The organism is Xanthomonas graminis pv. graminis, assembly GCF_030168915.1.
Taxonomy (GTDB): Bacteria; Pseudomonadota; Gammaproteobacteria; order Xanthomonadales; family Xanthomonadaceae; genus Xanthomonas_A; species Xanthomonas_A translucens.
This window is the reverse complement of the sequence record NZ_CP076255.1, coordinates 3,656,507-3,887,192: the sequence shown is the minus strand read 5'-3', so window position 1 is coordinate 3,887,192 and position 230,686 is coordinate 3,656,507. Positions and strand designations below refer to the sequence as shown.

178 protein-coding genes, 1 other RNA gene, 11 pseudogenes and 2 riboswitches (2 of these 192 cut by a window edge) are annotated in these 230,686 nt (G+C 69.1%); of the genes and pseudogenes, 145 read left to right on the top strand and 45 right to left on the bottom strand.

The features are described 5' to 3' along the window. The 7 genes in view from KHF85_RS16870 to KHF85_RS16840 are tightly spaced (at most 11 nt apart) and all read left to right on the top strand, a layout consistent with a single transcriptional unit that may run on beyond the window. Positions 1 to 192, top strand: the 3' end of a protein-coding gene (locus tag KHF85_RS16870) for a type II secretion system protein J (protein WP_284567542.1). It extends 459 nt beyond the left edge of the window; only the last 192 of its 651 coding nucleotides appear in the window; the start codon falls outside the window, past its left edge; it ends in the stop codon at positions 190 to 192. Next, complete coding sequence (locus tag KHF85_RS16865) at positions 189 to 1,049, top strand: type II secretion system minor pseudopilin (protein ID WP_284567541.1); 861 nt, start codon at positions 189 to 191, stop codon at positions 1,047 to 1,049. Before KHF85_RS16870 ends, KHF85_RS16865 begins: the two co-directional genes overlap by 4 nt. Continuing rightward, entirely contained in the window at positions 1,046 to 2,170 is a 1,125-nt protein-coding gene (locus KHF85_RS16860; protein WP_284567540.1) for a PilN domain-containing protein, read from the top strand. Before KHF85_RS16865 ends, KHF85_RS16860 begins: the two co-directional genes overlap by 4 nt. Next, positions 2,151 to 2,927 carry a type II secretion system protein GspM gene (gene gspM, locus KHF85_RS16855; RefSeq protein ID WP_284567539.1) on the top strand — a complete coding sequence of 259 codons (777 nt, stop codon included), beginning with the start codon at positions 2,151 to 2,153 and terminating at the stop codon, positions 2,925 to 2,927. Before KHF85_RS16860 ends, gspM begins: the two co-directional genes overlap by 20 nt. Further along, positions 2,917 to 3,699 carry a type II secretion system protein XpsN gene (gene xpsN, locus KHF85_RS16850; protein ID WP_284567538.1) on the top strand — a complete coding sequence of 261 codons (783 nt, stop codon included), beginning with the start codon at positions 2,917 to 2,919 and terminating at the stop codon, positions 3,697 to 3,699. Before gspM ends, xpsN begins: the two co-directional genes overlap by 11 nt. An 11-nt stretch (positions 3,700 to 3,710) precedes the next feature. Then, positions 3,711 to 6,038, top strand: a complete 2,328-nt coding sequence (gene gspD / locus KHF85_RS16845) for a type II secretion system secretin GspD (RefSeq protein WP_284567537.1) — start codon at positions 3,711 to 3,713, stop codon at positions 6,036 to 6,038. Positions 6,039 to 6,044: 6 nt separating this feature from the next. Next, positions 6,045 to 6,878 carry a glycosyltransferase family 2 protein gene (locus KHF85_RS16840; RefSeq protein WP_284567536.1) on the top strand — a complete coding sequence of 278 codons (834 nt, stop codon included), beginning with the start codon at positions 6,045 to 6,047 and terminating at the stop codon, positions 6,876 to 6,878. Between the two features lie 302 nt (positions 6,879 to 7,180). On the opposite strand, the gene KHF85_RS16835 is transcribed toward KHF85_RS16840, so the two are convergent. The 4 genes from KHF85_RS16835 to KHF85_RS16820 form a co-directional block, all read right to left on the bottom strand. Further along, positions 7,181 to 7,918, bottom strand: coding sequence for a UTRA domain-containing protein (locus KHF85_RS16835; RefSeq protein WP_064538814.1), 738 nt, complete (start codon positions 7,916 to 7,918; stop codon positions 7,181 to 7,183). Between the two features lie 103 nt (positions 7,919 to 8,021). Further along, positions 8,022 to 8,597 carry a nicotinamide riboside transporter PnuC gene (gene pnuC, locus KHF85_RS16830; protein WP_284567535.1) on the bottom strand — a complete coding sequence of 192 codons (576 nt, stop codon included), beginning with the start codon at positions 8,595 to 8,597 and terminating at the stop codon, positions 8,022 to 8,024. Between the two features lie 328 nt (positions 8,598 to 8,925). Next, positions 8,926 to 11,088: a TonB-dependent siderophore receptor gene (locus KHF85_RS16825; protein WP_284567534.1), complete on the bottom strand. Its 2,163-nt coding sequence runs from the start codon at positions 11,086 to 11,088 to the stop codon at positions 8,926 to 8,928. A 159-nt stretch (positions 11,089 to 11,247) separates the two neighbouring features. Beyond that, positions 11,248 to 12,396 (bottom strand): phosphotransferase enzyme family protein, encoded by a 1,149-nt coding sequence (locus KHF85_RS16820; RefSeq protein ID WP_284567533.1) that lies wholly within the window; start codon positions 12,394 to 12,396, stop codon positions 11,248 to 11,250. Between the two features lie 370 nt (positions 12,397 to 12,766). Between KHF85_RS16820 and KHF85_RS16815 the strand changes: the two genes are divergently transcribed. The 17 genes from KHF85_RS16815 to KHF85_RS16735 all read left to right on the top strand — a co-directional run bounded on the left by KHF85_RS16815 (position 12,767) and on the right by KHF85_RS16735 (position 36,777). Beyond that, complete coding sequence (locus KHF85_RS16815; protein ID WP_284567532.1) at positions 12,767 to 13,612, top strand: glycosyltransferase; 846 nt, start codon at positions 12,767 to 12,769, stop codon at positions 13,610 to 13,612. A 170-nt stretch (positions 13,613 to 13,782) separates the two neighbouring features. Then, positions 13,783 to 14,763 (top strand): hypothetical protein, encoded by a 981-nt coding sequence (locus KHF85_RS16810; protein WP_284567531.1) that lies wholly within the window; start codon positions 13,783 to 13,785, stop codon positions 14,761 to 14,763. Positions 14,764 to 14,798: 35 nt separating this feature from the next. Next, positions 14,799 to 16,703 carry a glycosyltransferase family 2 protein gene (locus KHF85_RS16805; RefSeq protein WP_284569585.1) on the top strand — a complete coding sequence of 635 codons (1,905 nt, stop codon included), beginning with the start codon at positions 14,799 to 14,801 and terminating at the stop codon, positions 16,701 to 16,703. Further along, on the top strand, positions 16,651 to 18,165 hold the full coding sequence (locus KHF85_RS16800) for a hypothetical protein (RefSeq protein ID WP_284567530.1): 1,515 nt from the start codon (positions 16,651 to 16,653) through the stop codon (positions 18,163 to 18,165). The genes KHF85_RS16805 and KHF85_RS16800 overlap by 53 nt, the downstream gene beginning before the upstream one ends. Continuing rightward, the gene (locus KHF85_RS16795) at positions 18,147 to 19,133 is read left to right on the top strand and encodes a glycoside hydrolase family 113 (protein WP_409976627.1); all 987 of its coding nucleotides are present in this window, start codon (positions 18,147 to 18,149) and stop codon (positions 19,131 to 19,133) included. Before KHF85_RS16800 ends, KHF85_RS16795 begins: the two co-directional genes overlap by 19 nt. A 118-nt stretch (positions 19,134 to 19,251) precedes the next feature. Continuing rightward, on the top strand, positions 19,252 to 20,433 hold the full coding sequence (pncB, locus tag KHF85_RS16790) for a nicotinate phosphoribosyltransferase (protein ID WP_284567528.1): 1,182 nt from the start codon (positions 19,252 to 19,254) through the stop codon (positions 20,431 to 20,433). A 634-nt stretch (positions 20,434 to 21,067) separates the two neighbouring features. Further along, a complete protein-coding gene (gene wecB / locus KHF85_RS16785; protein ID WP_284567527.1) occupies positions 21,068 to 22,252 on the top strand; it encodes a non-hydrolyzing UDP-N-acetylglucosamine 2-epimerase in 1,185 nt (394 codons plus the stop codon). After that, positions 22,249 to 24,468: a hypothetical protein gene (locus KHF85_RS16780; protein WP_284567526.1), complete on the top strand. Its 2,220-nt coding sequence runs from the start codon at positions 22,249 to 22,251 to the stop codon at positions 24,466 to 24,468. The genes wecB and KHF85_RS16780 overlap by 4 nt, the downstream gene beginning before the upstream one ends. Before the next feature lie 6 nt (positions 24,469 to 24,474). Then, positions 24,475 to 26,619 (top strand): glycosyl transferase family protein, encoded by a 2,145-nt coding sequence (locus tag KHF85_RS16775; RefSeq protein ID WP_284567525.1) that lies wholly within the window; start codon positions 24,475 to 24,477, stop codon positions 26,617 to 26,619. Then, positions 26,616 to 29,438: an NfrA family protein gene (locus KHF85_RS16770; protein WP_284567524.1), complete on the top strand. Its 2,823-nt coding sequence runs from the start codon at positions 26,616 to 26,618 to the stop codon at positions 29,436 to 29,438. The genes KHF85_RS16775 and KHF85_RS16770 overlap by 4 nt, the downstream gene beginning before the upstream one ends. Positions 29,439 to 29,458: 20 nt before the next feature. Further along, a complete protein-coding gene (locus KHF85_RS16765; RefSeq protein ID WP_284567523.1) occupies positions 29,459 to 30,484 on the top strand; it encodes an alginate O-acetyltransferase AlgX-related protein in 1,026 nt (341 codons plus the stop codon). A 4-nt stretch (positions 30,485 to 30,488) separates the two neighbouring features. Further along, the gene (locus KHF85_RS16760; protein WP_284567522.1) at positions 30,489 to 31,613 is read left to right on the top strand and encodes an alginate O-acetyltransferase AlgX-related protein; all 1,125 of its coding nucleotides are present in this window, start codon (positions 30,489 to 30,491) and stop codon (positions 31,611 to 31,613) included. A 13-nt stretch (positions 31,614 to 31,626) separates the two neighbouring features. Continuing rightward, on the top strand, positions 31,627 to 33,207 hold the full coding sequence (locus KHF85_RS16755) for an MBOAT family O-acyltransferase (RefSeq protein ID WP_284567521.1): 1,581 nt from the start codon (positions 31,627 to 31,629) through the stop codon (positions 33,205 to 33,207). Positions 33,208 to 33,268: 61 nt separating this feature from the next. Then, positions 33,269 to 33,451, top strand: a complete 183-nt coding sequence (locus KHF85_RS16750; protein WP_284567520.1) for a phosphopantetheine-binding protein — start codon at positions 33,269 to 33,271, stop codon at positions 33,449 to 33,451. 27 nt (positions 33,452 to 33,478) lie between these two features. After that, complete coding sequence (locus tag KHF85_RS16745) at positions 33,479 to 34,954, top strand: AMP-binding protein (protein WP_284567519.1); 1,476 nt, start codon at positions 33,479 to 33,481, stop codon at positions 34,952 to 34,954. Continuing rightward, positions 34,951 to 35,640, top strand: coding sequence for an alginate O-acetyltransferase AlgF (locus tag KHF85_RS16740; RefSeq protein WP_284567518.1), 690 nt, complete (start codon positions 34,951 to 34,953; stop codon positions 35,638 to 35,640). The genes KHF85_RS16745 and KHF85_RS16740 overlap by 4 nt, the downstream gene beginning before the upstream one ends. 3 nt (positions 35,641 to 35,643) lie before the next feature. Next, the gene (locus tag KHF85_RS16735; RefSeq protein WP_284567517.1) at positions 35,644 to 36,777 is read left to right on the top strand and encodes an acyl-CoA dehydrogenase family protein; all 1,134 of its coding nucleotides are present in this window, start codon (positions 35,644 to 35,646) and stop codon (positions 36,775 to 36,777) included. Between the two features lie 19 nt (positions 36,778 to 36,796). Here KHF85_RS16735 and KHF85_RS16730 read toward each other — a convergent pair whose 3' ends face one another. Then, a complete protein-coding gene (locus KHF85_RS16730; protein ID WP_284567516.1) occupies positions 36,797 to 37,813 on the bottom strand; it encodes a DUF4434 domain-containing protein in 1,017 nt (338 codons plus the stop codon). Positions 37,814 to 38,198: 385 nt separating this feature from the next. Between KHF85_RS16730 and def the strand changes: the two genes are divergently transcribed. Continuing rightward, positions 38,199 to 38,714: a peptide deformylase gene (gene def / locus KHF85_RS16725; RefSeq protein ID WP_284567515.1), complete on the top strand. Its 516-nt coding sequence runs from the start codon at positions 38,199 to 38,201 to the stop codon at positions 38,712 to 38,714. A 204-nt stretch (positions 38,715 to 38,918) separates the two neighbouring features. Here def and ettA read toward each other — a convergent pair whose 3' ends face one another. Then, a complete protein-coding gene (gene ettA, locus KHF85_RS16720) occupies positions 38,919 to 40,580 on the bottom strand; it encodes an energy-dependent translational throttle protein EttA (RefSeq protein WP_284567514.1) in 1,662 nt (553 codons plus the stop codon). Positions 40,581 to 40,807: 227 nt separating this feature from the next. Between ettA and KHF85_RS16715 the strand changes: the two genes are divergently transcribed. From KHF85_RS16715 to KHF85_RS16705, 3 genes and pseudogenes are all read left to right on the top strand, one after another. After that, positions 40,808 to 41,275, top strand: a complete 468-nt coding sequence (locus KHF85_RS16715) for an RcnB family protein (protein ID WP_284567513.1) — start codon at positions 40,808 to 40,810, stop codon at positions 41,273 to 41,275. Positions 41,276 to 42,083: 808 nt separating this feature from the next. Further along, complete coding sequence (locus KHF85_RS16710; RefSeq protein ID WP_284567512.1) at positions 42,084 to 42,278, top strand: hypothetical protein; 195 nt, start codon at positions 42,084 to 42,086, stop codon at positions 42,276 to 42,278. A 128-nt stretch (positions 42,279 to 42,406) separates the two neighbouring features. Then, a pseudogene (locus KHF85_RS16705) lies at positions 42,407 to 43,621 on the top strand (TonB-dependent receptor plug domain-containing protein); the annotation flags it as partial. Between the two features lie 6 nt (positions 43,622 to 43,627). Here the strand turns inward: KHF85_RS16705 and KHF85_RS16700 are convergent. Beyond that, on the bottom strand, positions 43,628 to 44,584 hold the full coding sequence (locus KHF85_RS16700) for an IS1595 family transposase (RefSeq protein WP_284566649.1): 957 nt from the start codon (positions 44,582 to 44,584) through the stop codon (positions 43,628 to 43,630). Positions 44,585 to 44,657: 73 nt separating this feature from the next. Here KHF85_RS16700 and KHF85_RS16695 point away from each other — a divergent pair. The 21 genes and pseudogenes from KHF85_RS16695 to KHF85_RS16595 form a co-directional block, all read left to right on the top strand. Continuing rightward, positions 44,658 to 45,755, top strand: a pseudogene (locus KHF85_RS16695) (TonB-dependent receptor domain-containing protein); the annotation flags it as partial. Between the two features lie 332 nt (positions 45,756 to 46,087). Beyond that, on the top strand, positions 46,088 to 47,341 hold the full coding sequence (gene glyA, locus KHF85_RS16690; protein ID WP_284567511.1) for a serine hydroxymethyltransferase: 1,254 nt from the start codon (positions 46,088 to 46,090) through the stop codon (positions 47,339 to 47,341). Positions 47,342 to 47,485: 144 nt separating this feature from the next. Next, entirely contained in the window at positions 47,486 to 48,016 is a 531-nt protein-coding gene (gene nrdR / locus KHF85_RS16685; protein ID WP_009576486.1) for a transcriptional regulator NrdR, read from the top strand. Between the two features lie 11 nt (positions 48,017 to 48,027). Continuing rightward, entirely contained in the window at positions 48,028 to 48,519 is a 492-nt protein-coding gene (locus tag KHF85_RS16680; protein ID WP_284567510.1) for a GNAT family N-acetyltransferase, read from the top strand. Then, entirely contained in the window at positions 48,516 to 49,634 is a 1,119-nt protein-coding gene (ribD, locus tag KHF85_RS16675; protein ID WP_409976626.1) for a bifunctional diaminohydroxyphosphoribosylaminopyrimidine deaminase/5-amino-6-(5-phosphoribosylamino)uracil reductase RibD, read from the top strand. Before KHF85_RS16680 ends, ribD begins: the two co-directional genes overlap by 4 nt. Positions 49,635 to 49,782: 148 nt before the next feature. After that, positions 49,783 to 49,956: riboswitch (FMN riboswitch) on the top strand. 78 nt (positions 49,957 to 50,034) lie between these two features. Continuing rightward, on the top strand, positions 50,035 to 50,634 hold the full coding sequence (locus KHF85_RS16670; RefSeq protein WP_284567508.1) for a riboflavin synthase: 600 nt from the start codon (positions 50,035 to 50,037) through the stop codon (positions 50,632 to 50,634). A 96-nt stretch (positions 50,635 to 50,730) separates the two neighbouring features. Beyond that, the gene (gene ribB / locus KHF85_RS16665) at positions 50,731 to 51,885 is read left to right on the top strand and encodes a 3,4-dihydroxy-2-butanone-4-phosphate synthase (RefSeq protein ID WP_284569584.1); all 1,155 of its coding nucleotides are present in this window, start codon (positions 50,731 to 50,733) and stop codon (positions 51,883 to 51,885) included. Positions 51,886 to 51,986: 101 nt separating this feature from the next. After that, on the top strand, positions 51,987 to 52,454 hold the full coding sequence (gene ribH / locus KHF85_RS16660) for a 6,7-dimethyl-8-ribityllumazine synthase (RefSeq protein ID WP_284567507.1): 468 nt from the start codon (positions 51,987 to 51,989) through the stop codon (positions 52,452 to 52,454). After that, positions 52,451 to 52,918 (top strand): transcription antitermination factor NusB, encoded by a 468-nt coding sequence (nusB, locus tag KHF85_RS16655; RefSeq protein ID WP_003466187.1) that lies wholly within the window; start codon positions 52,451 to 52,453, stop codon positions 52,916 to 52,918. Before ribH ends, nusB begins: the two co-directional genes overlap by 4 nt. Positions 52,919 to 53,051: 133 nt before the next feature. After that, a complete protein-coding gene (gene thiL / locus KHF85_RS16650; protein WP_284567506.1) occupies positions 53,052 to 54,029 on the top strand; it encodes a thiamine-phosphate kinase in 978 nt (325 codons plus the stop codon). A gap of 225 nt (positions 54,030 to 54,254) precedes the next feature. Then, on the top strand, positions 54,255 to 55,832 hold the full coding sequence (locus KHF85_RS16645; protein ID WP_284567505.1) for a CocE/NonD family hydrolase: 1,578 nt from the start codon (positions 54,255 to 54,257) through the stop codon (positions 55,830 to 55,832). A gap of 40 nt (positions 55,833 to 55,872) precedes the next feature. Next, entirely contained in the window at positions 55,873 to 56,310 is a 438-nt protein-coding gene (locus tag KHF85_RS16640) for a hypothetical protein (RefSeq protein WP_284567504.1), read from the top strand. A gap of 164 nt (positions 56,311 to 56,474) precedes the next feature. Then, entirely contained in the window at positions 56,475 to 57,980 is a 1,506-nt protein-coding gene (locus tag KHF85_RS16635) for an outer membrane beta-barrel protein (protein ID WP_284567503.1), read from the top strand. 291 nt (positions 57,981 to 58,271) lie between these two features. Continuing rightward, on the top strand, positions 58,272 to 58,364 hold the full coding sequence (locus KHF85_RS16630; RefSeq protein WP_003466177.1) for a potassium-transporting ATPase subunit F: 93 nt from the start codon (positions 58,272 to 58,274) through the stop codon (positions 58,362 to 58,364). A 16-nt stretch (positions 58,365 to 58,380) separates the two neighbouring features. Continuing rightward, the gene (kdpA, locus tag KHF85_RS16625; RefSeq protein WP_284567502.1) at positions 58,381 to 60,102 is read left to right on the top strand and encodes a potassium-transporting ATPase subunit KdpA; all 1,722 of its coding nucleotides are present in this window, start codon (positions 58,381 to 58,383) and stop codon (positions 60,100 to 60,102) included. 10 nt (positions 60,103 to 60,112) lie between these two features. Next, complete coding sequence (kdpB, locus tag KHF85_RS16620) at positions 60,113 to 62,173, top strand: potassium-transporting ATPase subunit KdpB (RefSeq protein ID WP_284567501.1); 2,061 nt, start codon at positions 60,113 to 60,115, stop codon at positions 62,171 to 62,173. A 41-nt stretch (positions 62,174 to 62,214) separates the two neighbouring features. Continuing rightward, on the top strand, positions 62,215 to 62,871 hold the full coding sequence (gene kdpC / locus KHF85_RS16615; RefSeq protein WP_284567500.1) for a potassium-transporting ATPase subunit KdpC: 657 nt from the start codon (positions 62,215 to 62,217) through the stop codon (positions 62,869 to 62,871). Positions 62,872 to 62,929: 58 nt separating this feature from the next. Further along, positions 62,930 to 65,620 carry a sensor histidine kinase gene (locus tag KHF85_RS16610; protein WP_284567499.1) on the top strand — a complete coding sequence of 897 codons (2,691 nt, stop codon included), beginning with the start codon at positions 62,930 to 62,932 and terminating at the stop codon, positions 65,618 to 65,620. Then, positions 65,610 to 66,338, top strand: a complete 729-nt coding sequence (locus tag KHF85_RS16605) for a response regulator (protein WP_053836281.1) — start codon at positions 65,610 to 65,612, stop codon at positions 66,336 to 66,338. Before KHF85_RS16610 ends, KHF85_RS16605 begins: the two co-directional genes overlap by 11 nt. A gap of 388 nt (positions 66,339 to 66,726) precedes the next feature. Further along, a complete protein-coding gene (locus tag KHF85_RS16600) occupies positions 66,727 to 67,134 on the top strand; it encodes a hypothetical protein (protein ID WP_284567498.1) in 408 nt (135 codons plus the stop codon). A gap of 599 nt (positions 67,135 to 67,733) precedes the next feature. Beyond that, a complete protein-coding gene (locus KHF85_RS16595; RefSeq protein WP_284567497.1) occupies positions 67,734 to 68,150 on the top strand; it encodes a hypothetical protein in 417 nt (138 codons plus the stop codon). Between the two features lie 210 nt (positions 68,151 to 68,360). Here the strand turns inward: KHF85_RS16595 and KHF85_RS16590 are convergent, their stop codons facing one another. The 4 genes from KHF85_RS16590 to KHF85_RS16575 are packed head-to-tail and all read right to left on the bottom strand — an operon-like array spanning position 68,361 to position 72,375. After that, a complete protein-coding gene (locus tag KHF85_RS16590; RefSeq protein WP_284567496.1) occupies positions 68,361 to 69,746 on the bottom strand; it encodes an FAD-binding oxidoreductase in 1,386 nt (461 codons plus the stop codon). Continuing rightward, a complete protein-coding gene (locus KHF85_RS16585; RefSeq protein ID WP_284567495.1) occupies positions 69,743 to 70,288 on the bottom strand; it encodes a metal-dependent hydrolase in 546 nt (181 codons plus the stop codon). Before KHF85_RS16585 ends, KHF85_RS16590 begins: the two co-directional genes overlap by 4 nt. A gap of 1 nt (position 70,289) precedes the next feature. Then, positions 70,290 to 70,658 (bottom strand): YraN family protein, encoded by a 369-nt coding sequence (locus tag KHF85_RS16580; protein ID WP_284567494.1) that lies wholly within the window; start codon positions 70,656 to 70,658, stop codon positions 70,290 to 70,292. After that, a complete protein-coding gene (locus KHF85_RS16575) occupies positions 70,648 to 72,375 on the bottom strand; it encodes a penicillin-binding protein activator (protein WP_284567493.1) in 1,728 nt (575 codons plus the stop codon). Before KHF85_RS16575 ends, KHF85_RS16580 begins: the two co-directional genes overlap by 11 nt. Positions 72,376 to 72,456: 81 nt before the next feature. On the opposite strand from KHF85_RS16575, the gene rsmI reads away from it, so the two are divergent. After that, positions 72,457 to 73,281 carry a 16S rRNA (cytidine(1402)-2'-O)-methyltransferase gene (gene rsmI / locus KHF85_RS16570; RefSeq protein ID WP_064541568.1) on the top strand — a complete coding sequence of 275 codons (825 nt, stop codon included), beginning with the start codon at positions 72,457 to 72,459 and terminating at the stop codon, positions 73,279 to 73,281. 79 nt (positions 73,282 to 73,360) lie between these two features. On the opposite strand, the gene KHF85_RS16565 is transcribed toward rsmI, so the two are convergent. The 4 genes from KHF85_RS16565 to KHF85_RS16550 all read right to left on the bottom strand — a co-directional run bounded on the left by KHF85_RS16565 (position 73,361) and on the right by KHF85_RS16550 (position 75,416). After that, complete coding sequence (locus KHF85_RS16565; RefSeq protein WP_284567492.1) at positions 73,361 to 73,843, bottom strand: DUF2442 domain-containing protein; 483 nt, start codon at positions 73,841 to 73,843, stop codon at positions 73,361 to 73,363. Then, positions 73,822 to 74,052, bottom strand: coding sequence for a DUF4160 domain-containing protein (locus tag KHF85_RS16560; protein ID WP_284567491.1), 231 nt, complete (start codon positions 74,050 to 74,052; stop codon positions 73,822 to 73,824). The genes KHF85_RS16565 and KHF85_RS16560 overlap by 22 nt, the downstream gene beginning before the upstream one ends. A 149-nt stretch (positions 74,053 to 74,201) precedes the next feature. Next, positions 74,202 to 74,568: RNase P RNA component class A (rnpB, locus tag KHF85_RS16555), an RNA gene on the bottom strand. Between the two features lie 59 nt (positions 74,569 to 74,627). After that, complete coding sequence (locus KHF85_RS16550) at positions 74,628 to 75,416, bottom strand: NRDE family protein (protein WP_284567490.1); 789 nt, start codon at positions 75,414 to 75,416, stop codon at positions 74,628 to 74,630. Between the two features lie 372 nt (positions 75,417 to 75,788). Here KHF85_RS16550 and KHF85_RS16545 point away from each other — a divergent pair, with 372 nt between their 5' ends. From KHF85_RS16545 to lpxC, 15 genes are all read left to right on the top strand, one after another. After that, positions 75,789 to 76,190 (top strand): division/cell wall cluster transcriptional repressor MraZ, encoded by a 402-nt coding sequence (locus KHF85_RS16545; RefSeq protein WP_003466125.1) that lies wholly within the window; start codon positions 75,789 to 75,791, stop codon positions 76,188 to 76,190. Between the two features lie 14 nt (positions 76,191 to 76,204). Next, complete coding sequence (gene rsmH / locus KHF85_RS16540; RefSeq protein ID WP_284569583.1) at positions 76,205 to 77,296, top strand: 16S rRNA (cytosine(1402)-N(4))-methyltransferase RsmH; 1,092 nt, start codon at positions 76,205 to 76,207, stop codon at positions 77,294 to 77,296. After that, complete coding sequence (ftsL, locus tag KHF85_RS16535) at positions 77,293 to 77,556, top strand: cell division protein FtsL (RefSeq protein ID WP_010344441.1); 264 nt, start codon at positions 77,293 to 77,295, stop codon at positions 77,554 to 77,556. The genes rsmH and ftsL overlap by 4 nt, the downstream gene beginning before the upstream one ends. Next, complete coding sequence (locus KHF85_RS16530; protein WP_053839355.1) at positions 77,553 to 79,418, top strand: peptidoglycan D,D-transpeptidase FtsI family protein; 1,866 nt, start codon at positions 77,553 to 77,555, stop codon at positions 79,416 to 79,418. Before ftsL ends, KHF85_RS16530 begins: the two co-directional genes overlap by 4 nt. Then, positions 79,415 to 80,908, top strand: a complete 1,494-nt coding sequence (locus KHF85_RS16525) for a UDP-N-acetylmuramoyl-L-alanyl-D-glutamate--2,6-diaminopimelate ligase (protein WP_284567489.1) — start codon at positions 79,415 to 79,417, stop codon at positions 80,906 to 80,908. Before KHF85_RS16530 ends, KHF85_RS16525 begins: the two co-directional genes overlap by 4 nt. Next, on the top strand, positions 80,905 to 82,464 hold the full coding sequence (locus tag KHF85_RS16520) for a UDP-N-acetylmuramoyl-tripeptide--D-alanyl-D-alanine ligase (protein ID WP_284567488.1): 1,560 nt from the start codon (positions 80,905 to 80,907) through the stop codon (positions 82,462 to 82,464). Before KHF85_RS16525 ends, KHF85_RS16520 begins: the two co-directional genes overlap by 4 nt. Further along, entirely contained in the window at positions 82,454 to 83,539 is a 1,086-nt protein-coding gene (gene mraY / locus KHF85_RS16515) for a phospho-N-acetylmuramoyl-pentapeptide-transferase (protein WP_003466111.1), read from the top strand. Before KHF85_RS16520 ends, mraY begins: the two co-directional genes overlap by 11 nt. Beyond that, positions 83,539 to 84,861: a putative lipid II flippase FtsW gene (gene ftsW / locus KHF85_RS16510; protein ID WP_053839674.1), complete on the top strand. Its 1,323-nt coding sequence runs from the start codon at positions 83,539 to 83,541 to the stop codon at positions 84,859 to 84,861. The genes mraY and ftsW overlap by 1 nt, the downstream gene beginning before the upstream one ends. Further along, entirely contained in the window at positions 84,858 to 86,159 is a 1,302-nt protein-coding gene (murG, locus tag KHF85_RS16505) for an undecaprenyldiphospho-muramoylpentapeptide beta-N-acetylglucosaminyltransferase (protein WP_284567487.1), read from the top strand. The genes ftsW and murG overlap by 4 nt, the downstream gene beginning before the upstream one ends. Continuing rightward, positions 86,156 to 87,592, top strand: a complete 1,437-nt coding sequence (gene murC / locus KHF85_RS16500; RefSeq protein WP_284567486.1) for a UDP-N-acetylmuramate--L-alanine ligase — start codon at positions 86,156 to 86,158, stop codon at positions 87,590 to 87,592. Before murG ends, murC begins: the two co-directional genes overlap by 4 nt. After that, on the top strand, positions 87,589 to 88,548 hold the full coding sequence (locus KHF85_RS16495) for a D-alanine--D-alanine ligase (RefSeq protein WP_284567485.1): 960 nt from the start codon (positions 87,589 to 87,591) through the stop codon (positions 88,546 to 88,548). Before murC ends, KHF85_RS16495 begins: the two co-directional genes overlap by 4 nt. 157 nt (positions 88,549 to 88,705) lie before the next feature. Next, positions 88,706 to 89,599: a cell division protein FtsQ/DivIB gene (locus tag KHF85_RS16490; protein ID WP_284567484.1), complete on the top strand. Its 894-nt coding sequence runs from the start codon at positions 88,706 to 88,708 to the stop codon at positions 89,597 to 89,599. Then, complete coding sequence (gene ftsA / locus KHF85_RS16485) at positions 89,596 to 90,831, top strand: cell division protein FtsA (protein ID WP_003465508.1); 1,236 nt, start codon at positions 89,596 to 89,598, stop codon at positions 90,829 to 90,831. Before KHF85_RS16490 ends, ftsA begins: the two co-directional genes overlap by 4 nt. Positions 90,832 to 91,026: 195 nt before the next feature. Further along, entirely contained in the window at positions 91,027 to 92,247 is a 1,221-nt protein-coding gene (ftsZ, locus tag KHF85_RS16480) for a cell division protein FtsZ (protein ID WP_009576849.1), read from the top strand. A gap of 246 nt (positions 92,248 to 92,493) precedes the next feature. Next, positions 92,494 to 93,405 carry a UDP-3-O-acyl-N-acetylglucosamine deacetylase gene (gene lpxC, locus KHF85_RS16475; protein ID WP_284567483.1) on the top strand — a complete coding sequence of 304 codons (912 nt, stop codon included), beginning with the start codon at positions 92,494 to 92,496 and terminating at the stop codon, positions 93,403 to 93,405. 148 nt (positions 93,406 to 93,553) lie between these two features. On the opposite strand, the gene KHF85_RS16470 is transcribed toward lpxC, so the two are convergent. Beyond that, positions 93,554 to 94,030: a DUF721 domain-containing protein gene (locus KHF85_RS16470; RefSeq protein WP_284567482.1), complete on the bottom strand. Its 477-nt coding sequence runs from the start codon at positions 94,028 to 94,030 to the stop codon at positions 93,554 to 93,556. Between the two features lie 10 nt (positions 94,031 to 94,040). Between KHF85_RS16470 and KHF85_RS16465 the strand changes: the two genes are divergently transcribed. The 4 genes from KHF85_RS16465 (at position 94,041) to KHF85_RS16450 (ending at position 99,741) form a co-directional block, all read left to right on the top strand. After that, complete coding sequence (locus KHF85_RS16465) at positions 94,041 to 94,988, top strand: M23 family metallopeptidase (RefSeq protein WP_206711108.1); 948 nt, start codon at positions 94,041 to 94,043, stop codon at positions 94,986 to 94,988. Positions 94,989 to 95,150: 162 nt separating this feature from the next. Next, positions 95,151 to 97,892 carry a preprotein translocase subunit SecA gene (gene secA / locus KHF85_RS16460; protein ID WP_284567481.1) on the top strand — a complete coding sequence of 914 codons (2,742 nt, stop codon included), beginning with the start codon at positions 95,151 to 95,153 and terminating at the stop codon, positions 97,890 to 97,892. Positions 97,893 to 98,174: 282 nt separating this feature from the next. After that, on the top strand, positions 98,175 to 98,558 hold the full coding sequence (locus KHF85_RS16455; protein WP_409976625.1) for a VOC family protein: 384 nt from the start codon (positions 98,175 to 98,177) through the stop codon (positions 98,556 to 98,558). Positions 98,559 to 98,778: 220 nt separating this feature from the next. Then, the gene (locus tag KHF85_RS16450; protein ID WP_284567479.1) at positions 98,779 to 99,741 is read left to right on the top strand and encodes a Nudix family hydrolase; all 963 of its coding nucleotides are present in this window, start codon (positions 98,779 to 98,781) and stop codon (positions 99,739 to 99,741) included. Between the two features lie 144 nt (positions 99,742 to 99,885). Here KHF85_RS16450 and KHF85_RS16445 read toward each other — a convergent pair whose 3' ends face one another. Then, positions 99,886 to 100,536 (bottom strand): DUF4124 domain-containing protein, encoded by a 651-nt coding sequence (locus tag KHF85_RS16445; RefSeq protein WP_284567478.1) that lies wholly within the window; start codon positions 100,534 to 100,536, stop codon positions 99,886 to 99,888. 386 nt (positions 100,537 to 100,922) lie between these two features. Continuing rightward, positions 100,923 to 101,747: a methylenetetrahydrofolate reductase [NAD(P)H] gene (gene metF / locus KHF85_RS16440; RefSeq protein ID WP_284567477.1), complete on the bottom strand. Its 825-nt coding sequence runs from the start codon at positions 101,745 to 101,747 to the stop codon at positions 100,923 to 100,925. A gap of 183 nt (positions 101,748 to 101,930) precedes the next feature. On the opposite strand from metF, the gene KHF85_RS16435 reads away from it, so the two are divergent. The 5 genes and pseudogenes from KHF85_RS16435 to KHF85_RS16415 all read left to right on the top strand — a co-directional run bounded on the left by KHF85_RS16435 (position 101,931) and on the right by KHF85_RS16415 (position 106,697). Next, positions 101,931 to 102,854: a M14 family metallopeptidase gene (locus tag KHF85_RS16435; protein WP_284567476.1), complete on the top strand. Its 924-nt coding sequence runs from the start codon at positions 101,931 to 101,933 to the stop codon at positions 102,852 to 102,854. A 273-nt stretch (positions 102,855 to 103,127) separates the two neighbouring features. Beyond that, entirely contained in the window at positions 103,128 to 103,685 is a 558-nt protein-coding gene (locus KHF85_RS16430; protein ID WP_284567475.1) for a DUF3228 family protein, read from the top strand. A 158-nt stretch (positions 103,686 to 103,843) separates the two neighbouring features. After that, entirely contained in the window at positions 103,844 to 104,530 is a 687-nt protein-coding gene (locus KHF85_RS16425) for a sulfotransferase family protein (RefSeq protein ID WP_284567474.1), read from the top strand. Positions 104,531 to 104,978: 448 nt separating this feature from the next. Continuing rightward, positions 104,979 to 105,911, top strand: coding sequence for a sulfotransferase domain-containing protein (locus KHF85_RS16420; RefSeq protein ID WP_284567473.1), 933 nt, complete (start codon positions 104,979 to 104,981; stop codon positions 105,909 to 105,911). Between the two features lie 32 nt (positions 105,912 to 105,943). Continuing rightward, positions 105,944 to 106,697 (top strand): annotated as a pseudogene (locus KHF85_RS16415) (class I SAM-dependent DNA methyltransferase). 123 nt (positions 106,698 to 106,820) lie between these two features. Here KHF85_RS16415 and ahcY read toward each other — a convergent pair. Then, positions 106,821 to 108,266, bottom strand: coding sequence for an adenosylhomocysteinase (gene ahcY, locus KHF85_RS16410; RefSeq protein WP_228321864.1), 1,446 nt, complete (start codon positions 108,264 to 108,266; stop codon positions 106,821 to 106,823). A gap of 35 nt (positions 108,267 to 108,301) precedes the next feature. After that, positions 108,302 to 108,400, bottom strand: a riboswitch (S-adenosyl-L-homocysteine riboswitch). A 311-nt stretch (positions 108,401 to 108,711) separates the two neighbouring features. Here ahcY and ppc point away from each other — a divergent pair. The 6 genes and pseudogenes from ppc to KHF85_RS16380 all read left to right on the top strand — a co-directional run bounded on the left by ppc (position 108,712) and on the right by KHF85_RS16380 (position 120,032). Next, complete coding sequence (ppc, locus tag KHF85_RS16405) at positions 108,712 to 111,429, top strand: phosphoenolpyruvate carboxylase (protein ID WP_284567472.1); 2,718 nt, start codon at positions 108,712 to 108,714, stop codon at positions 111,427 to 111,429. A gap of 115 nt (positions 111,430 to 111,544) precedes the next feature. Further along, entirely contained in the window at positions 111,545 to 112,111 is a 567-nt protein-coding gene (locus KHF85_RS16400) for a TetR/AcrR family transcriptional regulator (RefSeq protein WP_284567471.1), read from the top strand. Between the two features lie 83 nt (positions 112,112 to 112,194). Beyond that, entirely contained in the window at positions 112,195 to 113,199 is a 1,005-nt protein-coding gene (locus tag KHF85_RS16395; RefSeq protein ID WP_284569582.1) for an Lnb N-terminal periplasmic domain-containing protein, read from the top strand. Then, positions 113,199 to 115,139 (top strand): annotated as a pseudogene (locus tag KHF85_RS16390) (esterase/lipase family protein). Before KHF85_RS16395 ends, KHF85_RS16390 begins: the two are co-directional and overlap by 1 nt. Before the next feature lie 527 nt (positions 115,140 to 115,666). Further along, positions 115,667 to 118,516 carry a TonB-dependent receptor gene (locus KHF85_RS16385; protein ID WP_284567470.1) on the top strand — a complete coding sequence of 950 codons (2,850 nt, stop codon included), beginning with the start codon at positions 115,667 to 115,669 and terminating at the stop codon, positions 118,514 to 118,516. 265 nt (positions 118,517 to 118,781) lie between these two features. Next, positions 118,782 to 120,032 carry a histidine-type phosphatase gene (locus KHF85_RS16380; RefSeq protein WP_284567469.1) on the top strand — a complete coding sequence of 417 codons (1,251 nt, stop codon included), beginning with the start codon at positions 118,782 to 118,784 and terminating at the stop codon, positions 120,030 to 120,032. 234 nt (positions 120,033 to 120,266) lie between these two features. Here the strand turns inward: KHF85_RS16380 and metK are convergent, their stop codons facing one another. Continuing rightward, positions 120,267 to 121,478 (bottom strand): methionine adenosyltransferase, encoded by a 1,212-nt coding sequence (metK, locus tag KHF85_RS16375; protein WP_284567468.1) that lies wholly within the window; start codon positions 121,476 to 121,478, stop codon positions 120,267 to 120,269. 205 nt (positions 121,479 to 121,683) lie between these two features. On the opposite strand from metK, the pseudogene KHF85_RS16370 reads away from it, so the two are divergent. The 3 genes and pseudogenes from KHF85_RS16370 to KHF85_RS16360 all read left to right on the top strand — a co-directional run bounded on the left by KHF85_RS16370 (position 121,684) and on the right by KHF85_RS16360 (position 125,641). Then, positions 121,684 to 123,401 (top strand): annotated as a pseudogene (locus tag KHF85_RS16370) (lysophospholipid acyltransferase family protein). Continuing rightward, positions 123,398 to 124,207: a UDP-2,3-diacylglucosamine diphosphatase gene (locus KHF85_RS16365; protein WP_284567467.1), complete on the top strand. Its 810-nt coding sequence runs from the start codon at positions 123,398 to 123,400 to the stop codon at positions 124,205 to 124,207. Before KHF85_RS16370 ends, KHF85_RS16365 begins: the two are co-directional and overlap by 4 nt. 363 nt (positions 124,208 to 124,570) lie before the next feature. Next, entirely contained in the window at positions 124,571 to 125,641 is a 1,071-nt protein-coding gene (locus KHF85_RS16360; protein WP_284567466.1) for a metal-dependent hydrolase, read from the top strand. Positions 125,642 to 125,696: 55 nt separating this feature from the next. Here the strand turns inward: KHF85_RS16360 and dusB are convergent, their stop codons facing one another. The 5 genes from dusB to KHF85_RS16335 form a co-directional block, all read right to left on the bottom strand. After that, positions 125,697 to 126,695 (bottom strand): tRNA dihydrouridine synthase DusB, encoded by a 999-nt coding sequence (gene dusB, locus KHF85_RS16355; RefSeq protein ID WP_284567465.1) that lies wholly within the window; start codon positions 126,693 to 126,695, stop codon positions 125,697 to 125,699. 101 nt (positions 126,696 to 126,796) lie between these two features. Further along, positions 126,797 to 129,157 (bottom strand): glycoside hydrolase family 98 domain-containing protein, encoded by a 2,361-nt coding sequence (locus tag KHF85_RS16350; RefSeq protein WP_284567464.1) that lies wholly within the window; start codon positions 129,155 to 129,157, stop codon positions 126,797 to 126,799. Between the two features lie 376 nt (positions 129,158 to 129,533). Next, positions 129,534 to 130,139: a DUF4893 domain-containing protein gene (locus KHF85_RS16345; RefSeq protein WP_284567463.1), complete on the bottom strand. Its 606-nt coding sequence runs from the start codon at positions 130,137 to 130,139 to the stop codon at positions 129,534 to 129,536. 99 nt (positions 130,140 to 130,238) lie between these two features. Further along, entirely contained in the window at positions 130,239 to 131,192 is a 954-nt protein-coding gene (locus KHF85_RS16340) for a ribokinase (RefSeq protein WP_284569581.1), read from the bottom strand. A gap of 46 nt (positions 131,193 to 131,238) precedes the next feature. Further along, positions 131,239 to 132,537, bottom strand: a complete 1,299-nt coding sequence (locus KHF85_RS16335) for a NupC/NupG family nucleoside CNT transporter (RefSeq protein WP_284567462.1) — start codon at positions 132,535 to 132,537, stop codon at positions 131,239 to 131,241. A gap of 201 nt (positions 132,538 to 132,738) precedes the next feature. Between KHF85_RS16335 and KHF85_RS16330 the strand changes: the two genes are divergently transcribed. From KHF85_RS16330 to KHF85_RS16310, 5 genes are all read left to right on the top strand, one after another. Continuing rightward, complete coding sequence (locus KHF85_RS16330; RefSeq protein WP_284567461.1) at positions 132,739 to 133,710, top strand: aldo/keto reductase; 972 nt, start codon at positions 132,739 to 132,741, stop codon at positions 133,708 to 133,710. 185 nt (positions 133,711 to 133,895) lie between these two features. After that, entirely contained in the window at positions 133,896 to 134,096 is a 201-nt protein-coding gene (gene hemP / locus KHF85_RS16325) for a hemin uptake protein HemP (RefSeq protein WP_009577197.1), read from the top strand. A 174-nt stretch (positions 134,097 to 134,270) separates the two neighbouring features. Then, a complete protein-coding gene (locus KHF85_RS16320) occupies positions 134,271 to 136,469 on the top strand; it encodes a TonB-dependent hemoglobin/transferrin/lactoferrin family receptor (RefSeq protein WP_284567460.1) in 2,199 nt (732 codons plus the stop codon). A gap of 6 nt (positions 136,470 to 136,475) precedes the next feature. Next, positions 136,476 to 137,078, top strand: coding sequence for a ChuX/HutX family heme-like substrate-binding protein (locus KHF85_RS16315; protein WP_284567459.1), 603 nt, complete (start codon positions 136,476 to 136,478; stop codon positions 137,076 to 137,078). Between the two features lie 49 nt (positions 137,079 to 137,127). Next, entirely contained in the window at positions 137,128 to 138,060 is a 933-nt protein-coding gene (locus tag KHF85_RS16310) for a DUF6607 family protein (protein ID WP_284567458.1), read from the top strand. Positions 138,061 to 138,153: 93 nt separating this feature from the next. Here KHF85_RS16310 and KHF85_RS16305 read toward each other — a convergent pair whose 3' ends face one another. The 3 genes from KHF85_RS16305 to KHF85_RS16295 form a co-directional block, all read right to left on the bottom strand. Continuing rightward, entirely contained in the window at positions 138,154 to 138,543 is a 390-nt protein-coding gene (locus KHF85_RS16305; RefSeq protein ID WP_003481616.1) for a GIY-YIG nuclease family protein, read from the bottom strand. A 142-nt stretch (positions 138,544 to 138,685) separates the two neighbouring features. Next, positions 138,686 to 141,169 carry an ABC transporter permease gene (locus KHF85_RS16300; RefSeq protein ID WP_284567457.1) on the bottom strand — a complete coding sequence of 828 codons (2,484 nt, stop codon included), beginning with the start codon at positions 141,167 to 141,169 and terminating at the stop codon, positions 138,686 to 138,688. Beyond that, on the bottom strand, positions 141,166 to 141,768 hold the full coding sequence (locus KHF85_RS16295; RefSeq protein ID WP_004426017.1) for an ABC transporter ATP-binding protein: 603 nt from the start codon (positions 141,766 to 141,768) through the stop codon (positions 141,166 to 141,168). The genes KHF85_RS16300 and KHF85_RS16295 overlap by 4 nt, the downstream gene beginning before the upstream one ends. 125 nt (positions 141,769 to 141,893) lie before the next feature. Here KHF85_RS16295 and KHF85_RS16290 point away from each other — a divergent pair, with 125 nt between their 5' ends. The 3 genes from KHF85_RS16290 to KHF85_RS16280 all read left to right on the top strand — a co-directional run bounded on the left by KHF85_RS16290 (position 141,894) and on the right by KHF85_RS16280 (position 144,754). Beyond that, on the top strand, positions 141,894 to 142,559 hold the full coding sequence (locus KHF85_RS16290) for an arylesterase (RefSeq protein ID WP_284567456.1): 666 nt from the start codon (positions 141,894 to 141,896) through the stop codon (positions 142,557 to 142,559). A gap of 92 nt (positions 142,560 to 142,651) precedes the next feature. Then, complete coding sequence (locus KHF85_RS16285) at positions 142,652 to 143,365, top strand: response regulator transcription factor (RefSeq protein ID WP_003481607.1); 714 nt, start codon at positions 142,652 to 142,654, stop codon at positions 143,363 to 143,365. A gap of 108 nt (positions 143,366 to 143,473) precedes the next feature. Continuing rightward, positions 143,474 to 144,754, top strand: a complete 1,281-nt coding sequence (locus KHF85_RS16280) for a sensor histidine kinase (protein ID WP_284567455.1) — start codon at positions 143,474 to 143,476, stop codon at positions 144,752 to 144,754. Positions 144,755 to 144,799: 45 nt separating this feature from the next. Here the strand turns inward: KHF85_RS16280 and KHF85_RS16275 are convergent, their stop codons facing one another. Beyond that, positions 144,800 to 145,507, bottom strand: coding sequence for an SGNH/GDSL hydrolase family protein (locus KHF85_RS16275; RefSeq protein ID WP_284567454.1), 708 nt, complete (start codon positions 145,505 to 145,507; stop codon positions 144,800 to 144,802). A 202-nt stretch (positions 145,508 to 145,709) separates the two neighbouring features. Here KHF85_RS16275 and KHF85_RS16270 point away from each other — a divergent pair, with 202 nt between their 5' ends. The 8 genes from KHF85_RS16270 (at position 145,710) to KHF85_RS16235 (ending at position 151,894) form a co-directional block, all read left to right on the top strand. Next, the gene (locus KHF85_RS16270; RefSeq protein ID WP_053837695.1) at positions 145,710 to 146,090 is read left to right on the top strand and encodes a diacylglycerol kinase; all 381 of its coding nucleotides are present in this window, start codon (positions 145,710 to 145,712) and stop codon (positions 146,088 to 146,090) included. 41 nt (positions 146,091 to 146,131) lie between these two features. Continuing rightward, positions 146,132 to 146,881: a TerC family protein gene (locus KHF85_RS16265; protein WP_039007622.1), complete on the top strand. Its 750-nt coding sequence runs from the start codon at positions 146,132 to 146,134 to the stop codon at positions 146,879 to 146,881. A gap of 76 nt (positions 146,882 to 146,957) precedes the next feature. Continuing rightward, the gene (locus KHF85_RS16260; protein ID WP_284567453.1) at positions 146,958 to 147,593 is read left to right on the top strand and encodes a LemA family protein; all 636 of its coding nucleotides are present in this window, start codon (positions 146,958 to 146,960) and stop codon (positions 147,591 to 147,593) included. Between the two features lie 187 nt (positions 147,594 to 147,780). Further along, positions 147,781 to 148,737: a TPM domain-containing protein gene (locus tag KHF85_RS16255; RefSeq protein WP_284567452.1), complete on the top strand. Its 957-nt coding sequence runs from the start codon at positions 147,781 to 147,783 to the stop codon at positions 148,735 to 148,737. After that, positions 148,737 to 149,228, top strand: coding sequence for a TPM domain-containing protein (locus KHF85_RS16250; protein WP_284567451.1), 492 nt, complete (start codon positions 148,737 to 148,739; stop codon positions 149,226 to 149,228). The genes KHF85_RS16255 and KHF85_RS16250 overlap by 1 nt, the downstream gene beginning before the upstream one ends. A gap of 385 nt (positions 149,229 to 149,613) precedes the next feature. Continuing rightward, positions 149,614 to 150,495 carry a prolipoprotein diacylglyceryl transferase gene (gene lgt, locus KHF85_RS16245; protein ID WP_284567450.1) on the top strand — a complete coding sequence of 294 codons (882 nt, stop codon included), beginning with the start codon at positions 149,614 to 149,616 and terminating at the stop codon, positions 150,493 to 150,495. Further along, entirely contained in the window at positions 150,492 to 151,286 is a 795-nt protein-coding gene (locus tag KHF85_RS16240; protein WP_284567449.1) for a thymidylate synthase, read from the top strand. Before lgt ends, KHF85_RS16240 begins: the two co-directional genes overlap by 4 nt. Positions 151,287 to 151,393: 107 nt before the next feature. Continuing rightward, entirely contained in the window at positions 151,394 to 151,894 is a 501-nt protein-coding gene (locus tag KHF85_RS16235) for a dihydrofolate reductase (protein WP_284569580.1), read from the top strand. Positions 151,895 to 152,002: 108 nt separating this feature from the next. Here the strand turns inward: KHF85_RS16235 and KHF85_RS16230 are convergent, their stop codons facing one another. The 3 genes from KHF85_RS16230 to rsmA all read right to left on the bottom strand — a co-directional run bounded on the left by KHF85_RS16230 (position 152,003) and on the right by rsmA (position 154,269). Then, positions 152,003 to 152,932, bottom strand: a complete 930-nt coding sequence (locus KHF85_RS16230) for a symmetrical bis(5'-nucleosyl)-tetraphosphatase (RefSeq protein ID WP_284567448.1) — start codon at positions 152,930 to 152,932, stop codon at positions 152,003 to 152,005. Positions 152,933 to 152,942: 10 nt separating this feature from the next. Next, the gene (gene apaG, locus KHF85_RS16225; protein WP_284567447.1) at positions 152,943 to 153,326 is read right to left on the bottom strand and encodes a Co2+/Mg2+ efflux protein ApaG; all 384 of its coding nucleotides are present in this window, start codon (positions 153,324 to 153,326) and stop codon (positions 152,943 to 152,945) included. 148 nt (positions 153,327 to 153,474) lie between these two features. Then, positions 153,475 to 154,269, bottom strand: a complete 795-nt coding sequence (rsmA, locus tag KHF85_RS16220) for a 16S rRNA (adenine(1518)-N(6)/adenine(1519)-N(6))-dimethyltransferase RsmA (RefSeq protein ID WP_039007616.1) — start codon at positions 154,267 to 154,269, stop codon at positions 153,475 to 153,477. A gap of 303 nt (positions 154,270 to 154,572) precedes the next feature. Here rsmA and KHF85_RS16215 point away from each other — a divergent pair, with 303 nt between their 5' ends. Continuing rightward, on the top strand, positions 154,573 to 155,499 hold the full coding sequence (locus KHF85_RS16215) for an IS110 family RNA-guided transposase (protein WP_284566813.1): 927 nt from the start codon (positions 154,573 to 154,575) through the stop codon (positions 155,497 to 155,499). Between the two features lie 67 nt (positions 155,500 to 155,566). Here KHF85_RS16215 and KHF85_RS16210 read toward each other — a convergent pair whose 3' ends face one another. Beyond that, positions 155,567 to 157,588 (bottom strand): sigma-54-dependent Fis family transcriptional regulator, encoded by a 2,022-nt coding sequence (locus KHF85_RS16210; RefSeq protein ID WP_284567446.1) that lies wholly within the window; start codon positions 157,586 to 157,588, stop codon positions 155,567 to 155,569. Between the two features lie 356 nt (positions 157,589 to 157,944). Further along, on the bottom strand, positions 157,945 to 158,877 hold the full coding sequence (locus KHF85_RS16205) for a carbohydrate kinase family protein (RefSeq protein ID WP_284567445.1): 933 nt from the start codon (positions 158,875 to 158,877) through the stop codon (positions 157,945 to 157,947). Positions 158,878 to 159,138: 261 nt separating this feature from the next. Here KHF85_RS16205 and KHF85_RS16200 point away from each other — a divergent pair, with 261 nt between their 5' ends. The 13 genes and pseudogenes from KHF85_RS16200 to KHF85_RS16140 all read left to right on the top strand — a co-directional run bounded on the left by KHF85_RS16200 (position 159,139) and on the right by KHF85_RS16140 (position 176,292). Next, positions 159,139 to 160,185, top strand: coding sequence for a rod shape-determining protein (locus tag KHF85_RS16200; protein WP_003465837.1), 1,047 nt, complete (start codon positions 159,139 to 159,141; stop codon positions 160,183 to 160,185). Between the two features lie 170 nt (positions 160,186 to 160,355). Continuing rightward, positions 160,356 to 161,492: a rod shape-determining protein MreC gene (gene mreC, locus KHF85_RS16195; protein WP_284567444.1), complete on the top strand. Its 1,137-nt coding sequence runs from the start codon at positions 160,356 to 160,358 to the stop codon at positions 161,490 to 161,492. Next, positions 161,489 to 161,977, top strand: a complete 489-nt coding sequence (gene mreD, locus KHF85_RS16190) for a rod shape-determining protein MreD (RefSeq protein ID WP_003465834.1) — start codon at positions 161,489 to 161,491, stop codon at positions 161,975 to 161,977. Before mreC ends, mreD begins: the two co-directional genes overlap by 4 nt. Positions 161,978 to 161,984: 7 nt before the next feature. Then, a complete protein-coding gene (gene mrdA / locus KHF85_RS16185; protein ID WP_409976715.1) occupies positions 161,985 to 163,958 on the top strand; it encodes a penicillin-binding protein 2 in 1,974 nt (657 codons plus the stop codon). Continuing rightward, entirely contained in the window at positions 163,955 to 165,073 is a 1,119-nt protein-coding gene (gene rodA, locus KHF85_RS16180) for a rod shape-determining protein RodA (RefSeq protein ID WP_284567443.1), read from the top strand. The genes mrdA and rodA overlap by 4 nt, the downstream gene beginning before the upstream one ends. A gap of 330 nt (positions 165,074 to 165,403) precedes the next feature. Beyond that, positions 165,404 to 166,741, top strand: a complete 1,338-nt coding sequence (locus KHF85_RS16175; RefSeq protein ID WP_284567442.1) for a virulence factor family protein — start codon at positions 165,404 to 165,406, stop codon at positions 166,739 to 166,741. Continuing rightward, complete coding sequence (locus KHF85_RS16170; protein WP_284567441.1) at positions 166,738 to 168,147, top strand: glycoside hydrolase family 28 protein; 1,410 nt, start codon at positions 166,738 to 166,740, stop codon at positions 168,145 to 168,147. Before KHF85_RS16175 ends, KHF85_RS16170 begins: the two co-directional genes overlap by 4 nt. Positions 168,148 to 168,587: 440 nt before the next feature. Further along, positions 168,588 to 169,724: a lytic murein transglycosylase B gene (gene mltB / locus KHF85_RS16165; protein WP_284567440.1), complete on the top strand. Its 1,137-nt coding sequence runs from the start codon at positions 168,588 to 168,590 to the stop codon at positions 169,722 to 169,724. Continuing rightward, the gene (locus tag KHF85_RS16160; RefSeq protein WP_284567439.1) at positions 169,721 to 171,199 is read left to right on the top strand and encodes a septal ring lytic transglycosylase RlpA family protein; all 1,479 of its coding nucleotides are present in this window, start codon (positions 169,721 to 169,723) and stop codon (positions 171,197 to 171,199) included. Before mltB ends, KHF85_RS16160 begins: the two co-directional genes overlap by 4 nt. Before the next feature lie 194 nt (positions 171,200 to 171,393). Then, positions 171,394 to 172,605 (top strand): D-alanyl-D-alanine carboxypeptidase family protein, encoded by a 1,212-nt coding sequence (locus tag KHF85_RS16155; protein WP_053838424.1) that lies wholly within the window; start codon positions 171,394 to 171,396, stop codon positions 172,603 to 172,605. 211 nt (positions 172,606 to 172,816) lie between these two features. Continuing rightward, a pseudogene (locus tag KHF85_RS16150) lies at positions 172,817 to 173,681 on the top strand (ankyrin repeat domain-containing protein). A gap of 26 nt (positions 173,682 to 173,707) precedes the next feature. Further along, positions 173,708 to 175,390 carry a hypothetical protein gene (locus tag KHF85_RS16145; RefSeq protein WP_284567438.1) on the top strand — a complete coding sequence of 561 codons (1,683 nt, stop codon included), beginning with the start codon at positions 173,708 to 173,710 and terminating at the stop codon, positions 175,388 to 175,390. Between the two features lie 53 nt (positions 175,391 to 175,443). After that, the gene (locus KHF85_RS16140) at positions 175,444 to 176,292 is read left to right on the top strand and encodes an ankyrin repeat domain-containing protein (protein ID WP_284567437.1); all 849 of its coding nucleotides are present in this window, start codon (positions 175,444 to 175,446) and stop codon (positions 176,290 to 176,292) included. On the opposite strand, the gene KHF85_RS16135 is transcribed toward KHF85_RS16140, so the two are convergent. Continuing rightward, positions 176,262 to 176,573 (bottom strand): hypothetical protein, encoded by a 312-nt coding sequence (locus tag KHF85_RS16135; protein WP_284567436.1) that lies wholly within the window; start codon positions 176,571 to 176,573, stop codon positions 176,262 to 176,264. The two genes, KHF85_RS16140 and KHF85_RS16135, sit on opposite strands and share 31 nt — an antisense overlap. A 240-nt stretch (positions 176,574 to 176,813) precedes the next feature. Here KHF85_RS16135 and KHF85_RS16130 point away from each other — a divergent pair, with 240 nt between their 5' ends. After that, on the top strand, positions 176,814 to 179,099 hold the full coding sequence (locus KHF85_RS16130) for a hypothetical protein (RefSeq protein WP_284567435.1): 2,286 nt from the start codon (positions 176,814 to 176,816) through the stop codon (positions 179,097 to 179,099). 48 nt (positions 179,100 to 179,147) lie between these two features. On the opposite strand, the gene KHF85_RS16125 is transcribed toward KHF85_RS16130, so the two are convergent. Then, on the bottom strand, positions 179,148 to 180,206 hold the full coding sequence (locus KHF85_RS16125) for a lipid A deacylase LpxR family protein (protein ID WP_284567434.1): 1,059 nt from the start codon (positions 180,204 to 180,206) through the stop codon (positions 179,148 to 179,150). Between the two features lie 279 nt (positions 180,207 to 180,485). Between KHF85_RS16125 and KHF85_RS16120 the strand changes: the two genes are divergently transcribed. The 4 genes from KHF85_RS16120 to KHF85_RS16105 all read left to right on the top strand — a co-directional run bounded on the left by KHF85_RS16120 (position 180,486) and on the right by KHF85_RS16105 (position 184,917). Continuing rightward, a complete protein-coding gene (locus KHF85_RS16120; protein ID WP_003477767.1) occupies positions 180,486 to 180,764 on the top strand; it encodes a DUF493 family protein in 279 nt (92 codons plus the stop codon). 80 nt (positions 180,765 to 180,844) lie between these two features. Next, positions 180,845 to 181,465 (top strand): lipoyl(octanoyl) transferase LipB, encoded by a 621-nt coding sequence (lipB, locus tag KHF85_RS16115; protein ID WP_284569579.1) that lies wholly within the window; start codon positions 180,845 to 180,847, stop codon positions 181,463 to 181,465. A 22-nt stretch (positions 181,466 to 181,487) separates the two neighbouring features. Next, on the top strand, positions 181,488 to 182,498 hold the full coding sequence (lipA, locus tag KHF85_RS16110) for a lipoyl synthase (RefSeq protein ID WP_284567433.1): 1,011 nt from the start codon (positions 181,488 to 181,490) through the stop codon (positions 182,496 to 182,498). Positions 182,499 to 182,739: 241 nt separating this feature from the next. After that, positions 182,740 to 184,917, top strand: a complete 2,178-nt coding sequence (locus KHF85_RS16105) for a carboxy terminal-processing peptidase (protein ID WP_284567432.1) — start codon at positions 182,740 to 182,742, stop codon at positions 184,915 to 184,917. A 525-nt stretch (positions 184,918 to 185,442) separates the two neighbouring features. Here KHF85_RS16105 and KHF85_RS16100 read toward each other — a convergent pair. Then, positions 185,443 to 185,757 (bottom strand): annotated as a pseudogene (locus KHF85_RS16100) (TSUP family transporter); the annotation flags it as partial. Positions 185,758 to 185,776: 19 nt separating this feature from the next. Here KHF85_RS16100 and KHF85_RS20735 point away from each other — a divergent pair. Then, positions 185,777 to 185,938, top strand: a pseudogene (locus KHF85_RS20735) (LysR substrate-binding domain-containing protein); the annotation flags it as partial. A 155-nt stretch (positions 185,939 to 186,093) separates the two neighbouring features. Here the strand turns inward: KHF85_RS20735 and KHF85_RS16090 are convergent. Continuing rightward, positions 186,094 to 186,981 carry an endonuclease/exonuclease/phosphatase family protein gene (locus tag KHF85_RS16090; protein ID WP_409976714.1) on the bottom strand — a complete coding sequence of 296 codons (888 nt, stop codon included), beginning with the start codon at positions 186,979 to 186,981 and terminating at the stop codon, positions 186,094 to 186,096. A 269-nt stretch (positions 186,982 to 187,250) separates the two neighbouring features. Between KHF85_RS16090 and KHF85_RS16085 the strand changes: the two genes are divergently transcribed. The 4 genes from KHF85_RS16085 to KHF85_RS16070 all read left to right on the top strand — a co-directional run bounded on the left by KHF85_RS16085 (position 187,251) and on the right by KHF85_RS16070 (position 191,382). Beyond that, entirely contained in the window at positions 187,251 to 188,306 is a 1,056-nt protein-coding gene (locus KHF85_RS16085; protein WP_284567431.1) for a bifunctional nicotinamide-nucleotide adenylyltransferase/Nudix hydroxylase, read from the top strand. A gap of 64 nt (positions 188,307 to 188,370) precedes the next feature. Beyond that, on the top strand, positions 188,371 to 189,795 hold the full coding sequence (locus KHF85_RS16080; RefSeq protein ID WP_284567430.1) for a nicotinate phosphoribosyltransferase: 1,425 nt from the start codon (positions 188,371 to 188,373) through the stop codon (positions 189,793 to 189,795). Between the two features lie 344 nt (positions 189,796 to 190,139). Continuing rightward, complete coding sequence (locus tag KHF85_RS16075; protein ID WP_284567429.1) at positions 190,140 to 190,871, top strand: DUF2242 domain-containing protein; 732 nt, start codon at positions 190,140 to 190,142, stop codon at positions 190,869 to 190,871. Between the two features lie 142 nt (positions 190,872 to 191,013). Then, on the top strand, positions 191,014 to 191,382 hold the full coding sequence (locus tag KHF85_RS16070) for a glycine zipper 2TM domain-containing protein (protein ID WP_064538630.1): 369 nt from the start codon (positions 191,014 to 191,016) through the stop codon (positions 191,380 to 191,382). 260 nt (positions 191,383 to 191,642) lie between these two features. Here the strand turns inward: KHF85_RS16070 and KHF85_RS16065 are convergent, their stop codons facing one another. Then, positions 191,643 to 192,530, bottom strand: a complete 888-nt coding sequence (locus tag KHF85_RS16065) for a TIGR01777 family oxidoreductase (RefSeq protein WP_284567428.1) — start codon at positions 192,528 to 192,530, stop codon at positions 191,643 to 191,645. A gap of 216 nt (positions 192,531 to 192,746) precedes the next feature. Here KHF85_RS16065 and KHF85_RS16060 point away from each other — a divergent pair, with 216 nt between their 5' ends. Continuing rightward, positions 192,747 to 194,048 carry a hypothetical protein gene (locus KHF85_RS16060; RefSeq protein WP_284567427.1) on the top strand — a complete coding sequence of 434 codons (1,302 nt, stop codon included), beginning with the start codon at positions 192,747 to 192,749 and terminating at the stop codon, positions 194,046 to 194,048. Positions 194,049 to 194,117: 69 nt separating this feature from the next. Next, positions 194,118 to 195,059: a phosphogluconate dehydrogenase (NAD(+)-dependent, decarboxylating) gene (gene gnd, locus KHF85_RS16055; RefSeq protein WP_284567426.1), complete on the top strand. Its 942-nt coding sequence runs from the start codon at positions 194,118 to 194,120 to the stop codon at positions 195,057 to 195,059. Positions 195,060 to 195,072: 13 nt separating this feature from the next. Here gnd and KHF85_RS16050 read toward each other — a convergent pair whose 3' ends face one another. Further along, the gene (locus tag KHF85_RS16050) at positions 195,073 to 196,116 is read right to left on the bottom strand and encodes an oxidoreductase (RefSeq protein ID WP_284567425.1); all 1,044 of its coding nucleotides are present in this window, start codon (positions 196,114 to 196,116) and stop codon (positions 195,073 to 195,075) included. 150 nt (positions 196,117 to 196,266) lie between these two features. On the opposite strand from KHF85_RS16050, the gene KHF85_RS16045 reads away from it, so the two are divergent. From KHF85_RS16045 to KHF85_RS16025, 5 genes and pseudogenes are all read left to right on the top strand, one after another. Continuing rightward, complete coding sequence (locus KHF85_RS16045; RefSeq protein WP_284569578.1) at positions 196,267 to 196,659, top strand: BON domain-containing protein; 393 nt, start codon at positions 196,267 to 196,269, stop codon at positions 196,657 to 196,659. 335 nt (positions 196,660 to 196,994) lie between these two features. Beyond that, positions 196,995 to 197,240, top strand: a complete 246-nt coding sequence (locus tag KHF85_RS16040; protein ID WP_284567424.1) for a hypothetical protein — start codon at positions 196,995 to 196,997, stop codon at positions 197,238 to 197,240. Between the two features lie 198 nt (positions 197,241 to 197,438). Further along, positions 197,439 to 199,249, top strand: a pseudogene (locus tag KHF85_RS16035) (sensor histidine kinase). After that, positions 199,246 to 199,686, top strand: coding sequence for a response regulator (locus KHF85_RS16030; protein ID WP_003465455.1), 441 nt, complete (start codon positions 199,246 to 199,248; stop codon positions 199,684 to 199,686). The pseudogene KHF85_RS16035 and the gene KHF85_RS16030 overlap by 4 nt, the downstream one beginning before the upstream one ends. A gap of 6 nt (positions 199,687 to 199,692) precedes the next feature. After that, positions 199,693 to 201,207: an ATP-binding response regulator gene (locus KHF85_RS16025; protein WP_064538637.1), complete on the top strand. Its 1,515-nt coding sequence runs from the start codon at positions 199,693 to 199,695 to the stop codon at positions 201,205 to 201,207. A gap of 142 nt (positions 201,208 to 201,349) precedes the next feature. Here the strand turns inward: KHF85_RS16025 and KHF85_RS16020 are convergent, their stop codons facing one another. Next, positions 201,350 to 202,189 (bottom strand): 20S proteasome subunit A/B, encoded by an 840-nt coding sequence (locus KHF85_RS16020; protein WP_284567423.1) that lies wholly within the window; start codon positions 202,187 to 202,189, stop codon positions 201,350 to 201,352. A 95-nt stretch (positions 202,190 to 202,284) separates the two neighbouring features. On the opposite strand from KHF85_RS16020, the gene folK reads away from it, so the two are divergent. Then, positions 202,285 to 202,827: a 2-amino-4-hydroxy-6-hydroxymethyldihydropteridine diphosphokinase gene (gene folK / locus KHF85_RS16015; protein ID WP_284567422.1), complete on the top strand. Its 543-nt coding sequence runs from the start codon at positions 202,285 to 202,287 to the stop codon at positions 202,825 to 202,827. 126 nt (positions 202,828 to 202,953) lie between these two features. Here the strand turns inward: folK and KHF85_RS16010 are convergent, their stop codons facing one another. Further along, the gene (locus KHF85_RS16010) at positions 202,954 to 203,688 is read right to left on the bottom strand and encodes a pteridine reductase (protein WP_284567421.1); all 735 of its coding nucleotides are present in this window, start codon (positions 203,686 to 203,688) and stop codon (positions 202,954 to 202,956) included. 54 nt (positions 203,689 to 203,742) lie between these two features. Between KHF85_RS16010 and KHF85_RS16005 the strand changes: the two genes are divergently transcribed. The 13 genes and pseudogenes from KHF85_RS16005 to KHF85_RS15945 all read left to right on the top strand — a co-directional run. Continuing rightward, positions 203,743 to 204,927 carry a class I SAM-dependent methyltransferase gene (locus tag KHF85_RS16005; RefSeq protein WP_284567420.1) on the top strand — a complete coding sequence of 395 codons (1,185 nt, stop codon included), beginning with the start codon at positions 203,743 to 203,745 and terminating at the stop codon, positions 204,925 to 204,927. Further along, positions 204,927 to 205,328, top strand: a complete 402-nt coding sequence (locus KHF85_RS16000) for a VanZ family protein (RefSeq protein WP_284567419.1) — start codon at positions 204,927 to 204,929, stop codon at positions 205,326 to 205,328. Before KHF85_RS16005 ends, KHF85_RS16000 begins: the two co-directional genes overlap by 1 nt. A gap of 312 nt (positions 205,329 to 205,640) precedes the next feature. Beyond that, positions 205,641 to 206,243 (top strand): annotated as a pseudogene (locus tag KHF85_RS15995) (expansin EXLX1 family cellulose-binding protein); the annotation flags it as partial. A gap of 1,364 nt (positions 206,244 to 207,607) precedes the next feature. Further along, positions 207,608 to 210,307 (top strand): TonB-dependent receptor, encoded by a 2,700-nt coding sequence (locus KHF85_RS15990; RefSeq protein ID WP_284567418.1) that lies wholly within the window; start codon positions 207,608 to 207,610, stop codon positions 210,305 to 210,307. Between the two features lie 111 nt (positions 210,308 to 210,418). Continuing rightward, complete coding sequence (gene galA / locus KHF85_RS15985; RefSeq protein ID WP_284567417.1) at positions 210,419 to 213,304, top strand: beta-galactosidase GalA; 2,886 nt, start codon at positions 210,419 to 210,421, stop codon at positions 213,302 to 213,304. A 106-nt stretch (positions 213,305 to 213,410) separates the two neighbouring features. Beyond that, positions 213,411 to 215,663 (top strand): alpha-N-acetylglucosaminidase, encoded by a 2,253-nt coding sequence (locus tag KHF85_RS15980; protein ID WP_284569577.1) that lies wholly within the window; start codon positions 213,411 to 213,413, stop codon positions 215,661 to 215,663. Beyond that, complete coding sequence (locus tag KHF85_RS15975; RefSeq protein WP_284567416.1) at positions 215,660 to 216,814, top strand: acyltransferase family protein; 1,155 nt, start codon at positions 215,660 to 215,662, stop codon at positions 216,812 to 216,814. Before KHF85_RS15980 ends, KHF85_RS15975 begins: the two co-directional genes overlap by 4 nt. A 101-nt stretch (positions 216,815 to 216,915) precedes the next feature. Next, positions 216,916 to 217,638: a GntR family transcriptional regulator gene (locus KHF85_RS15970; protein ID WP_284569576.1), complete on the top strand. Its 723-nt coding sequence runs from the start codon at positions 216,916 to 216,918 to the stop codon at positions 217,636 to 217,638. A gap of 38 nt (positions 217,639 to 217,676) precedes the next feature. Continuing rightward, positions 217,677 to 218,957: a sugar MFS transporter gene (locus KHF85_RS15965; RefSeq protein WP_009606467.1), complete on the top strand. Its 1,281-nt coding sequence runs from the start codon at positions 217,677 to 217,679 to the stop codon at positions 218,955 to 218,957. 42 nt (positions 218,958 to 218,999) lie between these two features. Then, positions 219,000 to 220,067, top strand: coding sequence for a LacI family DNA-binding transcriptional regulator (locus tag KHF85_RS15960; protein WP_284567415.1), 1,068 nt, complete (start codon positions 219,000 to 219,002; stop codon positions 220,065 to 220,067). A gap of 8 nt (positions 220,068 to 220,075) precedes the next feature. Further along, positions 220,076 to 221,104, top strand: a complete 1,029-nt coding sequence (locus KHF85_RS15955; RefSeq protein ID WP_284569575.1) for an SIS domain-containing protein — start codon at positions 220,076 to 220,078, stop codon at positions 221,102 to 221,104. Next, positions 221,104 to 222,249: an N-acetylglucosamine-6-phosphate deacetylase gene (gene nagA / locus KHF85_RS15950; RefSeq protein WP_284567414.1), complete on the top strand. Its 1,146-nt coding sequence runs from the start codon at positions 221,104 to 221,106 to the stop codon at positions 222,247 to 222,249. The genes KHF85_RS15955 and nagA overlap by 1 nt, the downstream gene beginning before the upstream one ends. Positions 222,250 to 222,412: 163 nt before the next feature. Beyond that, a pseudogene (locus KHF85_RS15945) lies at positions 222,413 to 222,925 on the top strand (transposase); the annotation flags it as partial. Between the two features lie 141 nt (positions 222,926 to 223,066). On the opposite strand, the gene KHF85_RS15940 reads toward KHF85_RS15945, so the two are convergent. The 3 genes from KHF85_RS15940 to KHF85_RS15930 all read right to left on the bottom strand — a co-directional run bounded on the left by KHF85_RS15940 (position 223,067) and on the right by KHF85_RS15930 (position 227,403). Continuing rightward, a complete protein-coding gene (locus KHF85_RS15940; protein WP_284567413.1) occupies positions 223,067 to 223,951 on the bottom strand; it encodes a hypothetical protein in 885 nt (294 codons plus the stop codon). 172 nt (positions 223,952 to 224,123) lie between these two features. Next, the gene (locus KHF85_RS15935; RefSeq protein WP_284567412.1) at positions 224,124 to 225,362 is read right to left on the bottom strand and encodes a multifunctional CCA addition/repair protein; all 1,239 of its coding nucleotides are present in this window, start codon (positions 225,360 to 225,362) and stop codon (positions 224,124 to 224,126) included. 85 nt (positions 225,363 to 225,447) lie between these two features. Continuing rightward, positions 225,448 to 227,403, bottom strand: a complete 1,956-nt coding sequence (locus KHF85_RS15930) for a transglycosylase SLT domain-containing protein (protein WP_284567411.1) — start codon at positions 227,401 to 227,403, stop codon at positions 225,448 to 225,450. 647 nt (positions 227,404 to 228,050) lie between these two features. Between KHF85_RS15930 and KHF85_RS15925 the strand changes: the two genes are divergently transcribed. Further along, a protein-coding gene (locus tag KHF85_RS15925; RefSeq protein ID WP_284567410.1) for a TonB-dependent receptor crosses the window boundary here: on the top strand, positions 228,051 to 230,686 show its 5' portion. It continues 250 nt past the right edge of the window; only the first 2,636 of its 2,886 coding nucleotides appear in the window; the start codon lies at positions 228,051 to 228,053; its stop codon lies beyond the right edge, outside the window.

The following is a 230,686-nucleotide window of genomic DNA, read 5'->3' as shown; positions in this document are numbered from 1 at the left end:
CGCCAGGTGCGTTTCCGCTACCGCGGCATCGATCCGGAGCGCGGCACGATCGGACCCTGGCAGGAACGCTGGGAAAAGACCGACCAGTTGCCGCTGCTGGTGTCGATCGAACTGAGCAGCGACGACGGCATGCTGTGGCCGCCGCTGGTGGTGGCGTTGCGCCAGGCCGGCGGCGCCGAGGCACCGCAATGAGCGCGGCACCCGGACAGGCGCGCGGCGCGGCGTTGGTGCTGGTGTTGTGGCTGATCGCGCTGCTGACCGCGCTGATCGGCGCGTTCGCACTGACCGCGCGCACCGAGGGCCTGCAGGGCAAGGTGCTGGGCGACGGCGCGGCGGCGCAGGAGCGCGCCCGCGCCGGGCTGGAGTACGCGTTGACCCGGCTCGCCGGCACGCCGACGCAGCCGGGCTGGCGCGCCGACGGGCGCCGCTACCGCTGGCAGTACGAAGACGCCACGATCGACCTGCGGGTCACCGACGAGAGCGGCAAGGTCGATCTGAACCTGGCCGACGCGCCGTTGCTGGCGGCGCTGGTGCGCGCGGTCGGCGGCGATCCGCAGCGCGCCGACCGCATCGCCGCGGCGATCGTGGACTGGCGCGACCCGGACAACCTCAGCCAGCCCAACGGCGGCGCCGAGGACCCGGACTACGCCGCCGCCGGGCTGCCGTACGGCGCCAAGGACGCGCCGTTCGAGAGCCTGGCCGAACTGCAACTGGTGCTGGGCATGGATGCGCAGTTGTACGCCAAGCTGCTGCCGAACCTGACCCTGTACAGCGGCATTTCGCGCCCGGCGCCGGATTTCGCGCCGGTGCCGGTGCTGACCGCGCTCGGCCTGGATGCGCAGCAGGTGCTGGCGCAACGCGAGCGCAACGACCCGGCGCAGGCCGCTGCGATCGGCGGTGGCGGCGGCACCTACAGCATCGAAAGCCGCGCGCGACTGGCCGCCGGACGCGAGGCGGTGCTGCGCGCCGTGGTGCGCCCGGGCTCGTCGGCGCTACCGGGCACCGCCTACACTGTGCTGCGATGGGAAGAAGGATCGGCCGTTCGATGACTGCGTGGCGGGACACGATGAACAAGCTCGGCGTGCGCATGGCGCCCGGTGCCGGCGGCGTGCTGGCCTGGTGGCAGCGTTCGCTGATGGCGTGGCTGCCGCCGCGCTGGCAACTGCAACTTGGCTGGTCGCAGGCGCGGCTGCTGCTGTGGCGCGAGGGCGAACAGCTAGTGGTCGCGCGCCAGGTCGATGCCGAACTGGGCACGCCGCTGGCGTTGCCGTGGCCGTTGCTGCCGAGCGACCTGGAGGCCGTGCTCGGCCCGCGCCTGGCCGCGTTGCCGCGGGTGTGGCTGCTGCCTGCGCAGGCAGCGCTGCAGCGCACGCTGCGCCTGCCCGCCGCGGCCGCCGAGCATCTGCGCGACGTGGTCAGGTTCGAGATCGACCGGCAGACGCCGTTCCAGGCCGACCAGGTGGTCTACGACGTGCGCCCCGGCGCGCGCCGCGACGATGCGCAACTGGACGCCGAACTGGTGGTGGCGCCGCGCCGCGTGCTGGAGGACCTGCAGGCCAGCGCCGGTGCGCTGCGCCCGACCCTGGCCGGGGTCGATGTCGCCGCCGCCGATGGCACGCCGTTGGGGGTCAACCTGCTGCCGCCGGAGCAGCGCCATCGTCGCGCCGATCCGATGCGGCGCTGGAACGCGATCCTCGCCGCGACCGCGCTGCTGGCGCTGTTCGCCGCCGGCTGGCAGCTGCTGGACAACCGCCGCGAGGCGCTCGAGCAGTTGCGCGCGCAAGTGGACAGCGGCGCGCAGCGCGCGCGCGGCGTGGCCGCGCAGCGCCAGCAACTGGTCGATCTGGTCGAAGGCGCGGCCTTCTTCGACCAACTGCGCGCCGAGCGCCCGACCGCGCTGGAAATCTGGAACGAACTCAGCAAGCGCCTGCCCGAGGGCACCTACCTGGAAAAATTCTCGATCGAGGGCGACCAGTTGCAGTTGATCGGCCTCAGCAGCGAGGCGTCTTCGCTGGTCGGGCGGCTGGAGGGCTCGCCGCTGTGGCACACGCCGTCACTGACCGGCGTGCTGCAGGCCGATCCGGGCAGCCACCGCGACCGCTTCACCCTGACCGCCGAACTGGCCGGGACCAAGCGCAAGGAGGCCGCCAATGCCGGTGCAGGTCGATAAGCGCGACCGCTGGCTGGCGCTGGGCCTGCTGCTGGCGGCGCTGGCGCTGGCCTATCTGCTGCTGGTGCATCCGTGGTGGACCGTGCCGATGCGCGAGGTCGAGGTGCAGATCCAGGAATTGCGCCAGCGCGAACTGCGCGTGCGCATGCAGTTGCAGCAGGCGCCGCAGGTGACGCAACGGCTGCAGCAGGCGCAACGCGCCCTGGTCACGCGCCCGGGCTTCCTGCGCGAGACCTCGGCCGAGCTGGCCTCGGCCGGGCTGGTGCAGCGCCTGGAAAGCGCGGTGGCCACCGCCAGCCCCGGCAACCGCAGCTGCGCGATCAGCAACCGCTCGCCGCTGGCCGCCGACAACCGCCGCGACCGCTTCACCCGCGTCGCGGTGCAGGTGCGGCTGCGCTGCGGCACCCCGGAACTGGCGGCGGTGCTGCACGCGCTGGAAAGCGGCAGCCCGGCGCTGTTCGTGGACAACCTCAACGTGATGGCGCAGCGCTACCAGCTGTCGCCGGGCGAGAGCGGCAACGGCCTGGACGTGGCCTTCGAACTGGCCGGCTATCTGCGCCCGAACGCGATGCCGGCGCCGCCTGCGGCCGCGGGCATGGCCCCCGGCACGCCGTCGCCGGGTGGCGCGCCTGCAATGGACGCCGGCACGCCTGCCGGGTCCGGCCCGAGCGACCCCGCCGCCACCCAGGCCCCACCGGCCATGCCCGATGCCGCCGCGCAGCCGCCGCAGCAAGTGGAGGGTGCGCATGCGAATTGAAGCGATCGGGCTGCGCACCGTGTGGCTGGCGACGCTGGCGCTGTGGGGGCTGCTGATCTGGGCGCTGGGCCTGGCCGGGCTCGGCCAGCGCATCGTGCCGCTGCCCGACGATCCGGGCATGACCCAGCGCCTGCCGAGCTTGCCGGCCGCGTCCGCCGAGCGCCTCGGCGATTATTCGCGCTACGCCGAGATCGCCGCGCGTCCGGTGTTCGCCGAAGACCGCCTGCCGCATCCGTTCTTCCTCAGCGCCGACAACGGCCAGGGCGCCGCGCCGAGCGTGCGCCTGACCGGGGTGCTGCTCACCGACAGCTTCAAGATGGCCACGCTGACCACCGAGCAGGGCGAATCGCTGCGCCTGCAGCAAGACCACGACCCGGTCAAGGGCTGGCGCTTGCTGTCGCTGCAACCGCGCCGCGCGGTGGTCAGCGGCAGCGGCGGTACTCAGACCCTGGAACTGCAGGTGTTCGACGGCAAGGGCGGGCAACCGCCGACCGCGCTCGGCCAGGGCGCCCGCCCGCCGGGCATGCCGCCGTTGCCGGCGGCGCCATCGTCACCTGCTGCGCCTGCGCTCAACGCCCCGGCCACTCCCGTCGCCGCCACGCCGCAGGCGGGCGCCAACGGCACGCCGCCGACCCCGGCGCCGAGCGCACCGGCGGCCGCACCGGCGCCGTCGTCGCAGCAGTTGCAAGCCATCCGCGAACGTATCGAAGCCCGCCGCCGGCAGTTGCAGCAGCAGCGCCAGAACGGCACCACCCCAGCCCAGAACCCTTGAAGAGTGATCGCATGACGCCGCGCTTGTTTTCCCTGTTCCTCGCGATCGGCCTGGTGGCCGGCTGCGCCACCACGCCTTCGCCGGACGTCCGCCGCGGCGCCGCGATCAATCCCAACGTCGGCGCCGCCGGCAGCACCAGCGGCGGCAGTAGCGGCAGCGGCACCGCCGGCGGGTCTGCCGGCGCAGCCGATCCCAACGACATCCCGGACCGCGTGGCCCCGGTGATCCGCCGCGGCAGCGGCACCATGATCAATTCCAGTGCCGCCGCCGCGCCGGCACCGTCGCTGGCCAACGCCAGCAGCGGCAGCGCCACCTTCAACTTCGAAGGCGAGTCGGTGCACGCGGTGGTCAAGGCGATCCTCGGCGACATGCTCGGGCAGAACTACGTGATCGCCCCAGGCGTGCAGGGCACGGTGACCCTGGCCACGCCCAAGCCGGTGTCGCCGGCGCAGGCGCTGAACCTGCTGGAGATGGTGCTGGGCTGGAACAACGCGCGCATGGTCTACAGCGGCGGCCGCTACAACATCGTGCCCGCCGACCAGGCGCTGGCCGGCACCGTGGCGCCGAGCACCGCCTCGCCGGCCAGTGCGCGCGGCTTCGAGGTGCGGGTGGTGCCGCTGAAGTTCATCTCTGCCAGCGAAATGAAGAAGGTGCTGGAGCCGTACGCGCGGCCGAACGCGATTGTCGGCATCGACGGCGCGCGCAACGTCATCACCCTCGGCGGCACCCGCGCGGAACTGGAGAACTACCTGCGCACGGTGCAGATCTTCGACGTGGACTGGCTGTCGGGCATGTCGGTGGGCGTGTTCCCGATCCAGTCGGGCAAGGCCGAGCAGGTCGCCGCCGACCTGGAGAAGGTGTTCGGCGACAACAGCAAGACGCCCAGCGCCGGCATGTTCCGCTTCATGCCGCTGGAAAACGCCAACGCGGTGCTGGTGATCACCCCGCAGGCGCGCTACCTGGACCAGATCCACGATTGGCTGGACCGCATCGACAGCGCCGGCGGCGGCAGCCGGCTGTTCTCCTACGAACTGAAATACATCAAGGCCAAGGACCTGGCCGACCGCCTGGCCGACGTGTTCGGCGCCGGCGGCAACCGCGGCGATTCCAACGCCTCGCTGATGCCGGGCACGCAGCTGAGCCAGATGGGCGGCGGCGGCCTCACTGGCGGCCTCAACGGCAGCAGCGATGGCGGCCTGGGCGGCAGCGGCGGCCTCAACGGCAGCAGCGACAGCCTGTCCTCGGGCAGCGGCGGTTCCTCGTCCGGCAGCAGCAGCGGCGGTCTGGGCAGCGGCGGTCTGCAGCTGTCGCCACGCACCGCTGGCAACGGCAGCGTGACCCTGGACGTGCAGGGCGACAAGGTCGGCGTGTCGGCGGTGGAGGAGACCAACACCTTGCTGGTGCGCTCCACGCCGCAGTCGTGGCGCTCGATCCGCGACGTGGTCGAGAAGCTCGACGTGATGCCGATGCAGGTGCACATCGAGGCGCAGGTGGCCGAGGTCAGCCTGACCGGGCAATTGCAGTACGGGGTGAACTGGTTCTTCGAGAATTCGGTCAACGCCTCCGCCGACGGCAACGTGGCCAACAGCACCGGGCTCGGCGCCGGCGGCGGTCTGCCCAGCGCCGCCGGGCGCAACATCTGGGGCGATATCGCCGGCAAGATCGGCGTCGGCGGCCTGGGCTGGACCTTCCTCGGCAAGAACGCCGCGGCGGTGATCAGCGCGCTGGACAAGGTCACCAATCTCAAGCTGCTGCAGACCCCGTCGGTATTCGTGCGCAACAACGCCGAGGCCACGCTCAACGTGGGCACGCGCATCCCGATCAACTCGACTTCGATCAACACCGGCATCGGCGCCGACAGCACCTACTCGTCTGTGCAATACATCGATACCGGCGTGATCCTGAAGGTGCGGCCGCGGGTGACCAAGGACGGCATGGTGTTCCTGGACATCGTGCAGGAAGTCAGTACGCCCGGCGCGCGCCCGGCGGCGTGCACCTCGGGCACCTCCACCGTGGCCAACAGCGCTTCCTGCAACGTGGACATCAACACGCGCCGGGTCAAGACCGAGGCGGCGGTGCAGAGCGGCGACACCATCATGCTTGCCGGCCTGATCAACGACAGCACCACCGACGGCAGCGCCGGCGTGCCGCTGCTGAGCAAGCTGCCGGTGGTCGGCGCGCTGTTCGGGCAGAAAACGCAGGACAAGACCCGCAACGAAGTGATCGTGCTGCTGACTCCAACGATCGTGCGCAACCCGCAGGAAGCGCGCAATCTCACCGACGAGTACGGGCAGAAGTTCAAGGCGATGCAGCCGCTGCCGGCAGCGGGCAAGAAGTAAGCGCAGGTGACCCTGCCCATCGTGCTGCTGCCGGTCGGCGTCGACGACGTCGCGCTGGACGCATGCCTGGGCGCGCTGGAGGCACAGACCCCGGCCGGCACCCGCGTGTGGCTGGCCGACGACGCGCAGGCGGGACCGCGCGGCATCCGGGTGATCGAGGCCTGGCTGGCGCGTACTCGCCTGCAGGCCGACTACACCCGGCGCCCGCGCATGCTCGGCGAGGTCGCGCATCTGGACGAAATGCTGCGCGCCTGCGGCGCGGCCGACGTGGTGGTGCTGGCCGCGGACGCGCAGCCGCTGCCCGGCTGGCTGCAGCACCTGAGCGCGTGCCTGGCGCGCGATGCGGCCATCGCCAGCGCCACGCCGTGGAGCAATGCCGGCGAAGCCTGCGCCTGGCCGCGGCTGGGCGAGATCAATCCGCTGCCCGACGATGGCGAGCGCCTGGCACGCGCCTGCGCGGCGCTGCCGCCGGAGCATCCGGAACTGCCGTCGGCGGTGTGCCATGCGGTGGCCCTGCGCGGCGCGGCGCGGCAGCGCGCCGGCGGCCTGGACGCGAGCAGTTACGGTTCCTGGTACGCGGCGCTGATCGACCTGTCGCTGCGCATGGCCGGGCTCGGCTGGCGCAACGTGCTGTGCGAGACCGCCTACGTGGCGTGCAGCGGCGAGGGCCGCGCCGCCGACGGCGACATGGACGCGCTGGCCACACGCTGGCCGGCCTGGCATGCGCGGCTGGCCGGCTTCCTGATGCACGATCCGCTGCACGCGCGCCGCGAGCAGCTGCAACGCCTGTACGCCGACCTGCCGCCGCCGGACCCGCAGCGCGCGCTGTTCGACGCCTAGCAGGCTGCTGAAATACCAATTTGGACCTGACAAACCCACACCGGTGAGCCGTCCCCTGTGAATTCTGCGTCCTCTGCTGACATCGGACGCCTCAGATTCCACGCAGAAGCCCCAAAACGGGGTATCTCAAGACGACAGTCATAGGTCCTGTGGAGTTTTTCAGCAGCCTGCTAGCGCGCGACACCTATAGGAGCGGCTTCAGCCGCGACAGATGGCCGGCAACTCGTCGCGGCTGAAGCCGCTCCTACAGGTGTATGTACCGGTGCATGTTCGCCATGCTCCTGCCAATGCGCAGGCCGGCCTCACTGCGGCGGCGCCTGCACCTCCACCGTCACTTCCAGCACGTCGTGGCGCCAGGACTCGATATCCAATTCCACCGCGCGGCCGTCGGCCGCATAGCTGACCCGCTGCAGCCGGAAGCACGGCGTGCCGGCGGTGGACTGCAGCAGCGCGGCCTGCTCGGCGACCAGCGTGGCCGGATACATCGACAGCCGGCTGCGCGCCAGGCGTAGCCCGAGCCGTTGTCCCAGCACGGCGCTGAGCGAGCCGGCCAGGTCGTGATCGAGTAGGGTCGGCGCCCATGCGGCGAGAATCGCATTGGTTTCCAGCAGCACCGCGCGGCGGCCGATCCAGCGCCGCCGCTGCAGCACGAACACCTCGGCCCCGGCCTCGTCCAGTTGCAGCTGCCGCGCCAGCGTCGCGCCGGCCGGCTGGCGCCGTGCGCTCAGCAGTTCGGTGCGTGGCGTGCCGCCCTGCGCGGCCACGTACTGCATGAAGCCGGCGATGCTGGTGGGATCGTGGCGCACGCGCGGCGCACTGACGAACCAGCCGCGCCGGTTCTCGCGGTAGAGATAGCCTTCCGACTCCAGTTGCTGCAGCGCCTCGCGCAAGGTGATGCGGGTGCAACCGAACAGCGCGGCCAGTTCGCGCTCCACCGGCAGGCGCTGGTCCGCCGCCCACTCACCGCCGACGATGCGCGCCAGCAGTGCATCGACGATGCGCTGGCCGAAGCCGGCGGCGGGATTCAACGGTGTGGGCATGGGGTCTCCGTGGCGCTGCGGCAGAGGCTGACGTGGTGCACGCGGCGCGCTGCTGGCAGCCGCCGTGTTGGGGTGTCGCCGCCATGATGCACGCCGCGGCGGTTCATGGCGCCGCGACGGCGGCGCCGCGCTGCTGCGCTTGCCACAGCCGCAGGCCGTAGATCGCCAGCAGCACGAAGCCGGCGTACAGTGCCGCGGTGGGATACAGCCCCTTGTAGACGAACACGCCGACGTAGAGGCTGTCGAGCACGATCCACAGGGTCCAGTTGGCGATGCGCTTGCGCGCCGCCCAGACGCTGGCGACCAGGCTGAAGGCGGACAGCGCTGCGTCCAGCCACGGCAGCGCGGCATCGGTGTGACGGTGCATCAGCCAGCCCAGCGACAGCGCGCCGGCGGCGCCGGCCAGCAGCGACAGCACGCCCTCGCGTCGCGGCAGCGGGCCGACCTGGACCTTGCCGTGGTCGAGCCGGCCCTGGCTCCAGCGCCACCAGCCGTAGCCCTGCAGGACCACGTAGACGCCCTGCAGCAGCATGTCCGAGTACAGCTTCCACTGGTAGAACAGCCACGCGTAAAGCAGCACCGCGACCACGTTGACTGGCCAGCACCAGCGTACCCGGCGCGCGGTCAGCCAGACGCCGAGTATGTTGACCAGCACGGCGAGGAGTTCGAGGGGGGACATGCGGGTGGGGGCTCGGTGGTTGGGGGGTGTGGGGTGTGGGGTGTGGGGTGTCGGGACTCGGGACTCGGGACTCGGGACTCGGGATTTTCGCAAGTTCGCTGCATTTCTGATTTTCTGTAGGAGGGGCTTCAGCCCCGACGCGTTACCGGTAACGCGTCGGGGCTGAAGCCCCTCCTACAGAAAAGCAGCTGCGCTGGAGCTGCAAAAAAGCCGTTTTTTTAAAAAAATCGGCCCTTTTTGCATCAAATCGCTTGACATCGATTTACCCCGGGACATCATCCTGCCGTCCCGCGTCCCGCGTCCCGCGTCCCGCGTCCCGCGTCCCGCGTCAGAAATCGAACTGCAGCGCCAGCCGCGCGGTGCGCGGCGCGCCCAGGAACAGATAGTCGTCGCCGAGGTACTCGCCGACGTCGCGCCAGTAGCGCTTGTCGGCCAGGTTGTCCACGCTCAACCGCAGCGTGGTCGGAAGCGTGCCCAGCCGCGTCGCGTAGCGCGCGCCCACGTTGTAGACGGTGTAGCCGCCGACGGCGACGCGGCCGCTGCGGTCGGCGTACTTGGCACCGCTGTACTGCGCGCCGCCGAGCAGCGCCAGGCCGCTCGCGCCCGGCACGTCCCAGCTGGCCTGGGCGCTGGCGCGCAGCCTGGGCACGTTCAGTGCCTGGTGGCCTTCGTAGGCCGGGGTGCCGGTGTCTTCGGCGCGTGCGCGCAGGCCGGCGACGCTGGCCTGCAAGTGCAGCCGTTCGCCGATCGCGCCGTCGGCCGACAGTTCGATGCCACGGTTGTGCAGGCGGCCCTGCTGCAGGTACAGGAAGCTGCCATCGGCCTGCGGCTGCGCGTACTGATAGGCCTGGCGCATGTCGAACACGGCCGCGCCCAGGGCCAGGCCGCCGCGCTCGTATTTCAGGCCGGCTTCGGTCTGGTAGGCAGAGGTCGGGGCGAGGATCGCATCGGCATTGCTGGCGAACCACGACGCAGTGCCGCCCGGCGCCAGGCCCTTGGCGAAGCTGGCGTACAGCGACAACGTGTCCTGCGGCTTGAACAGCAATGCCGCCTGCGGCAGCAGTTCCGAACGGCGGGTGTGCCGGGTCAGCGCGCCGTCGCGGTCCCAGGCGCGCTCGTCGTAGCGCACCTGGCGCGCGCCCAGCAGCAGCTGCCAGGCCTCGCCGATGCCGACGCGGTCGCTGACCAGCAGCGATCGCTGGGTGCTGTCCAGGCGCCGCCGCCTGGGGCTGAGTTCGGCGTCGGCCTGGGTCAGCAGCGGCGGATCGGCGTCGATAGTGCCGCTGCCGATCAATGCGTTGATCGCGCCGTGCTGGTCGATGGTCCGGTGCAGCTCGTCCAGGCCGGCGTTGAGCTGGTGCTGCAGCGCGCCGGTGGCGAACGTGCCGGACACGCTCGCCTGTACCTGGTCGTTGCGGCGCGTGTCGTCGGGGCTGCGGTAGTCGTAGAGGTCGTAGTCGCCGTCGCGGCTGAAGTAGTTGGGGATCGCGTCGCTGGCGCAGCTGGCCGCGCCGTAGCAGCCCCAGGCGAAGCTGGAATAGTCGTCGATCACCGCGCGGCTGTGTGCGGCCGCGAGCTGTGCGTGCCAGGCGTCGTTGAAGCGGTATTGATAGCGCAGTTGCGCATTGAGCGCGTCGATGCCGACCGGCCTGGACCAGGGCTGGTAGGCCAGCAGCCGGTGCACCGACACGTCGCCGGGCACGCGCTCGCCGCCGAGCAATTGATAGCCGGGCACCGAGCGCTGTTGCCGGTCCTGGTCTTCCACGTCGAGCTGCAGCGACGATTGCGCATCGATGTTCCAGTCCGCGGCCAGCGACAGGAAGTTGCGGCGGCCGTCGGCATGCGCGACGTAGCTGCGGATGTCCTCGTGCGCGGCGTTGACGCGCAGGCCGAACTGGCGCTCGCGGCCGAACCAGTCGCCCAGATCCAGAGCGGCGTAGCGGCCGCCGTCGTCGTCCGTGCCCAGGACCAGCGTGCGCACCTGCTGCGGGCGCTTGGTGATGTAGTCGATCACGCCGGCCGGCTCGGTGAGCCCTGACTGCAGCCCGGACAGGCCCTTGAGCACCTGCACCTGCTGCTTGTTCTCCAGCGCCACGTCCTGCTCGCCGGTGACGGTCAGGCCGTTGATCCGGTAGCTGTTGGCGGCGTTGAGCGCATAGCCGCGCACCACGAAGTTCTCGTAGTAGCCGATCGGCGCGTAGCTGTCGCCGACCGCGGCGTCGGCGCGCAGCACTTCGCTGAGCACGCGCACCTGGCGGTCGTCCAGCTGCGCGCGGTCGATCACCCCGATCGAGGCGGGCGTGTCCAGCAGCGCGGCGTCGCCGTAGCCGCCCAGCGCGGAGCGGTGGCGCGGCTGCTCGCCTTGCACGTTGACCGCGTCCAGCTCGACCGGCGTCTGCGTGTCCGCATCGCTAGCGCGTGCCGGTGCGGCGGTGGCGGCCAGCGCCAACGCCAGGGCGAGCGGTGCGAGTGCGGGAAAGGGATGCGGCATGCTGGAACCTCTAAGCGGGAATCGAAACGGAAAAGACGGATGCCGCTGCGCGCGGGCAATGGCGGAGGCGGAGGCAGGGGCAGACGCGCTGCCGGCAGCGCGGCGCGGCATGCACGCGCAATGGGCGCGCCGGCGTGTGCGGCAGCGAACGCAAGGCGCTCATCGCGCCGCGTCCGCGTGCCGCTGCAGCTGCCGCAGCAGGCGCTGGCCTTCGTCGCCGCCGAACCAGTCGGCGTGGCCGAGCAGGTAGCGCCGATAGGCGATGTCGGCATTGGCCTCGGAGCCGGTGATGCCGGCGAAATAGTCGATCTCGCTGAGCGCGAAGTCGGCATGCGCGATCGGCAGCAGGACGGCCAGCAGGCGCAGTTGCGCCGCGTCCAGCGGCAGTACCTGCGCGTAGCCGCGCAGCAGCGCGTCGAGTTGATCGAGCTCGGCGGGCGCACGGCCGCCGGCGTCGAGCTGTAGCCACGGCACCAGGTTGCGTTCGATCGCGGTGGCCAGATCGAACAGCGCGAAGCTGCGGTCGGCCAGGCCGAAATCGAACACTGCGCTGACCGCGCTGGCCGCGCCGTGGCCTCGCCACAGCAGGTTGGAGGCATGCCAGTCGCCGTGCGTCCACAGCGGCGGCGCTGGCGAGCGCAGCAGCGGCCAGGCGCGCGCGTGCCATGGCAGCAGATGCCGGCGCAGATCGCCGCGCCAGTCGCGCCGCTGCAGCCACGCGGCCAGTGCGGGCCGGCCGTGCAGGTCCTGCTGCACGGCCTGCAGCGGATCGGCGTGGCCGAACAGGCGCAGGTTGGCGACCAGCAGCGCGGTGCTGCGTGGAGGCGCCGAATAGCCGGCGGCGGCGCGGTGCAGCAGGGCGAGCGCACGCCCGGCGGCCTGCGCGTGTTCGGTGCCGGCGAACGGCAGCCACGAAGCCGTGTCGCGGTACAGGTCTTCGCCGGTGGCGGCGCGCTGCACTTCGTAGGTCCAGTCCCCGAGTTCCACCGCGCTGGCGCCGTCGGGCGTGCGCAGCAGCACCGGGACCGGCACGCCGCGTGTGCGCAGATGCTCGATGAAGCGATGTTCCTCGCCCAGCGTGCGCGCATCGCGCAGCCTGCGGTGATGGCGCTTGACGAACAGGGTGCCGGCCGCACTGTCGACCTCGGCCGCCGCGGAGAACGGGCGCGGGCTGTGCCAGCGCAAGGCGCGGACCGCGTCGGGCAGGGCCATGCGCCGCAGCAGCGCGTCCACCTCGTCGGCACGCAGCGGCGGCCAGTCCGCCGCGGCCGGAGCCAGGCTCATGCCATGCATCTGATGCGCGCTCATCGGGCCGCTCGCGCAGGCGGGGACGCGCGCATGGCGTGGCAACGGCGCGCTGCGTCGTGCTTTTCGGAAGTTGGTCTAGACCAGAAATGCGGAGGCTTGGAACTGCGTCCGATGGCGACATCGGTCGAAACGCGGCGACGCTGCCGGGCCATCGGCAGGCACGGCCGCCAGCGAGCTGGGCGGCCGATGCGTAGCGATCCTGGCGGCAGCGCGCCGTAGTGGGCGCTAGCCGTCATCTACACCGCGCAAGGCATGGGAACCGCCGATTCTACCGCGTCGGCGCGGCGCCCACGCCGCAGGCGTGGCGCGCGCGGACGCCCGCCAAGTGCGACGCCTTCTGCGCGCGTGGCTTTGCCCGGATAATCGGCGCATGAGCGAACAGCAGATGGCCGTGGTGGTGGTGACCTACGAGAGCGGCAGCACCATCGACGCCTGCCTGCAGCGGCTGCGCGCGGCGGCGGGGGTCGCCCAGATCCGCGTGGTCGACAACGCCTCGCGCGACGACACCCTGGCGATCGTGCAGCGCCACGCGCTGGAGGACCGACGCGTGCGCTTCATCGCCAACCCCGACAATCCCGGTTTCGCCAGCGCCTGCAACCAGGGCGCGGCGGCCAGCGATGCGGCGTGGCTGGCGTTCGTCAATCCGGACCTGATGGTCCAGGCCGATACGCTGGCGCTGCTGCGCGCGCAGGTCGCTGCGCTCGGCGATGCCTTGCTCGGCGTGGAGCAGGTCGACGAGCACGGCCGCGCCGACGCCGCGGTGCGCCGCCGCGATCCGGACTTCGCGGCGATGCTGCGGCACCCGCTGGCCGGTTCGCGGCTGGCGCTGGCGGCCGATCCGGCGCAGCCGCTGCAGCGCGTGGACGCGATCTCCGGCGCACTGATGCTGCTGCCGCGCGCGCTGTTCGAGCGCATCGGCGGCTGGGATGCCGGCTACCGCCTGCATGCCGAGGACCTGGACCTGTGCCGCCGCGCGCGCCAGGCCGGGGCCACGGTGGCGGTGTGCAACCGCCTGCGCGTGCTGCACGTGCGCGGCGTTTCCAGCCGCAAGCGGCCCTGGTTCGTGGAATGGCACAAGCATCGCGGGTTGTGGCGCTATTTCCGCAAGTTCGAGGCGCCGGCACGCCCTGCGCCGGTGCGTGCGGCGGTGTGGGCGGTGATCTGGCTGCATGCCTGGGCGACCTTCGCCCGCTTGTGCTGGCGCCGTCCTGGCTGAACGGAGCACCGGGCTGGTGCGTGCGCTACGGCACGCTATATGTGTGATGAGCGTTCATTTATTGCGTTATGTGCATCACCCTGAAAAGGTGCTACGTTCCTGTCGCGATTCCGCTACGGAATCGTTTCCTGCTCCCTGTTTCAGGGGCCTCCCTCCAGGAAACAACTGCGATGAACCAGTCCTACGGCGCGCGCGCTCGCTTGTGGTCGCGCGTATGCGCGGCATCCGCTTCCATGGCCAACAGCGGTGGCGCCCGGCATCGCCCCGGCCGTCGCGCACGCACGCTGTCGCGATTGGCGCTGGGCCTGGCCGCCTTGGCCGCCGGACCCTGTTGCGCCGGTGCCTGGGTGCAGGACGACGGCGCCGCGCTGGTGATCCTCAAGGCCAGCCATAGCGACGGCGGCGCGGTCTACAACAGCCACGGCCAGGACCAGAATTTCCCCGATGCCGGGCGCAGCCGCCAGGACCAGCTGAACCTTTACGCCGAGTACGCGCTGAGCGCGGACCTGACCCTGGTCGGCAACGTCTATTTCAGCAAGGTCGATTACCGCAACGACGCCAGCTACGGCGATCGGCACGCGACTGGCTGGGCCGATCAGGAGGTCGGACTGCGCTACCGCCTGGATCCGGACGGCCGCGACGGCCCATGGCAGGGTGCGCTGCAGGTACTGGCGTTGATCCCTGGCTACGGCCGCCAGGACTGGCGCGACGTGGCCAAAAATCGCGACCATCCGGCATTGGGGCAGGGCGACTACGGCGCCGAACTGCGCTACAGCGTCGGCCGCGGCTATCGGGCCGGCGGCCTCGACGGCTATGTGGACCTCGGCGCGGCGGTGCGCCTGCGCGGCGGCGATTCCGCCGACGAGGCGCGCCTGGACATCAGCAGCGGCCTGGCGCTGGCGCCGCGCTGGATGCTGATCGGCGAACTCAACGTGATCCAGGGCCTGGGCAACGGCAACGGTCCCAACCCGGTGTACGCGTCCGGCACCCCGATCCGCGGCAACAATTACGACCTGACCAAGCTGCAGGCCTCGCTACTGCATACGCTGCCCGGCGGCACCCAGTTGCAGCTCGGCTACCAGCAGCCGGTGGCCGGGCGCAACACCGGCGGCGCCGGCGGCCCGTTCGTCGCCGCCTGGTGGCGGTTCTGACGGTGGCGGCGCTGAACCCTCCCGCGGCGCTCGGCATGCCCGGCGACCCGATCGGCCCGCTCGGCAGCGTGCCCGAGCCGCGCGGCTGGCAGAGTCCGATCGGCACCGCGCTGGTCGAAGCCGGCGTGATCGACGCGGCGCAGCTGCAGGATGCGCTGGCGCTGCAGGCGCGCTGGCGTTCGCGCCTGGGCGACGTGGTGCTGGCCCAGCGTGGGGTCACCGCGCTGCGCTTCTACACGGTGCTGTCGGCGCATTTCGGGCTGAACTTCGTCAACCTGCTGCAGCAGCCGATCGATCCCACCCTGTTCGAGCCGGAGCGGCTGGCCGACTACGCGCAGCGCCTGGTGCTGCCGTGGCGGATGGAACAGGACCGGCTGGTGCTGGCGGTGGCCGATCCCGGCCCGGAAACCTTCGCCTGGGCGCGCAGCGTGTATGGCGCCGATGTGCGCTTCGTCGGCACGTCCAAGTTCGACATCGTCTGGGGCCTGCAGCAGCAGGCCGATGCGCAGCTCACCCACGATGCGCTGAACCTGCTCGCCGAACACGCGCCGGAGCATTCGGCCAAGCAGGTGGTCACCCGCAAGCAGGTGGTGTCGCTGTGCACCGTGGCGCTGTTGTTGCTGCTGGCCCTGCTGATCTGGCCGGTGCCCGTCCTGATCGCGATCAACAGCGTGGTCGGCATCGCCTTCGTGGCCACGTTCGCGCTGAAGTTCGCGCTGGCCTGGCTGGGCGCGCGGCGGCGCATCGAGATCAAGGTCACCGACGCGGAAGTGGCCGCGCTCCGCGACGAGGACCTGCCGGTGTATACGGTGCTGGTGCCGATGTACAAGGAGCCGGACGTGTTGCCGATCCTGGCCAACGCGCTGCGCCGGCTCGACTACCCGACCTCCAAGCTGGACGTGAAGCTGGTGCTGGAGGCCGACGACACCGAGACCATCGCGGCGGCCAAGGCGCTGGGCCTGGAGGCGTTCTTCGAGATCATCCGGGTGCCGCCGTCGCAGCCCAAGACCAAGCCGAAGGCGTGCAACTACGCGCTGCAGTTCGCGCGCGGGCAGATGCTGACCATCTACGACGCCGAGGACAAGCCGGAGCCGGACCAGCTCAAGCGCGCGGTCGCCGCGTTCCGCAAGTCGCCGGCCGACGTGGCCTGCATCCAGGCGCGGCTGAACTACTACAACGCCGACGAGAACTGGCTCACGCGCATGTTCACGCTGGAATACACGCTGTGGTTCGACTTCTACCTGCCGGCGCTGGAAACCCTGCGCATCCCGATCCCGCTGGGCGGCACCTCCAACCATTTCCGCCTGGACATCCTGCGCAAGGTGCGCGCCTGGGACCCGTACAACGTCACCGAGGACGCCGACCTGGGCGTGCGCCTGACCCAGCAGGGCTACCGGGTCAGCGTTGTCAACTCGACCACGTTCGAGGAAGCCAACGTCAGCATTCCCAACTGGATTCGGCAGCGTTCGCGCTGGCTCAAGGGCTACATGCAGACCTGGCTGGTGCACATGCGCGATCCGGTGCAGCTGTACCGCTCGGTCGGCTTCCGCGGCTTCTGGGGTTTCCAGTTCTTCGTCGGCGGGACCTTCTTCACCGCGCTGATCGCCCCGCCGATGTGGTTGATCTACGGCATCTGGGCGCTGACCGACACCCATGTGTTCGATCCGTTCTTCCCGCCCGCGCTGCTGTACCTGAGCATGCTCAACCTGCTGCTGGGCAACGGCTTCCTGATCTATATGACCTTGCTGGCCGCGTTCAAGCGCGACTACTTCCGGCTGGCGCCGTACGCGCTGACCGTGCCGCTGTACTGGCTGCTGCAATCGATCGCTGCCTACAAGGGCCTGTGGCAGCTCATCCACAATCCGTTCTACTGGGAAAAGACCACCCATGGCATCAGCAAGCACATGGCCGAAGAGCGCCGCGCCGCACTCGACGACTGAGACGCCGCGGCGTCCGCGCGGCGTGGCGGTGTTCGTGGCCACCGCGGCGCTGCTGGCGCTGCTGTGCCAGCGCTTGCTCGCGCACGGCTACATGAGCGACGACGCGATGGCGCAGTACGCCAAGCTGTTGCTGTTGCGCGACGCGGCCGGGTTCCGCACCGAATACCTTGGCTTCCTGTACGCGCAGGCCTCGCTGTATCTGGGCCTGCTGATCGGCGGCGTGCCGGGCTTGTCCACGCCGTTGCTGCCGTACCTGGTGGACGTACTGGCCGGCGCGGCGATGGTGACCCTGCTGTGGCGCGACCTCGCCGCGGGCCTGGGCCGCGCCTGGGCCTGGGGCCTGTGCGCGGCGCTGGTGCTGCAGCCGTTCTTCCTGTGGCCGACGCTGTCGGGCAACAACCAGGGCCTGGGCCTGCTGGTGTTCTATCTGACCTGCCGCGCGCTGCGCCATTTGCGCGGCGATCCGGAAGCCTTCGCCTACCTGCGCCTGGCCCTGTGCCTGTGCCTGCTGTTCTTCGTCGACGAGCGCGCCTGCTTCCTGGCCGTGGCGATGGCGCCGTGGCTGGGCCTGATCGCGCCGCAGGGCATGCTGCGGCGTGCGCCGCTGTCGTTCTATCTGGTCTGCTACCTGCCGTTCCTGTTCGCGGTCGCGACCTGGATGTATCTGAACTATCTGTTCTTCGGCGATGCGCTGCTGTTCGTGCGCGACCAGCATTCGGCGTTCCGCGGCAGCTACGCGCAGGCTGCGCTGCAGCCGTGGCTGCAGCAGGCGATGGCGCGGCCGTGGTGGCCGCCGCTGTACCTGGTGTTGGCCGGCCTGGTCACCACGCCGCTGCTGTTGCTGGTGCGACGCACCCGGCTGAGCAGCACCTGGCGCTGCGTGCTGGTGGCGACGGTCACCGTGATCGGCGCCGGCACGCTGGCGGCATGGGCGCGCTTCAGCGCGCAGCCGCTGGATTTCCTGGCGCTTATGGTGGTGCCGGCGGCGCTGCTGCTGGGCGATCTGCGCCGCGAGCTGCGCTGGCCGGCGTTGGCGTTGCTGCTGCTCGGCGCCGTCGCCAGCGGCTGGGTCATCGCCCAGACCGCCGCGTCGACCACCCGCGATTGGGCGGCGGCGCTGTACGCGCCGGTGGCGCCGCGGCATCCGGACGAAGCGCGGCTGGGCGCCTGGCTGGCCGAGGCGCGGTTGCCGACCCTGCTCGACGATCGCGCCGGCTACGCGGTGATCGTGGCGCGCGGCGATGCGCAGGGCCTGATCCTGCCGTTCGACCCGCGCTTCAAGCGCGCGCTGGACGACCCGCGGCAGATGCCGGCGCAGGTGGTGGTGGCCGATCCGGCCAGCCAGGCCGGGGTGCTGGACAGCGTCAACCGGCGCCTGCCGCAGCTGTGGCGGCAGGGCCTGCCAGGCTACAGTCTGGTCTACCAACAAGGGTCCTACCGGGTATGGCGTCGAGCGCCTTGAGGATGTTGGCCGGCATGCTGTTGGCGCTCAGCGCGGGTGGCTGCGGCGCGGCGGCGCCGCCCGCGGCCACGCCCGCGCCGTGGATGGGCGCCAATGTCAAGGTGTCGGCGCAGGCGCCGTGGGGCAGCGACGCGGCGCAGCGCTCGCTGCAGCAGTTGGCCGATGCCGGCGCGGCGCGCGCGTTGCTGGTCGCCTTCGTCTGGCAGGCCACGCCGCAGTCCGACGCGCCGGTGCTGGGCAGCGACAGCAGCGTGCAGCAGGTGCGTGCCGGCCTGCGGCAGATGCGCGCGGCCGGCCTGCAGCCGGTGCTGAAGGTGCATCTGTGGATTCCGGGACATTGGGCCGGCGAGGCCGCGCCGGCCGATCGCGTGGCCTGGTTCGGCGCCTACCAGCGCGCGCTGCTGCAGCTGGCGCAGGTCGCCGCCGATGAGCGCGCCACGGCCCTGATCGTCGGCACCGAATTGCGCGGCCTGCAGGACGCGCCGCAGTGGCCGGCGCTGGTAGCGGCGGTGCGCCAGGTCTACCGCGGTCCGCTCGGCTATGTGGCCGACGGCCTGGAACAGGCCGAGCGCTTCGGCTACTGGGACCGCTTCGATTTCGTCGGCACCAGCCTGTACCCGGCGTTGTCGGCGGCACCGGCGCAGCGGCTGGCGCAGATGCGCGCGGCGGCGGCGCGGGTGCAGGCGCTGGGCACGCGCAGCGGGCGTCCGGTGTGGGTGGCGGAACTGGGGCTGCGCTCGGCGCGCGGCAGCCTGGCCGCGCCCTGGGAGAGTCCCGAGCAGCGCAGCGCCGCGGTGGATACCGCGCTGCAGGCGCAGGTGCTGCAGGACTGGCGCCGCGTGCTGGGCGAGCAGCGCATCGCCGGCATCGCGCTGTGGTGCTGGTACACCGATCCGGACGCCGGCGGCGCGCACGACAGCGATTTCACCGTGCAGCACAAGCCGGCGCAGGCGGTGCTGGCGCGCTGACGCTTTCCTGTAGGAGCGGCTTCAGCCGCGACAAGGTGCCGGCCATCTGTCGCGGCTGAAGCCGCTCCTACAGGGGGGAAGGCAGGAGCCGGCGGCACGGCGGGCGCATAATCGCGCGATGATCATCGATTCGCTGCTCGACACCGATCTCTACAAGTTCACCATGATGCAGGCGGTGCTGCACCAGCATCCCGGTGCGCAGGTGGAATACCGCTTCAAGTGCCGCACGCCCGGCATCGACCTGGCGCAGTTCCTGGAGCAGATCTCGGCCGAGATCGACGCGCTGTGCGCGCTGCGCTTCCGCACCGAGGAACTGGACTACCTGCGCGGCCTGCGCTTCATCAAGCCGGACTTCGCCGATTTCCTGGCGCTGTTCCACCTCGATCGCAAGTACCTGCAACTGCACGCCTCGGCCACGGCGCCGGGCGAGATCGAACTGCACATCCGCGGGCCGTGGCTGCACACCATCCTGTTCGAAGTGCCGCTGCTGGCGATCGTCAACGAGGTCTGGTTCCGCAATACCGGCGGCGACGATCACGCCGAGGGCCTGCGCCGGCTGCAGGCCAAGATCGCGCTGTTGCGCGACAGCAGCGGCTATGGCGGCTGCGCGATCGCCGACTACGGCACCCGCCGCCGCTATTCGCGGGCCTGGCACGGCGAGCTGCTGCCGGTGTTGCAGCAGACCCTGGGCGCGCAGTTCGTCGGCACCAGCAACGTGTACTTCGCGCGCCGCTTCGGGTTGACCCCGCTCGGCACGATGGCCCACGAATACCTGCAGGCGTTCCAGGCGCTGGGTCCGCGGCTGCGCGATTCGCAGGCCGCGGCGCTGGAGTCGTGGGCGCGCGAATACCGCGGCGACCTCGGCATCGCGTTGTCCGACGTGGTCGGCCTGGACGCGTTCCTGCGCGACTTCGACCTGTATTTCTGCAAGCTGTTCGACGGCATGCGCCATGACTCCGGCGACCCGTTCGAATGGGGCGAGCGCGTGCTGGCGCACCTGCAGCGGCAGCGGGTGGACCCGCGCGGCAAGGTGTTGGTCTTCAGCGACGGCCTGGACATCGACAAGGTGATGCGCCTGTACGCGCACTTCCACGGCCGCTGCATGCTCGCCTTCGGCGTCGGCACCAACCTCACCAACGATCTGGGGCCGGCGCCGCTGCAGATCGTGATCAAGATGGTCCGCTGCAACGGCCAGCCGGTGGCCAAGCTCAGCGATTCGCCGGGCAAGAACCTGTGCGACGACCCGGCCTATCTGGCCTATCTGCGGCAGGTCTTCGCGGTGGCGGCTGATCGCGGATAGTGGGAAGTGGGACGTGCGCCTGTCGCGCGCTGGCTGCGGCGAGGAAGAGGGCGGCACGCCTGCGCAGCAGCGAAAAGGACTTTTTCGTGGCGTAACAGTCGGCTATTTTGCGCAGGCAAAGTGAGGGCTGTGTTGCACTAATGGTCGTCCTTGTCATGGTGACACCGTGCTTGCCGGGTCACCATGTTCGGTCCCTGCCGCGCCCATTTTCCATCAGAGACATCGGCCCTGCAGCAGGGGCTGTGGCTCCGAGGCCAGCGCTAGCAGCGGCCTCGCCTCGGCACCCCGAAGCAAGACCGCATGCCGCCAGGCTGACATCCGCCGTCTCCAGGCGCAGCGCCGCTATCGCGCTGCACTGCAGCATCCAGCCTGATCTGCAGCAACCTCAGGACGACGCAAAGCGCTGCGTCTGGCGGCGCACGTGGCTGTGCGCGCCCGCGCGTGGCGGGCCGATCTGCCCTGCAAATTCAAGCTTTCACCCGCGCCGGACCACCTAGGCCAAACGCCGGGGTGCGTTTGGCGAAGCGGGGCCTGACGCCGGGTATCGCCTTGTCGCCTGCACGATTTGTGTACACTAGTTCGCACATATTATGTGATGATTGTCACGCTTACTTTGTGATCAATGGAGCGGCTGGTGAAGGTTCTCTGCGTTTTTGGTACACGCCCCGAAGCGATCAAGATGGGGCCGCTGGTCCGCGCGCTGCACGCCGCGCCCGGCATCGACTCCCAAGTCTGCATCACCGGACAGCATCGGGCGATGCTGGATCAGGTGATGGCGTTGTTCGCGATCCAGCCGGATCACGACCTCAATGTAATGGTAGCCGACCAGACCCTCAACGGCCTATGTTCGCGGCTGCTCGCCAAACTCGACGCCCTGTACGCGCAGGTGCAGCCGGACCGCGTGCTGGTGCACGGCGATACCAGTACCGCGATGACCGCCGCGCTGGCCGCGTTCCATCGGCGCATTCCGGTCGGCCACGTCGAAGCGGGCCTGCGCACCGGCAATCTGCAGCAGCCGTGGCCGGAAGAAATGAACCGGCGGGTGATCGACGTGGTCGCCGACCATCTGTTCGCGCCCACCGCCAGCGCGCGTGGCAACCTGCAGCGCGAACAGCTGTGCGGCCGCATCAGCGTCACCGGCAACACGGTGATCGATGCGCTGCAACTGACCGTCGATCGGCTCGAGCGCGATGCCGCGCTGCGCGCGACGGTGGATGCGCAGTTCCCGTTCCTGGACGCGCAGCGCAAGTTGCTGCTGGTCACCGGGCATCGCCGCGAAAGCTTCGGCGACGGCTTCGCCAACATCTGCCGTGCGCTGGCCGAACTGGCGCAGCGCCAAGACCTGCAGATCGTCTACCCGGTGCACCTGAATCCGAACGTGCAGGGCCCGGTCTACGCGCAGTTGGGCGGGCTCGACAACCTGCACCTGATCGCGCCGCAGGACTACCTCGCCTTCGTGCGGCTGATGCAGCGCGCGCACGTGGTGCTGACCGATTCCGGCGGCGTGCAGGAAGAAGCGCCGGCGCTGGGCCGGCCGGTGCTGGTGATGCGCGATGTCACCGAGCGCCCCGAAGCGGTCCAGGCCGGCGTGGTGACCCTGGTCGGCACCGATCCGGCGCGGATCGTGGCCGCGGTCGCCGCGGCCTGCGACCTGCCGGCGCGGCCCGCGCGGTTTCTGCCCCACGCCAGCCCCTACGGCGATGGCCGCGCCGCGGCGCGGATCGTGGCCGCGCTGCGCGGCCAGTCCTTCGACAGTTTCGTGCCCGGCCGTGCCGCGGCGGTGTCCCACCTCCCTCTTTTTTCAGAAGCGATGCCATGACCCACACCCGCCGTCCTACCGCACGCTTGCCCCAGGTCCTGCCGCTGGCCTTGCTCCTGGCGACCGCGCTGCCCCCTGCCGCTGCCGCCGACTCCGTTGCCGGCCAGTTCGGCGAGTGGGCCGGCACCACCACGGTCACCCGCTCGATGACCCTGCGCGAACTCGGCTTCAAGCAGCCGCTGGTGCTCAGCGGCCAGGAAAGCCAGCGCGAGATCTACCTGCCGGTGCCGGCCGGCGTGCCGACCCACGATGCGCAGTTGCAGATCGATGCGCGCTATGTGCGCGGGCATCCCGGGCGCAGCGCCAGCCTGCTGTCGATCGACGGCGACCCGGTGTCGGCACGTTCGATCACCGATGCCCAGGGCGATCTCAGCCAGCTGATCGGCATCGACGGCTTCGCCCGCCCCAACGGCTTCGTGCGCTTCGGCGTGGGCTGGTGGTCGGTGGTCGCCGAGTACCGCTGCGCCGACCAGAGCGCACCGGCCAACGTGCTGCGGCTGTCGCCGGAGTCGCGCTTCAGCTACCGCTTCGACGGCCGCGCGATCGACACCGTGGCCAAGGCCTGGGGTGCGTTGCCGGCCACGGTGCGGCTGCTGGTGGAGGGCCGCGCCAGCAGCGTGCAAAGCTACGACACCGCCTGGCGCGTGGGCACCGCGCTGGAGAACGGCGGCAAGCGCGTGGACGTGGTCGCGCTGCCGGCGGTGGGCGCGAGCGTGGACCTGCGCGGGCTGGCGATCCCGGCCAGCCTGGCCCGCATTCCCGCCTATGCGGCGTTGGCCGATGGCAGCGCCAGCCACCGCATCGGCAGCCTGGCCGAAGTCGGCGCGCTGCTGTCGCTGGGCGATGGCGGTCCGCTCGCGGTCGACGTGGCGGTGCTCAGCGATCCGTTGCGCGCCGGCGTGCGCGCCGCGCTGGATGCGCTGGGAACCCAGGTCGCCAGCGCCGCGCCGGACGCGGCCAGCGCGTTCGCCGCGTGGCGCAAGGCCGACATGGCCGGGTTCGAACAGCCGGCTGGCACCGCGTCGGTGCAGGTGGCGCTGGTCGGCGGGCATCCGACCCTGCTGGTCGCCAGCGGCGCCGGCGCCAAGGTCGCCGGTCTGTTGACCCAGCAATGGCGCGCCTATGCGCAGGGCCGTGCGCTGCAGGTGAGCACGGCGCTGCTGCCGCCGGCCGACAAGGACGTGGTGCTGCTCGGCCGGCTTGGCGACATGGCCGGGACCCAGGACATCGTCTTGCGCGGCGACCGCACCGCGAACTTCGACCTCGGTGCGCTGTCCAGCGAGGGGCGCCTGCCCAGCGAAGTGGTGGTCGACGTCAGCGCGGCGCCGAACCCGGCCGGGCAGGGCGCGGTCGCCTCGATCTTCTTCAACGATTACCTGCTGGGCGCCAAGGTGCTCGACGCCGACGGGAAGCCGCAACGGCTGGTGGCCACCGTGCCGAGCTTCGCACTGGCCGCACGTAATCAGGTGCGGATCAGCTTCCTGCGCCAGCCGGCGCGCCCGTACTGCCACGATCCTGCCACCGGCTACCCGGTGTCGGTGCTGCCCAGCAGCCATATCCGTCTTGCCGATCGCAGCCTCGCTGCCGATTTCGTCGGCGCCGCCTCGCAGCTGGCCGGCGCGCACGAGGTGTTCGTGCCCAGCAGCTGGCTGCAGGACGCGCCGGCGTCGCTGATCAAGGTGATCCATCTGGCCGGCGCGACCGGCGCCTCGCCGATGCAGGCGGTGCTCAAGGTCGGCGCGGCCAACACCGCGATCGCGCCGACCGGTCCCTACCTCAGCTTCATGTTGGCCCCGCAGGGGCTGGCGCAGAGCGGGGCGGTGCGCGACGGCAAGCTGGTGGTGTCCGGCCCGGGCAAGCAGGTGCTGCTGGACCTGACCGGGCTCGACCGCGCCGCCCTCGTCGAAGTGGTTGGCAGCGGCGCCAGCACCGGGGTGATCTACCGCGAGCTGGGCATGCAGGGACCGCAGATCGCCGAACCGTTCCGGCTGATCCGCGGCAATCTGGCGCTGCTGGATGCCAACGGCGTGGTGCAGGACTTCGACGGGCAGGACCCGACCGGCGCGCGTATGGCCGAGCGCAGCAACCCGCAGCCGCTGTGGCAGCAGCACATGGTGTGGCTGGTGGTGCTGGTGGCGGTGATCGCGTTCATGCTGCTGGCCGCGCGCGTGGTGCAGATCCGCCGCCGCCGCCGCGCCGCGCAGAGCGGGAACTGATCGCGCGTGGACAGCCTGTACTGGAACATCCACCTGGCCAACTATTACGCCTTCCTGGAAACCGCGGCCGTGGTGGTCGCGGTGGTGATCCTGATCTCCAGCCTCGATGACCTGTTCATCGATGCCTGGTACTGGGTGCGCGAACTGTGGCGCAGCGTGATCCTCAAGCAGCGCAGCGAATACCGGCCGTTGACCCAGCAGGACCTGCTGCAGCGCCCGGAACAGACCCTGGCGATCATGGTGCCGGCCTGGGCCGAGTTCGACGTGATCGGACAGATGGTCGAGAACATGATCGACGTGCTCGATTACCACGACTACATGGTCTTCGTCGGCACCTATCCCAACGACCCGCAGACCATTGCCGAAGTGGAACGCATGCGCCGCCGCTACAAGCGCATGCGCCGCATCGAGGTGCCGCACGATGGCCCGACCAGCAAGGCCGACTGCCTGAATTGGCTGGTCCTGGCGATCTTCGAGTACGAGAAGCAGAACGACATCACCTTCGCCGGCGTGGTCCTGCACGACAGCGAAGACGTGCTGCACCCGATGGAGCTGCGCTTCTTCAACTACCTGCTGCCGCGCAAGGACATGATCCAGTTGCCGGTGACCTCGCTGGACCGCGAGTGGTACGAGCTGGTGGCCGGCGTGTACATGGACGAATTCGCCGAATGGCACGCCAAGGACCTGGTGGTGCGCGAAAGCGTGTCCGGCATGGTGCCGTCGGCCGGTGTCGGCACCTGCTTCTCGCGCAAGGCGCTGCTGGCGCTGAGCGAGGCCAGCGACAACCAGCCGTTCAACCCCGACAGCCTGACCGAGGACTACGACGTCGGCGCGCGCCTGGCGGCGATGGGCATGCAGTCGATCTTCGCGCGCTTCCCGGTGCAGTTCCGCGTGCGCCGCCCGTCGTGGTTCGGCTGGGGTCCGGTGCGCGAGCGCACCCTGCACATGGCGCTGTGCGTGCGCGAATACTTCCCCGACAACTTCCGCGCCTCGTACCGGCAGAAGGCGCGCTGGGTGCTGGGCATCGGCCTGCAGAGCTGGGAAACGCTGGGCTGGCGCGGTTCGCTGGCGACCAAGTACCTGCTCGCGCGCGACCGCAAGGGCATCGTCACCTCGTTCGTCAGCGTCTTCGCCTATCTGATCTTCCTGCAGCTGTTGCTGTTCTGGTTGCTCAAGGTCGCTGGCACGTGGGCCACCCAGTTCCCGACCATCTTCCAGAGCGGCACCTGGCAGATGAACGTGGCGCTGCTGACCACCGCGGCGCTGGCCACGCGCGTGGCGCAGCGTTTCTACTTCGTCAACCGCCTGTACGGCTGGGAACACGCGTTGATGTCGATCCCGCGCATGGTGGTCGGCAACATGATCAACTTCATGGCCACCGCGCGCGCCTGGCGGCTGTTCCTGCTGTACCTGCTGTTCGGCAAGCGCATGGTGTGGGACAAGACCGTGCACGATTTCCCCAGCGCCGCGCAGCTGGTGCATACGCGCAGGCGCCTGGGCGAACTGCTGACCACCTGGGAAGCGGTCGAGCCCGAGCGCCTGGTGCAGGCGCTGCGGCAGCAGGAGGGCGGACGCCAGCAGCCGCTGGGCCGGATCCTGGTGGCGCAGGGCTGGCTGGACGACGAAACCCTGGCCGAAGCCATCGCCTTCCAGGGCGATCTGCCGCGCGCGGCGATCGACGTGGCGTATCTGCAGGCCGGACGGTTTCCGTTGTCGGTGCAGGCCTGCGTGCAATGGCGCCTGCTGCCGCTGCCGTCGGACACGCCCGGCGAAGTGGCGGTCGCGGTCTCCAACGCGCTGTCCGAAGAGGAGCAGGCGCGGCTGCTGCACGACCTGGACGCGAGCGTGCTCAGGCAGGCGATCGCGCGCGAAAGCGAAATCAACGCCGGCCTGCGCCTGATCAGCGGCGAAAGCTACCGCGTCGACGCGGTGCCGCTGCTGGGCGATCTGCTGGTGGAACTGCGCCTGATCGCGCGCGAACAGTTCGAGCGCGTGCTGGACGGATACCGGCCGCAACGCGACGGCCGCATCGGCGATCACCTGGTGAAGCAGGGCGTCGCCACCCAGGCGGCGATCGCTGCCGCCGTGCGCGAGCAGCATCGCCGTGCCAGCCAACCCCACGGCGGCATCGGTGGAGCGTTGCAGACATGAGAACCAGCTTGCTCTCCAGCATGGTCGCGCTGAGCCTGCTCGGCCTGGGCAGCGCCACCGCGCACGCACAGCAACTGCCGTTGGCCGGCGCCGCCTACCGCATCGCCGAGGACGCCTACGCGTCCTACGCCCGCGGCGATTACCGGCAGGCCAGCCGCCAGGCCGCCGAAGCGGCGCGGCTGCGCCCGGACGTGGTGCGTCTGCGCCTGTTGCAGATCTATGCGCTGCAGAAGCTGGGCCGCGGCGACGAAGCGCGCGCGCAGGCACGCCGTGCGCTCGCCGATGGGCTGCAGGATCCGGCATTGCCGCGGCTGGCCGCCGGCGCGAACGCGGCATCCGCCGCGCGCGCCGGCGGCGCACCCACGCCACGCGCCACCGCGCATCCGAGCGCCGCCGAACAGGCCTACCGGCGCGCCTTCGCGCTCGCTACCCAGGCCTACGACGCCTACAACAACGACCGGATGGCCGAGGCCGCGGACAAGCCCGAACATGCCTTCCGCCAGCAGCCGCAGCAGGGCGCCTGGGCGGGGCTGTGGGTGGCCGCGCTGGAGGCCCAGCAGCAGTTCGAACAGGCCGAAGCCGCCGCCGCCGCGGCCATCCAGCTGGGCGCACCGAATGTCGCCGACCTGCAGGCCAAGCGCGTGGCGCTGGGCCGCCAGCGTGCGGTCAGGCCGGCGCAGCAGGGCTACCAGGCGTTGATCGAACAGGACTTCGCCACGGCTGCCGGCTACGCCCGGCAAGCGGTGGCGTATGCGCCGGACGTGGCCTCGCATCGCCTGCTGCTGCTGACCGCGCAGTTGCTGGACGAACAACTGCCCGCCGCCGAGGCCACCGCCGACGCGGCGCTGGACAACGACAGCGAAGACACCGTGGCACTGGTGATGCGCGCGTATCTGCGCCAGCGCCAGTTGCATACCGAGCAGGCCAATGCCGATTTCGACGCGGCACTGCGCCAGGACTGGCTGGATCCGCACCAGCAGCGCAACGTGCGCCTGCTGGCGGTGGATGCGGCGATCGCCGCGGGCGATCGTGCGCGTGCCGCGCGCCTGCTGCAGCCGTTGCAGGCCGATCCGCTGGCCGGCGCGGACGAAACCGCACGCGAGCAGTTCGGCCAGGCCATCGCCCAGCGCGAGAAGGCGCTGCGCAGCGCGCGCCCGGGGCCGTCGCTGACCCTGGCGACGTACCCGGCACCGTTCCAGCAATGCCGCGATACGCCCTACGGCACCCAGTGCGAACTGACGCCGGCCGACCTGCAAGGCAACGGGGGCGCCGCGTCGCGTGCCTATGCCGCGTATGCGCGGCAGGATTACCAGCAAGCCATCCGCGAAGCGCAGCAAGCGCTGCTGCAGAGTCCGGACGACGGCAGCCTGCAGAACCTGCTCACCACCTCGCTGGCCGCCGGCGACCGCGCGCAGCGCGCGCAGGCGCGGCAGCGCCTGGACCGTGCCTTGGGCAAGCGCCCAGCCGATGCCGGGCTGCTGATGCAGCGTGGCTACCTGCAGCAGCGCGCCGGGCAACCGGCGCAGGCGCTCGACGATTTCCGCGCGGCCGAGGCCACCGGCAAGGCGCCGCCCAGCGTGGTGCTCGACCAGGCCTATGCCAGCGCCGCCAACGGCGACAACCCGCAGGCGGTGGCGTTGCTGCGCAGCGCGATCGACCGCGCCGACCAGGGCGCGCTGCCGCTGGACCAGGCGCAGCGCTACACCACGCGCAGTTCGATCGCCAACCTCGGACGCGAGTGGGGCATCACCGCTGCGGCCGGCTACCGCGGCGCGCGCCAGGCCGCGAGCAACCTGGGCGGCACGGCAATCAGCACCCCCGGCGCTTCGGTGTTCAGCACCCTGGAGGCGTTCTGGCGGCCCGCGGCGCTCAACAACCGCCATGGCACGCTGGAAGCGTACGCGCGCGCGGCCAACACGCTGTACGACGAGGGCGGCACGTTCGAATCGGTGCTCGCCGTGGACCCGTGTACCGGCGAAGCCACTGAAGATGCGCGCGCCCGCGCCGAGCGCCTGAGCCGCTCGCGTTCCAGCGCCGGCTGGCCCTCCACCGTCGGATCGTTCGGCGTGCGCTATGCGTTCGGCCGCACCGGCCTGAGCGCCGGCATCGAGCGCCGCCAGTTCCTCGGCAGCGGCACCCGCAGTGGCGGTGTCTATCCGGACGCGACCGCGATCCAATGCCGCATCCAGCGCGACTCCAACCAGCCGCAGCAACTCAATACGCTGGCGCGCTATCGCCTGGACGGCAATGCCGGCGGCTGGCTGTCGTACCTGACCTACGGTTTCTATCATGGCACCGGCGTGCGCACCGACGTGAACCAGTGGTGGACGCTGAGCGGCTATGCGCAGGCCGGCTACAGCTGGGACGACAATCGCGCGCGCTTCAGTGTGGATCGGCTGGACAGCAGCGGCGCGCCGGTGGAAACCCTGCTCGCCTCCGATGGCCGGTTGCACCGTACGCAAGGCTTCGCCGCCGCGGAACTGCATGCCGGGCGCAGCTACCGCTTCGGTGCCGAGCAGACCCGCTGGGTGCTCAATCCGTATCTGGTGGTGGCCGCGGACTGGCTCGACCAGCGCTCGCGGGTCAGCGGCATCGGCTACCCGCTGATCGGCGAGCAGGCGTTCGCCTTGTCCGATACCGACCGCAGCTGGTCGCTCGGCGCCGGCCCCGGCGTCGGCGTGCGCTACTGGTTCCGCGAGGACCACTACAACGCGGCGCGCTCCTCGCTGGACCTGGGCGTGCAGTACCGCTTCGCGCTCGGCGGTGGCGACACCCAGCGCGCCAAGGGCCTGTTCGCCACCGCCACCCTCACCTACTGACACCTGCCGAAAGAACCGCCATGACCGATGCTGTTGCCCCGATTGTTCCCATGCGTGCGCGCGCCTTGTGGCTGGGTCTGCTGTGCGCGTTCACCGCCGCGCCGGCGCTGGCCCAGGCTCCTGCTCCTGCTCCGACCAGCGCCGCGCAGGATTCCTCGATCGTGATGGTCGGCAAGGATGGCTGGTTGTTCCCCGCGTGGGGCAGCCTGAGCGAGGTCGATGGCGCGGCGATCGAGCGCAACACCGCGTTGATCGCCGAGGCGCGCGCGGCGCTGGCGGCGGCCGGGATCGTGCTGGAGGTCGTGGTGCTGCCGGACAAGGCGCTGTTCTACGAGGACAGGCTGCCCGACGGCAAGCGCATGAGCGATGCCGTACGCAGCCGCTATGCGCTGGTCCGCGCCGATCTGGTGAAGGCGCAGGTGCCGACGGTGGATGCGCTGCAGGTGCTGCGCCAGCTCAAGCAGGGCGGGCAGGAGGTGTTCTACCGCAGCGACCAGCACTGGACCCAACCGGCCGCCGACGCGGTGGCCATGGCGGTCGCTGCGCAGATCCGCCAGCAGCTGCCGCAGCTGCAGGGCCAGGACGGCACCGGCATGGCGCTGGGTAGCGAGATCACCGAGCGTCGTTTCGGCGATCTGGCCGAACTGTTCCTCACCGATGCGCAGCGCAAGGCGGTCGGCCGCGACACCTTCAGCGTGCGCCGCCAGTCCGAGCAGCAAGCGCTGCTGGACGACGCGCCGGCACCGGTGCACGTCACCGGGCACAGCATGGTGCAGCCGTATTTCGGCTTCCCGCAGAAATTGTCCAACGCGCTCGATCGCCCGGTGTCGGTGAACTGGAAGCCCGGCAATGTCGGCCACTGGCTGACGCTGCTGGAGTATCTGGAATCGCCCGAGTTCCGGCAGCGCAAGCCGCAGGTGCTGGTGTGGCAGATGTTCGAGCCGACCTATGGGCAAGGCCCGGATGCGCGCGGTCAGTGGGATAACGCCTCGATCATGAGCGTGCCGCAGTGGCAGGCGCGCCTGCACAAGGCACTGGGAAAGTAAGCCGATGCCTGCACGTCCCGGCGCAGCTGCGCCCTTGCCCGCGGCTGCGCCGGCGCGGGCGCACATCGTCACGGCCGTGGTGCTGGTCGTGCTGCTGATCGCCGGCCTGGTGTGCGGGAGCTGGATGCTGGGCCGCGCGCAACTGCCGGCGGCATCGCTGGCGCCGGCACGCTGGGCCGATGGCGAGGCGGGCCGTGCGATCGATGCGGCGTTGCAGTTGCCGCTGCAGGCGCGCGCCGACCTGATCGGCGCGGCGTTGCGCTATCGGCTGCTCGGCGATGCGGGGCCGCAGGTCGCGCTGGGCTGTCCGGGCTGGTTGTTCTACCGCGATGGCCTGCGTCCACCGGCGGCCGCTGGCGCGGCGGTGTTCGCGCAACGCGTGCGGCTGATGCGGCATTGGTCGCGGCAGTTGCAGGCGCAGGGCGTGCAGCTGTTGGTGGTGGTGGTGCCGGACAAGGCGCGGATCGAGCAGGCGCACACCTGCGGCCTGCGCCATTCGGCGCCGATGCGCGCGCGGCTGGGGCAATGGCAACAGGCGCTGGCCGCCGCGGGCGTGGCCTCGACCGACCTGCTGCCGGTGCTGCAGGCAGGGCAGGCGCCGCTGTTCTTTCGCACCGATGTGCACATGAACGGGATCGGCGCGCAGCGCGCCGCCGACGCGGTGGCCGCCTCCGCGCTGCCGCTGCTCGGCGGGCGCGGCGGGCAGGCCTTCGCGGTCGCAGCGCCCGGTGCGCCGAGACCGCGGATGGGCGACCTGATCGTGCTGGCCGGGCTTGAGCACGCGCCGCCGGCCTGGCGCCCGGCACTGGATCGCGAACCGGAGCAGAGCATCGCGCCGCTGCGCAGCGGCGGTCTGTTGGACGACACCGCGCCGGTAGAGGTGCTGTTGCTGGGCAGCTCCAACGGACGCCGCAGCCTGTTCGCCGAGCGCCTGGGCAATGCCCTGGGCCGCGAAGTGTGGAACCAGAGCCTGGATGGCGGCCAGTTCTCCGGCGCGCTGTTGGCGGCCTGGCCGCAGCGCGCGCAATGGCCGCCGAGCCTGAAGCTGGTGATCTGGGAATTCTCCGAGATGGCGCTGTCCTTGCCGCTGACCGATGGCGAGCAGGCGGCGTTGGCCGGGATCGACTGAGCGCTGACCGACGATGCTGTTCAACTCCTTCCTGTTCCTGCTGATGTTCCTGCCGATCGCGCTGGGCGTGCACTACCTGCTCGGTGCGCTGCAACCGCGGCTGGCCGCGCTGTGGCTGTGCGTGGCCTCGATCGTGTTCTACGGCTGGTGGAATCCGCAGTTCGTGGTGCTGCTGCTCGGCTCGATCGTGTTCAATTACCTGGTCAGCCTGAGCGTGCTGGCGCTGGCCAGGCGGCCACGGCGGCAACTGCTGGTCCTCGCGCTGGGCGTGGTCGCCGACCTGTCGCTGCTGGTGCATTACAAGTACGTCGCGGCGATGGTCACCTTCGCGCACGACCTGGGCGTCAGCATCGGCCCGATGGATGCGCTGATCCTGCCGCTGGGCATTTCCTTCTTCACCTTCACCCAGATCGGCTACCTGCTCGACTGCCGCGCCGGCCTGGTCAACGACCGCAGCCCGCTCAGCTACGTGTTGTTCGTGACCTTCTTCCCGCACCTGATCGCCGGCCCGATCCTGCATCACAAGGAAATGATGCCGCAGTTCAGCAGGCGCGAGACCTACCGGTTCCACGCCGACAATCTCTCGGTCGGCGGCATGCTGTTCGTGATCGGCCTGGCCAAGAAAGTGCTGCTGGCCGACAGCATCGCGCCGTACGCCGATGCCGGTTTCGCCAGCACCGGCGAGCTGCAGTTGTGGGGCGCATGGGCCACCGCGCTGAGCTACGCGCTGCAGCTGTACTTCGATTTCTCCGGCTACTCGGACATGGCGCTGGGGCTGGCGCGGATGTTCGGCATCCGCTTCCCGCTCAACTTCAACTCGCCGTACAAGGCGACCAGCGTGATCGACTTCTGGTCGCGCTGGCACATGACCCTGACCCGCTACATCACCGCCTACCTGTACTACCCGGTGGCGATGGCGGTGACCCGCTGGCGCAGCCGCCACGGGCGCGCCGGCGGCCCGGCCGCGGTGGCGTCGGCGGGCGGCTTCGCGTCGTTGATCGTGCTGCCCACGGTGTGGGCGATGGGCCTGGCCGGGATCTGGCACGGCGCCGGCCTGCAGTTCCTGATCTTCGGCCTGCTGCATGCCGCCTACCTGGCGATCAACCATGCCTGGCGCATCTTCGTCGTCGGCCGCAAGCCGGTGGCGCTGCGCACGCGCAAGCCGCTGCAGCATGCCGGCTATCTGGCGCTGACCTTCACCGCGGTGCTGGTGGCGCAGGCCTTCTTCCGCGCCGACGGCTTAGGCGATGCCTGGCAATTGGTGCAGGCCATGGCCGGCCTGCGCGGCGTGGAAAGCCTGCATGGCGTCGGCCAGGTCGCCGGCATGGGCCTGGGCGATGAATGGCGCCTGCTGATCGGCCACCACCTGCAGGCGCTCTACGTCGCGCTGTTGCTGGCGATCGTGTGGCTGGCGCCGAATGCGCACCAGATCATGGGCGTGTACTCGCCCGCGCTGGCCAAGCCGAGCCCGGCGCCGCGCGCGTGGATGCGCTGGCAGCCGAACCTGCCGTGGTTGCTGGCCATGCTGGTGCTGCTCGGGCTGTGCCTGTCGAGCCTGCACAAGGCATCGCGTTTCCTCTATTTCCAGTTCTGACAAGGTGAACCCCATGGATATGCAGACCCTCCAGACCCAGCTCAGCGACATTGTCTAGAGCGTGATCGGCACCCGCGTGCAGCCGGACGAGTACATGGAATCGCTGTTCGATTCGATGTCCAAGGTGCAGCTGATGGTCGAGGTCAAGGATCGCCTCGGCGTGACCCTGCCGATCGACGAGATCGACACGCTGGTCGAATCGGTGCAGGTGCTGGCCGAGTACGTGGCCGCGCACCGGCGTTGAGCGCGGACCGCGCAAGGAGCCGCACGCATGCGCTTTGATTTCGACCGCTGCCGTTTCGTCGAGCGCGACCATGCCGCGCAGGCGCCCGCGTTGCACGCTGCCGATGGCGTGCTGGACTGGGCCGGCCTGTACCAGGCCACGCAGGACTGGATCGTCCGCGCGCAGCAGGCCGGCGTGCAGCCCGGCCATGCGCTGGTGATCTGGGGCCACAAGCAGGCCGCCTTCGTGGTGGCCATGCTCGGCTGTCTGCAGCTGGGCGTGACCTACGTGCCGGTGGATACGATCAATCCGCCGGCGCGGCTGCAGCGCATCGTCGCGCTGGTGCATGCCGCCGCGGTCTACGACGCGGCCACCGATGCGTTCGGCCCCGGTGCCGACGCCGCGCGCGCGTTGGCGGTGCCGGACCTGGCCTACATCATGTTCACCTCCGGCAGCACCGGCGATCCCAAGGGCGTGCAGATCGGCCGCGACAGCGTTGCCCTGTTCGCCGGCTGGATCCGCGACTGCCTGGCGCTGGGGCCGGCGCCGGCATTCCTCAACCAGATGCTGTTCAACTTCGATTTCTCGCTGTTCGACCTGTGCGGCGCGCTCGGCCTGGGCGGGTGCTGCGTGCTGTGCCCGCGCGAGGTGATCGCCGACAGCGAACGTTTCGTCGAGCATCTGCGCCAGTCCAAGGTGGCGGTATGGGCATCCACGCCCTCGTTCGTGCGCCAGCAACTGCTCAACCCGCGCTTCGCTGCCGAACATCTGCCCGCGCTGCAGGTGTTCGTGTTCGGCGCCGAGTCGTTGACCCCGCGCGTGGCCGAAGCGCTGTGGGCGCGCTTTCCGCAGGCGCGCATCGTCAATTCCTACGGCCCGACCGAAGCGACCTGTTCCACCACCTGGGTGGAGATCGATCCGGCACTGCGCGCGGCCGCGCCCAACCCGTTCCCGATCGGCGTGGCCAAGCCCTATGCCGAGGTGTTCCTCGACGCCGGCGAGATCTGCATGGCCGGCGACCACGTGATGCGCGGCTATCTGGATCGTCCCGACCTCGGCCAGGGCGTGCTGTTCGAGCACAACGGCAAACGCGCTTACCGCAGCGGCGACCTGGGCGATATCGATGCGCAGGGCCGGCTCTACTTCCGCGGCCGCAGGGACGACCAGATCAAGCTCAACGGCTACCGCATCGAACTGGCGGAAGTGGATGCGGCGCTGTCGACCCTGGACGGGGTGGTCGCCGGTGCCGCGGTGGTACTGCGCCGGCCCGATGGCAGCCTGGTGCGGATGATCGGCTTCGTCGAACTGGCGGCAGCGGGCGCCGGCGCGGTACAGCCGCTGCCCGACGCGCTGCAGGACTGGAAGCAGCAACTCGGCCGCCGCGTGCCGGCCTACATGATTCCCTCCGAACTGATCGCCGTGGACGCGTTGCCGACCGGCAACAGCGACAAGGTCGATCGCAAACAACTGGAGCAGCGCTATGCCATGGCGCGCACGCTCCGCAGCCAGGAAACGCCACGATGAAATTGATGCTTGCCCTGTTTGCATTGCTTGCCGCCGCCGCGCTCGCGCCACTGGCCGCCAACGCCCAACAAGGCGCCGCGGAAGGCCGCCTCGCGCAGCTCTACGCCGCGCGCCCGCCGGCCGGCTCGGCGTTCGTGCGCGTGCTCAACCCGGGCAATGCCGCGCTCGAGGTCGGCATCGGCAACGGCGCCGCGCAGCGCATCGGCCCGGCCACCCGCGCCACCCGCTACGCCATCGTCGAAGGCGGCAAGCCGTTCGCGCTGCGCGTGGCCGGCAAGGCCCGCGCGCAGGCGCAGGTCGCCGCCGGCAGTTACACCACGCTGGTGCTGGATGCGGTCGCGCCGTCGCGGCCGCTGGCCGTGCTAGCCGATGGCGGCGGCAGCAGCGATGCGCTCAAGGCCGAGATCCGCTTCTACAACGTGGCCAGCGACTGCGGCCAGGCGCGGCTGACGATCGCCGACAACGGCGCGGTAGTGTTCCCAGCCGTCGCTGCGGGTGCCAGCGGCGCGCGTGCGATCAACCCGGTCAAGGCGCGCCTGGTGGCCGCGTGCGGCAGCAAGGACAGCGCGCCGCTGGCGCTGCCGTCGCTGCAGCCCGGCGACCACTACAGCCTGTTCCTGAGCGGCAGCGGCAATGCGCCGGTGCTGCAGGGCCAGCTCAGCGGCACCGATCCGGTCGGCCGCTGAGCCATGCGCGAGCGCCCCGTGTTCGGCGAAGACCACACGCTGTTCCGCGCCCAGGTGCGGCGTTTCATCGACAGCCAGATCGCCCCGCACTACGCGCAGTGGGAGCGCGACGGCATCACCCCGCGCGCGCTGTGGCGTGCGGCCGGCGCGGCCGGCCTGCTCAACTGTCAGCTGCCCGAACCCTACGGCCTGGGCGGCGACGCCGGGCATGCCGCCTGCGTGATCGAGGAACTGGCGCGGGCCAATTTCCTCGGCATCGGCTTCTCGATCCATTCGGACATGGTCGCGCCGTACCTGATGCAGTACGGCCGCGACACGGTGCGCGACGCGTGGTTGCCGAAGATGGCGCGCGGCGAGGCGATCGGCGCGATCGCGATGACCGAGCCCGGCGCCGGCAGCGACCTCAAGGCGATCCGCACCCGCGCCGTGCGCCAGGGCGAGCACTACCTGCTCAACGGCCAGAAGACCTGGATCAGCAACGGCAGCAACGCCGACGTGGCGGTGGTGGTGGCGACCGTGGCGCCGGAACTGGGCGCGCGCGGCTTGAGCCTGTTCTGCGTCGAAACCGCGCTGCCTGGCGTCACCCGCGGCGCGCCGATGGCCAAGATCGGCCAGCACGCGCAGGACACCAGCGAGCTGTTCTTCCAGGACGTGGCGGTGCCGGTCTCGCACCTGCTCGGCGAGGAACAGCGCGGCTTCGATTACCTCGGCGAACAACTGGCCGCCGAACGCCTGGCGATCGCGCTGCGCGCCGCGGCCTCGGCCGAGGGCATGCTCGATGAGACCCTGGCCTACGTGCGCCAGCGCAAGGCCTTCGGCCGCCACCTGATCGACCACCAGAACACCCGCTTCGTGCTCGCCGACGCGGCGTCGCGGCTGGCGATGCTGCGCAGTTTCCTCGACCAGTGCCTGGACGCGCACATGCAGGGCCGGCTGCAGGCGACCACCGCGGCGATGGCCAAGCTCAACGCCACCGAGATCCAGGGCCAGGTGCTGGACGCGCTGCTGCAGCTGCACGGCGGGTACGGCTACAGCAGCGAATACGGCATCGGCCGCGCCTGGGCCGACGCGCGCGCGCTGCGCATCTTGGGCGGCACCAGCGAGATCCTGCGCGAAATCATCGGCCGCGCCCTGTAGGAGGCGCGTGCCGGGCGGGCTATTGGCGCCCGATGCGCCACTGCCGGCGCAGCGCCTGCGCGCGCGGCGAATCCTGCGACAGCCACGGATCCAGCGCGAACGCGAAGATGCCGGCGGTGCCGCTGCGCTGCGCCCACGCCAGCTGCTGCTGGATGCGTGCGGCATCGGCGGTCTGCGCCTGGAAGTGGCTGCCGTCGGCGGCCGAACTGGGCAATTCCTCGAACAGTTCGACCACCACGTCGAAGGCGACCTGGCGCGCGCGCAGCGCCGCCAGCAGCGGATCCACCCCATCCAGGTTGTCCAGCCCGGCGACGCCGACGCCGTCCTGCACCATCGGCCGCAGCGGCACCTGGTCGAGAATGCGGTTCCACAGTTGCGGCAGCGAACCGCTGGTCTGCAGCCGGCTGAAATAGGTGGAGATCGCGGTGACCTTGTCGGTGCCGGCGCTGGCCGCCGCGCACAGCGCGGCCAGCCAGCTGCACAGGCGCTGCTGCCGCGCGTCCTGCGCCCAGTGGAACTGCTCCAGTTCGTACGGCAGGTACCAGCCGTCGAAGTTGGCCTGCCTGCGCCACGGCGCGCTCTGCAGATAGGCGCGTGCGTTGTCCAGGGTCAGCGCCAGGAACGCATCCAGCGTGGCCAGGTCCGGCGCCTGCAGCGCCTTCCACCAACCGCTGTGATAGGGCAGGCCAACCCGCACCTGCAGGCCGGCGGCGGCGGCGGTGGAGAAGATCAGCTGCAGCGTGCTGTCCGGCAGGCTCCAGTCCGCATCGCCGCCGCTGCCGTACAGCCCGGCCCATTGCACCACGATCTGCCGGCAGCCCAGGCGCTGGGCGAGCGCCATGTGCTGTTGCCAGTCCTGCGCGCCAAGCTCCAGGTGGCTGCGCCACGGCTGGATGAAACTGCCGTCGAAGCGCGGCGGTTGCGCACAGCCCGGCAGCATGCCCAGTCCGAACGCCGCGGGGACCAGCACGGCCAGGCGCAGCAGGTCGCGCCGGCTGGGCGAGAAGAAAGTGGATCCAGGGCGATCGTTGTGCATTGCTTCCGCATGGCGGGGTCCAGGTCGTTGTTCTACAGCATCGCCACGAAAAAGCGCGTCGCGTCGTATGCGTGATGCGGCGACGGTGGCTGCAAAAGCGCCTTTGCAGATGGATGCCGCAGCGGCGCGCAGCGCCGGCCTTGAGTCCCGCTCGATGAGGCGCCAAGCACGCCGGCCAGGCAAGGCCGCCACGTTGGCGGCCGACACCACCGGCAACCGCTATTGCAAAGGACTTGCGAATGGCCGGCTGGGTGCACTGCAGGAGGGGCTTCAGCCCCGGCCGCATCCGCAGCGGGACACCCGCTGATAGGCGGACGTGGTCAAGGCTGCAAGCGTGCGCCAGTCGGCGGATAATCGGCGCAGCATTCGGCGACAGGAGCAAGGCATGATCCGCGACATCATCCGCATGGGCGACCAGCGCCTGCTGCGCATCGCGCAGCCGGTCGGCAACTTCGGCAGCGTGGAGCTGCACACCTTGGTCGCCGACATGTTCGAGACCATGGACGCCGCGCGCGGCGTCGGCCTGGCCGCACCGCAGATCGCGGTGGACCTGCAGCTGATGGTGTTCGGCTTCGACAGCAATGCGCGCTATCCCGATGCGCCGCCGGTGCCGCGCACCGCGCTGGCCAACGTGCAGATCGAGCCGCTGTCCGACGAACTGGAGGACGGCTGGGAAGGCTGTTTGTCCATTCCCGGGTTGCGCGCGGTGATCCCGCGCTACCGGCAGATCCGCTACCGCGGCCTGGACCCGGACGGCACCGCAGTGGTGTGCCAGGCCGAGGGCTTCCATGCGCGGGTGGTGCAGCACGAGCACGACCACCTGATCGGCCGGCTGTACCCGTCGCGGATCCGCGACTTCGGCAAGTTCGGCTTCGAGGACGTGCTGTCCTACGAGCTGTAGCGCTATGGTCGTACGCTTCCCCTGTAGGAGCGGCTTCAGCCGCGACCGAACGTTACCGGTAACGCCCGGTCGCGGCTGAAGCCGCTCCTACAGGGGAAGGCGCCCGAGAGAACCCGAGCGCCGGAATGTACACGGCCCGCTGTGCGCGGGCCGTGGCAAGGTGCATCTGCGCGTTCCGCGCTCGCTTACTTCAGCGCCGCTCGCTTACTTCAGCGCCTTGAAGCGCAGCCGCTTCGGACCGGCGTCGTCGCCCATGCGCCGGCGCTTGTCGATCTCGTACTCGCGGTAGTTGCCCTGGAAGAACTCCACGTGCGAGTCGCCTTCGAACGCCAGGATGTGGGTCGCGATGCGATCCAGGAACCAGCGGTCGTGCGAAATCACGAAGGTGTTGCCGGGGAACTCCAGCAGTGCGTCTTCCAGCGCGCGCAGGGTCTCGATGTCCAGGTCGTTGGACGGTTCGTCGAGCAGCAGCACGTTGCCGCCCTGCAGCAGCGTCTTGGCCATGTGCAAACGGCCGCGTTCGCCGCCGGACAGGCTGCCGACCAGCTTCTGCTGGTCCTGGCCCTTGAAGTTGAAGCGGCCCAGATAGGCGCGCGACTGGATCTCCACGCCGTTGATGTTGAGGATGTCCAGGCCGCCGGACACTTCCTGGAACACGTTATGGTTGCCTTCCAGCTTGTCGCGGCTCTGGTCCACGTAGGCCAGCTTCACCGTCGGCCCGAGCACGATCTCGCCCGAGTCCGGCTTCTCCTTGCCGATGATCATCTTGAACAGCGTCGATTTGCCGGCGCCGTTGGGGCCGATGATGCCGACGATGGCACCCGACGGCACCAGGAAGCTGAGGTCGTCGATCAGCAGGCGGTCGCCGAACTTCTTGCTGACGTGCTTGAACTCCAGCACTGCGTTGCCCAGGCGCTCGCCCGGCGGGATGAAGATCTCGTTGGTCTCGTTGCGGCGCTGGTAATCGACCGACTGCAGTTCTTCCAGGCGCGCCAGACGCGCCTTGCCCTTGGTGCGGCCGCCCTTGGCATTCTGCCGCGACCACTCCAGTTCCTTCTGGATCGCCTTCTGCCGCGACTTCTCCTGGTTGTCTTCCTGCTTCAGGCGCTCTTCCTTCTGCATCAGCCAGTCGGTGTAGTTGCCCTTCCACGGAATGCCGCGGCCGCGGTCCAGTTCCAGGATCCACTCGGCGGCGTTGTCGAGGAAGTAGCGATCGTGGGTCACCGCCACCACGGTGCCGGTGTAGCGCGCCAGGAACTGCTCCAGCCATTCGACGGACTCGGCGTCCAGGTGGTTGGTCGGTTCGTCGAGCAGCAGCATGTCCGGCTTCTGCAGCAGCAGCCGGCACAGCGCCACGCGGCGCTTCTCGCCGCCCGACAGCGGGCCGATCACCGCGTCCCACGGCGGCAGGCGCAGCGCGTCGGCGGCCACTTCCAGCTGCTGTTCGAGCAGGTGCGCATCGCCGGCGGCGAGGATCGCTTCCAGCCGCTGCTGCTCGGCGGCGAGCTTGTCGAAGTCGGCGCCTTCCTCGGCATAGGCCTCGTAGATCCTGTCAAGCGCGGCCTGCGCCTGCAGCACTTCGCCGACGCCTTCCTCGACCGCTTCGCGCACGGTCTTGGCCGGGTCCAGCTCCGGCTCCTGCGCCAGGTAGCCGACCTTGATGCCCGGCTGCGGGCGCGCTTCGCCGCTGAAATCGGTGTCCACGCCGGCCATGATCTTCAGCACCGTGGACTTGCCGGCGCCGTTGAGGCCGAGCAGGCCGATCTTGGCGCCGGGGAAGAACGACAGCGAGATGTCCTTGATGATCTGGCGCTTCGGCGGCACCGTCTTGCTGACGCCGTTCATGGTGTAGATGTATTGCGACATGGGGTCTCCGTAGCGCATGCCGGCGCCCGACCGGGCGGTCGGACGTCAGCAGAAAAGGTATGGGCGACAGTATAGCGGGAAGGCCATTCAGCCGTTCCCGGCAGGGCGCGGGTTAACGCCCCCTTACCCGTTCTGGACAAGCTGAATAGGTAACCGGTTCCAGCAGGAAGCGGTTCAGACGGCAAGCGCATTAATGCAGTCGTGACACCCAACGTGACGGAGCCGCCATGAACATCAAACGCATTGCCACCCTTGCCCTTTCGTCCCTGCTGGCGCTGGGTTTCATGGCGCCTCCGGCGTTCGCCTGGGACGGCGACCACCGCGGCGGCTACTACGGCGATCGCGGCCCGGGTCCAGGCCCGGGACCGGGTCCGGATCACGACTGGCGCGACCGTGGTCCTGGCCCCGATTGGCGCGAGCGCGAGCGCCATGAAGACCGCCGCTACTACAGCCAGGGCTATCGCGACGGCTACCGGCGCCGTCCGGACGTCGTCTACTACGCTCATCCGGGCCCGCCGCCGTGGGCGCGCGGCCAGCGCTACTACGGTCCCAACTACGTGGTCTACGACTACGACCGCTACCAGGTGCGGCGCCCGCCGTACGGCTACCGCTGGGTGCGCGACGACCGCGGCAACCTGCTGATGGTCGCCATCGCCAGCGGCCTCATCGCCGACCTGGTGCTCAACGGCCGCTGAACCCGGTCGCGGCGCCGTCAGACGGCCTCCTCCGGGAGGCCGTCTGCGTTTTGGTTCACCCTCGGCCCTGCGCCGGGCCGGGCCTGGAACGCGGTGTGTCCTTTGAGACGCTGCGGAGCGGCCTGTGGCGCCGGGATGTTCAGTCCCCCATGAAAGGGATCGGCTCGCTCCACGCGGCTTCCGGGAGGGGTGGCCGACAGGCGTGGAGGCGCCGCTGTCGGCTTGTCACCACGCCACACCATCTTGCGCACGGCTGACGACCACCGATGCCTCTGTTCTTCATCTTGCGCTCCAACGCTCGGCTTGCACAAAAGCGCCCCGTACGCGAGAGCAATCGCGTCGTTTCATCTGATCCGCGCCGACGGGGACGGGCGCGCTCCCCCGGCCTGGCGGTGGCGCGAGCTGGCAGCGCGGGTTGCCGCGATCGCGGACGCGGCGCCCACTGAGCCGAGCCTGCGGCAGGGCGAGATTTGGGCGCGCCGGTGCGCGCCGAGCTGGACGCGGGCAACCGCTAAGGCATGGCCTTGGTGCTGCTGTTCCAGGGAGGGATCCTGCGCCTGTCATGAGGCACGTGACGGGCCCTGGCTGTACTGAAAAATCGTCCAACTGACAGAAGCGTGACCTGCAACGGCTTGTGAGTCTGCAAGTTCCGCGTGAGAAATCTATGCTGCTCTGCAGCGGTACGTGGCAGGCCAGTTGGCGAGTCGGGCGCGCGACCGATGGCGTTTCGCCAGACCGGCTTCCCGCCGTGCGACGGACTCGCCGTAGCAGTGCGGCCGGCCGCTTCGTTGATCACCGAGTCGACCAAGTGATGTTGGACACCCGTCTCGACCGCGGCACCGGCGATGGCGACACCCTGGTTCTGCAGCCCGCCACACGCGCCGGCCTGTGCGAACGGCGTCAGACCGTGGTGCGCACCATCGATGTGCCACGTTCGGAGGTGCGCAGGGTGCGCCTGCTCATCTCGCCCCGGCCGAGCGCGATCGGCGCGGCGGCGCCCTGATTCTCGGAGTTGGAAGCGGTCGGGCCAGGGACGTGGCCCGGACGTTGCTCGACGCCTGCGCGCGCCGACGCGGCGATGTATCGGTTCGATAGCTCCCCCACACAGGTAACCTCCCCCATGCCAAAGCCTTGCTTTCCCTTGCCGTGACGACCGCGTTGTACGCGACCGTCGGCGCCGGCTTCGCCCAGGACGCCGCCGGCACCGACGCCGGTCAGCGCAGCAGCGTCACCACGACCTCCAACACCAGCAATTCCAACGCCACCCAGCGCGCGCGCCAGCTTGACGCGGTCAACGTGACGGGCAACTCGCTGTCGCTGGGCGGCGGCAACATGCAGGTGCAGTACGCGCCCAAGGCGGTGTCCACCATCGGCCGCGAAGCCATCCTCAAGGCCGCGCCCGGCGCCAACTTTACCCAGATGCTGTCCAGCATCCCCGGCGCGCTCTCGGCCAGCAACGACATGAACGGCCTGAACGACGGCAACTTCACCGTGCGCGGCTTCCCCGCCGACGAGGTCGGGGTGACCGTCAACGGCGTGCCGATCAACGACTCGGGCGACTACACGATCTACGCCACCGAGTACGGCGACACCGAGAACATGGGCGACATCACCGTCGAGCAGGGCTATCCCGGCGTGACCTCGCCGGTGATCGGCGCAGCCGGCGGCAACATCGCCTGGGTGACCGTCGACCCGACCGCAGAGGCCGGCCTGGACCTGAGCCAGAGCTTCGGCAGCAACCGCTACAAGCGCACCTTCCTGCGCTACAACACCGGCGACACCGGCCCGGTGCGTTCGTGGATCTCCTATTCGAACAACCAGGCCGACCAGTGGCGCGGCGACGGCCAGTCCACTGTGACCAAGATCGACGCCAAGTCGGCGTGGACGCTGGACGAGGGCGATGCGATCACCGGTTCGGTGCAGTACAACCGCAAGGTCACGAACAACTACCGCAACCTGACCAAGGCGCAGATCGCGGCCAACGGCTACGACTTCGGCTATGTCGCGGCCTACAAATCGGCCGATCCCAGCGACTGGGTCGTCACGCAGGTCAACCCGTTCCGCAGCTGGACCGCCAGCCTGGACGGCGAGTTCACCCTGAGCGACAGCCTGCACCTGTCGGTCGTGCCGTACTTCGTCTACGGCTACGGCGGCGGTAGTTACGGCTATGCCAAGACCTATGTGTTCTTCACCTTCGACACCTTCCGGCCGGGCCTCCATGTCAAGTTCAAGCAGGACGTCGGCATGAACGACAGTCTGGAGTACGGCGCGCTGGCCGAGCGCCCGCGCGAGCAGAGCGCCAACGTCTTCCTGCCGGCCGACCCGCAGGGCAACCCCGCCGACGTCTCCTGATTAGCGCTGTGTCTCAGCTGTCGTACGCAGTTGCTGCTCTGTGAGCCTTCCCGCGCCGGCCAGGGCACTGGCCAGGCGCGGCACCATGGCGGCCAGGTTGAAGCGGCGATTGAAGCGGTAGGCATGCGCATGCAGGTAGCGCGCGCCGTATTTGGGGAAGTCCACCGCATGGTGGGTGCCGCTAAGCGCCGTTTTGAGATTGCCCAGGATCGTATTGACCCAACGCAGACGAGGCTGCTGGACGCCTTTGCGGCCGCTTCCGGTCACGATGGCATCGTGGGTCAGGCCTGCCCAGCCCACACCGGTGAACGCTGTCAGCCCATCACTGACGACATGGGTGCCCGGTGCCAGTGCCTGCTGAGCCCACGTGTGCACGACGCTTCTTCGGAAGCTGGAGACCACATCCAGGCGGAGATAGCGCGGGCGCCCTTGATGCAGGGAAACCGCTGCAATAAACGGCACTTTATTGCGCCACTGCGGTTGGCCTGGACCACCGGCGCGTTCGCCGCCCAGATAGGCATCATCGATCTGGACCTCTCCGTCGAGCCGGCGTGACTGCTCACGATCGGCCATCGCCGACATCACTTTGTGCTTGATCCGCCATGCAGTGCGATAGCACACGCCCAGTTGCCGAGCCAGTTCCAGCGCAGCAATTCCGTTCTTGGCTTGGCTCACCAGATAGATGGCCAGCCACCACACCCGCAAGGGAAGCTTGGTGTCTGCCATGGGCGTGCCGGCGGTCAAGCTGGTCTGTACCCGGCAGCGCGCGCACTGCCACAGGTGCTGGCGTCCCCGCTCAAAGCCACTGGCATGCGTGTGTCCGCACTGCGGACACACGAAGCCATTGGGCCACCTGGCCTGAACCAAGGCCTCGACACATTGCGCCTCGGAGCCGTAGCGGCTCAGAAAAGCCGGAATCGAAAGCCCCTTTTGGAACTGGATCCGATTGAGCGTCATCGCCGTATCTCACTGAAGAGCCTGCATTTCTAAACCAAGGCAGCATCACCAGCTGAGACACAGCGCTAATCAGGCCGACGTCTGGGGCCATGACAGCCGCTACTACTACAAAAACGCCAACGGCAGCCCGCAGGTCGCCTATCGCCTCTACTCGACCACGCCTACCTACCGCGTCTTCGCCACCAATACCTGGACGCCCAACGATCAGTGGACGCTGACCGTTGGCGGCGCCTACACCTGGGTGCGGCGCAAGGGCTGGTATGCGACCTGGCCGGGCGCGGACCGGGGCATCGACCTGACCACGCCGGACAACAGCACGCTGTACGCCTCCGGCGCCGCTACCTACAAGAAGTTCACCCCGACGGCGGGGGTCAAGTTCCAGCGCGACGAGCAGAACCAGTTCTTCCTCGGCGTCGGCAAGGCTTACCGCGCACCGATCAACACCTCGGCGCTGTACGACTTCTGGAACGCTGCCTACGCCGATGCCATCGGTTCGCAGCCGTCGATCCGCGATGCCGCACCCGAGCAGTCGCTGACCGCCGACCTGGGCTGGCGCTACTACGGCGACAAGCTGAGCACGGTGCTGGATCTGTATGCAACCAACTTCGCGCACAAGCAATTCAGCGGCGCCGATCCGGTGACCCGCGCGCCGGTCTACTACCAGTTGGGCAGCGTGCAGATGCGTGGCGTCAACACCGAGTTGAGCTACAAGGTCGACGACCTCTGGTCGGTGTATGCCTCCTACGCGTACAACAAGAGCGAGATGAAGCGCGATGTCGCGCTCGGCGGCACGCGCTATGCGACCGACGGCAAGACCCTGGTCAATGCACCGAAGAACGTGGGCTATGTCTCGGTCAACGTCACCGGCCGTGCGCTGTGGGCCAGCCTGAGCGTCAACGCGCAGAGCAGGATATGGGGCACTTTCCTCAACGACGGCGGCTCGGACGCGGGTGGCTTCGCCACCGTTAACCTCAACGGCGGCTACAACTTCCAGGATTTCGGCGGCCTGAAGAAGCCGTACCTGAAGGTCAACGTGTTCAACCTGGGCAACCGCAAGGCGCTGATGTACGCGGCGACCACGGCGCTGGACACCACGGCCTCGACGGCGGCCTGGCAACCGCTCCAGGACCGCACGCTCATGGTGACCCTGGGCGGATCGCTCGCGCTGTAACGCACGGCGCAGCCGCGCGCGCTGGCCTGCGGCTGCGCCTGCGTTGGCGGCAGGCCTCTCGCGCCTGCCGGCGCGGGCCCTCCTTCCGACTCCGGCCTGCGAGGGGGCAGGGGTTGTCGGTCTATGGCGGTCTCTTCACCCATCATCTCTGGGCACGGAACAACGGACACACGTTCTGAGACCGGGGGCACAGCGTGATCCCGCTGCGCCATCGCCTGGTTCCTTGCGAGTTGGCCGCCTCCGCCCCGCGGACAGCCAATGGATCTCGCCGCAAAGGGCGCAACAAGCTCTAAACTATGCGCCCGCCTTGTGTTCATGCCCCCGGAGACCCGATGTTCCCGCGTGCCGCCCGCATCGAAACCTACGATCCCGAACTGGCCCAGGCCATCGCTGCCGAAGCCGGCCGCCAGGAAGACCATGTCGAACTGATCGCCAGCGAGAACTACTGCAGCCCGCTGGTGATGGAAGCCCAGGGCAGCCAGCTGACCAACAAGTACGCCGAGGGCTACCCGGGCAAGCGCTACTACGGCGGCTGCGAATTCGTCGACATCGCCGAGCAGCTGGCGATCGACCGGGTCAAGCAGCTGTTCGGCGCCGACTACGCGAATGTGCAGCCGCATTCGGGCTCGCAGGCCAACCAGGCGGTGTACCTGGCGCTGCTGCAGCCCGGCGACACCATCCTGGGCATGTCGCTGGCCCACGGCGGCCACCTGACCCACGGCGCCAAGGTCAACGTCTCCGGCAAGCTGTTCAACGCGGTGCAGTACGGCGTCGATGCGCAGGGCCTGATCGACTACGCCGAAGTCGAGCGGCTGGCGCTGGAGCACACGCCGAAGATGGTCGTGGCCGGCTTCTCCGCGTATTCGCAGAAGATCGACTGGGCGCGCTTCCGCGCCATCGCCGACCAGGTCGGCGCGTTACTGTTCGTGGACATGGCGCACGTGGCCGGGCTGGTCGCCGCTGGCGTGTACCCGAGCCCGCTGGAACATGCGCACGTGGTCACCTCGACCACCCACAAGACCCTGCGCGGCCCGCGCGGCGGCATCATCCTGGCCAAGGGCGCGAGCGAGGAGCTGGTCAAGAAGCTGCAGTCGATCGTGTTCCCGGGCATCCAGGGCGGCCCGCTGATGCACGTGATCGCGGCCAAGGCGGTGGCGTTCAAGGAAGCGCTGGAGCCGCAGTTCAAGACCTACCAGCAGCAGGTGGTGAAGAACGCGCAGGCGATGGCCAACACGCTGATCGCGCGCGGCTACAAGATCGTCTCCGGCGGCACCGAGAACCACCTGATGCTGGTGGACATGATCGGCAAGGACGTGTCCGGCAAGGACGCGGAAGCCGCGCTCGGCAAGGCCCACATTACCGTCAACAAGAACGCGGTGCCCAACGACCCGCGCTCGCCGTTCGTGACCTCGGGCCTGCGCCTGGGCACCCCGGCCATCACCACCCGCGGCTACCTGGAGCAGGACAGCATCGACCTGGCCAACTGGATCGCCGACGTGCTCGACGCCCCGGCCGACGCCGCGGTGATCGCCCGCGTGCGCGAGGCGGTGACTGCACAGTGCCGGAAGTATCCGGTGTATGGCTGAGATGTCGGGACTCGGGACTCGGGACTCGGGACTCGGCACAGCACCGGCTCCCGCATCCACTGGCATGGCCATCGGGCCGGCCGGTCGATGGATTGCGCGTTTCCCCGAGTCCCGAGTCCCGGGTCCCGAGTCCCGGCGTCCCTGATGCACTGCCCCTTCTGCCAGCACACCGATACCCGCGTGATCGATTCGCGGGTGTCCGAGGACGGCGCGACGATCCGTCGCCGCCGCGAGTGCGAGGCCTGCGGCGAGCGCTTCAGCACGCTGGAGACGATCGAGCTGAAGCTGCCGACGGTGATCAAGAGCGATGGCGGGCGCGAGGCCTTCGATGCGCGCAAGCTGCGCACCAGCTTCGATCGCGCCCTGCAGAAGCGGCCGGTGGCCGAGGAGCAGATCGAGGCGGCGGTGCGTGCGGTAGTGCACCAGCTGCGCATGTCCGGCGAGCGCGAACTGCCGTCGATCCGGGTCGGCGAATACGTGATGGCCGAGCTGCGCAAGCTCGACCATGTCGGCTACGTGCGCTTCGCCTCGGTGTACCGCAGCTTCCAGGACGTGGCCGATTTCCGCGAGGAGATCGAGAAGCTCGAGCGCGAGTTGCCGGTGGGCAGCGAGCAGTTGCCGCTGCTGGAGCTGGTCCGCGCCGACAAGCCGGGCGACAAGTCCGGCAAGCGCTGACGGCGGGCGGCATGCGTATCGTCTGCCTGTGGGAGGCGCCGCAGCACATTGCAGCGTTGGCCCGCGAACACCTGCAGGCCTTCGGCGCGTTGCTGCCGGAATGGGCGCTGGACGAGGCCGAGGCCGACCTGCGCAGCCATCGCTGCGACAGCCGCATTCCGACCAGCTGGATCGCGCTGGAAGGCGACGACTGGCTCGGTTCGGTCAGCCTGCTGCAGAACGACGATGCGCGCATCCGCCAGTTCTCGCCGTGGCTGGCGACGCTGTACGTGCGCCCGCAGGCGCGCAGTGGCGGCGTCGGCGCGCAGCTGGTTGCGCATTGCGTGCAGGCCGCGGCGCGGCTGCAGGCGGGGTATCTGTATCTGTATTGCGAACCGCGGCTGGTGCCGTACTACCAGGGCCTGGGCTGGCAGCCGCATGCACAGCTGCCGCTGGGGCCGTTGCAGGTGACGGTGATGCGCATCGACGCCAGCGCGCTGGCGGCGCCAGCGCAGACCGCATGAGCGCGAACGGCATGAGCGACTTCTCCGCCGACGATCATCGGCACATGGCGCAGGCACTGCGCCTGGCCGAGCGCGGCGCCTACAGCACGCGCCCCAACCCGATGGTCGGCTGCGTGATCGTGCGCGACGGCGAAGTGGTGGGCGAGGGCTTCCACCAGCGCGCCGGCGGCCCGCATGCGGAGGTGTTCGCGCTGCGCGCCGCCGGCGCGCGCGCGCGCGGCGCCACCGCCTATGTGACCCTGGAGCCGTGCGCGCACTACGGGCGCACCCCGCCGTGCGCGCTGGCGCTGATCGAAGCCGGGGTGACGCGGGTGCTGGCGGCGATGGCCGATCCGTTTCCGCAGGTCAACGGCGGCGGCTTCGCGCTGCTGCGCGAGGCCGGCATCGAGGTTCGTTGCGGGCTGATGGACGCGCAGGCGCGCGCGCTGAATCGCGGCTTCCTGTCGCGGGTGGAACGCGGCCGGCCGTGGCTGCGGGTCAAGCTCGGCGCCAGCCTGGACGGGCGCACCGCGCTGGCCAGCGGCGAATCGAAATGGATCACCGGCGCGGCTGCGCGCCAGGACGTGCAGCATTGGCGCGCGCGCGCCGGGGCGATCCTGACCGGCGCCGGCACCGTGCTGGCCGACGACCCGTCGCTGAGCGTGCGCCTGGACGACGGCGCCGAGGTCGTGCCGCCGTTGCGCGTGGTGCTGGATGCGCAGCTGCGCACGCTGCAGCAAGCCAAGGTGCGCGACGCCGCAGCGCCGACCCTGTACCTGCATGCGCCGGGACTGGCGCCGCCATCGCTGCCTGGGGTCGGGTTCGCCGCCGTCGCCTTGCAGGCGGGCCGCTTCGACCTGGACGCGGTGCTGCGCCTGCTCGCCGCGCGCGGCATCAACGAGGTGCAGGTCGAGGCCGGCGCGACCCTGAGCGGCGCGCTGCTGCGCGCCGGCCTGGTCGACGAACTGCTGCTGTACCTGGCGCCGCTGCTGCTCGGCGACGCCGCGCGCCCGCTGCTGGCCGGGCTGGGCATCGATAGCATGGCGCAGCGCGTGCCGCTGCAATTGCTGGAGACGCGCCAGGTCGGCGCCGACCTGCGCCTGCTGCTGCGCCCGCTGGCGGCGGACGCCGCCTAGCCACGGCGCTGCGCTGTGCGCCCACACCCTGACGCGCGCAAGGTTGCCGTCTTCGCCGCGATGCTATGTCCCATCGGCGAGGCGCCTGCGGCGGCGGGCGCCCTGCCGCGCCCTGTTAGAATGCGCACGCCGGTTCGCCGGCAACCACAAACGTCTTCAGGGCGGGGTGCGATTCCCCACCGGCGGTAGGTGCGTTCGCGCACGAGCCCGCGAGCGCTTGGGTGGTCGGACCGGCACGCAGGTGCGGAGTCGGCTGCGCAAGGTCAGCAGATCCGGTCCGACGCCGGAGCCGACGGTATAGTCCGGATGAAAGAAGACGGCTTTCGCGCAGCCTTGCGGCTGTGCGCGCGCCTGTTTGCCTTGTGGCGTTTTTCGCTCACCCTCCTTGCGAGAAACGTTTATGTTCACCGGAATCATCGAAGGCGTCGGCCGCCTCGCCGCGCGCCAGCCGCAGGGCGGCGATATCCGCTTCAGCTTTGCCACCGGCAGCCTGCCGTTCGCCGACGTGCAGCTCGGCGAAAGCATCGCGGTCAACGGCGTGTGCCTGACCGTCGTGGCCTTCGACGCGGCTTCGTTCCAGGCCGATGCGTCCACCGAAACCCTGGCCCTGACCACGCTCGGCACGCTCGCCGAAGGCGCGGCGCTGAACCTGGAGCGGGCGATGCGTCCGACCGACCGGCTCGGCGGGCATCTGGTCAGCGGCCATGTCGATGGCCTCGGCAGCGTGCTGTCGATCCATGAGGACGCGCGCGCGCAACGCTGGCGTTTCGCCGCGCCGCCGGCGCTGCTGCGCTACATCGCCAAGAAAGGCTCGATCTGCGTGGACGGAGTCAGCCTGACCGTCAACGAAGTGGACGATGCCGGCTTCGAGGTGGCGCTGATCCCGCATACGGTGGCGCACACCGCATTCGCGCACACCGCGCTCGGCGCGGCGGTGAACCTGGAGATCGACCTGGTCGCGCGCTACGTCGAACGCCTGCTGCACGGCCGTCAGGGCTGACCTGCGCCGCGTCCGTCATCTGCCGTGCCGTCGCCGCTGCCCGCGGCGCCTTCCGTCTTCTGCGAGTCCCTCATGTCGCCATCCACCGCCCCCAGCCTGAACTTCGCCCCCATCCCCGAGCTGCTGGAGGAAATCCGCGCCGGCCGCATGGTGGTCATTGTCGACGACGAGGACCGCGAGAACGAGGGCGACCTGATCATGGCCGCCGAGCTGGTCAAGCCCTCGGACATCAATTTCATGGTCACCCACGCGCGCGGCCTGGTGTGCCTGTCGCTGACCCGCGAGCGCTGCACGCAGCTCGGGCTGGCGCCGATGGTCCAGCACAACACCGCGCAGTTCCACACCAACTTCACCGTCAGCATCGAGGCCGCCGAAGGCGTCACCACCGGCATCTCCGCCTACGACCGCGCGCATACCGTGCGCACCGCGGTCAAGCCCGACGCCAAGCCGCACGACCTGAGCCAGCCCGGCCACATCTTCCCGCTGATCGCCCAGCCCGGCGGCGTGCTGACCCGCGCCGGCCACACCGAGGCGGCCGGCGACCTGCCGCTGCTGGCCGGGCTGGAGCCGGCCGGAGTGCTGGTGGAAGTGCTCAATCCCGACGGCAGCATGGCGCGGCGCCCGCAACTGGAGGAATTCGCGGGCCTGCACGGGCTGAAGATGGGCTCGATCGCCGACCTGATCGCCTACCGCCTGGCCACCGAGCACACCGTCGAGCGCATCGACGAGCGCAGCATCGAGACCGAGTTCGGCGATTTCACCCTGGTCACCTACCGCGACCGCATCGCCCACGACCTGCATTTCGCACTGGTCCGCGGCACCCTGGACGCGGACACGCCGACCCTGGTGCGGGTGCAGGTGGAAAATCCGCTGGCCGACCTGCTGCACTGGCGCCGCGACGATTTCGGCGTGGCCGCCAGCGACGCGCTGCGCGCGATCGCCGCGGCCGATAGCGGGGTCATGGTGGTGCTGTCGGCGCCGCACGACAGCCAGGCGCTGCTGGCGCGGCTGCGCAAGCAGCCGGACGTGGTCGCCAACAGCAAGGACGTGGGGCAGTGGCGGCGCAACGGCGCCGGCAGCCAGATCCTGGCCGACCTGGGCCTGGGCAAGCTGCGCGTGCTGGGCACGCCGCGCCGCCAGGTCGGCCTGGCCGGGTTCGGGCTGGAGGTGGTGGAGCATGTGGAGGTGTGCGGGGTGCGGGACCGGGGGCCGGGGACCGGGGATCGGGAACAGCAAGAGCCTGCTGCATGAAGTTTCCGCGGGCACGCTGGCGCTTTTCCGGGTCCCCGGTCCCCGGTCCCGAGTCCCGGCTGCACTGCTAAACTCTCCCACCCCCTGAACCCACCACCGCCATGACCCACTACGAAGCCGATCTCCGCGCTCCCGGCGCGGCCCGTTTTGCGATCATCGCCAGTCTCTGGAACGCGCGCATCACCGACGTGCTGGTGGCTGGCGCGCGCGCCAGCCTGCAAGGCAACGGCATCGCCGAGGACGCGGTGGACGTGATCCGTGTGCCCGGCGCCTGGGAACTGCCGCTGGTCGCCGCGCACCTGGCCGCCGCCGGCCGGCATGCGGCGATCATCGCGCTGGGCTGCGTGATCCGCGGCGATACGCGCCACTACGAACACGTGGCCGATGGCTGCGCCCAGGGCCTGCTGCGGGTGTCGCTGGATTTCCGCATCCCGGTGCTCAACGGCGTGCTGGCGGTGGAGCGGGTCGAGGACGCCGAGGCGCGCGCCGGCGGCAGCCACGGCAACAAGGGCGAGGAAGCGGCGCTGGGCGCGCTGGAGATGGTCAATCTTCTGGAGTGCCTGCCGTGAACAAGCCCGCCGGCCACAAGCATGTCCGCCGCGACGGCGTCGATCCGGTGCTGCGTTCGCGCGCGCGCCGGCGCGCGTTGCAGGCGATCTACGCCTGGCAGATCGCCGGCGGCACCGCGCAGCACGTGATCGCGCAGTTCGCGCACGAGCAGGCGCATGAGATCGCCGACCTGGTCTACTTCGAGAACCTGGTCGAAGGCGTGCTCAAGCACCGCGCCGAGCTGGACGCGGCGCTGGTCGGCTACCTGGACCGCACCGTCGAGGAAGTGGACGCGATCGAACGCGCGGTGCTGCGCCTGGCCGCCTACGAACTGCTGCACCGCCACGACGTGCCGTACCGCGTGGTGATCAACGAAGCCATCGAGACCGCCAAGCGCTTCGGCTCCGAACACGGCCACACCTACGTCAACGGCGTGCTCGACCGCGCCGCGCTGGCGTGGCGCACGGTGGAGTCGGGGGGCTGAAGGGCTGGGAATCGGGAATGGCAAAAGCTAAAAGCGGCCGCCGTGGCGGACGTCCCCTGTGGCCAATGATGCCCCGGCGGTTGCCCTCGCTCTTACCATTCCCGGTTCCCCATTCCCCATTCCCGGCCTGCAAATGCCCGAATTCGATCTGATCGATCGCCTGCGTGCCCGCATCGGGACGCACGCGGACGTGCCGTTGGGCATCGGCGACGATGCGGCGCTGCTGCAGCCGCCGCCGGGCGAGCAGCTGGCGATCACCACCGATACGCTCAATGCCGGCGTGCATTTCCCGGCCGAGACCGGCGCCGCCGACATAGGCTGGAAGACCCTGGCGGTGAACCTGTCCGACCTCGCCGCGATGGGCGCACAGCCACGCTGGTGCACGCTGTCGCTGTCGTTGCCGCACGAGGATGCGGGCTGGATCGACGCCTTCGCCGACGGCTTCTTCGCGCTGGCCGATGCGCACGCCATCGTGCTGGCCGGTGGCGACACCACGCGCGGGCCGTTGTCGCTGTCGGTGACCGCGATCGGCAGCGTGGCGCCGGGCGCGGCGCTGCGCCGCGACGGCGCGCAGCCGGGCGACGAGATCTGGGTCAGCGGGCGTCCGGGCGAGGCCGCCGCGGCGCTGGCGCTGTGGCAGGCCGGGCGCCTGGACGTGGCCCATGCCGCCGCCGATCCGATCCACGAACACCTGCGCCAGCGCCTGCTGCGGCCGTCGCCACGGGTGCAGGCCGGGCTGTGTTTGCGCGGGCTGGCGCACGCCTGTGTGGACATCTCCGACGGCCTGCTGGCCGACCTGGAGCACATCTGCGCGCGCAGCGGTGTCGGCGCCGAACTGTGGCTCGCCGCGCTGCCGGCGGCGGCCGCGCCGGCAGAGGCGAGCGCTGCGCAAGTGCACGCCTGGCAGTTGGGCGGCGGCGACGACTACGAACTGTGCTTCACCGCCGCCCCGGCGCAGCGCGCGGCCATCGTGCAGGCGCTGCAGGCGATCGGCGAGGAAGCCACGCCGATCGGCCGCATCGTCGCCGGCGGCGGCATCGTCGTCCGCGACGCGGACGGCCAGCCCTGGCAACCGCCGCGACGCGGCTACGAGCATTTTTTCGCCGGCTAGGGGACGTCTGCGAGACGCGTTCGCGCCGGACCCTCACCCCAACCCCTCTTCCGGCGGGAGAGCGGCCAAGGCGCGCCGCGGCTCGACCATACTGTGCCGCACTGCGGCGTGAACTTGTCCGTACCCGCTGGTATGGTTGCGACGCCCGACTCCCCACGTCGGCGTACCCGTAACCGTTTCTGGCAGCCGGGCCATTCCGGTCCGGCGCCCTCTGGGAGGCAGTACATGCGTACGTCCGTGTCCCGCTGCATCGCCCTGTGCGCGATGCTTTTGTTCTCCGCCGCCGCCTTCGCCGGCGGTTTCAGCAACCAGTACCGGACCATCACCAGTTGGGACGGCACCAAGCTCGGGGCGCTGGTGCTGGTCCCCCAGGGTCAAGGCCCCGGGCCGTTCCCGCTGGTGGTGATGCCGGCCAGCTGGTCGTTGCCCAATCTGGAATACGTGGGCCGCGCCAGCGAACTGGCCAGCGACGGCTACGTCGTGGTCAGCTACACCTCGCGCGGGTTCTGGGATTCGGCCGGGCAGATCGACATCGCCGGGGCGCCGACGGTGGAGGATGTCAGCACGGTGATCGACTGGGCGCTGGCCAATACCCCGGCCAATGCCAAGGCGATCGGCGTGTCCGGCATTTCCTACGGCGCCGGCACCAGCCTGCTCGCCGCCGCGCGCGATCCGCGGATCAAGGCGGTCGCCGCGCTCAGCGGCTGGGCCGACCTGCAGGCCTCGCTGTATGCGAACGCCACGGTCAGCCAACAGGGCGTCGGCCTGCTGGTCGCCTCCGGCGCGATCACCGGCCGGCCCGGGCCGGACCTGGCGCAGATCAGCGCGCGGGTCGCGGGCGGCGACTACGACGGCGCGGTGCAGGGCTTCCTGCCCAAAGCCGGCGAACGCAGCGTGATCAACGAAGTGCAGGCGCTCAACCGCAACGGCACGGCGGTGCTGCTGGCCAACGCGTTCAACGACGGCCTGTTCCCGCCGAACCAGTACATCGATCTGTACAACCGCCTGAGCGTGCCCAAGCATCTGATGTTCAGCCAGGGCGACCACGCCACCGCCGAACTGCCGGGCGCACTCGGTCTGCCGAACGAGATCTACACCGAGACCACCCGCTGGTTCGACCATTACCTCAAGGGCCAGGCCAACGGCGTGGACAGCGAGCAGCCGGTGCAGCTGTCCACCCTCGGCGGCACCTGGCTGCGCTATGCCGACTGGAACAGCGTGCAGGCCGGCGCGACCAGGTACGCGCTGACCCGCCCGAGCGGCCTGATCGCGACCGGTGCGCTGAGCAGCGGTGCCAGCAATGGCTGGAGCCACCGCATCGCCACCGGCGTGCCGACCCTGGCCGATTCGGGCGTGCTGCTGGTCAGCGGCCTGCTGCAGGGCCTGGGCCAGCCGGTCAGCACCTCGCTCCCGCTGGTGGACCGCAACGGCGCGGCGGTGTGGAGCGGGCCGGTGCTCAGCAGCGCCAAGCGTCTGGCCGGTAGCCCATCGTTGCGGGTCACGGTGACCCCGAGCCAGGCCAATGTGTCGCTGTTCGCCTATCTTTACAGCATGAACGGGCTCGGCGTGGCGCAACTGCTCAGCCATGCGCCGTACTCGCTGCGCAACGCGACCCCGGGCGTGGCGACCACGATCGACCTGCCGCTGCAGGCGACCGCCGCCGAGATCCCGGCCGGCAACCGCTTGGTGCTGGTGGTGGACACCACCGATCCGCGCTACAGCTCGGCCAGCCGCTTCGGCGGCAGCGTCAGCTTCAGTTCGCCGGCGGCGGCGCCGTCCAGCCTGAGCGTGCCGCTGCACTGACCTCGACCGCGGGCGCTCCCTGCAACGGGGAGTGCCCACGATGGCGCGACACGCAAGCTGTCGCGCCATCGTGCGCGCGCTGATGCCGCGCTGCCGAGGCTCGATGCATCGCTGCGACGCTGCGACGCAGCTTCGCTGCCGATCAGATGGCCACCGCGCCATACCGCGCCCGCCGCGAATTTACGCAGGATTTATTCAAATCCCTCGCGGGTTTGCAACGAAGATATTCGGCGATTCCTATACTTTCCGCGCTGACACCGAGGGCGGTTTGATGGAATCGATGGATGGATGTTTGCTCTTGTTGCCGACCACGCCGAGCACCGCGTTGTGGCGGTTGCGCCTGGCGTCCATCGACACCATCGGCGGCATGCGCAGCACGTATCGCATGGCCTGCGCACTGCGCTCCACGCGCGAGGTTTCCGCCACGCAGATGCGGCAGCGCCGTCGCCGCGCCGGCATCCCGCTCCGATCGGGTTGATCGCCGCGCCGCGCGTTCGGCGGCCTCATCCCATCGTGTCCGCCGGCCCTGCGCAGGGGCACCGGCATCGCGCGACGGCGCGCCGATCAGGCGCGCGGCGCAAGCGCCACTGTGCCCATTTTCCATCCACCGAAGAGGACGGCTCGCTGCGAGCCGGTTTTGCGATGTCCATGAAGTTCACTCCGTTGTTCGTGTCCCTGGCGCTGCTCTGTGCGGGCAAGGCTGTTGCGGTCGAAACCGCAGCGCCGGTCTCCGCGTCCGTGCCGCCACCGCTGCAGGAGCGCGCCACGCCGGCCAGCGCCGACTGTTCCAACGGCTTCCTGTCGCGGTTGGCGGCCGCGTATCGCGAGGACGCCCAGCCAGCCGATCCGGATGCGCCCGCACCGGCGCGGCGCGGCATGCAGTCGCCGTTTTCCTCGCCGCCCTTCCCCTCGGCGGAATGGCAGCTCGGCGCGGTGGACTATCCGCTCGGCGTGCCCAACGAGAATGCGCAGTATCCGGTCGAGAAGGCGCTGGCATGCACGCGCGCCGGGCAGTGGATGACGCGCAACCGCATCGAGCTGTACGGCTGGATCAACCCGTCGCTCAATGCCAGCACTTCGGCGCATACCAACTATCCGCTGTCCTATTCCACGCGGCCCAACCGCGGCGAGTTCGACCAGGCCCTGATCCGCCTGCAGCGCGTGCCCGATACGGTGCAAACCGACCATGTGGATTGGGGCTTCCACTTCGACGACCTGTATGGCTACGACTACCACTACACGACGATGAAGGGGGTCACCAGCGACCAGCTGCTGCATCACCCCAATCCCGATAGCGCGCTCAACGGCAAGATCTACGGCAACGACCCGATGATCGCCTACGTGGACCTGTACCTGCCGTCGGTCGCGCAAGGCATGCTGATCACCGCCGGCCGCTATCTCTCGCTGCCGGACATCGAGGCGCAGTTTTCGCCCAACAACTACCTGATGACGCACTCGATCCTGTACACGATCGATGCCTATACCAACATGGGCATCCTCACCACCACCAAGCTCAACGACCAGTGGACGCTGCAGCTCGGCGTGCATGGCGGCGACGATTCGGCGATCTGGGATTCGACCAGCCGGGTGAGCGCACAGGCCTGTGTGCGCTGGGTGTCCAGGAGCAACAACGACATGTTCTATCCCTGCGTGGAGTCGTACAACCACTCAGCGCAGACCTACAACAACCTGCAGGAATTCGTGCTGACCTGGGGACACCGCTTCTCGCCGCAGGTGCATATGCTCACCGAGGCTTATCACCTCTATGTGCGCGACCAGGCGCTGGCCACCGATCCGTCGCAATCGCATGCGCCGACCGGCCGGCCGGGCTATCCCCTGGGCGAAGCGCCGGATTTCCCGCTGGGCCGCAGCACCGCCGACGCCATCGTCAACTACCTCAACATCCAGCTCGATCCTGCCGACATGCTGTCGATACGCAACGAGTTCGTCGACGACCACGACGGCCAGCGCACCGGCTTCGCCACGCGCTATTCCAGCCATACCATCGGCATGACCCATTGGGTGTCGCAGGATCTGGAGATCCGCCCCGAACTGCGTTATGAGCGCGCCTACGATTTCCCGGCCTACGACGGCGGCCGCAAGAACCACCAGGCGGTGGCGCTGATCGACGCGATCCTGCACTACTGAGCGCACCGCGCCGCGCCGGCACCGCAGCAGGCGGCGGTGCGGCGCGGCCGATCGCATCCATTCGTCGGCTTTACGCAGAATTTATGCCGCGCGCGTGCCTTCGACACAGAGAGTTTATGGCGCTTGCTCCGACAATGCCGGCCTGGGACAGCGAGGCCGGTCCGGTGCGATGTCCATGGTTACCGCGTTTTCTGCAGCACCTCTTTGGCGCGTTCGGCGCCAAAGGGTTCTTTTTCGCGATTTTCAGGTCCGCTGTGCGTGCGGACCCTTCACCTGTCCGGAGTTGACACCATGAGCGGTTGGCTTTCGTTCGTTTGCGGCATGGCGGTGATCGTCGCCGCCGGCTACCTGTTGTACGTGATTTTGCGTCCCGAAGACTTCTGAGCCGAGTGCCACTGCCATGATCGATACATTGCTTGTCTATGCGCTCGCGCTGCTGCTGGGGTGGCCGTTGGGCCTGTACCTGGCCAAAGTGATGCGCGGGGCGCCGATGCGCGGCGACGCGCTGTTCGGCTGGATCGAACGCCCGCTGTACCGCCTGCTCGGCACCGATCCGGCGCGCGGCATGCACTGGCGCGGCTATGCCGGCGCGTTCCTGGCCAGCAACCTGGTGCTGGGCGTGCTGGTGTTCGCGCTGTTCGTGACCCAGGCCTGGCTGCCGCTGAATCCCGATGCGGTGCCGAACATGCGCTGGGACGTGGCCCTGCACACCATGGTCTCGTTCCTGACCAATACCGACCAGCAGCATTATTCCGGCCAGGCGCAGCTGTCGTATCTGTCGCAGGCGGTGGGCGTGGTCGGGCTGCAGTTCGTCACCCCGATGATGGGCCTGGCGCTGGTGGTGGCGACCTTGCGTGCGCTGTTCGGGGGGCGAACGGCCGCAGCGAGCGGCGGTACCCAGCAGGCCACGCTCAGCGTCGACGAAGCCGACGTCGGCAACTACTGGGCCGACGTGATCCGGCCGACGCTGCGCTTCCTGCTGCCGCTGTGCCTGCTGTGGACCGTGCTGCTGACCCAGCAGGGCGTGCCGTCCACGCTGGCCGCCGGCCCGGTGGCGACGCCGCTGGACGCCAGCGCCGGCATGGCCGCGCAGAAGATCCCGCTCGGCCCGGTCGCGGCGATGGTGGCAATCAAGCAGCTCGGCACCAACGGCGGCGGCTGGTACGGCCCCAACAGCGCGATGGCGCTGGAGAACCCGACCCCGTTCTCCAATCTGCTGGAAGCGCTGGCGATCGTGCTGATCCCGGTGGCGATCGCGTTCATGGTCGGCCCGTTCACCGGGCGGCGCAAATTCACCGTGCTGGTGTTCGGCAGCATGCTGGCGATGTCGCTGGCCTCCACCGCGGTGTCGGTGTGGTCCGAAGGCCATTCGGCCAGCACCGCGAGCGCGGCGCTGATGGAAGGCAAGGAGGTGCGCTTCGGCGTCGATGCGTCGGCGGCATGGTCGTCGCTGACCACGCAGACCTCCAACGGCTCGGTCAATGCGATGCACGATTCGCTGGCGCCGCTGACCGGCGGCGTGGCCATGATCAACATGCTGGTCAACGCGATCTGGGGCGGCATCGGCTGCGGCCTGCAGCAGTTCCTGGTGTATCTGCTGCTCAGCGTGTTTCTGGCCGGATTGATGACCGGACGCACGCCGGAGCTGTTCGGGCGCAAGATCGAAGCCGGCGAAGTGCGCCTGCTGGCCTTGCTGATCCTGCTGCAGCCGCTGGTGCTGCTCGGCTTCACCGCGTTGACCCTGGCCATGCCGGCGGCGATCACCGCCACCTCCAATCCCGGCTTCCACGGCATCAGCCAGGTGTTCTACGAGTACACCTCGGCGTTCGCCAACAACGGCTCAGGCTTCGAAGGCCTCGGCGACGGTATTCCGTGGTGGAACCTGACCTGCACGCTGGTGTTGATCCTGGGCCGCTATCCGGCGCTGATCGTGCCGCTGATCGTGGCTGCGCAGATGGCGCGCAAGCGGGTGGCGCCGGAAACCGGCGGCAGCCTGCAGGTGGAAACGCCGACCTTCGCGCTGACCTTGATTGCGGTCATCGCGGTCCTGACCGTTCTGCAATTCACGCCGGCACTGGTGTTGGGCCCGATCGCCGATCACCTGACGCTTGCCGCGCACTGAGACCACGACCATGAGCACCCCGCTTCCGCAAGCTTCTTCCTCCGTCCACAGGCCCGGCCTGCTCGACGGCCCCGCGCTGCGCGCCGCGTTGCGCGCCAGCGTGCTGAAACTTTCGCCCCGCCATCTGCTCGGCAGTCCGGTGATGGCGGTGGTGTTCGCCGGCACCTTGCTGTCGGCGTTGATCACCGCGGCCGGGCAGGGCGCGCCCGGCTTCGGCTGGGCGGTGACCGCGATCCTGCTGATCACCGTGCTGTTCGGCAATTTCGCCGAAGCGGTGGCCGAGGCGCGCGGCCGCGGCCAGGCCGCCTCGCTGCGGCGCGCGCGCAAGGACCTGGTGGCGCGTCGGGTGAGCAGCGCGCAACTGGACGGCGAAACCAGCATTCCCGCCGCCGAACTGAAGCCTGGCGACCTGGTGGTGATCTCCGCCGGCGAACTGATCCCGGCCGACGGCGAGATCGTGCACGGCGTGGCCACCATCAACGAGGCCGCGGTCACCGGCGAATCGGCGCCGGTGCTGCGCGAGGCCGGCACCGACCGCTCCGGCGTGATCGGCGGCACCAAGGTGCTGTCCGACGAGATCGTGGTGAAGGTCACCGCCGAGCCCGGCCACAGCTTCCTGGACCGCATGATCGCGCTGGTCGAGGGCGCCAACCGGCAGAAGACCCCGAACGAGATCGCGCTGACCATGCTGCTGGCGGCGATGACCCTGACCTTCCTGATCGTGGTCGCGACCTTGCCGGTGATCGCCGGCTTCGTCGGGGTCAAGGTCGATCCGCTGCTGCTGATCGCGCTGCTGGTGTGCCTGATCCCGACCACCATCGGCGGGCTGTTGCCGGCGATCGGCATCGCCGGCATGAACCGCGCGTTGTCGGCGAACGTGCTGGCCAAGTCGGGCAAGGCGGTGGAGGTGGCCGGCGACGTCGACGTGCTGCTGCTGGACAAGACCGGCACCATCACCCACGGCGACCGCCAGGCCACCGTATTCCACGCGCTCAGCGGCGTCGATGCGCTGCAGCTGCGCGAGGCGGCGATGCTGTCCTCGCTGGCCGATCCGACCCCGGAAGGCAAGTCGATCGTGCGCCTGGCGCGCGAGCAGGGCATGCCGCTGGCCGATCCGGACGGCGCCAGCTTCGTCGCCTTCACCGCGCAGACGCGCATGTCCGGCGTCGATCTGGCCGCGCAGGGGCAGCAGGCGCCGCGTTCGATCCGCAAAGGCGCCGCCGACGCGGTGATCCGCCACGTCACCGCGTTGGGCGGGCAGGTGCCGGCGGAACTGAAGGGCCGCGTCGAGCAGGTCGCGCGCAGCGGCGCCACGCCGCTGGTGGTGGCCGAAGGCCGCCATGTGCTCGGCGTGGTCGAACTGTCGGACGTGGTCAAGCACGGCGTGCGCGAGAAGTTCGCGCGGCTGCGTGCGATGGGCGTGAAGACGGTGATGATCACCGGCGACAACCCGCTCACCGCCGCGGCGATCGCCGCCGAGGCCGGTGTGGACGACTACATCGCCGAGGCCACGCCGGAAGACAAGCTCGCGCGCATCCGCGCCGAGCAGGCCGGCGGGCGCCTGGTGGCGATGGTCGGCGACGGCACCAACGATGCGCCGGCGCTGGCCCAGGCCGACGTCGGCCTGGCGATGAACTCGGGCACGCAGGCGGCCAAGGAAGCCGGCAACATGGTCGATCTGGATTCGGATCCGGCCAAGCTGCTGGCGGTGGTGGAAGTGGGCAAGCAGCAGTTGATCACCCGCGGCGCGCTGACCACCTTCTCGCTGGCCAACGATGTGTCCAAGTACTTCGCGATCCTGCCGGCGCTGTTCGCCGCCTCGATCCCGCAGATGGCGGCGCTGAACGTGATGCACCTGTCCAGCCCGACGCATGCGGTGCTGGCCGCGCTGATCTTCAACGCGCTGGTGATTCCGGCGCTGATCCCGCTGGCGTTGCGCGGCGTGCGCTTCACCCCGGCCACGGCGACCTCGCTGCTGCGCCGGAACATGCTGATCTACGGCGTCGGCGGCGTGCTGCTGCCGTTCGTCGGGATCAAATTGATCGACATGATCCTGGTGGCGCTGGGCTGAGCCCGGCGCCGATCTTCCGCTTCCTTTCCGGATCTCCCGCGATGAACGTTTCCCCGGTTTCCTCTTCCTACCGCGAACCGCTGCGCTGGCGCGCGGCGCTGCTGCTGCCGCTGCTGGTGCTGGGCGCCGCCTTGCTGTACTCGCTGCTCGCCACCGTGGTCGCCGGCGCGCTGTTCCCGGCACAGGCCAACGGCAGCCTGCTGCAGCGCGATGACCACGTGCTCGGCTCGGCGCTGGTCGCGCAGCCGTTCGCCGCGCCCGGCTATTTCCAGCCGCGGCCCTCGGCGGCCAAGTTCGACCCGATGGCCGCGGCCGGCAGCAACCAGGCGCGCAGCAATCCCGAGCTGCAGAAGCGCATCGCCGACGCGCGCGCCAGCGTGGCCGCGCGCGACGGCGTCGCCCCGGCGCAGGTGGCGGACGACCTGCTCACCCAGTCCGGCAGCGGCATGGATCCGGACATCAGCGTGGCCGCGGCTCAGCAGCAGGTGGCGCGCGTGGCCAAGGCACGCGAACTGCCGGTGGCGACCGTCGCCGCGCTGGTCGCCGCGCAGGTGCAGCCGCGCCAGTTCGGCGTGCTGGGGCAGCCGCGGGTGAATGTGTTGGGGCTGAACATTGCGTTGGATGAGGCCGGGACTCGGGACGGAGGAGCCGGGACTCGGGACCCGGGACTCGGGACCCGTGAAAATCAAAAGCAATAACCAACAGCCCGCGCTGTACGCTCTGCGAGTCCCGAGTCCCGAGTCCCGAACCGCACCCATGCCCGATCCCCGCACCCAACAGGCCGATGCCTTGATCGGCGCACTTCAGCGCGAACGCGGCGGGCGCCTGACCGTGTTCCTGGGCGCGGCGCCCGGGGTCGGCAAGACCTACGCGATGCTGTCGCGCGCGCGCCAGCTGCAGCAGCAGGGCAGCGAGGTGGTGGTCGGGGTGGTCGAGACCCACGGCCGCGCCGAGACCGCGGCGTTGCTGGACGGGCTGACCGTGCAATCGCGGCGGCGCGTGGAGTACCGCGGTCGCATCCTCGAGGAAATGGACCTGGACGCGCTGCTGGCGCGGCGCCCGCCGCTGGTGCTGGTCGATGAGCTCGCCCACCGCAACGCGCCCGGCAGCCGCCACGAACGGCGCTGGCAGGATGTGCAGGAACTGCTCGACGCCGGCATCGACGTCTACAGCACGGTCAACATCCAGCACCTGGAAAGCCTCAACGACGTGGTCCACCGCATCACCGGCATCCGCGTCGGCGAGACCGTGCCCGATGCGATCTTCGACCGCCTGCGCGACATCGTGCTGGTCGATCTGCCGCCGCGCGAACTGATCGAACGCCTGCAGCAAGGCAAGGTGTACCTGCCCGAGCAGGCCGGGCAGGCGCTGCAGGCGTTCTTCTCGCCGTCGAACCTGGCCGCGCTGCGCGAACTGGCGATGCAGACCGCGGCCGACCGCGTCGACAACGACCTGCGCGATGTGCAGGCCGCGCAAGGCCGCACCGGCGTGGCCTTGCGGCGGCGGGTGCTGGTGGCGATCGACGGGTGCGGCCAGTCCGACTACCTGGTGCGGGTGGCGCGGCGCCTGGCCGAGCGCCGCGGCGCGCCGTGGAGCGTGGTCACCGTGCAGACCCAGGCGCAGCCGGAGGAAGCCTGGCAGCTGGAGGTCGATCGCGCCTTCGCGCTGGCGCGGCGGCTTGGCGGCGACGCCGCGCTGCTGCACGGCGCCAGCGTGGCCGACGCGCTGCTCGACCACGCCGCGCACAACGGCGTGTCCACGCTGCTGCTCGGCCGCACCCGCGAGCGGCCGCTGGCGCGGATGATCAACCGCACGCTCACCCAGCAGCTGCTGCAGCGCGGCGCGCACTACGAGCTGGTCATCATCAGTTCGCCGGAGGCGCGCGCGCGCGCGCGGCGGCGCTGGCGCAGCCCCGGCCACTGGCTGTCGCGCGACGACCTGGTGTTCGCCACGGTCGCCTCGCTGCTGGCGGTGGCGGTGGGCTGGATCGCCGAGCGCTGGGTCGGCATCGACGACCTGTCGATGGTGTTCATCGTCGCGGTGGTGATGGTCGCGGCGAAGACGCGCATGGCCGCGGCGGTGCTGTCGGCCTTGCTGAGCTTCTTCGCCTACAACTTCTTCTTCATCGAACCGCGCTACACGCTGCATATCGGCTCACGTCAGGGCGTGGTCACGGTGCTGTTGTTCCTGGTCGCGGCGCTGGTCGCCGGGCGCCTGGCGTCGCGGCTGCGCATGCAGGTGCTGGCGCTGCGCGCGGTCAACGCACAGACCACCGCGCTGCAGCGGCTGGGCCGCGAACTGACCAGCGCCGCCGACCTGGGCCAGGTGCTGGAGGCCGGGCGCCGCGCGCTGGCCGCCACGCTCGAGGCCGAGGCCTGGGTGCGGCTGCAGCCGCTGGAGGCGGCGCATGCCGCCGCACAGGACGGCATGCACGACTACGCGCCGTCAATGGCCGCGGTGGACCGCAGTGCCGCCGACTGGGCGCAGCGCCACGGTCAGGCCACCGGCCGCTTCACCGACACCCTGGCCGGCGCCAGCTGGTGGTTCCTGCCGGTGCGCCATGAGCGCGGCGCGATCGGCGTGGTCGGGCTGAAGTTCGCCGCCGGCGTGCAGCGCCCGGGGCTGGAGCAGCAGCGCCTGGCCGAGGCCATGGTCGAGGACATCGGCCAGGCCGCGCTGCGCACGCGGCTGGTGGCCGACCTGGAGAGCGCGCGGGTCAGCGGCGAAACCGAACGCCTGCGCTCGGCGCTGCTGTCGTCGGTGTCGCACGATCTGCGCTCGCCGCTGGCGGCGATGATCGGCGCGGCCAGCAGCCTGGCCAGTTACGGCCAGGCGATGGACGCCGCCGACCGCCACAGCCTGCTGGAGACCATCCAGCTGGAAGGCGAGCGCCTGGACCGTTACATCCAGAACCTGCTCGACATGACCCGGCTCGGCCACACCGGGTTGACCTTGCATCGCGACTGGATCGACGTGGACGAACTGATCGGCTCGGCCGCGCGGCGACTGCAGCGCTACCAGCCGCAGGTACGCCTGGACATCGCCCTGGCCGCCGAACTGCCGACGCTGTGGGTGCATCCGGCGCTGGTCGAGCAGGCGATCTTCAACGTGCTGGAGAACGCGGCCAAATTCTCGCCGCAGGGCGAGGCGATCCGGGGCGCCGCGGCGATGGTCGATGGGCGCCTGCGCATCGACATCGGCGACCGCGGCCCGGGCATTCCCGAGGACGAGCGCGCGCGCATCTTCGACATGTTCTACAGCGTCGAGCGCGGCGACCGCGGCCGCCACGGCACCGGCCTGGGCCTGACCATCTGCCAGGGCATGATCGGCGCGCACGGCGGCAGCGTCGAGGCGCTGCCAGGCAGCGATGGCCGCGGCACCACGATCCGCATTACCCTGCCGTTGATCGAACCCGCCGCCCCGCCGCCCCGCCCCGATGCCGACTGACTCCCACGCCGATCCGATTCCGCCGCCGCGCGTGCTGGTCATCGACGACGAGCCGCAGATCCGGCGGTTCCTGGACATCAGCCTGCGCGCGCAGGGTTACCGCGTACTGCAGGCCGCCACCGGCGGCGACGGCCTGGCGCAACTGGCCGCGCACGGCGCCGAACTGGTGGTGCTGGACGTGGGCCTGCCCGACCAGGACGGGCACAGCGTGCTGCGCGAACTGCGGCAGTGGTCCACGGTGCCGGTGATCATGCTCACCGTGCGCGCTGGCGAGGCGGAGAAGGTGCAGGCGCTGGACGCCGGCGCCAACGACTACGTGACCAAGCCGTTCGGTGTGCAGGAACTGATGGCGCGGATCCGCGTGCTGCTGCGCATGCAACCTGCCGCCGGCGAAGCCGAGCCGGTGTTCGACGACGGCCACCTGCACATCCACCTGGGCCTGCGCGAGGTACGCCTGGACGGCGAGCCGCTGCCGCTGAGCCGCAAGGAGTACGCATTGCTCGCGCTGCTGCTGCGCCACAGCGGACGCGTGCTCACCCAGCCGCAACTGCTGCGCGAAGTGTGGGGGCCGACCCACCAGGAAGACACCCACTACCTGCGCATCCTGGTCGGCAAACTGCGGCAGAAACTTGGCGACAGCGCGGTGGCGCCGCGCTACATCGCCACCGAGCCGGGCGTGGGGCTGCGTTTCGTCGGGGTGAGCGAACGCAGCGCCTGAGACACGCGGCCAATCGGAGCCGGTTCTGCAAGACGCTCGATAACCTGGCCCGGTGCACTGTAGGAGGGGCTTCAGCCCCGACAGATCCCAACGCATGTCAGCCTTGCCTGCTTCGTTCGCCAAGGCTGAAGCCAATGTTGGCTGCTTGCTTGCACAGGCAGAAACATTTCAATAACTTCAGCCGCATCGTAGGACGCAGGCCGTGCACATGGACAATTGGGCCGTGAGATGCGGGACGCGAGTCTCGCCAGGCCAACAGCATCGCGGTTGGTTGTTGGGTATCGCGATTGTTTGCATGCTCCCGGCCGCCTGTGCGCAGGTCCATCGAGACGCTGTTTCCAGCGCGGCGACCGCCGCGGCACCTAGCGTAGCCAGCAGAGGAAATGTGATGGAGCGCATCAAGCAAAGCGTGGATCGCCTGGCGGGTACCGGGTTCGACGATATTGCAGCGGTCAACGCACAGTTGCATGCGCAGTTGGGTCCAGCGCAACCGAGGGATGGTTTCGACGTTCGCGTGAGCGACAGTGGTGTACTGGGCGGGATCCAGGTCAGCGACATCGAACTGCGCAGCACCACGGACGATGCGTCGCACGCCACCTTGCGGTTGCGATTTCCTGCGCCAGGGGTGCCGATCGAGCAGGTGCCATGGCCGAACGCGGTGTTGTATCCGCCGCGGCCCGATGCCGCCGATTCGGCAGCCTACTGGTCCGTGGACGTGGCGAACGACACGCGGGTAATCCTGGGTCTTTCCCAGGATCAGACGCGTCTGACGCAGATGACAATCCGCAAGAACTGACCGCCGCATCGCCGTTGTACAGGCAAAGGAGTTGCGTTGAATGACGGGATCAATGCCAGAGCCCAATGCGTCGCAAGCGTCGGCGAGTGCGCCGCCGGCACGACCGGCGACGCCATTGCAGGATGCGTCGCTACAACCCTTCCTGGAACAGTCGGCAACGCTGCGAGGCGGTTTGGCGCAACTGCGGCACGACCGTATCGATGTGATCTGGGGAAGGGCGGGGGGCGGGACCTATCTGGATCCTGGCCGCGCCATCGTCATTGATGAAAATGCGATGGGTCATGGTGGCCGGATCGCACGTTCCATCTCCCATGAAATGGGGCATCATCGATTCACCGAGCGGCCCGACATGTCGTCGCGCGAAACCTATGTCGTCAGCATGTTGCGTGGTGAGGCAACCGCCACGCTTAGCAATGCGCAGGTCCGAAAAGAGATACTTGCCGGTGGCGGTGCCGACATCGGCATCTCCGGTAGCGGCGACAGGCCTCGGCAGACGCGGCCATCGCGGATCAGTATCTGGCGGGCCGGCTCGGGCGAGACGCCGCGCTCGATCAGGTCGGGCAGGTGTTCAAACCGAGCAGCCCTCGGTCAGCACGCATTTGACCTACGAGCAGTACTACGGCGGATATTACGACCGGACCATCGTGCCCAGGATGCGTCTGCACGGCACTCCGGAACCGTTCGACGTGGCGGCTCCTCCGCAAGGACATGCCGCTTATCCGATGTATTCGGCCTTGCGCGAGCAGTTCCCGGCTTCCGTCTCCGATGCCCATGTGCTGCACGCGTCGGTGCTGGCTAAAGCGGAAGGGATTCGCGAGCGCGACGCGCAGGTTTTCATGAAGGATGACCAGGCTTGGGTGGCCGCATCGTTTCCTCCTGGAACGCGCATCCAGATCGATCTGAGTTCAGCTCCTCCTTCGATGTCCGATTCTTTGCAGCGAGCGGCGCAGCAGGACACCCTCCAACAGCAGAATGCAGTGAGCCTGGCCCAAGCGCCGAGTGGGCCTTCACGCTAGGCGCGGTTCTCTCCGCTGTTCCCCCGATGTTGGCCCGGTGCACTGTAGGAGGGGCTTCAGCCCCGACAGAGTCCCAAGTCGTCAGCCTTTTGCGCTGCGTTCGTCGCGGCTGAAGCCGCTCCTACAAAAAGCGGTCGCCGCTTGCCTGCCCGCGGCATCAGGCCGATTCTTGCGAGTCCCGAGTCCCGAGTCCCGAGTCCCGAGTCCCGCTCACGCCTCCGGCAACACCTTCCCCGGATTGAGAATGCCGTCCGGATCCAGCGCGCGCTTGACCGCGCGCATCGCGTCCAGCGTGGCCGTGTCGAAGGCTTGGGCCATGTAGTCGCGCTTGGCCACGCCGATGCCGTGTTCGCCCGACAGCGTGCCTTCCAGCGCCAGCACCAGCGCGAACAGGCGCGGCAACGCGGCGTGCGCACGCGCGGTCTCGCTGGCATCGTCGGGCGCGTACATGATGTTGACGTGCAGGTTGCCGTTGCCGGCATGGCCGAAGGCGACGATCGGCAGGTCGAATTCCGCCGCCAGCGCTTCCACCCCGGCGACCAGTTCGGGGATGCGCGACACCGGCACCACCACGTCTTCGTTGATCTTGCCCGGCTTGATCGTGCGCAGCGCCGGCGACAGCGCACGCCGCGCGGCCCATAGCCGGTCGCGCGCGGCGCCGTCGGTGGCCACGTCCAGCGACAGCAGGCCGTCGCCCTCGGCCGCCGCGCCCAGTGCCTGCAGCGCGTAGGGCAGGGTGTCGTAGTCGCCGTCGGCCTCGATCAGCAGCATCGCGCCGGCCTCGGGCACGTCGCTGCCGTTGCGGCGCAGCAGCGCGATCGCGCTGCGGTCCATGAATTCCAGCATCGCCGGCGTGGTCGGCTGCGCCATCAGCCGCGACACCGCCGCCGCGGCGCTGCCGGCATCGCGGTAGAACGCGCGCAGCCCGGCCTGCGCCAGCGGCCGCGGCGACAGCTTCAGCGTGGCTTCCACGATCAGCGCCAGGGTGCCTTCGCTGCCGACCAGCAGGTGGGTCAGGTCGTAGCCGGTGGCGTCCTTGGTGTAGGCGCCGCCGCAGCGGATCAGCTCGCCGGCACCGGTCACCGCGACCACGCCGAGCACGTTGTCGCGTGTGGCGCCGTACTTCACCGCGCGTGGGCCGCCGGCGTTGGTCGACAGGTTGCCGCCGACGCTGCAGATCTCGGCGCTGGATGGGTCCGGTGGCCAGAACAGGCCATGTGGCGCCAGCGCCTGCTGCAGGTCGCCGTTGAGCACGCCCGGCTCGACCACCGCGCAGCGGTCCTGTGGGCGCAGCTGCACGATGCGGTTCATGCGCGCGAACGACAGCACCACGCCGCCGTCGAACGGCACCGCGGCACCGGCGGTGCCGGTGCCGGCGCCGCGTGCGACGATCGGCACGCGGTGCGCGCGGCAGGCGCGCACGATCGCCTGCACCTGCGCGCGGGTCTGTGGCAGCGCCACCGCGTCGGCCAGCGCCCAGCGCCGCGAGTCGTCCTCGCCGTAGCTGCGGCGGCTGGCGGCGTCGGTGCGCCAGCCGTCGGCGCCGAGCAGCGCGGCGAGGGTGTCGGTCAGGGCGGCAGGCAGCGGCGTGGTCATGGCAGCGATCGCGAAGCGGGAGAGGGGGGCGCTTGCAGCAGTTTCCAGTTGCCGACCGCCGCCGCCAGCGGCAGCCACACCCAGCGCGCTTCGGACCACAGCGTGGCCATGCCGCGCGCGCCGAACAAGCCGTTGGCGAACGGCGCGACGCGGATCGGCCGCCACCGCGCGAACCAGCGCTGCTCGCGCCACGGCCAGGCCAGGGCGACGCCTAGGCCGCCGCAGGTCCGCGCATCGAGCAGCGGACGCGAGACCGTGCAGACCAACGTCCAGGTCGCCGCCTGCAGCGCGCCGGCACGCAGCGGTCGGTGCAGCAGCGCACCGAGCACGCCCAGCACCGCGGCGAACAGCAGCCAATGGCTGGCGCCGCGATGGCCGAACGCATCGGCGCAGGGAATGTGCAGGGCGAACGCGACCACGTCCAGATCAGGCAGCATCGATGCGACGATGCCGGCGCCGAGCAGGCGCATGCAAGTGCGTTCGCGATCGGCGGCGGGCCACGGCGCCAGCGGGATCGCGGCGTGGGTGAAGATGCTGGGCACGTCAGCAGTCGTCGGCGCGGAACGCATCGCGCAGCCAGGTCAGCGGTGGCGGTTCGCCTTCGGCCTCGACCACATCGAAGCGGCACGGCCAGTTGGCGTAGTGCGGATGCGCGGCCAGGAACAGCTGCGCCGCCACCACCAGTCGGCGACGCTTGCGCCGGTCGATCGAGGCGGCGCCGCCGCCGAACGCGTCGTTGCGCCGGTAGCGCACCTCGACGAACACCAGGCACTGCGCCTGCTGCATCACCAGGTCCAGTTCGCCGCCGCGGTAGGTCACGTTGGCGGCGATCAGCTGCAGGCCGGCGCGCTCCAGTTCGGCGCGCGCCGCCGCTTCCACGTCGTTGCCGCGTTGCCGGCGGTCAACGCCCATCGGGCAGCGGCGTCGCGCGCCCGCCGCTGAAGGTGGACCAGGCCGGGGTGCGCAGGATGTTGCCGAAGCCGTCCAGGTGCAGCACGCCGGTGGCGCCGCGCAGGTTGGCCTCGGCGCCGGTGGCGAGCTTCTCCAGGTAGGCGCTGATCTGCCAGGCGTCGTAGCCGAACGCGAACAGGCGCGCGGCCGGGCCGCGCGCGGTCGGCAGGGTCTCGGCCACGCTGCTCGCCGCCGGCAGGCCGCCGACGCCGCGCACGTTCCACAATTCGCTCGGGTAGGCGATGCCGTCCAGCACCAGGTCGTCCTCCGGCTTGCCGGTGCCCAGCACCAGCTGCGAGGTCGCCACCCGGCTCTTGCCGGCGAAACCGGCCAGCGCCAGCTGCGGCGCCAGCGCGCGCGCGGTGCTGCCCTTCACCGCCAGGAACGCCGCATCGGCGGCGCTGGCGTTGCGCAGCTGCGCGCCGACATCGCCCGGCACTTCGGCCACGCTGACGCTGGCGGCGACCTTGCCGCCGCGCTCGACGAAGCGCTCGCGGAACGCGGCCACCGCGCGGCGGCCGTTGTCGTCGTTGCTGCCGATCACCAGCGCGTTGCGGCGCTCGTGCGCCAGCAGGTACTCGGCGGCGGCGATGCCGTCGTCTTCCGGCGCCAGCGAGAAGCCGGCGCTGCCGGCCGGCGGCGTGCTGGTGCCGCGATTGAGCGCCAGCAGCGGCACCGGCAGCGCGTCGCGCGCGAACAGCGCGCTGACCTCGTCGCGGCCGAGTGGGCCGACCACGAAGTCGGCGCCGCCGTCGATCGCCTTCTGGTAGGCGGCCAGCGCGCCGGCTGCGGTGCCGGTGGTGTCGATGAAGTTGATCTCCGGGCGGCGCCGGGTCTCGCCGTAGTAGCCGGCCAGCAGGCCGTCGCGCACCGGCGCGGCAACGTTGGCCAGGGTGCCGCTCAGCGGCAGCAGCACCGCCAGCTTGGCCGGCGGACGGTAGCCGTCGCGCTCGGCCGGCGGCCGCTTGCTGGTGTCGAAGCCCCACTGTTCGCCGCGGTCGAACGGGTGCGGCAGCGCCAGGCCGCGGCTGATCAGCGCGCGCCCGGCGAAGTTGTACAGGGGGTCGCCGGCCGGCAGCGCGGCGGCGCGCGCCTTCAGGGTGGCGTCGTCCAACGCCGCCAGCTGGCGCACGATGGCGCGCTGGTTGTCGCTGCGCGCCTGGCCGGTCAGGCCGATGTCGGCGCGGGCGCGTTCGTCCAGCGCCGCGGTGGCATCGCCGGTGCCTTCCAGCGCCTGTGCGCGGGCCAGGTGCCAGCGTGCGCGCAGGTTCTGCGGCACCGCCTGCGGATCGCTGCCCAGCGCCTGCAGCGCCTGCGCCGGCTGGCGGTCGACCAGGGCCAGCTCGGCGTTGACCAGGGCCAGCCGCACCTTGCTCAGGCCCGATAGCTGGCGCGGCTGCACCTGCGCGGCCAGGCTGCGCGCGCGCGCGGCGTCGCCGCTCTCATACCAGGCGAAGGCGGCATCGGCCAGCAGCTGGTTGCGCTCGCTGCCGGCAGCGGCGGTGGCCTGCGCCTCCAGCTGCAGCGCCGCTTCCCGCGGCTGGCCCCGCTCCAGCAGCATCAGCGCCGCGGACTGGGCCGGCGACGACGCGCTCTGCGTCACGCTGGTGGTGGCGCAACCGGCGAACAGCAGCGCCAGCAGCGACAGGGCGGAAATCCTTGCGAATCGCTTGTTCATTTCTGGTCCATTCGGCTGGGCACGCCGGGGCGCGCCGGGGAAAACCGCTACGATTCTACCCTTGACCATGGAAAGCCGTAGATGAGCGCCCAGCCCGGAACCCTGCATGTCGTCGCCACGCCGATCGGCAATCTCGCCGACCTGACGCCGCGCGCGCAGGAGGTGCTGCGCGCGGTCGCCGCGATCTGCGCCGAGGACACCCGCCGCAGCGGCCAGCTGCTGGCGCATTTCGGCATCGACAGGCCGCTGCTCGCGCTGCACGAGCACAACGAGGACGCGCTGGCGCAGCGCATCGTCGCGCGCCTGCTCGGCGGCGAGTCGCTGGCCCTGATCAGCGACGCCGGCACCCCGCTGGTCAGCGATCCCGGCTACCGACTGGTCCGCGCCGCGCGCGAGGCCGGGGTACGGGTCAGCCCGGTGCCCGGCGCCTGCGCGGCGATCGCCGCGCTCAGCGTGGCCGGCCTGCCCAGCGACCGTTTCAGCTTCGAGGGCTTCCTGCCGGCCAAGGCCTCCGGCCGCCGCGAGCGCCTGGCGCGGCTAGCCGGCGAGCCGCGCACTTTGGTGTTCTATGAATCGGCGCACCGCATCGTCGAATCCCTGGCCGACTGCCGCACCGCGTTCGGCGACGCGCGCCCGGCGGTGCTGGCGCGCGAGCTGACCAAGCTGTTCGAGACCGTGCTCGACGGCAGCCTGGCCGCGCTGCAGGCGCGGGTGGAGGCCGACGCCAACCAGCGCAAGGGCGAGTTCGTGCTGATCGTGCAGGGTGCCGGCGACGATGCCGACGCGCAACTGGCCGAGGGCCGCCGCGTCTACGCCACGCTCAGCGCGCACCTGCCGCCGTCCACCGCCGCCAAGCTGGCCGCGGAGATCACCGGGGCGCCGCGCAAGGCCTTGTACGGGGGCTGAGACGGCCGCAATACCGAGCGCATGCCGGCCGGCCTGCAGCGGGCAATCGCGCAGCTGCCGTTCCCGGGCGAATGCGCTGTCAGGCCACTGCCGGGAAGCGGAACCCTGCTTGTTCGGCTTCCCATCCCAGCATCGCCAACCCGATGCTCCTGGGGACGGGCTTCTCGCCGCTGCGGTAATAGGCCAGCATGCGCCGGCTCACGCCCAATGCCGCGGCGGCCGAATCCAGCGTCAGGTCGTGGCGATGCATCCAGGCGACGATCTGCTGGTGCGAGTAGTCGCCGGCCTGCTCGATGGCGAGGGCCCGTAGGTTGTCGCTGGCCAGCGCCAGGTCATCGTTGCCGCCGAAGATGACGCCGCGTTTCCATTCGTCGAGCGAGACCTTGGCGAAGACATGCGGCATCCGCGCCTGCTTCAGGGAAGGGTGCGAGGCCAGGACTTCGCTTAAATCGACCGTGCAGGCAAAGCCGTCGGCGAAGGTCAACGCAAGTTCGCCGGTCGCGATGGCCTTCACCTGGGTAATGACGAATTGAGGCTGGTTCATGGATTCAACTCCTGCCATCGGGTGACCAGGGCGGCCTTGTTCGCGGCGGCCCATTCCAGTGCCGCACTCAGCTCGCGCCGGCTCAGGTGGCCGGAGAGAACCGCAAGGGTTTCGATGACGATCAAGGCTTCTCGACCATCCTTGGTGCGGACGTGGAAATGGGGTGGAAGGTGGTCGGCCGCGTACATCGTGACGACGCTGCTGGCGAAACGGGCGATGGTCGGCATGCGTCCAAAATAGTGCAATCATTGCATCGGCGCAACGGGGGTGGGGCCGTCCTGGACGCGTGTATCGGCCTGAAAGGCGTTTCGTCACAGCCAAGCGCAACGCCTCCGCACCCGGGAGCCTGCCGGGCGTCTGGAGATTTTTGAGAAAGTGGCGGAGCCGGCCGATAAGCCGGGTTCTGTCGTGGACAGTCATTCTTCTAGGCGCCGCGTCACCGCGGCGCTCGAGCAACCTACCCGGACCCGACGCGGGCAGCGCCATGAGGTCCCTATTTGGTCTTGCTCCAGGTGGGGTTTGCCGTACCGGTCCGTTACCGGACTCGCGGTGCGCTCTTACCGCACCATTTCACCCTTGCCGGTCTGCTTGCGCAGACTTAGGCGGTATCTTTCTGTTGCACTGATCCGTCGGCTCGCGCCGCCCAGGCGTTACCTGGCACCTTGCCCTATGGAGCCCGGACTTTCCTCGGCACCCCGCTGCACCGAAATGCACCGGGATGACGCGACTGTCTGGCCGACTCCGCCGTGGGTATTGTCGCATGTGCGGCGCCACCGCGCCGCGCGGTATGAAAGCATTTGCTTTACCGGGTCCCGAGTCCCCGGTCCCGAGTCCCGAGCCCTTCCAGCCGCGTCTCCCCCAGGAACACCCCATCGGCGCCGAAGCGGCGCTCGTGGATCCAGCCGCGGCCGTCGCCGTCCACCGCGACGATGGTGCTGGCGCGGGTGCCGTAGTCGTGGCCGCGGATGAAGGCCGGCGACAGGCGCCGCTCCAGCTTCAGGCCCACGCCGGTGTCGGGCAGCTGCGCGTCGGCGGCGATGGTCTCGTCGGCCAGCGCCCGCCATAGCGGGGTCAGGTCCCCGTCGCCGGCGGCGCTCCAGCCGGCCAGGACTGCGCACAGGCGCACGGTTTTCGGCCAGGGCGCGTCCAGCGCGCCATTGGACATGCCGTGGATGCCGGGTGCCAGGCGCTGCCGGGCCGGCGGATGGTTGCCCAGGTAGTCGGCGCCGGCGGCGTCGGCCAGCAGCAGGTTGAACGGCGGATAGGCGTCGGCGCGCAGCGCCAGGGCGTCGGCGAAGGCGGCCGCCGGCGCGGCGCCGGCCAGGTAGTCGGCGACCAGGGCGCCGCGCGAGGCGCCTGACATCGACGCCAGCGGATCGCGCACGTTGGTGACCACGGCGCAGCGGCCGGCGTCGTCCAGGCCCACACAGCTGCCGCCGGAACGCAGGTCGCGCCCGGCCAGCATCCGCTGTGCCGGCGCCGCCCAGCGCTGCAGCGGCGCGGTCGGGCGGGCATGGAATTCGTCGCGGTTGCCGACCAGCAGCAGGCGCCAGCGCGGGTGCGAGTGGAGGGCGAGGGCGGCCAGGCACATAGGCCAGGATTGTGCGGGTTTGCGCAGTGGCATGCGAGCCGGTCCGGAGCGGACCCGACAGCTGGCCATTGTCTTAACGCCTTGTGCACGCGGCTGAATTTCCGCTCAATCTCAAAATATGAGACGAAACAGTAACTTGTGGATAACCTTTGAACAAGTCTCTAAAGAATGGCGCAAGCCATTGATGCGGCTAGCGATTTATCGCTTGCAAAGTTGTTGACAACCTTTCGGGCGCTGCTAAGGTGGGTACTCGAGGGGAAACCGGGTTTTTTGTGGTTTTTCGTGGTTCAATGACCGTCCAGGCGGATTTGAAAAGGTGTAGGCGTCGTGTTTCAGGGCGAGACCGCAATCACGGTGGACGACAAGGGGCGTATGGCGGTTCCCACCGCGTACCGCGACCTCGTCGTGCGTGCGAGCGGCAATCGGCTGGTGCTGACCTACAACCCGTTCGAAGCCGGGTGCCTGTGGCTGTACGCGGAAAAGGAATGGGAGCGGGTCCGTGACGACGTCATGGCCAAGCCCAACACCCAGCGCGTGGTGCGGGTCCTGCAGCAGAAGCTGGTGGGTTCCTCGGCCGCGCTGGAGCTGGACGCCAACAGCCGCATCACCATCCCGCCGAGCCACCGCGCTGCGGTGGGCATCGAAAAGCGCGCCGTGCTGTTGGGCATGGGCGACAAGTTCGAACTATGGAGCGAGCAGGCTCATCGCGCACTGATCCAGCAGACATTGTCTGATGAGGATCTGGGCGATGGATTGCTCGATCTGAAGTTGTGAGCCGGGGTGTCCGGATGCGCGGACAGGCGCAGGCCGGTCACCTTCCGGTGTCGCAACCGCCGGCGGCGCATGTGCCGGTGTTGTTCGCGCAGGTCATGGACGGGCTGCAGGTGATCGAAGGCGGAATCTATCTGGATGGCACGTTCGGGCGTGGCGGACACGCGCGCGGGGTGCTGCACAAACTCGGCCCAGGAGGCCGGCTGCTGTTGATGGACAAGGATCCCGAGGCGATCGTCGCAGCCGAACATGCGTTCGGTGGCGACGCGCGCGTGCGCATCCGCCGCGGCAGCTTCGCCGAACTGGGCCAGTGGGACGCCGCCGCCGAGCTGGACGGGGTGCTGTTCGACCTGGGCGTGTCCTCGCCGCAGCTGGACGTGGCCGAGCGCGGTTTCTCGTTCGGCAAGGACGGCCCGCTGGACATGCGCATGGACCCGGACGCCGGCGAAAGCGCAGCGCAGTGGCTGGCGCGCGCCGACGAGCGCGCCATCGCCGACGTGCTGTGGACCTATGGCGACGAACGCCAGAGCCGGCGCATCGCACGCGCGATCGTGGCGCGCCGCGCCGAGCAGCCGCTGACCCGCACCGCGCAGCTGGCCGACCTGATCGCCAGCGTGATGCCGCGCGGCGACAGCAAGACCCATCCGGCCACGCGCAGCTTCCAGGCGATCCGCATCCACATCAACCGCGAGCTGGCCGACCTCGAAGCCGGGCTGGACGCGGCGCTGGCCAAGCTCAAGCCGGGCGGACGCCTGGCGGTGATCAGCTTCCACTCGCTGGAAGACCGCATCGTCAAGCAGTTCATGAACCGCCACGCCAAGGCCCCGCCGAGCAACCGCCGCCTGCCCGAAGCGCAGCCGTTCGTGCCGACCCTGCAACTGCACGGCGGCGCGATCAAGGCCGACGCCGACGAACTGGCCGGTAATCCGCGGGCGCGTAGTGCGGTGTTGCGGGTGGCTGAGAAGCTAGGAGTGCCGGGACTCGGGACTCGGGACTCGGGACTCGGAAGAGGCAACAGCGGCGGTGATCGGTCGGACGGGTCGGGCTTTTTCCGAGTCCCGCGTCCCGAGTCCCGAGTCCCGGCGCAGCTCCACAGGAGCGCGCCATGAGCCGCCTCCTGCTACTCGTCCTGCTCGCCTGCACCATCGCTTCGGCGATCGGCGTGGTGTACATGCGCCACCGCCATCGCCAGCTGTTCGTCGAGCTGTCGCGGCTGGAGCACAACCGCGACGAGTTGAACATCGAGTTCGGCCGGCTGCAGCTGGAGCAGGCGACCTGGGCGGAAAGCAATCGCGTCGACCAGGTCGCGCGCGAGCGGCTGGGCATGAAGTTCCCGGAAACCGGCGACATCGTGGTGGTGCGGCCATGAGCAAGACCGGCCGCAACCGCCCGCGCAGCAACTTCAATCTCCGTGGCCGGCTGGTGCTGGTCGGTGCGGCGCTGAGCCTGTGCTCGGTCACCCTGATCGGCCGCGCCGCCTACGTGCAGATCATCAACAGCGATTTCTACCAGCGCCAGGGCGAGGCGCGCTACCTGCGCGAACTGCCGATCGCCACCTCGCGCGGCATGATCACCGACCGCAACGGCGAGCCGCTGGCGGTGTCCACGCCGGTGGAGTCGATCTGGGTCAATCCGCAGGAGCTGCTGCGCAATCCCGACCGCATCCCGCAGCTGGCGCAGGCGCTGGAACTGCCCAGCGACGAGCTGGCCGCCAAGCTGTCGCAGAAGTCGGACAAGGAGTTCATGTACCTCAAGCGCCGGATCAATCCGGACAAGGCGCATGCGGTGGTCGCGCTGGGCATCCCGGGCGTGTTCTCGCAGCGCGAGTTCCGCCGCTTCTACCCGCAGGGCGAAGCGATGGCGCACGTGCTCGGCTTCACCAACATCGACGACCGCGGCCAGGAAGGGCTGGAGCTGGCGTTCGACGAATGGCTGCGCGGCAAGCCCGGTTCCAAGCGCGTGATCCGCGACCGCAAGGGCGCGATCGTGGAGAGCATCGACCTGGTCAAGCCGGCCGAGCCGGGCAAGGACCTGACCCTCAGCATCGATCGCCGCATCCAGTTCCTGGCCTACAAGGAATTGCGCAACGCGCTGGCGCAGAACAACGCCGCCGGCGGTTCGATCGTGGTGATGGACGTGGCCACCGGCGAGATCATGGCCATGGTCAACCTGCCGACCTACAACCCGAACTCGGTCACCGGGGTCAATTCCGATGCGCGCCGCAACCGCGCGGTGACCGATCTGGTCGAGCCGGGTTCGACGATGAAGCCGCTGACCATCTCCACCGCGCTCAAGGCTGGAGTGGTGACCAAGGACACGCTGATCGACACCAACCCGGGTTACATGGCGGTCGGCCGCTTCACCATCAAGGACGTGCCGCGCAACAACGGCGTGCTGACCGTGACCGGGGTGATCACCCGCAGTTCCAACATCGGCGCGGCCAAGATCGGCGCCAAACTGCCGGACCAGACCTTCTACGACCAGATCCACAGCTACGGCTACGGCAGCGCCCCGCACAGCGGCTTCCCCGGCGAATCGGCCGGCGTGCTGCCGCCGCCGGGACGCTGGAGCGGGTCGTCCAAGACCACCATGTCCTACGGCTACGGCCTGTCGGTGACGCCGCTGCAGATCGCGCGCGCCTACTGCGCGCTCGGCAACGGCGGCAAGCTGGTGACGCCGACCTTCATCAAGGGCCAGCACGAAGAAACCAAGGACGTGCTGAGCCCGGCGATCGCCAAGGAAGTGGTGACGATGATGGAGACCGTGGTCACCCAGGGCGGCGCCAAGGGCGCGGCGATCCTCGGCTACCACGTCGCCGGCAAGACCGGGACCGCGCGCCTGAACGGTCCCGGCGGCTATATCCGCGGCCACTACAACGCGTTGTTCGCCGGCCTGGTGCCGGCCAGCAATCCGCGCTTCGCCACGGTCATCGTGATCAACGATCCGCAGGGCGCCAAATACTACGGCGGCCTGGTCTCCGCGCCGGTGTTCCACAACGTGATGGAAGGCGCGCTGCGCCTCATGGACGTGCCGCCGGACGACATCCAGGCGTGGCTGGCGGCGCAGGCCGCCGGCAAGAGCGGCCATGCGCCGCCGCCGGTGCCGGCGGAGCCGGACCCGGCGCTGGTGCCCGATGCCGCCGCCGAAGTGGAAGCGGCGCTGCCGAGCGTGCGCGCCGTCGCGCCGCCGCCGGCCGCGCAGCCGGTGCCGGTGCAGGAGACCCGCCAGTGAGCCGCGCGCTGCCGCTGTCGCAGCTGTTGCCGGATGTGGCGCTGGCGCGCGACGTGCAGGTGTCCGGGCTGGTCATGGACAGCCGCGCGGTGCGCGCCGGCGATGCGTTCGTGGCGATCGCCGGGTTCGGCGCGCACGGGCTGGGCTTCGTCGCGCAGGCGCAGGCCAATGGCGCCGCGGCGATCCTGTTCGAACCGCCGGCCCCGTCCGAATTGCCGGCGCCGGCCGACGCGATCGCGGTGCCGGGCCTGCGCGCGCGCATGGGCGCGATGGCCGACCAGTTCCACGGCCATCCGTCGCAGACGATGACCATGGTCGGGGTCACCGGCACCAACGGTAAGACCTCCACCGTGCAGTTGCTGGCGCAGGCCTGGCAGTGCCTGGGCACGCGCAGCGGCAGCATCGGCACGCTCGGCGTCGGCCTGTACGGCGCCGTGGTGCCGACCGGTTTCACCACCCCGCTGGTGCTGCAGACGCACGCGCTGCTGGCGCAGCTGCGCGACGCCGGCGCGCAGGCGGTGGCGATGGAAGTGAGTTCGCATGCGCTGGACCAGGGCCGCGTCGATGCGGTGTACTTCGACGTGGCGGTGTTCACCAATCTCACCCGCGACCATCTGGATTACCACGGCGACATGGCCGGCTACGGCGCGGCCAAGGCGCGCCTGTTCGCTACGCCGGGGCTGAAGGCGGTGGTGGTCAATCTCGACGACGCATTCGGCCGCGCGCTGCTGGCGACTTTGGACCCGGCGCTGCGCCGCATCGGTGTCAGCTCGCGCGGCCAGGCCGGCGCCACGCTGCGCGCCGAGGCGCTGCGCCTGGACGCACGCGGCATCGGCTTCGACCTGCTGATCGACGGCGCGCGGCACTCGGTGCAGTCGCCGCTGCTCGGTCGCTTCAACGTGGACAACCTGCTGGCCGTGGCTGGCGCGCTGCATGCGCTGGACGTGGCGCCGGCGCGCATCGCCGCGACGCTGTCGCAGCTGCAGCCGATCCGCGGGCGCATGAACCGCCTCGGCGGCCGCGACGCGCAGCCGCTGCTGGTGATCGACTACGCGCACACCCCGGACGCGCTGGAGCAGGCGCTGGACAGCCTGCGCGGCCACGCCCACGGCCGCCTGCTGTGCGTATTCGGCTGCGGCGGCGAGCGCGACACCGGCAAGCGCCCGCAGATGGCGGCGATCGCGCAGCGCCTGGCCGACGCGGTGATCGTCACCGACGACAATCCGCGCGGCGAGGATGGCGACCGCATCGTCGCCGACATCCTGGCCGGGTTCACCGACCTGCACGCGGTGCGCGTGCAGCGCGACCGCGCGCAGGCCATCGCCCTGGCCGTGGCCGAAGCCGGCCCCGACGACATCGTGCTGATCGCCGGCAAGGGCCACGAGCCGTACCAGGACATCGCCGGCATCCAGCATCCGTTCGACGACACCGAGATCGCTGCGCAGGCGCTGCAGGCGCGCGCCGCTGGCGCCATGGAGCGCGCACGATGAAGCGCCTGCCGCTGTCGATGATCGCGCACTGGGCCGGTGCCGAGCTGCATGGCGACGACGTGGCGATCGACGCGATCGCCCACGACACGCGCACGCTGGCGCCGGGCAGCCTGTACGTGGCGCTGCGCGGCGAGCGTTTCGACGGCCACGATTTCGTCGCCGACGCCGCCGCGCGCGGCGCCAGCGCGCTGCTGGTGGAATTGCTGCAGCCGCAGAGCGAACTGCCGCAGATCCTGGTCGCCGACACCCAACTGGCGCTGGCGCGGATCGCCGCCGGCATGCAACGCGGCCGCGCCACGCGCGTGGCCGCGATCACCGGCAGCAACGGCAAGACCAGCGTCAAGGCGCTGCTGCTGGCGATCCTGCAGCATGCCTGCCGGGTGAACGGTGGCAGCGTCCATGCCAATCCCGGCAACCGCAACAACGAGATCGGCCTGCCGCTGGCGGTGATCGAAGCGCCGGACGCGGCCGACTACGCGATCTACGAAATGGGCGCCGGCAAGCCGGGCGACATCGCCTACCTGACCGACATCGTCGCCCCGCACGCGGCGCTGGTGAACAACGTCGCCGCGGCGCACCTGGAGCGCATGGGCAGCCTGCTTGGCGTCGCTGAGACCAAGGGCGCGATCTACGCCGCGCTGCCGGCCGACGGCACCGCGGTGATCAATGCCGACGACGCGTTCGGGCGGTGGTTCGAACAGCGTCTGCCGGCGCCGGCCCCACGCGTGCTGCGCTTCGGCCTGCAGGCCAGCGCCGAGGTCACCGCCACGCAGTTGCGGGTGGGTCCGGACCGCTCGCAGTTCGTGCTGGTCACCCCGCAGGGCGAGGTCGACGCGACGCTGCCGCTGCCGGGCCGGCACAACCTGATGAACGCACTGGCCGCCGCCTCGCTGGCGCTGGCGCTGGACATTGCGCCGGCGCTGATCGCCGCCGGCCTGGCGCAGGTGCAGCCGGTGCCGGGCCGGCAGATCGCGCACACGCTGCCCGGCGGCGCGGTGCTGATCGACGACAGCTACAACGCCAACCCCGGTTCGCTGGCCGCGGCGATCGACGCGCTGGCCGCGGCCGGCGGCGAGCGCTGGCTGGTGCTGGGCGACATGCGCGAACTCGGCGACGGCGCCGAGGCGCTGCACGCCAGCGGCGGCCGCCGCGCCCGCGACGCCGGCCTGACCCGGCTGTACGCGCTGGGCCCGCTCAGCGCCATCGCTGCGCAGGCCTTCGGCGAGAACGGGCGCGTGTTCGATAGTCATGCGGCGTTGATTGCGGCGCTGCGCGCGGACCTCCGTGCGGTCGGGACTCGGGACTCGGGACTCGGGACTCGGGAACAGCGGGATCAAGAGCAGGAAACAGAGCAAATGCATGAGAACACCGGTGCTGCGTCCGTTGGCGTTGCGCCTTTACGAGTCCGGAGTCCGGAGTCCCGAGTCCCGGCTTCACTGAGTCCCGAGTCCCGAGTCCCGGCAACCCTCCTGGTCAAAGGATCGCGCGGCAGCGCCATGGATAAGATCGTGAGCGCGCTGCTGGCCCAGGGAGAGGAGGCGCCGCATGCTGCTTGAACTGTCCCGTTGGCTGCAGCAGCTGGAGAGCCTGTTCGGGCTGTTCGGCTACCTCACCTTCCGCGGCATCCTCGCGGCGCTGACCTCGCTGTTCCTGTCGCTGTGGCTGGGGCCGGCGGTAATCCGCAAGCTGGCGCAGTTCAAGGGCGGCCAGCCGATCCGCCAGGACGGCCCGCAGAGCCATTTCTCCAAGGCCGGCACGCCGACCATGGGCGGTTCGATGATCCTGATCACCGTGCTGCTGTCGGTGCTGCTGTGGGGCGACCTGCGCAACCGCTACGTGTGGCTGGTGCTGGCGGTGATGCTGGCGTTCGGCGTGATCGGCTGGTACGACGACTGGATCAAGATCGTGCGCCGCGACCCGAACGGGCTGAAGTCGCGCTGGAAGTACCTTCTGCAGTCGATCTTCGGCCTGGCCGCGGGCCTGTGCCTGTACTACACCGCCGACGTGCCGGCCGCGATCACCTTCTACATCCCGATGTTCAAGTCGATCGCGCTGCCGCTGGCCGGGATCAGCTTCGTCGCCATCGCTTACTTCTGGATCGTCGGCTTCTCCAATGCGGTGAACCTGACCGACGGCCTGGACGGGCTGGCGATCATGCCCACGGTGCTGGTGGCCTGTGCGCTGGGCGTGTTCGCCTACGCCTCGGGCAACGCGGTGTTCTCCGCCTACCTGAAGATTCCCTCGATCCCCGGCGCCGGCGAGCTGATCATCATCTGCGCGGCGATCGCCGGCGCGGGCCTGGGCTTTTTGTGGTTCAACACCTATCCGGCGATGGTGTTCATGGGCGACATCGGCGCGCTGGCGCTGGGCGCGGTGCTCGGCACCATCGCGGTGATCGTGCGCCAGGAACTGGTGCTGGTGATCATGGGCGGCGTGTTCGTGATCGAGACGCTGTCGGTGATGATCCAGGTCGCCTCGTTCAAGCTCACCGGCAAGCGCGTGTTCCGCATGGCGCCGATCCACCACCACTTCGAGCTCAAGGGCTGGCCCGAGCCGCGGGTGATCGTGCGCTTCTGGATCATCTCGGTGGTGCTGGTGCTGGTTGGCCTGGCCACGTTGAAGGTGCGCTGATGAACGACGCCGCGCGCCAGGCAACCCGACTCGAGGCCATCGGCGGCCGCTACGACCCGTGGCTGCTCGGCGCCGTGGTGGCGCTGGCCTCGCTGGGTGTGGTGATGGTCGGCTCCAGCTCGATCGAGCTGACCGTCAGCCCGTTCTACTACCTGACCCGGCACATGCTGTTCCTGGCCGGCGGCATCGGCCTGGCGATCTGGACCATGCGCACCGAGCTGAAGAACATCGAGCAGTACAACCAGCTGCTGCTGCTGGCCTGCTTCGGCCTGCTGATCGTGGTGTTCGTGCCCGGCCTGGGCAGCAGCGTCAACGGCGCGCGACGCTGGATCAACCTGGGCATCTCCAAGTTCCAGACCGTGGAAGCGGTCAAGGTGCTGTACATCGTGTGGCTGTCCAGTTATCTGGTGCGCTTCCGCGACGAGGTCAACGCGACCTGGCCGGCGATGCTCAAGCCGCTGGGCGTGGCGGTGGCGCTGGTCGGCCTGCTGCTGATGCAGCCGGACTTCGGTTCCTCCACGCTGCTGCTGGCGATCACCGCCGGCATGCTGGTGCTGGGCGGGGTCAACCTGCCGCGCATGTCGATGCCGATCGTGATCGGGCTACCGGTGTTCGCCTTCATCGCGATCCTGGAACCGTACCGCCTGCGCCGCATCACCTCGTTCCTGGACCCGTGGGCCGACCAGCTCGGTTCCGGCTACCAGTTGTCCAACGCGCTGATGGCGGTGGGCCGCGGCGAACTGTTCGGGGTCGGCCTGGGCGGCTCGGTGCAGAAGCTCAACTACCTGCCGGAAGCGCATACCGACTTCATCTTCTCGGTGATCGCCGAGGAGCTGGGCTTCACCGGCGTGTGCCTGATCATCGCGCTGTACGCGCTGCTGGTCGGGCGCGCGTTCTGGCTGGGCATGCGCTGCGTGGAAATGAAGCGCCACTTCTCCGGCTACATCGCCTTCGGCATCGGCCTGTGGATCAGCCTGCAGAGCTTCGTCTCGGTCGGCGTGAATCTGGGCATCCTGCCGACCAAGGGCCTGACCCTGCCGCTGATCTCCGCCGGCGGTTCCAGCGTACTGATGACCTGCGTGGCGATGGGTCTGTTGCTGCGCGTGTCCTACGAACTCGATCGCGCCGAACGCCAGGTGGCGAAGGTGCGCAGCGATGCGGCGCCGCCGGTCAGGCAGACCGTGGACAGCGCCGAGGACCTTCAGGCCGCGCGCGAAGCCAGCGCCAGCGCGGTGGCCGCGGCGATCCAGGCAGGCACCCCCGCGCGCGGCACCAGCCGCATGCAGCCGCGGGTCGAGCCGACCTTCGGGAGGCTGGGATGAGTGTGTCCGTGCCGATGACCAGCACCGTCGTGACCGACGCTGCGTCGCGCCCGGTGATGATCCTGGCCGGCGGCACCGGCGGGCACATCTTCCCGGCGCTGGCGGTGGCCAAGGTGCTGCGCGCGCGCGGCGTGCCGGTGGTGTGGCTGGGCGCGGCCGGGCGCATGGAAACGCAGCTGGTGCCGCAGCACGGCATCGAGATCGACACCATCGAGATCGGCGGCCTGCGCGGCAAGGGCGCGCTGGCGCTGTTCGGCGCGCCGCTGCGGATCATGCGCGCGATCCGCGCCGCCGGCTTCGTGCTGCGCCGGCGCATGCCGCGCGCGGTGGTCAGCTTCGGCGGCTTCGCCGCCGGCCCGGGCGGCATCGCCGCACGCCTGATGAAATTGCCGCTGCTGGTGCACGAACAGAACCGCGCCCCGGGCCTGACCAACAAGGTGCTGTCGCGCGTCGCGCGGCGCGTGCTGACCGGATTCCCGGGCAGTTTCGCTGCGCGCGAGGAAGCGGTGGGCAATCCGGTGCGCGCCGAGATCGCCGCGCTGGCGCCGCCGGCGCAGCGCTTCGCCGCGCGCGACGGCGCGGTGCGCCTGCTGGTGCTCGGCGGCAGCCAGGGCGCGCGCGCGCTGAACCAGGCGCTGCCGCGCGCGCTGGCCGCGCTCGGCGCGCAGGTCGACATGCGCCACCAGTGCGGCGAGAAATTGCGCGACGAAGCGGCCCAGGCCTATGCCGACGCCGGCGTCGCCGCCAGCGTCGAAGCCTTCATCGGCGACATGGCCGCCGCCTACGCCTGGGCCGACCTGATCGTGTGCCGCGCCGGCGCCTCGACCCTGGCCGAACTGTGCGCGGTCGGCATCGGCAGCGTGTTGGTGCCGTTCGCCGCCGCGGTCGACGACCACCAGACCCGCAACGCCGACTACCTGGTCGAACGCGGCGCCGCCGTGCTGCTGAAGCAGGACGACGCGCTGGCGACCAACCTGCAGGGCGTGCTGCGCGACCTGCTCGGCAACCCCGCACGGCGCCTGTCCATGGCCGAGGCCGCGCGCAACCTGGCCAAGCCGGATGCGGCCGAGCGGATTGCGGACATCATTCTGGAAGAGGCCGGGACCCGGGACTCGGGACTCGATGGAGCCGGGACTCGGGACTCGGGACTCGGGACTCGTCAACAGCAAGAACAAGAGCAAAAGCATATGCAAGCAGACGATTCCAATGGGGGGGCGCGTAGCGCCGCCGCTCCGCTTCCCCCGAGTCCCGAGTCCCGAGTCCCGAGTCCCGCCGCCTCCACAGGAGGCGCCGCATGATTCGCCGTCTCCACGACACCGGCGACCTGGTCCGCGCGTTTCCGCGCGTGCACTTCGTCGGCATCGGCGGCACCGGCATGAGCGGGATCGCCGAGGTCATGCTGACCCTGGGCTACGAGGTGTCCGGCTCGGACAACGCCGATAACGCGGCGACGCGGCGCCTGGTCACGCTCGGTGCGCGGGTGATGCGCGGGCATTCGGCGGCCAACGTGCTCGGCACCGATTGCGTGGTGGTGTCCAGCGCGATCCGCGACGACAACCCGGAGCTGATGGAGGCGCGCAGCCAGCGCATCCCGATCATGCCGCGCGCGGCGATGCTGGCCGAGCTGATGCGCTTCCGCCGCGGCATCGCGGTGGCCGGCACGCACGGCAAGACCACCACCACCAGCCTGGCCGCGGCGGTGCTCAGCGAAGGCGGGCTGGACCCGACCTTCGTGATCGGCGGGCAGCTGCTCGCCGCCGGCGCCAACGCCAAACTCGGCGGCGGCCAGTGGCTGGTGGCCGAGGCCGACGAGAGCGACGGCAGCTTCCTGCGCCTGAATCCGTTGATCTCGGTGATCACCAACATCGACGCCGATCACCTGGAGAACTACGGCAACGATTTCGCCCGGGTGCAGGCTGCGTTCGCCGAATTCCTGCAGCGCCTGCCGTTCTACGGGCTGGCGGTGCTGTGCATCGACGATCCGGAAGTGGCCGCGCTGGCCGCCAAGACCCCGCGCCACGTGATGAGCTACGGCCTCAGCGAAAACGCCGACGTGCGCGCCGAGGATGTGGTCCAGGACGGCCCGCGCATGCGCTTCACCCTGCGCCTGCCGGAAGGCAGCAGCACACCGGTGACGCTGGCCCTGCCGGGCCGGCACAACGTGCTCAACGCACTCGCCGCGGCCGCCATCGGCTGGCAGCTGGGCGTGGCGCCCGAGGCGATCGCCAGTGCCTTGCAGAGCTTCGCCGGCATCGGCCGCCGCTTCAACGATCTGGGCGAAGTGACCACCGCCGCCGGCGCACGCGTGCGCCTGGTCGACGACTACGGCCACCATCCGCGCGAACTGGCCGCGGTGTTCGCCGCCGCGCGCGGCGGCTGGCCGGACAAGCGCCTGGTGGTCGCGTTCCAGCCGCACCGCTACAGCCGCACCCGCGACCAGTTCGACGCGTTCGCCGCGGTGCTGTCGGAAGTGGACGCGTTGGTGCTCAGCGAGGTCTACCCGGCCGGCGAAACGCCGATCCCCGGCGCCGACGCGCGTTCGCTGGCGCGCGCGATCCGTGCGCGCGGGCGCAGCGAGCCGGTGGTGGTCGGGCAGGTCGCCGAGTTGAGCAACGTGCTGCCGGACGTGCTGCAGGACGGCGACCTGCTGTTGATGATGGGCGCGGGCGATATCGGTTACGTCGCCCAGCACATCGCCCAGGACGGCTTCGTCGGCGGAGCCAAGTCATGAGCGCGCAGCCTTTCCCGTCGCCGCGGCACACCGACCCGGCCGTGTTCGGCCGCGTCGCGGTGCTGCTCGGCGGCACCTCCAGCGAGCGCGAGGTGTCGCTGGATTCGGGCCGCAACGTGCTCGAGGCGCTGCGCGCGCGCGGCGTCGATGCGGTCGCCGTGGACGGCATTGCGGCGCTGGCGCAGGCACTGGTGGACAAGCGTTTCGATCGCGTGTTCAACGTGCTGCACGGCCACAACGGCGGCGGCGAAGACGGCATCGTGCAGGGCCTGATGGAGGCGTTCGGCGTGCCCTACACCGGCTCGCCGGTGCTGGGCTCGGCGCTGAGCATGGACAAGGTGCGGACCAAGCAGGTGTGGCTGTCGCTGGGCCTGCCGACGCCGCGCTACGTGCGCCTGGCGGCGACCGCGCAGGCCGACGCGATCCATGCCGCCGCCGCGCAGCTGGGCCTGCCGGTGATCGTCAAGCCGGCCAACGAAGGCTCCAGCGTCGGCGTGACCCGCGTGTTCGAACCGGCCCAGCTGGACGAGGCGGTGGCGCTGGCCGCACGTTACGACGGCGAACTGCTGATGGAGCAGATGATCGTCGGCGACGAACTGACCGTGGCCATCCTCGGCGACACCGCGCTGCCGTCGATTCGCATCGTGCCCAAGGGCCAGTGGTACGACTACCACGCCAAGTACGTGGCCGAGGACACCCAGTACCTGTGTCCGGGCCTGGACGGCGAAGACGAGCGCACGCTCGGCGAGCTGGCGCTGGCCGCGTTCCGCGCCGCCGGTTGCCGCGGCTGGGGCCGCGTGGACGTGATGCGCGACGGCGCCAGCGGCGATTTCGCGCTGCTGGAAGCCAACACCGCCCCGGGCATGACCAGCCACTCGCTGGTACCCAAGGCCGCACGCCAGGCCGGCATCGGCTTCGAGGAATTGGTGTGGCGGGTGTTGGAGCAGACGCTGTGACTTCGGGACTCGGGACTCGGGACTCGGGACTCGGAGCGCCGCGCGCCGCCGATGCGCTGCTGCGCCCGTTCGTGCGCGCACGCATCGCTGCCAGGGGCGCCGCTTTTACGAGTCCCGAGTCCCGAGTCCCGAGTCCCGGTTCCACCGAGGCAAACGCATGAGCGCCCTCCTGCGCATCCTCGCCTGGCTGCTGGCGCTGGCGCTGGTCGCGCTGCCGGTGGTGGCGGTGCTCAACGGCTGGGTCGGCGCCGAGCGCTGGCCGTTGAGCCGGTTGCAGGTCAGCGGCGATTTCAAGCGCGTGCCGGCCGAGCAGTTGCGCCAGGTGGTGTTGCCGTATGCGCGCCGCGGTTTCTTCGCGGTGCGCCTGCAGGACGCGCAGAACGCGATCGAGCGCTTGCCGTGGGTGGAGAGCGCGCGGGTGCGCAAGCGCTGGCCGGACGTACTGGAAGTGCGCGTCACCGAGCACCGCCCGTTCGCGCGCTGGGGCAGCGATCGCATGCTGTCCGAGCAGGGCCGCATCTTCGCGCTGCCGAGCGAGCTGCGCGGCATGGCGCTGCCGCAGCTGGCCGGGCCGGACGCCAAGGCGCAGGACGTGATCGCGCTGTACAACGAATCGCGCGCGCTGTTCGCGCCGGCCGGACTGCAGGTCGACGGCGTGGCGATGGACGCGCGCGGCAGCTGGTCGCTGCAGCTGGGCAACGGCGTGCAGGTCGTGGTCGGCCGCGACGACGCCCGCGCCCGCCTGGCGCGCTTCGCCCGCGTGCTGCCGCAACTGGCCACGCCGGAGCAGGCGCCGATCGCGCGCGCCGACCTGCGCTATACCAATGGCTTCACGGTGAGTCGCAAGGCCGTTGAAAGCCGGGACGCGGGACCCGGGACTCGGGACTCGAAGAAGCCGGCGCTCGGGACTCTGGACTCGGGACCCGGGAAAAGCACGAGCGGTCAAGCGGTCGCGTTCGCATCACTGGCTCTTCGAGTCCCGAGTCCCGAGTCCCGAGTCCCGCACGCCCCAGTCCCGAACCTCCCCCTTCTACGCAGTACCCACACATGAACCGCAAAGGCGACAAATCCCTCATCGTTGGACTGGACATCGGCACCTCCAAGGTCGTCGCGCTGGTCGGCGAGTATTCGCCCGGCAACCCGATCGAGGTGATCGGCATCGGTTCGCACGAATCGCGCGGGCTCAAGCGCGGCGTTGTGGTGGACATCGAATCCACCGTGCAGTCGATCCAGCGCGCGGTCGAGGAAGCGGAGCTGATGGCCGGCTGCGAGATCCGTTCGGTCTACGCATCGATCTCCGGCAACCACGTGCAGTGCAAGAACTCGCCCGGGATCGTGCCGATCCGCGATGGCGAAGTGACCTGGAACGACCTGGACCGGGTGCTGGAAGCGGCCAAGGCGGTGGCGATTCCGGCCGACCAGCGCATCCTGCACGCGATCCCGCGCGAGTACGTGCTGGACGATTCGCAGGAAGGCATCCGCAATCCGGTCGGCATGACCGGCGTGCGCCTGGAAGTGCACGCCCACCTGGTGGTGTGCGCGCAGTCGGCTGCGGCCAACATCAGCAAGTGCGTGCAGCGCTGCGGCCTGCAGGTGGACGATCTGATCCTGTCCTCGCTGGCGTCTTCGGTGGCGGTGCTGACCGCCGACGAGCGCGAACTGGGCGTGGTGCTGGTGGACATGGGCGCCGGCACCACCGACCTGGCGGTGTTCGTGCAGGGCGCGATCTGCCACACCGCCTCGCTGCCGATCGCCGGCGACCACGTCACCAACGACATCGCGCACATGCTGCGCACGCCGACCCCGGAAGCCGAGCAGATCAAGGTGCGCTACGCCTGCGCGCTGGCGCAGCTGGCCACCGCCGAGGAAAGCATCCAGGTGCCGAGCGTCGGCGACCGTCCGCCGCGGCGCATGCCGCGCCACTCGCTGGCGCAGGCGGTGCAGGGCCGCTACGAGGAGATCTTCGAGATGGTGCAGGCCGAACTGCGCCGTTCCGGCTTCGAGGAACTGGTGCGTGCCGGCATGGTGCTGACCGGTGGCGCCTCGAAAATGGAAGGCGTGGTCGAACTGGCCGAGGAAATGGTGCAGATGCCGGTGCGCGTGGGCATCCCGCAGCACGTCACCGGCCTGGGCGAAGTGGTCGGCAACCCGGTGCACGCCACCGGCGTGGGCCTGCTGCTGATGGGCAGCCAGATCGAACACCCACGGCGTCCGTCGCTGCCCACCGGGCGTGCCGGCAGTCTGTTCAAGAAATTGAAGAATTGGTATCGCGGGGAGTTTTGAGAGCCGGGACTCGGGACTCGGGACCCGGAAGAGCAAAAGCGGAGAGCGGAAGGGCGGAGAGCAGAGAAGGTAGGTCGGCAACATCCACTAAGAAAATAGCCGGTGCGCAAGGCCGGGCAGGGAATCGAAGCGTTGCTTTTCGAGTCCCGAGTCCCGAGTCCCGAGTCCCGGCCCCATAACAAGAGGAAAACGGACATGGCGCATTTCGAACTGATTGAAAAGATGGCACCCAACGCAGTAATCAAGGTGGTCGGCGTGGGCGGCGGCGGCGGTAACGCGGTCGCGCACATGGTCAGCAGCAGCGTGGACGGCGTGGAGTTCATCACCGCCAACACCGACTCGCAGGCGATCAAGAACTGCGGCGCCAAGCTGCAGCTGCAGCTCGGCACCAACGTCACCAAGGGACTGGGCGCCGGCGCGAACCCGGAAGTGGGCCGCCAGGCCGCGCTGGAAGACCGCGAACGCATCATGGACGCGCTGCAGGGCGCGGACATGGTGTTCATCACCGCCGGCATGGGCGGCGGCACCGGCACCGGCGCCGCCCCCGTGGTCGCGCAGCTGGCCAAGGAGATGGGCATCCTGACCGTCGCCGTGGTCACCAAGCCGTTCCCGTTCGAAGGCCGCCGGCGCATGCAGGTCGCGCTGAAGGGCATCGAGGAACTGAGCCAGCATTGCGACTCGCTGATCACCATCCCCAACGAAAAGCTGATCACCGTGCTCGGCCGCAACGCCACCATGATCCAGGCGTTCCGCGCCGCCAACGACGTGCTGCAGGGCGCCGTGCAGGGCATCGCCGACCTGATCGTGCGTCCGGGCCTGATCAACGTCGACTTCGCCGACGTGCGCACCGTGATGTCGGAAATGGGCCTGGCGATGATGGGCACCGGCTCGGCCCGCGGCGACGACCGCGCGCAGGCGGCGGCCGAAGCGGCGATCCAGAACCCGCTGCTGGACGACGTCAACCTGGCCGGCGCCAATGGCATCCTGGTCAACATCACCGCCGGTCCGGACTTCACCATGGCCGAGTTCGACGAGATCGGCCGCACCATCGAAGGCTTCGCCTCGGAAGACGCGACCGTCGTTGTCGGCACCGTGCTCGACCCGGACATGCAGGACGAGGTCCGCGTGACCGTGGTCGCCACCGGCCTGAACCGTGCCGTGTCGCGCCAGACCCAGCGTCCGGAGCAGCGCGCGCCGATCAAGCTGGTGCGCAACGCCACCACCGGCCAGCCGGAATTCGGCGACTTCGAGCATGCCGGCGACGCCGTGTCCAAGGCGGTCGGCGGCGCGATGGGCCTGGGCCTGCGGCGTCCGAGCGGCGATGCGGTGGGCGCTTCCTCGCCGGCACCGGCGGCGGCCGATCTGCCGAACGACTACCTGGACATCCCGGCGTTCTTGCGCCGCCAGGCCGACTGACGTTTCGCCAGGCCAGCCTTGTGCCGGCCGCAACACCGCCGATCGGGAGTGTCCGCCCGAGCGGCGCGCCGTGTCCTTTGCTGCCGGGTCGTTTCGACCCGGCAGGTTTTTGCGACCGCGACGCCGGCCTTCGCCAGCGTTGCGCAAATAGGATGCTGTGACCGTCTTGTTAAAATTTGGCTAAACGCGTGATATTCTCAATTCCGTTCAGTTCCCGTCTGAGCGGACGTTCCCAGACTGTCTCCCATGACCCAGCAACGCACCCTCAAGAACACGATCCGCGCCACTGGCGTAGGCCTGCATAGCGGCGACAAGGTGTACATGACCCTGCGTCCTGCGCCGGCCGATCACGGCATCGTGTTTCGGCGCGTCGATCTGGAACCGGCAGTGGAAGTGCCGGCCGATGCCGAGCTGGTCACCGAGACCACGCTGTGCACCGGGCTGAGCCGTGGCGAGGCCAAGATCCAGACGGTGGAACACCTGATGTCGGCGATGGCCGGCCTGGGCGTGGACAACGCCATCGTCGAGCTGTCCTCGGCCGAGCTGCCGATCATGGACGGTTCCTCCGGCCCGTTCGTGTTCCTGCTGCAGTCCGCGGGCATCGTCGAGCAGGGCAAGCCCAAGCGCTTCATCCGCATCAAGCGGCCGGTGGAAGTGCGCGACGGCGACAAGATCGCCCGCTTCGCGCCGTACGACGGCTACAAGCTGGGCTTCACCATCCAGTTCGACCATCCGATGATCCCGGCCAAGCAGTCGCGCCAGGAAATCGAGTTCTCGACCATGGCCTACATCAAGGAAATCTCCCGCGCGCGCACCTTCGGCTTCATGCGCGACCTGGAATACATGCGCGAGCGCAACCTGGGCCTGGGCGGGTCGATGGACAACGCCATCGTGCTCGACGAGTTCCGCGTGCTCAACGACGACGACCTGCGCTACGCCGACGAATTCGTGCGGCACAAGATCCTCGATGCGATCGGCGACCTGTACCTGGCCGGCGGCGCCATCCTCGGTGCCTACGAAGGCTACAAATCCGGCCATGCGCTGAACAACAAGCTGGTGCGCGCGTTGCTCGCCGAGCAGGCCGCGTGGGAGTGGGTGAGCTTCGATTCCAAGGCCGTGCCGGCGCCGGTGGCCTACGGGGCGGTGGCCTACGCCTAAAGTTTCGCGCTCCGCGGCCGGGGGCGTTCCTGGATCACGGAATGGGCGATGCGTTGCGTCTTTGGCCCTTCTTAACTTCCATTTAACGAATCGATAACGACCTCGACGCCGGCGCCCGCTAGGATGCGTCGGGTCGTGACGTGCGTGTCTACGTGCGCAGACCGCGGCGTCCGGAGGCCGTCGTTGCTTCAGGTGTCGTGGAAGCGACGTCCTGCAAGGACGCCAGCGCGTCGCGCAAGCCCTTGTGCGTCGCCGCGGAAACCGGTGCTGGCTTGCTTCTTGCCTGTTGCATTGGGGAATGCGCGGATGCAGTCGCAATCTTGACGGTCACCCTGGTGGCCTTCAGCCCGAGGGACCGGGCCGCAGCGAGGATATCGGCCTCGGCAAGCCTGACCCGGGCGTGCCAGACCGGAGAGTCAACCAGAAAAACGAGCTGTTCGCCGTTCACATTGGCCAACCGACAACGGGAGGCCAGGTTCGGCGGCAGATGGGGGCGCAACTGTCGGTCCAGCGCGTCGAGCCACAAGGCACGCCGCAACGGGTCGCCCACCTTGTCCGCCAATGCGGCGTCCAACGCCGGCATCGGCGCGGTGGTATGGCCCTCGCCGGACTTTCGCTTAGACATGAAAACTCATATGGCGTTTAAGAAGATCGTAATCAATTCGCGTGAAAAGGGGATAAAGGACCTGCCGTGGCGGCTGCGCGAGTTCGCAGACCGGCGTCCCCTGACCGTGCTTGGCACGGTGCTGGCGGTGGGCATGGTACTCGGCATCGGTGTCAGCGCCGCGACCGGTTTCGTCGGCTCGGCGCAGTTGCGGGCCAGGCTGCACAAGCAGGATGCGGAGCTGGCGCAGGTGCGCCGCGACGCGCAGACCCAGGTCAACGCGCTGGCTGCGCGGCTGGGCGAACTGCAGGCGCAGGCCACCCGGCTGAACGCGCTGGGCGAACGCCTGACCCGCATGGGCAAGCTGCAGGACGGCGAATTCGACTTCGACCAGCCGGTCGGCGTCGGTGGCGGCGACGACGAGGTCAGCCAGGACATGCCGGCGCCGCAACTGGGCAAGGAACTGGACGGGCTGCAGCAGCAGTTCGCCACCTCCGGCCAGCAGCTGTCGGTGCTCGAATCGCTGCTGTTCGACCACCAGCTCGACCAGAACGCGGTGCCGTCACGGATGCCGATCCGCAACAGCTACATCACCTCCGGGTTCGGCGGCCGCGCCGATCCGTTCGGCCGTGGCGCCGGCAACCACAAGGGCATCGACTTCCACGCCAACGTCGGCGACCCGGTGCTGGCCGTGGCCGACGGCGTGGTCAGCTATTCGGGCGTGCGCGGCGGCTACGGCAACGTGGTCGAGGTCGATCACGGCAACGGGTATGTCACCCGCTACGCGCACAATTCGCGCTTGTCGGTGAAGGTCGGCGATCTGGTGCGGGTCGGCCAGGAAGTGGCCAAGGCCGGCTCCACCGGCCGTTCCACCGGCGCGCACGTGCATTTCGAGGTTTGGAAGGACGGCGTGGTGATGAATCCGGCCAAGTTCCTCGGCGACGGCGCCACCCCGGTGGGCCGCCGCGGCCGCGGCTGAGTCGGGCCTGGGGCGGCGTGCCGGCGCTTGAATCGCCGGAGCCCGCCCCAAGCTACAATACGCTTTGCCACGACAGGGCGCCTCGCGCCCTGTTTCGTTTGCGGCCCGCCGATTCCCTGGGGATTGGGCCGTACGGGCGTTCCTTTCCAACCGGTTCCTTCAATGATCAACAGTCTGCTTACTCGCGTTTTCGGTAGTCGCAACGAACGCCAGCTGCGTCAGCTCCACCGTATCGTCGCCAAGGTCAATGCGCTGGAACCGGAGATGGAGCAGCTCTCCGACGCGCAGCTGCAGGCCAAGACTCCGGAACTGCGTGGGCGCGTCGCCAGCGGCGAGAGCCTGGACAAGGTGTTGCCGGAAGCGTTCGCGGTGTGCCGCGAGGCCAGCCGCCGCGTGCTCGGCATGCGCCACTACGACGTGCAGCTGATCGGCGGCATGGTCCTGCACCTGGGCAAGATCGCGGAAATGCGCACCGGCGAAGGCAAGACCCTGGTGGCGACATTGCCGGTGTACCTCAACGCGCTGGAAGACAAGGGCGTGCACGTGGTCACCGTCAACGACTACCTGGCGCGCCGCGACGCCGCGCAGATGGGCAAGCTGTACAACTGGCTGGGGCTGAGCGTGGGCGTGGTCTATCCGGGCATGCCGCACAGCGACAAGCACGCCGCCTATGCCGCCGACATCACCTACGGCACCAACAACGAATTCGGCTTCGACTACCTGCGCGACAACATGGCGCTGTCCAAGGCCGACCGTTACCAGCGCGGCCTGAACTATGCCATCGTCGACGAGGTGGACTCGATCCTGATCGACGAGGCGCGCACCCCGCTGATCATCTCCGGTCCGGCCGACGATTCGCCGGAGCTGTACATCCGCGTCAACCGCATCGTGCCGCAGCTGACCAAGCAGGAATCCGAGGAAGGCGAGGGCGATTTCTGGGTCGACGAGAAGGGCAAGCAGGTGCACCTGTCCGAGGCCGGCATGGAGCACGCCGAAGAGCTGCTGCGCGCGGCCGGGATCCTGACCAACGACGAGGACCGCCTGTACGGCGCGCAGAACCTCAGCGTGGTGCATCACCTCAACGCCGCGCTGCGCGCGCATGCGATCTACCAGCGCGACGTGGACTACATCGTGCGCGACGGCGAAGTGGTCATCGTCGACGAATTCACCGGCCGCACCCTGCCGGGCCGGCGCTGGTCCGACGGCCTGCACCAGGCGGTGGAGGCGAAGGAAGGCGTGCCGGTACAGCGCGAGAACCAGACCCTGGCCAGCATCACCTTCCAGAACCTGTTCCGCATGTACAAGAAGCTGTCCGGCATGACCGGTACGGCCGATACCGAAGCCTACGAATTCCAGAGCATCTACAACCTGGAAGTGGTGGTGATCCCGACCAACCGCCCGACCATCCGCAAGGACTGGCCGGACCAGGTGTTCCTCAACCGCCAGGGCAAGTTCAACGCGGTGCTCGCCGACATCGAGGACTGCGCCAAGCGCGGCCAGCCGGTGCTGGTCGGCACCACCTCGATCGAGACCTCGGAGATGCTGTCCGAGCACCTGCGCAAGGCCGGGGTCAAGCACGAGGTGCTCAACGCCAAGCAGCACGAACGCGAGGCGCAGATCGTCGCCAACGCCGGCCAGCCCGGCGCGGTGACCATCGCCACCAACATGGCCGGCCGCGGTACCGACATCGTGCTCGGCGGCTCGCTGGAAGCGGAACTGCACGCGCTGGGCGAGGAAGACCTGAGCGAGGCCGAGCGCGCACGCCTGAAGGCCGCCTGGCAGGAGCGCCACGACGCAGTCAAGGCCGCCGGCGGCCTGCACATCATCGGCACCGAGCGCCACGAGTCGCGGCGTATCGACAACCAGTTGCGCGGCCGCTCCGGCCGCCAGGGCGATCCGGGTTCCTCGCGCTTCTACCTGTCGCTGGAAGACAACCTGATGCGCATCTTCGCCTCCGACTGGGTGCAGAAGGCGATGCGGATGATGGGCATGAAGGAAGACGACGTCATCGAGGACAAGCTGGTCAGCCGCCAGATCGAGAAGGCGCAGCGCAAGGTCGAGGCGCACAACTTCGACATCCGCAAGAACCTGCTCGACTTCGACGACGTCAACAACGACCAGCGCAAGGTGATCTACGCGCAGCGCGACGAGCTGCTCGATGCCGAGTCGGTCAAGGACAACGTCGACGGCATCCGCGACGACGTGATCTACGACATCGTGGCGCGCTTCGTGCCGCCGAACTCGATCGACGAGCAGTGGGACCTGGCCGGGCTGGAAGCGACCCTGTCCAGCGACCTGGGCCTGCCGCTGTCGCTGACCGACCTGGTCAAGCGCCACGAGGAACTGGACGCGGCCGGCATCGCCGAGAAGGTACGCGAGGAAGTCGATCGTCATTTCCAGGAGAAGGAAGCGGCGGTCGGCGGCGAGACCATGCGCGCGCTGGAGAAGCACGTGATGCTGACCGTGCTCGACCAGAGCTGGAAGGAGCACCTGGCGCGCATGGACTACCTGCGCCAGGGCATCCACCTGCGCGGCTATGCGCAGAAGCAGCCCAAGCAGGAATACAAGAAGGAAGCCTTCGAGTTGTTTTCGGAGATGCTCGAGCACGCCAAGCGCGAGGTGGTGACCTTGCTGGCGCGCGTGCGCATCCGCAGCGAGGAAGAAGTGGCGGCGCTGGAAGCGCAGGAACGGCAGCAGATGGAGGCGCAGCTGCGCCAGGCGCAGTTCCAGCACCAGGACGCCGGCGGCTACAGCGCCGATGAGGAAGCCGAGCAACTGGCGCTGGGCGCCAACCCGCAGCAGGTGGCGCAGGTCACCCGCGAGGCGCCCAAGGTCGGCCGCAACGATCCGTGCCCGTGCGGCAGTGGCAAGAAGTACAAGCATTGTCATGGGCAGTTGAGCTAGCTGTTGCGAGCGCTGTTGCGCATTCGCGCACCAGCCCCACGCTTTGCTTCGCAAAACGCGTGCCCCGGCTCATCAGCCTCTACAACCCCGCGCCTGTCGGCGCGCCCCCTTTACTAAAGGGGGGAGCGCTCCAGACAGGGTGCGGTGATTGGTCAAATCCTCGTATCTACAGCCCCGCCTTGCGCGGGGCGTTTTGTTTTGGGAGAGGCTTGTGGCCTGCTTGCCGGTGTGGCGTGTTGCGCGTTCTGCGGGTAGGGTGCCGGGTGTCGCCATTGCCGTTGGATGCATGCCGTGGAGCCTTCCGCCAGTCTCGAATTGAAGGTGTTCGTGCCGGCGCGCGATTTTGCGCTGTCCGTGGAGTTCTATCGCGAGGTGGGATTCGTGGCGCAGCCGCTTGGCGAGGGACTCGTCTGTTTTCGCCACGGCGAGCGCTGTGCGTTCCTGCTGCAGGATTTCTACGACCAGGGGTTGGCGCACAACCTGATGCTGCATCTTTGGGTGGAGGATGCCGATGCCTGGTGGCGGCGGCTCGATGCCGCCGATCTGGCCGGCCGCTACGGCGCGCGCGTCGGCGTGCCGGAGGATCGGCCCTGGGGCATGCGCGACTTCAGCCTGCACGATCCGGGCGGGGTGTTGTGGCGGATCGGCCACGCCTTGCCGGGGTGAGCGAGGAGCCGGCGTCCATGCTGCGTCGGTGCTGCCGTTGCTGTGGTGTTCCCCTGCATGGCGGCATGCGCCCGGTTTCGCCGTAAGCGGCGCGTCGCCACCCGCCGCCGCCTCGCCGTGCGTTGGCCGAATGCGCGCAGCGCTGCCGTGATGCGCGGATCGGCGGCGATGTGAATCGCGTGCATTGCGCTGGCACCGCCGAAGACGGCAAGCTTGCGCCATGTCCGAACCGCTCAGATCCATCCATGTCGTCGCCGGGGTCATCACCGATGCCCGCGGCCGTATCCTGCTGGCCCGGCGGACCGAGGGGCGCGATCTCGCCGGCCTGTGGGAGTTCCCCGGCGGCAAGCGCGAGCCGGGCGAGACCTCCGTGCAGGCCCTGGTGCGCGAGCTGCAGGAGGAGCTGGGCATCGAGGCCACGGTCGGCGCGCAGCTGATCGAGGTGCCGCAGCGCTATCCGGACAAGCGGCTGCGCCTGGAGATGCGCCAGGTGCTGTCGTGGAAAGGCACTGCGCGCGGTCGCGAAGGCCAGGCCCTGACCTGGGTGGCGCCGGACAAGCTGGACCGCTATGCGATGCCGCCGGCCGACCAGCCGGTGGTGGCGATGCTGCGCCAGCCCGATCGCTATCTGGTGACGCCGGAGCCGGTCGATCCCGAGCGCTGGCTGGCGTCGCTGGAGCGCGCGCTGCAAGGCGGCGTGCAGCGCGTGCACCTGCGCGCGCGCAGCCTGCCGGCGGCGCAATGGCAGCCGCTGGCGCGGGCCGCGGCGGCGCTGTGTGCGGCGCGCGGCGCGCAGGTGCTGGTCAATCGCGATCTGGCGCTGGCGCAGGACCTGGGCATCGGCGTGCATCTGGGGTCGGAGCAGCTGGCGCAGTTCGACGCGCGGCCGCTGCCGCCGGGGCACTGCGTCGCCGCGTCCTGCCATCGCCTGGAGGAACTGCAGGCGGCGCAGCGGCTCGGCTGCGACTTCGCGGTGGTCGGCCCGCTGGCGGCCACCGCCAGTCACCCCGGCGCCGCGCCGCTGGGCTGGGACGCGTTCGAGCGCCTGCGCGAGGAAGTGGCGCTGCCGCTGTACCCGATCGGCGGCCTGCTGCCGGCGCAGATCGCCGAAGCGCGCCGGCATGGCGGCCAGGGCATCGCCGCGATCCGCGGCTTGTGGCCGCTGGACGTGGATGCGGCCTGAGCGCTGGCGATTGCCGCCACGTGTGGGAGCGACTTCAGTCGCGACACGCATTGCCGGCAATGCGCTCGCGATGGATGGCCCCAGGCCACCCGTAGTCGCTGCTGCAACACTGCGCCGCTGTCGGGGCTGCAAGTCGCAAGCGCACTAGAAACTGATCCAGAAGCAGTTGTACTGCCGGCGCAGGCGCAGCACGGTCGCTGTCGGCGTGGCGCTACCGGCGAGGGTCTGCTCCAGGCGCAAGCCGGTGGCGCGCGCGCGCGGCGGCGTGGCGCTGGCGCCTGGCGCTGTGCCGGTGGCGGCCTGCGCTGTCGCAGACATGGCGTCGGGCGCATCCCGCGCGGTAGCGGCCGAGGTCGCGGATGTCGTCGGCATCACAGGGGCCGGATCCATCGGTGCCGACGCTTGCGCCAGCACCGGCACGATCGCGACCAGCGGCCGCCGGGTGATCGCATCGAGGCGGTCGAGGATAGGCCGCGCCGCGTCGTTCGAGATGCCGTTCCACCAGTACAGCGTGGACAGGCGATTGACGTCGCGCGCGTCCACCGCGGTGCGGATCTGCTGCGCCAGTTCGCTGAGCCGGCGCACGCATTGCGGCCGGTACAGGCCGCTGGCGCCTTCACTGGCGGTCCTAGGCGCGGTGCGCGGCGGCAATCGGTCGATCGCGCCCAGGTCTTCGCAACGGCGGTCGCTGAACACCGTGGCGCCGTCGGCGCCGGTGCAGCGATTGACCTTCTGCGCGGCGGCGGGCGTGGCGCAGAGGCAGAGCAGCAGCATGATCGACGAGGGTGCGCGCATCGCGCCAGCCTAGCTGCAGGGCTGGCGTGTGGAAAGGTCGAAGAGAGGTGCAGGCGGTAGCGTGGACGACGCAGGCGAGCGCGGTTGTTGCGGGATGTGGGCCGGTTCTGATGCTTCGCGCGGACGGTGTGTTCGACGGCTTCGCTCGTCGCGACTGAAGTCGCTCCTACAGGTGGTTTTGCCGGATGAGGCCCTAAGGCTGCTGTAGGAGGGGCTTCAGCCCCGACCGGTTGGTTCCGAAGCCAGCCAAGCTTGCGACACCGTTTGTCGCGGCTGAAGCCGCTCCTACAAGTGATTCTGCGAGGCGCTGCGAGGGCGTTTGTGGGAGGGACTGCAGTCCCGACGCTGTCCGCCATCGGGATGCCTGCCGAAGCCGCAGGCCGCGCTCACTCCAGGCGCGACAGCACGCTGGTGGTGGGCTTGGCCAAGTTGAGCGTGTAGAAGTGCAGCGCCGGCGCGCCGCCGGCAAGCAGGCGTTGGCACAGCGCGGCGACCAGGTCGGCGCCGAATTCGCGGATCGCGTCGCCATCGTCGCCGAGGGCCTGCATGCGCTTGCCGATCCAACGCGGGATCTCCGCGCCGCATTGCTCGGAGAAACGCCGCAGTTGGCTGAAGTTGGAGATCGGCATGATCCCCGGCACGATCGGGATCTGCACGCCGAGCTTGCGTACCGCATCGACGAAATGGAAATACGCGTCGGCGTTGTAGAAGTACTGGGTGATCGCGCCATCGGCACCGGCATCGACCTTGGCCTTGAAGTGGCGCAGGTCGCTCAGCGCGTCGCTGGCCTGCGGATGCGTCTCCGGATACGCGCCGACCTCCAGGTGGAAGGCATCGCCGTGCTCGGCGCGGATGAAGGCGATCAGGTCGGCGGCGTAGCGCAGGTCGCCGGGATGGCCCATGCCCGAGGGCAGGTCGCCGCGCAGCGCGACCAGGCGCCGGCAGCCGATCGCGCGGTACAGCTTGAGCAGCTCGCGGATTTCTTCGCGGCTGCCGCCGACGCACGACAGGTGCGGCGCCGCCTCGAAGCCGTGGTGCTGCTTCAGATGACGCACCGTCTCGGAGGTGTAGCTCAGCGTCGAGCCGCCGGCACCGAAGGTGCACGACACGTACTCCGGCGCGTAGGCCTTCAGGCGCGCGGCGGTGCGGTCCAGCTGCGCACGCTGTTCGTCGGTCTTGGGCGGGTAGAACTCGAAACTGATGGCGGTCATGGGCGCGGCGCGTCAGGTGTTCGCCGAAGTATATCTCTTCATCCGGATGGATGTGTGATTGGTGTCGGCGTCCGTTGCGTTCGGCATCCGCTTCGGCGCCGATCGCCGCGCGCGCTGCTGCCGTGCGGCGGGTGCGCTTTGCTACAGTCGCCGCCTTCATTTGTCTACGCGGAGCCGCACCCCATGAGCAGCGCAGCCTTCTATCCGATCGGTACCCCAGGCGTACCCTGGGGCGCTGCTGAGAAGGCGGCCTGGCTGGCCCGACAGCAGCGTCGGCGCAGCTACCAGGACGAGGTGGTGGCGGTCATCGCGCGTCTGCGCGGGCAATGGGACGTGGTCGAGTACGGGGAACTGGCATATGCGCAGGCGCGCTATCCGCTGCTGGCGCTGCGCAGCCGCGACTGGGACGCGGCATTGCCGTGCATGCTGGTGACCGGCGGCGTGCATGGCTACGAAACCAGCGGCGTGCATGGCGCGCTGCAGTTCGCCGAACGCCACGCGGGCGACTACGCCGGCCGTGCCAACCTGCTGGTGGCGCCATGCGTGAGCCCGTGGGCCTACGAGCGCATCCATCGCTGGAACGCCGACGCCCTCGATCCCAACCGGTCGTTCCGCGAGGACAGCCCGGCGCAGGAATCGGCCGCGCTGCTGCGCCTGGTCGCGCCGCTGCGCGGGCAGGTGCTGATGCACATCGATCTGCATGAGACCACCGACAGCGACGAGTCCGAATTCCGCCCGGCGCTGGCCGCGCGCGACGGCGTCGGCTACGAGCCCGATGGCGTTCCCGACGGTTTCTACCTGGTGGGCGACAACGACAACCCGCAGCCGGCGTTCCAGCAGGCGGTGATCGCGGCGGTGGCGCAGGTCACGCATATCGCGCCGGCCGATGCGCAGGGCAAGATCATCGGCTCGCCAGTGGTGGCGCATGGCGTCATCAACTACCCGGTGAAGACGCTGGGGCTGTGCGCGGGCATCAGCGACGCGCGCTACACCACGACCACCGAGGTCTACCCCGACAGTCCGACCGCCACGCCCGAGCAGTGCAATGCCGCGCAGGCGGCGGCGATTCGTGCGGCGATCGATTACGCCTTGGCGCATCCGGAGTAGGTGCCGGGCGTGAAAAGCGGGACATGCTGGGTGTCTGCGCGATGGCGGGCATCGCGGCGCGCCGACCGTTTTCTGTACGTGTAGGACGGGGTTTCAACCCCGGCGCTCTATCGGTAGGCGTCGGGGTTGAAACCGCTCCTGCAAAAGCCGGGGCGGAACAGCGGGCTGGCCGGAGCGATGCCATGACGGCCGTTATTCGGGTGTCCAGTGCGCACGGTGTCCATCGCCCACCGGGCGCGCTACGCTTGCCCGCTCCTCGTGCCCGTGCTCGCCATGTCCATCGTCCTGACTCCTTTCGCCCGCACCCGCCTGTTCCCGCGCGACGCGCGCCGCAACGCGATCCAGGACTGCACGCCCGAGCAGTTCGAGCGCCATCTCAACGACACCGTCCCGCTACGTGTGCTGGATGGCTATGCGCCGTTCTGCAAGCTGCATGTGCACCGCAACTGGACCTCGACCCGCTGCCTGACCGCACCGATCACCGAAGCCAACCGGCATCTGCTGCGTTCCGGCTACGAAGCGCGCAGCAGGGAGGAATTGCCGGTGCTGGTGCGCTGGTTCGAAGGCGTCGCGCCGCCGGTGGCCGCGTACCTGTTGCCGATCCTCTACAGCCGCGAACAACTGGCGCGCGAAGGCGAACCGATCGAGGCCGAGTGGGGTGTGGTCGGCTGCCTCTACACCGCCGAGCCGCAGGAGATCCCGATGGCGCCGATCACCATGCTGCGCAACGCGCTGGGCGTGGAAGAGGGCGGCTCTGGCGTGGCAATGGACCGCGAGGCGTATCGGCGCAGCGTGGCGTTCTGGGAAGGCAACGCGAACTGGCGCGGATGAGCGTCGCGCGGCGGCCCGGCTGAGTGCGCATGGCTGCGGCATGAATCGCGTGCGCCACCTGGCCGCCGGGTTGCGCATCCTGCTCGCCAATGCAAGGACGCACGCCGCCGCGGCGTGCTAGGTTCCGGGCCTGGCAACATCGGATCGGAGAAACGGCGATGTCTCTTCAGGTGATCGGGGCCGGTCTGGGCAGGACGGGAACGCTGTCGCTGAAGTTCGCGTTGGAACATCTGGGATTCGGGCCCTGCCACCACGCGACGGAGGTCGCGGCGAACATGCGCACGGCGCTGCCGCTGTGGAACGCGGCCGAGCGTGGAGCTGCGGACTGGCCGGCGATCTTCGCAGGCTACCGGTCCAGCACCGATCATCCCGGTTGCTATTACTGGCGGCAACTGATCGAGGTGTATCCGCAGGCGAAGGTTGTGCTGACCGTCCGCGATCCCGACAGTTGGTTCGAATCAGTGACGCAGACCATCCTTGCGCCTGGCAGGAAGAGCACCTTTCTCGGCCCGGAAGGGGAAATATTCAGTATGTTTCTGAAGCAGCAGTTCGCCGGCCGCAGCGACGACCGGGCCTTTATGGTCGATTATTTCAAGCGGTGGAACCAGGCGGTCATCGACACCGTGCCGGCGGATCGGTTGCTGGTGTTCTCGCCGTCGCAGGGCTGGGCGCCGCTGTGCGCCTTCCTGAGCGTGCCGGTGCCTGCACAGGCGTATCCGCACCTGCATGCGCGGCCGCGGTTGCGTTGGTTCGCGCGCGGCCTGCACCTGCCCAACGACATCGCGTCGCGCGAGCAGCATGTGCGCGATTATCTCGACTACCTGCGCAAGGACCTGTTCGGATGAATGGGGGTTGTGTGCGGCCAGTTGCGCTCGCAGTGCGATTGAGTGCGTGATATCGCACACGCAGAAAGAAAATATTGCCGGTAACGTTGATTGGTCATAAGAATATTGCTAGGTTGAAAGAGGCGGATATTCCGCCATTCCAAAAACTCCTGAATAGGTGAGTGTGATGAAAATCGCCAAAGCTATGCTGTCCCGCGCGTTTTCGAAACTGTTGACGGTGTTCGGTCCACGCAAGGTCGCGTATATCTACACGCAGTGACTGGGGTTTTCGAAGGCTGATCTTGGCAGGCTGATCGGAGCACGTCGTGCAGCTGCAGCGATGCTTTCTTCGATTCGCATGCGCTTTGCATCGGACCTGCCGACGTGCGCTTGGATGCACGCCGGCGAGAGCGGATGCGTTGTGCGTGCCAGGCGCCGCCGATCCGAGCAGGGCCGACAGGACACCGACGTGGGCATGCCTTCCAAACAACGGGAATATCCCAACCGCTTCTTCGATTCCACTGTGTGGAACGATTTCGCTTTCCGTGCCGACGACATCGTCATCGCCAGCTACGCGAAGGCCGGAACCACCTGGGTCCAGCAGATCGTCGCGCAGCTGATCTTCGCCGCCGATGCGCAGGTCAAGCTGTCCAGCGTGTCGCCATGGTTCGATTCGGTGTATCCGGACAAGGCGACCAAGCTGCGGTTGCTGGCCGAGCAGCGCCATCGCCGGTTCGTGAAAACCCATCTTCCTGCCGATGCGTTGGTGCTGTCCGAGCAGGCGCGCTATCTCTACGTCGGCCGCGATGGCCGCGACATCGTCTGGAGCCTTTACGACCACCAGCGTGCGGTGAGCGCCGACGCGCAGGCGCGCCTGGACGCGGAGCCGCACAGCGCTGGCAAGCTGAAGGTGATGCCGCCGCCCTCATGCCCGGTCGCCGAGTATTTCGACACCTGGCTGCGCGAGGACGGCGCTCCGCTGTGGCCGTTCTGGGAAGGTGTGCGCTCCTGGTGGGCGTTGCGCGACTGCGACAACGTGCTGCTGGTGCATTACGCGGCGTTGCTGGAGGACCTGCCGGCGCAGGTGCGCCGCATCGCCGCCTTCCTCGACGTTCCGCTGGACCCGGCGCGTTGCGAACGCGTCCTGCGGCATTGCAGCCTCGATTACATGCGCGCGCATGCCGCGCGCTACGTTCCGCAGGGGGCCGGCTTCTGGCGCGATGGCGGGCGGGCGTTCTTCAACCGTGGCTGCAACGGACGCTGGCGCGAAACCCTTGCGCCTGCCGCCAACGCGGCCTATCTGCAACGCGCCGCCGCCGAACTCGGTGCCGATTGCGCGCATTGGCTCGCCACGGGCGAACCTGCCGGCGCCGCGCATGCGGCGGTCGGCATGGTCGTCTAGGCGGGTTTTCCGTTTCCTGTCCGGGTAGGGCCATGCACGCATCGTCGGCGCACGCGTACGACCGAGTTTCGCAATATTACGACCTGCTGCAGGAACAGCGAGCCGCCGCCAACGCGCCGCAGTGCGCACAGCTGTTGGCCGAGCTGGTGGGCGGCGGCACGGCGCTGGAGTTGGGTGTCGGCACCGGCCGTATCGCCCTGCCGCTCGCGGCCAGCGGCGCAGTGGTGAGCGGGATCGACAACTCTCCGCTCATGCTGGACAGGCTGCGCGACAAGCCGGGCGCCGAGCGCCTGACGCTGGTCTGCGACGATTTCGTCGATGTGCCCATCGCCGGACCGTTCGACCTGATCTACTCGGTGTTCTCGTTCGGCTATCTGCTGGCGCAGAGCGCGCAGGTGCGCTGTCTGGTCGCGGTGCGCGAGCGCCTGTCGGCCTCCGGCGTGTTGGTTCTGCAGACCTTGGTGCCGCAGGCGGAGATGCTGCAGGCCGGCGCCAGGGTGACGCCGGTGCTGGAGGCGCCGGCCCTGGACGCGGGCGATGCGCCGGTGCTGTTGCTGTGCTCCAGTACCGATCCGGTGCGGCAGCTGGTCCAGCAACGCATCGTGCTGATCGGCGAATCAGGCACCCACATCTTCAACGACCGCTATCGCTACGTATGGCCGTCGGAACTGGACCTGATGGCGCGCCTGGCGGGACTGGAACTGCAGGAACGCTGGTCGGACTGGGCACGGCGGCCTTTCGGCGCGAGCGCGCGCGCAGATATCCGTCTACCGTCGTGCCGGGTAGACGCGGCGCCTCGGCCGCCGTCTTGGTGGCGGCGCGCGCCGCAGGCGCACGGGGACTCTGCCCGGACACAGATCGGGCGCCTTGCGGCGCCCGATCTGCGACTGATGGCGGTACAGCGACCGCTCAGTAGCGGTAATGCTCCGGCTTGTACGGGCCATCGACCGACACGCCGAGGTAGGCGGCCTGGTCGTCGCTGAGCGTGGTCAGCTTCACGCCGATCTTTTCCAGGTGCAGGCGCGCCACTTCCTCGTCCAGCTTCTTCGGCAGGCGGTAGACCTGCTTTTCGTAGCTGTCCTTGTTCTGCCACAGGTCGATCTGCGCCAGGGTCTGGTTGGCGAAGCTGTTGGACATCACGAAGCTGGGGTGGCCGGTGGCGCAGCCCAGGTTGACCAGGCGGCCTTCGGCCAGCAGGAAGATCGCGTTGCCGTTCGGGAACACGAACTTGTCCACCTGCGGCTTGATGTTGATCTTCTGCACGCCGGGGTACTTGTACAGCGCCTCGACCTGGATCTCGTTGTCGAAGTGGCCGATGTTGCAGACGATGGCCTGGTCCTTCATCTGCGTCAGGTGCTCGATGCGGATGATGTCCTTGTTGCCGGTGGTGGTGACGTAGATGTCGGCCTGGCCCAGGCTGTCCTCGACGGTGTTGACCTCGAAGCCTTCCATCGCCGCCTGCAGCGCGCAGATCGGGTCGATCTCGGTGACGATGACGCGGGCGCCGTAGGCGCGCAGGCTGTGCGCCGAGCCTTTGCCGACGTCGCCGTAGCCGCAGACCACGGCGACCTTGCCGGCCAGCATCACGTCCATCGCGCGCTTGAGGCCGTCGGCCAGCGACTCGCGGCAACCGTACAGGTTGTCGAACTTGCTCTTGGTCACCGAGTCGTTGACGTTGATCGACGGCACCAGCAGGGTGCCGGCCTCGGCCAGCTGGTACAGGCGGTGCACGCCGGTGGTGGTTTCCTCGGACACGCCCTTCCAGTCCTTGACCACGCGGGTCCAGTAGCCGGGACGCTCGACCGCCACACGCTTGAGCAGGTCCTTGATCACCTGCTCTTCGTGCGAGGAGGCGGGCTCGTCCACCCACCTGGAGCCGTTCTCCAGCTCGTAGCCCTTGTGGATCAGCAGGGTGACGTCGCCGCCGTCGTCCACCACCAGCTCCGGGCCGGTCTGGGTGCCGTCGGCCAGGGTGAAGGTCAGCGCGTCGAGGGTGCAATCCCAGTATTCCTCCAGGCTCTCGCCCTTCCAGGCGAACACGGGGGTGCCGGTGACGGCGATCGCCGCGGCGGCGTGGTCCTGGGTGGAGAAGATGTTGCACGAGGCCCAGCGCACGTCGGCGCCGATGTCCTTCAGCGTCTCGATCAGCACCGCGGTCTGGATGGTCATGTGCAGCGAGCCGGTCACGCGCACGCCGGCCAGCGGCTTGGCGGCGGCGTACTGGCGGCGGATCGACATCAGGCCCGGCATCTCGTGCTCGGCGATGTCCAGCTCCTTGCGGCCCCAATCGGCCAGGGAGATGTCGGCGACCTTGTAGTCGCCCTCGGTGGAAAAGCTCTTGCGTACAGCGTTCATCGGTAGTGCTCCGGTCAATGGCGAGAAAACTCGCGAAGGTCCGGGCGCCGTTGTCGCTCAAGCCTGCCGCCGAGCCTGGCCGGGTCTGGAGGCGGGGAACCCCCCTCGACACGGTCGCAGCGCCCCTCGGCGGAGGGTCAGCCAATTATAGCGGCTGCGGCGTGCGGCGCTTGAATGGGCGCATTGCGGCCTGGGACGCGGCGCACGCCGGACATTCATCGACGGCCCGGTAGCGGAGGGCTGGCCCTGCGGCCGGGCGGCGCATCAGCCCGCGCTGCCGAGCACGCACCGGCATCTGGATGGGCGACTGCAGCCGCTCCCACAGGTCCCGGGCGCCGCGCATGGCCGGCGATGGTTCGCTTTGAAACCGTTACCACGCCGGGCGAGGGACTAATACTTTTGGGTTAGTCTTGCGACGCCCCCACAGCCGAGCCATGCGTTTCCGATGAACGAGTACCGCAGCAGCATCGTGTTTGCCACGCCCGACATCCCCTTGCGCGACGACGTACGCCGATTGGGGGCGCTGGTCGGCGACCTGCTCGCCGAGCAGGTGTCTGCGGAGTTCCTGGACGAGATCGAAACCATCCGCACCACCGCAATCGCGCGCCGCGAGAGCGATGCGCCGCCGTCCTCGCTGAGCGAGCAGCTCTACGGGCGTACGCCGCGCGACGCCGAGGCGCTGGTGCGTGCGTTCAGCACCTACTTCCAGGTGGTCAACATCGCCGAGCGCGTGCACCGCATCCGCCGCCGCCGCGACTACCAGCGCAACAGCGCCGACACGCCGCAGCCGGACGGCCTGCACGATGCGCTGCGCCGGCTAAAGGCGCAGGGGGTGAGCGCGCAGGAACTGGGCGAATGGCTGCCGCGTATCGACGTGGAGCCGGTGTTCACCGCGCACCCGACCGAGGCGGTGCGCCGCGCGTTACTGGAGAAAGAACAATTGATGGTGGCCAGCCTGGTCGACAACCTCGACGGCATGCGCACCCCCGGCGAGCGCGCCACCGATGCGGCACGTTTCCGCATGGCGCTGACCGCCTCCTGGCAGACCGCCGATTCCTCGCCGGTGCGGCCGACGGTGGAAGACGAGCGCGAGCATGTCGGCTTCTACCTGACCCAGGTGCTGTACCGGGTGGTCCCGGTGATGTACGAGACCCTGGAGCATGCGATCGAGGAGACCTATGGCGAGCCGCTGCCGCTGCCGCGGCTGCTGCGCTTCGGCACCTGGGTCGGCGGCGACATGGACGGCAATCCGAACGTGGATGCCGGCACCATCACCGCCACGCTCGACGCGCAACGTCGCGCGGTGCTGGACCGTTATCTGAAGGAACTGTGGCAGCTGGCCAGCCTGCTCAGCCAATCGACCACGCTGGTGGCGGTCAGCGATGCGCTGCTGGCGCAGCTGGAACGCTATCGGCAACTGCTGCCAGAGGCCGCGGCGCGCTCGCGGCCGCGGCATGGCGACATGCCGTACCGCCTGCTCAACGACCTGATGCGCGCGCGCCTGCAGGCGACGCTGGACGACGCGCCGGGCGCCTATGCCGCACCGGCCGAACTGGAGCAGGACCTGCAACTGATCCTGGACAGCCTGCAGGCCAACAAGGGCCTGCACGCCGGCTGGTTCGCGGTGCGCCGGCTGCTGTGGCGGGTGCGCAGCTTCGGCTTCCACCTGGCGCGGCTGGACGTGCGCCAGGAGTCCAGCGTGCATGCGCGCGCGGTCGCCGCGGCGCTGGGCGACGACGGCTGGGAGGCGCGTTCGCCCAAGGAGCGCGCGGCCGTACTCGGCGTCTATGCCGGCGGCGACCAGACCTTGCCGGCAGCGCCCGACGATGCCGGCAACGCGCGCCTGGACGCGGTGTTCGCCGCGCTCGCCGATGCGCGCGCGCGCCACGGTGCCGATGCGCTGGGCAGCTACATCATCAGCATGGCGCACAACCGCGCCGACGTGCTGACCGTGCTTGCCCTGGCGCGGCGCGGCGGCCTGGTCGATGCGCAAGGCGCGGTGCCGCTGGACATCGTGCCGCTGTTCGAGACCGTGGACGATCTGCGCGGCGGCACCGACACCCTGCGCGACCTGCTCGCCGACCCGGTCTACCGCCGCCATCTGGCCGCGCGCAACGACGTGCAGATGGTGATGCTCGGCTATTCGGACAGCGGCAAGGACGGCGGCATCGCCGCCTCGCGCTGGGGCCTGCAGCGCGCGCAGGTGGAACTGCTCGACGCGGCCGCCGACCTCGGCATCCGCCTGACCTTCTTCCATGGCCGCGGCGGTTCGATCGTGCGCGGCGGCGGCAAGACCACGCGCGCGCTGGAAGCGGCGCCGCGCGGCAGCGTCGATGGCCGCCTGCGGGTGACCGAGCAGGGCGAGGTGATCCATCGCAAGTACGGCATCCGCGCGCTGGCGCTGCGCTCGCTGGAGCAGATGACCGGCGCGGTGCTGCTGTCGAGCCTGCGCCCGCGCGCGCCGGACGCGCGCGAGCACGCGTGGCGGCCGGTGATGGACATCGTCGCCGAGCACAGCACCGTCGCCTACCGCAGCTTCGTCGGCGATGCCGAGTTCATGCGCTATTTCCGACTGGCCACGCCGATCGACGTGATCGAGCGGATGACCCTGGGCTCGCGGCCGTCGCGGCGGCTGGGCCAGGACGCGGCGCTGGACAACCTGCGCGCGATTCCGTGGGTGTTCGCCTGGAGCCAGGCGCGTGCGGTGATTCCGGGCTGGTACGGCGTCGGCAGCGGCCTGCGCGCGGCGGTGGAGGCCGGCCACGAGGACACGCTGCGCGAGATGGCGGCCGACTGGCCGTTCTTCCGTACCTTCCTCGACGACATCGCGATGGTGCTGTCCAAGGGCGACCTCAACATCGCCGAGATGTTCTCGCGCCTGGCCGGGCCGTTGCACGCGCGCTTTTTCCCGCGCATCCGCGACGAACTCGCGCTGACCAAGGGCTGGGTGAAGACGCTGACCGGGCAGGCATCGCTACTGCAGCACGACCCGCGCCTGGCGTTGTCGATCCGCCTGCGCAATCCCTACATCGACCCGATCAGCGTGTTGCAGGTGGATCTGCTGCAGCGCTGGCGCGCCACCGACGGCGAGGACGAAGACCTGCTGCGGGCGCTGGTGGCCTGCGTCAACGGCGTCTCGCAGGGCGTGCAGAACACCGGCTGACCGGTCGCCGCGCCGTCACCGCAGCGGCGCCGCCGGGCGCGCTGCGTGACGGCAGCAAGGCGCTTGCAGCGACGCCGCGCTTGCAAACGGACAAAATTGTCCGATAATCCCCGGCATGGACCTCCGCGCCGATGCCGCCCAACGCCGCCGCCTGCTGCTCGACGCGGCCGACGAGGTGTTCTGCGAGCACGGCGTGCTGGCGCCGCTGGAACTGGTGGTCGAACGCTCCGGCGTGGGCCGGGCCACGCTGTACCGCAATTTCGCCGACCGTGCGCAGCTGATGATCGCGCTGCTGCAGCGCGCCCTGGACGGGCTGGACTGCTGCGCACGCGATATCGGCGAGCGCCCCGACGGCCTGTTCCTGCTGCTGCGCGATGTCGCCGAGCACATCGCGATGTCCGCACCGCTGGCCGACTATTGGCGCTCGATGCCGCGCGACCATCCGCAGATCGAAGTGGCGCATGCGCGGCTGATGGCGATCCTGCTGCCGTTCCTGCAGCGCGCCACCGACGCCGGCCTGTGCCGCCCGGGCCTGGACGGCGACGACCTCGCTCTGTTGATGGACATGCTCGGCGCCTGTCAGCGCGGCAGCGACGAAGCCGAACGCAAGGCGCTGGCGCTGCGCGCTTGCCGGCTGCTGTGCCATGCGCTGGCCATGCCCGCGGCGGCGGCGGCGCTATGAGCCTGCGCCGCGGGCGAGGGCAGGGACGCGCTGCCGCCGCGATCGCCGCGCGCAGCGCCCCGCAGCGGCGCTGGCCGGCACGCATGGCGCGCGCGGCGGCGGCGTTGGCGATCGTGCTGGCCAGCGTCTGCGGTGGGCTGTTCCTGGCCTACCTGCCGCACACCGGCAGCCTGGTGCGCTACGCCTCGGCACTGCTGTGGCTGGCGATGGGCGGCACCGCGCTGTGGGGCCTGCGCCACCATCGCGACTACCGCGTGCTGCCGTGGATCTTCGCCGTGGCCTGCGCCGGCCTGGTGTTCGGCTGGTCGCAGTTGCTGCCCGAGCAGAACCGCGACTGGGCCGACGACGTGGCGCAGCCGTTGCAGCCGCAGGTCCACGATGGCCACTTCGTCACCCTGCACAACGTGCGCAACTTCGCCTGGCGCAGCGACAGCGACTACACGCCGCGTTGGGAAACCCGCCAGTACGACCTGGACCGGCTGGTCTCGGCGGACCTGGTGCTGTCCTACTGGATGGGGCCGGCGATCGCCCACACCCTGGTCTCGTTCGGCTTCGACGACGGCCGCCGGGTGGTGTTCTCGCTGGAGATCCGCAAGGAGCGCGGCGAATCGTTCTCCGCGCTGGCCGGGTTCTTCCGCAATTTCGAGCAGGTGATGATCGCCGCCGACGAGCGCGACATCCTTGCAGTGCGCAGCAACGTGCGCGGCGAGGACGTCTATCTGTACCGCCTGAACATTCCGCGCGCGCAGCTGCGCCAGCTGTTCATGGGCTACGTGGCGCAGGCGCAGCAGTTGCAGCGCACGCCGAAGTTCTACAACACCGCCACCAGCAACTGCACCACCATCGTGTTCGAACTGGTGCGCAAGTTCGAACCGCAACTGCCCCTGGATTACCGCCTGCTGCTGTCCGGCTATCTGCCGTCGTATGTGTATGCGCAGCACGGCTTCGTGCCGGGCTACGCGCTGGCCACGCTGCAGGCGCGCGGACGCATCGGCGAACGCGCGCGCCAGGCCGGCACCGGCAGCGATTTTTCGCAGCGTATCCGCGCAGGCATCCCTGGCGAAGAATTGCCCGGAGCGCCGCGCTGATGCGTGCCGCGCAGGCAAGGCGGCAGTTGGCGGCGCGCGCGCTGCTGGCCGTGGGCCTGCTCGCCGCGTCCGGTTGCGCCATGGTCACCGTGCAGTCGCGCGCGGCCGGCGACTATATCGCGACCAAGCGCGGCGACGTGCTCAGCACCGGCCAACTCAGCGACGCCAGCCAGGAGACGCTGCGCGTGGTCGCGATCCAGCGCAAGGCCTGCGAGGCGGACATCCCTGCCTGCGCCGCGCAACTGCGCATGGTGCAGGGGCTGGACGAGGAACGGCGCCTGGCGGCGCTGTCGGAACTGTGGCTGCGCGCGGCGACGCTGCGCACGCCGAAGGGGACCGTCGCGCTCGACGATGCGGCCTTGCAGGCATGGCTGGAGACGGCGCGCTACGCCTATGCCTACCTGTTCCATACCGAACGCCCGGCCAGCGCGCGCGCCTTCGAGGACCGGCAGACGCAGGTACGCGACTACTACAACTACGCGGTGCAGCATGTGGTCGGCGCCCTGTTCGAGCGTTGGCGCGCGCGCAGCGCCAGCGGCTAACTGCGCGACGACGACACGCTGGCCGCCGCCGGCTGGCAGGTGCGCGCGCAGCTGGACAGTTTCCGCCTGCCGGGCGGGGTGGCGCGGCCGAATGCGATGGTGCCTGCCACCTCGCTGCGCTTCGACGGCCTGCGCAGTACCTATCGCCGCGATGGGTTCGGCGCCGAGCTGGTGGCGGAAGTGTCGCCGGCGCAGGTCGGCGATCCGACCGCGATCATGGCTGGCGCGAAGCCGGGGCAAGCGGTCGCCGATACCGCCGGCTACAGCGAACTGTCGTACGCGCCGACCACGGTGCTGCTGCGCTTCGACGGCGACAGCCTGGCGCAGGTGCTGGACACGCGCAGCGTGGTGATCGCGCCCTACGATCCGTATCGCGACAACGAGGTCGTCGTGCACGGCCAGCGGTTGCCGCTGGCGGCCAACTTCACCGCCGCCTACGGCCTGTGGCTGGCGCGTTCGGGTTTCGCCAAGCAGTCGTTGCGCTCGATGCTCGGGCGCGAACACGGCATCGAGCAGCCGCACCTGTACCTGATGCAGCCCTACGATCCGAACCGGCGCATCGTGCTGATGCTGCACGGCCTGGCCAGCAGCCCCGAAGCCTGGGTCAACGTCGCCAACGAGATCATGGGCGATGAGCAGCTGCGCCGCCATTACCAGATCTGGCAGGTCTATTACCCGACCAACATGCCGATCGCCTGGAACCGCGCGCAGATCGAGACGTTGCTGCAGCAGACCCTGCACGACTTCGATCAGCAGGGGCAGGCGCCGGCGTCGCGGCATATGGTGCTGATCGGCCACAGCATGGGCGGGGTGATCGCGCGGCTGCTGGTCAGCACCTCCGGCGAGCGCATGTGGAACGACCTGCTCGCCGGCCGCGACCTGAGCGGCGAACGCGGTGCGCGGATACGCGAGCGCCTGCAGCCGTTGTTGCGCTTCGCGCCGCTGCCGCAGGTGGACCGCGCCATCTTCATCGCCGCGCCGCACCGCGGCACCACGTTCGCCGAAGGTCGCATTGGTCGCCTGGTCGGCGGGCTGATCCGCCTGCCGGCGGCCTTGCTCGCGCGCTTCACCGAGGTGATGCGCGACATCGCTGGCGACCACGGCGTGCCGCAACGCCTGCCCAACGGCATCGACAACCTGCGCGATACCGATCCGTTCGTGCGCGTGGCCGCCGAGCTGCCGATCTCGCCGGCGGTGCGCTACAACTCGATCATCGCCCGGCGCAATCCGGCGCTGCCGCTGGCCGATGCCGACGACGGGGTGGTGCCGTACCGCAGCGCGCATCTACAGGGCGCCGAATCGGAACTGGTGATCACCTCCGGCCACAGCGTGCAGGAGACGCCGCAGGCGATCCTGGAGATCCGCCGCATCCTGCATGCGCAGATCGCGTCGGAGTGACGCGCTCCCTTGTGGGAGCGACTTCAGTCGCGACGCGCTGTCGGTAAAACTCGTCGCGACTGATGGTGGAGGTCACCTGGAGTCGCTCCCACAAGGGTGTACGCCACGCCGTCTGGGCGCACTGTAGGAGCGGCTTCAGCCGCGACAGTCTCCGTCGCCGTCAGGTCCGCCGCTTCGTTCGTCGCGGCTGAAGCCGCTCCTACAGTGGGATTCGGGTTAAGCCCCATGTGTCATGGAGAAAGCGCCGCAGCCATGCGCGCTTGCGATACGCAGGCGTATGCATCACTGACGTATCGCATTTCCGTTCACTTATGAATTCCGTCACGCATCTGTAAACATCGCCGCACACAATGCGCCGCAGTTGTTAACGGGCCGTCAGTTCGCACGGCCCGGCTCCGACACGGAACCTTCCCCAGATGTTCGCCCAGTTGCCGGCTCGCCGCCGGCGACACGGGCAGTGCTTTGCCTTGTCCGGCTGCGGCGTCGCTGTGTGCCGGGACACCACCCCACGTCCTGATGGAATCCACATGAATTACGTATCGCACCGCGCCAGGCCGCATCGGCTTGCCGGTTCCATCGCCCTGGCCCTGAGCCTGGCCTTCGCCGCCGCCGCCCACGCCGAAGATGCCGAAGATGCCGCGCAGGAACAGGCGCAGCGCAGCGCCAGCGACGACACCGCGCCGGCCGCGGCCAAGGGCAACCCGCAGACCCTGTCCACCGTGACCGTCGCGGCGAACCGCTACACCGCCGCCGACATGCAGATGGCGGCCAGCAACACCGCCAACGTGCTGTCGGCCGACGACCTGAAGTACACCGCCGTGCACAACATCGCCGAGGCGCTGGGCCTGTTGCCGGGCGTCAACGTGGTCAACACCGGGCAGTCGTATTTCGGCGGCGTCGACGGCGCCGCGCGCGGCGAAGGCATGTTCGCCTCGGTGCGCGGCCTCAATGCCGAATACAACGTCAACCTGATCAACGGCGTCAACGTCGCCCAGGGCATGCCGTACAGCCGCAGCGTACAGCTGAGCCTGCTGCCGCCGTCGGGCCTGCAGACCATCGTGTTGAACAAGACCTCCTCCGCGGCGATGGACGGCGATGCGATCGGCGGCACCATCGATTACCGCACGCCCAGCGGCTTCGACTACAGCGATGCGCTCGGCGGCAGCATCACCGCCAGCGGGCGCATGGAAAGCCGCGCCCGCGACTACGACGAGAGCGGCCTGGGCAAGGGCGCGGCCGGCGAGTTCCACGCCAAGTTCGGCAACGAACGCCAGTTCGGCTTCTACGCCAGCGCCTACTACGACGAGCGCCACTACGTGAACAGCGAAGTGGCCAATGCCGCCGCCGCGCGTGGCGACTGGAACAAGAAGTACTTCTCCCGCACCACCGCCAGCGGCGCGCCGGCGCCTGGCGACAACCCGGAAGCGCTGCTGCTGGCGACCGGCGCCAACATCGGTTATTCCGGCGGCGACACCAAGCGCTACGGCGGCAATGTCTCCTTCGACTGGCATGTGGACCCGAGCCTGCAGCTGTACGCGCGGGCGACCTATGCCTACGCCAAGACCGAGCAGAACACCGGCTACACCCAGCTGGTGCCGGCCACCGTCAGCCTGACCCAGATCGGCACGACCGGCGTGTACCAGCCGCAGATCAATCGCGTCGCGGTGCGCTATTGGTACGAGACCAACCCGGAAGTGGCCGACATCGCCACGTTCCAGTTCGGCGCCGACAAGCAGCTCGGCAACTGGACGCTGTCGCCGAACCTGTTCTACGGCTATGGCGACAACGACCGTCCGGACCACGTCGAGGTCTCCGCGCGCGTGGACCAGTACACCTCCACCCAGTTCCCCTACGGCGCCAACAGCTTCGTCGGCTACGACAGCGCAGGCTTCCCGATGCCGCTGCTGACGCCGGCGATCCAGGCCCAGGCCAGCGACATCGGCAGCCTGTACGCACGCCGCCACGGCCAGCTGTCCAAGTCCTACAGCGGGCAGAAGAAGGGCGGCGCCAAGTTCGACGCGCGCTACGATTTCGACGCCGGCGCGCTGAGCAGCCTGCAGTTCGGCGTGAAGTACGTGGACAGCTCGCGCGAATACACCTCGCGCGACTGGACCACCGCCAAGTTCACCGACGGCACCCTGCTGGAGAACAGCGGCCTGGTCAGCGGCAGCTACGATGCGGTGTATCCGGGCAAGTACGACTACCCGACGGTCAAGCTCAGCAATTCGTCGCTGAGGGCCTCGATCGCCCAGTACCTGACCCCCGGCAGCTTCGACACCTGCGGCAGCCTGGCGATCAACAACCAGAACTGCGCGACCATGCGCGGCACCGAGGCGGTGGCCGCGGCGTATGCGATGGCCACGTTCAAGACCGGCGACCTGGAGATCATCCCCGGCCTGCGCTTCGAACAGACCCGCATTCGCAACACTTACTGGACGATGCCCGAAGCGCTCGTGCAGAACGGATCCGGCAAGCCGACAGTCGAGGAAATGCCGGGTTTCTTCAGCAATAACCACACGACCTACGACGTGCCGTTGCCCAGCGTGTTCCTGAACTACCGCCCCGGCAACGCCAACGCGGTGTACCGCGCCTCGGTGTGGACCAGCTACACGCGCCCGGCGTTCGTGCAACTCGGCGGCGGCGCCAACTACGCCGTGTCCAGCGACAACATCACCACCATCACCGAAGGCAATCCCGACCTGAAGCCGATCAAGGCGGTCAACGTCGATCTGTCCGGCGAATGGGACAACGGCGTCGGCGGCCACGCGATGCTGGCCGGCTACTACAAGCGCCTGTCCGACTACATCTACGAGAACGGCTCGGACGCGGCCAATGCCGGCGCCAACACCGACGCCACCGGCGTGCACTATGTGCGTCCGCAGAACGGCGGCGACGGCAAGGTGCTGGGCGTGGAAGCGGCGGTGCGGCAGACCCTGCAGGGCATGCCGGCGCCGCTGGACGGCTTCGGCATCGGCGCCAACGTCACCCGCCAGTCCATCCGCGTGGATCTGGGCATGACCGGCTTCCACGACGAGCGTATCCAGAACGCGCCGGACCTGATGGCCAATGCCGAGCTGTTCTACGAGAAGGGGCCGTTGTCGGTGAACCTGAGCTACCACTACTCGGGCGAATACGTGTCGGTCTACGACTACCTGGACCAGGGCGCCAGCTGGGACGACCTGTGGGTGAAGCCGATCACCCGCGTCGATCTGCACGTGGGCTATGCGGTGAACGAGCACCTGCGCGCCGACCTGTCGGTGGCCAACCTGAGCAATCGCCTCAGCTACTGGGCGCACGTCGGCCGCAACAGCACCGCGATCTCGGACATCGTCGATGCCGGGCGCACCAGCCTGCTGACCGTGAAGTACACGTTCTGAGCCAGCGGTCTGCGCATGGCAGACCTTCCTCGCGCGTCGCGGCATACTGCCGCGGCGCGCGTTGGCGTTCATGCGCGGCGGCATGATGATCGGTGCAGGCTGGTAGCCTTGGGCCAGGGCACGCGATGGATCGGTCGCGGCTGTGACGCAGTCGCGTCCTGCGCCGTCCGCCGTGGGTCGGCGCAGACTGCGCCGCGACCGGTGCACTGCGCGTTGCGGCGAGGCTGCAGCGCGAACGATTTTCCTTTTTGACTGGAACATAAAGATGAGCAAGTGCATGCGTTGGATGCTGTGGATGGTCGCGGCGGCGGCGGCGGCGGCGACGGCGGGCGCGCAGGCGCGGCCGGCGCAGGCTGCGGCGCCGCAGTTGCAGGTCGAGCAGGTGGTGATGCTGTTTCGCCACGGCGTGCGCGCGCCGCTGCAGGGCGAGGCCGCGGCGGCGGCGTTGGCCGACCGTCCGTGGCCGGTGTGGGACACGCCGGCGAGCCTGCTGACCGCGCACGGCCGCACCGGCGTGCAGCTGAGCGGCGACTACACCCGGCAATGGCTGCTGCGCGACGGCGTGCTGCCGGCCACGGGCTGTCCTGCGGCCGGTGCGGTCAGCGTCTACGCCAACACCGACCAGCGCACCATCGCCAGCGCGCAGATCCTGGCCGAGGCGCTGGCCCCCGGCTGCGGGCTGCAGGCCGGGCATCAGCCGCAAGGCAGCGACGATCCGCTGTTCCGTCCGGTCGAGGCCGGTGCGGTGGACTTCGACGCGGACGCGGCGGTGGCCTCGATCCAGCGCCAGACCGGCGGTCCCGGCGCGGTGGTCGCGCCCTATGCGAAGGAACTGCGCACGATGCAGCAGATCCTCGGCTGCAGCGCGAAGACCTGCGATTTCGCGCACATGCCCTCGTCGCTGAGCGCCAGCGCCAATGGCCGCGGCATCGCCATGCACGGTCCGCTGGACCTGACCTCCGGCACCGCCGAGGTGCTCATCCTGCAATACGCCGAAGGCCTGCCGCTGGACCAGGTCGGCTGGGGCCGCGCCACCCGCGAACGCATCGGCGTGGTGTCGCGGCTGCATGCGTTGCTGTTCGAGATCTATGCGCGGCCGCAGTACATGGCCGCGCGCGCCGGCGCGCCGCTGGCGCGGCGGGTGCTGGACACGCTTGGCGTGGCGCACGCGCCGAAGCTGAGCGTGCTGGTTGCCAGCGATACCCATATCGCCGCGCTCAGCGGCTTGCTCGACCTGCACTTCCATCTGCCCGGTTTCGGCCAGGACGACTCGCCGCCGGGCGGCGCGCTGGTGCTCGAGCAGCTGCGCGACGTGCGCAGCGGCCAGCGCTACGTGCGCCTGCGCTATCAGGCGCAATCGCTGGACCAGCTGCGTGCGCTGACCCCGCTGAGCCTGCGCAAGCCGCCGCTGCTGCAGACCTTGCGCGTGCCCGGCTGCAGCGACGCCAAGACCCAGCTGTGCACGTTGCCGCAGTTCCAGAAGGTCTTGCAGGAATCGCTGCAGCGGCGCGGCTGAGTTGGCGGCGCTGCGGCAGCAGGCGCATTGCCTGCGCCGCAGCATGACGTATCCGCGCGGTTGCCGCCGCCCGTGTAGGAGCGGCTTCAGCCGCGACCGAGCGTTACCGGGAACGCCCGGTCGCGGCTGAAGCCGCTCCTACAGGGAGCGGATTGCGCGCCATCGCCGCCGCGACCAACCAAAAGAAACGGGCCGCGATGCGGCCCGTTTTCGTGCAGGCACTGAAGCGCCGGTTTACTTCAGCTTCGCGTCCGCGCGCAGCGCATCGGCGCGGTCGGTCTTTTCCCACGAGAACGCCGTGGCGCTGTGCTGCGCGCCGGTGCCGTCGGTGTAGGTGAACGCCTTCGGGGTGCGGCCGAAGTGGCCGTACGAGGCGGTCTGCTGATACATCGGGTGGATCAGGTCGAGCATCTGCAGGATGCCGTACGGACGCAGGTCGAAGTGCTTGCGGATCAGCTTCTCGATCTTGTCGTCGGCGATCTTGCCGGTGCCGAAGGTGGTGACCGAAATCGAGGTCGGCTCGGCCACGCCGATGGCGTAGGAGACCTGCACTTCGCAGCGGTCGGCCAGGCCGGCGGCGACCACGTTCTTGGCCACGTAGCGCGCCGCGTATGCCGCGGAACGGTCGACCTTGGACGGATCCTTGCCGGAGAACGCGCCGCCGCCGTGGCGCGCCCAGCCGCCGTAGGTGTCGACGATGATCTTGCGCCCGGTCAGGCCGCAGTCGCCCACCGGCCCGCCGATCACGAACTTGCCGGTCGGGTTGATGTGGAACTTGGTGCCCTTGTGCAGCCACTTGGCCGGCAGCACCGGCTTGAGGATTTCCTCGCGCACGGCTTCGACCAGGTGCTTCTGCTTGACGTCCGGATCGTGCTGGGTGGACAGCACCACCGCGTCGATCGCGGTCGCCACGCCGTCTTCGTAGCGCAGGGTGACCTGGCTCTTGGCGTCGGGGCGCAGCCACGCCAGCGGCGAGTTCTTCTTCTTGCGGACCTTGGCCTGCTGCTCGACCAGGCGGTGCGCCAGGTGGATCGCCGCCGGCATGAAGCTGTCGGTCTCGCGGGTGGCGTAGCCGAACATCAGGCCCTGGTCGCCGGCGCCCTGTTCTTCCGGCTTCTTGCGGTCCACGCCCTGGTTGATGTCCGGCGACTGCTTGCCGATCAGGTTGAGCACGCCGCAGGTCTCGCCGTCGAAGCCGACGTCGGAGCTGTTGTAGCCGATGTCCAGGATCACCTTGCGGGTCAGCGCTTCCAGGTCGATCCAGGCGCTGGTGGTGATTTCGCCGGCGACGATCGCCACGCCGGTCTTGACCAGCGTTTCGCAGGCCACGCGCGCGCGCTTGTCCTGGGTCAGGATCGCGTCGAGCACCGCATCGGAGATCTGATCGGCGATCTTGTCCGGGTGGCCTTCGGAGACCGACTCGGAGGTGAAGAGATAGCTGGACATCGCGGCTATATCCTTGTATTCGGATGAAAAGATGGACACGCATGATACACGGGCGCGCGCTGCTGTGCATTGTGCCGCTGGCGGCGTTAGGCAAGGTTAACCGCTCAGCCGGCGGAGCTGCGGGCGTCACTTTGCCGTAGTCATATTGCAAGATCGGTGTCGCTGCGGGGGCCGAAGCTGTGCGCAATCAGCAAGAGGGCTTGCCGTGCTCGCACTCGAACGTCGTCTGCAGGATCGCTACCCACATTGGTTTGCCGGGCGCCGCTCGCGGCTGGTGCGCCCGCTGTTGCGCGGCCTGCAGAAATGGTCGGGCCTGGATGCGCTGGACGCGTTCCTGGACGCCAGTCACGAACTGCGCGGCTTCGCCCTGGTCCAGGCCGGGATGGATTTCCTGCAGGCGCGCTACGTGGTCGGGCCGACCCCTGCCGCGTGCATTCCGGCACGCGGGCGCCTGCTGATCGTCGCCAACCATCTTCCGGGGCGCTGGACGCGCTGGCACTGCTGGATTGCGTGGGCCAGGTGCGGCGCGACGTGAAGATCGTCGCCAACGATTTCCTGTGGGCGCTGGAAGGCCTGCGCGAGTTGCTGCTGCCGGTGCGCATCCTCGGCGGCGCGCCGTCGCCGGCCAGCGTGCGCGCGATCGAGCAGGCGCTGGAGCAGGAGCAGTGCGTGATCGTGTTCCCGGCCGGCGAAGTCTCGCGGCTGGGCTGGGGCGGGGTGGCCGACGGGCGCTGGCGCCGCGGCTTCACCCGCTTCGCGCTGCGCACCGCCACCCCGGTGCTGCCGGTGCGCATCCATGCGCGCAATTCGGCGTTGTTCTACGGCGCCTCGGCGCTGTTCAAGCCGGCCGGCACCGCGTTGCTGGCGCGGGAGATGTTCGCCCGCCGCGAGCGCCGCATCGCGCTGAGCCTGGGCCACGCCCGCGCGCTGCCGCAGGGCCAGTCCGACGCCGAACTGATGCGCGGCCTGCGTCGCGAGCTGTATGCGCTCGGCCGTGCCGGCGCGAGCGCGCCCGCGGCTAGCGAAGAGCCGCTGGTCGACGCCGGGGATCCGGCGGCGGTGGCGGCAGAGTTCGGCGCGCTGCACAGCCTGGGCCAGACCGTGGACGGCAAGCAGATCCGCGTAGGCCGGCTGCGCGCCGGTTCGGCGCTGCTGCGCGAGATCGGCCGCCTGCGCGAGCTGACCTTCCGCGCGGTCGGCGAGGGCACCGGCCGGCGCCTGGATCTGGACGACTACGACACCTGGTACGAGCACATCGTGCTGTGGGACGGCGCCGCCGCGCGCGTGGTCGGCGCCTACCGCGTGGCCCGCGGCGCGCCGGTGCTGGCCGAGCGCGGCCTGGCCGGCTTCTACACCGCCGGGCTGTTCCGCTACGGCGAAGCGCTGCTGCCGCGCATCGCCGCCGGCATGGAGCTCGGCCGCAGCTTCGTGGTGCCCGACTACTGGGGTAGCCGCAGCATCGACTACCTGTGGCAGGGCATCGGCGCCTACCTGCGCGACTACCCGCAGGTGCGCTACCTGTACGGGGCGGTCTCGATCAGCGCGGCGCTGCCGCAGCAGGCGCGCGAACAGATCGTGGCCTACTACGCGCGCTACTACGGCGATGCGCTGGGCGAAGCCGCCTCGGCGCGGCCGTTCGACTATTCGCAGGCGCCGCCGGCGTTCGACGCGTTGGACGCGGAGACCGCGTTCAAGGTGCTCAAGGGCAACCTGGACGCGCTCGGCGCGGCGGTGCCGATGCTCTACAAGCAATACACCGAGTTGTGCGAGCCGGGCGGCGCACGCTTCCTCGCCTTCGGCGTCGATCCTGCGTTCAACGACGCGGTCGATGGCCTGATCGAACTGGATCTGCAGCGCATCCGCAGCAAGAAGCGCGTGCGCTACCTGGAACGGCCACGTAGCGAAGCTGAGGTGACGGCATGAACAATGTGAGCAGCCTGTCTCCGCCCCCGCGCCGGGCGGTGTTCGTGTCCGACGTGCACCTGGGCGCGCCGCATTGCCACGCGCGCGAACTGGCCGATTTCCTCGGCGGCCTGCAGTGCAAGCAGCTGTATCTGGTCGGCGACATCGTCGATTTCTGGTGGATGGCGCAGCGCCGCGCGGTGTGGGGCGCGGCGCACCAGCGCGTGATCGATGCGCTGCACGCGCTGGCGCGCGGTGGCACCGAACTGATCTATGTGCCCGGCAACCACGACCGACCGATCCGCCGCTTCTGCGGCCTGGCGCTGCCGGCGATGCAGGTGCGCCGGCGCGCGGTGCACGTGACCGCCGACGGGCGCCGGCTGCTGGTGGTGCACGGCGACGACTACGACGCAGTCACCCAGTTCGGCGGTCTGCAGGAGAAATTCGGCGACTGGCTGTACTACCGCATCCTCACCGGCAACCAGCTGACCAACCGCGTGCGCCGCCGCTTCGGCATGCGCTACTGGTCGCTGGCCGATTACCTGAAGCGGCAGAGCAGCGCCGCCGAGCGCTACATCGAGCGCTTCGTCGACGCCGGGCTGGACGACGCGCGGCGCCGCGGCCTGGACGGCGTGGTCTGCGGCCATGTCCACCGCGCCGGCCTGTTCGAGCGCGACGGCCTGGTCTACGCCAACGATGGCGACTGGGTCGAGAGCCTCACCGCGCTGAGCGAGGACCACCAGGGCCGGCTGCAGTTGCTGTCGCATACCGGGCAGGTGCTGCAGACCCTGGCCCCGCGCGTGTTGCGCCTGCCACAGGCGGCATGATCGCGCGCTGGTTGTGGTGGCCGCATTCCCGTCGGCCCGCGCCAGGCTCACTCCACCTGTAGGAGCGGCTTCAGCCGCGACCAGCGGAGTCGTAACTACACCGGCTCCGGACACTGCCTGTCGGGGCTGAAGCCCCCTCCTACAGTGCACCCAGCAGGCGATCCGCAGGCCGTGTAGGAGCGGCTTTAGCCGCGACGAACGAAGCCAGTAAGCCGATTGGTCGTGGAAGCGTTCCGAACTACGGATGGCCCGAAGGCCAGCCGGAGTGCATCCAACGGATTAGCCGCAGGTCCCTTGAGAGCCAACGACGGCCTCGCGGTTTCTTCAAATCGCCCACGACCCATCGCCTGCTAGCATCGGCCGATGGACTCCCTCACCCAGATCGTGCTCGGCGCCGCCGTCGCCGCCGCCATCGCGCCCGCGCAGCAGCGCCGTGCCGCGCTGCTCGCCGGCGCCGCGCTCGGCACCGTCCCCGATCTCGATGCGCTGCTGCTGTTGCCGCTGACCCGCGACCCGGTCACGCTGATGACGGTGCACCGCAGTTTCAGCCATTCACTGTTCGTGCTGCCGTTGCTCGGCTGGCTGATCTGGTGGCTGTACTGGCGCTTCGGCCGTGGCCGTGTCGCGGCATCGCCACGACGCTGGTTCTGGGCGATGCAGCTGGCCCTGATCACGCATCCGCTGCTCGATGCGTTCACCGTCTACGGTACCCAGCTGTGGTGGCCGCTGCGGCCGCCGCCGGCGATGTGGTCCAGCGTGTTCATCATCGATCCGGGCTACACCCTGTGGCTGCTCGTGGCCTGCGCCATCGCCTGGTGGGCGCGTGCGCGGCGCGTGGCGCAGCAGGCGCTGCTGGCCGGGCTGATCCTGAGCAGCGCCTACCTGGGCTGGTCGCTGCTGGCCAAGCACCTGGTCGATCGCCAGGCCGACCGCGCGCTGGCGGCGATGGGCCTGCAGCACGCGCCGCGCTTCTCGGTGCCGATGCCGTTCAACACGCTGCTGTGGCGGGTCGTGGCGATGACCCCGAGCGGCTACGTGATCGGCGAACGCTCGCTGGTCGCCGACCACGGGCCGATGCGCTTCCAGGGGTACCCGTCCAACACTCAGGCGCTGGGCGAAGTGCGCGCACTGCCGGCGGTACAGCGGCTGGCCTGGTTCAACCGCGGCTTCATGCGCGCCCAGGTCGAGGACGGCGAATTGGTGCTCAGCGATCTGCGCATGGGCCTGGAGCCGGACTACAACTTCAACTTCGCGGTGGCGCGGCAGCACGGCGACGGCTGGCAGGCGATCGAACCGCGCCAGTTGCAGGCCGCGTACCGCGCGCCGGTGGCGCGTGGGCAGATCGGCGCGGCGCTGGCGCGGATGTGGCGGCGCATCTGGACCGAGCCGGCAGCGGTGGCGCCGGCCGGCGCGGCGGCGCCCGGTTCGCACTGAGCGGAGCCGGGGAGAATCTGCTGCGAACGCGGGATGCGGTCCTGCGCGGCGGCGCTCAGGCCGCCGCAGGCAAGGCGGGCGGCACGCCGGCGATCAGCGCATCGAAGTAGTCGCTGGTCAGCCGCAGCTGCGCGTCAGCGCTCTCGGCGCGGTTGACCACGGCGCGGAACGCCGCGTTCTCGGGGCGGTCCTTGGCGTACCAGCCCAGGTGCTTGCGCGCGATGCGCACGCCCTGCGCTTCGCCGTAGAACGCGTGCAGGGCCTGCAGGTGGCCGAGCAGGGTGTCGCGCACGAAGGGCAGCGAGGGCGCCGGCAGCAGTTCGCCGCTGGCCAGGTAATGCGCGATCTCGCCGAAGATCCACGGCCGGCCCTGCGCGGCGCGCCCGACCATCACCGCGTCGGCGCCGGTGGCGGCCAGCACCTGCGCGGCCTTGTGCGGCGAATCGATGTCGCCGTTGGCGATCACCGGGATGCGCAGCGCGGCCTTGATCTGCGCGATCGTGGCGTATTCGGCCTGGCCGTTGTAGTGCTGGTCGCGGGTGCGGCCGTGCACCGCCAACGCGGCGATGCCGCAGTCCTGCGCGATGCGCGCGATGGCCGGGCCGTTGCGGTGGTCGCAATCCCAGCCGGTGCGGATCTTCAGCGTCACCGGCACCGGCGAGGCGTTCACCACCGCGCTGAGGATGCGCGCCACCAGCGCCTCGTCGCGCATCAGTGCCGAGCCGGCCCAGGCGTTGCACACCTTCTTCGCCGGGCAGCCCATGTTGATGTCGATCAATTGCGCGCCGTGGTCGGCGTTGTAGCGCGCGGCCTCGGCCAGTTGCTGCGGCTCGGTGCCGGCGATCTGCACGCTGACCGGGTCCGGTTCGCCGGCATGGTCCATGCGCTGCAGCGATTTGCGCGTCTGCCACAGGCGCGGGTCGGAAATGGTCATCTCCGACACCGCCAGGCCGGCGCCCAGGCGCTTGCATAGCAGCCGGAACGGCTTGTCGGTGACCCCGGCCATCGGCGCCAGGATCACCTTCGGTTCGATCGTGTAGGGGCCGATACGCATGCCGCCAGTGTAGCGGGGCGGCCACCGCGCCGCCTCCCCGTGACGCCCAGGTCGCGGCGGTTGGCGGCGCGCCGGCTGTCCGCCGCGCCGCCCCGCGTCGGCTAGTGCGACAGGCGGATGTTGTCCAGGTACAGCGAGGCAGGCCGGGTTCCGTTGGCGCGGAACTCGATGCGGTTGCTGCCGGCGTTCAACGTCACCGGTTGCTGCAGCGTCGCCCAGTCGCTGGCCGAGGCGGTCTGCGCGAACACCGGCGTGCCGACCTTGCTGCCGTTGACGTACAGGTCCACGTTAGCGATGCTCGCGCCGGCGGTCGAATACCGGGTCTGCAACTGATAGGTGCCGGCGCTGGCGACGCGGACATCGTCGCGGATACTGGCGCCGCCGCCGGTGCCGAAGTCGACGTAGCCCATCCCCTGGTAGTTGCGCAGCGGGCCGGAGACGCCGTTGGCGACCAGGCTGCGGATGTTGCGGAAATCGAAGTTCTCCGCCTCGTACTGCTGCACGCCGGTGTAGGCGGGCGGCGCGTCCGGCGCCTGCAGGCTCGCCACCGGGGCGGAGCTCGCGCGGCCGCTGGCGTTGCCGGTGCAGTGCACGGTGATGTCCAGCGGCCCATTGTGCGCCACGCTCAGCGTCAGCCCGTCCGCGGTCGCCGCGCTGGTGACCTTGCTGGGCTGGTGATCGCCGCGATCGGCGAAGCTGTAGGTCGGGGTGGTGGTGGCGCCGTCGATATCGATCGTATCGGTCTTCAGCGCTCCGTCGGGGGAGTCGAAGTTGTTCAGATAGATCGACAGCCTGTCGGGGAATTCCTTGATCACGCCGCTGGTGTAGGGCGCGTAGTTCACGCTGACCGCGGCGCAGCTGTTGTACTTGAGCGGGATGGTGCCGCTGGCGGTCTGGTTGGCCTTGGACGGGTTGTAGGTGACCCAGGTGTTGTCCTGGCGCCCGGCGTAGATGGTGCCGGTGTATTCCTGCGGGAACAGCGCATTGAGTTCGTTGAGCTTGGCGCTCATGGTCGGCCAGCGCGCCGCATACGTGGTCTTGGCGATTTGCACCTTGAACGACTTGGCGGTGGCGTCGGTCAGCTGCCAGACGGTGGGGATGGCCGGATAGCGCCCGGTCTTCTTGTACCAGCTGTGCTGGTTCAGGTAGGTGCCGTCGCCGTCCAGCAGGTACAGCCCGGAGAACAGCGTTTCCGGCGAGGAATACAGGTTCCTGTCGTCGCCGGTGGTGGTGTCGTTGACGATCACGACCTTGGAGCGGTCGATCACTTCCTGGCGGCTGAGGATGCGCAGCGTGCCGTCCAGGATCTTGCGGTAGATGTCCAGCTGTAGATTGCGGAAATGCGGGTAGAACTCCCAACGGCGGCTGTTGTAGCCGTCGCTGGTGATCGCGTTCGGCAGGGTGTGCACCGCATCCAGGGTGATCTGCTCGGGGCCGTCGAACACGGTCTCGCCGGTGAAGGTCAGGTGCTCGATCAGGTGCGGCGAGCCGGCCTGCACCGGATAGCTGCTGCCGTCGCTGCTGTACCAGCCGGTGCGATCCGGGCGGATGCCGTAGTGACCGGCGTAGCCGGACAGGAACATGCCCAGGCTCACGCTCTCGATGTCGTGGTAGCCGTAATCGGCGGTGAATTTCTCTTCGATGATGAAATTCTTGGCATAGGAACCCAGGGCGTTCCTGAAGATCTGGTTGCGCTTGACCATGGCCAGCGGATTGATGTTGGCGCCGTAGAAGCCGCCGGTGAAACTGACCGCCAGATAGCCGCCGTACTTGTTGGTGAGCTTGAGCAGGTTGGCCCAGTGTTCCCAGCGTTGCGCGGGCGAACCCGAGCAGGGCTGGTCGAATCCCCAGAACTGCTCGGCGTAGTTGAAGCCGATGAAGTTGGGGTAGTCGCGGAAGAATTCGCCGTAGGCCGTCGCTTCCAGGTCTGCATTCGGCGCGTAGTCGGGGAGGTGGCTGAAACCGCCGCTGGAGGGCTGGATCATCGCCCACACGCCATTGGCCGCCGCGGTCTTGATCCAGGAACGCGCGGTTTCCAGGCCGTTCTCCACCTGTATCCAGTTGCATTGATTGCCGGTGGCGCCCTGGTGATTGATCGACAGGGAGATCAGCAGCACGGTGTAAGGACGCAGGTCGGCCGGAATCAGGTCGATGATCTTCTGCGGGTCGGCCGTGTTCCAGGTGTCGGCATGGATCAGGAACATCGGCTGGTGCGGCGACAGCGGCCGGCGCAGCGATGCGTCGGGTGTTTCGCTGGCCGCGGCGGCAGTGGCCGCGGCAGCGCGCGGCGCGGCGGCCGGGGTGCGTGTGGTGACCGACCACGCGCTCGGCGTGGTCATGGTCAGGTCGGCGGCAGCGGCCGCGCCGCTGCCGTCCGGGTCGTCGCCGCCGCAGGAACTCAACAAAACGCTCAGCAACGCGCAGGGCAACGCGGACTTGCTCAATCCTGTGTGCATCTTCATCGGGAGTGGTCAGTTTTTTGGAGGGGGAAAGGTGTAAGGCCGGGTGCACAGGAGACGGTCGCGCTGTGCGACACGACGCGCGATTGCCGAGCGCCGGCGAATCTAACAAGCATCGGCGTCTGCGAACCGGAACGCCTGCACATTACGCGCAAGTGTTTATAAACGCGCTGATGACCGGCGTTGGCAGATGTCGGTTTTGGCGCGCGCTGGACGCATCGCCTTGGCGCCGCGTGGGAACAGCGATCGTGGCGATGCGAGGACGCGCAATCGCAGTTGCGCGGGTAGTGTGACCGGTGTGCCGCAGTTCGATGTCAGTCAGATGTCGCCGTTGTGCCGGCGGCGCGGACACGGCATGCGCGCGCCGGCCGCGCGTGCTTCAGCGGATCAGCTGGTATAGCTCGAAGCCCTTGGCGTTGCCGTCCAGGATCAGCAGCAGTTCGTCGGGTCCCAGCGCCACCAGGCGGCCGACGCTGTTGCCCTTGCTGCCGTCGGCGACGTTGCCGGGCGCGTAGTGGCCCGGCGGATCGTCGTTGACCGTACTGGTACCCAGGAACGCGAATGCGCGGCTGTCCTTGGCCAGCGCAGACAGCGTGCCGCTGCGGCGCTGCGAGCCGCTGGTCTTGCGCAGGCGATAGCCGCAGGGATCGCGCGCGATCTCGGCCTTGAAGTAGGGGTAGGCATAGGCGAAGCGCGGCTCGACCTGGATCGAACGCACCTTCCAGCGGACCTCCAGCTTGCCCGGCAGCTGCGGCGACTGCGCGCGCTGCAACAGCGTGCGCGCCAGCGCCGCGCCGTGTTCCTGGTCGGCATCGGCGTAATGCGGCGCGATCGCCTGTTGCAGGCTGTCCGCCGCGACGGTCACCGCGGCGCGGTCGGCGTCGGCGACCGCGCTGTTCCAGTCGCAGCGCGGCGCGGCGACGGCGCACAGCGGGGCAAGCAGCGCGCACAGCGCGGCGAGGGCGGCGACGCAAAGACGGGGCATCGAAAACGCCTTGTCGGGATGCAGGCCCGTCGCGGCGACGGGCAGTGAGTGCAGTGGTCTGGGCGAACGGGAACGGAGGCCGCCATCGGCGCGCACGGCTCAGCCGGCGTCCGGCGCCAGTCGCGGCATCGACGCCGCGGCGCCTTCGGCCTCGGTCGAACGCGCTGCGTAGTGGTTGGCGAAGCGCACGTGGGTGGCGAAGCTGGCGTTCGGCGACTGCGCCAGCGAGGCCACCAGCGCACCGTTGAAGGCATCGCCGGCGCCGGTGGTGTCCACGGTCTGCGCCGCCTCGGCGCCGATGCGGTAATACGGCTGGGTGTCGCCGCGCAGGCGATCTTCCGGATGCGAGATGAACGCGCCGACCGCGCCCAGCGTGACCACCACGGTGCCGCCCGGCAACAGCTTGCGGCACAGCGCGTGCAGGCTGCCGCCATCGGTGGCGGCGACATCGTCGGCATCCACGCGCTCGCCGACGTGGCGCGCCAGCAGCGCGGCGAACTCGGTTTCGTTCGGGGTCAGCACGTCGGCCAGCTTGAGCAGGCCGATGCTGGTCTGCGCATTCGCCGGCGCGGCGTTGAGCACTGTGGTCAGGCCGGTCTCGCGGGCCAGCGCCAGGGTGCCCTCGATGGTCTCGATCGGCGATTCCAGCTGCGCCAGCAGCACCCGCGCCGAGCCCAGCAGCGCGCGCTGCGCCTGCACGAAGCCCAGGCTCAGCGCGGCGTTGGCGCCGGCGCCGATGACGATGGTGTTGCGGCCGTGGCCGTCGACGTAGATGCCGCCCGTGCCGGTCGGCTCGGCGCTGGCCTCGGCGGCCAGCTCGATGCCGTCCTGCGCCGCCAGCGCGCGCGCCATCGCGCCGCCGGGATCGTCGCCGAGCGCGCAGACGAAGCTGGTGTGGGCGCCGGCGCGGGCGGCCGCCACCGCCTGGTTGAAGCCCTTGCCGCCGGGGCCGGTGCTGTAGCGACCGGCGATGGTCGCGCCCGCGGCGGGCAGGGTTTCGCAGCGCCAGACGTGGTCGACATTGAACGAACCGACGACGATGACCGAACTCATAGGCATGTGCTGCTTCTCAACAAGGACTGGGAAAAGGGAAATCGCATCAGCCGAAGTGCGACAGCACGCCGGCGATGGTGGCGGTCATGAAGGTGGCGATGGAACCGCCGAGCACCGCGCGCAGGCCCAACCGCGCCAGGTCCTGGCGCCGCTCCGGGGCCAGCCCGCCGATGCCGCCGATCTGGATCGCGATCGAGCTGAAGTTGGCGAAGCCGCACAGCGCGTAGGTGGCGATCAGCCGGCCTTCCTCGCTCAGTTGCATGCCGGGGATCTCGCCCTTGACGATTTTCGACAGCTCGCTGTAGGCGACGAACTCGTTGATCACGACCTTCTGCCCGATCAGCGAGCCGACCGTGGTCGCGTCCGCCCACGGCGTGCCGATCACCCAGGCGATCGGCGCCAGCAGGTAGCCGAAGATGGTGGCCAGGTTGGTCGGGCGGCCGATCGCCGCGGCCAGGCCGGTGGCGTCGCCGAGCCAGGTCAGCGGCGCGTTGACCAGCGCGATCAGCGCGATGAAGGCCAGCAGCATCGCGCCGATGTTCAGCGCCAGGCGCAAGCCGTCGCCGGCACCGGCGGCGGCCGCGTCGATGATGTTGCTGGTGGTCTTCTCCACGTCCATCTTGACCGTGCCGCGGGTCAGCGGCGTGCCAGTTTCCGGGATCAGCAGCTTGGCCACCACCAGCGTCGCCGGCGCGGCCATGATGCTCGCCGCCAGCAGGTGCTTGGCGTAGAACGCCTGCTGCGCCGGATCGCTGCCGCCGAGCATGCCGACATAGGCGGCCAGCACGCCGCCGGCGATATGCGCCATGCCGCCGATCATCATCGTCAGCAGCTCGGACTCGGTCATTTTCGGAATGTACGGGCGCACCGTCAGCGGCGCCTCGGTCTGGCCGATGAACACGCTGGCGCAGACGCTAGTTGTCTCCGCGCCGGACACGCGCATCACCTTGGTGATCGCCCAGGCCATCATCCGCACCACCGCCTGCATCACCCCCAGGTGGTAGAGCACGCCCATCAACGCCGAGAAGAAAATGATTGTCGGCAGCACCTGGAAGGCGAAGATGAAGCCGTTGCTGGTGGTGTCCATCAGGCTGCCGAAGATGAAGTTGGAGCCTTCGTTGACGAAACTCAGCACCTTCACGAACAGCTGTCCCAGCCAGTTGAAGACCTCGTGCCCGCCCGGCACCAGCAGCACCAGCGAGGCGAATCCGATCTGCAGGACCAGGCCGGTCGCGACCAGCTTCCAGTCGACCGCGCGCTTGTTGTTCGAGAACAGCCAGGTGATCCCGATCAGCACCGCCAATCCGAACAGGCCGAAGCCGATCCTCCCCAAACCTTCGACCATCTGCTTCCCCTGGATCGCCGGACCAAAGAGAGGGAGCGTAGTGCAGGGGGTGACGGGCGGCAAGGTAAACCCGGTTCAGCGCAGGAAATCGGGTGCCGTTCCAGGCAGCGCGTGGAATGCGAGCGCGTGACGGTCGCCTCGCTACACTGTGCGGCCGCCCGCCGGCCACGTTCGCTGGCGTACACCGCAGGAGGAATTCGCATGCACTACCGTCGCCTTGGCGCCACCGGCTTGCAGCTGTCGGCGCTGTCGTTCGGGGCCTGGATCAACGTCGGCGGACAGATCGGCCGCGACGAAGCGCGCAACCTGATCGCCGCCGCCTGGGACCATGGGGTCAACTTCTTCGACAACGCCGAGGTCTATGCGCACGGCCGCGCCGAGCAGGTGATCGGCGATGTGATCGCCGATCTGCGGTTGCCGCGCGATGGCTATTGCGTGTCCAGCAAGGTCTACTTCGGCGCGGTCGCTGCGCCGCGCCCGACCCAGCGCGGGCTGTCGCGCAAGCACGTCACCGACGCCTGCCATGCCGCGCTGAAGCGGCTGCGGGTGGACTATCTGGATCTGTACTACTGCCACCGCCCCGACCCCGACACGCCGGTGGAGGAAACCGTGCGCGCGATGGATGCGCTGGTGCGGCAGGGCAAGGTGCTGTACTGGGGGACCTCCGAGTGGCCGGCCGACCGCATTCGCGAGGCCGCGCAGCTGGCGCAGGCGCTCGGCCTGCAGGGGCCGTCGATGGAGCAGCCGCAATACAACCTGCTGCATCGCCAGCGCGTGGAGCAGGACTACGCGCCGCTGTACGCCGAACTCGGCCTCGGCACCACGATCTGGTCGCCGCTGGCCTCGGGCCTGCTGACCGGCAAGTACAACGACGGCATCGATCCGGCGTCGCGCTTGGGCCAGGCGAGCAACGCCTGGTTGCACGACGAAGTGATCGGGCCGCCGGCGCAGCGCCGGGTGGAGCGCGCGCGCCGCTTCACCGCGCTGGCCGCCGCCGAGGGCGTGGCGCCGGCGGCGCTGGCGATCGCCTGGTGCCTGCGCAATCCGCACGTGTCCACGGTGATCCTCGGCGCCAGCCGCGTCGCCCAGTTGTTGGAGAACTTCGACGCGCTGCAACTGGCCACGCGCGAGGATCCGGCGTTGTGGGCGCAGGTCGAGGCCGCGGTGGTGTGAGCTGGTGCGTGCGCTTGGTATGGATGGCCGTTGCAGCTTGCGGACCTCTGGGTCGTATCATTCACGGGCACTTCCGAAATTTGAACTTCAATCGGCATCTTGAATCGCAGCAAACGAGAACGGCTCTTGCTTAACTATTGAGAATCATTATCATCCGTATCGACCCCTGTGTACGGAGCCCGACCATGACCGCTCAACCCGTCCTGTTGCGTCACCCCGAAACCCTGAGCCTGCGCGAGCGTGCGCTGCCGCGCGCGGTCCCGGTCGAAGAGACGATCAGCAGCGAAGCGCTGCTGAAAGGGCGCCGCGAAGTGCTGATCCAGCATGGCGATCGCGTCTATCGCCTGCGCCATACCAGCAACGACAAGCTGATCCTGACCAAGTAAGCCGGCCGGCCGCGCAGTGCGCGGCCAGGCCACCCGCTCGACACTGCCGCCACCTGGCCGGACCCGATGGGTCCGCCGCGGCCGCCCGCAGTCGCGACTGTTGCTCTCCTCGGCCCCTGCGCCGGCCTGCGTGCCGGCGTGGCCGGGACTTTTCGCGACCCACCGATGACTTCCATGATCCGTACCGCTCCGCTCACCGGTGCGCTGTGGCTGGCCTTTGCCGCCTGCGCGCATGCCGCTGCCGCAGACACCGCCAGTGGCGCCACGCCGCGCGACTTCGAGCGCTTGCAGGTCACCGCCACCCGCACCCAGCGCGCCATCGTCGAGGTGCCCAGCAGCGTCGATGTGATCGACCGCGAGCAGATGGACCAGGAACTGGTGTACGACCTGAAGGACCTGCTGCGCTACACCCCCGGCGTCGCGGTCACCGGCAATAGCGGCCGCTTCAGCGGCATCGGCGGCATCCGCATCCGCGGCCTGGACGGCAACCGCGTGCTGATCCAGCCCGACGGCATCCCGGTCGCGGACAGTTTCAGCTTCGGCAACTATCTCAACGCCAACCGCAACGTCGTCGATATGGAAACGCTCAAGCGGGTCGAGATCGTACGCGGTCCCGCCAGCTCGCTGTACGGCTCCGATGCGCTCGGCGGCGTGGTCGCCTACGTGACCAAGGATCCGGCCGACTACCTGGCGCCGGGCAAGCACAGCTACGTGGGCCTGAAGTTCGGCTACGAGAGCGACTGGGACGGCCTGTTCGCCGGCGCGCTGGTCGCGTTCGGCGGCGAGCGCTGGAGCGGCATGGCCGCGGTCAGCCACCGCCAGGGCCAGGAAAGCCAGACCCAGGGCGACGACCGCAGCACCGGCGCGGCGCGCACCGCGCCCAATCCGCTCCACAGCGACGGCCGCAGCCTGCTCAGCAAGCTGGTCTACGCGCCGAGCGCGAACCAGCGTTTCAAGCTGAGCATGGAAGGCAACGAGGACTATTCCAGCATCGATGCGCTGAGCAACGTCAGTTCCAGCATCCTGTCGCAGCGCGGCCGCGACCACCAGACCCGCGCCCGCGTGTCGCTGACCCACGAAGTGGACCAGCTCGACACGCTGCTCGCCGACGACCTGCAGTGGCAGCTGTACCGGCAGGACAGCCTGAGCCTGCAACGCACCGACGAGCGCCGCAGCACCACCACCCTGCGGCACATGCAGCACGACTTCGACCAGCGCCTGTACGGCTTGCAGGCCAACCTGCACAAGCGGGTGGACCAGGGCCGCGTGGTCCACGACGTCAGCTACGGCATCGACCTGTCGTGGAGCGAGACCCACGAAAAGCGCGACGGCTACGTGCAGAACCTGACGACCGGCGCGATCAGCAAGACCGTGGGCGTGGAGACGTTCCCGGTGCGCGATTTCCCGGTCACCGAGACCGGCAAGGCCGGCGCCTATCTGCAGGACGAGATGCGCCTGGTCGACGGCCGCTTCAGCCTGATCCCGGGCGTGCGCCTGGACTACTACCGGCTGTCGCCGCAGGTCGATGCGATCTTCGCCGCCGACAACCCGGGCGTGGCCGCGGAGAGCGTCACCGACAGCAACGTCTCGCCCAAGCTCGGCGCGATCTGGCGCATCGACGACGCGTGGTCGCTGTACGCCAACTACGCGCACGGCTTCCGCGCGCCGCCGTACAACGACGTCAACATCGGCTTCAGCAACCTGCAGTTCGGCTACACCGCCATCGCCAATCCGGACCTGAAACCGGAGACCAGCAAGGGCGCCGAACTGGGCCTGCGCTACACCGCGGCGGCCGGCTATTTCGGCCTGAGCGGCTACTACAACGACTACCGCGACTTCATTGAGTCCTACAGCTTCGTCGGCTACAACGCCGACGGCCTGATGCTGTACCAGTCGCGCAACGTCGATCACGTGGTGATCAAGGGCGTGGAGGCCAGGGCCGGCGTCGAGTTCGGCGCGCTGTCCGCACGCTGGGCCGGCTGGTCGCTGCATACCAGCGCCGCCTATGCGCGCGGCGACAACAAGACCGACGCCACGCCGCTGAATTCGATCGATCCGCTGCGCGGCGTGCTTGGCATGGCCTACGATCGCGAGACCTGGAGCGCGCAACTGGTCGGGACCTTCGTGGCGAAGAAGCAACGCCCGGCACTGGCGACGTACTACACCCCATCCGGCTACGCGACGCTGGACCTGCTCGCGTACTGGAACTTCACTCCCGGCGCGCGGCTCAACGTCGGCGTGTTCAACCTGGCCGATCGCCGCTACATCGACTGGAACACGCTGCCCAGCGCGACCCTGGCCAGCAGCAGCGTGCTCGACCGCTATACCGGCGCCGGACGCAACGTCTCGGTCAGCCTGGCGCTGGACTGGTAGCGGCGTATGCGCAAGGCCGCGCCAGCGAGCGCCGACGCGATCCGGATCGCCGCATCCGCGCCGCTGCCGCACCCGGCGCAGCTGGCGGCGCTGGGCACCGTGCTGTGCCTGTACCGCGCGCAGCTGGGCACCGAACTGATGGGCTGGAACCATGCGCTGCGGGTCGGCGCGCAGCTCGGCGTGGACAGCGACGGACTGCTCGAAAGCCTGTGCTTCTACGATCGCCAGCAACGCTGCTGCTGGCGCCTGTACCTGCTGCCGGACAGCGATTTCGTCGCATGGGACGCCTTGCTGTCGGCGTTGCCCGCAGTGCACAGCGACAGCACCGATGCCGGCGTCGCCGAACGCCTGTGGCGGCGCGTGGCCGGGCGCCTGAGCGGCGACAGCTGGCGCGCGCGGGCGTTGCGCCTGCACGCCAGCGACGGCGCACTGGCGGCCAGCGTCGCCAGCGTGTCGCCGCTGGGCGCCAGCATCGCCCGGCGCATCGCGCGGCTGGAAGCGGCCGAGGGCGAAGTGCTGGTCGACGACTGCTGCTGCGCCCGCGCCGGCCTGGGCCTGCCGGCCGCGCGTCACGACCCGCAACGGCCGTGGCCGTTGCTGCGCCTGTAGCGCGCGTTACTGCAAATTTTTGCTCCGCCACCGCGAACCGATCACGACGATGAAATCACCGCTGCTGTCCCTGCTCCTGCTCGCCGCGACCAATCTGGCCCACGCCGAGGACGCCGATCCGCAACGCGACCGCGCCAGCATCCTGGCGATGCAGGGCGAGTACGCCGTGGATTTCGCCTTCGACGAGACCGTGCTGCTCACGCCAGGCTACGCGCGCGCATCGGCGATGCGCAGCGGCGCCAACGAAGTGGTGATCGTGGTCGAAGACGGCCCGCGCAAGGTGGTGCTGCAGCACCTGCTGGTCGATCCCAAGAGCGGCCATGTGACCAAGCACTGGCGCCAGGACTGGCGCTACGAAGCGCCGCAGCGTTTCGAATTCAGCGCCGACCAGACCTGGCAGGTGCGCCCACTGGCCGCGGCGACCACCCGCGGCGCCTGGACCCAGTGCGTGTACGAAGTCAGCGATGCGCCGCGCTACTGCGGCACCGGCCGCTGGGACTATGCCGACGGCCACCCGACCTGGGCCAGCGACCTGAGCTGGCGCCCGCTGCCGCGGCGCGAATACACCAAGCGCCGCGACTACAACGCGCTGGCGGTGATCAACCGGCACACGCTGACCCCGGCCGGCTGGACCCACGAGCAGTTCAACACCAAGGTGCTGCGCAAGCCCGACGGCAGCCAGCAGCCGATCGCGCGCGAATTCGGCTTCAACGACTACGTCAAGACCGGCGATGTCGACTTCACCCCGGCCTACGCCTACTGGAAGGCGACCCAGGGCTATTGGGCCAGGGTGCGCGCGCACTGGGACGGATTCCTCGGCAAGCCGCCGGGCGTGCACCTGAAGACCAGCCTCGACGGCATGGCGATGATCGTGCCGCTGTTCGAGCAGGCCGAGGCGGTGCAGCAGGGCAAGCCGGTGGCCGATGCGAAGATCGCTGCGGTGTTCGCGCAGTGGGTGGAGCCGGCGTCCGCCGCGCGTTGAACGCTGCTGCCGGCGCAGCGCCAAGGTGGGACGGCGGCCGGGAGTGGCGCCTTCCCTTTTTTCCCGGTGCACGCATTACGCGGCGGCGCCGGCCTACAGGTCGGTCACCAGGTGGTAGCTCAAGCCCTTGCGCTCGGGCAGGGTGAAGATCCAGGGAAAACCGACCGATACCCCGCTGAGATCGAGCCACTGCGGATTGAACGACTCGATCAGGCCGCGCTGCCAGCAATGGCTGAGCTGGGAGATCTCCGCGGCGCGCAGCAATGCGGCCACTTCGTTCTCGCACTCCTCGTACCACACCGCAAGGATGGCGACCGGATCTTCGGTCTCTCCGCGCACGCTGTTGCGCTCGCGCAGGGTTCTGCCCAAGCCCTCGAGCGCCTGCGGCGTCGGTGCGGTGGCGATGTAGTACGGCCCGCTGCGGGTCTCGGCCATGATGCAGGCCAGGTACGGCGTGCCATTGCGGGAGAGGGTGTCGCTCATCGGCCAAGCATGCTCTACATGGGAATGGCGATTGTGCCGGTAAGCGGCGGCGCTTGCAGCCACCATCTTGCGCGCAGTCGCCGCGCCGCCAACGGTGGCCGCCCCGCGGCAGCTGCGTGTGCGCCGCGATCGCCGCGCACGCTCAGCTCTCGCGCAGGGCCAGCGCCGGCGGCGTGCGCAGGATGCGGCGCGTGCCCGACCAGCCGGCGAGCAGGCTCAGCAGCACGCCGCCGGCCCCGCCCAGCAGCAGCGCCGGCCACGGCGGCGACAGCGCCAGGTCGAACGCCTGCTTGGCCACGACCACGCCGATCGCCGCCGCCGCGCCGACCGCCAGCAGCGCCGCGAGCAGGCCGAGCGCGCCGAATTCCACCAGCACCGCGCCGCGCAGCTGGCCGCGGCGCGCGCCCAGCGTGCGCAGCACCGCGCTGTCGTAGCGGCGCTCGCCGGCGGTGGCCTGCAGCGCCGCCAGCAGCACCAGCACGCCGGCCAGCAGGCTGAAGCCCATCACCAGCTGCACCGCCTGCGCCACCTGGTCGATCACCTCACGCACCCGTCCCAGGATCGCGTCGATGTCCAGCAGCGACACGTTCGGATAGCTGCGGCTGAGGCCGCTCAGCTGCGCCGCGGAACCGCGCGGCAGGTGGAACGCGGAGATCAGGTTGTACGGCGCGTCCTGCACCGCGCCGGCGTTGAGCAGCAGGAAGAAATTGACCCGGAACGAATCCCAGTCGGCCTTGCGCACGCTGGTCACGGTGAAGCTGCGCTGCTGCTCGCCGAGCAACAGGGTGATGCGGTCGCCGAGCTTGAGGCCGTAGCGCTGCGCCCAGGCTTCTTCCACCGAGGCTTCCGCCGCGGTGCTGCCGGCGGCCCAGAAACGGCCCGACAGCAGGCGGTTGGCGGCGGGAAATTCATGCCGCCAGGAGAAATTGATCGGCCGGTCGGCGCCGTCGCCATCGTCTTCCGGACCCTGCTGCTGGCGCTGCGGCGGCTTGCCGTTGATCGCCACCAGCTTGCCGGTACTGAACGGCTCCACCGCCGCGTCGGTGACGCCGAGCCCGCGCAGCGTGCCGAGCACGTGCTCGGCCTGGTCGGGCTGGATGTTCATCAGGAAATAGTTCGGCGTGTCCGCCGGCAGCCGGTCGCGCCACTGGCCGAGCAGGCCCGGGCCGATCACCGCCAGCAGCAGCAAGGCGCACAGCGACAGCGACAGCCCGACCAGTTGCACCACGCTCAGCGCGCTGCGCCGGGTCAGCGCGGCCAGGCCCAGCTTCCACGGCCCGCGCAGGCGCGATTGCAGCCGCCGCAGCAGCACCAGCAGCAGGCTGCCGACCGCCCCGGCGAGCGCGGCCAGCAGGGTCAGCCCGCCCAGCACCCAGGCCGCGAGCACGCCATCGCCGGTGGCGTATACCGCCAGCACCACGGTGGCGAGCAGTGCGGCGGCGTAGACCAGCAGCGAGGTCGGCGGCAGCGCGGCGAAGCTGCGGTTGAGCACGCGCATCGGCGGCACGTTGCGCAGCCGCAGCAGCGGCGGCAGGCCGAAGCCGAGCAGCAGCACCAGGCCGATGCCGGCGCCGGCCAGCGCCGGGGTCGCCTGCGGCAGCGGCAGCCGGTTCGGGATCAGGCTGCCCAGCGCTTCGACCAGGCCAAGCTGCGCCAGCATGCCCAGGCCCACGCCGAGCGCACATGCCGGGATCGCCAGCAGCAGCAACTGCAGCGCCAGCGCGCCGAGGATGTCGCGCTGGCGCGCGCCCAGGCAGCGCAGCACGGCCACCGTGTCGATGCGGCGCAGCGCGAAGCGGTTGGCGGCCAGCGCGGTGGCGACGCCGGCCAGCAGCACCGCCAGCAGCGCGGTCAGCGCCAGGAAGCGGCCGGCGCGGTCGAACGCGCCGCGCACGCCGCGCTGGGTGTCCTCGATGCCGACCAGGCGGAAGGCGTTGGCGCGCGGCGCCAGCCACTGGCGCAGCGCAGCGATCTCGCCCGGTGCGCCGGCGAACATCAGCCGGTACGAGGCGCGGCTGCCGGGGCCGAGCAGGCCGGCGGCATCGACGTCGGCGCGGTTGACCAACAGCGGCGGCGACAGCTGCATCAGCTCGCCGGAGGCGTCCGGCTCGGCGCGCAGCACCCGGGTCACGCGCAGCGTGCCGGCGCCGAACTCCAGGTCGTCGCCGAGCTTCAGTCCCAGCGCCTCGAGCAGGCGCGGATCGGCGTAGGCCTGGCCGCGCGGCGGCGGGCCGGCGCGCTCGCTGCCGGCGCCGGCGGTATCGCGCGCGACCCGCAATTCGCCGCGCAAGGGATAGCCGGCGGCGACCGCCTTGATGTTGGCCATCTGGCTGGCGTCGCCATGGAACAGCACGCTGGGAAAGCTGACCAGGCGCGTGTGGCGCAGGCCGCGGCGCTGCGCTTCTGCGGCGAACGCGGCGGGGATGTCCTGGCGTCCGGTCACGCCGAGATCGCCGCCGATCACCTCGGCGGCGCTGCCGGTCAGCGCCAGGGTGACGCGATCGACCAGGGTGCCGACCGCGGTCATCACCGCCACGCCCAGCACCAGCGCGGCGAACACGGTCAGCAGGTCGCCGGCGAACAGCTCGCGGCGCAGCGCGCGCGCGGCGTGGCGCAGCACGTTCATGCGTCAGCCACCGCTTCGGCCTGGCGCAGGCGCCCGCGGTCGAGCCGGTAGCGGTGCTCGCAACGCTGCGCCAGGCGCAGGTCGTGGGTGACCAGCACCAGGGTGGTGTCGCTGCCGGCGTTGAGCGCGAACAGCAGGTCGCTGATCTGCTGGCCGGTGGCCTGGTCGAGGCTGCCGGTGGGTTCGTCGGCGAACAGGATCCGCGGCCGCGCCACGAACGCGCGCGCCAGCGCCACGCGCTGCTGCTCGCCGCCGGACAACTGCCGCGGGTAGTGCCGCGCCCGCGCGGTCAGGCCCACCGCCTCCAGCACCTCGCGTACCCTCGCCGGATCCTCGCGCCCGGCCAGTTCCAGCGGCAGCGCGATGTTTTCGGCGGCGGTCAGCGACGGCAGCAGGTGGAAGCTCTGGAACACGAAACCGACTTCGCGCGCGCGCAGCGCGGCGCGCGCTTCCTCGTCCAGCGCGTTGAGCGACTGCCCGGCGAGCACGATCTCGCCGCGCGTGGGCAGGTCCAGGCCGGCGAGCAGGCCGAGCAGGGTGGTCTTGCCGGAACCGGACGCGCCGACGATGGCGACGCTGTCGCCTTCACCGATGGTCAATCCGACCTTGTCGAGAATGTGGACCGTGCCCTCCGGTCCGCTGACGGATTTGCCGACATCGCGTACGTCGATCGCGATGCCGGTGCGGGGAGTGGGGGCCAGACTGTCGATGAGGAAATCTCCGGATGCGTGGCAACGATACGAAAGGAACGCCTGCCTGGACGCGCAGCGCCTGGCTCCTGGCCTGCTTGGCATGGTGTCTGCTGCTGCCCGCCATCGCCTGTGCCAAAGGTGCGGCGGGGCCGGTGCTGGTGGTCGGCGACAGCCTCAGCGCTGCGCACAACATCCCGGTCCAGTCCGGCTGGGTGGCGCTGCTGGAGCGCCGCCTGCAACAACAGATGCAGGCGCCACCGGCCGTCGTCAACGCCAGCATCAGCGGCGAGACCTCTTCCGGCGCGCTGACCCGGCTACCGGCGCTGCTGCACAAACACCGCCCGGCGGTGGTGGTGATCGAACTCGGCGGCAACGACGCGCTGCGCGGGCTGACCCCGGCAGAGCTGCGCGGCAATCTGGAGAAGATGATCGTGCTCAGCCGTGACGCCGGCGCGAAGGTGCTGCTGCTGGGCATCGACGTGCCACCGAACTACGGGCCGGCGTACCGGCAGCGGCTGCGCGCGGTCTACGCCGACCTGGCCAGGCAGTACCAGGCCGGGCTGCTGCCGTTCCTGCTGGAGGGCGTGGCGCTGAACCCGGCGCTGATGCAGGACGACGGGCTGCATCCCACCGCCGCCGGCCAGCCGAAGCTGCTGGACAATGTGTGGCCCAAGCTCAAGCCCTTGATCGGCGGCTGATGTTTGCGCCGCTCATGCAGATGACGCGTTCTTCACGCGATCACCACCGGGCTTCCGGCATGTTTCACAAAGCTGAAGACTGAGGAAGCTCTATGCGTCAGACCAAGGAAACCTCCGGACTCGTTCTGGTCGTCGAGGACAACCGCAACATCTCCGAGATGATCGGCGAATACCTGGAAGGCCGCGGATTCGAAGTGGATTACGCCTGCGATGGCCTGGACGGCTACCGTCTGGCGGCGGAGAACAGTTACGACGTGGTGGTGCTGGACCTGATGCTGCCGCGCCTGGACGGCATCGAGGTATGCCGCCGGTTGCGCAATGACGCGCGCAAGTCCACGCCGGTGCTGATGCTGACCGCGCGCGACACGCTCGACGACAAGCTCACCGGGCTGGGCTTCGGTGCCGACGACTACCTGACCAAGCCGTTCGCGATCCAGGAACTGGAAGCGCGGCTGCGGGCGCTGATCCGCCGCGAGCGCCGCCAGGTCGGCTCGGAAGTGCTGAAGGTGGCCGACCTGGTGCTGGACCCGGTGAGCATGCGTGCGACCCGCGCCGGCACCGAACTGCAGCTGTCGCCGATCGGCCTGCGCCTGCTGACCATCCTGATGCGCGAGTCGCCGCGGGTGGTCACCCGCCAGGAGATCGAGCGCGAGATCTGGGGCAACGGCCTGCCCGACTCGGACACCCTGCGCAGCCATCTGTACAACCTGCGCAAGATCATCGACAAGCCGTTCGACCGGCCATTGCTGCACACCGTGCAGAGCGCCGGTTACCGCATCGCCGACATCGCCCAGCCGATGAGCTGAGCGGTACCGCTTTTCGTTAAGCGGAAGGCCCCGGCGCCGGGGCCTGCTTGCACGGCGGATTTACGATTCGCCCTCCTATAATCGCGGCGAAAAGAAACGGAAGCTTTAATGCCGCACGGTCTGCCGCGCAAAATCCGCCTTGCCTTGATCGCCCGGATCCTGTTCGCGGCCTGCATCGTCGCCTTGGGCAGCTACCTGGTCGTGGCGGTCGTGCAGCACTCGCTGATCGGATCGGTGATGCGCGAGGAAGCCGCGCACTACTGGCGCCTGCACGCGCAGTCCCCGGCGCAGCCGCCGCCCAATAGCCATAACCTGCGCGGTTATCTGGTGCCGGCCGGGCAATCGGATGCGGCGGTGCCGGCACAGTTGCGCGGCCTCGATCCTGGCCTGCACGAGAATCGCCCCGGTGGCGAAATGGTGCTGGTCGACGAAACCAAGGCCGGGCGCCTGTACCTGGTGTTCCTGCGCGCGCAGGCGCAGCGCCTGGCGTTCTGGTTCGGCATCGTGCCGGCGCTGCTGACCCTGGTCGCGGTGGTGGTGGTGGGATGGCTGACCCATCGCGCCTCGCGGCGGCTGCTGTCGCCGGTGAACTGGCTGGCGCGGCGCGTGTCGCAATGGGATCCGCGGCATCCGTCCACCGCCGACCTGGCGCCGGAAAACCTGCCGGCCGACGTGCAGGGCGAATCGCGGCAACTGGCCGCCGCCTTGCACTCGCTGGCCCTGCGCGTCACCGATCACGTCTCGCGCGAGCGCAACTTCACCCGCGACGCCAGCCACGAACTGCGCACGCCGCTGACCGTGATCCGCGTCGCCAGCGACATCGCCATGACCGATCCGGACCTGTCGCCGCGGCTGAGCCGCAGCCTGCAGCGCATCCAGCGCGCCGGCCGCGACATGGAAGCGGTGATCGACGCGTTCCTGATCCTGGCGCGCGAGGCGGATGTGGTGCCGCAGAGCGAGACCTTCGAGGTCGCCGATGTGGTCGAGTACGAGGCCGAGAACGCGCGCGAACTGCTGACCGGCAAGCCGGTGACGCTGCGCGTCAGCGTCGTCGCCGCCACGCGCCTGCATGCGCCGCCGCGGGTGCTGCACGTGGTGGTCAGCAACCTGCTGCGCAACGCCTGCAGCTATACCGACGCGGGCAGCATCGAGGTCGAGGTCGGCAGCGACCGCATCAGCATCCGCGATACCGGCATCGGCATGTCCAGCGAAGCGCTGCAGCGCGCATTCGAGCCCTTCTTCCGCGCCGAGCCGGACCGCCCGCAGGGCACCGGACTGGGCCTGTCGATCGTGCGCCGGCTATGCGAGCGCTTCGGCTGGCGGATCGGGCTGGAAAGCGCCGAAGGCGGCGGCACCACCGCCACCGTGCGCTTCGATCCGGTCAAGTGAACCGCCGGATCGCCCGAAGCCGCATCGCCTGAAACGGCGGCGCGCTCAGCGCGTCAGGTACGGCCGCACGATGTCGCGCCACAGCGTATAACCGGCGGGGTTCATGTGCAGATGGTCCGGGCCGAACAGGTCGCCGCGCGGTTGCCCGTCGGCGCCGAGCATCGGCGTGTACACGTCGATGAAGTCCACCTGCTTCAGCCCCGCCGCGGCCTTGCGGATCAGCGCGTTGGCGGTGGCTACCTGCGGCAGCAGCGCCGTGCGCGCCGGGCTGGGCTTGATCGAGAGGTAGGCGATGCGGGTAGTGGGCAGGTCGCGGCGCACCCGCGCCACGAAGGCCAGGAAATCCTCGCGCAACTGCTGCGGGCTGCGGCCGCTGTTGAGGTCGTTGTCGCCGGCGTAGAACACGATCAGGCGCGGCCGGTACGGCACCACGATGCGGTCGGCGTACCAGGTGCTGTCGCGGATCTCCGAGCCGCCGAAGCCGCGGTTGAGCGTGTCCACACCCGGGAAATCGCTGGCCAGCGAGGTCCAGAAGCGGATCGAGGAACTGCCGACGAACAGCACGCCGCCACGCTTGGGCGGATGCGCCGCATCGGCCTGGGCGAAGCGCTGCATGTCCTGTGCCCAGTCCGGGCTGGAGACCTGTTCGGGGATCTTCGGTGCGACGGCCGGAGGAATCGCCAGGGCCGAATGCAAGCCCAGCAGGAACAGGCAGCTGGCGAGCAGCGCGGTGCGCAGCGGCGAACGGGACATGAAGCACCTCCAGACCACGATTGAGCGTCGATGGTGCCGCAGGCGCTGCGCTGCAGGCAAATCCGCTGCCGGCGGCGGATTTTGCCTGCGACGGGCGGGGGCTTGTGGCAAAATTGCCAATTAGCCCGCTTCGCCATCGCCCATGACCGTTCCCTTCCGGCCGTCGCCGTCGCGTTTCCGTTCCGCAGGTCGGGGCTGATCCATGGCCGACCAATTCGGGCACCTGCCGCGCGGGCCGCGCCGGATGCTGATGGCGCTGCGCTGGTCCTACCAGGGGCTGCGCGCGGCCTGGCTGCACGAGTCTTCGTTCCGGCTGGAAGCGTGCCTGTTCGTGCTGCTGGCGCCGCTGGCGCTGTGGCTGGGGCAGGGGCCGGTGCAGCAGGCGCTGATGATCGGCTCGCTGTTGCTGGTGCTGGCGGTGGAGTTGCTCAATTCCGCGATCGAGGCGGTGATCGAGCGCTACGGGCCGGAGCACCACGAACTGGCCGGCCGTGCCAAGGACATGGGCTCGGCCGCGGTGTTGCTGATGCTGGCCAATGTCGCGCTGTGCTGGGGGCTGATCCTGCTGCCGCGCCTGCTGTGACCTGCGCCTGTCTTTTTTTACCGTTATAAGGATTCGACCCCATGGCTTTCGAGTTTCTCGCCGATCCCAACACCTGGCTGACGCTGCTGACGCTGAGCGCGTTGGAAATCGTGCTGGGCATCGACAACCTGGTGTTCATCTCCATCGCGGTGGGCAAGCTGCCCGAGGCGCAACGCCCGGCGGCGCGCAAGTTCGGCATCGCGGTGGCGTGTCTGACCCGTATCGCGCTGCTGGTGTCGCTGGCGTTCCTGGCGCGGATGCAGGGCGAGCTGTTCAGCGTCGCCGGCATGGGCATTTCGGTGCGCGACCTGGTGCTGATCGTCGGCGGCGTGTTCCTGCTGGTAAAGGGCACGATGGAGATCCGCGAGATGATCACCGGCGGCGAAGACGCCGATCCGACCACCAGCAAGGCCTCGGGCGTGTTCTGGATGGTGATCGCGCAGATCGCGGTGATCGACATCGTGTTCTCGCTGGACTCGGTGATCACCGCGGTCGGCATGGCCCAGCACATCCCGGTGATGGTGGCGGCGGTGCTGCTGGCGGTGGCGGTGATGCTGCTGGCGGCCAACCCGCTTGGCCGCTTCATCGACGCCAACCCGACGGTGAAGATGCTGGCGCTGGCCTTCATCCTGATGATCGGCGTGGTGCTGATCCTGGACGGCCTGGACGTGCACGTGCCCAAGCCCTACATCTACACGGCGATGGGCTTCTCGGTGCTGGTGGAATGGCTGAACCTGCTGATGCGCCGCCGCGCCGCCGCGCACCACGTGCCCGGCGCCGGCCAGTGGTGAACGGCTGACGCGGTCGCGGCTGCGTTTTCACGGGGGGCGTGGCAAGCTGCGCCCTGTCTTTACCCCGGAGAGCGCCATGCGCCTGTTGTCCCGCTCGTTGTTGCTCGCCGCCGTCGCGGTGCTGTTGTCCGGTTGCGGCTACAACGCGATCCAGCAGAAGGACGAGGCGGTCAAGGCCGGCTGGTCCGAGGTGCTGAACCAGTACAAGCGCCGCGCCGACCTGATCCCGAACCTGGTCAACACGGTCAAGGGCTATGCCGACCAGGAGCGGCAGGTGTTGACCGACGTGACCAATGCGCGCGCGCGGGTCGGCCAGGTTCAGGTCAACGCCGACGATGCGGCCTCGCTGCAGCAGTTCCAGCAGGCGCAGGGCCAGCTGTCCAGCGCGCTGTCGCGGCTGCTGGTGGTCACCGAGAATTATCCCAACCTCAAGTCCGACCAGTCGTTCCGCGACCTGCAGGCGCAGCTGGAAGGCACCGAGAACCGCATTACGGTGGCGCGCGGCCGCTACATCCAGGCGGTGCAGGACTACAACACCTACATCCGCTCGTTCCCGCAGGTGATCACGTCGAAGATCTTCGGCTACAAGGAAAAGCCGAACTTCTCCGTGGCCAACGAGGCGCAGATCTCCGAAGCGCCGGCGGTGAATTTCGGTGGCCAGCCGGCGCCGCCCAAGCCGCCGCAGTCGCCGCAGCCGGCACCGGCGCAGTAAGCGCGCTGCAGCGCACAGCGGCGCCGGCGATGCTGTCGCCGCTGCGCGCTGGCCTGTGTCGCGACGAGCGAGCATGGGCTGCAACCGCGCTGTTGGCGCAGCGACGCCGGTCGCGTTCCTGGTCATGCCGACGCTGCGGTTCCCTTCCTTCGATGCCGTCGCGCGATTGCGCCGGCAGGAGTCTGCCATGAGCGATGCGATCACCCGCCAGCGTCCTGCGCGTCGTGGCCGGCGTGCCTGGATCGGAGCGCTGCTGCTGGCGCTGCTGCTGCCGCTGCTGGCCTGGGCGCAAGCGGCCAGCGAAGCGCCGATTCCGCCGCTGGACACGCCGGTGGTCGATACCACCGGCACCCTGCAGCCGACCCAGCGCCTCGCGCTGGAGCAGCAAGCGGTGCAGTTGCAGCAGCGCAAGGGCAGCCAGCTGCAGGTGCTGGTGGTCGCGACCACTGCGCCGGAGACGATCGAGCAGTACACCCAGCGCGTGTTCGACAAGTGGCAGATCGGCCGCAAGGGCGTGGACGACGGCGTACTGCTGGTGGTGGCCAAGGACGATCGGCGGGTGCGCATCCAGCCCGGCTATGGGCTGGAAGGCGCGATCCCCGACGTCACCGCCAACCGCATCATCCAGGAGTACCTGGTGCCGCGGTTCCGCGCCGGCGACTACAGCGGCGGCATCGCCGAGGCCACCGCGATGCTGGTCAAGCTGATCGACGGCGAACAGCTGCCGCCGCCAGTGAGCACGCACGCGGCCGAATCACGTTCCGGCGGCAAGCTGCCGCTCGGTTTCTTCGCCGGGCTGTTCGCCGCCTTCGTCGCGCAACTGCTGTTCGCACGCGCACCGCGGCTGCTGCGCGGCGTGCTGGCGGCGGTCGCCGGCGGCGGCGTGGGCCTGTTGCTGAGCCTGTCGCTGTTCGTCGCTGCGCTGACTGGCGCGATCGGGTTGGTGCTGGGCCTGCTGTCGTGCGTCTCGCCGGGCCGCTCGGTCGGCGGTGGCGGCGGCGGTGGTTGGGGGGGCGGCGGCTTCGGGGGCGGCTTCGGTGGCGGTGGTTTCGGAGGGGGCGGTGGTTTCGGCGGTGGCGGTGGCGGCGGTTGGGGCGGTGGTGGCGGCAGTTCGGGAGGCGGTGGCGCCTCGGGGAGTTGGTGATGCGGCTGCTTCGCCATCTGTTCGCGCCGGCAGCGCGCAGGCTGTTCCCCAACGCCAGCCTGGAGCGCATCGGCGCGGCGATCGCCGACGGCGAACGGCTGCACCGCGGCCAGGTGATGTTCGCGGTCGAATCGGCGCTGGCGCCGGCGGCGCTGCTGCGCGGCATGGCGCCGCGCACGCGCGCCGAGCAGGCCTTCGCGCAGTTGCGCACCTGGGACACCGAGGCCAACAACGGCGTGCTGATCTACCTGCTGCTGGCCGACCACCGGATCGAGATCGTGGCCGATCGCGGTCTGCGCGGGCGTGTGGACGAAGCGCAATGGCGCGACGTCTGCGCGCTGATCGAGCGCGACATGCGCGCCGGCCAGCCCGAGCAGGCGGTGATCGCCGGGGTGGCGGCGGTGTCGGCCTTGCTGGCCGCGCATTTCCCCGCGCAGCCGGGCCAGGCCGAGCGCGACGAACTGCCGAACATGCCGCAGCTGCTGGATTGAGCGCCGCCGCGGCATGACGCGCTGCGATGCGGGTCGCGCCGGCCCGCAGCTGAGGCGTAGCGCGGCTGCGCCCGTCGCGACTGCGGCAGCAGCCTGTGCTGATGGCAGACCCTTGCGCCTGCCGGTAGATGAAGGCTGGCGCCGTTCAATTCGACCAGGACCAGGGCAGTGGCCGGCGCCAGTGGCAGACGCTTGCGCCTGCCGGTAGATGAAGGCTGGCGCCGTTCAATTCGACCAGGACCAGGGCAGTGGCCGGCGCCAGTGGCAGACGCTTGCGCCTGCCGGCAGATGAAGGAGAGCACCGTTCAAGTCGACCAAGACCATGGTAGTGACCGGCGCCGGTGGCAGAATAGGCGACCCTCGCCCTCCGGCCGACGCTCTCCTCATGACCTATCTCCACCAGATCGATCCCATCGCCTTCTCGCTCGGCCCGGTGAAGGTGCACTGGTATGGGCTGATGTACCTGGCCGCCTTCGCCTCGGCCTGGTGGCTGGGCCGGCTGCGCATCCGCGCCGGCCGCCTGCCCGGCGTGGACATGGACGGGTTTTCCGACCTGCTGTTCTACGCGATGCTCGGCGTGGTGCTCGGCGGGCGCATCGGCTACATGCTGTTCTACGCGTTGCATGATTTCCTGGCCAACCCGCTGCTGATCTTCAAGGTCTGGGATGGCGGCATGAGCTTCCACGGCGGCCTGATCGGCGTGCTGGTGGCGGCGGCCTGGTGGTCGCGCAAGTCGCGGCTGCATTTCTTCGACACCATGGATTTCGTCGCGCCGCTGGTGCCGTTGGGGCTGGGCTTCGGTCGCGTCGGCAATTTCGTCGGCGGCGAGCTGTGGGGCAAGTTCACCAACGCCGGCTGGGGCGTGATCTTCCCGCGCACGCCGGAGCTGCAGGACTGGCCGCTGGCGCAGATCCAGGCGCAGTACGCCAGCGGTGCGCTGGACAAGTTCGCGCGGCATCCCTCGCAGCTGTACGAGGCGGCGCTGGAAGGCCTGCTGCTTTTCGCGCTGCTGTGGACGTTCTCGCTGCGGCCGCGCCGGCGCTATGCGGTGTCCGGCCTGTTCGCGCTGCTGTATGGCGTGTTCCGCTTTGCGGTGGAGTTCGTGCGCGTGCCGGATGCGCCGATCGGCTACCTGGCGTTCCATTGGCTGACCATGGGCCAGATCCTGAGCACGCCGCTGATCCTGCTCGGCCTGTTCCTGCTGTGGCGCTCGCGCCGCGCGCCGGTGTTGCAGCCGGTGCCGGTGGCAGTGGACACCACGCCATGAAGGCCTACCTGGACCTGCTGCGCCACGTGCTCGAGCACGGCGCGCAGAAATCCGACCGCACCGGCACCGGCACGCGCAGCGTGTTCGGCTGGCAGATGCGCTTCGATCTCAACGCCGGCTTCCCGCTGGTGACCACCAAGAAGCTGCACCTGCGCTCGATCGTGCATGAGCTGCTGTGGTTCCTGAAGGGCGAAACCAACATCGCCTACCTCAAGGACAACAAAGTCAGCATCTGGGACGAGTGGGCCGACGCGCAGGGCGAACTTGGTCCGGTGTACGGCAAGCAATGGCGCCGCTGGACCGGCGCCGACGGCCGCGAGATCGACCAGATGCAATGGCTGGTGGATGAGATCAAGCGCAATCCCGATTCGCGGCGCTTACTGATCAGCGCCTGGAACGTGGCGGAATTGCCGCAGATGGCGCTGATGCCGTGCCACAGTCTGTTCCAGTTCTACGTGGTCGACGGCAAGCTCAGCTGCCAGCTGTACCAGCGCAGCGGCGACATCTTCCTCGGCGTGCCGTTCAACATCGCCAGCTACGCGTTGCTGACCCACATGGTGGCGCAGGCCACCGGCCTGGGCGTCGGCGATTTCGTGCACACGCTGGGCGATGCGCACCTGTATTCGAACCACTTCGAGCAGGCGCGCGAGCAGCTGGCGCGCACGCCGCGGCCGTTGCCGACGCTGCGCCTGAATCCCGCGGTCAGCGACCTGTTCGCGTTCACCTACGACGACATCGCGATCGAGGGCTACGACCCGCATCCGGCGATCAAGGCGCCGGTGGCGGTATGAGGCGGCGGGACTCGGGACTCGGGACTCGGGACTCGGAAAATGCAACAGCGGTGGCATCGGCGAGGACGGGCAGGGACGAGTCCCGAGTCCCGAGTCCCGAGTCCCGAATAACCCTGATCGCCGCGCTCGATCGCGGCAACGCCATCGGCCGCGACAACGATCTGCCGTGGCGCTTGCCGGACGATCTGAAGCGCTTCAAGGCGCTGACCCTGGGCAAGCCGGTGCTGATGGGGCGCAAGACCGCGCAGTCGCTGGGCCGCGCGCTGCCGGGGCGCCTGAATCTGGTGTTGACGCGCTCCGGGCAGGTGCCGTTCGAGGGCATGCAGGCGGTCGCTTCGCTGCCGGCCGCGATCGAGGCGGCGCAGGCCAGCGGCGCCGGGGAGCTGGCGGTGATCGGCGGTGGCGACATCTTCGCGCTGGCCTTGCCGCACGCCGAGATGCTGTACCTGACCCATGTGGACACGCTGGTCGAAGGCGCCGATGCGCATTTTCCGATGTTCGATCCGGCGAAGTGGGAGGTCGTGGCGCGGCAGGCGCACGCGGCCGATGCCAAGCATGCGCTGGCGTTCGCATTCGTCGATTACCGGCGCAGGCGTGGCATGCCGTAGCGGATTCGTGCGGGCGGCGCGGCGTGTTGTAGGAGCGGCTTCAGCCGCGACCGGCGAGATCCTGTCGCGGCTGAAGCCGCTCCTACACGTTGGCAGTCTGCGTGGCCGTCATTCCTGATCGGGCGGCGGCGATACAGCGGCAGCACCACCACCCGCACCGCGCCCACCGCCGGTCCTGCGCCGCGGCGGCCGCGTGCGCTGCACCGGCGGCGGACCTTCGATCGGGCGTCCCGGCACCTGCACCACCTGCAGGTCTTCGCTGTCCAGCCGCAGCGCGGTGAGCTTGCCGCCCCACACCGCGCCGGTGTCGATCGCGTGCACGCCCTGGGTGATGGTCAGGCCCAGCGTGGACCAGTGGCCGCAGACGATCTTCAGGTCGCGCTCGACGCGGCCAGGCACCTCGAACCACGGATACAGGCCCTGCGCCTGGGTGCCCGGCGTGCCTTTCTCCTCGATCGCGATGCGCCCGCGCGGGGTGCAATAGCGGGCGCGGGTGAACAGGTTGATGATCGCGCGCGAGCGGTCGTAGCCGGTCAGCCCCGGCGACCAGGCCGGGCGGTCGCCGTACATGTTGCGGAACAGCTTGCGGTAGCCGCTGCCGTGCAGCTGCTGCTCGACCTCGCGCGCATGCTTCTCCGCCAGGGTGGTGGTCCACTTCGGCGCCAGCCCGGCGTGGATCATCATCCAGCCCAGTTCGCGGTCGGCGTGCAGCAGTTTCTGCATGCGCAGCCAGGTCAGCAGTTCGTCGCGGTCCTCGGCCAGCACGATGCGCTGCAGGTCCGGATTGACCTTGCGCTGCTCGTCCAGGCTGCGCTCGCCGATCGCCAGCAGCGACAGGTCGTGGTTGCCCAGCACCACCACGCTGTGTGCGCGCAACGAGTGCACCAGGCGCAAGGTTTCCAGCGACTGCCCGCCGCGGTTGACCAGGTCGCCGCAGAACCACAGCCGGTCCACCGCCGGATCGAAGCGGATCTTTTCCAGCAGCCGCTGGGTGATGTCGTAGCAACCCTGCAGGTCGCCGATGGCCCACACGCTCATGCCGATGCCATCAGTGCAGGGTCCGCGGCATGGCCAACACGAACGGTGCGACCGGTGCGACGAAATGGGTGCCGTCGTCGGCTTCCATGTCGTAGTGGCCGCGCATCGTGCCGTGCTCGGTTTCCAGCATCAGCCCGGAGGTGTAGCGGAAGTCCTCGCCGGGCCGCAGCCGCGGCTGTTCGCCGACCACGCCGTCGCCGTCCACGCGCTCCACGCGGCCGTTGGCGTCGGTGATTTCCCAGTGCCGGGCGATCAGCCGCGCGGCGACGCGGCCGCGGTTGTGGATGCGGATGGTGTAGGCGAACGCATAGCGTCCGTCCTCCGGCGCCGATTGGTCGTGGAGGAACCGGGGCGACACTTCGACCTCGATCCGATAGGGTGCGTCATCGTTCATGCCCTACAGTGTAAGCAAAGCCGGTGCAGGAATGGACTGCGCGCTGTCTACGAGCGCGCTGCAGGCAGTGCGCGCTGCTGTGTCTGCGCTGGCCGCGCCGTGAGTGTCTACGGCGTCGGCGCGCGCGGATGCGGATCGCGCTGTGCGCTCAGGCCTGCGCCACGTTGGCCAGGCGTACGAAATCGGCGACCTCCAGCTGCTCGGCGCGGGCATCCGGGCGCACCCCGGCGGCCTCGAACTGGGCCGCGTCGCAGACCCCGCCCAGCGCATTGCGCAAGGTCTTGCGGCGCTGCCCGAACGCTGCGCGCACCACGTCGGCGAAGCGCCGCCGGTCGCCGATGCCGATGTCCTGCGGCGCATGCGGCACCAGCCGCACCACCGCCGAATCGACCTTCGGCGGCGGCCGGAACGCGCCCGGCGGCACCACGAACAGCGAGGTCACTTCGCAATACGCCTGCAGCATCACGCTGAGCCGGCCGTAGACCTTGCTGCCCGGCCCCGCGGCCATGCGATCGACCACTTCCTTCTGCAGCATGAAGTGCATGTCGGCGATCGCCGCGGCGTGGTCCAGCGCATGGAACAGGATCGGCGAAGAGATGTTGTAGGGCAGGTTGCCGACCAGGCGGATGCGGCCGGCGCCGGCCAGTTCGGCGAAATCCACCGACAGCACGTCGCGGTTGAGGATGGTCAGTGCGCCGACCCCTTCGGCCGCGGCGGTCAGCGGCGCGATCAGGTCGCGGTCGAATTCGATCACGGTCAGGCGGCCGTGGCGGCGCAGCAGCGGGAAGGTGATCGCGCCTTGGCCGGGGCCGATCTCGACCAGCAGTTCGTCGGGCTTGGGATTGACCGCACGCACGATGCTGTCGATGTAGTGGCGGTCGCTGAGGAAGTGCTGGCCAAGCGATTTCTTGGCCGGGGCGCTGAAGCCGGAATAGGAAGTCATGCGGGCATCTTATCGGGATGGGGCCGGGATGGCGCGCGCGTTCCCGTAGGAGCGGCTTCAGCCGCGACCGGGCGCCTGTCGCGTCTGAAGCCGCTTGTGTCTGGAGATTGCTCTACAGTTTGAGTGGAGAGCGATGTGCGGCACGCCGACAGGCCGTAGTGTTCAAGCACGTGTAGGAGCCAGGGCGGCCGCACATCGACCTCGTTGCCTAGCCCGAACAGTTGAACGAGCGTTCGCTCGAACTTCACAAGCGTGGGCAGCGACGAGGTGGCTCTCTCCTGTCCCCCAGTCTACCTAACGCTTATGCCTCTTTGGATCGGTATCGATGTGGCCAAGGACACCTTGGCCGTCCACGTGCTTCCCCTGGACCAGTTGCTGTCCTTTCCCAATACCGCCCAGGGCCACCAGCGCCTGTGCGACCACCTTGCCGGGCACTGCGTCGGCAACGCGCTGCTGGAGGCCACCGGCGGCTACGAACGGGCGGTGATGACGGCACTGGCCACGGCAGGGATCCCGGTGACCCGGATCAATCCGCGCCGGGCACGCGCTTTCGCCACGGCCTTGGGCACAACCGCCAAGACCGATCCGCTGGATGCGGCCTTGCTGGCGCGCATGGCTCACCTGGTGCAAGCGCCCGCGCCGGCTCCCGATCCCTTGCGTGAGCAACTGCGCATGCTGGTCCAGCGCCGCGAGCAACTGGTCCAGCAACGTGACGACGAGCGCCGTCGCTTGCATCAGGCGACCCTGGCCATGGTGCGCGCGTGCCTGATCGAGCAGATCGGCGACGTGCGCCGCCGTATCCAGCGGATGAACCAGGCGATCAAGCAGGTGCGGTGCCAGCTCGACGATGCGCTGGCGCACGCCCTGGGCACGGTCCCGGGCATCGGCGAGGTCACCACCGCCAGCCTGATGGCCTATCTGCCCGAACTGGGGACGCTGGATCGTCGCCAGATCGCGGCCCTGGTCGGCCTGGCTCCCTACAACGTGGACAGCGGGCAGCACTGCGGCAAACGCCGCATCCGCGGCGGGCGTGCCACGATCCGACGAGTGCTGTACATGGCCTGTTGGAGCGTTGTGCGCACTCAAGCCTCCTTCAAGGAGCGTTATCAACAGTTACGGGCACGCGGCAAGCCCGCCAAGGTCGCCATCACCGCATGCATGCGCGTGCTGCTTATCCGACTCAACGCCATGGCACGAGATCGCACACCATGGCGTGAGGTTATCGGATGAGAAGACAGTTGCTCCTACAGGAGATGGGTACAGGAAATGGCGTGATCGAACAGCTTCGCGCCTGCACTCAAGCCGTCGCCAACCCATGCTTGCGCAGCTTGCGGTACAGGGTGTTGCGGCTGATGCCGAGCGCGTCGGCGGTGCGGCTGACGTTCCACCGATGCCGTTCCAGCTGCTGCTGCAGTACGCTGCGTTCGGCGCTGTCCAGGGCCACGCGCCCGGGCATGTCGTCGGCGGCGACCGCGTCGCGGTTGACCAGGCACGGGCCGCTGTCGGCGTCGACGATTTCCTGCGGCAGGTTGGAGATGCGGATCATGCCGTCGGCGCACAACACCGCGGCGGTGCGCAGCACGTTGCGCAGCTGCCGCAGGTTGCCCGGCCAAGCGTAGCTGAGCAGCTTGTGCAGCGCGTCCTCGCTGATGCGCACGTGGTGCTCGCCGCTCTCCTCGCGCAGCAGGGTGCGGATCAGTTCGGCCTTGTCGCTGCGCTCGCGCAGCGGCGGCAGGTGCAGCACCACGCCGTTGAGGCGGTAGTACAGGTCCTCGCGGAACTCGCCGGCGGCCACCATCTGCATCAGGTCGCGGTGGCTGGCGCTGACCACGTGCAGTTCCAGCGGCATCGCCCGGTCGCTACCCAGGGCGGTCACGCTCTGTTCTTCCAGCACGCGCAGCAGCCGCGTCTGCAGCGGCAGCGGCATGTCGCCGATCTCGTCCAGGAACAGGGTGCCGCCGCTGGCCTGCAGCAGCTTGCCGTGGCGGCCCTCGCGCGCCGCGTCGGTGAATGCGCCGCGGGCGTAGCCGAACAGCTCGCTCTCGATCAGCGCCTCGGGGATCGCCGCGCAGTTCACCGCCACGAACGGCCGCGCCGCCCACGGCGAGCCGCGGTGCACCGCCTTGGCGAACTCCTCCTTGCCGGTGCCGGTGGCGCCGCACAGCAGGATCGACACGCGATGCGCGGCCAGCTTCAGCGCGTTGTCCAGGTTGTGGCGCATGCGCGGATCGGAGCCGACGTGTTCGCGGGCGTAGGCGGCCTCGCCGCTGTCGGCGCTGGCGCCGTTGTCGGCGCTGGCGCCGTTGTCGGCGCTGGCGGCGTGCGCGCGGCCAGCGGCCGCGTCGCGGCGCGGCGGCTGCGCCAGGGCGAAGAAACGGCGCCCGTGGCAGGCGCAGCGGATCGACCACAGCGTGCTGGCGTCGTTGCGCGCGCGCTGTTCCACCGTGTCGAAATCCAGTTGCATCACCTGCGAGATGTCGCGCCCGACCAGCAGGCTGCGGTCGCCCTTGCCGAGCTGTTCCAGCGCGGCTTCGTTGACCGCGAGCACGCGGCCGTCGTAGCCGATCGCCATCAGCGCCTCGTGCAGCAGGCCGGCGAACTCCGGGCGGCTGTGGAAGCGCAGGATCCACGCATGCCGGTACTGCTCCAGGAAATACGAACGCGCGATCTGCGCCGCCGACATGCCCACCAGCGCGCTGGTGTGGCGCTGCACCAGCTTGGTGTCGCGGGCGTCCGGGGTGGAGGCGTCCAGTACCGCCAGCAGTTGCCCGTGCGGGTCCAGGATCGGCGCGCCGCTGCACGACAGCGGCAGGTGCCGGATCAGGTAATGCTCGCCGCGGTGCACGCCGAGCGCGCTGCGTTCCACCGCGCAGGTGCCGATGCCGTTGGTGCCCTGGTAGCGCTCGGCCCAGCTGGCGCCGCAGAACAACCCGGTCTCGCGGAATTCGCGCAGCAGCGCCGGGTCCTGCACGCTGTGCAGCACGGTCGCCTCGGCGTCGGCGAACACCACCGCATAGCCGCCGCCGGCGATCTGCTCGTAGAGGTTCTCCATCTCCACCTTGGCGATGCGCAGCACCTGCTCCAGCCGCTGCCGACGCTCGCGTAGTCCGCTGCCGTCGTGGACCATCGGCGAAGGGGGGGTGTCCGGGTTTAGCCCGTACTCGTCCAGACAGCGTTGCCAGGAACGCGCCAGCGCCGGCGGCAACGGCTCGATCTGGCGGAAATGGCGCATCCGCACCAGCAATGCGGATTCGGCCTCGATGGCGCACGACGGCCCGGCCTTGGCCTGCGTGAGGTTGGCGACAGTCAGCTCCGACACGTGGCGCATCCTCGGTTCCACCCGGAACCAGACCAGCAGTGACGCACAAACCGGCGCTGCGCTCAAACCGCAGTGCAGCAAAGCCGGGATTGGGGAGTCGGGATTGGCAAGGGCGGGTGGCCCCGGCGGATCCGTTCCGGGCCCACCTAGGCGAAAGCCTCGCATCGCGCGGCCCTCGTAGACGCTAAGCCCAAGCCCCGCTTTTGCGAATCCCACTCCCCAATCCTGGCCCCCAACGCCCGGCCTGCCAGTCAGCTCCAGACCGTCAAACCAAAAAACCGCGCACGGCGCGGTTCTTGTGAAAACCAAGCGGCGGAACCCCGGCTTTCACGAATCCCGAGTCCCGAGTCCCGACCTTACAGCGCGTACCCGAACTGCTGTTTGAACTGATCGTTGAACTCGTCGAAGTCGAAACGCTGGTTCTGGGTCCCGGGATGTTCCACCTTCAACGCGCCCATCAGATTGCCCATGCGCCCGATCGTCAGCCAGTCGCAGCCGCGCTCGATGCCGAAGATCAGGCCGGCGCGGAACGCGTCGCCGCAGCCGGTGGGGTCGACCACGCGGCGCTCGTGCGCCGGCGGGACGTCGTAGGTCTTGTCCGGGGTGTACACCAGCGCGCCCTTCGGGCCCTGGGTGGTGATGTAGGCCTGCACCCGCGAGACGATGTCCTGCTCGTTCCAGCCGGTGCGCTCCTGCAGCAGGTTGGACTCGTAGTCGTTGACCACCACGTAGTCGGCCTGTTCGATGAAGGTGCGCAGTTCCGGGCCGTTGAACAGCGGCATCGCCTGGCCGGGATCGAAGATGAAGGGAATGCCGCCGGCGGCGAACTCCTCGGCGTTCTGGAGCATGCCCTCGCGCCCGTCCGGGCCGACCAGGCCCAGGGTCACGCCCGGCACGTCGCGCACGTGGTTTTCGTAGCTGCGCATCATCGCGCCGGGATGGAACGCGGTGATCTGGTTGTTGTCGTGGTCGGTGGTGATGAATGCCTGCGGGGTGAACAGGTCCTCGATCACCTTGACCTGCGACAGGTCGATGCCCAGCGTCTCGAAATGCTCGCGGTAGGGGCCGAAATCCTGGCCCACCGTGCCCATCGGGATCGGATCGCCGCCCAGCAGGTGCAGGTTGTAGGCGATGTTGCCGGCGCAGCCGCCGAATTCGCGGCGCATCCGCGGCACCAGGAACGACACGTTCAGGATATGCACCTTGTCCGGCAGGATGTGGTTCTTGAACTGGTCCGGGAACACCATGATGGTGTCGAAAGCGAGGGAACCACAGATCAGTGCGGACATCGGGCAGGCCTTGGCGGAGGGATGAGCCCGCATTCAGGCGGGCAAGCTGCGGGGTCGCCGCGGCGCAAAGGGTAACGGCTGCGGCCGGGCAGGGCCACCAGCACGATGGACGGCGCCCGGGCGAGCGCATGCAAGGCGCGGTTTTAGCGAGAATTTTCCTTGCCCGCACCCAGGTGGGTTGTTACGCTAGCAGACTTCGTTTTCTGCCCATTTTTTCGCCATTCGGCGATGGCACGCGACTCCCCAGGACTCAATTCCCCGATGTTCAAGAAACTCCGCGGCATGTTCTCCAACGACCTGTCCATCGATCTGGGCACGGCCAACACCCTCATCTACGTGCGTGGCCAGGGCATCGTGCTGAACGAACCGTCGGTGGTCGCGGTGCGCCAGGATCGGGCGATTGGCGGCACCCGTTCGGTGGCCGCGGTCGGCGCCGAGGCCAAGCAGATGCTCGGCCGCACCCCCGGCCACATCACCACCATCCGCCCGATGAAGGACGGCGTCATCGCCGATTTCACCTACACCGAGGCGATGCTCAAGCACTTCATCAAGAAGGTGCACAAGTCGCGCTTCCTGCGCCCGAGCCCGCGCGTGCTGGTGTGCGTGCCGGCCGGCTCGACCCAGGTCGAGCGCCGCGCGATCAAGGAATCGGCCGAGGAGGCCGGCGCGCGCGACGTGTACCTGATCGAGGAACCGATGGCCGCGGCGATCGGCGCCGGCATGCCGGTCACCGAGGCGCGCGGCTCGATGGTCATCGACATCGGCGGCGGCACCACCGAGGTGGCGGTGATCTCGCTGAACGGCATCGTCTACTCGCAGTCGGTGCGCATCGGCGGCGACCGCTTCGACGAGTCGATCACCAACTACGTGCGCCGCAACCACGGCATGCTGATCGGCGAGGCCACCGCCGAGCGGATCAAGCTGCAGATCGGCTGCGCCTACCCGCAGGAAGAGGTGCAGGAAATGGAAATCTCCGGCCGCAACCTCGCCGAGGGCGTGCCGAAGATGATCAAGATCAACTCCAACGAGGTGCTCGAGGCGCTGCACGAGCCGCTGTCGGGCATCGTCTCGGCGGTCAAGCTGGCGCTGGAGCAGACCCCGCCGGAACTGTGCGCCGACGTGGCCGAGCGCGGCATCGTGCTGACCGGTGGCGGCGCGCTGCTGCGCGACCTGGACCGGCTGATCTCCGAGGAGACCGGCCTGCACGTGCAGGTCGCCGACGACCCGCTGACCTGCGTGGCCCGCGGCGGCGGCCGTGCGCTGGAGCTGGTGGACATGCACGGCAACGAGTTCTTCGCGCCGGAGTGATGGTGAGGCCGGGAATCGGGAATGGGGAAGGGGGAAGCGAACCCCCCATCCGCACCGACATTGCCGGCGCCGCGTCCGCCACCGTGCCTGCGCCCCGGCCCGATCGAGCCGGGAGCGCGCTGTCGTTGTCCGATTTCCCCTTCCCGATTCCCCTTTCCCGGCTCTAGCCCGTGCCTCCCTACGCCGGTCCTCCCGTCACTGCCCGCCCGGGCGAAGCCGCCAGCACGCCGCGCCTGCTGGCGTACCTGGCCCTGGCGGTGGTGCTGATCGTGCTCGACGCGCAGGCCGGCTGGCTGAAGCAGGTGCGCAGCCAGACCAACCTGCTGGTGCAGCCGCTGTGGGCCTTGGCCGGGCTGCCAGGCCGGCTCGGCTCGCAGGTGCAGGAGAGCGCCGCCAGCCATGCGCAGCTGGTCAGGGAAAACCGTGCGCTGCGCAACGAGCTGCTGATCGCCAAGGCGCGGCTGACCCGGCTGCAGACCGCGGCGCTGGACAATGCGCAGCTGCGCGAGCTGCTGGGGGTGGCCGAACGCCGCGGCCTGGACGTGCAACTGGCGCCGATCCTGGACATCGATCTGGACCCGACCCGGCAGCGCCTGGTGCTGGATGCCGGCGGCCGCGACGGCGTGCACGTCGGCCAGGCGGTGATCGACGCCGGCGGGCTGATGGGCCAGGTGATCGAGGTGACACCGCTGCATTCCACCGTGCTGCTGCTGACCGACCCGGACCATGCGGTGCCGGTGACGGTGGCGCGCAACGGCGTGCGCCTGATCGTCTACGGCCGCGGCGACACCCTGGAGCTGCGCGACGTGCCGCTCAGCGCCGGGGTCGAGGTCGGCGACGAGATCGTCACCTCCGGCCTGGGCGGGCGCTTCCCGGCCGGCTTCCCGGTCGGCACCGTGGCGACGCTGCGCCCGGACGACACCCATGCCTTCCTGGTCGGCAATCTGAAGCCGGCGGCGAAGCTGGACCGGGGGCGGGACGTGTTGTTGTTGAAGCCGGGACTCGGGACTCGGGACTCGGGACTCGGGCGGCAGCCGGGACTCGGGACTGGGGACTCGGGACTCGGACACGGCGACAGCAATGGCAACGGCAACGGCGATGCGGCGCATGCGGTGCATGCGGCGGCGCAAGGGCGCGGTTCTGCGCCTGCTGGCGCGTCTGCGCCGGCCGCTGGCCCGGTATCCGGCCATGTCCCGGCTTCTGATCGAGTCCCGAGTCCCCAGTCCCGAGTCCCGACTGCACCGGCCTTCCGAGTCCCGAGTCCCGAGTCCCGAGTCCCGCCGGCTCCCAAGGAGCCGCAACAATGAGCCGCCCCCGCAGCAAAGGCTGGGTCCTCCCGGTCAGCGTGCTCCTGGCGCTGCTGCTGGGCCTGCTGCCGTTGCCGCTGTTGCTGCAGCCGCTGCGGCCGTACTGGCTGGCGCTGGTGGTGGCGTACTGGGTGATCGAGACCCCGGACACGGTCGGGCTGGGCTTCGCTTTCGCCATCGGTGTGGTCGCCGATCTGCTGTACGGCGGGGTGCTCGGCGAGCAGGCGCTGCGGCTGGTGATCCTGAGCTTCATCCTGCAGCGCTTCCGCGCGCGCATCCGCTTCTTCCCGATGTCGCAGCAGGCGCTGGCGATCGGCGGGCTGCTGGTCAACGACCGCATCGTCGCCGCGGCCGTGCACCTGGCGGTGGGCGAGCCCACGCTGCCGTGGAACTACTGGTGGGCGCCGCTGCTGGGCATGGCGCTGTGGCCGCCGCTGTTCGTGCTGCTGGACGCGTTGCGGCTGGGTCGGCGGAGCAAGAAGTAGCGTGGCCCTGAACCCCCGCCGCACGCAGAAGAACCCGCACGCCGAGGCCGAGCAGTTCCGGCGCCGCGCGGCGCTGGGGTTCCTTGGCGTGCTGGTGGCGCTGGTCGGCCTGGGCGCCTGGTACTTCAAGCTGCAGGTGCTGGACCACGACATCTACGCCACGCGCTCGGACGCCAACCGGATCAAGCCGCGGCCGGTGGTGCCGGGGCGCGGCATGATCTACGACCGCAACGGCCGCCTGCTGGCCGAGAACGTGCCCGCGTTCCGGCTCGACGTGACCCCGGACAAGGTCGAGGACATGGACGCGCTGCTGGCCGAGCTGGGCAAGGTCATCGCGCTGTCGGCCGAGGACATCGAACGCTTCCAGGCCGCGCGCAAGGCCAGCCGCAGTTTCCGCCCGGTGACCCTGAAGCTGCGGGTCAGCGAGGAGGAGCGCGCGCGCTTCGCGGTGGACCGCTGGCGCTTCCCCGGCGTGGAACTCGAGCCTTACCTGACCCGCCACTATCCCTACGGCGAGCTGTTCGCGCACATCATCGGCTACGTCGGCCGCATCGACGAGAAGGATCTGGAGATGCTCGGCGAAGGCAACGCCGCGCTGACCCACATCGGCAAGTCCGGGCTGGAGCGCTATTACGAAGAGGAACTGCGCGGCAAGGTCGGCTACGAGCAGGTCGAGACCAACGTGCAGGGCCGCGCGATCCGTACCGTCGGCCGGGTCCCGGCGCAGTCCGGCGCCGACCTGCGCCTGTCCATCGACGCCGACCTGCAGCGCGCGATGGTCGCCGCGTTTGGCGACTACCAGGGCGCGGCCATCGCGATCGATCCGCGCACCGGCGAGATCCTGGCCATGGTCAGCCTGCCATCCTACGATCCCAACCTGTTCGTCAACGGCATCTCGCACGCCGATTTCCAGGCGCTCAACAGCGATCCGTCGCGGCCGCAGTTCAACCGGCTGGTGCTGGGCGGGGTGGCGCCGGGCTCGACCATCAAGCCGTTCATGGGCCTGGCCGGACTGGACAGCGGCACCCGCCGCCCGGAGGACAAGATCCTGTCCACCGGCATGTTCTACCTGCCCGGGGTCAGTCGCGGCTGGGGCGACTCGCACCGCGGCGGGCACGGCTGGACCGACCTGCGCAAGTCGATCGCGCAGTCGGTCAACACCTATTACTACAAGCTGGCCGTCGACATGGGCATCGGCAAGGTCGATCAGTACATGAACCGCTACGGCTTCGGCGCGCCCACCGGCATCGACCTGATGGGCGAGATCGGCGGCATCGTGCCGTCGCCGGCCTACAAGGCGAAAAGCCGCAAGGAAGCGTGGTATCCCGGCGACACGGTCAACATCGCCATCGGCCAGGGCGACTGGAAAGTGACGCCGCTGCAGCTGGTGCGCGCGGTGGCCGGCATCGCCGATGGCCAACTGCGCACCCCGCACCTGGTGATGGCCCAGCGCGGCGCGTTCGACCAGCCGTGGGCGCCGGTGGCGCTCGGCCCGGGCAAGCCGATCAGCGACAATCCCGGCAACCTGCAGGCGGTGCGCGAGGGCATGATGGACACCATGCGTCCCGGCGGCAGCGGGCATGCGATCGCGGTCGGCGCGCCGTACCAGATGGCCGGCAAGACCGGCACCGCGCAGGTGGTCAGCCGCAAGGGCCTGGCCGCGGTGGATCCGCGCAGCCTGCCGATGCACCTGCGCCACCGCTCGCTGTTCGAGGGCTTCGCCCCGGCCGCGGAGCCGACCATCGCGCTGGCGGTGGCGGTGGAGGGCGGCGGCTACGGCGCCAGTACCGCCGCGCCGATCGCGCGTAAGATCTTCGATGCCTGGCTGCTCGGGCGCCTGCCCGCCGGCATCGAGCCGCTGGACAGCCTGCGCGGCGCCACCGCGTTCGGCAGCCGGCTTTACTATGCCGAGGATCCGGGCTCGCGCGGCGCCGCCGACGCGCCGCCGCCGATCCCCGACGAGATCCCGGACGAGCGATGAAGGATTTCCTGCGTTGGCTGGCCGATCTCGGCGGCCGTTTCGCCCGCACCCTGGACTGGCCGATGTGCCTGGCCCTGGGGGGGCTGATGGTGATCGGCCTGGCCGTGCTCAAGAGCGCCGGCGGCCAGGCCGGCGGCAACCATCTGATGCTGGCCCAGGCCATCCGCTTCGCGATCGGCGCGGCGGCGATGTGGGGCCTGTCGCGGGTCTCGGCGCTGCGCCTGCGTGCCTGGACGCCGCTGATCTACGCGCTGTCGATGCTGCCGCTGCTGGCGGTGTTCGCGCTGGGCACCGGCAAGTACGGCCGGCAGTGGCTGGACCTGAAGGTGTTCTACCTGCAGCCGGCCGAGTTGCTGAAGATCAGCATGCCGATGATGGTGGCCTGGTACCTGCACCGCATGCCGCTGCCGCCGCGTCTGCCCACGGTGCTGGTCAGTGCGGTGATCATCGGCCTGCCGACCGCATTGATCATGTTGCAGCCGGACTTCGGCACCGGCGTGCTGATCGCCGCCAGCGGCGGCTTCGTGCTGCTGCTGGCCGGATTGCCGTGGTGGTGGGTCGGCATCGCGGTGGGCGGCGTCGCCGCGGCCGCGCCGGTGGCCTGGCTGTGGTTGCTGCGTCCGTACCAGAAGGACCGGATCATGATGTTCCTCAATCCGGAGAACGATGCGCTCGGCGCCGGCTGGAACATCATCCAGTCCAAGATCGCGATCGGCTCCGGCGGCCTGCACGGCAAGGGCTGGGGCCTGGGTTCGCAGTCGCATCTGAACTTCATCCCCGAACAGACCACCGACTTCGCGTTCTCGGTGCTCAGCGAGGAGTTCGGCTGGATCGGCGTGGCCACGGTGCTCACGCTGTATCTGGTGGTGATCGCGCGCTGCATGTGGATCGCCGCGCAGGCGCGCGACACGTTCTCGCGCCTGCTCGCCGGCGCTACCGGCCTGGCGTTCTTCGTCTACGTGCTGGTCAACGGCGGCATGATCTCCGGGCTGCTGCCGGTGGTCGGCGTGCCGATGCCGCTGATGAGCTACGGCGGCACCTCCGCGGTGTCGTTGCTGGCCGGCCTGGGCCTGGTAATGGCGGTCAAGGCGCACCGCCCGGTGCACGGCTACTGAGCGCCGCCATGGCCGGCGCCGCGCCGGCTTAACCGGAAGTATGCGGCGAGCTGCGCAACGATTGCGGGATGTGTCGGTGCTCGCCACAATGCGCGCCGATGCCCTGTGACGGCGCTGATGGCAGCGACCGGCCACGAGTGCAGGACCTGTTCCGGGTGAGCCATGCGCGGCATCGATGCCGCCCAGCCAGCCCGCGTCCATCGAGGGGAGCCAACGCAGCGCATCGTCGATCCGGCCTGCCCGGTGTCGTCCTTTCTGCGTCCGTCCGCCCTCCTCGCGTCTTCCCCGTGGTTCCTGTCCGCTCGGCTGTGCCGACATGGATGTGTGTCGATGAAATTCATGAAATTCCTGTTGCTGCTGAGCGTTGCGCTGGGCCTGAGCGGCTATGCGTTGATCCGCTACTACTTTCCCGTGGGTGCGATGCACAGCCACGGCTACGGTCGGGTCGCGCTGACCCAGCCGGCCGGCCCGGCGCAGGGCATGGTGATCCTGTTCGCCAGCGGCAACCGGGCGCAGCGCCAGGCGGCGGCAGCGCGCATCGCCGCGACCGGCGCGGTGGTGGCTACAGTCGATGGCGATCGCTATCTGGCGCGGCTGCAGCGCGCCGGCGCCGGTTGCGGGCATGCCTGGCACGATGCCGAGCAGCTGAGCCGGCACCTGCAGCGCGACCTGCACGGCGACCGCTACTTCCTGCCGATGCTGGCCGGGACCGGCACCAGCGCGACCCTGGTCGAACGCATCGTCGGCGCCGCGCCGGCGGCGACCCTGGGCGGCGCGATCGGCGTGGCGCCGGCGCCGACCGAGGTCTGCGCCGGCACTGCGCCAGCCAGCGCCGCGCAGGGTTTCGTCGATATCGCGACGGCACCGGCCGCGGGCACGCCGCAAGCGGCCGTGGCCGCACGCGTGGCCATGCACCTGCACACGTCGGGCAGCGGCGGTGCGCTCGACGACCTGCCGCTGACCGAATTGCCGGTGCGCGCGCCGGGCGCGCCGCTGGCGATCGTGCTGTCCGGCGACGGCGGCTGGCGCGACATCGACAAAGGCATGGCCGAGGCCTTGCAGCAGCGCGGCATCGCGGTGGTCGGCTGGGACAGCCTGCGCTACTTCTGGCACGACAAGCCGCCGGCGCAGGCCAGCGCCGACCTGGCGTGGGTCATCGCGCACTACCAGCAGCAATGGCACCCGCAACGCATCCTGTTGGTCGGCTATTCCTTCGGCGCCACCGCGATGCCGTTCATGTACAACCGGTTGCCGCCGGCGCAACGCGCGCAGGTCGCCCTGCTGGCCTTGTTCGGCGTGGACCGCAAGGCCGATTTCCAGATCCGCGTGCGCAACTGGCTGGACCTGGGCGATGCCGGCGACGCCAAGCCGGTGTTGCCGGAGATCGCACGCATCGCGCCGTCGCAGCTGCTGTGCGTGTACGGCGACCAGGAAAAGGACACGGTGTGTCCGCAGTTGCGCGGCAGCGGCGCGCAGATCGTTGTGCTGCATGGCGGCCACCATTTCGACCAGCATCCGGCCGGCTTGGCGACGATCGTAGACAACCGTTGGCAGCAGCTTGCAGAAGATGCACGCCGTCCCGTGGCTGCAATCGATGCCAGGCATCCTCACGTGGACGCAGTACCACCCTCGCCGCTGCGCACCTCGTCTGGAGCTCTTCAGCAATGACATCGCCCGCGTTCGGTTGCCTGCTGCTCCTGGCCCTGGTCACGCTCGACGCATCCGCCGCGACCGGCGATACGCGGGTGGTCGCCGAACCCGCGATGCCGAGCCTGTGCGACACCCTGGACGCCACGCTGCAGGCGGACGCGCGCACCTTCAGCGATGCCGATGAGCGGAACGCGCCGGACACCGCGCGCATCCAGGCCGCGCTGGGCAGCTGCGCCGCCAAGGGCGGGCGTTCGGCGGTGCTGCTGCGTGCCGGCGCTGGCGACGCCTTCCTCAGCGGGCCGTTGAACATCGGCGGCAACGTGACCCTGGTGATCGATGCCGGGGTGACCCTGTTCGCCTCGCGCAAGCCGTCCGACTATCAGGTCGCCGGCGCCAATGCCTGCGGCAAGGCCGCCGGCTCCAGCGGCGGTTGCCGCGCGCTGCTCAATCTGAAAGGCAAATCGCCGGGCGTGATGGGCCTGCGCGACGGCGCTGGCCACCAGGGCAGCATCGACGGCCGCGGCGACCTGCCGATGCTTGGCGGCAGCGACAGCTGGTGGCAGTTCGGGGAAACGGCCAAGGCGAGCGGCCTGACCCAGAACAGCCCCGACCTGATCAAGGTGCAGAACGCCAGCGACGTGAGCATCTATCGCGTCAATCTGGTCAACGCGCCGTACTTCCACCTGTTCGTGCACATCGCCGACGGCCTCACCATCTGGGGCGTGCGGGTCAAGGCGCCGGCCAGCAGCCCGAATACCGACGGCCTGGACCTGGACAGCGTCAGCAACGCCACGCTCTACGACAACGACGTGATGAGCGGCGACGACGGCGTGGCGATCAAGACCATCGCCTCCAGATCGGCCAACATCAGCGTGCGCGACTCGCGCTTCTACGGCACCCACGGCATCTCCATCGGCAGCGAGGTGATGTACGGCGTGGACAACGTGCTGATCGACGGCAACAGCGTGCTCGGCAGCGACGCCGACGGCAGGCCCAGCACCGACAACAATGGCCTGCGCATCAAGACCGGGCTGGCCAAGGGCGGCGCGGTCAGCGACGTCACCTATCGCAACACCTGCCTGTTCGGCGTGGCCAATGCATTGGTGATCAACCCGCTGTACGGCGGCGGCAGCAGCGGCACCGTGCCGAGCTTCGCCAACATCGTGGTCAACGGCCTGAAGGCGCAGGGCTCGCCGAAGGGCAAGGGCAGTTCGGTGCAGGGCTACAACGCCTCGGCGCTGCTGGATCTGGTGCTGGCCAACGTGTCGGTCGACTTCACCGCGCTGAAAGCCAGCAATGCGCGCATCGGCCTGGACCGCTCCAACCTGCAGCCGAGCGCCGACAGCACCGTCAGCACCTATGCGACCTCGGTGTCCGGCGCGGTGCCGGCCTGCGACAGCAAGCCGGTGTTTCCCGCGCTGTAGCGTTGCGTGGGGCTGGCGGCGATGCGCGCGCCGCATGCAGCCGGCAATGCCGACTCCGGCCACGCTGCCGGAGTGCCGGAATCGGTCACGCACCGGGCGCCGATCGCCACTGCTGACCCGGGATGCGTGCCTGCAGCCGGCCATCCTGGCCGATCTCGCCCTGCACACGCTGGCCTGTGATCGGGCGTTGTGGGTTGCGCTGGCGATGCGCTGCTTCGCTACGCATCGCCGGCGACGCGCGGTTCGGCCTGGGCAACTCGGTGCTCGCCGCCGGGGTTTGCGCGCACCGCGAGGGGCGCTGCCGGCGCCGGCCGCATCGCCTGGCGGCTGGCCGCGGCCCCGGCCGGATGAATACGCCAGTCCGCTTGACTTGGAGCAAAGTTCTTTTGTTTCATGGCGTTATTGGTGGAAATTCATCTGGACTCTGTTAACCTGCCGGCATGATTCGACGCGCGCTGATTTGCTTGATCACGCTGGGCCTGGTCGCATGCGCGACCCAGCCCAGGACTCCGCCATCGCCGCCGCAGGCCAATGCGCTGCCGCAGGCCGTGCCGCGCACGGCGCCGCCGGCGGAGGCGGCGCCCGAAGCGGTGCCCGCGCCGCCGCTCGATCTGACCCCGGTGCCGTTCGAGATCGCCCGCGCCAACTTCGTCCGCGACACCGCGGCCAAGTACGGCCTGGATCCGGCGCAGATCGAGGCGACGCTGGCGCAGGCGCAGTTCAAGGATGCGATCGTGGCGGCGATGTCGCGCCCGGCCGAACGGGTCAAGCCGTGGAACGAATACCGGCCGATGTTCATCAGCCAGGCGCGCATCGATGGCGGCCGCGCGTTCCTGGCCACGCACCGCGAAGAACTGATGCGGGTGCAGGCGCGCACCGGCGTGCCGGCCGAGATCATCGTCGCGATCATCGGCGTGGAAACCAGCTACGGCAAGAACGTCGGCAACTACCGCGTGCTCGATGCGCTGTACACGCTGGCGTTCCGCTATCCGCGCAGCGGCGACCCGGCCAAGCTCGAGCGCGAGGTGCGCCGCGAGCTGTTCTTCCGCGACGAACTCGGCCAGTTGTTCGCGCTCGGCCGCGAAGAGAACCTGGACGTGGCCACCCTGGTCGGCAGCTATGCCGGCGCGATGGGCCTGGGCCAGTTCATGCCGTCCAGCTACCGCCAGTTCGCGGTGGACGGCGATGGCGACGGCAAGCGCAACCTGTTCACCGACTACGACGACATGTTCTCCTCGATCGCCAACTACTTCGTCAAGAAGGGCGGCTGGGTGCGCGACGGCGTGGTGGCGGTGCCGGCCACGCTGCGTCCGGGCGCCGAGGAACTCAATCCGACCGACTGGACCCCGAGCTACACCCTGGCCGACCTGGCCGCGCGCGGCTACCAGCCGTCCGCACCGGTCCCGGCCGGCGCCAGCGCCACCCCGATCACGCTCGACGGCAGCGCCGGCAAGCAATACTGGCTGGGCTTCCAGAACTACTACGCGATCACCCGTTACAACGGTTCCAAGATGTACGCGATGGCCGTATACCAACTGTCCCAGGCCATCGCCGGCAAGGAGTTACCCCCGGCATGAACCCGAACGCGCTGCTCCGGATCGTCCCCGTCGTCGCGCTGCTGGCGCTGGCCGCCTGCAGCAGCGCCCCGAAGAAGACCGCCGGCGGCGCTGCCGCCGCGTCCGGGGTCAGGGTGGAAGGCCGCGGCCCGGCGCATGTCGCCACCGGTTGCCCGTCCACCTCGCCCTACGCACCGGCCAAGGAAGACCCGTCCACCCGCGGCAACTACACCGCCGGTGGCCTGTACGCGCCGGGTGTCAGCGACCGCACCCCGGACTACGTGCCCAACGTGGCCTGCATCCCCGAGCCGCTGGTCACCGACGAGCCGCGCTCAGCGGTCGGCAACCGCTCGCCGTACATGGTGCTGGGCCGCGAATACACGATCATCGACGACCCGCACAGCTACGTCGAACGCGGCACCGCCTCGTACTACGGCAGCAAGTTCCATGGCCGCCTGACCTCCAATCGCGAGGTCTACGACATGTACGCGTTCACCGCCGCGCACAAGACCCTGCCGCTGCCCAGCTTCGCCCTGGTCACCAACCTGGACAACGGCGAATCGGTCGTGGTGCGGATCAACGACCGCGGCCCGTTCCACGACGACCGGGTCATCGACCTGAGCTATGCGGCGGCGGTCAAGCTCGGCATCACCGGCAAGGGCACCGGCCGGGTCGAAGTGCGCGGGCTGACCCCGGCCGACAACGGCAACCTGCTCGCATCGCGGCGCACCGGCAAGCAGGTCGCGACCGGCACCGCGCTGGCCAGCGCGGCGGGAGCGGGCAGTGCCGCGCAGGCCGCCGCGGCACGCCGCGCCACCGAGATGGACAACCTGGTCAAGGCCTTGCCGGCCAAGCCGTCCAGCGCGGTGGTTGCCGCGGCCAGCGTACCGGCACGGAGCGCCGCCACGTCCAGCACCGCCGCACCCAGCGCCGCCAGCGCGACCGCGGCCGCCGCCGCCCTGCCGGAAGGCGAGCGCTGGCGCTACCGGGTGCTGGCCGATGCCGACACCGCGGCCAATGCCGACCATTTCGACGACTGGATGAAATCGCGCGGCGTGCGCGTGGCCACCGGCAAACCAACCAAGGTCGCTGCGACCGTGGCTGCTGCGCCAGCGCCAGCGCCAGCGCGACGCACTACCGCCGCCGCCACTGCCGCCACGCCGGCATCCACCGCCACGACCGTCACGGCCGCGGCCCCCGCCCCAGCCGCGCCGGTCGTATCGGCGGCCCGCGCCGCCGCCGACAACGCCGCGGCGCGCGGTCCGCTGGGCATCCTGTTGCAGGTGGCCAGCTTTGCCAGCCGCGAAAACGCCAACCGCGCGCTGTCGCAGCTGGCCTCGGCCGGCATCGTCGGCGCCAGCGTCAGCGACATCGTGTCCGGCGGGCGCACGCTGTGGCGGCTGCGGGTCGCCGCCGAGGACCATGGCCGCGCCACCGAACTGGCCAGCCGCATCGCCGGCCTCGGCTTCGGCCGTCCGCAGATCGTCAAGGACTGAAGGCGCGCGGCGAACCCGCAGGCCTGTCGCTGGCGCCGCCGCGCGCCAGCGCTCGCCAGGTGCGCGTGCCGCTCCAGCGCCGATGGCTTAACGCCGCCTCCCGTCTACGCTGCTGCCGCCGCTGGGGCGGCGCCGGCTAGCCCTACAATGCCTCGTTTACCATCGGCCCTCGGGCCTGCCAGGAGTCGTTTTAGATGAAATTCCGCTTCGCCGTCGCTGCCGTGGCCACCTTCGCCGTGGGCCTGGTTTCCGCGCAGACCCCCGGCCCGGTGCCGGCATCGCCTGCCGCCGCCGCCACCGCGCCCGCCACCGTGGCGATCCCGCCGGCGCCCAAGCCGGCCGTCTCCAAGTCCTGGGTGTTGATGGACTACGCCACCGGCCAGGTGCTGGCCGGCGAGAACGAGCATGTGCGGGTGGCCCCGGCCAGCATCACCAAGGTGATGACCTCCTACGTGATCGCCGCCGAACTGAAGCTGGGCAAGATCAAGCGCGACGACCAGGTCATGCTCAGCGAGCGCGCCTGGCGCGAAGGCGGCGCCGGCACCGACGGCAGCTACAGCGGCTTCCCGGTCAACCAGACCGCGCGCCTGGAGGACATGGAAAAGGGCATGGCGATCCAGTCCGGCAACGACGCGGCGATCGCGCTGGCCGAACACGCCGCCGGCAGCGAGGAAGCCTTCGCCTCGCTGATGAACAACTACGCGGCCAAGCTCGGCATGACCGGCTCGCACTTCGTCAACGCCCACGGCCTGTCCGCCGAAGGCCACTACACCACCGCCTACGACCTGGCACTGCTGGGCCGGGCGATGGTGCGCGACTATCCGGAAACCTACGCCTACAACAAGATCAGGGAATTCAAGGTCGGCGACATTACCCAGCAGAACCGCAACCTGCTGCTGTGGCGCGATCCCAGCGTGGACGGCATCAAGACCGGCCACACCTCCGAGGCCGGCTACTGCCTGCTCAGCTCGGCGCAGCGCGGCGACCAGCGCCTGATCGCGGTGGTGATGGGCGACAGCTCCGAGAAGCAGCGCGCCGAGGACAGCCTGGCGCTGCTGAACTGGGGCTTCCGTTTCTACGAAACCCACCGCCTGTACGAGCCGGGCAAGCAGGTCGCGCAGCAGCGCGTGTGGAAGGGCACCGAGAAGGAAGTGCTGCTGGGCGTGGCGCAGCCGCTGCTGGTCGGCGTGCCGCGCGGCCGCTACAACGAACTGAAGCCGTCGATCGACGTCCCCAAGACTCTGGAAGCGCCGATCAAGCAGGGCCAGGCGATCGGCACGGTGAAGGTCTCGCTGGACGGCAAGGTGATCGCGCAAGCGCCGCTGGTCGCGTTGAAGGCGGTCGAGGAGGCCGGCTTCTTCAAGCGCCTGTGGGACAGCTTCTGGATGTGGTGGGAAGCCGAGTGAGTTAAAAAAGCCGGCTTGCGCCGGCTTTTTTTTTGGGGATTCGCGTTAGCGCATGTGAGACGGTTTTCCAATCTCCAATCCCGAATCTCAAGCAAAACCCGCTTCGCAGTTCGAGCTGCCGACGGTCTGTCGTAGCCCGAGGGCAAGGTCTAGGCTATGGCGATATACAGTGATCCCGTACCTGCGCCTTTCCCGTTCATGAGGATGGAACGTGCTCAAGTTGCTGCGCGCTTTATTGCTGTTGTTCATGCTGCTGGCCTGCGCCGGCTGCAATGCGTTGTCGGTGCCGCCAGCGTATCAGCAGTCGGCCTACAACCTGCCCTCGTTCTTCCCCGACCCCAAGGCGCAGGCGTTGGCGCTTGCGGCCGAGCATGGCGATACCAAGGAAATCCGGCGGTTGATGAAGGAAGAGCACGTCAACCCGGACGTGATCTTCTCCACCGACGGCTACCCGTTGCTGATGTGGCCGATCATGACGCACAACCCGGATGGCTTGCGGGCGATGCTGGAGAATGGGGCCGATCCGAATGTGGCCAAGCCGTATCCGCCTGAGCGAGGCGCCAGTAGTACACCAACCAATCATGCCAATGCCATGGTGTGGGCGGCGAAGCAGGAAGATCCGATCTACTTGAAATTGTTGTTGGACCATGGCGGCGATCCGAATACACGGAATGCCAACAATGAGACTCTTCTTCTCCAAGCATTCCTGACGCAGAACCAGTGGCAGAACGTTAAGTTATTGGTGGAACGCGGAGCGGATGTAAATGCGAAAAGCCAAGGCATGCCTATACTTTTCGACTATGCTGCGCGGGGGGGGCTTCGAGCAAGTTTATTGGCTACTTGAGCATGGTGCAGACCCTGGAGAGGGCAGTCCGCCTCCGCTGCCTAAAAAACTTTCGATTGTTGAGAGCATTTTTTGGCATCCAGGCAATCCAAATGATCCAACCTGGCAACGCAAATGCCAGCAATGGTTGTTGCAGCATGGTTACCAACGCCCTCCATTGCCGGAGAGCTTTCGCAGCATGCGCAAAGCCTTCGGCTTTCCTTACGAAGAAAAAGACATTCCATTGCTTTGATTGACCACTGAAGAAGGAAATTTCAGATGCCTAGCCTTGCCAAACACCAACAACAGCGTGAACTCCTCGACCAACTGCGCGCGAGCAACGATCCGCAGGCGCAGCAGCAGGCAACGCAACTCGAGCAGCTTTATTACGTCCGCGAGATGGCGGGGCTGTCCGACGACGTGTACGACGCCGCCAAAGGCCAGGGGCGGCCGGATGCGGATTGGATACGCGCCAGCGAGCATCTGGACAAGCTGCGCGAGTACGCGCCACAGCTGAATATGACGGATGAACAAATTGTTTACGCTCTAAAGCCTGATAATTCTGGCTTCCGCGCCGAAATCTATCTCCCCGATCCAGCTGTGCTGGGGCCAGGCTACAAGCCGACCATCGCGTTCAAGGGGTCCTCAGGTCAGGTGCTGACGCCGGATGGCCTGCGCGACACAACCGGTGAGGATTTCCTTGCGAACAACTTTCCGCAGTCCGTGGGATTGCGGACCGATTATTATGATCGCGCGATGCAACTTGGATCCTCATTGAAGCGAGATCATCTCGACTTCGAACTCGCCGCCCATTCGCTAGGCGGTGGCGAGGTTGCGGCAGTCTCGGCGGTCACTGGTGCGCGGGCTACCACCTTCAACGCCGCCGGCCTGCACCCGCTTACCGCGCAACGCTTCGCGCAGGAAAACGGCCTGCCGTTGTACGACACGCAAAAGAATGTAGTCGCCTACCAGGTCGCCGGCGAGATCCTCAACGACGGCATCCAGCAGAACATCCACCGGCTGGATGCGTTCCGGCGCGAGGAACTGGGCGGGGTATTGAAGGAAACCAGCACCCTGCTCAAGGACCTGCCGCAAGGCAAGGCGCTGCTGGCCAGCCAGCTGGATGCGTCCGTGCCGCGCTATGCGCAGCCGTCGGTGCATGCGTTCCTGGACCGGCTGGAGCAGGGCGATACCGCGCAGTTGCTGCGCGAGTTGCCGCTGGCGGCCGGGCAGGCGCAGCCCTTGCTGGCGGCCAAGCGGCGCGAACATCCGGATGACCCAAGCAGCGGCCCTGTGGATCGCGCGCGGCATTTGTCGTTGCGCGAGGTGTCCAATTTCTCCGGGCCGATGCTGGACATCGTGTATGCGACCGCACAGGGCGCGCGGCTGGGTCGCGGCGTGGGTGGTGCGATGGCGCAGGCCGGACAGCGGGCCGGGCAGGGGATGGAGGCGTCCGGCGACATGGTCAATCGCGGCACGCAGGCCGCCGCGCAGTTGGGCCAGCATGCCACCCATGCGCTGGGCGATGCGGCCGCTCACGAGGTGGAGCGTGCCGGGACGTTTGGCGCCCAGGGCATGCAGGCGCTGGGGGAGGTGCAGGCCGGTGCCGAGCGCTTGCAAGGGCGGATCGAAGGTGGTGCCGCCGTGCTGGGTGCGGCCACCTTGTGGCAGGCCAGTGCGGTGTTGCCGCAGGGGCTGCGCGAGCAGGTCCACGCTCAGGCCGGGCGCCTGGCGCAGGCGGGCGTCGGCGCACAGCAGCGAGGCCAGACCGAGGCGGCGCACGCTGTGCATGCAGCGGCCGAGCAGGCGCAGGGCATCCGCCAGGGCGCGCGCGTGGCGGGCGGCGCGTTGGGCGCGGTTGCCGATCGGGCAGGGCGGGTACAGCACGACGCGATGGCCGCGGCGCGGTGGCGCGCGTGCTGCCAAGGGTCTGGCGCAGCCCGAGGGCAAGGTCTAGGCTAGTGTTATGTACAGTGATCCCGTACCTGCGCCTTTCCCGTTCATGAGGATGGAACGTGCTCAAGTTGCTGCGCGCTTTATTGCTGTCGTTCATGCTGCTGGCCTGCGCTGGCTGCAATGCGTTGTCGGTGCCGCCAGCGTATCAGCAGTCGGCCTACAACCTGCCCTCGTTCTTCCCCGACCCCAAGGCGCAGGCGTTGGCGCTTGCGGCCGAGCATGGGGATACCAAGGAAATCCGGCGGTTGATGAAGGAGGAGCACGTCAACCCGGACGTGATCTTCTCCACAGACGGCGATCCGCTGCTGATGTGGCCGATCATGACGCACAACCCGGATGGCTTGCGGGCGATGCTGGAGAATGGGGCTGATCCGAATGCGCGCAAGCCGGATCAGAAAGTGGAATATTTTAAGGATGGTAGCGTTGGGCGTCATTTCAAAAGCGAAAACGCCATGGTATGGGCAGCTAAGCAAGAAGATCCGATCTATCTGAAGTTGTTGCTCGATCATGGTGGTGATCCGAATGCAAGGAATACCAATGATGAAACCCTTATTTTTCAGGCATTCATAACGCAGAACAAATGGCAGAACGTGAAGCTGTTGGTGGAGCGGGGGGGGGATGTGAATGGAAAGACACGAAATGACCCTATAATTTTCGATTATGCTTCTCGCGGTGGTTTTGAGCAAACTTATTGGCTAATTCAACATGGCGCTGACTATGGAGATTATGTTGTAATTGAGGCGGTTTTCTGGCATCCGGGTAATCCGAATGATCCGACCTGGCAACGCAAATGCCAACAATGGTTACTGCAACATGGCTACAAGCGCCCGCCACTACCTGAAAACTACCGTGACATGCGCAAAGCTTTTGGCTTCCCTTACGAAGAAAAAGACATTCCATTGCTTTGATTGACCACTGAAGAAGGAAATTTCAGATGCCTAGCCTTGCCAAACACCAACAACAGCGTGAACTCCTCGACCAACTGCGCGCGAGCAACGATCCGCAGGCGCAGCAGCAGGCAACGCAACTCGAGCAGCTTTATTACGTCCGCGAGATGGCGGGGCTGTCCGACGACGTGTACGACGCCGCCAAAGGCCAGGGGCGGCCGGATGCGGGTTGGATACGCGCCAGCGAGCATCTGGACAAGCTGCGCGAGTACGCGCCACAGCTGAATATGACGGATGAACAAATTGTTTACGCTCTAAAGCCTGATAATTCTGGCTTCCGCGCCGAAATCTATCTCCCCGATCCAGCTGTGCTGGGGCCAGGCTACAAGCCGACCATCGCGTTCAAGGGGTCCTCAGGTCAGGTGCTGACGCCGGATGGCCTGCGCGACACAACCGGTGAGGATTTCCTTGCGAACAACTTTCCGCAGTCCGTGGGATTGCGGACCGATTATTATGATCGCGCGATGCAACTTGGATCCTCATTGAAGCGAGATCATCTCGACTTCGAACTCGCCGCCCATTCGCTAGGCGGTGGCGAGGTTGCGGCAGTCTCGGCGGTCACTGGTGCGCGGGCTACCACCTTCAACGCCGCCGGCCTGCACCCGCTTACCGCGCAACGCTTCGCGCAGGAAAACGGCCTGCCGTTGTACGACACGCAAAAGAATGTAGTCGCCTACCAGGTCGCCGGCGAGATCCTCAACGACGGCATCCAGCAGAACATCCACCGGCTGGATGCGTTCCGGCGCGAGGAACTGGGCGGGGTATTGAAGGAAACCAGCACCCTGCTCAAGGACCTGCCGCAAGGCAAGGCGCTGCTGGCCAGCCAGCTGGATGCGTCCGTGCCGCGCTATGCGCAGCCGTCGGTGCATGCGTTCCTGGACCGGCTGGAGCAGGGCGATACCGCGCAGTTGCTGCGCGAGTTGCCGCTGGCGGCCGGGCAGGCGCAGCCCTTGCTGGCGGCCAAGCGGCGCGAACATCCGGATGACCCAAGCAGCGGCCCGGTCGATCGCGCGCGGCATTTGTCATTGCGCGAGGTGTCCAATTTCTCCGGGCCGATGCTGGACATCGTGTATGCGACCGCACAGGGCGCGCGGCTGGGTCGCGGCGTGGGTGGTGCGATGGCGCAGGCCGGACAGCGGGCCGGGCAGGGGATGGAGGCGTCCGGCGACATGGTCAATCGCGGCACGCAGGCCGCCGCGCAGTTGGGCCAGCATGCCACCCATGCGCTGGGCGATGCGGCCGCTCACGAGGTGGAGCGTGCCGGGATGTTTGGCGCCCAGGGCATGCAGGCGCTGGGGGAGGTGCAGGCGGGTGCCGAGCGCTTGCAAGGGCGGATCGAAGGTGGTGCCGCCGTGCTGGGTGCGGCCACCTTGTGGCAGGCCAGTGCGGTGTTGCCGCAGGGGCTGCGCGAGCAGGTCCACGCTCAGGCCGGGCGCCTGGCGCAGGCGGGCGTCGGCGCACAGCAGCGAGGCCAGACCGAGGCGGCGCACGCTGTGCATGCAGCGGCCGAGCAGGCGCAGGGCATCCGCCAGGGCGCGCGCGTGGCGGGCGGCGCGTTGGGCGCGGTTGCCGATCGGGCAGGGCGGGTGCAGCACGACGCGGTTGCCGCGGCGGGGAGCGCGGCCGACGCGACACTGGACGCGGCCGGGCGCTATACCCAGGCGGCGTCGGCCCAATTGCCTGGGGTTTACGCCGCGCAGAGCGCCGCCGCCACGGCCGCGGTCGGCGCGGCGACGGTGCTCAATCCGACAACGCTGCAGGGCGGGAGCAATCTGGCCAGGACGGGCGTGTTTGCAAGCCAGGCAGCGCCCAGCGCCAAGGAAGCCACCGACCGCCACCTGATGACCGAGACGGTGCTGCCGAGCCTGGATGCGCGGATCCATGACATCGAGCGTGAGGCGCGCCAGCATATTGCGCCCGAGCGGGCCCGCCCGCAGGCGCCGGCCGCGGGCGTCCCCGCACCCGAGCGCGATGCCCATGACGGACACGCGCCGGCGCCGCAACCTGCGCCGCAGCACGCTGCCGCGGCGGCCTGGTCGCCGCCGACCGACCTGCGCGACCCGGCGCATCCCGGTCACGCCGAGTTCAAGCACAGCTTGCGCGAGGTGCACTACATGGAAGCCGGTCAGGGCATCGCCTCCGGCCCGCATAGCGAAAAAGTGGCGGCCGCGCTGCTGGTGCAGGGCGAGCGCGAGGGACTGCGCATCACCAACGTGGCGATGGGGCCGGATGGCCAGGTGCAAGGGCTGCAGCGTTTCAGTGCCTTCGATGCGCCGAAAATGGTGCAGATCGATCCGCGCCAGGCGCAATCGCTGGAGATGCAGGACTACGCCAGCCAGTGGGCGCAGCTGCGTTCGCCGCACCTTGTCAGCCAGGCAGCGCCGGCCGAGCGCACCGCCGAGCAGGCGCAGGGAATCGCGGCGCTGTCGGCGGCCGATCAGGCGATGTTCGCGCGCATTCGCCAGGACGTGCCGGCGCATATCGGCGATGAGCATGTGGCGCAGGCGATGTTGCACGCCAAGCAGAACGGGATCGACGATGCGGGCAAGATCGAGCGCGTATTCATGGCCGGGGATGCCATGTGGGTGGCTGGTACGACGCCCGGCTTTCGTACTTCGACGGACGTGTCGCAGCAGGCCATGCCGATGCAGGACACGGTGCAGCAGGCGCAGGCGTTCAATCAACAGTGCGCGCAGCAGTTGGCGCTGGAGGCACAGCAGCGGCAGCAGGAGGGTCCTGGAGGCAGGGGCGGGCCTGTGATGAGTTGATGCCTGCGCGGAGCGCAGAGGCCTCACCCAATCCCCAATCCGGGTTCTTCAGAGCCGCCGACTGATCGTGAAGCTGCCGAACACCGGCGTCTGCTGCTGCAGGTCGAATTCGCGGGTGCTCCAGTAGCGCGCCAGCGCGAACTTCCAGTTGCCGCGCATCACCGCCAGGCCGAAGCCGGCTTGGCCGACGAAGGGGCGTTTGTTTACGCTATGGCTGTCGCGGAAGGTGTTGCCGTCCAGGGTGATGTCGCGCAGCACCCAGCGCGCATCGCTGGTCAGGAACAGGTGCGCCGACCAGCCGCGGCCCAGGCCGTAGCGGGGCGGGGCGGTGTTCTCGCCAGCCGGGCGCAGCGGCGAGCTGCCGAAGTCGTCCGGCAGTTTCCAGCCGAAGCGCAGTTCGCCGCCGGCATTGGCGTGGGTCTGCAGGGTGCCGAGCGCGCCGCCCCAGTGGCTGATCGCGTCCCAGCCCCAGCCGTCGGCGTTGACCGCCGCGTCGCCGGGCCAGCGGCGCATGCGTTCGTGCACCAGGCGGAATACCGGTTCGTCGTGCAACTGGTTGTCCCAACCGAGGAACCTCTCGTCGCCGAGCGCGTCGTGTACCGCGTCCTGCATCTGCTTGCCCTGCGCCGACGGGCCGACCATGCCCAGGGTCAGTTGGGTGGTGCGCAGGCGGTCCTGGTTGCGCGCGTTGTAACCGAGGATCACCGTCAGGATGCCGACATAGGGACGGTCGTCCTCGATCAGGTCGCGGCGGGTCTTGTCGGTCGGGGTGAAAATGGCCTGGCCGAAGCTGAAGACCATGTTCTGCTGCTCGAACTCGCCAGGATGCAGGCGTTCCAGGTAGCGGTTGAGCGTGCGCGCGAGTCGCGGCAGGCAGGGATCGTTGGTGTAATCGACCAGGTTCGGCGAGACCAGGGTCATGCCGAAGCCGTTGCTATAGCCCTGGTCCTGGTCGGCGCCGCCGAACAGGTCGTTGTCGACGCGGAAGTTCACCGTCGGCGGCGTGTCCTGCAGCGCGCTGCCGGCGCAACGGTCGGCAGCGGCAGCGGGCAGCGCGGCGATGGCGAACAGGGGGGCGAAGGCGAGAGGCAGGCGCGATGGCGGCATGGGCGGCGTCCCTGGGGGCGGAAAGGCATGGGTGGAGCGACGCTAGCGGGCCGGATGCGCGTGTTCCGTGAAGCCTGCGTTCATGAAAGTGCCGGGGCCAGCATAGGCCGCGGCGGCGCGGCGCGAAAGCCATGTCGCCGTATCGGTTCGTCCTACTGGCATCGCTTGCCGACAGCATGTGCGCGCTGACACGACGCGGCTACCGCCACCGCCGCGGCACGCCGCTTGCCGGCGCGCCGCGGCCTTGGGTTTGCCCGGCGCCGGCCCGATAATGCAGCCATGGACATCACCTCGGACAATCCCGAACACGGCTTCCAGTTCCCCGGCGTCTTCGAGCTCAGCGCGATGGGCACCGCCAACACCGGGCTGGAGACCGAACTGCCGCGCCTGCTCGCCCAGGCCGGGGTGGACGTGCTGGAAGAGCGCATCAGCTGGAAGCATTCGTCCAACGGCAAGTACGTGTCGGTGCGGATCGCCTTCCGCGCCGCCGACCGCGGCCAGTACGACGCTGCGCACCTGGCGCTGCGCGAGCACCCGGAAGTGAAGTGGACGCTGTAGCCGGCGCCGCCGTGCTGCCGCCGGAACCGACGCCGGCGCTGCCGCCGTGCCGGGTCCGCGATCTCGGCCGCCAGCCCTACATGCCGGTGTGGCGGGCGATGCAGCGCTTCACCGATACGCGCGCGGAAACCGATGCCGACGAGCTGTGGGTGGTCGAGCACGAGCCGGTGTTCACCCTCGGCCAGGCCGGTAAGCCCGAACACGTGCTGGCGCCAGGCGAGATCCCGGTGCTGCACGTGGACCGCGGCGGCCAGGTCACCTACCACGGCCCCGGCCAGTTGGTGATGTATCCGCTGCTGGACCTGCGCCGGCTGAAGATCGGGGTGCGCGACTACGTGTGCCGGATCGAGCAGGCCATCATCGACACGCTCGACGAATGGAACATCCTCGGCCAGCGCCGCGACGGCGCGCCCGGCGTCTACGTCGGCGCGGCCAAGGTCGCCGCGCTCGGCATCCGCGTGCGCCGCGGCTGCACCTTCCACGGCCTGTCGTTCAACGTGGCGATGGATCTGGAGCCGTTCCACCGCATCAACCCCTGCGGCTATCAAGGCCTGCAGGTGACCTCGGTGCTAGACTTGGGCGGTCCCTCCGGCATGCAGGCCGTCAAACCGGTGCTGCTGGCCCAACTGGCGCGCCAGTTCGGGCTGACCCTGCAGCCGCTCGACGCCTTGCCCGACCTCACGCTCACGCACGCGGCCTGACCGCCTGCCCGCCGACGACGCCATGACCCAGCCCAGCGCACGCTCCATCCCCTTGCAGGTCCTTTCCGGCGACAGCGCGCCCGCGCCGCTGCAGGCCGGCGTCAAGCAACTGGGCGGGGACAAGATCAACCGCTCGCCGGTGCAGTTCGCCGACGCGCCGGTGCTGCGCAAGCCGTCGTGGATCCGGGTGCGGATCCCGTCCGGCAACGCGGTGCAGACCCTCAAGGCCAAGCTGCGCGAGAACCGCCTGGTCACGGTCTGCGAGGAAGCCAGCTGCCCGAACATCCATGAGTGCTTCAGCCACGGCACCGCCACCTTCATGATCCTGGGTGAGGTCTGCACCCGCCGCTGCTCGTTCTGCGATGTCGCCCACGGCCGGCCCAAGCCGCCGGACGCCGGCGAGCCTGTCAGCCTGGCGCAGACCGTGGCCGACATGGGCCTGCGCTACGTGGTGGTGACCAGCGTCGATCGCGACGACCTGCGCGACGGCGGCGCCCAGCATTTCGCCGACTGCATCGGCGCGATCCGCACCGCCGCGCCGGCCACCCGCATCGAGATCCTGACCCCGGACTTCCGCGGCAAGGGCCGCATGGACCGCGCGCTGGAAATCCTGGCGACCAATCCGCCGGACGTGTTCAACCACAACATCGAGACCGTGCCGGACCTGTACCCGAACGTGCGTCCCGGTGCCGACTACCAGTGGTCGCTGACCCTGCTGCAGAAGTTCAAGGCGCAGCACCCGGCCATCGCCACCAAGTCCGGGATCATGCTCGGCCTGGGCGAGACCATGGAGCAGGTGCAGGCCACGCTGCGCGACCTGCGCGCGCACGCCGTGGACATGGTCACCATCGGCCAGTACCTGCAGCCGACCGCGCACCACCACCCGGTGATGCGCTACTGGACGCCGGAGGAGTACAAGGCGCTGGAGGAGTACGGCAACGCGTTGGGCTTCAGCCACGTCGCCTCCGGGCCGATGGTGCGCTCGTCCTATCACGCTGATCGGCAGGCGGCCGGCGCCGGCGTGGCGGCCTGAGTTCGCTTTGCGGCATCGCTTCCGGTGCCGCCCGCAGCGTCCTGGCGATCGTCCAGGACGCCCGCCGTCGCGGATGCAACGCCCGCCCGCAGCGCCTGCACCGGCGCCATTCACATTTCGCTACCGAGCCCCGGCTAGTCTGGTTCAGGAACAGATGACACGGCCTGCAACTTGCGGCACTGTCGTGTTGTCTCACGCGATCTGCAGCCCCCCCTGACGGCCTGGTGCCGAGAGTACGTTGATGAAATTCAAAGCTTCCGTCTTTCTGCTGGCGTTCGCGCTGACCACGCCGCTGGCGCTGTTCGCCCGCACCGACGCGCCCGCGCTGCCGGCGGCCTCGACCGCCGACCAGTCCACCACCGCCAAGCTGGTGTACGGGCTGCTCTCCGACAGCCGCTATGCCTACCGGCCGCGCGCGCTGGACGAAGCCACCTCGAAGGAAGTCTTCAAGAAGTACCTGGAGACGCTGGACGGCAGCAAGCAGTTCTTCACCCAGGCCGACGTGGACAAGTTCGCCGCGTTCCAGGCCAACCTCGGCAGCAATATCGCCTCCGGCCAGCTGGAGCCGGCGTTCCAGGTGTTTGCCGTGTACCGGCAACGCGTGGACGAGCGCATCGGCTACGCGCGCAAGCTGCTCAAGCAGGACTTCGATTTCAACGGCAGCGAGAAGTTCGAGTACGACCGCAAGGACGTGGCGTGGCCCAAGGATGACCGGGAGCTGGACGAGCTGTGGCGCAAGTCGGTGATGAACGACTGGCTGCGGCTCAAGCTGGCCGGCAAGAAGTCCGAGGACATCCGCAAGACCCTGGACAAGCGCTACGCCAACCTCGCCGACTCGGTGAAGGAACTGAAGAGCGAGGACGTGTTCCAGTTCTTCATGAACGCCTACACCAACACCGTCGATCCGCACACCGACTACTTCACCCCGCGCACCGCCGAGAACTTCAACCAGCAGATGTCGCTATCGCTGGAAGGCATCGGCGCGCAGCTGCAGAAGCAGGACGACATGGTGGTGATCCGCGAGGTCATCCCCGGCGGTCCGGCCGCGGTGGACGGCACGCTGAAGCCAGGCGACCGCATCGTCGGCGTCGGCCAGGGCAAGGCCGGCCAGGTCGAGGACGTGATCGGCTGGCGCATCGACGACGTGGTGGCCAAGATCCGCGGCGACAAGGACACCCAGGTGCGCCTGGAGTACATCCCGGCCGAGGCCGGCGTGGACGGCAAGCACCGCCAGTTGCTGCTGACCCGGCAGAAGGTGCGCCTGGCCGAACAGGCCGCCAAGGGCGAGACCATCACCCTGCCGGCGAAGGACGGCGAACCGGCGCGGCGCGTCGGCGTGATCAAGCTGCCGGCGTTCTACCAGGACTTCGAGGGCCGCCGCCGCAACGCCAGCGACTACGCCTCGGCGACCCGCGACGTGGCCAAGCTGCTGGCCGGCTTCAAGACCGACAAGCTCGACGGCGTGGTGCTGGACCTGCGCAACAACGGCGGCGGTTCGCTGGACGAGGCGATCGAACTGACCGGCCTGTTCATCGAGCAGGGTCCGGTGGTGCAGGTGCGCGAATCCGGCGGCCGCGTCACCGTCAACAGCGACCAGAACCCGGGCGTGGCCTGGGACGGCCCGCTGGCCGTGCTGATCAACCGCGGTTCGGCCTCGGCGTCGGAGATCTTCGCCGGCGCCATTCAGGACTACGGCCGCGGCCTGATCATCGGCGAGACCAGCTTCGGCAAGGGCACGGTACAGAACATCGTCGACCTGGACCGCTGGCCGGCCAACCAGACCGACCGCTTCGGCCAGGTCAAGCTGACCATCGCCCAGTTCTTCCGGGTCAGCGGCAGCAGCACCCAGCACAAGGGCGTGGTGCCGGACATCGCGTTCCCGGCCAGCGTCGATGCCACCGAGTTCGGCGAGAGCACCTATCCCAACGCCTTGCCGTGGACCCGCATCGCCGCGGTGCCGCACACCCAGTACGGCAACTTCGCGCCACTGCTGCCGAAGCTGGAGACGCTGCACGCCAGCCGCATCGCCAGCGACAAGGAATTCCAGTGGTGGGAAGAGGACGTGCAGCAGTTCCGCACCGAAGCGGCGAAGAAGTACGTGGTGCTCAACGAGGCCGAGCGCCGCGCCGAGCGCGAGAAGCAGGACGTGCAGCGCAAGCAGCGCCAGGAAATGCGCAAGCAGCTCGGCCTGCCGCTGGACCCGCTCGCCGACGACAGCAGCGACGACGGCCTGACCGGCAACGAGCGCGACATCATCAAGGACGCCGCGCGCGAGAAGCTGGTCGACAAGCGCCCGGATCCGCTGCTGCGCGAGTCGGCCTCGATCCTGGCCGATGCGCTGAACCTGCTGGAAAAGGACCACCCGCTGTCGGTGCAGGTGCTGCCGCAGTCCACCGGCCCGGGGCGCTGGGCCGACTGAGCCTGCGCTTCATCGTCGTGCGAACACGAACGCGCCATCGCCCAGCGGTGGCGCGTTTTTCATTGGGCGTCTGCGTGGCCGCGCGCGCCATCGCTTGCGTTCTGCTCTACCGCTGCCGAACGCTCTGGCAAAGCGGCCAGCCACGCTACCGGCGATCGCACTGCAGGATAGCCTCAGGTTGCCTCGGGCCATCAGGCGGCCCGACAGGCGCCTTGTAGGAGCTTCAGCCGCGCCATAGACTCGGTCGCGGCTGAAGCCGCTCCTACATGGCTTGCGGATCGCCTGCTGAGTGCACTGTAGGCGGCTTCAGCCGCGACGACTTCCGAAGCCGGCAGGCCCGCCGCTGCGCTCGTGCGACTGAAGTCGCTCCCACAAGGATTTCACCGGCGCCGCGGAACTGCGAGGCCTCTTGTGGGAGGGACTTCAGTCCCGACTGCATGCCGGTTCGGAACACGCGCCACTCCGCTCGTCGCGGCTGAAGACAGTTGCTCTTACAAGTGCGGATCAGCTGGGTCGAACGCCGCGCTAGCCCAGCGCCTGCCACAGCTGATGCATGCCCAACGCCAGCAAGGTCAGGAAGAACACCCGGCGGAATGCTTCGGCGGAAATGCGCTGGCGCAAGCGGGCACCGAGCCACATGCCGATTGCGGTCGGCAGCAGCGCCAGCAGCGACGGGCCGAGCGCGCCACGCGCAAACGCGCCGTGCCAGGCCAGCGCAGTGGCGAGCGCCAGCGTGGCGGTGAAGAAGCAGTAGCCCAGCGCGCGCATCAACGTCTCCCGCGGCAGGCCGAGCGCGACCAGATAGGGCAGGGCCGGCAGCACGAACACACCGGTGGCGCCGGTGCAGCGGCACCTGCGCATGCAGGCCGCGCGCGCCGGCGGCCAGCTGCGCATCCGCGCCCACGTGCACGGCATCGAGCCGCTGTGGCGGATGCTGGCGCGCGGCGCCGGCGTGGCGCTCCTGCCGCAGGCCGCGCTGGCCCGGGTCAGCGTGCGCGAACAGCTGGTCGCGGTGCCGTTGCAGGAGCCGTGGGCGGCGCGGCGGTTGTCGATCGTGTGGCGGCCCGCACCGGCCCGGCGCCGGCAGTGCGTCAGGTGCTGGACTGGTTGTGCGCGCATGCCGACGGCGCAGCGGCCACCCGTGCGGGATGACACGCCGCGCGCAAGCGATGGACCTCACTGTGGCCAGGCGAACTCGGCTGCCACCGGGAAGTGGTCCGACGGCCAATGTCCCTGCGGCCGCGCATCGAGCGTGGCGAAATGGGTGGCGCGCAGTCCGCGCGACAGGATCCAGTCGATGCGCCGGTCGGGATGGCCGGTGAAATCGTGGAAGGTCGCTTCCGGTCCCAGCGCGTGCGGCGCCTGCTTGCGCGCGTCGGCCAGCGCAGGAACCAGCGTGAGGTAGGTGGGCGAATCCGGCGCCGTGTTGAAGTCGCCGGTGACGACCACCGGCACGTCGGCCGGCAAGGCCTGCAGGCGCGAAAGGAGCAGCGCGGCGCCCTTGGCGCGCGCGGCCTCGTCCTCGTCGCGATACGGCAGATGGGTGTCGAACAGATAGAAGCGGCGCCCGTCGGCGATGCGCTCGAACAGTCCCCAGTTCACCATCCGCGGCAGCGGGTGGCCCCAACTGATGCTGCCCACCACCGCCGGCGTGTCCGACAGCCAGAAATCGCCCGAATCCAGCAGTTTCAGCCGGCGGCTGTCGTAGAACACGCCCATGCGCTCGCCGTCCTCGCTGCCGTCGCGGCTGCGCCCGAACCAGCGGTAGTCGGGCAGTTGCGCGGCCAGGTAATCGGCCTGCCGCTTGACCAACTCCTGGGTGCCGAACACATCCGGATGCTGCGCGCGGATCAGCGCCGCCATCGCGCTGCGGCGGATCTCCCAGCGCTTGTCGCCGTCGCTATCGACCGGCACGCGCACGTTGAAGCTCATCACCTTGAGCGTGGCCGGTGTGTTGTGCGCCGGGGGGGCGCGCCTGCGCCGAGGCGAGCACGGCGCCCAGAGCGAGCAACAGCAGCAACCAAAGCGAACGCGGGGAGAACAGCAATTTGGACATGGCGACAGGTCTGGTGGCGAGGGATCGCGCCAATGCTGGCATGCCGATGTGACCGCCAGCCAGTCGCCGACTGCGGCGCGCACGCAACGCCGCGACGCGTGCATTGGCGCACGCCGCGCGCGGCGGAAACCGCCCGCCGTGCATCGGGGCATCGGCGCGGCAGACGCCGCGCGCGTTATCGGACCGCCGCGCACGGCACTTGACGCCTTCGCCCATCGGCGTAGCATTTGCGCCACGCCAAGGGACAGACCCGCGGCGATTCCAATCACCGTGAGGGATGCTCATGGACTACGACTATCTGGTGTTCATCGGGCGCTTCGAGCCCTTCCACAACGGTCACGCCGCCGTTGCCCGTCACGCCCTGGCGCGTGCGCAGAAACTCATCTTCCTGATCGGCTCGGCCGAGACCCCGCGCACCATCCGCAATCCGTGGACGGTGGCCGAACGCAGCGTCATGATCCAGGCCGCGCTCGAGGGCGCGGGCGAGCGCTTGATCCTGCGCCCGCTGCGCGACCACCTGTACAACGAGAGCCAATGGATCGCCGCGGTGCAGTCGGCGGTGGCCGGGGCGGTGCGCGCCGATGGCGGCGCCGCCGAGGCGCGCATCGGCCTGGTCGGCATGGACAAGGATGCCAGCAGCTATTACCTGCGCGAGTTCCCGCAGTGGCCGCTGGTCGATGTGCAGCACACCGAAACCCTGTCGGCGACCGAACTGCGCCGCTACCTGTTCGAGGCCGGCAGCATCGACTTCCACGGCGCGCTGCTGATGCTGCGCGGCAACGTGCCGGCGCCGGTGTTCGACATGCTCGAGGCGTTCCGCAAGAACTCGCCGTCGTACGCGGAACTGCTGGCCGAATACCAGTTCATCGAACAATACCGCGCGGCCTGGAAGGAGGCGCCGTATCCGCCGACCTTCGTCACCGCCGATGCGGTGGTGGTGCATTCGGGCCACGTGCTGCTGGTGCGGCGCCGCGCCGCGCCGGGCAAGGGGCTGTGGGCGCTGCCGGGCGGCTTCGTCGGCCAGCACGAGAGCATCTTCGATGCCTGCCTGCGCGAACTGCGCGAGGAAACCCGGCTGAAGATTCCGGTGCCGGTGCTGAAGGGCTCGCTGAAGAACCGCCACGTGTTCGACCACCCCGAGCGCAGCCTGCGCGGACGCACCATCACCCACGCGTTCCACTTCGAATTCACCTTCGGCGAACTGCCCGAGGTGCGCGGCGGCGACGATGCCGACAAGGCGCGCTGGATCCCGGTCAGCGAAGTGCTCGGCATGGGCCCGAAACTGTTCGAAGACCACCTGCACCTGCTCGAATTCTTCCTGGGCCGCGGTTGACCGCAGCCTGCCCCGGCCGGCGGACAGACCGCTGGCTTTCCCCGACGCGAAGGAGCTTCCCGTCATGCAATGCCTGAACAACCTGCTGCTCAACACCGACAGCTACAAGGCCAGCCACTGGCTGCAATATCCGGCCGGCACCGATGCCACGTTCTTCTACGTCGAATCGCGCGGCGGCGTTTACGACCGCACCGTGTTCTTCGGCCTGCAATCGATCCTCAAGGAGGCGCTGGGCCGCGCCGTCACCCATGCCGACATCGACGAGGCGCGCGACCTGTTCGCCGCGCACGGCGAGCCGTTCAACGAGGCCGGTTGGCGCGACATCGTCGATCGCCTCGGCGGGCAGTTGCCGATCCGCATCCGCGCCGTGCCCGAGGGCAGCGTGGTGCCGACCCACAACGCGCTGATGACCATCGAGTCCACCGACGCGCAGGCCTACTGGGTGCCGTCGTACCTGGAAACGCTGCTGCTGCGCATCTGGTATCCGGTCACCGTGGCCACGGTCAGCTGGCACGCCAAGCAGACTCTGCGCCAGTTCCTGGAACGCACCAGCGACGACCCGGAAGGGCAGTTGCCGTTCAAGCTGCACGACTTCGGCGCGCGCGGCGTGTCCAGCCTGGAGTCGGCGGCGATCGGCGGCGCTGCGCACCTGGTCAATTTTCTCGGCACCGATACCGTGTCCGGACTGCTGCTGGCGCGCGCGCACTACCACGAGCCGATGGCCGGCTACTCGATCCCCGCCGCCGAGCACAGCACCATCACCAGTTGGGGCCGCGCGCGCGAAGTGGACGCGTACCGCAACATGCTCCGGCAGTTCGGCAAGCCCGGCGGCATCGTCGCGGTGGTGTCCGACAGCTACGACATCTTCCACGCGATCCGCGAACACTGGGGGACCACGCTGCGCGAAGAAGTGATCGCCTCCGGCGCCACCGTGGTGATCCGCCCCGATTCCGGCGACCCGGTGGCGGTGGTGCACCAGTGCCTGGAACTGCTCGACGAGGCCTTCGGCCACAGCCTCAACGGCAAGGGCTACAAGGTGCTCAACCACGTGCGCGTGATCCAGGGCGACGGGGTCAACCCGACCAGCATTCGCGCGATCCTTGAACGCGTCACCAGCGCCGGCTACGCCACCGACAACGTCGCCTTCGGCATGGGCGGCGCGCTGTTGCAGCGGCTGGACCGCGACACCCAGAAGTTCGCGCTGAAGTGTTCGGCCGCGCGCGTGGACGGCACCTGGATCGACGTCTACAAGGACCCGGTCACCGACAAGGGCAAGCTCAGCAAGCGCGGCCGCATGAGCCTGTTGCGCCACCGCGAGTACGGCGGCTACCGCACCGAACCGGTGCCGGCCACGGCCGCATCGCTGGACGCACTGGCGCTGCCCGCCGGCTACGACGACGCGATGGTCACGGTGTGGGAAAACGGCCGTCTGCTGCACGACTGGAGCCTGGCGCAGGTGCGCGAGCGCGCGAACGCGGCGCGTCTGTAGGTGTCGGCAGGGATGCCGACATCGAGTGCGCGCCGCTGCTGAGCGGTGCCTCGCCGCTGTTCGCCGCACTGCGCGGCATGCCGCACCTGGATGGCGGGTGCCTGCCGCTGCCGACGGCGGCGCCGGCTATCTGCGCTGGGCACGCCAATGCAGTGCGGGCACGGTGATCTTCCGTGAGTTCTCGCGGCTTTGCGACGGCTACCGCAGCGGCCTGCTGCGGCTGGACCTGTCGCTGCAGCCGGCAGCGCTCGCTAACCGCGGGATGAGCGCTGGCGGCGGCATCAAGGCCGTCTCGACACGCTTGCGGCTATCCTTGGCCGGTTCCTTCCTTCCGGTTCATGGCCATGTCCGCTTCTTCCAACGTCCTCGCCTTTCCCGCGCTCATGCTGGTCGCGATCGGCCTGAGCGGTTGCTTCGCCCGCAAACAGGACAACCTGGTGAAGGAAACCTTCAATTCCGACAACACCTATTCGCGCAGCTATCCGGTACAGCCGGGCCAGGCCTGCGAATCGGCGCGGCGCGCGCTGCTGAGCCAGGGCTACGTGGTGGCCAAGGCCACCGCCGATGCGGTCGAGGGCACCAAGAACTTCCAGCCCAACCAGGATTCGCACGAGCAGCTGGAACTGCGCGTGTCGTGCGTGGCGCATGGCCAGGACGAATCCTGGGTGTTCGTCAGCGCGCTGCAGGACCGTTATGCGCTGAAGAAGAGCGCGACCTCGGCCAGCGTCGGCGTCGGCGTGCTCGGCTCGGTGTCGCTGCCGGTCGGCAGCAGCGACGACTCGCTGGTGCGCGTGGCCAGCAGCACGGTGCAGGACGGCGATTTCTACAAGCGCTTCTTCGAACTCATGGCGCAGTACCTGCCCAAGGCCAAACCGGCCGCGCCCCCCGAGCCGTCGCCGGCTGCAGCGGCCAAGCCCGAGCCGGCCGCTGCGGTACCGGCGCCAGCGCCGACACCGGCACCGACACCGGCACCGGCACCGGCACCGGCACCGGCAGCAGTGCCGACGCCGGTGGCGGAAGTCGCGCCAGCGCCTGCCGCCGCAGCTGCGGTCAGCGACAGCACCACGCCGCGCTGAAGGATGCGTTCATCCGCCGCTGTGAAAACTGAATAGAGGGATTTCGCTTCACGATTCATTCCCAATCGCGGTGCAAAGGTGGCGCCGTCGGGAGTGCGATGCTTGCAACAGGCATCGGCTCCGCCACCCAGGAGCCACCAGCATGAACACTTTCAAATCCGCCTTGTGTCTCGCCGTCCTCGCGATCGCCACTGCTGCTGCGCCGCTGGCGCAGGCGCAGCGCCATTACGGGCCGGAAGACGCCGGACGTCGCTTCAACGACGGCACCCGCGTGCACTGCAAGAAGGTTGCGGTGCGGAAGAACAGCACCGACCCCGACCGCATCGGCGGCACCTTGGCCGGCGCAGCGATCGGCGGCCTGCTCGGCAACCAGGTGGGCAAGGGCGACGGCAAGAAGCTGGCAACGGTCGGCGGCGCGGTCGCCGGTGGCGCCACCGGGCGCTACATTCAGGGGCAGCGCCAGCAGGCCAACGGCAACCGTCGCGTCGAGACCGTCTGCAGGCGCTACTGAGGCGATGCCGCGATCGGCCATCGCGGCGCCCCGAAGTAAACAAAACGCCCCGGCGGACAACATCCGCCGGGGCGTTTTGCGTCGCGGCGGCGTGCGAGCGTGTGTGTGGTTCACCGCGATGATGCCGCGCGGCTCACCTGCGCTTGCCAGGCCTTCTGTAGGAGCGGCTTCAGCCGCGACCGGGCGTTACCGGTAACATCCGGTCACGGCTGAAGCCGCTCCTACAGAGGCAGGCATCGGCAGCCTGTCGCGTTCTGGCCTTAGCCGACAATGGCACGCAGCGCCGGCCCCAGCTCCGGATAACGAAACACATAGCCTTCCTGCTGCGCCCGCGTCGGCAATACCCGCTGGCTGCCGAGCAACAGGTCGGCCATCTCGCCAAAGGCCAGGCGCAGCGCCGCGGCCGGCGCCGGCAGCAACGCCGGCCGGTGCACCGCCTGGCCCAGCTGCTGCGCGAAATCGGCATTGGTCACCGGCGTCGGTGCGGTGGCGTTGTAGGCGCCGTCGCCGCCGTGCTGCAGCAGCCACAGCAACAGGCCGACGTGGTCGTCGCGATGGATCCAGCTCATCCATTGCCGGCCATCGCCCATGCGCCCGCCCAGGCCGAGCCGGAACGGCGGCAGCATCCGCGCCAGCGCGCCGCCGTCGCCGCCGAGCACCACCCCGGTCCGCACCAGGCTGGTCCGCAGGCCCAGCGCCTGCGCCTGCAGCGCCTCGGTTTCCCAGTCGCGGCATAGCTGCGCGGAAAAATCCGCGCCGGCTGCGCTGCGCTCGTCGAGCAGGTCGTTGCCGCGGTCGCCGTAGTAGCCGATCGCCGAGCCGGAGAGCAGGCAGGCGGGACGTTGCACCGGGTCCAGTTGCGCGATCCAGTCGAGCAGCGTGCGGGTGGTGCCGATGCGCGAGGTCCGGAAGCGGCGCTTGCGGGTTTCGTTCCAGCGGCCTTCGCCGAGCGGTTCGCCGGCGAGATTGATCACCGCCTGCGCCGGTGCCGCCTCCTGCAGGGTGTCCAGCGCCTGCACGCCGGGCAGGGTGCGCGCCGCGCGTGCGGCGTCGCGCGTGAGCACGCTGACCTGGTGGCCGGCCTGAAGCAGGGCGGGGCAGAGGGCGCGGCCGATGAAGCCGGTGCCGCCGGTGACGAGCACATGCATGACGCTGGTTCCGCGAGCGGGGAGCGGCAGTGTAGGGTTGGCTGGCATTGCAGTGGAGTGAATACGCGTACCGATGCGCGCCATGCGCGTGGCCAAGGCGCACGGTTTCGCGGCGCGTGCACCGCGCACGCGTCACGCTGCGTACCCGCGTGTGCGTCCCGCAGCGCGGCCACGCATTCTGCCGTTGTCCTGTTCCGCATCTGCCATGCTCGCGCCATGACCCTCTCGATCCCGAACCAGCGCGTGCCACGCCGATCCGGTTTCGCCGCGCGCCTGCTGCTGGCGCTGGCACTGGCCAGTGGCGGCGCGTTTGCCGAGGCGCCGGAACCGGCCGACCAGGCCAGCGCCGACTGTCTCGCCGCACTGCTGCGTCAGCTCGGCTGGCGCATCGACAGCACGCCTGCCGCGCAGCCGCGGTTGCTGCCGGGCACGCCCTGCGCACGCAGTTCGCTGGCCGACGCACAGGCGCACGGCGACCTGCAGGCGGCGTTGCCGGCGCAGTGGAGCGAGATCCAACGACGCGAGGCACTGCGCGCGCTGTTGCAGGCGCCGGCCACGCAATGCGGCTATTTCCTGCTGCTCGGCGCGGCCACCCAGCGTGCGGTGACGCATCTGCAAGGCAACCCCGGCTACCGCTTCAGCGCGCTGCAGCTGGGCTGGATCGGATTCGGCGCGGGCGGCGCGCGCCGGCAGGGCAGGCAGCGCTTCCGCAGCTTCGGCCGCGGCTATCGTCCGGCGCAGGGCAATGCGCGCGCGATCGAGGCGTTCTACAGCGGCCAGGTACGCTCGGAGTGCGGCGTCGGCCGGCAGATCGCGCAGCTGGCCACGCAGCGCGAGCTGTACGGCGATGCCGGCTTCGATCGCGCGTTCAGCGCCGGGGAACTGTCGATCGGCACCTTCCTGAGCCTGCACGACACCGACAGCATCCTGCTCGGCGCGCATGCCGGCGCGTTCTTCGCCGACGGCAAGGCGGTCAAGACCGCGCAACGGGGCGGCGCCGCCTTCCTCGGCGCGCCCGGCTTCATCGCCCATGTGTTCGCACGCCGCTACCTGGACGACATCAACAACCAGGCGGAGAACTTCGTGGTGGTGGCGGTCGGCGCCGAGGCGGCGGCGGCGTTGCGCCGGCATGGCGGCTTCGCCTACTACGACGCCAGCAACCGACGCATCTGGGAACTGGCGCAGGCGCTGCGCGGACCAGGCCGCAAGCGCTTCGAGAAACTGTTGTTCGAGCGCGACCCGGCGCTGCGCGCGACGCTGTCGCCGGCGCAACGCAGTGTCCTGGCGCAACTCGATGCGCTGCTCGACGATCCTTTCTACCGCGGCTTCGAGGTGTACGTGCACCCGATGGGCAGCAAGCCGATCGGCTACCACGTCGCGCGCCTGCTGGACCGCAATCCGCGCACCCCGTTCGCGATCGAGCTGACCCTGCACAACCTGCATACCACGCTGTACCGCCGTTGGCGCGACCAGCAATTGCGCGATTGCGCGCAGGCGGCGCAGGCGCGATCGCCTTAGCTGCGCGTCAGCCGCGGCGGGACGCTTCGTGCGACCCTAACCGTCCTCACTTCGAGCTAGGACAGACGCATGGAACTGGGACTTGTAGGCTTGGGCCGGATGGGCGCGAACATGGCCGAGCGGCTGGTGCGTGGCGGCCATCGCGTGGTCGGTTTCGACCTGGGCGAGGCGGCGCGCAGCGCGGCGCAGCAGCGCGGGGTGGAGACGGTGGACGCGATGGCGGCGCTGGTCGCGGCGCTGCCGGCGCCGCGCGCGGTATGGCTGATGGTGCCGGCCGGCAAGATCGTCGACGACACCCTGGCAGTGCTGCTGCCGCTGTTGGGCGAAGGCGACGTGGTCGTGGACGGCGGCAATTCCTACTACAAGGATTCCATGCGCCGCGCTGGCGAACTGGCCGCGCACGGCATTGCCTACGTCGATTGCGGCACCAGCGGCGGCGTGTGGGGCCTGCAGGAAGGGTATAGCCTGATGATCGGCGGCGACGCCGCGGCGGTGAGCCGGCTCGACCCGGTGTTCGCGACCCTGGCGCCGGCAGTCGATGCCGGCTGGGGCCGGGTCGGTCCCAGCGGCGCCGGCCACTTCACCAAGATGGTCCACAACGGCATCGAATACGGAATGATGCAGGCCTATGCCGAAGGCTTCGCGCTGATGGCGCGCAAGCAGGAGTTCGAGCTGGATCTGCACCAGGTCGCCGAGGTCTGGCGCCAGGGCAGCGTGGTGCGCTCGTGGCTGCTGGACCTGTGCTCCGATGCGTTGGGCAGCAATCCCAGCCTGGCCGGCATCGCGCCGTACGTGGAGGATTCCGGCGAAGGCCGCTGGACCGTGGCCGAAGCGATCGACCTCAACGTGCCCGCGCCGGTGATCACCTTGTCGCTGCTGGAGCGGTTGCGCTCGCGCGACGACGATTCGTTCACCGACAAGCTGTTGTCGGCGATGCGCAATCAGTTCGGCGGGCATGCGATCAAGCACGAGACCCCGGCCGTGCCGCCGTCCGGGAGCGCGGCCGTATAAGCGGCGCGGCGGTTCAGTCCAGCGCCAGCGTGCGGCCTTCGGCGGCGCTGCGCTGACCCAGTTCCAGCAAGCGCATCACCGTCAGCGCCTGCGCCGCATCCACCGGCGCGGGCGCGCGGGCGGCCATCGCCTCGCGAAAGCCGGCATAGCAGTGCCGATAGTCGCCGCGCTGCGTGGGCAACGCCTGCGTGGCGGCACTGCCGTCGGCGCCGACCAGGGTCAATTCGCCGGCAAGCGGATCCTCGCCCCACTGCGGCGCGGCCGGGGTGAGGCCGGCGCGCAACTGCGCCTCCTGCGTGTCCAGCCCCTGCTTGATGTAGCTGCCGCGTTCGCCATGCACGGCGAAGCGCAGCCCGTTCGCCGCGACCAGCGAGCCGGCATGCAGCACCGCACGCAGCCGCGGATAGCGCAGCACCGCATGGAAGTAATCGGTCGCCTGCGCGCCATCGCGCTGCTGCGCCAGATCGACCTGGATCGCCTCGGGCGGGCCGAACAACTGCAAGGCCTGGTCGAGCAGGTGCGGCCCCAGGTCGAACCACAGTCCGGAGCCGGGCAGCGCATGCTCGCGCCAGCGGTCGCCGACCTGCGGGCGGTGGCGATCGAAGTGCGAGTGGAATTCGGCGATCGCGCCCAGCCGGTTCGCGTCGAGCAGCGCGCGCAGGGTCAGGAAGTCGCCGTCCCAGCGCCGGTTCTGGAACACGCTGACGATGCGCCCGGCACGCTGCGCCTGCGCCAGCACCTGCTGCGCCTCCTCCACGTCCAGGGTGAACGGCTTGTCCACCAGCACGTGCTTGCCCTGCGCCAGCGCCGCCAGCGCCAGCGGCGCATGGGTCTGGTTCGGTGTGGCCACCACCACCGCATCGACTTGCGCATCGGCGAAGGCCTGCTGCGGGTCGGCGACGATGCGCGCCTGCGAATAGGCCGCGGCGGCTTCGTCGTGGCGGCTGGACACGATGGTGTGCAGGCGCAGGCCCGGCGTGTGCGCGATCAGCGGCGCATGGAACACGCGGCCGACGAAACCGTAGCCGAGCAGGGCGAGATTGAAGGGCTGGGGCATGGCATCGGAACCGCTGCGAATGGAAGGCCAGTATCCCGGCAACCCCCGTCACCCGGCGTGCACGCCTTTCACGCTGCCGCGATTTGTCGGTCACGTCGTTTGTACGCCGCCGCGCGGACACTCTGCCACACACCTTCAAGGGAGGATGACATCATGAACAAGATCACGTCACGCACGTTGCTCGGCAGCGCACTCGCCTTCGGTCTGACCCTGGCCGCCGGCCAGGCGCTCGCCGTCGATCCGCCGACCACCGCCGACAAGGACCATGCCGGCATGGCCCATAGCGACGGCATGAAGCACGAATCCAAGGAGCCGGTCACCGACACCTGGATCACCACCAAGGTGAAGGCCGATCTGCTTGCGACCAAGGATGTCTCCGGTACCGACATCAAGGTCGAGACGCTCAATGGTACGGTCAAGCTGTCCGGTGCGGTCGAGAACAAGACGCAGCGCGACAAGGCCGTATCGATCGCGAAGATGATCGACGGAGTCAAGAAGGTCGATTCGACTGGCCTGAAAGTGGCTGGCGCGGCCAAGCACTGAGCCACGCCGATCGGTGACGGCGGCGGGGCGCGCGACGAGGCGCGCCCCGCCGCTGCAGCTACGACGCACTCTTCGGAGTGCGTTTTTTTTGGGCGACACACTCGCATGCCGGGCGCATCACGCAGCGTAGCGCCGCGCTTCGCATTGCATTGCATTGACGCATGTTCAGCCATCATCAAGCTACGTTGGCTACCAGGCGAATTGCCATGTTGGATGCTTACTCTCCCGCCGCGTCCAGCCACGCGGCCACGCCAGCCGCGTCGCTCGACGCGGCCGATACCACGACGCTCTCCTCGACAAGCGCACCGCCGCGACCGTCCTGCTTGCCACTGGCGATGCGCCAGCTCGAATCCAGGCTGGGCATGCTGCTGGCCACGTTCCACGACGATGCCGGTTTCTGGGCGGCTTTCGCCACGCTGATGCAGCGCCTGGACGAAGACCTGGACCCCGCCGAGCGTGCGCGCTTGCGCAGCCATGCCGATTTCCTGCTGGTCCGCGCCGGGATGTCGTCGTGGACGCTGATCGCTGCGACGCAGGGCGCGGCCGTCCGCGCGCGGCAGCTGCGCCCGCACCGCGCCTGATCGCATCGCATCGGCAGTACTGGCCACGGGCGGCGCACAGTCGCCCGTTTCTTTGTTCCCGAGCATTAGGATAGAGTCGTAATCACGGTGCGCGCTGGGGAGTTGCGCAAAGCCTGAATGGTTCATCGTGCGCTCGCGGGGATCGGCGACAATGCCGCCCCGGGGTCGCTGCCGTCTTCAATCTTCCAAGAACCAGGTATGCAGATCACCGCCAAACATGACGCCTGGGACCGCTGGCGCTTGCCGCTGCTGGCGCTGGCTGTCGTGTTGATCGTGATCCTGCCGTCGTTACTGTTGCGGCAGATGAGCGACAGCACCTTGCGTGCGGCCGACTGGGTCAGCCATAGCCAGGAGGTCACCGCGACGCTGAGCAATCTGGAAGCGAACATGCGCGACATGGAATCGGCGGCGATGGCGATGTCGCACGACGTCGACTCGCCGATCCTGCGCGCCCGTTTCAACGAGTCGCGCGCCGCCATGGACCCGGGCATCGCGCGCCTGGTCGCGCTGACCCGCGACAACGCCGACCAGCAGGTGCGCATCGGTCGCCTGCAGAGCACCCTGGAACGCCGTGGCCTGCTGGCCGCGCGTATCGCCGAGAACCGCGACCCGGAACGGATCCGTGCCTTGATCCTGGAGATGACCGCGGACAATCCGATCCGTGGCCTGGTCGCCGACCTGCAGAAGCGCGAGGACGCGCTGCTGGCCGAGCGCACCGCCGATGCCGACCAGCGGAGGATGCTGACCTCGGCGATCAGTTGGGTGTCGCTGGCGGTGCAGTTGCTGCTGCTGGGCCTGGTGATCTGGCTGCTGCAACGGCAGATCGGCCGGCGCCTGGACGCGGAACGGCACATGTTGCGCGCCAATGCCCGTGCCGCCGCGGTGCTGCAGACGGTGCGCGAGCCGATCGTGCTACTCGACAGCGAGCAGCGCATGCTGATGCACAACGCCGCGTTCGACGAACTGTACGGGCTGGACCCGGAGCGTCCGACGCAGAGGCTGGCCGAGGTCGGTGACGGCGTGTGGCAGGACGGCATCATCGTCCAGCGCCTGGCCGACGTGCTGCTGCGCGGGCGCGAGCTGTGGGATTTCGAGCACGAACAGCTCGGCGCCGATGGCGTCGCCCGCACCATGCTGCTGAACGCGCGGCGCATGCCGCTGCCGGACAGCGAGGACCAAGTGGTGCTGATGACGGTCAGCGCATCAGCCTGCAGAAGGCCTCGCAGCAGCGTATCCAGATGCTCAACCGGCAGCTCGAGGGCAAGGTGGAGCAGGTCTCGGAGGTCAATCGCGAGCTGGAGGCCTTCAGCTATTCGGTCTCGCACGACCTGCGCGCGCCGCTGCGCCATGTCGCCGGCTTCGCCGACAAGCTGGCCCGCCACCTCGGCGACGCCGCCGACGAGAAGAGCCGTCACTATCTGGAAGTGATCGGCACCTCGGCGCGGCGCATGGCCTCGCTGATCGACGACCTGCTGGTCTATTCGCGGCTGGGCCGCAGCGCGCTGCGCCTGCAGGCGGTGGACATGCAGTCGCTGGTGGCGGAGACGCGCTCGGTGCTGGACGCCAACTACCAGTCCGATCATGCCGGCAGCGGCCACCGCATCGAGTGGAGCGTCGCGCCGCTGCCGATCCTGGTCGCCGACGAGAACATGATGCGTCAGCTGTGGTTGAACCTGCTCGGCAATGCGGTCAAGTACAGCGCCAGGCGCGAGGTCGCGGTAATCGAGGTCGGCTATCAGCTGCAAGCGGACGGCAGCCACCACTTCAGCGTGCGCGACAACGGCGCCGGTTTCGACATGGCCTATGCCGCTAAGCTGTTCGGTGTGTTCCAGCGTCTGCACAAGGCCAGCGAGTACACCGGGACCGGCATCGGCCTGGCCAGCGTGCGCCGCGTGCTGACCCGCCACGGCGGCCATATCTGGGCCGATGCGGCGCCGGAGCAGGGCGCGACCTTCCATTTCGTGTTACCCCCCGCGCCCGAAGCGCCTACCAACGAGTTGACCGCATGACCGCCATCCGCACCATCCTGCTTGCCGAAGACAGTCCCGCCGATGCCGAGATGGCGGTCGACGCGCTGCGCGATGCGCGCCTGGCCAATCCCATCGTGCATGTCGAAGACGGCGTGGAGGCGATGGACTACCTGCTGCGCCGCGGCGCCTACGCCGACCGCGAGGAAGGCCTGCCGGCGGTGCTGCTGCTGGACATCAAGATGCCGCGCATGGACGGGTTGGAAGTGCTGAAGCTGGTGCGCACCGACGAATCGCTCAAGCGCCTGCCGGTGGTGATCCTGTCGTCCTCGCGCGAGGAAAGCGACCTGGCGCGCAGCTGGGATCTGGGCGTCAATGCCTACGTGGTCAAGCCGGTGGACGTGGACCAGTTCTTCACTGCGGTGAAGACGCTGGGCACGTTCTGGGCGTTGATCAACCAGGCGCCGGACAAAGAGTAAGCGCGTATGCCCACCACCGGCACCAATCTAGGGCCGCTGCGGATCCTGATGGTCGAGGATTCGCCGGAGGACGCCGAGCTGCTGTCCGACCAGCTGCTGGATGCCGGATTGGAGGCGACCTTTCGCCGCGTGGAAGGCGAGTCCGCGCTGCGCGCGGCGCTGCGCGAGTTCGCCCCGGACATCGTGTTGTCGGACCTGAGCATGCCGGAGTTCTCCGGCCACCAGGCGCTGCGCGTGCTGCGCGAGCACAGCAGCTCGGTGCCCTTCATCTTCGTCTCCGGCACGATCGGCGAGGAGACCGCGGTGGAGGCGCTGCGCGACGGCGCCAACGATTACATCATCAAGCACAACCCGACCCGGCTGCCGTCGGCGGTGGTGCGTGCGATCCGCGAGGCGCGCACCGAGCGCGAGCGGCAGCGGGTCGAGGGCGAACTGATGCGCGCGCAGCGGCTGGAGAGCCTGGCGCTGCTCGCCGCCGGTCTCAGCCACGACCTGCGCAACATCCTGCAGCCGCTGCTGATCGTGCCGGAGCTGATGATCGGACGCAGCGACGACCCGCAGCTGCGGCACCTGGCCGAGGTCATCGCCGAGTGCGGCCGGCGCGGCCACGAGATGGCCGAATCGATGCTGTCGTTCGTGCGCGGTTCGCGCACGCCCAGCGAGCGGGTGTCCCTCGCCGGCCTGTTCCAGGCGGTGCAGATGCTGCTCAAGAGCAGCCTGCCGGAGCGGGTCAGCCTGCAGGTGGAGGTGGCCGATGCCGCGCTGTCGATCGAGGCCAACTACACCGAGCTGCAGCAGTGCCTGCTCAACCTCGGCCTGAACGCGATCCAGGCGATGCCCGGCGGCGGCGCGCTGAGCATTTCGGCGGCGACGGCGCTCGGCGCCGACGGCAGCGAGCAGGTGCGGATCCTGGTCCGCGACACCGGCGTGGGCATGGACGCGGCCACGCAGGCGCAGCTGTTCAGCCCGTTCTTCACCACCAAGCCCGATGGCACCGGCCTGGGCCTGATCTCGTGCAAGCGCATCGTCGAGAGTTACGGCGGCAGCATCGGCGTGGACAGCACCCCGGGCGTGGGCACCTGCTTCGAACTGCTGATTCCGCTGCGCGGCCACGCGCCCACGGCCGAGCCGGAGCCGGCGATCCCGATGGGCAAGGGCCAGCGCGTGTTGCTGGTCGACGGCGAGGCCACGCGCCTGTCGCTGCTCGGCAATGCCTTGTCCAGCCAGGGCTACCGCCCGCAGCTGGCCTCCGACGGCGCCGCGGCGCTGCGCGACGTGCGCGAACACGGCATGCCGGATCTGCTGATCGTGGACAGCGACATCATCCTGCTGTCGGCGGTGAGCCTGTTGCTGGCCTTGCAGGACCTGGACTACCGCGGCCCGGCGATCGTGCTCGAGGATGCCGGCACGGCGATGCAGCGCGACCACTTCCCGCGCGACATCGCCGTGCACGTGCTGCGCAAGCCGCTGGAAATGCAGCGCGTGTTCCGCGCGGTGGCGCATGCGTTGGAGAGTGGTTGAGCCGGGACTGGGGACTGGGGACTCGGGACTCGTAAAAGCGGGACTACGACGACTGCAGGCGTGTCTGAACTAAGGAAGGCAACGCCGTTGTTGCTGTTGCCCTTCCGAGTCCCCAGTCCCGAGTCCCGAGTCCCGGCTTCACTCACTGCTGCGACGACTGGTCTTCCGGGTCGCGTCGGGCCGGCACGCGGCGCGGCGGCAGCGGCGGCAGGTTGCCGCGGTTGTCGGTTTCGCTCTCGCTGGTCATCGCCGGCTCCCACGGGAAGCGCGGCAGCGTGCGCACCGCGTGCTCCAGCTTGCGCGACCAGGTGTCGTGGATTTCCGAGTACAGCGGGGTGTCCGCTTCCAGGCGCAGGCGTTCGGTCACGCGCAGGTCGTTGCGGCGGATCAGGGCTACGTCGATCGGCATGCCGACCGACAGGTTGGAGCGGATGGTGGAGTCCAGCGACACCAGCGCGGTGCGCGCGGCGTCCTCCAGCTGCATCTCCGGGCGGATGATGCGGTCCAGGATCGGCTTGCCGTACTTGGACTCGCCGATCTGCAGGTACGGCGTCTCCGGCGAGGTGGCGATGGCGTTGCCCAGCGGGTAGATCATGTACAGCCCGGGCCGCTCGCCGGCGATCTGCCCGCCCAGGATCAGCGTGGACTGCACGCTGACGCCGCTGTGCTGGGACTGGTCGGACAGCTTGACCTGGCTGGAGACCAGGACCTCGCCGACGTACTCGGCGACCTCGAACAGGTGCTTGAACGAGCGCAGGCTGCGTGGCGCGTCCGGATCGTCCGCATCGCGCTGCAGCTTGGAGATCGCCAGCTGGGTGGTGGCCAGGTTGCCCGCCGACATCAGCGCGAACACCGTCTGCCCCGGATATTCGAACACGTGCAGCTTGCGATGCACGCGGACGTCGTCCAGCGAGGCGTTGGTGCGCGTGTCTGCGGCGAAGACCAGGCCTTCGTCCACTTCGATGCCTACGCAATAAGTCATGTCGCTGCCGGAGTTCAGTGCGTTTCGATTCTATGCGGGGGGGACGGGCTTGGCTACCCGTTGACGGTCGCGGCCGCGGCATGCGCGAATATCGCATGACCATCGTGCTCCTCAGCCTGGGCAGCAATGTGCGCCCGCAACAGCATCTGTCCGCCGCGATAGCTGCGCTGCGCCAGCGTTTCGGCCCGATCGTGGTGTCCCCGACCTACCGCACCGCGGCGGTCGGATTCGACGGCCCGCCGTTCCTGAACAATGCCGTGTCGTTGCACACCGAGTGGGAGCTGGAACTGCTGTGTGCATGGCTGCATGCGCTGGAAGACGCCCATGGGCGCGACCGCAGCGGCCCGCGTTTCAGCAATCGCGCCCTGGACATCGACATGGTCTTCTACGGCGACCACATCGTCGAAGGCCCCGGCCACCTGCGCATCCCGCGCCCGGAACTGCGCCACGCCTTCGTGCTCAAACCGCTGGCCGACATCGCCGCCGATTTCGTCGACCCGCTCAGCGGCCGCAGCCTGGGCGCGCTGTGGCAGGCGCATGCGCAGTTTGGGGAGGCGTTTGAGGTGGTGGCGCTTGGAGAGCCGGGACCAGGGACCGGGGACCGGGGACCGGGGGCATTGTCGCCGGGGACCTGCTAACGCCCCATCGGAGATTCACAAAAAGCACAAGGACTGCCGTGTGTCGCTCCGCTTGCGGCGCGTGCCACGTTCTGTTCCTCGCCGTGTTCTGACCTCCGGGTCCCCGGTCCCCGGTCCCGATAGGCCTCAACTCAATCCCCGCCCCCCATCCACCCGCAGCGTCTGCCCGGTGACGAAACCGGCGTCGTCGAGCAGCCAGCGCACCGCTTCGGCGATTTCCTCGACCTCGCCGATCCGCGCCAGCGGGGTGCGCGCCAGCAAGGCCTGCTGCGCGGCGCTGTCCTTGCCGGCTTCCGGCCACAGGATCGCGCCGGGGGCGATGGCGTTGACCCGCACCTGCGGCGCCAGTTCCAGCGCCAGCGAGCGGGTCAGCATCGCCAGCGCGGCCTTGGCGGCGCTGTACAGCGGGTGCGCGCGCAGCGGCTGTTCGGCGTGCAGGTCGGTGATGTTGACGATCGCGCCGCAGTGTTCGCGCAGTTGCGCGGCCGCGGCCTGGGCCAGGAACAGCGGCGCGCGCGCGTTGACCGCGAACAGATCGTCCCATTGCGCCGGCGTGGCCTCGGCCAGCGGGGTGGGGTAGAAGGTGGAGGCATTGTTGACCAGCGCATCGAGCCGGCCGAAACGCTGCACGCACTGCGTCACCAGCGCCGGCAACTGCGCGGCGTCGCGCAGGTCGGCGTGCAGGGTCAGGGTGCTGCCGGCGCGCGCGGCTTCCAGTTCCTGGGCCAGCGCCTGCAGCTCGGCCTGCGAGGTGCGCGCGTGCAGCGCCACGCGATAGCCGGCCGCGTGCAGGCGCCGCGCGATGCCGGCGCCGATGCGGCGCGCGCTGCCGGTGATCAGGACGACGTTGGTCTCGGTCATGTGTGCATTCCACGCTCGGCTATGCTGTGCATTGTCCACGCAATCCAGCGCCGCATGCCGATCGACTTTCCCACCCCCGACGCCGACGCGCTCGCCCACAGCGACCGCCTGGCCGCGCATCTGCGCGCCGAGATCGCCGCCGGCGGCGGCGCGATTCCGTTCTCGCGCTTCATGGAGCTGGCGCTGTACGCGCCGGGCCTGGGCTACTACAGCGCCGGCAGCAGCAAGTTCGGCGCGGACGGCGACTTCGTCACCGCGCCGGAGCTGGGGCCGCTGTTTGCCGCCACCGTCTCCAACGCGCTGGCCCCGGTGCTGCAGCAGCTCGGGCCGCAGGCGCGGATGCTGGAAGTGGGCGGCGGGAGCGGCGCGTTCGCCGAGGTGATGCTCAAGCGCCTGCTGGCGCTGGACGCGCTGCCCGAGCGTTACGCCATCCTCGAACCCAGCGCCGACCTGCGCGAACGCCAGCGCGAACGCCTGCAACGTGCGCTGATCCCGCCGGTGTTCGACCTGGTGGAGTGGCTGGACCGGCCGTTCGAGGACGACTGGAACGGGGTGCTGTTCGCCAACGAGGTGATCGATGCGCTGCCGACGCCGCGCTTCACCCTGCGCGACGGCGAGGTGTTCGAGGAAACCGTGACCCTGGACGGCGAAGGCCGCTTCCGCCGCGGCGAGCAGCCGGCCGATCCGTTGCTGGCGGCGGCGGTGCGGCATGTCGAACGCGATCTGGAAACGCCGTTCGCCGATGGCTATCGCTCCGAACTGCTGCCGCAGCTGCCGTACTGGATCCAGGCGGTGGCCGGCGGCCTGCGCAGCGGCGCGATGCTGTTCGTCGACTACGGCTATCCGCGCGGCGAGTTCTACCTGCCGCAGCGCGACGACGGCACCCTGCGCGCGTTCTACCGGCATCGCACCCATGCCGATCCCTATCTGTGGCCGGGCCTGCAGGACCTGACCGCATCGGTGGACTTCACCGCGCTGGCCGAGGCCGGCACCGGCGCCGGTTTCGAACTGGGCGGCTACTGCACCCAGGCCAGCTTACTGCTCGGCAACGGCCTGACTGCGCTGCTGGCCGAGGCCGAGGCGCGCAGCGACGAACGCGGCCGCCTGCGCCTGCGCGAGCAGGTGAAGCGCTTGACCCTGCCCAGCGAGATGGGCGAGCGCTTCCAGGTGATGGGCTTCGAGCGCGACGTGTCGCTGGCGCCGGCGTTCCTGGTCGGCGACCTGACCTGGCGGCTGTGATGGCGGCGGTGCGCGCATTCCGCCGGCCCTGGCTGTGGTTGGGGCTGTGGTGGCTGGGTGTGCTGGGGCTGATCTACGTGTGCATGATGCCGTACCCGCCGCAGCTGTCCGACCTGCCGGACACCGACAATGTCGAGCATGTCACCGCCTACCTGCTGCTGGCGGCCGGTGCGGTGCAGGTCTACGCAGGGCCGCGCGCCTGGCGTTGGGCGGCGCTGGGCCTGCTGCTGCTGGGCATCGGCATCGAGTTCGCGCAGGGCGCGTGGACCACCACGCGGTCGGCCGATCCGTTCGACGCGCTGGCCGATGCGCTGGGCGTGGCGGCGGGGATGGCCACCGCGCTCACCCCGCTGCGCGATCTGCTGTGGCGGTTGGAGAGCGGCGCGCGGCGGCGCCGCTGACCGTCGGCGCGCGGCGTGCGGGCATGGCGCTGCGGTCCCGCGTTTCCGCCAAGGGGCCGATTCTTCGTGATGATGCAAGGTGCCGGCCTGATGTCCGGCATATGCTGGGTAGCACATGCAGTAGCGGGTTTGTGTGCACCGCGCTGCCTGCGGTGCAGGCCTCTGTCCCCTGCACCAGTGGAAGGCCCCCCTTCGTCCTGGAGAATCCATGTGCATAGACCCAGCATCTCACGAAACCTCCCCCTGCTCGCCGGGCTGTGCCTGGTCGTCATCGCCGCGCCCGCCGCCGCCGCATGGAACGGCATCTGCAAGGGCACTGCGACCTACACCGGTTCGGGCTATTCCGGCGGTGCCGCGCTGCTGGACCCGATTCCGCCCAAGATGATGATCGCCGCGCTGAACCCCAAGCAGATGAACTACGGCGGCGTTTCCGCCGCGCTGGCCGGCGCCTTCCTGCAGGTGCAAGGGCCGCGCGGCACTGCCACGGTCTACGTCACCGATCTGTATCCAGAGGGGCGCAATTGCGGCCTGGACCTGTCGCCCAACGCCTTCGCTGCGATCGGCGAGGTGAGCGCCGGGCATATTCCGATCAGCTGGAAGGTGGTCGCGGCGCCGATCAGTGGCAACGTGGTGTACCGGATCAAGGAAGGCAGTTCGCAGTCTTGGGCGGCCATCCAGGTGCGCAATCACCTGTATCCGGTGGTCAAGTTCGAGTACAAGAAGAACGGCGAGTGGGTCAGTCTGCCGAAGATGCCCTACAACCATTTCGTCGGCGAGAAGATGGGCGCGCAATTGCTGGAGATCCGCCTCACCGACATCCGCGGCCAGGTCGTGACCGATACGCTGAAGGCCTTGCCCAGCCAGGGCGACAAGGGCGTGTACTTCGTCGAGGGTCACGTGCAGTTCGCCAAGTGAGCCGTGCTGCGACGGCGCGTCATCGCCTTGCGCTGTGCTGCGCGAGGGGCTTTGGCGCGGACAGCGCTCGGCATCGGCAAGCGCCCCATGCTGTCGGTCGCGGCTGAAGTTGCTCCTACAGTGCAACCGGCGAGTCGGTAGCAAGCTTCCTGTAGGAGCGGCTTCAGCCGCGACGAACGAAGCCATCCAGCTATCCGACCTCGGAGACAGTCGGGACTGAAGTCCCTCCCACAGTGCACCCGGCCGGCTCGTCGCAAGTCTCCTGTGGGAGCGACTTCAGTCGCGACGCGCGGAGCCGTCCAGTTGCCGGGCTTCAGAAGCGATCGTGACAGATGGACCAAGCAAAGGCCTGGAATCGCAGCAGCTTTAGCAACCTGTCGCGGCTGAAGCCGCTCCTACAGAAAGCGTGGTTCCTGCTGCAGCCGAGTGCCGGATCGGGCTCAGAACTTTGAGTGCAGCGTGGTTGCCATGTAGCGGCGGCCTTCTGGTAGCGCCCGGCAGGGATGGTGCTTGTCGCCGGGGTATTGGAAGCATTACTCGTCGAGCAAGTTCTGCGCGTCCATCTGCAGCGATCATTGCTCGCTGACCGCATAGCCGATACCGGCCCCCGGTCGATGCTGACGCCGGGATCTGCGCGAACGCTGCACATCCTGCGTTTGCGCCGCGCATGCGCAGCCCCAGCCGCGTGCGCATCGATTCCTGTGAGGTTATGACAACGATGTCAAGTCCTGGCCGGGAAATTCGTCTGGTGCTGGTCCAGCCATGCGCACTGCATGTCGATACCGGGAGGCGGCCGCCAACGCGCTCAGGAATTTATATAGATCAAAGGGTTATGAGGATCGTCGCGGCGCGGGCGGCGCGGCGCAAATGAGAACGCGGCGCAATCATGTCGTGGTGCAGAAAATTGGTCTCATTCGTAGAATTGGTGCCCCATAGGTATCGTGACAACGATGCGTGAAAGTGGCCGTACAGAAAATATTTTATATTTTCAAGTAACTGATTATAAAAATATTTTTCGGACTCAGGGGCGAGTCAAGGCGCCATTTTTGCGATTGCGCGCATTGCAGCGTTGACACAATCTTTCTAAGACCATAAGAATCGATGCGCCTGGAATTGGTCTTTGCCAATTCGGGGTCGATCAGTCCAGCAGCAGCATGCAATCGCCCGCTCCGGGGTAGGGACGGGGACGCGCCTTCCGCGACACAAGGCGCAGCAACAGACAGCACGCTTCATCGACTCCGTGCCCGCACGGATGGCATCGTCCTGCGCGTCGCGTCGGGCGCAATGGAGGGTGTTGCCTGCCGATCGCTGCCACTGGGCGTCAGACGTCGTCGTGCCGATCAGCCATCAACCAGGATAGCCCAATGCCACAAGTCGCCCGCTCCCGTCCGCACTGCTGTTCCCTGTCCGTCCTCGCCACCGCCATCGCGCTCGGTCTGCTCAGTGCCGGCGCGCAGGCGCAGCAAGCGCCGGCATCCGACGGGATCTCCCAGCTCGATACCGTGACCGTCACCAGTTCCTACCAGAAGAGCCTGATCACCGCGCTGGACAACAAGCGCGAAGACGCGCGCATGACCGACGGCATCTCCTCCGAGGACATCGGCAAGTTCCCGGCCGAGAACATCGCCGAGGCGATCCAGCGCATTCCCGGCGTGCAGATTTCCACCATCAACGGCCGCGGTTCAACCATCAGCATCCGCGGCCTGGGCCCGCAGTATTCGGCCACCACGATCAACGGCCAGACCATCAAGAGCGCCGATTTCACCGACGGTTTCCGCTACGACATCATCCAGCCGGAAGTGGCCGCGGCGATCGAGGTGATCAAGTCGCCGTCGGCGGACATGGACGCCGGCGGGCTGTCGGGCACGGTCAACATCAAGACCACCAAGCCGCTGGACTACAAGGAACGCAAGCTGATCCTGTCGGCCAAGGAGCAGTACTCCGAATTCGCCGGCGGCGCGCCGACGCCGAAGGCGGTGCTCACCTACATCGACCAGTTCCACCTCGCCGACGGTGGCGAACTGGGCGTGTTCGTCAACGCCGGCTACCAGAAGCTCAAGGACCGCGCCGACTACCTGTGGATCGACCGCTGGTTCACCCAGGACACCGACGACGGCACCTTGTACATCCCGCGACGCCCGCGCTACCGCTCGATCGAGCGCGAGACCGACCGCAAGATGCTCACCGCCGGCTTGCAGTGGAAGCCCAACGACCGGCTGGAGATGAACCTGACGGCGCTGTACTCGCAGGACAAGACCGACAACGACATGAACCAGTTGGTCTATTCCTTCGAGCGCAACTCGCAGAGCGTGCTGGAAACCGACGGCCTGACCGCGACCAAAGTGTCGGCGTCCAACTACTGGCTGGAGAACAACCGCCAGCTCGAGCGCCACGATCTCACCTCGCAACTGCTGACCTGGGACGCGAAGTGGAAGGGCGATGCGTGGACCTTCAGCGGCGTGGCCAACTACACCGAAGGCAAGACCGACGAGGACGAGCGCGCGGTGATCCTCGGCCGCAAGCCGACCGCGACGCTGTTCGACATGTCCAACCCCGGCGCGATCTCGCTGACCACCGATGCCGACGCCGACGACGCCAGCGCCTGGAACCAGGCCAATCTGGTGCGCGACGAATATCCCAACGGTGCGATCACCAAGCTCAGCAACAAGGAATGGTCGCTGCAGTTCGATGCCGAGCGCTATGTCGGCGCCGGCTTCCTGGACTCGGTGAAGTTCGGCACCAAGTTCCGCCGCGAGACCTTCGACCGCAACGTCTGGCGCCGCGACTTCCTGTACCTGATCAACTCCGGCGCGGTGTCCGGTTATGTGATGTTCCCGGAACTGTCGGCGGCCAGCTCCAGCGTCAGCAACTTCCTCGACGGCCACCTGGCCTCGCAGAGCGATTGGGTGGCGCCGGACGTGTACGCCTACGCCGACGCGCTGGCCGCCTCCGGCATCACCGTGCCGGTGCTGTTCGCGCCGCAGGCCAGCTACCACATCCGCAACGACATCTTCTCCAGTTATGCGCTGGCCAAGATCGACACCGAACTGGGCAGCATGCGCCTGCGCGGCAATGTCGGGGTGCGCTACGAGAACACCAAGCGCACCACCGACACCTACCTGACCACCGCCTCGCAATACAGCGAGGACGCCAACGAGGTGGTCGGCACTGCGCGTGCGCCGTACGAGTACCACAACTGGTTGCCGAGCCTGAACCTGGTGCTGGACATGCGCGAAGACCTGCTGCTGCGTTTCGCCGCGGGCAAGGTGCTGGTGCGGCCGATCCTGGACAGCAACACCGCCATCGCCAGCACCATCTCCTCGGGCACCAACACCGGCGGCACCACCACCTACGACGTGTCGCTGGGCCAGACCGACCTGAAGGCGCTGACCGCCAACCAGGCCGACCTGGGCCTGGAGTGGTACTACGGCCAAGGCGGCGGCCTGACCCTGGCCGGCTTCTGGAAACAGGTCAAGAACGGCACCTTCAACAGCATCGTCTGCCCGACCACGTTCAACGGTGCGGCGCTGTCCGGCAACAGCTCCGGCGACTGCGTGGACGGCAACGGCAACATCTACGAGATCACCGCCACCCAGAACGATCCGAGCAAGGTCAAGATCAAGGGCTACGAGCTGGGCTGGACCCAATCGTTCGATGCGTGGCTGCCGATCCAGGGCTTCGGCCTGACCGCCAACTTCACCCGGGTGCTCCCGCAGCGCGACACCGACTTCCAGATCCGCAACCTGTCGGAGAAGACCTGGAACGCCACCGGCTACTGGGAGAATGCGATGTTCTCCGCACGCCTGTCGCTGAATCACCGCAGCGAGTACGAGCAGGACAGCAGCGACAGCTTCTTCGCCCGCGAAGGCCATACCATGAAGGCGCGCACCCAGCTCGACGCGGTGCTCGGCTACCAGGCCACCGACAAGCTCAGCTTCCAGCTCGGCGCACTCAACCTGACCGACAAGAAGGAAGAGGCGTACAAGGACATCAGCAGCCGCTGGCAGATGACCGGCGTCACCGGCCGCAGCTTCTACGTGTCGATGCAGTGGGACATCCTGTGACGCCGCTGCGGTCGCTTGCAGGATAGACCGCAGCCTGCCCGGCGCCGCGCTGGCGCCGGGCAGGACGACGTGGCCCATCCCGATCGCATTCACAGGTTTCAGGGCAAGCGCATGCAACGACGAGAATTCCTGGCAGGCGGCGCGGGTGCCGGCCTGCTGCTGGCGGCGCCGCGGTTGAGCTGGGCGGGCAGCGCGGCGCAGGCCGGCATGGCCGCTGGCACGACCGGCACCGCCGCCGCGGCAGTGCCGACGTTGACGCTGGCAGTGGATCCCGGCCTGTTGTGCCTGGACGAAGGCTGGCGCTTCCATGAAGGCGACATTCCGTTCCCGCCGATCAGCGGCCAGGACGCCAGCTACGACAATGCCAAGGCCGGCAAGGCCTGGGGCGCGGCCGCCGGCGATTTCGACGACAGCCAATGGCGGCAACTGCGGTTGCCGCACGATTTCGCCATCGAGCAGCCGATCGAGGCCAGCGCCAATGTGGCGCAGGGCTATCGCCGTCGCGGCATCGCCTGGTACCGGCGCAGCCTGCGGCTGGACGAGGCGCAGCGCGGCAAGGCGCTGGAGCTGCGCTTCGACGGCATCTCCACCCGCGCCACGGTGTGGGTCAACGGCTTGCTGATGGCGCGCAGCTGGAGCGGCTACGACGGGTTCGCCATCGACCTGAGCGCGATCGCGCGCTACGGCCAGGACCTCAACAGCATCGCGGTGCGCGTGGATGCCGAGGCGATGGACGGCTGGTGGTACGAGGGCGCCGGGATCTATCGGCACACCTGGCTGGCGGTGCGCGATGCGCTGCATATCGTCGGCGACGGCGTGCATGCGGTGCCGCGGATCGGCAGCGACGCACAGTGGACGCTACCGGTCGCGGTCACGCTCGCCAATACCGGCGAGCAGGTTGACGTGGCGGCGCTGGAGGTGGCGCTGTACGACGCGCACGGCACGTTAGTGGCGCAGGGCAGCACCGCGGTGCAGGTCGGCGCGCTGGCACAGGCGCTGGCGCAGGTCGAACTGCAGGTGCGGCAGCCGCAGCGCTGGGACGTGGCGGCGCCGCATCTGTACCGGGTGGTGACGGTGCTGCGCAGCGCTGGCCGCGAGCGCGACCGCCGCGAGTGCGCGATCGGCTTTCGCACGCTGCGCTTCGATGCGCAGTACGGCTTCTTCCTCAACGAGCGGCCGCTCAAGATCAAGGGCGCCTGCCTGCACCAGGACCATGCCGGGGTTGGCGTGGCGGTGCCCGACAGCCTGCTGGAGTTCCGCATCCGCCGACTCAAGGCGCTGGGCTGCAATGCGATCCGCCTGCACCACGCGGTGGCCAGCGAACTGCTCGATGTCTGCGATCGCCTGGGCATGCTGGTGATGGCCGAGAACCGCGTGTTCAATCCCGCGCCCGACTACGCCGCGCAACTGCGCTGGCTGGTGCGCCGCGACCGCAACCATGCCTGCGTGTTCCTGTGGTCGGTGTTCAACGAGGAGCCGATGCAGGGCACCGTCGCCGGCTACGAAATGGTGCGTCGCGCGGTGGCGCTGGTGCGCGAGCTGGACGACAGCCGGCCGGTGACCGCGGCGATGAACGACGGCATGCTGACCCAGCGCAACGCCGCCGACGCGGTGGACGTGGTCGGCTTCAACTACCGCCAGTTCAACTACGACCGGGTGCGCGCGGCGATGCCGCACAAGCCGCTGCTGTCCAGCGAGGACACCAGCGCGTTCCAGACCCGTGGCGCCTGGTTCACCGACATGGCCGCGCACGTCATCGCCGAGGACGACTCGGTCGCCGCGCCGTGGGGCAACACCCATCGCAGGTCCTGGAAACTGATCGACGAGCGCCCGTATCTGGCCGGCGGTTTCGTCTGGACAGGTTTCGACTACCGCGGCGAGCCGACCCCGTTCGAATGGCCGTCGCTGTCCTCGTTCTTCGGCATCATGGATCTGTGCGGTTTTCCGAAGGGCGCGTATTGGTTGCGCCAGGCGCAGTGGATCGACGATGCGCCGGTGCTGCAGCTGCTGCCGCACTGGAACTGGCCGGGCCGCGAGGGCACGCCAATCAAGGTGATGGCGTTCTGCAACGCGCAGCAGGTGGAGCTGTGGCTCAACTGGCAGTCGCAGGGGCGGCAGGCGGTGGACCGGATCGAGATGAACGCCTGGCAGGTGACGTACGCGCCGGGCGTGCTGGAGGCGGTGGCCTATCGCGACGGCCGCGAAGTGGCGCGGCAGCGGGTGCAGACGGTCGGCGCGGCGGTCGCGCTGCGGCTGATCCCGGATCGTGCGCGGATGCGCGGCGATGGCCGCGACGCGCAACCGATCACTCTGGAAGCGGTGGATGCGCAGGGCCGCCACGTGCCGTTCGCCGCTGCGCAGATCGCGCTGCAGGTCGACGGCGGGCGCCTGCTCGGCGTCGGCAACGGCGATCCGAATCGGCATGCGGCCGATAACGTGCCGCAGGTGCAGTTGTTCAACGGCCTGGCGCAGGCCGTCGTCGAAGCCGGCACCGGCCAGCGCCGGCTGCGCATCGAGGCGCGCGCGCCGGGCCTGCGGGCTGCGCAGGTCACGATCGGCCTGGATGCGGTGGCCTTACCGCCGTCGCTGCCGCCGGCGCCCGCGGCGATGGTGGTGCCCGGCTGGCGGCGCACGCTGCCGTTCGCCGCGCCGCCGGATCCGGCGCTGCCGCGCGCACCCAACGACAACAACAGCTGGAGCTTCTGCCAGCCGGGCAACCTGGAGACGCGCGCCGAGCGCGATGGCTATGTGCTGTACCGCACCGCGTTCAAGCCGTGGGCCGGGATCCAGCAGCGCGGCGGCGTGCTGCGGCTGGGTCGTGCCACCGGTGCGGCGCAGGTGTATCTGGACCGACGACTGGTCGTGCGCGTGGCCGCGGGGCAGCGGGCGCAACTGCGCCTGCCGCCTGCGGACGGCGAACGGGTGCTGGCGGTGGTGATGCAGGTGACGGCCGGAATGCCTTTCGGCTTCGACGATGTCGCGATAGTGGAGTATTGACCGAATGAAGCGAGTTTTCCGCCATGCCTTCCCGCACGCGCGTGCCTTGCTGCGCTTCGTGTGCGCATTGCCGATCCCCGGGCAGGCCGCGTTGCTGCTGGCCTGCATGCTGCTGGCGCCGGCCGCGGTTGCGGCACCAGCGCAGGACACGCAAGGCGAGGCCGCGCGCGGCGTGCTGCTGCGCACGCTCGGCCCGCGCGCCGCTGCGCTGGCGCTGCAACGGCAGCCGCGCGGCAACGGCAACGACTGGTACCAGGTCGCCGCCGAGGCCGGCACGCTGCGCGTGTCCGCCTCCTCGGAAGTGGCGCTGGCGCACGGCGCGTACAGCTATCTGCAATCGATCGGCGCCGCCTCGGTGAGCTGGGAGGGCAGCCGGGTGGCGCTGCCTGCGGCCTATGCCGATTTCAACGGGCAACGCGTGGTCACCCCGTTCGCCTACCGCGCCTATCTCAACGTATGCACCTATGGCTACACCACGCCGTGGTGGGACTGGGCGCGCTGGGAACGCGAGATCGACTGGATGGCGCTGCACGGCATCGACATGCCGCTGGCGATGGAGGGCCAGGATTACGTGTGGCAGGCGCTGTGGCGCGAGTTCGGGGTGAGCGACGCGGACCTGGCGCAGTATTTCTCCGGCCCGGCGTTTGCGCCGTGGCAGCGCATGGGCAACATCGAAGGTTACGACGCGCCGTTGCCGCAGCAGTGGATCGAGGACAAGCACGCGCTGCAGCAGCGCATCCTGCAGCGCATGCGCGCGCTGGGCATGAAGCCGGTGCTGCCGGCCTTCGCCGGCTACGTGCCGAAGGCGTTCGCGCAGGCGCATCCGCAGGCGCGCATCTACCGCATGCGCGCCTGGGAAGGCTTCCACGAAACCTATTGGCTGGATCCGGCCGACCCGTTGTTCGCCAAGATCGCGCAGCGTTTCATCCAGCTCTACGACCGCACGTACGGCAAGGGCACCTATTACCTGGCCGATGCATTCAACGAGATGCTGCCGCCGATCGCCGCCGACGGCAGCGACGCGCGCCTGGCCAGCTACGGCGACAGCACCGCCAATACCGCCAAGACCACGCCGCCCGAAGTGTCGCCGGCGCAGCGCGACAAGCGCCTTGCCGATTACGGCCGCGCATTGTATGAATCGATCCATCGCGCCAACCCCGATGCGGTGTGGGTGATGCAGGGCTGGCTGTTCGGCGCCGACCGCCATTTCTGGACGCCGCAGGCGATCGCCGCGTTCCTGCGCGAGGTGCCCAACGACAAGCTGCTGGTGCTGGACATCGGCAACGATCGCTATCCGGGCACCTGGAAACTGTCCGACGCGTTCGACGGCAAGCAGTGGATCTACGGCTACGTGCACAACTACGGCGGCAGCAATCCGGTGTACGGCGACCTGGCGTTCTACCGCGACGACCTGCGCGCGCTGCTCGCGGACAAGGACAAGCAGCAACTGGTCGGCTTCGGCGCGTTCCCCGAAGGCCTGCACACCAACTCGGTGGTCTACGAATACATGTACGCGCTGGCCTGGGGTGGGCAGCAGCGTTCGCTGCAGGACTGGCTCGGCGACTACACCCGCGCCCGCTACGGACATACTTCGCCGGCCTTGCGTGCGGCCTGGGACGATCTGCAGGCGTCGGTGCTGTCCACCCGCTACTGGACGCCACGCTGGTGGCGCAGCCATGCCGGCGCCTACCTGCTGTTCAAGCGGCCGACGCTGGACATTGGCGAATTCGAAGGCGCGCCCGGCGATCCGCCGCGCCTGCGCCGCGCGCTGGATCAGTTGCTGGCGCTGGCGCCGGAGTACGCCGACGCGCCGCTGTACCGCTACGACCTGGTCGACTTCGCCCGCCACTACGCGACCGGCCGCGTGGACGCGCAGTTGCAGCAGGCGGTGGCCGCGTACAAGCGCGGCGACGTCGCCGCCGGCGACGCCGCGTTCGCCCGCGTGCAGGCGGCGGTGCAGCAGCTAGACGGCCTGGTCGGCGGCCAGCAGGAAACCCTGTCGAGCTGGCTCGGCGCTGCCGAAGGCTATGCGAAGACGCCGCAGGACGCGGCCTACTACCGGCGCGACGCCAAGGCGCAGGTCAGCGTGTGGGGCGGCGAGGGCAATCTCGGCGACTACGCGTCCAAGGCCTGGCAGGGCATGTACGTCGACTACTACCTGCCGCGCTGGGCGCTGGCGATGCAGGCGCTGCGGTCGGCGGCGGTCGGCGGCAGCAGCGTGGACGAGGCGGCGTTGCAGCAGCGGCTGCGCGCCTGGGAGCGGGACTGGGTTGCCCGGCAGACGCCCTACACGCGGCATGCACCGACCGATCCAGTCGCCGCGGTACGCACCCTGCTGCAACAGGTGGATGCCCGATGAACGCCGCTTCCGTGAGCATCCCCGCCGCCGCGCCGTCGCGCGAACGTTTCCTGTCGCTGGACGTGTTCCGCGGCCTGACCATCTTCCTGATGATCCTGGTCAACACCCCGGGTGCCGGCGCCGATGCGTTCGTGCAGCTGCGGCACACGCCGTGGTTCGGCTTCACCGCCGCCGACCTGGTGTTCCCGTCGTTCCTGTTCGCGGTCGGCAACGCAATGAGCTTCGCGCTGGACCGCGGCCAGCCGCTCGGCGCGTTCCTGCGCCGGATCGGCAAGCGCAGTGCGCTGATCTTTTTGCTCGGCTTCCTGATGTACTGGTTTCCGTTCGTGCACCAGGGCGCCGACGGCAGCTGGAGCTTCATCGCGATCGACCAGACCCGGGTGCCGGGCGTGCTGCAGCGCATCGCGCTGTGCTACGCGCTGGCCGCGCTGCTGTGCCGCTGGCTGCCGCCGCGCGGGCTGCTGGCCGCCTGCGTCGCGTTGCTGCTCGGCTACTGGGCGGCGCTGTACCTGTGGGGCCAGCCGGGCGCGGAACTGAGCAAGCTCGGCAACGCCGGCACGCGCCTGGACCTGTGGCTGCTGGATCCGGCGCAGCTGTACCGCAAGGACGGCGGCTTCGATCCGGAAGGCCTGCTCGGCACGCTGCCGGCCACGGTCAATGTCATCGCCGGCTACCTGACCGGCCTGTACGTGCGCCGCGTCGGCAAGCAGGCGCGCACGGTGCGCTGGCTGCTGCTGGCCGGCATCGCGCTGACCCTGCTGGCCCTGGCCTGGCAGCCCTGGTTCCCGCTGGCCAAGAAGCTGTGGACCGGTTCGTTCGTGCTGCTGACGGTGGGCCTGGACCTGCTGCTGCTGGGCGCGCTGCTGTGGGCGATCGAGGTGCGCCGGTGGCAGGCGGGCAGCGGCTTCTTCACCGTGCTCGGGCGCAATCCGTTGGCGATCTACCTGTTCTCCGAACTGTTCGTGATCAGCCTGCGGCTGGTCCCGGCCGGCGCCAGTGGAATGGACCTGTACCAATGGTTGGGCATCGCGGTGTTCCAGCGGCTGCTGCCCGGTCCCTGGGGCAGCCTGGCCTGTGCGCTGGCCTACACCCTGCTGTGCTGGGCGATGGGCTGGTGGATGGACCGGCGGCGGCTGTATCTGCGGCTCTGACCCGTGCACCGGCCACGAATTGGTACTATATTGGACATAATGAATCCATGCGGTCTGGAGCCAGCACGATGACCAAGCCCAAGCCGGAGGCCGATCCCAGACTGGCAGGCCTGGCCGTGGACGCGAGCGCGCCGACCCCGCTGTACCTGCAGCTGGCCAGCAAGCTGGTCGAGGCGATCAAGGACGGCCAGTGGAAGCCGGGCGAGGCCTTGCCGGCCGAACGCCAGTTGTGCGAACAGCTGCAGGTGTCGCGGGTGACCCTGCGCCAGGCGGTGGATGCGCTGGTCGAACAGGGCCTGGTCTCGCGCCGGCAGGGCGCCGGCACCTTCATCACCTCGCATATCCAGCATCAGCTCAGTGGTCTGGCCAGCTTCAGCGAGACCCTGCGCATGAAGGGCCTGGAGCCGGGCACGCGCTGGCTGGAACGGCGCGTGCGCCCCGCCCACGGCGAAGAGATCCTGCGCCTGGGCCTGTCGCCGGACACCGTGGTGGCGTCGCTGACCCGCCTGCGCAGCGCCGACGGCCGGGTCATGGCCTACGAGAAGGCGGTGCTGCCGCAGCGCACCGTGCCCGATCCGCTGGCGATCGGCGATTCGCTGTACGCCTACCTCGACGCGCAGGGCACCCCGGTGGTGCGCGCGCTGCAGTACTTTCGCGCGATCAACCTGCCGGCGCGGCTGGCCGGGCACCTGGGCATGAAGGAAGGCGAGGCGATTCTGCACGTGGTGCGGGTCGGCTACACCCGCGACGGCAGCGCGATCGAGCTGACCGACACCTATTGCCACAACGACTACTACGACTTCGTCGCCGAACTGCGACGCTGATCGACCGACCCACGCGCCCTTCCGGAGCCCGCCCGCCCATGACCACCGCACGGCCTGCCAGTCCCTACGCCTCGATCGCCATCGTCGGGCTGTTGTTCTTCATCATCGGCTTCTTCACCTGGATCAACGGCCCGCTGATCACCTTCGTGCGGCTGGCATTCGACCTCAACGAGGTCAATGCGTTCCTGGTGCTGATGGTGTTCTACCTGTCGTACTTCTTCCTGGCGCTGCCGTCGTCGTGGATCCTCAAGCGCACCGGCATGAAGAAGGGCCTGGCGCTGAGCCTGGTGGTGATGGCGGCGGGCGCGGCGGCGTTCGGCCAGTTCGCCACGCAGCGCTTCTATCCCGGCGCGCTGGCCGGGCTGTTCGTGATCGGCAGCGGCCTGGCGCTGCTGCAGACCGCGATCAACCCCTACATCAGCATCCTCGGCCCGATCGAGAGCGCGGCGCGGCGCATCGCGGTGATGGGCATCTGCAACAAGATCGCCGGCATCCTGGCGCCGTTCCTGATCGGCACGCTGGTGCTGCACGGCGTCGGCGACCTGGCCACGCAGGTGCAGGCCGCCGACCCGGTGACCAAGGAAGCGCTGCTGACCGCGTTCGCCGCCAAGATCCACCTGCCGTACCTGGTGATGGCCGGCGTGCTGGTGGTGGTGGCGATCGGCGTGCTGTTCTCGCCGCTGCCGGAACTGAAGGCGTCGGAAGTCAACGCCGCGCCGGTCGGCGCCGGCAGCCCGGCGCAGAAGACCAGCATCTTCCAGTTCCCGCACCTGTGGCTGGGCGTGCTGTGCCTGTTCGTGTACGTGGGCGTGGAAGTGATGGCCGGCGATGCGATCGGCACCTACGGCAACGGCTTCCACCTGCCGCTGGACCACACCAAGCTGTTCACCTCCTACACCCTGGCGGCGATGCTGGCCGGCTACGTGGCCGGCCTGCTGCTGATTCCCACGCTGATCTCGCAGGCCCGCTACCTCAGCATCTCGGCACTGCTCGGCGTGCTGTTCTCGGCTGGCGCGTACGTCACCCACGGCTATGTGTCGGTGGGTTTCGTCGCCGCGCTCGGCTTCGCCAACGCGATGATGTGGCCGGCGATCTTCCCGCTGGCGATCAAGGGCCTGGGCCGCCACACGGAAATCGGCTCGGCCTTGCTGGTGATGGGCATCGCCGGCGGCGCGATCATCCCGCAGCTGTTCGCGGTGCTGAAGCAGCACTTCGATTTCCAACTGGTGTTCCTGCTGCTGATGGTGCCGTGCTACCTGTACATCCTGTTCTACTCGCTGGTCGGCCACCGCGCCGGTCACGCCGCCGCCCGCGCCTGATCGCGCATCATGGGCGTACTTCCCGACGTGCAGGACCGCAGTATGCGTAGACCCACCATCAAAGACGTCGCCGAACGGGCGCGGGTGTCGTTGAAGACCGTGTCGCGGGTCATCAACAACGAACCGTCGGTGATGCAGGCCACGCGCGCGCGCGTGCTGCACGCCATCGCCGAGCTGGATTACGAACCGGATCCGTCGGCGCGCAACTTGCGCAGCGGCATCCCGTTCGTGATCGGGCTGGTGTACGACAACCCCAATCCGTACCACATCATCGGCGTGCAGAACGGCGTGCTGGCGGCGTGCCGCGAGACCGGCTTCGGCCTGCAGATCCATCCCTGCGATTCGACCTCGCCGATGCTGGCCGAGGAACTGGCCGAGTGGACCCAGCGTTCGCGCCTGGCCGGCCTGGTGCTGACCGCGCCGATGTCCGAGCGCGTCGAACTGGTCGCGGCGCTGAGCGCGCGCGGGATCAAGACCGTGCGCATCATCGCCGCCACCGAAGATCCGAAGGACGGCCCCTGCGTCTACGTCGACGACCGCGACGCCGCCTACGAGGTCACCGAGCACCTGATCCAGCTCGGCCACCAGCGCATCGGCTTCCTGTGGGGCGGCACCTCGCACCGTTCCAGCGGCGAGCGCTACGCCGGCTACGAGGCCGCGCTGAAGGACTACGGTATTACCCTGGACAAGCACCTGGTGGTGCCCGGCGACTACACCTTCGACGACGGCTTCCGCGGCGCGCGGCGGCTGCTGGCGTTGCGCGAACCGCCGACCGCGATCTTCGGCTCCAACGACGAGATCGCCGCCGGCGTGCTGGCCGCGGCCAAGTCGGCCGGCATGAACGTGCCCTACGACCTTTCCATCGCCGGCTTCGAGGACAGCCCGTTCTCGCGCCAGTCGTGGCCGGCGCTGACCACCGCCAAGCAGGCCACCGAAGACATCGCGCGTCACGCCGCACGGCTGCTGATCAGCCAACTGCGCAGCGACGCCTACGAAGAGCATCCAGCGCCGATGCACAACCAGGGCTTCGTGCCGCAACTGGTGGTGCGCGGCTCCACCGCGCCGATGCAGCCGCAGTCCCGCCGCCCTCCTTCCCCCGATCCGACATGACCCTGCCCATGGCATTGCCCACCGAAACCGAAACCCTGATGTTCCGCGAAGCCGCGGAAACCGCCGACGTGGTCGCCGCGCAGTTCGCGCGCAACCATGCCGTGGTCAGCGCGCTGGCCGCTTCGCTGCGTGCCGATCCTCCGCCGTTCGTGGTCACCTGCGCGCGCGGCAGTTCCGACCACGCCGCGACCTACGCCAAGTACCTGTTCGAGACCCAACTCGGCGTGGTCACCGCCTCGGCCTCGCCGTCGGTGGGATCGGTGTACGCCTCGCCGCTGCAATTGCGCGGCGCGCTGTACGTGGTGATCTCGCAGTCCGGCAAGAGCCCGGACCTGTTGCGCAACGCCGAGGCCGCCAAGGCCGCCGGCGCGCGCGTGGTGGCGCTGGTCAACGTCGAGGATTCGCCGCTGGCGCAGCTGGCCGACACGGTGATCGCGCTCGGCGCCGGCCCGGAGAAGAGCGTGGCGGCGACCAAGAGCTACCTGGCCTCGCTGGCGGCGATCCTGCAACTCGGCGCGCACTGGAAGAACGATGCGGCGCTGCTCGCCGCGCTCGACGCACTGCCGCAGGCGCTGCGCGCCGCGTGGCAGGCCGACTGGCGGCCGCTCACCGACGGCCTGGTCGATGCGCACAACCTGTTCGTGCTCGGCCGCGGCCTGGGCCTGGCCGCTGCGCAGGAAGCGGCGCTGAAGTTCAAGGAAACCTGCGGCCTGCATGCCGAGGCCTACAGCTCGGCGGAAGTGAAGCACGGGCCGATGGCGCTGGTCGGCCCCGGCTTCCCGGTGCTGGCCTTCGCCCAGCCGGACGACACCGGCGCCGGCACCCGCAGCCTGGCCGAGGAATTCCGCGGCCGCGGCGCGCAGGTGTGGCTGGCCAGTGCCGACGGCGATCTGCCGCTGGTCGCCGCGCCGCACCCGGTGTGCGCGCCGCTGCTGACCATCCAGAGCTTCTACCGCGCGATCAACGCGCTGGCGCTGCGCCGCGGCTACAACCCGGACCTGCCGCCGCATCTTAACAAAGTGACGGAGACGGTGTAATGACGACGACGGCGCTGCGCAATGCGCGGGTGCTCGGCCAGGACGGCCTCCTCGATGGCGTGAGCGTGCTGCTGGACGGCGGGCGCATCGCCGCCGTGCTCGACGACGGCGACGCGCGCGTGGCTGCGGCAACGACGCAACTGGACCTGGGCGGCGGCACGCTGCTGCCGGGTTTCATCGATGTGCAGGTCAACGGCGGCGGCGGCGTGCTGTTCAACAACAGCACCGACGTCGCCGCGCTGCGCCGCATCGGCCAGGCGCATCGCCGCTACGGCACCACCGGCTACCTGCCGACGCTGATCAGCGACGACCTGGAGGTGATGCGCGCGGCGATCGCCGCGACCCGCCAGGCCATCGCCGAAGGCGTGCCGGGCGTGCTCGGCATCCACCTGGAAGGGCCGTACCTGGCGCCGGCGCGCAAGGGCACCCACAACGTGGACAAGTTCCGCGTGCCCGATGCCGCCGAACTGGCGCTGGCCACCTCGCTGGACAACGGCGTCACCCTGATCACGCTGGCGCCGGAACGGCTGCCGGCCGCGAGTATCCGCACCCTGGCGGGCGCCGGCGCGCGCGTGTTCGCCGGCCACACCGCCGGCAGCTACGACGAGATCCGCGCCGGCCTGGATGCGGGCGTGTGCGGCTTCACCCATCTGTACAACGCGATGTCGCCGCTGCAGGGACGCGATCCCGGCGCGGTCGGCGCAGCGCTGGAAGACCGAAACGCCTGGTGCGGCCTGATCGTCGATGGCGTGCACGTGCACCCGGCCAGCCTGCGCGTGGCGCTGGCGGCCAAGCCGCGCGGCACGCTGTTCCTGGTCACCGACGCGATGCCGATGGTCGGCGCCGACAGCCCCAGCTTCGACCTGTACGGCGAAACCATCACCGCGGTGGACGGCGTGGTCCGCAATGCCGCCGGCGCCCTGGCCGGCTCGGCGCTGGACATGGCCAGCGCGGTCCGCAACAGCGTGCAGTGGCTGGGCGTGAGCCTGGACGAAGCCGCGCGCATGGCCTCGCTGTACCCGGCGCAATGCCTGGGCCTGGACGACCGCTACGGCCGCATCGCGCCCGGCTACCAGGCCGACCTGGTGCTGCTCGACGACGCGCTGCAGGTGCGACAGACCTGGATTGCTGGGGCGGTGGAGTAGCCTGGATGCGCCAAGCATAGAGCTTGAGTGCAAGCAAAAACTAATCCGTCGCCCCTGAAGAACCCCGCATCGCCTTGTAGAACAAGCACTGGAAGCATGATGAGGCGTGCTGTGCTTGCCATTTTTCGCTAGGCTATCTGCGGTTTTCTTGCATTTTCCGAGCATGCGCCACCGTCGTCCCGCCGCTGATGATCGTCCTGCCGAGGAGCTGTTCCGTTCTCGCCTGGAGAATCAGATCGACCTGCGCCATCCGTTGGCGCGGTTGAGCGCCGCGATGCCCTGGTCGGCGTTGGAGCAGGCCCTGTCGGCGCGCCTATCGGCTGATCCGTTGCGCGGTGGCCGTCCGGCCTTTCCGATCCGGTTGATGGCTGGGCTGCCCTACCTCAAGCACGCCTACGCCCTGTCCGACGAGGCGGTGTGCGCGCGTTGGCTGGAGAACCCGTACTTGCAGTTCTTCACCGGGGAGGTGTTCTTCCAGACGCGCTTGCCCTGCGACCCCAGTTTGCTCACGCGCTGGCGCCAGCGCCTGGGCGAGGCCGGGATGGAGGAACTGCTGGCGCAGACGATCCACGCGGCCAAGGCGATGAAGGCGGTCGATGTGCGCGAGCTGTCGCGGGCGATCGTGGACAGCACGGTGCAGGAGAAAGCCATCGCCCATCCCACCGACAGCCGCCTCCGGAGGTGGAGTGCATCGGCAAGGGCAAGGCGCGCAGGCCGTGGATCGCGTTTTTGCGTGCTTGGCTCCGAGCCAGCGTGCTCGCGCCGATGGCGAAATCCACCGCAGTCGTTGCGGCGGTCCTCTCCTGACGGGGATTCTTCAGGGCCGACTCATTATGCGGTTAATGTAATCTATCTTTTCGTTTAGTTTATTTTTTGCGCCGTTTGGGAGTAAATAATTGCTAACCAATTGCTCATAATTGGAGCCGCAAGCACCATTCAAGCAATACCCATCAACGATCGCAGATTCAGCTCCGCATTCCGCACCCATTTGGCATGCAACGATGCCCCAGGCATATGCTGATATGGCATCGCCGGAAACCGGTTCAAATTCACCAAGGTCGGATTCCTGTGGTTGTGAGAGTAACTCCCTGAGTTCGAATATTGCTTCGGGATCCTTGCTTTTTATGGATTCATTTATCAGTTCAGATATATTTTCTTTCGATTCGGCAGGGTATATATTGCGCAATTTTATTTTTGCGGAAATATTTCCTGATGCGGCAGCTGCTTTTAGCCATTCTATCTGTGCTTCGAGTGGAATTATTGATCCCCCTTCGATCAATGCACAGTCATCTGCAATGCGTTTTGCCGTTGCGTTCATGGCGCTTGCAGCATTGCCGGCCTGGGCAGCCATGGCTTTTATGCCGGATAAGAATTTCGTTGATGAAACACTTACCGGAAAGCACCGGTCATAAATTTTAGATAACTCGAACTGCGCTTTGGGATCCCCTTCGGTCGCTTTGTGTTTTATGCTTTCGAATTTCAGGTAATATTCTGTGGAACGCGATGCTTTGATTGGGTTGGCATTGCCTGAGTCAAATTTATTTTTTTCTGCATTTTGGATGGAGGATGAAATCGCGAGGTCAGCGCTCTTTTTGTCTGGATGAATTTCATTGTTTATTTTTTTTAGGTGAAATGCGGGAAAATAGAGTGCAGCGAAAAAAATCGAAATTACCACTGCGGCGGGGATTAAGTATTTTTTCATTTCAGCCCTTCGGAGTGGAATAAAAAGTGAAATTCAAACGCTGGCTATCGCTCGGATTTCAATGACTCCTGTAGTGGCATCTAGCGTATTGTGATGGAATTATCATAGTCAATGCGCTGCGTGGTCTTTTTCGTAGAAAAAACGCCTTTATTCGCTTTTCTTCGCAATTGCTTCAGTTCATTGCTGTCTTGCTGCGCGCGACAGCGATCGCGGCGATCCGCGCCTTCGCCAGCGCCTCGCCGATCTGCGGGCCGCTCAGGCCCTGCGCGGCCAGGTCGCGGGCGTTGACCGCCAGCGCCGCGGCGTGCAGGCGCTGCAGTTCGCGGCCTTGCGGGTAGTCGGCGTCTTCGCTGCCGAGGCGGCCGCGCTTGTCGGCTTCGCACACCAGCGCCAGCTGCGCGATGCGTTCGGGCTTGCGGAAGCCGTCGCAGCGCTGCAGCAGTTCGTGCACGGTGCGGTCGCGCAGCTCTGCCAGGCGATGCACGTTCAAGTGCTCGCGGCAGGCGATCTCGGCCAGCTGGCGGTGCTCCTGCGGCAGCTTCAGGCGTTCGCACAGCGCGCGCAGCGGGGCCACGCCACGTTGTTCGTGCATCACGTGCTTCGGCCATTCCGCGGGTGGGGTCAGTGCCTTGCCCAGGTCGTGGGTCAGCGCGGCGAAGCCGATCAGCGCGTCGCCCGGCGCGAGCCGCGCGGCCATGTCGCTGACCAGTTCCTGATGGCGGCCGGTATCGATCTCGGGGTGGTAGTCGGCGCGCTGCGGCACGCCGTACAGCGCGTCCAGTTCCGGCAGTACGCTGCGCAGCGCGTCGGCGTCGTGCAGGGTGCGCAGGAACGCCGAGGGCTGTGCGCAGGCCAGGCTGCGGCGCAGCTCCTGCCACACGCGCTCGGGTACGAGCGTGTCCAGTTCGCCGCTGGCTGCCATCGCGCGCATCAGCGCCAGGGTTTCCGGCGCCACGCTGAAACCCAGCGGCGCCAGCCGCGCCATGAAGCGCGCTGCGCGCAACACGCGCAGCGGGTCTTCGCCGAAGGCCGGACCGATGTGGCGCAGCACGCGCCGTTCGATGTCGCGCACGCCGCCATACGGATCGACCAGCTTGCCGCTGTCCTCGTCGCGGGCGATCGCGTTGATGGTGAAGTCGCGCCGCTGCAGGTCTTCTTCCAGCGTCACCGACTGGTCGGCGTCGACCACGAAGCCGTGGTAGCCGCGCCCGGACTTGCGCTCGGTACGCGCCAGCGCGTATTCCTCGCCGCTGTGCGGATGCAGGAACACCGGGAAATCGCGGCCGACCTGTTTGTAGCCCAGCTCCAGCATCCGCTGCGGCGTGGCGCCGACCACGACCCAGTCGCGGTCGCCGGGCGGTTGCCCGAGCAGGCTGTCGCGGACGGCGCCGCCGACGAGGTAGGTGTTCATTCGGGACTCGGGACTCGGGACTCGGGACCCGGAACAGCGGCTGCATCGGTGCCGGGCGGTTCCTGCGACGCGAATTGGCACAGATTCATTGCGCGTTTCCGGCGCCTGCGCAGACGAACTTCTTGCGCGGCGCGTCCAGCTTGCCGAGCATGCGGTCGCTGACCGGCAGTGCGTCGCCGTTGAGGCGCCAGTCGTAGATCACGCTGAAGGCGAGGATGCGTGCGACGTACTCGCGGGTTTCCTTGTAGCTGATGGTCTCGATCCAGAAGTCGGCGTCGTGGCCGGGGCGCTGGGTCTGCCAGCGCGCCGCCGGGCCGGGGCCGGCGTTGTAGGCGGCGATGGTCAGGTACGGCAGGCCGTAGGTGTTCAACAGCTGGCGCAGGTAGGCGGTGCCGATGGCGATGTTGGTGTCCGGGTCGTACAGGCTGGCGGCGCCGCCATAGCCGGCCAGGCCGAGGTTCCTGGCCACGCTGGCGCCGGTGGCCGGCAGCACCTGCATCAGGCCCATGGCATTGGCGGGCGAGCGCGCGTTCGGATTGAAGATGCTCTCGGCGCGGATCTCGGCGGCGACCCAGGCCGGGTCGATCGCGTTCTTGCCCGCTTCGCGGCGGATCGTGGCGTCGTGGTACAGCGGGAAGCGCAGCGCATACAGGCGCTGCTCGTCGGGCAGCTTGCCGAGCGAGAACACCGCGCGGTCGAACCAGCCGTTGTCGCGCGCCACTTCCACCGCCATGCGCCGCTGGGTGTCGTCGAAGCGGGTCAGCGCGTCGTTCCATTCGGCCACCGCCCAGGCCGCACGGTCGATCTTGAACAGTTCCAGCGCACGCACCAGCGCCGGATCGCGGGCCACCGCGGCCTGCGCCTGCGCGCTGTCGTTGGGTTCCCACGGGCACAGCGCGTAGGGCTGCTTGAGCCGGTCGGCGGCCATGAAGCCGTGGAAGGTGGCGGACTTGGCCGCCTCGCGGTACAGCCGTTGCGCCTCGCCGGCATTGCCGGTCTTTTCCGCCAGCCGCGCCTCGAAATACTGCCAGCGCGAATCGCTGCGCTGTGCCGGCGCCATCTTGCGGATCGCCGCCAGCGCCGCCGGCCAGTCGCCACGCGCCATCGCCTCGCGCGTGCGCCACTCGTGCAGGCGTTCGTCGTAGGCGCTGTCGGGCACGGCGTTGAGCCGGCGCGCCGAATCCGGGCCGTACGAGGCCACCGTCCACAACGCGATCTGGTACAGCACCTCGCCGCGCTGCGCCTCGCTCAGCTGCAGCGCCTGGGCGAATTGCGGCAATTGCCGCTCGGCCGCGTCCGGGTCGGTCTTGGCCAGTTTCTCCAGGCCGTCCACCACCACCTTACGGCTGCGCTCGGTCTTCGGCCAGGTCAGCGCGCGCGTGTGCACCGCGTCCAGGAACGCCGCGTAGTCGTTGGCCAGGGCCAGTTCGGTGACGGGCAGGCCGCGCGCGGCGCCGCGCATCACCGCCGGCTGCTGCGCATCGGCCGCCGCTTCCACCCGCGCCCAGCGCAGCGTGTCGTTCATGCCGCCGCGCGCCTGCAGCACCGCGAACACGGCATCGCAGGCATCGGGCAGCGACTTGCCGCTGCTGCGCCACAGCGCCTGCGCCTCGTCGATCCATTGCGCATCGGCCCGGCCGGTGGCCTGGCGTGCGTTGAGCTGGGCGCAGCGCAGGCCGGCGTTGTCGGTGGGCTTCCAGTTGGCCAGCAGCGCCGGCCAATCCTGGCGCCGCGCCAGCGCCGGGAGCCACAGCGTGCGGAAGCTCTCGGCCACCGGTTGCCCGGCGTAGCGCTTGAGGAACTCCTGCGCCTGCGCGTCGGAGACGCGGTCGATATTGCGGCGCAGGTTGGCGTATTCGAGCCAGCCGTACAGCGGGTGCTGCTTGAAGGCGGCCGCCTGCACGGGATCGAACTGCCCGCGCTCGGCGGCGTCGATCGCCGCGCGCAGCGCCGGACGCTGGGCGTCCAGGGTCTGGGCGAGGGCAGGAGCGGAGCCGCACAACGCGGCGGCGAGCAGCAGGAGAGACGTGCGCAATTTCATGCGCCGGACTATACCGAACGCCGATGAATCGACGGGGCAAGGGCTTGCGGCAATGGCGACGCGAGCGCAGCGGGGCAAGGGCGTGCAGGGGCTGCGCTGTGGCCCAGCGCTGCCTGGCAGCGCTGTCGGGTGCGGCATGGGCGCTGGTTGTTGGATCCACATCCGCTGCGCTTGGCATCGGTGCAGCGGCCGTTGCCATGCGCTGTGCGTGCCACGCGCTTGGCGCTGCATCGAGCCGTGTCCGCCGCGCACCGTCGCCGGCCGCGATGTGTGGCGGCGACTGGGCGCACTGCGGCAATGCGTGCCGCCATGTCGCCGGCCGCGTCCGTGCCGCGGCCGCGCCGGCAACAACACCGTGCACTGGGTTTCCCGCACTTCGCCAAACCGGTCGGCGCGATCCGCATAGCGTTGTCTTCCGCCATGTCCCGGCAATCGTTCACCTGGCGCGCGCTGTCCTGCGCCGGCCAGGAGGCGAGTCCGGATGGGTTGCGGCCATGTCTACGAAATCGTCCAGTCGGTCCAGGACGGTGCCAATCGCAGCCCGATTGCTTGCTTAGGGTTTACGTTTTGTTTACAAGATAGGCCACGCCGTCGCGGTGCAGGGGGGCGCAGCGGCCGACCCACATCCTTTCTGGAGAGAGAGACGAATGAATTGCCTGCACCGCCATCCTTTGGTTTTCGTGGTTTCCTTGTCGTTGCTGGCCGGTTCGCCCGCGCTGGCCATCGCCCAGCAGGCCGCGCCGGCTGCCCCCGAGTCCGCCACCACGCTGGACAGCGTGCAGGTCACCGGCACGCGCATCCGCAAGGCCGAGCTGGAGGGCCAGGTGCCGGTGCAGACGCTGAGCCGCGCCGACATCGAACGCACCGGCCTGACCTCGATCGGCGACGTGCTGCAGGAACTCACCGCGTCCGGCTCGGCGTTGAACACCAAGTTCAACTCCTCCGGCAATTTCGGTTTCCCACCGGACGGCAGCGGCGTCGGCGCCGGCTCGGCGCAGGTGGATCTGCGCCATCTCGGCGCCAAACGCGTGCTGGTGCTGGTCGACGGCATGCGCTGGGTCAACGAGTCCTCGGCGTCCGGCGTGGGCGCGGCCACCGACCTCAATACCATTCCGCTGGCCATCGTCGAGCGCATCGAGGTGCTGGAAGACGGCGCCTCGTCGCTGTACGGCTCCGACGCGATCGCCGGTGTGGTCAACATCATCACCCGGCGCAAGTTCGACGGCGGCCAGGTCACGCTGAACTACGGCCAGTTCGACAAGGGCGACGGCGCCAGCAAGGGCGTGGACCTGGCCTGGGGCCACAGCACCGAACGCACTAGCCTGTTTCTGGGCGCCAGCTACACCAAGCAGGATCCGATCTATGCGCGCGATCGCAAACAGTCGCTGTATCCGGTGCCCGGCACCGGACTCAGCTTCGGCAGCTCGGCCACGCCGGACGGCCGCTTCATCTTCGTCGATCCGATCACCGGCGCCGAGCAGGACCTGACGCCGAACAGCGGTGCCGGCGCCCCGACCTACGACGGCAGCGCCGGCTGCACGCGCAGCGACGGCTACCACTGCTTCGGTACCAGCGACCGCTACAACGTCGCCGCTTCCAACCTGCTGCTGACCCCGTCCGAGCGCAAGGGCGTGTTCGGCCAGTTCCGCTACTTCTTCAACGACGACGTGCAGTGGTACCTGAAGCTGCTCGGCAACCGCCGCGAGTCGACCAACCAGGCCGCGCCGGAGCCGATCTTCCTCGGCCCGGATGCCGGCACCGGCAATCCGCTGGCCGACAACATCGTCATTTCCGCGGCCAATCCGTACAACCCGTTCGGCTTCGACCTGGATTCGGCCAGCAACCTGATCATGATCGGGCGGCGGCCGGTGGAAGGCGGCGCGCGCGTGTTCGAACAGCGTGTGGACACCCAGTACGTCGGCACCGGCTTCATCGGCAGTTTCGAGAGCGCCGACCGCACCTGGTTCTGGGACGTCAACGGCGCCTACAGCAAGAACAAGGCCGAGCAGACCAACTACGGCAGCTACAACCTCTACAACATCAACCTGGCGCTGGGCGATCCGGCCGCCTGCGCGGCGGTGGCCGGCTGCGTGCCGCTGGACATCTTCGGCGGCGCCGGCAGCATCACCCCGGAGATGCTGCGCTGGATCCAGCCGGTGGTGCACGACCGCAGCCAGAACGAACTGACCCAGTTCACCGCCAACCTCAGCAGCGACCTGTTCGCGCTGCCGGCCGGCGCGGTGTCCTTCGCCACCGGCGTGGAGTACCGCAAGTACGAGGGCTGGTACCAGCCCGATCCGCTGACCGTGATCGGCCACTACAACGGCGTGCCGTCGTTGCCGACCGAGGGCAGCTACAACGTCAAGGAGGCCTACCTCGAACTGAGCGTGCCGATCTTCGCGAACTCGCCGCTGGGCGACAAGCTGGACCTGAGCCTGGCCGGGCGCTATTCGGATTACTCCACTTTCGGCGGCGAGTTCACCCCGAAGTACGGCCTGCGCTGGCAGGTGTCGCCGGACTTCGTGCTGCGCACCAGCTATGCCCAGGGCTTCCGCGCGCCGACCATCGGCGAGTTGTACGGCTCGGCGGCGCGCGCCGACCTGATCCTGTCCGATCCATGCTCGATCGGCCTGGGCGGCACGGCGCCGCGCGGCAGCGCCGGCAACTGCGCCGCGCTCGGCGTGCCGGCCGGCTATCAGCAGGCCAACTCGCAGATCTCGGTGACGACCGGCGGCAACCGCGCGCTGGAGCCTGAGAAGGCGCGCAGCTTCAGCGCCGGCTTCGTGTGGAGCCCGTGGTTCGCCAGCAACGTGCCGTGGTCGGATCGTTTCGACGTCGAAGTGACCTTCTACCGCCACGACATCGACGGCGCGATCCAGGCGATCAACGCGCAGACCCAGCTCGACCTGTGTGTGGACACGCTGGATGCGACCTATTGCGATGGCATCACCCGCGCCTCCACCGGCGGCATCAACGGCTTCAACAACCGCCTGACCAACCTCGGTTCGATCAAGACCGATGGCTGGGACGTGGACCTGTTCTGGACCTCGCCGCAGACCGCAGCCGGACGCTTCAAGATCGGCTGGCAGAACACCTTCGTCACCCGCTACGTCGCCACCGGCGCCGCCGGCCAGGTGCAGCCGCAGCAACCGGGTGTGGAAGTGGTGGACAGTTCGATCCCGGAGTGGACCAGCAATTTGACCCTGGACTGGTCGTTGCACCGCTGGAACGCCTCGTGGACGGTGCGGCACATATCCGAACTGACCGAGCAGTGCGGCGACGC

Coding starts and splice junctions, on each gene's coding strand:
- KHF85_RS16070 (WP_064538630.1), top strand. CDS start 191,014: ATGAACACTTTCAAATCCGCCTTGTGTCTCGCCGTCCTCGCGATCGCC.
- KHF85_RS15940 (WP_284567413.1), bottom strand. CDS start 223,951: ATGAAAAAATACTTAATCCCCGCCGCAGTGGTAATTTCGATTTTTTTC.
- KHF85_RS16030 (WP_003465455.1), top strand. CDS start 199,246: ATGACCGCCATCCGCACCATCCTGCTTGCCGAAGACAGTCCCGCCGAT.
- gspM (WP_284567539.1), top strand. CDS start 2,151: ATGCCGGTGCAGGTCGATAAGCGCGACCGCTGGCTGGCGCTGGGCCTG.
- KHF85_RS16025 (WP_064538637.1), top strand. CDS start 199,693: ATGCCCACCACCGGCACCAATCTAGGGCCGCTGCGGATCCTGATGGTC.
- murC (WP_284567486.1), top strand. CDS start 86,156: ATGATTCGCCGTCTCCACGACACCGGCGACCTGGTCCGCGCGTTTCCG.
- KHF85_RS16310 (WP_284567458.1), top strand. CDS start 137,128: ATGAAATCACCGCTGCTGTCCCTGCTCCTGCTCGCCGCGACCAATCTG.
- KHF85_RS16765 (WP_284567523.1), top strand. CDS start 29,459: ATGACCGATGCTGTTGCCCCGATTGTTCCCATGCGTGCGCGCGCCTTG.
- KHF85_RS16040 (WP_284567424.1), top strand. CDS start 196,995: ATGCGCCAGCTCGAATCCAGGCTGGGCATGCTGCTGGCCACGTTCCAC.
- KHF85_RS15980 (WP_284569577.1), top strand. CDS start 213,411: ATGCTGCTGGCGCCGGCCGCGGTTGCGGCACCAGCGCAGGACACGCAA.
- KHF85_RS16065 (WP_284567428.1), bottom strand. CDS start 192,530: ATGCATGTGCTCGTCACCGGCGGCACCGGCTTCATCGGCCGCGCCCTC.
- KHF85_RS16630 (WP_003466177.1), top strand. CDS start 58,272: ATGAGCGGTTGGCTTTCGTTCGTTTGCGGCATGGCGGTGATCGTCGCC.
- KHF85_RS16865 (WP_284567541.1), top strand. CDS start 189: ATGAGCGCGGCACCCGGACAGGCGCGCGGCGCGGCGTTGGTGCTGGTG.
- murG (WP_284567487.1), top strand. CDS start 84,858: ATGAGTGTGTCCGTGCCGATGACCAGCACCGTCGTGACCGACGCTGCG.
- KHF85_RS16255 (WP_284567452.1), top strand. CDS start 147,781: ATGAGCGATGCGATCACCCGCCAGCGTCCTGCGCGTCGTGGCCGGCGT.
- KHF85_RS16340 (WP_284569581.1), bottom strand. CDS start 131,192: ATGAGTTCGGTCATCGTCGTCGGTTCGTTCAATGTCGACCACGTCTGG.
- ribH (WP_284567507.1), top strand. CDS start 51,987: ATGACCCACTACGAAGCCGATCTCCGCGCTCCCGGCGCGGCCCGTTTT.
- ftsA (WP_003465508.1), top strand. CDS start 89,596: ATGAACCGCAAAGGCGACAAATCCCTCATCGTTGGACTGGACATCGGC.
- KHF85_RS16590 (WP_284567496.1), bottom strand. CDS start 69,746: ATGACCACGCCGCTGCCTGCCGCCCTGACCGACACCCTCGCCGCGCTG.
- KHF85_RS16680 (WP_284567510.1), top strand. CDS start 48,028: ATGCGTATCGTCTGCCTGTGGGAGGCGCCGCAGCACATTGCAGCGTTG.
- KHF85_RS16635 (WP_284567503.1), top strand. CDS start 56,475: ATGTCCATGAAGTTCACTCCGTTGTTCGTGTCCCTGGCGCTGCTCTGT.
- KHF85_RS16350 (WP_284567464.1), bottom strand. CDS start 129,157: ATGAAGATGCACACAGGATTGAGCAAGTCCGCGTTGCCCTGCGCGTTG.
- KHF85_RS16145 (WP_284567438.1), top strand. CDS start 173,708: ATGCCTAGCCTTGCCAAACACCAACAACAGCGTGAACTCCTCGACCAA.
- KHF85_RS16740 (WP_284567518.1), top strand. CDS start 34,951: ATGAAATTGATGCTTGCCCTGTTTGCATTGCTTGCCGCCGCCGCGCTC.
- KHF85_RS16010 (WP_284567421.1), bottom strand. CDS start 203,688: ATGACCGAGACCAACGTCGTCCTGATCACCGGCAGCGCGCGCCGCATC.
- KHF85_RS16425 (WP_284567474.1), top strand. CDS start 103,844: ATGTCTCTTCAGGTGATCGGGGCCGGTCTGGGCAGGACGGGAACGCTG.
- KHF85_RS16770 (WP_284567524.1), top strand. CDS start 26,616: ATGAGAACCAGCTTGCTCTCCAGCATGGTCGCGCTGAGCCTGCTCGGC.
- KHF85_RS16060 (WP_284567427.1), top strand. CDS start 192,747: ATGACCCTCTCGATCCCGAACCAGCGCGTGCCACGCCGATCCGGTTTC.
- secA (WP_284567481.1), top strand. CDS start 95,151: ATGATCAACAGTCTGCTTACTCGCGTTTTCGGTAGTCGCAACGAACGC.
- KHF85_RS16270 (WP_053837695.1), top strand. CDS start 145,710: ATGGCCGACCAATTCGGGCACCTGCCGCGCGGGCCGCGCCGGATGCTG.
- KHF85_RS16530 (WP_053839355.1), top strand. CDS start 77,553: ATGAGCAAGACCGGCCGCAACCGCCCGCGCAGCAACTTCAATCTCCGT.
- nagA (WP_284567414.1), top strand. CDS start 221,104: ATGACGACGACGGCGCTGCGCAATGCGCGGGTGCTCGGCCAGGACGGC.
- KHF85_RS16215 (WP_284566813.1), top strand. CDS start 154,573: ATGCCTCTTTGGATCGGTATCGATGTGGCCAAGGACACCTTGGCCGTC.
- KHF85_RS16020 (WP_284567423.1), bottom strand. CDS start 202,189: ATGACTTATTGCGTAGGCATCGAAGTGGACGAAGGCCTGGTCTTCGCC.
- KHF85_RS16810 (WP_284567531.1), top strand. CDS start 13,783: ATGAACCAGTCCTACGGCGCGCGCGCTCGCTTGTGGTCGCGCGTATGC.
- KHF85_RS16580 (WP_284567494.1), bottom strand. CDS start 70,658: ATGGGCGTTGACCGCCGGCAACGCGGCAACGACGTGGAAGCGGCGGCG.
- rodA (WP_284567443.1), top strand. CDS start 163,955: ATGAAGGATTTCCTGCGTTGGCTGGCCGATCTCGGCGGCCGTTTCGCC.
- KHF85_RS16285 (WP_003481607.1), top strand. CDS start 142,652: ATGCGTCAGACCAAGGAAACCTCCGGACTCGTTCTGGTCGTCGAGGAC.
- KHF85_RS16105 (WP_284567432.1), top strand. CDS start 182,740: ATGAAATTCAAAGCTTCCGTCTTTCTGCTGGCGTTCGCGCTGACCACG.
- KHF85_RS16160 (WP_284567439.1), top strand. CDS start 169,721: ATGAACCCGAACGCGCTGCTCCGGATCGTCCCCGTCGTCGCGCTGCTG.
- thiL (WP_284567506.1), top strand. CDS start 53,052: ATGCCCGAATTCGATCTGATCGATCGCCTGCGTGCCCGCATCGGGACG.
- lipA (WP_284567433.1), top strand. CDS start 181,488: ATGACCCAGCCCAGCGCACGCTCCATCCCCTTGCAGGTCCTTTCCGGC.
- KHF85_RS15960 (WP_284567415.1), top strand. CDS start 219,000: ATGCGTAGACCCACCATCAAAGACGTCGCCGAACGGGCGCGGGTGTCG.
- KHF85_RS16560 (WP_284567491.1), bottom strand. CDS start 74,052: ATGCCGACCATCGCCCGTTTCGCCAGCAGCGTCGTCACGATGTACGCG.
- KHF85_RS15965 (WP_009606467.1), top strand. CDS start 217,677: ATGACCACCGCACGGCCTGCCAGTCCCTACGCCTCGATCGCCATCGTC.
- KHF85_RS15955 (WP_284569575.1), top strand. CDS start 220,076: ATGGCATTGCCCACCGAAACCGAAACCCTGATGTTCCGCGAAGCCGCG.
- KHF85_RS16265 (WP_039007622.1), top strand. CDS start 146,132: ATGGCTTTCGAGTTTCTCGCCGATCCCAACACCTGGCTGACGCTGCTG.
- KHF85_RS16320 (WP_284567460.1), top strand. CDS start 134,271: ATGATCCGTACCGCTCCGCTCACCGGTGCGCTGTGGCTGGCCTTTGCC.
- rsmI (WP_064541568.1), top strand. CDS start 72,457: ATGAGCGCCCAGCCCGGAACCCTGCATGTCGTCGCCACGCCGATCGGC.
- rsmH (WP_284569583.1), top strand. CDS start 76,205: ATGCGCGGACAGGCGCAGGCCGGTCACCTTCCGGTGTCGCAACCGCCG.
- KHF85_RS16670 (WP_284567508.1), top strand. CDS start 50,035: ATGTTCACCGGAATCATCGAAGGCGTCGGCCGCCTCGCCGCGCGCCAG.
- KHF85_RS16290 (WP_284567456.1), top strand. CDS start 141,894: ATGCGTGGCAACGATACGAAAGGAACGCCTGCCTGGACGCGCAGCGCC.
- KHF85_RS16275 (WP_284567454.1), bottom strand. CDS start 145,507: ATGTCCCGTTCGCCGCTGCGCACCGCGCTGCTCGCCAGCTGCCTGTTC.
- KHF85_RS16120 (WP_003477767.1), top strand. CDS start 180,486: ATGGACATCACCTCGGACAATCCCGAACACGGCTTCCAGTTCCCCGGC.
- ppc (WP_284567472.1), top strand. CDS start 108,712: ATGAACGAGTACCGCAGCAGCATCGTGTTTGCCACGCCCGACATCCCC.
- folK (WP_284567422.1), top strand. CDS start 202,285: ATGACCATCGTGCTCCTCAGCCTGGGCAGCAATGTGCGCCCGCAACAG.
- KHF85_RS16125 (WP_284567434.1), bottom strand. CDS start 180,206: ATGCCGCCATCGCGCCTGCCTCTCGCCTTCGCCCCCCTGTTCGCCATC.
- lpxC (WP_284567483.1), top strand. CDS start 92,494: ATGACCCAGCAACGCACCCTCAAGAACACGATCCGCGCCACTGGCGTA.
- KHF85_RS16395 (WP_284569582.1), top strand. CDS start 112,195: ATGGCGCGCGCGGCGGCGGCGTTGGCGATCGTGCTGGCCAGCGTCTGC.
- KHF85_RS16380 (WP_284567469.1), top strand. CDS start 118,782: ATGAGCAAGTGCATGCGTTGGATGCTGTGGATGGTCGCGGCGGCGGCG.
- KHF85_RS16170 (WP_284567441.1), top strand. CDS start 166,738: ATGACATCGCCCGCGTTCGGTTGCCTGCTGCTCCTGGCCCTGGTCACG.
- KHF85_RS16005 (WP_284567420.1), top strand. CDS start 203,743: ATGCCGATCGACTTTCCCACCCCCGACGCCGACGCGCTCGCCCACAGC.
- metK (WP_284567468.1), bottom strand. CDS start 121,478: ATGTCCAGCTATCTCTTCACCTCCGAGTCGGTCTCCGAAGGCCACCCG.
- KHF85_RS16820 (WP_284567533.1), bottom strand. CDS start 12,396: ATGAGCGCGCATCAGATGCATGGCATGAGCCTGGCTCCGGCCGCGGCG.
- KHF85_RS16565 (WP_284567492.1), bottom strand. CDS start 73,843: ATGGCAGGAGTTGAATCCATGAACCAGCCTCAATTCGTCATTACCCAG.
- KHF85_RS16700 (WP_284566649.1), bottom strand. CDS start 44,584: ATGACGCTCAATCGGATCCAGTTCCAAAAGGGGCTTTCGATTCCGGCT.
- KHF85_RS16430 (WP_284567475.1), top strand. CDS start 103,128: ATGTCCATCGTCCTGACTCCTTTCGCCCGCACCCGCCTGTTCCCGCGC.
- KHF85_RS16805 (WP_284569585.1), top strand. CDS start 14,799: ATGCCCGGCGACCCGATCGGCCCGCTCGGCAGCGTGCCCGAGCCGCGC.
- KHF85_RS16545 (WP_003466125.1), top strand. CDS start 75,789: ATGGCGGTTCCCACCGCGTACCGCGACCTCGTCGTGCGTGCGAGCGGC.
- mraY (WP_003466111.1), top strand. CDS start 82,454: ATGCTGCTTGAACTGTCCCGTTGGCTGCAGCAGCTGGAGAGCCTGTTC.
- apaG (WP_284567447.1), bottom strand. CDS start 153,326: ATGAACGATGACGCACCCTATCGGATCGAGGTCGAAGTGTCGCCCCGG.
- ettA (WP_284567514.1), bottom strand. CDS start 40,580: ATGTCGCAATACATCTACACCATGAACGGCGTCAGCAAGACGGTGCCG.
- KHF85_RS16520 (WP_284567488.1), top strand. CDS start 80,905: ATGAAGCGCCTGCCGCTGTCGATGATCGCGCACTGGGCCGGTGCCGAG.
- KHF85_RS16760 (WP_284567522.1), top strand. CDS start 30,489: ATGCCTGCACGTCCCGGCGCAGCTGCGCCCTTGCCCGCGGCTGCGCCG.
- rsmA (WP_039007616.1), bottom strand. CDS start 154,269: ATGACTTCCTATTCCGGCTTCAGCGCCCCGGCCAAGAAATCGCTTGGC.
- KHF85_RS16795 (WP_409976627.1), top strand. CDS start 18,147: ATGGCGTCGAGCGCCTTGAGGATGTTGGCCGGCATGCTGTTGGCGCTC.
- KHF85_RS15935 (WP_284567412.1), bottom strand. CDS start 225,362: ATGAACACCTACCTCGTCGGCGGCGCCGTCCGCGACAGCCTGCTCGGG.
- KHF85_RS15975 (WP_284567416.1), top strand. CDS start 215,660: ATGAACGCCGCTTCCGTGAGCATCCCCGCCGCCGCGCCGTCGCGCGAA.
- KHF85_RS16230 (WP_284567448.1), bottom strand. CDS start 152,932: ATGAGCGTGTGGGCCATCGGCGACCTGCAGGGTTGCTACGACATCACC.
- ahcY (WP_228321864.1), bottom strand. CDS start 108,266: ATGAACGCTGTACGCAAGAGCTTTTCCACCGAGGGCGACTACAAGGTC.
- KHF85_RS16240 (WP_284567449.1), top strand. CDS start 150,492: ATGAAGGCCTACCTGGACCTGCTGCGCCACGTGCTCGAGCACGGCGCG.
- KHF85_RS16735 (WP_284567517.1), top strand. CDS start 35,644: ATGCGCGAGCGCCCCGTGTTCGGCGAAGACCACACGCTGTTCCGCGCC.
- KHF85_RS16200 (WP_003465837.1), top strand. CDS start 159,139: ATGTTCAAGAAACTCCGCGGCATGTTCTCCAACGACCTGTCCATCGAT.
- KHF85_RS16080 (WP_284567430.1), top strand. CDS start 188,371: ATGCAATGCCTGAACAACCTGCTGCTCAACACCGACAGCTACAAGGCC.
- KHF85_RS16730 (WP_284567516.1), bottom strand. CDS start 37,813: ATGCACAACGATCGCCCTGGATCCACTTTCTTCTCGCCCAGCCGGCGC.
- KHF85_RS16365 (WP_284567467.1), top strand. CDS start 123,398: ATGAACAATGTGAGCAGCCTGTCTCCGCCCCCGCGCCGGGCGGTGTTC.
- KHF85_RS16645 (WP_284567505.1), top strand. CDS start 54,255: ATGCGTACGTCCGTGTCCCGCTGCATCGCCCTGTGCGCGATGCTTTTG.
- KHF85_RS16335 (WP_284567462.1), bottom strand. CDS start 132,537: ATGGTCGAAGGTTTGGGGAGGATCGGCTTCGGCCTGTTCGGATTGGCG.
- KHF85_RS16075 (WP_284567429.1), top strand. CDS start 190,140: ATGTCCGCTTCTTCCAACGTCCTCGCCTTTCCCGCGCTCATGCTGGTC.
- KHF85_RS16640 (WP_284567504.1), top strand. CDS start 55,873: ATGGCGCGACACGCAAGCTGTCGCGCCATCGTGCGCGCGCTGATGCCG.
- KHF85_RS16450 (WP_284567479.1), top strand. CDS start 98,779: ATGTCCGAACCGCTCAGATCCATCCATGTCGTCGCCGGGGTCATCACC.
- KHF85_RS16755 (WP_284567521.1), top strand. CDS start 31,627: ATGCTGTTCAACTCCTTCCTGTTCCTGCTGATGTTCCTGCCGATCGCG.
- KHF85_RS16175 (WP_284567442.1), top strand. CDS start 165,404: ATGAAATTCATGAAATTCCTGTTGCTGCTGAGCGTTGCGCTGGGCCTG.
- KHF85_RS15930 (WP_284567411.1), bottom strand. CDS start 227,403: ATGAAATTGCGCACGTCTCTCCTGCTGCTCGCCGCCGCGTTGTGCGGC.
- ftsZ (WP_009576849.1), top strand. CDS start 91,027: ATGGCGCATTTCGAACTGATTGAAAAGATGGCACCCAACGCAGTAATC.
- KHF85_RS16495 (WP_284567485.1), top strand. CDS start 87,589: ATGAGCGCGCAGCCTTTCCCGTCGCCGCGGCACACCGACCCGGCCGTG.
- pncB (WP_284567528.1), top strand. CDS start 19,252: ATGATCATCGATTCGCTGCTCGACACCGATCTCTACAAGTTCACCATG.
- KHF85_RS16050 (WP_284567425.1), bottom strand. CDS start 196,116: ATGCCCCAGCCCTTCAATCTCGCCCTGCTCGGCTACGGTTTCGTCGGC.
- gspD (WP_284567537.1), top strand. CDS start 3,711: ATGACGCCGCGCTTGTTTTCCCTGTTCCTCGCGATCGGCCTGGTGGCC.
- KHF85_RS16330 (WP_284567461.1), top strand. CDS start 132,739: ATGCACTACCGTCGCCTTGGCGCCACCGGCTTGCAGCTGTCGGCGCTG.
- KHF85_RS16575 (WP_284567493.1), bottom strand. CDS start 72,375: ATGAACAAGCGATTCGCAAGGATTTCCGCCCTGTCGCTGCTGGCGCTG.
- ftsL (WP_010344441.1), top strand. CDS start 77,293: ATGAGCCGCCTCCTGCTACTCGTCCTGCTCGCCTGCACCATCGCTTCG.
- kdpB (WP_284567501.1), top strand. CDS start 60,113: ATGAGCACCCCGCTTCCGCAAGCTTCTTCCTCCGTCCACAGGCCCGGC.
- KHF85_RS16825 (WP_284567534.1), bottom strand. CDS start 11,088: ATGCCGCATCCCTTTCCCGCACTCGCACCGCTCGCCCTGGCGTTGGCG.
- dusB (WP_284567465.1), bottom strand. CDS start 126,695: ATGCGTATCGGCCCCTACACGATCGAACCGAAGGTGATCCTGGCGCCG.
- KHF85_RS16600 (WP_284567498.1), top strand. CDS start 66,727: ATGGAGCGCATCAAGCAAAGCGTGGATCGCCTGGCGGGTACCGGGTTC.
- lgt (WP_284567450.1), top strand. CDS start 149,614: ATGACCTATCTCCACCAGATCGATCCCATCGCCTTCTCGCTCGGCCCG.
- KHF85_RS16280 (WP_284567455.1), top strand. CDS start 143,474: ATGCCGCACGGTCTGCCGCGCAAAATCCGCCTTGCCTTGATCGCCCGG.
- KHF85_RS16445 (WP_284567478.1), bottom strand. CDS start 100,536: ATGCGCGCACCCTCGTCGATCATGCTGCTGCTCTGCCTCTGCGCCACG.
- KHF85_RS16000 (WP_284567419.1), top strand. CDS start 204,927: ATGGCGGCGGTGCGCGCATTCCGCCGGCCCTGGCTGTGGTTGGGGCTG.
- KHF85_RS16490 (WP_284567484.1), top strand. CDS start 88,706: ATGAGCGCCCTCCTGCGCATCCTCGCCTGGCTGCTGGCGCTGGCGCTG.
- KHF85_RS16260 (WP_284567453.1), top strand. CDS start 146,958: ATGCGCCTGTTGTCCCGCTCGTTGTTGCTCGCCGCCGTCGCGGTGCTG.
- KHF85_RS16400 (WP_284567471.1), top strand. CDS start 111,545: ATGGACCTCCGCGCCGATGCCGCCCAACGCCGCCGCCTGCTGCTCGAC.
- KHF85_RS16780 (WP_284567526.1), top strand. CDS start 22,249: ATGACCCACACCCGCCGTCCTACCGCACGCTTGCCCCAGGTCCTGCCG.
- pnuC (WP_284567535.1), bottom strand. CDS start 8,597: ATGTCCCCCCTCGAACTCCTCGCCGTGCTGGTCAACATACTCGGCGTC.
- KHF85_RS16860 (WP_284567540.1), top strand. CDS start 1,046: ATGACTGCGTGGCGGGACACGATGAACAAGCTCGGCGTGCGCATGGCG.
- def (WP_284567515.1), top strand. CDS start 38,199: ATGATCCGCGACATCATCCGCATGGGCGACCAGCGCCTGCTGCGCATC.
- KHF85_RS16745 (WP_284567519.1), top strand. CDS start 33,479: ATGCGCTTTGATTTCGACCGCTGCCGTTTCGTCGAGCGCGACCATGCC.
- mltB (WP_284567440.1), top strand. CDS start 168,588: ATGATTCGACGCGCGCTGATTTGCTTGATCACGCTGGGCCTGGTCGCA.
- KHF85_RS16605 (WP_053836281.1), top strand. CDS start 65,610: ATGCCGACTGACTCCCACGCCGATCCGATTCCGCCGCCGCGCGTGCTG.
- glyA (WP_284567511.1), top strand. CDS start 46,088: ATGTTCCCGCGTGCCGCCCGCATCGAAACCTACGATCCCGAACTGGCC.
- KHF85_RS16470 (WP_284567482.1), bottom strand. CDS start 94,030: ATGTCTAAGCGAAAGTCCGGCGAGGGCCATACCACCGCGCCGATGCCG.
- KHF85_RS15990 (WP_284567418.1), top strand. CDS start 207,608: ATGCCACAAGTCGCCCGCTCCCGTCCGCACTGCTGTTCCCTGTCCGTC.
- xpsN (WP_284567538.1), top strand. CDS start 2,917: ATGCGAATTGAAGCGATCGGGCTGCGCACCGTGTGGCTGGCGACGCTG.
- KHF85_RS16205 (WP_284567445.1), bottom strand. CDS start 158,877: ATGTCCGCACTGATCTGTGGTTCCCTCGCTTTCGACACCATCATGGTG.
- lipB (WP_284569579.1), top strand. CDS start 180,845: ATGCCGGTGTGGCGGGCGATGCAGCGCTTCACCGATACGCGCGCGGAA.
- KHF85_RS16315 (WP_284567459.1), top strand. CDS start 136,476: ATGCGCAAGGCCGCGCCAGCGAGCGCCGACGCGATCCGGATCGCCGCA.
- KHF85_RS16345 (WP_284567463.1), bottom strand. CDS start 130,139: ATGCCCCGTCTTTGCGTCGCCGCCCTCGCCGCGCTGTGCGCGCTGCTT.
- KHF85_RS16815 (WP_284567532.1), top strand. CDS start 12,767: ATGAGCGAACAGCAGATGGCCGTGGTGGTGGTGACCTACGAGAGCGGC.
- KHF85_RS16800 (WP_284567530.1), top strand. CDS start 16,651: ATGGCATCAGCAAGCACATGGCCGAAGAGCGCCGCGCCGCACTCGACG.
- KHF85_RS16465 (WP_206711108.1), top strand. CDS start 94,041: ATGGCGTTTAAGAAGATCGTAATCAATTCGCGTGAAAAGGGGATAAAG.
- gnd (WP_284567426.1), top strand. CDS start 194,118: ATGGAACTGGGACTTGTAGGCTTGGGCCGGATGGGCGCGAACATGGCC.
- KHF85_RS16435 (WP_284567476.1), top strand. CDS start 101,931: ATGAGCAGCGCAGCCTTCTATCCGATCGGTACCCCAGGCGTACCCTGG.
- KHF85_RS16155 (WP_053838424.1), top strand. CDS start 171,394: ATGAAATTCCGCTTCGCCGTCGCTGCCGTGGCCACCTTCGCCGTGGGC.
- KHF85_RS16085 (WP_284567431.1), top strand. CDS start 187,251: ATGCTCATGGACTACGACTATCTGGTGTTCATCGGGCGCTTCGAGCCC.
- galA (WP_284567417.1), top strand. CDS start 210,419: ATGCAACGACGAGAATTCCTGGCAGGCGGCGCGGGTGCCGGCCTGCTG.
- metF (WP_284567477.1), bottom strand. CDS start 101,747: ATGACCGCCATCAGTTTCGAGTTCTACCCGCCCAAGACCGACGAACAG.
- KHF85_RS16250 (WP_284567451.1), top strand. CDS start 148,737: ATGCGGCTGCTTCGCCATCTGTTCGCGCCGGCAGCGCGCAGGCTGTTC.
- KHF85_RS16550 (WP_284567490.1), bottom strand. CDS start 75,416: ATGTGCCTGGCCGCCCTCGCCCTCCACTCGCACCCGCGCTGGCGCCTG.
- kdpA (WP_284567502.1), top strand. CDS start 58,381: ATGATCGATACATTGCTTGTCTATGCGCTCGCGCTGCTGCTGGGGTGG.
- KHF85_RS16835 (WP_064538814.1), bottom strand. CDS start 7,918: ATGCCCACACCGTTGAATCCCGCCGCCGGCTTCGGCCAGCGCATCGTC.
- KHF85_RS16385 (WP_284567470.1), top strand. CDS start 115,667: ATGAATTACGTATCGCACCGCGCCAGGCCGCATCGGCTTGCCGGTTCC.
- KHF85_RS16715 (WP_284567513.1), top strand. CDS start 40,808: ATGAACATCAAACGCATTGCCACCCTTGCCCTTTCGTCCCTGCTGGCG.
- kdpC (WP_284567500.1), top strand. CDS start 62,215: ATGAACGTTTCCCCGGTTTCCTCTTCCTACCGCGAACCGCTGCGCTGG.
- hemP (WP_009577197.1), top strand. CDS start 133,896: ATGACCGCTCAACCCGTCCTGTTGCGTCACCCCGAAACCCTGAGCCTG.
- KHF85_RS16305 (WP_003481616.1), bottom strand. CDS start 138,543: ATGAGCGACACCCTCTCCCGCAATGGCACGCCGTACCTGGCCTGCATC.
- ribD (WP_409976626.1), top strand. CDS start 48,516: ATGAGCGCGAACGGCATGAGCGACTTCTCCGCCGACGATCATCGGCAC.
- KHF85_RS16455 (WP_409976625.1), top strand. CDS start 98,175: ATGCATGCCGTGGAGCCTTCCGCCAGTCTCGAATTGAAGGTGTTCGTG.
- KHF85_RS16610 (WP_284567499.1), top strand. CDS start 62,930: ATGCCCGATCCCCGCACCCAACAGGCCGATGCCTTGATCGGCGCACTT.
- KHF85_RS16300 (WP_284567457.1), bottom strand. CDS start 141,169: ATGAACGTGCTGCGCCACGCCGCGCGCGCGCTGCGCCGCGAGCTGTTC.
- KHF85_RS16360 (WP_284567466.1), top strand. CDS start 124,571: ATGGACTCCCTCACCCAGATCGTGCTCGGCGCCGCCGTCGCCGCCGCC.
- nrdR (WP_009576486.1), top strand. CDS start 47,486: ATGCACTGCCCCTTCTGCCAGCACACCGATACCCGCGTGATCGATTCG.
- ftsW (WP_053839674.1), top strand. CDS start 83,539: ATGAACGACGCCGCGCGCCAGGCAACCCGACTCGAGGCCATCGGCGGC.
- mreD (WP_003465834.1), top strand. CDS start 161,489: ATGAGCCGCCCCCGCAGCAAAGGCTGGGTCCTCCCGGTCAGCGTGCTC.